The sequence below is a fragment of the Pseudomonas simiae genome (assembly GCF_000934565.1).
In the GTDB taxonomy this organism is placed as follows: Bacteria; Pseudomonadota; Gammaproteobacteria; order Pseudomonadales; family Pseudomonadaceae; genus Aquipseudomonas; species Aquipseudomonas simiae.
Genome location: NZ_CP010896.1, coordinates 288,105 through 518,790, shown reverse-complemented (window position 1 = coordinate 518,790; position 230,686 = coordinate 288,105). Strand labels below are relative to the sequence as shown.

Sequence of the window (230,686 nt, the reverse complement as noted above, 5' to 3'; positions counted from 1 at the left end):
GCAACCGGCCACTATCAAACATACACCCAGCAATGCCAATAACCCTGCAACGTTAGGTTTCATAAGTCGCTCATCCTGTAGAGGGACCAAAAACCTACCATCGCACACCGCCCTTCACAGCCTCCCGACAACGTTAATATGCGTAGGAACCTTCCCATATCCCTGACGTGTCAGAAATTCGGTAAACGAGGGAGGTAGCCGTTAAACTCGCGCTTTTTTTTGCGCCTACGCCACTTACTGACGCGTTGCGCCACGGACCCGGCCTTTCCATGAACACAACCGCCCCCACTCGCCTTGCCCTGTTACTGCTGGGCCTGTGCTCCAGCGCACTGGCCGATGACGGCTCGTTGACCCTCGACCCCAGCGTCGTCACCGGTTCGCGCAGCGCCAGCCCGACGTTCGACCTGCCTTACTCGGTGGACGGCGTCAGCCGCGAACAAATCAGTGACGGCCAGCTCGGCATCAACGCCTCCGAAGCCCTGTCCCGCGTGCCCGGCCTGGTCGTGCAGAACCGCCAGAACTATGCCCAGGACCTGCAGATCTCCTCCCGTGGCTTCGGCGCCCGTTCGGCATTCGGCGTGCGCGGTATCAAGCTGATTGCCGACGGTATTCCCGCCAGCACCCCGGACGGCCAGGGTCAGGCGGCCACGTTCAACCTCGATACAGCCGAACGCATTGAAGTGCTGCGCGGCCCTGCCGCCACTCTGTATGGCAGCAATGCCGGCGGCGTGATCCAGATGTTCTCCCGCGACGGCGAAGGCCCACCGCGCATCGGCGCCGAAACCCTGGTGGGCAGCGACGGACTGAACAAAAACCACCTGACTGCTGAAGGCGCCGCCAACGGTGCCGGCTTCGTGCTCGACGCCTCGCGCATGGACACCAATGGTTACCGCGACCACAGCAGTGCGCGACGCGACCAGACCTTTGCCAAGCTCAACTTCCAGCCGGATGACGACAGCAAACTCGCCCTGATTTACAGCAGCCTGGAACAGAACGGCACGCAGGACCCACTCGGCCAGACTTGGGCAGGGTATAAGGCCGATCCGCGTTCGGTAAGTGCCAATGCACTGACCTACAACACGCGAAAAAGTATCGACCATCAGCAATTGGGCATGAATTACGAGCGCTACCTCGGCGATGCGACGTTGCAGGTGAATGCGTATACGGGGCGGCGGAGTGTGATTCAGTATCTGTCGATCCCAAAAGGCACGCCAGCCAACGAACGCGGCGGCGGCGTGGTGCAATTTGACCGCAAGTTCTACGGCGGCAGCGTGCGCTGGATGCAGCCTATCGAACGCGCACCGGGTGAGCTGATGATCATCACCGGCCTGGACTTCGACCAGAGCGAGGACAGTCGCCACGGCTACAAAAACTACAACGGCAACACCCTCGGCGTGAAAGGCCAACTACGCCGCGATGAAATCGACACTGCCCGCAGCCTCGACCCTTACATCCAGGCCAACTGGGCCCTGGACCGCTGGACCCTGCAAGCCGGCGTGCGGCATAGCACGATGGAACTGGACGTCGATGATCAATTTCTGAGCAACGGTGACGCCAGCGGCAACAAGACTTATCAGAAAAACACGCCATCGATGAGCGTGATGTACGCCTTTACCCCGCAGTTGCACGGCTATGTCAGCGCCGGCAAAGGCTTCGAAACGCCGACCCAGGCCGAATTGGCCTACGCGCCGGGCAGCGTCGAAGGGTTCAACTTCGGTCTGAAACCGTCAGAAAGCACCCAGTACGAAGTGGGGTTAAAGGCCCAGGTGAAGAACACTAGGATCAATGCAGCCGTATTCCAGATCACCACAGACGATGAGTTGGTGGTCGCTCAATCCAAAGACGGCCGCACCAGCTACCAAAACGCCGGCCGCACCCTGCGCCGCGGCTTCGAACTGGGCATCGAAAGCCAACTCAGCGACCACTGGACCACCAACCTCGCCTACACCCGCCTGCAAGCCACCTACGACAGCGACTTCGTCAGCGGCGGCAGCACCGCCGTCGACAAGGGCAACTACCTGCCCGGCGTGCCGCAAACCACGCTGTTCGCCGAGCTGAACTGGAAACCCCGGGACTGGGTCAGCACCGCCATCGAAGGCCTGTACCGCAGCAAGGTCTATGTCGAAGACACCAACAGCCAACGTGCCGCGCCGGCCTACAGCGTCTTTAACTGGCGCGCACGTTTTGAGCAGAAAGTCGAACACTGGACCTTCCACCAGACCCTGCGTCTGGACAACTTGCTCGACCGCCAGTACGTCGGCTCGGTGATCGTCGGCGATGGCAACAACCGATACTACGAAGCCGCTCCTGGCCGCTCGTGGTACGCCGGTGCTGGTGCCGAGTACCAGTTCTAAAACCACCACAAGGCTCATGTGGGAGCTGGCTTGCCTGCGAATGCGTTAGGTCAGCAACACATGTACTAACTGACACACCCTATTCGCGGGCAAGCCCGCTCCCACATTTTGACCGCGATCAGACCTGAGCTGGCAAGCGCTGATCGATGAGTTTGTACAACGCACTCTCCGACGGCCAGTTACGCATAAACCGCGCACGATCCTTGGCATACGCTGAGGCAAAGCTGGCGTCGGAGGCGTGTTGGCACATGGCATCCAGGTCGATCAGCGACCAGCGATCCTCGTCCCAGAACAGGTTATGCCCCTTGAAATCGCCATGGCTGATGCGCTCGCGGATCAGTTCAGCGAACAGGTGATCCAGCGCCTGCAGTTCGCTTTCCGGGGCGTCACCGTTTTCAACGTACGGCGCGAAGCGTTCGATGATGTCCGGCCCCGGCAGGTACTCGGTGATCAGGTACGCACGGCTACGCAGCCAGAAGAAGCGTTTTTCCAGCACCGCCAGCGGCTTGGGCGTGGCAATACCGAGGAACGCCAGGCGGTTGCCTTCACGCCAGGAATGCCAGGCGCGGCTCGGACGCCAGAAGCGCTTGAGCCAATGCGCAAAGCCCTTGATGTTGTAGCGCTTGATCACCAACTGCCGGCCAGCCACGTCGACCTTGGCCACGCTGGCGGCACCACCGGTTTTATACAGGTGGCCCTTATCCAGCAGCGAATCGGCCTGCTCCAGCACCGGCAGCATGGCACGCTCTTCTTCGCGGCGAATGGCGCGCAAGGCAAAAGCGCCACGTACCACGCTGAACAACGTGCACTCGCGGCCGACCTTGTTCAAAAAGTCCTTGAGGCGCCAGGCGCTGACCTTGCGCACCTGCTTCTCCAAGGCTTCCAACGGCAGGGCGTGTTCGCCATTGCTCAGCAGGTAGTACACCAGCAGTTCTTCGGTGAACGGTTCGAGATTTTTCGGCAACTGGGCGAAAAACACCCCGAGGTTTTCCAGCACGCGGCTGCGCGACAACGGCTTGCCAGCCTCTTCGACGCGAATGCCGGCGCCATCGATCAAGTACAGCTTGCCGTCCTTGCGCAGCAGGTTGTCCAGGTGCAGGTCTTCCTGCCACAGGCCTTGGGTGTGCATCTGCGCAATCGCGCCCAGCGCTTGGGCGAGCACCGCGGTTTGCTCATCGGCCAGCGGCGGCAAGTGTTCGACAGCCTGCCAGGCATCGGCCAAGCTTTCGGCGCCCTCGATGAATTCGAATAGCAACCAGCCGCCCTCGCCTTCCTGCAAGCCGTCCGCCAGCAACAACGGTGTGGTCAGCCCCTGCTCGGCCAACAGGCGCACGCCGCTGAGCTCACGCTGAAAGTGCCGTGCTGCCTTGCTGCCCACCAGTAACTTGGCCAACACCGGACGGCCACGCCAGACGGCCGCACCCACATAGCGCTCGCCTGGCAACACGCGCAACAGGCTCAGCAGTTGCAACTGACCAGGGCCCGCCGCATCGGCCAGCTCGAGGGCCAGGGGCAAGTCCGGGGTACGGCCGGCGGTTTTCAGCTCGGACAAACGCATCAACGGTTTTCCTTGTGGCTGCGGCGGGCGGTCAACTTCTGCAGCCAGGTGCCGACCAGCGCGCTGTCTTCCGGCTGGTCGAGATAGGCGGCCAGCAATTGGCGCACTTGCTCATCAGACCACTGCGGCGCACGACGCAACAGCGGCTCCAGATCCTTGACCCGATCACGCCAGCCGAACAGCAACGGGCGGGTTTTCTCCAGGTCGATCAACTGCGCGACATACCCGTCGCCGGTGGCCTGCAGGAAAATATGCTTGGGATAGAAACAGCCATGCACTTGGCCAACGCTGTGCAACCGACGAGCAAGCTGACCGCAAGCCAGCAGGACCGCACGGTGCTGGGCGTCGCTCAGTTGCGCCCATTGCTCCAGCAACGAATCCAAGTCATTCCAGCCGTCCAGGGCACGGGTGAGCAGCATCGCGCGGTGTTCGCCATCGACTTTGCGCTCGCCGTAGAACGCCGCTTGCAAGGCCGGAATGCCAAGCTTGCGGTAACGGCTGATATTGCGGAATTCACGCGAGAAACTCGGCTCGCCAAAAGGACGGTGCAAGCTGCGCGTCAGGTAATTGCTCTGGCGCTTGAGGTAGTAACCCTGGCCGTCGAGTTCAAGGCGAAACACGCTGCTCCAACCTCCGCGACTGGTATTGGGTTCATCCACCGCGTCCAGTTGTTTGGCCCACAAGGCGTCGAACGTCGATAGGCCGTGGCGCTCCAGCAGCGCACGGTCTTCAACCGCCAGGAAATCACTCATTCGCGTCCCTCGAAAAACTTCACCACGTGGCGAATCCGCTCTTTATCCGACGCACTCAGGTGCCGGCACTGACGGTACTGTATGTAGAACCGCAGGCGCTGGGTGGCAGACAGGTGATACTTGGCCACCTTGTCCAGGCACGCCAGGTCTTTGGTGATGCGGTACTTGAGCCAGAACCCGCGCCAGAAATCACCATTGGGGCAATCGATCAGGTACAGGGTGGCCTGATCATCGATCAGCAGGTTGCGCCACTTCAAATCGTTATGGGTAAAGCGATGTTCGTGCATGGTGCGCGTGTACTCGGCGAGTTGGCGACTCACCGCGTTGACCCACTTCGGGTCGTGCAGGCGCGCATCATTGCGCTCGGCCAGTACCGAAAGGTCTTCGGTCTTCGGCAACTCGCGGGTGATCATCGCCCCACGGTCGTAGGCCAGGCCTTTGCGCTCCAGCCCCCAGGCGACCACATCGGCGGTGGGGATGCCCCATTTGGCGAATCGCTTGAGGTTCTGCCATTCGGACTTGACCCGAGGCTTGCCCAGGTAACGCCGCAACCCCTTGCCCGCACCGGTGTAGCGCTTGACGTAGTAATTCACCCCGCCCCGCTCCACACGGATCACTTCCGACAGCGGATCACGGGTCAGCCGCTCGCCCTGCAGGGCGAACACCGCTTCGAGGCTGCCAAAATCATCCGCCAGGTGGGCGTAACCGGGTTCCAGGTTCCAACCCGCCATCAGATTGCATCCCCGAGGCGCTGTTTGCGTGCATACAGCTTGTCGGCCTTGCGTTGCATCAGGCTCAACGACGCCGAGTGCTCGGCCAGGATCTGGCGCAGCGGCTGGCGGAAGTAACCCTTGAGAAAGCGCAGTTTGTCGCGACGGGTCAGGCCGATTTCCAGCGCCGAGTAATACAGCGCGGAGAGGTCCTTGTCGCGCCAGCGCAACGGCAAGTGCGCACGCAGTTGGGCGCGGTGCAGGTCGATCACCGACAGCTTGATGTTCTTCGCATCGATGGGTTTGGCAGTGTCCAGCAGGAAGTGGCACAGGTAGCAGTCGCGGTGGTTCACGCCACCACGGTGCATGTCGCCGACCATGCGAGCAAGCTCCGCCGTGAGGGCGTGACGCAGCGCAGGCGCCGGAGGCTCGGCAACCCAATTGATAGTCACATCTTCCAGGCTGAGGGTCGGCGCCAGCTCTTCGGTGATGATGAACGAGTGCTGGTCTGCCGGGTTGCTGCCCTTTTCGCCGAAGGCGACGCCGGTCATGGTTGGCACGCCGAGTTCCTGCAGGCGATGAATCGCCGCCCACTCAAGGCCCGCGCCCAGCACCGGCAGCTTGGCGGTGATCAGGTTCTTGAAGATCTCGCCCCAGCCAATGCCACGGTGGATCTTGACGAAATACGGACGGCCATCCACCACGGTACGCAGGGTGCGACGCGCCGCCAGCTCACGGAATACTTCGCCTTGCAGTTTCTCGACTTCGGCAAAGGCATCAAGCCCGGCCCATAACGTCTTGAACGGTTCGGCAAGAATCAACTTCATCGTTTTGGCTCCGCCAGGATCACATCCGCAGCGTGCTGCGGCATGCTGTAAAGGTCGGCCGTCTCAGCGAAGGCCAAACCATTGCGGCTCCAGGCCGCGCGCTGTGCAGTGTCGGTGAGCATCTTCGCCAGGTACGTGTTGAGCTGCGTTTGTTCAAACGGCTCATCCAGCACCAGGCCGCTGTCAGCTTCAGCGATGTAGTGAGCATACCCACACACGGCCGAGACCAACACCGGCAGCCCGGCCACCAGGGCCTCAAGCAATACGGTGCCGGTATTTTCGTTGTACGCCGGATGGATCAACAGGTCGGCGCCCAGCAGGAAACGCGGGATATCGCTGCGGCCCTTGAGAAACTGCACATTGTCCCCCAGCCCCAGCGTCGCGCTTTGCAGTTGGAATACCTTGGGGTCGTCCTGGCCGATTACAAACAGGCGCGTGCGTTTTTTCAGCTCAGACGGCAATGCGGCCACGGCCTTGAGGCTGCGGTCGACGCCCTTGGTCTTGAAGCCCGAGCCGATTTGCACCAGCAGCAAATCGTCATCGCCCAGGTTGAACTCCTGGCGGAAACCCTCGCGAATCTCGGCGGCATTCGGCGGTGCGCGGCGGTCCTGGGCAATGCCCGGCGGCAGCAGGTGGAAGCGTTCCAGCGGCGTGTCGTAATGCTTGATGAACAACGGCTGCTGCACTTCGGAGATCATCAGGACTTCAGTCTTGGCGTCCTTGGCGAACACTGCACGCTCGTAGTCGGCAAAGTGCTTGTAGCGACCAAAATAGCGGTACAGCGAGTGGCGCAGGTTCTGTGCCTTGTCTTCAAAGCAGCCGTCGGCGGCGTAGTACACATCCAGGCCGGGCATTTTGTTGAAGCCGATCAGACGGTCCACGGGGCGCTTGGCCAGGTCGGCCTCCATCCATGCGCTGAGTTTCTCATTGCGCCGATGGTTGAAGAACGCCTTGACCGGCGCCACCAGCACTTCGAAACCGGGCGGGATGTCGCCCTCCCAGATCAGCGTATAGACACGAATCTGGTGGCCGCGCTGCTGGCACTCCAGGGCGATGCGCATGAAGTCGCGCTGCAGGCCACCGAAGGGGAAATACTTGTACAGCACAAAAGCCAGTTGCATCAGTGCAGCTCCTCAGCCAATAACAACGTGCTCAGTCGGCTTGCCACACGCTCAGGGTTCAGGCGCGTGAAGCACAGGGGCGACTCGCGCTTGATGTCGAACCGACGCAGGTCGTCGGCCGTCGGTTGATAGGTACATTGCTTTTGCAGGCACGGCGCGCAGGGGAAGTCGCTGGCCAGGTGAACCTGGCCCTTGCCATAGGCGCCGGTGAGGCCGGGGTTAGTCGGGCCGAACAGGGAAATGGTCGGTACATCCAGCGCGGCGGCCAGGTGGCCGAGACCAGTGTCCACCGCCACGCAGGCGCGGGCGCTGGCCAGTACGCGAGCGACGCCGGCCAGGTTCAATTTGGGCAGCACTTCGGCGTGTTGCAGGCCTTGGGCCAGGCGTTCGGCGCGGGCTTTTTCGGCGGCGTTGCCCCAAGGCAATTTCACCTCCACACCCAGGCGCCCCATGCGCTCGGCCAGCTCGCGCCAGTAGGCTTCGGGCCAGTGCTTGGTGTCCCAGGTGGTGCCATGCAGCAGCAGCACAAAAGGTTTCTTCGGCGGCAGGCCCAGGAGCTTTTCAGTGCTCAGGCCGTAGTCGCCCAGACCTTTGGGCAAGTCATAACCGAGCGCCACGGCGAATAACTGGCGCAGACGCTCCACCGCGTGTTGCCCACGCGCCACGGCGAGGCGTCGGGAGTAGAAACGTGCAGCCATCGGCTCGCGCGCGGAATTCTTGTCGAAACCGGCGATTGGCGCGCGCACGTAACGGGTCAGCCAGGCGCTTTTCAGCAGGCCCTGGGCATCGATCACCAAGTCATATTTGGTCGACTGGACTTGCTGCTTGAAACGCCGCCATTCGCCACTTTTGATGGTCTGCCAGATGTTCTTGCGCCAGCGGCGGATCGCTACCGGGATCACTTTGTCCACCGCAGGGTGCCAAGTGGGAATCTCGGCGAAGCCTTCTTCCACCACCCAGTCGAATCGAATGCCCGGGATCGCCCGCGCTGCATCGGTCAGGGCCGGCAAGGCATGAATCACGTCGCCCAGGGATGAGGTCTTGATTACCAGTACGCGCAAACTATCGGACCTCGACCGCAGAGCCCTGCAACCGCTGCAAGGCTTCGTTCACCGGCTGCGGCAGCAACTGGCGCATGCAGTTGTAGTGACCAAAACGGCAGGTGCGATCAAAACACGGGCTGCATTCCAGGCCCAGGCGCACCACTTCGACCTTGTCGGCCAACGGCGGGGTGAAACCCGGCGATGTGGAGCCGTACACCGCCACCAGCGGGCGGTTCAGCGCGGCGGCGACGTGCATCAGGCCGGAGTCGTTGGACACCACCGAATCGGCGCAGGACAGCAGGTCGATGGCTTCGGCCAGGGACGTGTCACCACTGAGGTTGACCGCCTCTTCACGCAGGCCAGGAATCAGGCGCTGGCGAATGTCCTCACCCACCGGATGGTCCTTCTTCGAACCAAACAGCCAGACCTGCCAGCCTTCACGGATCTTGGCCTCGGCGACCTTGGCGTAGTGCTCCGACGGCCAGCGCTTGGACTCGCCAAATTCGGCCCCAGGGCACAGCGCCAGGACCGGACGGTCCAGCGTCAGGCCGAACTTGGCCAGGGCGGCATCACGGCTCACGGGGTCAATCTGCAGGCTCGGACGCGGATACGGCGTGGGCAACTCGGCCCCCGGCTCGTAAGCCAGGGCCATGAAGCGCTCGATCATCAGCGGGTAGCGGGCCTTGTCTAGCGTACGCACGTCGTTGAGCAGCACGTAGCGGAACTCGCCACGCCAGCCGGTGCGCTTGGGAATACCGGCGAAATACGGCACCAACGCCGATTTGAGTGAGTTGGGCAACAGGATCGCCTGGTCGTATTCGCCCGCCAGGGATTTACCGATACGACGGCGGGTCGCCAGCTCCAGGGCGCCATGGCCGAGCGGGAAGCTCAAGGCCTTGCGCACTTCGGGCATGCGTTCGAGGATCGGCCGGCTCCACTCAGGGGCGAGCACGTCAATCTGGCAGTCCGGGTAGCGCATGCGCAGACACTGAAACAGTGTCTGCGCCATCACCATGTCACCGACCCAACTGGGCCCAACGATCAGAATATTCATGTAGTTTCCACAAACGATGCGGGGAGGCTTATGCCTCCCCGCCCTAATAGTGTTTCAGCTCAACCCCAGCTCCTGCCAGATACGCATCACCTGGCGCCGTTCGTCGGCGAACTGATCCCCGGCCACCGTACCGGCCTCATTTTGCAAGGCCTGGCGATGCGCAGCCGAACGGTAGGCCTTATACACCTCGCGCAGCAGATGGGCATCGGCGGCGGGCATCAAACCCACCTGCTCCAGGCCTTCCAGAATGCGGATATTGTCGGTATAGCGCAGCAACGATGGATGTTGCGCAGACCACGCCAAAGCCGCGTATTGCACCATAAATTCAATATCGACGATACCTCCGGCGTCCTGCTTGAGGTCGAACGCCGCCGTGGCCTCAAAGGCATTGGCGCCGGTGCCGGCCGCCGTGGTCTTAGTGCCCAGGTTGTCACGCATCTTGGCGCGCATCTCGCTGACCTCCTGGCGCAGCTTCGTCAGGTCCCGCGCCTGCCCCAACACGTTAGCCCGTACCTGCTCGAATGCCTGACCCACATCCTGGCTGCCGACCAGCACCCGAGCGCGGATCAAGGCCTGATGCTCCCAAGTCCAGGCTTCATTTTGTTGATAACGCGCAAATGCGCCCAGCGAACTGACCAACAGCCCGGACGCGCCGGAAGGTCGCAGCCGCATATCCACCTCATACAACTGGCCGGAGTTGGTCTGCGTGGTCAGCAGATGGATGATGCGCTGGCCCAGGCGTGTGAAAAACTGCGCACCGTCGATCGGCTTGGCGCCATCGGTTTCCGCCTGCGGATCGCCATCGTGGATAAACACCAAATCCAGGTCCGAACCATGCCCCAGTTCGATCCCGCCAACTTTCCCATAACCGACAATGATGAACCCAGGATCGCACAGGGTGCCGTCCAAGCGCTGCGGCGAGCCGTGGCGCGCGACAGTCTGGCGCCAGGCCAGGGCCAGCACTTGTTCAAGGATCGCCTCGGCGAGCCAGGTGAGGTAGTCACTGACTTTCATCAGCGGCAGGCTGCCGGCGATTTCCGAGGCGGCCACGCGCAGGCGGTGGGCCAGCTTGAAGTGACGCAGGGCTTCCATTTGTTGCTCAAGGTCGTCTTCGGGAATGCGCGTCAAACGCTCACGCAGTTCGGCGGCCAACTCGGGCGCCAGCGGCGGCTTGAACAGACGGCCTTCGTTGAGCAACTCGTCGAGCAGCAGCGGGAAACGCGTGATCTGCTCGGCGATCCACGGGCTGGCGGCGCACAGGGTCAACAGCCGACGCAGGGCGTCGGGGTTTTCCGTGAGCAACACCAGGTAAGCGGAACGCCGGGCGACGGCTTCGACCAATGGCAGCACGCGCTCCAGCACCAAGTCCGGGTTGGCGTGTTCGACCGCTTGGGCCAACAGGCGCGGAATGAACGCATCCAGCCGCTCACGCCCCAAACGCTGCATGGCACGCAGTTGCGGGCTGTTGCGCAGGCCGGCCAACGCCTTGAGGGCCTTGGCTGCGTCGGCAAAACCACCTTCGGCCAATTGGCGGCAGGCAGCCTCTTCATCTTGGGATTCTTCCCACAGCGGCAACCACTCACCACCCACGACCAATTCGCTTTCTTCGCCCTCTTCTTCGTCAGGATCAGCGATCACTTGGCGGAAATGCCAGTCCACCCGAGCGCGCCAATACATCAGGCACTCGTGGAACGAGGCCCAGTCGGCAAAGCCCAGCATAAAGGCAATGCGCGCCTGGTCTTCCGGGCTGTCCGGAAGCATTTGCGTCTGCCGGTCGGCAATCGCCTGGATCGCGTGCTCGGTGTAACGCAGGAATTCGTAGCCATTGCGCAATTCGGCGATCACCGCCGGCGGCAGGTAGCCCTGGCCTTCCAGGGTGCCGAGCACCTTGAGTAAGGGTCGCTGCTGCAAGCTCAAGTCACGACCGCCGTGGATCAGTTGGAAGGCCTGGGCGATGAACTCCACTTCGCGGATGCCGCCCGAACCCAGCTTGATGTTGTCGGCCATGCCTTTGCGCCGCACCTCCTGCTGGATCAACTGCTTCATGGTGCGCAGCGCTTCGATGGCGGAGAAGTCCAGATAGCGGCGATAAACGAAGGGTCGCAACATTTCCAGCAACTGCGCACCGGCAACCTGGTCGCCAGCGACGACGCGCGCCTTGATCATGGCGTAGCGTTCCCAGTCACGGCCCTGGTCCTGGTAATACTGCTCCAGCGCGTTGAAGCTGAGCACCAGCGCACCGGCCGAACCGTAAGGGCGCAGGCGCATATCGACGCGGAACACGAAACCGTCGACGGTCATCGGGTCGAGGGCCTTGATCAGCTTTTGACCAAGACGGATAAAAAACTCCTGGTTATCCAGGGCGCGCTTGACGCCAACGGTCTCGCCACCCTCGGGGTAGGCGAAGATCAGGTCGATATCCGACGACAGGTTCAACTCGACCGCGCCGAGCTTGCCCATGCCGAGGATCACCATCTGCTGCGGCTCGCCGCTGCGCCGACCAGTGGGCGTGCCGAACTGAACGCAATGACGCTGGTACAGCCACTGGTAGGCCTGGTCGATGCTGGCGTCAGCCATGTCGGAGAGGTCGCGGCAGGTCTGCACCAGGTCCGCCTGGCGAGTCAGGTCGCGCCAGATGATGCGCACTTGCTGGCGCGTACGCTGACGACGCAGCACGCGGCCCAACTCATCTTCTGTTTCGGCTTGTTGCACCGCACCAGCGATCTGACCGCACAACTCACCGGGCGCAAAACCACGGTCCAACTCGCCCCAGGCCACCAGCTCCAACAACATCAAAGGGTCACGAACACTCTGTTCAATGACGAAATCACTGGCCGCGCACACGCGGGCGAAGTCGGCCCACCGTTGCGGCGTCCACGCAGAAAGTCCATGATCGTCGTCCAGCGCGGCCACTGCGTCACAAAATGACTGCTCGGCCCGCCGGGCTTTTGGCAAGAGAATGGCTGGCAGTTCGGCCAGTGTTGGAAGGCTCATGGTCTATCCTTGATCGGCGCGTAAAGGGCGTGTAGGTGTGAACGTAAGAACCGCGCTCTATGAAGGACTGTCGAACAAAGGTTAGAAATAGCTGAAATTAATTTCATTTTGGCAGCCAACATCAAACTTTCACCTTTTCTTGTTCGCAAAAGATCAACAATAACGATTATGCTCACCAGCCAGACCGAGCCATACGCTCAGTCTTGTGTAGTTTTACTACTCGTATATACATTCGAAAGGCTGAAATGGCCGACGATTTGTAGTAAAACTACAGGACGCCGAAGCAACCTTCGGCCATCCAAGAATTTATGTCGTCTGCCCACAAGGCCAGTCGCAAACTTCAGGCAACCGATTCTGGTAGCCTTTCCGCCCTGGAGCAAGCCATGCAAGACCTCGATCCCGTCGAAACCCAGGAATGGCTGGACGCCCTGGAATCGGTTCTCGACAAAGAAGGCGAAGACCGTGCTCACTACCTGATGACCCGTATGGGCGAACTCGCGACCCGCAGCGGCTCGCAACTGCCTTACGCCATCACTACGCCATACCGCAACACCATTCCTGTTACCCACGAAGCACGCATGCCTGGCGACCTGTTCATGGAACGCCGCATTCGCTCGCTGGTACGTTGGAACGCCATGGCGATGGTAATGCGCACGAACTTGAAAGATTCGGACCTGGGCGGTCACATCTCCAGCTTCGCCTCCAGCGCAACCCTGTATGACATCGGCTTCAACTACTTCTTCCAGGCCCCGACCGACGAACACGGCGGCGACCTGATCTACTTCCAGGGCCACACCTCGCCAGGCGTCTACGCCCGTGCGTTCATGGAAGGCCGCATCAGCGAAGAACACATGAACAACTTCCGCCAGGAAGTGGAGGGTAACGGCCTGTCGTCGTACCCGCACCCTTGGCTGATGCCTGATTTCTGGCAGTTCCCGACGGTATCCATGGGTCTGGGCCCAATCCAGGCGATCTACCAGGCACGTTTCATGAAGTACCTGGAAGCCCGTGGCTTCATCCCGGAAGGCAAGCAGAAAGTCTGGTGTTTCCTGGGTGACGGCGAGTGTGACGAGCCGGAATCCCTGGGCGCCATCTCCCTGGCCGGCCGCGAGAAGCTGGACAACCTGATCTTCGTCATCAACTGCAACCTGCAGCGCCTCGACGGCCCGGTTCGCGGCAACGGCAAGATCATCCAGGAACTTGAAGGCGTGTTCCGCGGTGCTCAGTGGAACGTGACCAAAGTCATCTGGGGCCGCTTCTGGGACCCACTGCTGGCCAAGGACGTCGACGGTATCCTGCAACGTCGCATGGACGAAGTCATCGACGGCGAGTACCAGAACTACAAAGCCAAAGACGGCGCGTTCGTGCGTGAACACTTCTTCAACACGCCTGAACTCAAGGCGATGGTTGCCGACCTGTCCGACGACGAGATCTGGAAACTCAACCGTGGCGGCCACGACCCGTACAAGGTCTACGCGGCCTACCACGAAGCGGTCAACCATAAAGAACAACCAACCGTAATCCTGGCCAAGACCATCAAGGGTTATGGCACCGGTGCCGGCGAAGCGAAGAACACTGCGCACAACACCAAGAAAGTCGACGTCGACAGTCTGAAGTTGTTCCGCGACCGCTTCGACATCCCGGTCAAGGACGAAGAGCTGGAGAACCTGCCGTTCTTCAAGCCAGAGCCGAACAGCGCCGAAGCCCGTTACCTGGCTGAGCGCCGCGCCGCACTGGGTGGTTTCGTGCCTCAGCGTCGCGCCAACAGCTTCAGCGTACCGACGCCAGACCTGAGCACCCTCAAGGCTATCCTCGACGGCTCGGGCGACCGTGAAATCTCCACCACCATGGCCTTCGTGCGGATCCTCGCGCAGCTGGTCAAGGACAAGGACATCGGCCCGCGCATCGTACCGATCATCCCGGACGAAGCCCGTACCTTCGGTATGGAAGGCATGTTCCGTCAGTTGGGCATCTACTCCTCCGTCGGCCAGCTCTACGAGCCAGTCGATAAAGACCAGGTGATGTTCTACAAGGAAGACAAGAAGGGCCAGATCCTCGAAGAAGGTATCAACGAAGCGGGCGCCATGAGCTCCTTCATCGCTGCCGGTACTTCGTACTCCAGCCACAACCAGCCGATGCTGCCGTTCTACATCTTCTACTCGATGTTCGGCTTCCAGCGTATCGGCGACCTGGCTTGGGCAGCAGGCGACAGCCGTACCCGTGGCTTCCTGATCGGCGGTACCGCCGGCCGGACCACACTGAACGGCGAAGGCCTGCAACACGAAGACGGTCACAGCCACATCCTGGCTGCCACCATCCCGAACTGCCGCACCTTTGATCCAACCTACGGCTACGAGCTGGCGGTGATCATCCAGGACGGCATGAAGAAGATGACCGAAGAGCAGCAGGACGTTTTCTACTACATCACCGTGATGAACGAGTCCTACCAGCAGCCAGCCATGCCGGCCGGTGTCGAGGAAGGCATCATCAAGGGCATGTACCTGCTCGAAGAAGACACCAAGGAAGCGGCGCACCACGTACAGCTGATGGGCTCCGGCACCATCCTGCGCGAAGTGCGTGAAGCGGCTAAGATCCTGCGTGACGAGTTCAACGTCGGCGCTGACGTATGGAGCGTGACCAGCTTCAACGAACTGCGTCGCGATGGCCTGGCCGTAGAGCGTCACAACCGCCTGCACCCTGGCCAGAAGCCACAGCGCACCTTCGTTGAAGAGTGCCTGACCGGCCGTAAAGGCCCGGTGATCGCTTCGACCGACTACATGAAACTGTTTGCTGAACAAATTCGCCAGTGGGTCCCGTCCAAGGAATTCAAAGTCCTGGGCACCGACGGTTTCGGCCGCAGTGACAGCCGCAAGAAGCTGCGTCACTTCTTCGAAGTCGACCGTCACTTCGTGGTGTTGGCAGCCCTGGAAGCCTTGGCTGACCGCGGTGAGATCGAACCTAAGGTGGTAGCAGACGCTATCGTCAAGTTCGGGATCAACCCGGAAAAACGCAACCCACTGGACTGCTGAGGAGATTTTTTGTGAGCGAACTCATTCGCGTACCTGACATCGGCAGCGGTGAAGGTGAAGTAATCGAGCTGTTTGTGAAGGTCGGCGACACCGTCGAAGCCGACCAGAGCATCCTGACCCTGGAATCGGACAAGGCGAGCATGGAAATCCCTGCTCCCAAGGCCGGCGTGGTCAAGAGCCTGAAAGTGAAGCTGGGCGATCGCCTGAAAGAAGGCGACGAACTGCTGGAACTGGAAATCGAAGGTGCCGCTGACGCGGCCCCTGCGGCGTCGCCTGCTGCCGCTGCTGCACCCGCCCCTGCTGCTGAAAAGCCTGCTGCTGCCGAGGCTGCTCCAGCCCCGGCCGCTGCACCTGCCGCCGCCACCGTCCAGGACATTCACGTCCCAGACATCGGCTCGTCGGGCAAGGCCAAGATCATCGAGCTGCTGGTCAAGGTCGGCGACACCGTCGAAGCCGACCAGTCGCTGATCACCCTGGAGTCCGACAAGGCCTCCATGGAAATCCCTTCGCCGGCTGCCGGCGTAGTGGAAAGCATCGCGGTCAAGCTGGAAGACGAAGTCGGCACTGGCGACTTCATCCTCAAGCTGAAAGTACAAGGCGCTGCACCTGCTGCCGCTCCAGCACCGGCAGCCGCTCCGGCCGCCAAGGCTGAAGCTGCTCCGGCTGCTGCCACCCCTGCGCCTGCTGCCAAAGCCGAGGCCGCTCCGGCCCCTGCTGCTGCCGCTCCTGCGCCAAGCGGTGCCAAGGTTCACGCCGGTCCTGCCGTGCGTCAACTGGCCCGTGAGTTCGGCGTTGAGCTGAGCGCTGTGTCGGCCACCGGCCCTCACGGTCGCGTGCTGAAGGAAGACGTGCAGGTTTACGTCAAGGCCATGATGCAGAAGGCCAAGGAAGCGCCGGCTGCTGGTGGCGCTACCGGTGGTTCGGGCATTCCGCCGATCCGTACCGTGGACTTCAGCCGCTTCGGCGAAATCGAAGAAGTGCCGATGACCCGCCTGATGCAAATCGGCGCGGCCGGTCTGCACGCGAGCTGGCTGAACATCCCGCACGTGACTCAGTTCGACCAGGCCGACATCACCGACCTGGAAGCTTTCCGCGTTGCGCAGAAAGCCGTGGCCGAGAAGGCCGGCGTGAAACTGACCGTGCTGCCACTGCTGCTCAAGGCCTGCGCGCACCTGCTCAAGGAACTGCCGGACTTCAACGCTTCGCTGGCTCCAAGCGGCAAGGCGATCATCCGCAAGAAGTACGTGCACATCGGTTTCGCGGTCGACACCCCGGATGGCCTGCTGGTGCCGGTCATCAAGAACGTTGACCAGAAGAGCCTGCTGCAACTCGCTGCCGAAGCCGCTGCACTGGCTGCCAAGGCCCGCGACAAGAAGCTCACCCCGGACGACATGCAGGGCGCGTGCTTCACCATCTCCAGCCTCGGTCACATTGGCGGCACTGGCTTCACGCCAATCGTCAACGCGCCGGAAGTGGCGATCCTGGGTGTGTCCAAGGCAACCATCCAGCCTGTGTGGGACGGTAAAGCGTTCCAGCCGAAGCTGATGCTGCCACTGTCGCTGTCCTACGATCACCGCGTGATCAACGGCGCCGCAGCTGCACGCTTCACCCAGCGTCTGAGCCAACTGCTGAACGATATCCGCACTATCCTGCTGTAAGCCGCCATGGCCTCCTCTTCACCGAGGAGGCCTGGCTGCAACGATTTTCGAGCGCCACGCTCGCACCTCAACCCCGCCACTTGGCGGGGCTTTTTTTGCCTGTTGTCCCGCAGGAAGCTGGACACACAAAACAGGTTTGTACACCTTCCATCACCTCGATTGCAGAAATCCCTCTCGCGGCCGATAACCCCCTTATAGCACTTAGCCTTCATCCTCTCTTGTCAGCCCGCGCCGCATGATGCAACCTTGCCGCAGGCAGCAGAAAAGAGGGCGTGAGCCCGGCGCAGTGCGCGTAATTTCAAGTGAGTTTCCCCCATGAAAAGCCAACCCGATGTCGCCCGTATGGCGGCCGAGGTAGTGACGCAGTTACCGGTGCCTTCGCGCCTCGGTATGCTGCGTTTCGAGCGGCTTAATGAGGCAAGCTGGGCCCTTCTTTACCTCGACCCCAATTGCGAACGCCAATTCGGCCTTTCGGCGGTCGAATTGTGTGCCTTGATCGGCACGCCTTACGCCAGCCTGATGGAGCCCCAGGCGCGCTATCAACTGCACGACACCATCCAGCAGCAACTGACCCAGAGCCCTCATTACCTGGTGCGCTATACCCTGCACACCAGCGACGGGCCGCTGAGCCTGCTGGAAATGGGCGAAGCCTATAAGCAACACAATCGCCATCTGCTGCGCGGCTACCTGATGGTGGTCGATGGCTTGTTCAGCGAGATTCCCACCGCGGCCCCCACGGCAGACCTGGAGAACCAGAATAGCCGCCTGCAGATCGCCCTGGAGCTCAACCAGCGCGCCCAACAGGAACAACTGCAGCATCTGGAGCGGGTGCGCGCCCAGCAAGAGTTGATTCTGCTGCTGGCCCGTCAGCGCTACACCACCCCCAATTCGCTGCAAGAAGCCGCCGAGCTGATTACCCGCAGTGCCTGTGACATCTACCAGATCGACTGCGCCAGCATCTGGAACCTCGAAGGCCAGCGCCTGGTGCCGATTTCGGCCTACCACCGCGCCGACGGGCAACACCACCTGCCCGAATCCATCGATGCCAGCTGCTTCCCGGACTACCTGGAAGCCCTGCACAGCAGCCGGGCGATCGACGCCACCAACGCGATGCGCGACCCACGCACTCGGGAAATGGCCGACAGCCTGCGCGACAAAGACATCCACGCCATGCTTGACGCCAGCATTCGCGTCGACGGCCATGTCGTGGGCGTACTGTGCCTAGAGCAAAGCGGTAGCACCCGCGCCTGGCAAGCCGATGAAATTGCCTTCGCCGGCGAGCTGGCCGATCAGTTCGCGCAAGTCATCAACAACCACAACCGTCGGACGGCAACCAGCGCGCTGCACCTGTTCCAGCGCGCCGTGGAACAAAGCGCCAACGCCTTTCTGCTGGTCAATTGCGACGGCGTGGTCGAGTACGTCAACCCAAGCTTTACCGCGATCACCCAATACAGCGCCGAGGAGGTCCACGGCCACCGCCTGGCCCAGTTGCCGGCGCTGGAGAACCTCAGTGAGTTGCTGTTCGACGCACCGTCGAGCCTGGCCAAGAGCAACAGCTGGCAGGGTGAATTCAAAAGCCGCCGTAAAAACCTCGAACCCTACTGGGGCCAGTTGTCGATTTCCAAAGTGTATGGCGACAACCGCGAGTTGACCCACTACATCGGCATCTACGAAGACATCACCCAGACCAAGCTGGCCCAGCAGCGCATCGAGCGTCTGGCCTACACCGACAACCTGACCAACCTGGGCAACCGCCCGGCGTTCATCCGCAACCTCGACGAGCGCTTCGCCCGTGACAGTGACAGTCCGATCAGCCTGTTGCTGGTGGACATCGACAACTTCAAGCGCATCAACGACAGTCTTGGTCACCAGACCGGCGACAAGCTGCTGATCAGCCTGGCGCGCCGCTTGCGTAACAGCCTGAGTACCGGCGGCAGCCTGGCGCGGTTTGCCAGTAACGAGTTCGCGGTGCTGCTCGACGACACCGATCTGGAGAGCGGCCAGCAGGTGGCCAGTCAGTTGCTGGCGACGCTCGACAAACCGATGTTTGTCGACAATCAGCTGATCAGCGTCACCGGCTCCGTGGGCCTGGCCTGCGCACCGCTGCATGGCCGCGACCCGCAGACCCTGATGCGCAACGCCGGCCTCGCCCTGCACAAGGCCAAGGCCAACGGCAAGCATCAGGTCCAAGTGTTTACCGAAGCACTGAACGCCGAGGCCAGCTACAAGCTGTTCGTGGAGAACAACCTGCGTCGCGCCCTCACCCAGAATGAGCTGGACGTGTTTTACCAGCCCAAGCTGTGCCTGCGCAGCGGCCGCCTGCTCGGCATGGAAGCGCTGCTGCGCTGGAACCACCCGGAAAAGGGCATGATCCGCCCCGACCAATTTATCAGCGTGGCGGAAGAGACCGGCCTGATCATCCCCATCGGCAAATGGATCGCCCGCCAGGCCTGTCGCATGAGCAAGCAACTGAGCGCCAGCGGCATGGGCAACTTGCAGGTGGCAATCAACTTGTCACCCAAACAGTTCTCCGACCCGGACCTGGTGGCCTCGATTGCCAGCATCCTCAAGGAAGAACAACTGCCGGCCAACCTGCTGGAGCTGGAACTGACCGAAGGCCTGCTGCTGGAAGCCACCGAAGACACACGCCTGCAGCTTGATCAATTGAAAAGCCTTGGCCTGACCCTGGCCATGGACGACTTCGGCACCGGTTACTCGTCGCTGAGTTACTTGAAAAAATTCCCCATCGACATCATCAAGATCGATCGCAGCTTCATCCACGAAATCCCGGACAACCAGGACGACATGGAAATCACCTCCGCGGTGATCGCCATGGCCCACAACCTTAAGCTCAAGGTGGTGGCCGAAGGCATCGAGACCGCCGAACAACTGGCGTTCCTGCGCCGCCACCGTTGCGATGTGGGCCAAGGCTACCTGTTTGACCGGCCAATCCCTGGGGCAGAGCTGCTGGCGATGCTCAAACGCTATCCGCGCGGGCCAATCGCCTGACAGCGCCGTAACACTCGGGCACACTGGTTGTCTGAATTCTTACCCAACTCAATCTGACTGAGAGGACTGATCATGGTCTTGCGCTCGGAAATTCTGGTGAACAAAAACGTGCTGCCCACTCAAGAACAAGCTCTGCCTGGCCGTGAAACCCCGATGTCGCTGCCGGAGACTCACTTCGTCAACGGCAATCCGCTGCTCGGCCCATTTCTGGATGACGTCGGCTTCGCGATCTTCGGCCTGGGTTGTTTCTGGGGAGCCGAACGCCGGTTCTGGCAGCGCGATGGCGTGGTCAGCACCGTGGTCGGTTACGCTGGCGGCTACACGCCAAACCCGACCTATGAAGAAGTCTGTTCAGGCCTGACCGGCCACAGCGAAGTGGTACTGGTGGTGTATGACCAGGACAAGGTGAAATACGAAGACCTGCTGAAGATGTTCTGGGAACTGCACAACCCCACCCAGGGCATGCGCCAGGGCAATGACATCGGCAGTCAGTACCGCTCGGTGATCTACGCGACCACCCCGGAGCAATTGGCGGCGGCAAAGGCCAGTGCCGAGGCGTATCAGGGTGAGTTGACCAAGGCCGGCCTGGGGGCGATCACCACCGAAATCGAAGAGGCGCCAACGGTGTACTTCGCCGAGGCGTACCACCAACAGTACCTGGCGAAGAATCCGCAGGGCTATTGCGGGATCGGCGGAACGGGTGTGAGCTGCCCGATCTAAAGGCCAACGCCATTCAACATGTGGGAGCGGGCTTGCTCGCGAAAATGGGGTGTCAGTCACTGAATTAGTAGACTGATACACCGCCTTTGCGAGCAAGCCCGCTCCCACATTGGGTTCCGTGCATGGCTTAAGACTGGATCACTCAGCGATCAGCCAATCCATCTGCCATCCACCCTGGGTCTGCCCAAGCTTCTTGGACAGCCACGGCAGCAACTCCCGCAACTCCTCCTCCAAGCCCCACGGCGGGTTGGCGATCGCCAGGCCCGAGCCGGTCAGGGTGTTGGGCGTATCCAGCGGATGCACCAGCAATTCCACACGCAGCAACTTCGGCGCACCGGTGCCGGCCAGGTCCTGGTAGAAACGGCGCAACATGCGCTGATCCTTCACCGGATACCAAATGGCCGCGACGGTCTGGCGCATGCGACCCACCGCCTCTTTGAGGGATGCCGCACAGCGCTGCATCTCGTCGAGTTTTTCGAACGGCGGATCAATGAGCATCAACGCACGTTTTTCCGGGACCGGCAGCAAAGCTCGCGGCACATGCCAGCCTTCGCCCAGGTGCACCTTCACGCGACGGTCACCCTTCATGTTGTCCTTGAGCAGCACGCCGTCTTCCGGGTGCTTTTCATTGAGCAGCACACGGTCCTGAGGGCGGGTGAGCCGCCGCGCCAGTTCCGGCGAGCCCGGGTAGTAGCGCAACTCTCCGTCCGGGTTCATCTCATGCAGCACACGCATGTAATCGGCGGTCAGTGGCGGCAGGTCGCTTTCGCCCCACAGGCGCGCAATGCCCTCCAGGTACTCACCGGTGCGGTTGGCCTGGTCGCCCTGCAGGTCGTACAGACCGATCCCCGCGTGGGTGTCGAGGTAGGCGAACGGCTGCTCCTTGCGCGACATCAGGGCGATGAGGCGGGTCAAGGTCAGGTGTTTGAAGACATCGGCGTGGTTGCCGGCGTGAAAGGCGTGACGATAATTCATGGTTGCTCCTGCGCAGGGGGCGAAGTTTACCTTTTACGCGGGCGTTGGTGCAGTGCTTCGGTGCGCGCTTCGCCCGCGAAGACTGCGCCGAAGCCATCGCCGAACTGATCGAAGATCTGCAGCAGGCGCTGGTTTCAACTCGACTCTGAAGCCAGAAAGTCCGCCAAACCCTGATGGCTGACCTCGCGGCGGCGCGTGAAGTAGGCGACCTTGTCCCGCAAGGTCGTCGGCATGAACGCAGTGTAGAGGTCAGGGCGTTGCTCTTCGAGCCCTTGCAGGAGGTTATCGATCAGGGTGTGCGGCGATTGCTCGGCCAAATCTTGAAGTAACGGCGCAGGTACTCGCCACCACGGGCTCGCTCTGGCGGCAGTGACCGGGCCAGTGGCGACGGTCAGCGACTGGCCATTGATCAAGTAGCGCTGGAACACCGGCAATAGTTCACCGCCCGTCTGCTGAAGGATCGGCAGGAACTGAGCACCATCCCAGAACCGCAAGAACACTTCCTCGCCGTCGGGCAGGTAGACCTTGGTCAGGCCTTGCAGGTGTGCAATCACGGTTTCCAGCGGGTGCGACGATAGGGCCAACCAGCCCCAATCCGTGGAGGCCGTGGAAGCAGCCCAATCGAGGAACGGGCTATCCGGTTCGACAATTCCCACATAGGGCATCACCTCATCCCATGTCGCATAGGCCGTGCCGGCCCAAACGGGCTGCGGCGCTGGCCCGGCGGCGAGCGCCCGCCAAGCGTCAAGGGGCTTGGCGTCGCTGCCAGCGCCCAGCACTGCAAACATCTGTTCACCCGGAAGCAAAGGTTGATGCATCTTCGTAAATCCGTTTAAAAGTCAGATGAGGCCACATTGGCCGTTCTTGCAACGCTCGCACTCTTCGCAAAACGGCGCACTGCGCTTCAGGCTGGCCACTTGCACCCGGCTCAGTGGAGCGGGAATCACCGCCAGCAGTGTTTCCTTCAGGCCAGGCGTCAATGGCGCCGCAGTCGCAGCGGGCGCACTGCCAAGCTGGATCGGAACGCTGCTGAAAATCCCGCCCGCGCAAAGGGTGATCGATTGTCCGCCCGCCTGAATCGTCACGGTTGCGCCACCCTCGATCACCACGCTTTGCCCCGCGCCTATCTGGATGGTCTGTCCTGCCCTTACCTGCCGCGAGCCGCCAACCATCAAGTGGTCGTCTTGCTTTAGGTCGGTCAGACGGTTGCCGTGGGTGATGCGCAGCTCCTCGCCTTGCAATTCGTGATGCGACTCGCCGCCCACGTTTACCCGAAGGTCATGCAGCACGTGCTGCGTCCAGTCCCGCTGGGCGCGCAGGTAGATTTCCTCGGCGCCCTTTCGGTCCTCGATGCGCAGCTCGTTGTAGCCTCCACCACCGGGGCTGCTCTGGCTGCGGAAGACGCTGCGGGTCTTGTCCGCCGGCAGGTCGAGGGGCACCTGGGTGGCCGCGTTGGGCAGGCAACCCATGACCAGCGGCATATCCATGTCGCCATTGACGAAACCCACCAGCACTTCCATACCGACCCGGGGGATCAACACCGAGCCATAACGATCATGGGCCCAGCCGCTGGCAACCCGCAGCCAGCAACTGGAATGGTCGTTATATTCCCCGTCGCGATCCCACACCAACTGCACCTTGACCCGGCCGTATTCATCGCAATGGATTTCGCTGTCGGCGGGGCCGGTCACCACGGCGTTCTGATAGCCGGCAATGGTCGGACGCGGCTGCTCAGGCATGGGCGGGCGGAAGATCGCGTCCCAAGGCGTCGCGGAAAATTCGTTGCGATAACCCTGGCGGAAATCCCCGCCTGCCACCTCGGTGACGGACTCTTCCAGCACTTGGGGCTGCAGCCCCTCATGGGTCACGTGCGTCACCAGCCACAGGTCGTTCCAGTCTTCCCGCGGGTGACCGGCCAACTTGAGAAACCGACCGCTGCCCAAGGCAGGCTCATCACCGCTGCCACGGGCGACGCGATAGTCACTGCGGTGCCGCTCCAGACCACGCTGCGCGAGGTATTTGCCATGGGCACGGTCGTTGAAGTGGCCGGGATAAACCTGAGCTTCAAGCGGTGGAAGCTGCTCGCCTGTCACCTCGCTTTCCAGCGCCAGGCTTGGCTTGCGAAAGTCGTAGTCGCGCAGGTTCACCCCCGTGGTACGGGCTTGTACCTGCACTGCAAACCGCTTGATCACCGGGGTGTCCGCCACCATCCCGGAACCGGGGGTATAGGGCGTGGGCGGGTCTGCTTGGACGAAAACGGTCTGGTCATCGCCAAATACCAGCAAATGACCGGCCGACGAATGCTGAAAGTGATAGTGAATGCCCAACTCCGCGCAAAGCCGCTGGATGAACGCCAGGTCCGTCTCGCCAAACTGCACGCAGTATTCACGCTCCGGGTAGGTGCCACTGAGCCGGAACTCGAAACGGTCGCGCTGGATCCCCTGCCCCTCGAGTACTTGCGCAACAATCTGCGGCACCGTCTTGTGCTGGAAAATACGCTGGTGGCTACTGTGGCCCAGATAGGCAAGCTGCGGCACAAGCGTCATCTGATACCGCGTCAGGCGTCGGCCGGAGTCGCCTTGCGCCATTCGGTAAACCAGACCGTGGACACCCCGGCCCCGATCATCGAAACCGAGGTACACCTGCCGGTGCAGCAGGCTCTCCAGGTCCAGGTCGGGCTGCTCGCTGACCAGTTCGATATCAAAACGGTAAGGCTGGCTGATGGATTCGATACCACTGAACTCGAATACCTTGAATTCACTGGGCTCCCCATCAAGGGTCAGGTTAAAGGCGCTTTGATTGGCAGGAGCGAACATCCGGTGTTTCTCTGCGAGGGGTGGGCTGCCGATTTTGCATCACCCTTGCGCCCTGCTGAGCACACGCCAAGCAAATCAGTAAAACCCTACGTTCACACGTCTGAATCTTCTTCAGACCGACGTAAACCCCACGTAAAAAAAGGCCCGCAATCCGTAGGACGCGGGCCTTTTTTCAACTCACCTGGCGTTTAACGCCCAGCGAATTACTTATTGAGGTTGTAGTCTTTTTCCGCAGCATCAAAACGCTCGACCATACCCGCAGTCGGAGCGCCCAGCTTGCTCACGAAGTAGATCGCCAGGCTGGCAAAGATGAAGCCCGGGATGATTTCGTACAGACCCAGCAGTTCAAAGTGTTTCCACACGATCACGGTGATCGCGCCGACCAGGATACCGGCCAGTGCACCGTTGCGGGTCATGCCTTTCCAGATCACCGAGATCAGCACCACAGGACCGAACGCGGCGCCGAAGCCGGCCCAGGCGTAGCTCACCAGGCCCAGAACGCGGTTTTCCGGGTTGGCGGCCATGGCGATAGCGATCAGCGCAACCAGCAGCACCATCAGGCGACCGACCCATACCAGCTCAACCTGGGAGGCGTTTTTGCGCAGGAAGGTCTTGTAGAAGTCTTCGGTCAAGGCGCTGGAGCACACCAGCAATTGGCAGCTCAAGGTGCTCATCACGGCCGCCAGGATGGCCGACAGCAGCACGCCGGCGATCCATGGGTTGAACAGCAGCTTGGCCAGCTCAATAAACACACGCTCGTGGTTTTCGTTGACCGGACCTGCGACTTCCGGGTGCGCCGAGAAGTAAGCAATACCGAAGAAACCCACGGCCACGGTGCCGCCCAGGCACAGGATCATCCAGGTCATGGAGATGCGGCGTGCCTTAGCGATCGACTTCACCGAGTCCGCCGCCATGAAACGCGCGAGGATATGCGGCTGGCCGAAGTAACCCAGGCCCCAGCCCATCAGCGAAATGATGCCGATGAAGGTGGTGTTTTTCAGCATGTCGAAGTTAGTCGGGTCCTTGGCTTCAATGGCCAGGAAAGTGGTATCAACACCACCGGTGGCCAGCAGCACGATGATTGGCGTCAGGATCAGCGCGAAGATCATCAGCGTGGCTTGTACGGTATCAGTCCAGCTCACTGCCAGGAAACCACCGACGAAGGTGTAGGCAATGGTCGCTGCAGCACCGGCCCACAGCGCAGTCTCGTAGGACATGCCGAAGGTGCTTTCAAACAGGCGGGCACCGGCGACGATGCCGGAAGCGCAGTAAATGGTGAAGAACACCAGGATCACCACGGCAGAGATGATCCGCAGCAGGCCGCTTTTATCTTCGAAACGGCTGGAGAAGTAATCCGGCAGGGTCAGGGCGTCACCGTTGTGCTCGGTCTGGACCCGCAGGCGACCGGCGACGAACAGCCAGTTGAGGTAAGCACCGACGATCAGGCCGATGGCGATCCAGCTTTCCGACAGGCCAGACATGTAGATCGCGCCCGGCAGGCCCATCAACAACCAGCCACTCATATCGGAAGCACCGGCCGACAAGGCAGTCACCACGCTACCGAGGCTGCGACCGCCCAGGATGTAATCGGAAAGGTTGTTGGTGGAGCGATAGGCCATGAAGCCGATCAGTACCATTGCTGCGATGTAGATCACGAACGTGATCAGGGTTGGATTACTAACGCTCATAAGAGTGACGCCCTGGCTTTGTTTTTATGTAGCAGCGGTCTGTCAGACGGCCACCCACTGGTAGTGGGTAGACGTAACTGCGTGCCGCGCATTTATGACTGACGTTTCCCCAGGAAAGCCGTCAGCCGATGAACCGACCCGTCGAGGTGGTTGCACCTTGGCCGCGAATGCTATTCAACAAAGCAAATAAGGTGCAACCAGTTTCGCGAGAATAAGTTGCACCTTAACGTGTTTTGTAAAAAACACCCTGTTTTTGCTCCTTTTCGGAGCAAGAACAGCCGATCTCAGAAGCAAACGCACCAAGGCGGAGCGGAATCTGTTGGCGGTGTGTTTTTTTCCCGATCACGATCGAAAATTTCCTGAATAAAAAGGGTTGCACCCGGTTGCACCTCTGCATGCGCAAAGCTAATCTTGCCGCCAGCTGATGCCACTCGGTAGTGGCACCCATGAGGATAAGAAAATGGCTACGACCACCCTTGGGGTCAAACTCGACGACCCGACCCGCGAGCGCCTGAAGGCTGCCGCGACCTCCATTGATCGCACGCCGCACTGGCTGATCAAGCAGGCGATTTTCAATTACCTGGAGAAACTGGAGGGTGGTGCAACCCTGACCGAACTCAATGGTTTGAGCAGCAAGGACGCCGACGATGCAGGCGAGGTCCAGACCGACCACGCCCACCAGTGCTTCCTTGAGTTCGCCGAAAGCATCCTGCCACAGTCCGTATTGCGCGCCTCGATCACCGCCGCTTACCGCCGCCCGGAGCCGGAAGTGGTGCCGATGTTGATCGAACAGGCTCGCCTGCCGACCCCGATGGCCGAAGCCACCAACAAGCTGGCGGCCTCGATCGCTGAAAAACTGCGTAACCAGAAGAGTGCCGGCGGCCGTGCCGGTATTGTCCAGGGCCTGCTGCAGGAATTCTCCCTGTCGTCCCAGGAAGGCGTGGCGCTGATGTGCCTGGCCGAAGCGCTGCTGCGCATCCCGGACAAGGGCACCCGCGACGCACTGATCCGCGACAAGATCAGCACCGGCAACTGGCAGCCGCACCTGGGCAACAGCCCATCGCTGTTCGTCAACGCCGCCACCTGGGGCTTGTTGCTGACCGGCAAACTGGTCGCTACCCACAACGAAGCAGGCCTCACCTCGTCCCTGAGCCGCATCATCGGCAAGAGCGGCGAGCCGATGATCCGCAAGGGCGTCGACATGGCCATGCGCCTGATGGGCGAGCAGTTCGTCACCGGCGAAACCATTGCCGAGGCCTTGGCCAACGCGAGCAAGTTCGAAGCCAAGGGCTTCCGTTACTCCTACGACATGCTGGGTGAAGCCGCGCTGACTGAACACGACGCGCAGAAGTACCTGGCCTCGTACGAACAAGCCATCCATTCGATCGGCAAAGCGTCCCACGGCCGTGGGATTTATGAAGGCCCGGGCATTTCCATCAAGCTCTCGGCATTGCACCCGCGTTACAGCCGTGCGCAATACGAGCGCGTGATGGACGAGTTGTACCCGCGCCTGCTGTCCCTGACCTTGCTGGCCAAGCAATACGACATCGGCCTGAACATCGATGCCGAAGAAGCCGACCGCCTGGAGCTGTCCCTGGACCTGCTGGAACGCCTGTGCTTCGAGCCGCAACTGACCGGCTGGAACGGCATCGGTTTCGTGATCCAGGCCTACCAGAAGCGTTGCCCGTATGTGATCGACTATGTCATCGACCTGGCACGCCGCAGCCGCCATCGCCTGATGATCCGCCTGGTAAAAGGCGCGTACTGGGACAGCGAAATCAAGCGCGCCCAGGTCGAAGGCCTGGAAGGCTACCCGGTCTACACCCGCAAGGTGTACACCGACGTTTCCTACATTGCCTGCGCACGCAAACTGCTGTCGGTGCCGGAAGTCATCTACCCGCAGTTCGCCACGCACAATGCGCACACGCTGTCGGCCATCTACCATATCGCCGGTCAGAACTATTACCCCGGCCAGTACGAATTCCAATGCCTGCATGGCATGGGCGAACCGCTGTACGAGCAGGTTGTAGGCAAGGTTTCCGACGGCAAGCTGAACCGTCCGTGCCGCGTGTACGCACCGGTCGGCACCCACGAAACGCTGCTGGCCTACCTGGTACGTCGCCTGTTGGAAAACGGCGCGAACACCTCGTTCGTCAACCGCATCGCCGACCAATCCATCTCGATCCAGGAGCTGGTGGCCGATCCAGTGGCCAGCATCGAACAGATGGCCACGCTGGAAGGCGGCTTCGGCCTGCCGCACCCGCGCATTCCATTGCCGCGTGACCTGTACGGCAGCGACCGCGCCAACTCGGCCGGTATCGACCTGGCTAATGAACACCGCTTGGCGTCGCTGTCCTGCGCCTTGCTGGCCACCGCCCACAACAACTGGAAAGCCGCGCCGATGCTCGGCTGCGCCTCCAGCGAGCAAGCGGCGGCACCGGTGCTGAACCCGTCCGACCTGCGTGATGTAGTCGGTCATGTACAAGAAGCAACCGTCGAAGACGTCGACAACGCGATCCAGTGCGCTATCAGCGCCGGACCGATCTGGCAGGCCACCCCGCCCGCCGAGCGCGCTGCAATCCTGGAGCGTGCCGCCGACCTGATGGAAGGCGAGATCCAGCCGCTGATGGGCCTGCTGGCCCGCGAAGCCGGCAAGACCTTCGCCAACGCCATCGCCGAAGTGCGTGAAGCGGTGGACTTCCTGCGCTACTACGCGGTGCAGGCGCGTAACGATTTCACCAATGACGCCCACCGCCCGCTGGGCCCGGTGGTCTGCATCAGCCCGTGGAACTTCCCACTGGCGATCTTCAGCGGCCAGGTTGCGGCTGCGTTGGCCGCCGGCAACCCGGTACTGGCCAAGCCTGCTGAGCAAACCCCGTTGGTTGCCGCGCAAGCCGTGCGCATCCTGTTGGAAGCCGGTATTCCGGAAGGCGTCCTGCAATTGCTGCCGGGTCAGGGCGAAACCGTGGGTGCCCGCCTGGTGGGTGATGATCGCGTCAAAGGCGTGATGTTCACCGGTTCTACCGAAGTAGCTCGCCTGCTGCAACGCAACGTCGCCGGTCGCCTGGATGCCCAGGGCCGTCCGATCCCGCTGATCGCCGAAACCGGTGGCCAGAACGCGATGATCGTCGACTCTTCGGCGCTGACCGAACAAGTGGTCATCGACGTGGTGTCCTCGGCCTTCGACAGCGCCGGTCAACGCTGCTCGGCCCTGCGTGTACTGTGCCTGCAGGAAGATTCGGCAGACCGCGTCATCGAAATGCTCAAGGGCGCCATGGCGGAATGCCGCCTGGGTAACCCTGAGCGCCTGTCCGTCGACATCGGCCCGGTGATCGACGCCGAAGCCAAGGCCGGCATCGAGAAACACATCCAGGCCATGCGCGACAAAGGCCGCAATGTGTATCAGGTGGCTATCGCCGATGGCGAAGAGATCAAGCGCGGCACCTTCGTGATGCCTACCCTGATCGAGCTGGACAGCTTCGACGAACTGCAACGCGAGATCTTCGGCCCGGTACTGCACGTGGTGCGCTACAAGCGTAAAGAGATCGACCAACTCATCGGTCAGATCAACGCCTCCGGCTACGGCCTGACCCTGGGCGTGCACACGCGTATCGACGAGACCATCGCCAAGGTGATCGACAACGTCAATGCCGGCAACGTCTATGTGAACCGCAACATCGTGGGCGCTGTGGTCGGCGTGCAACCGTTCGGCGGCGAAGGCCTGTCGGGCACTGGCCCGAAAGCCGGTGGCCCGCTGTACCTGTACCGCCTGCTGTCGACGCGCCCTACGGATGCCATCGAGCAATCCTTCGTCCGCGGCGACGCATTGGCCGCGCCGGACGTGCGCCTGCGCGACGCCATGAGCCAGCCGCTGACCGCCCTGAAAACCTGGGCCGACAGTAACAAGTTCAGCGACCTGAGCGCCCTGTGCAGCCAGTTCGCCGCGCAGTCGCAAAGTGGTATCACCCGCCAGTTGGCCGGCCCGACCGGTGAGCGCAACAGCTACGCCATCCTGCCTCGCGAGCATGTACTGTGCCTGGCGGACGTGGAAGGCGATCTGCTGACGCAACTGGCGGCGGTACTGGCCGTCGGCGGTTCGGCGGTATGGCCGGAAACTGACCTGACCAAGGCCTTGTTCCCACGCCTGCCGAAGGAGATTCAGGCGAAGATCAAGCGCGTGGCCGACTGGACCAAGGACGAGGTTGTGTTCGATGCGGTCCTGCACCACGGTGATTCCGACCAGTTGCGTGCGGTGTGCCAGCAAGTGGCCCAGCGTGGCGGTGCGATTGTCGGGGTGCAAGGTTTGTCGCAAGGCGAGACGGCGATTGCGCTGGAGCGCTTGGTAATCGAGCGGGCGTTGAGTGTTAACACCGCGGCGGCAGGTGGCAATGCCAGCCTGATGACCATCGGTTAACTGACCCAACACGGTCAGAAATGTGGGAGCGGGCTTGCTCGCGAAAGCAGTGTGTCAGTCGATGAAGATGTTGACTGACATCGCGCATTCGCGAGCAAGCCCGCTCCCCCATTGACCGCGCTTTGCCTTCCATCCACGTTTTGTTTCTCCATCACCCAGATCAATCTTGCTATCCACCCACCATTCGCGCACTTAGACTCAGGCCAATTCCTCCAAAGGTAAGCCGCCATGTCCGAGACGCTGCTCAGTTCCCGTAATCTGGCTTTCGAGCTGTATGAAGTCCTCGATGCCGAGGGCCTGACCCAGCGCGAGCGGTTTGCCGAACACAACCGTGAAACCTTCGATGCGGCCATCAGCACCGCCCGCAACATCGCGGAAAAGTACTTCGCCCCTCACAACCGCAAGAACGACGAAAACGAACCGCGCTACGAAGACGGCAAGGCCATCCTGATTCCAGAAGTGAAACCCGCCGTGGACGCCTTCCTGGAAGCCGGCTTCCTCAACGCAGCGCGCAGTTTCGAAGCGGGCGGCATGCAACTGCCCACCCTACTGTCCCAAGCCTGTTTCGCGCACTTCCAGTCGGCCAACGCGGCGTCCACCTCCTATCCGTTCCTGACCATGGGCGCCGCCAACCTGATCGAAAGCTTCGGCACCGACGACCAGAAACGACGCTTCCTGCAACCGATGATCGACGGCCGCTTCTTCGGCACCATGGCCCTCACCGAACCCCACGCGGGCTCGTCGCTGGCGGATATTCGCACACGCGCAGAGCCTGCTGCTGACGGCACCTATCGACTCAAGGGCAACAAGATCTTCATCTCCGGCGGCGACCACCCGTTGTCGGAAAACATCGTGCACATGGTGCTGGCCAAGCTGCCGGACGCGCCAGCCGGGGTGAAGGGCATTTCGCTGTTTATCGTGCCCAAATTCCTGGTCAACGACGACGGCAGCCTGGGCGAGCGCAACGACGTGCTGCTGGCAGGGCTGTTCCATAAGATGGGCTGGCGCGGCACCACGTCCACCGCGCTGAACTTCGGCGACAACGGGCATTGCGTCGGCTATCTGGTGGGCCAGCCGCACCAGGGGTTGAGCTGCATGTTCCAGATGATGAACGAGGCGCGTATTGGCGTCGGCATGGGCGCGGTCATGCTCGGTTACGCGGGTTATCTTTACTCCCTGGAGTACGCCCGCGAACGCCCGCAAGGTCGTCTGCCCGACAGCAAAGACCCTGCAACGGCGCCCGTCTCGATCATTCAGCACGCGGACATCAAGCGCATGCTGCTGACCCAAAAATCCTACGTGGAAGGCGCCTTCGACCTTGGCCTCTACGCCGCACGGCTGTTCGACGACACCACCACCCTGGAAACCGAAGCCGAGCGCAAGCACGCCCACGAACTGCTAGACCTGCTCACCCCCATCGTCAAATCCTGGCCCTCGGAGTTCTGCCTCAAGGCCAACGAACTGGCGATCCAGATTCTCGGCGGCCATGGCTACACCCGCGAATACCCGGTGGAACAGTACTACCGTGACAACCGCCTGAATCCGATCCATGAAGGCACCCACGGCATCCAGTCCCTGGATTTGCTGGGGCGCAAGCTGGCGCAGAACGGCGGCGCGGGGTTGAAGCAACTCATACGACTGATTGCTGAAACCGGCGCACGGGCGCAGGAATACCCAAGCCTGACCGCACTAAGGGAACCGCTGGAACAATTGGTCAACCGCCTGCAAAGCGTCACCATCAGCCTGCTGACGGATCTCGCCCACGGCAAGGTCAACAGCAGCCTGGCGAACTCGGCGCTGTACCTGAAGGTGTTCGGGCATACGGTGATTGGCTGGCGCTGGCTGGAACAGGCGATTCGCGCCGAAGAAGGCTTGGCCAAGGGCAATGCGGCGGATGTGGCCTTCTATAAAGGCAAGCTCCAGGCCGCCCGGTACTTCCTGACCTGGGAAGTACCGAGCTGCCATCATGAACTGGCACTCTTGGAGGCCCGCGATGACACGTGCCTCGGCATGCAAGATGAGTGGTTCTAAGGCGTTCCGATCGCCTTGGAAATCACATCGACCGTGGCGCTGACTTGCTCTTGGTAACGGTCGAGTTCCTGCTGGTGCGCCTGCTGCATTTCGATCTGCTCGGCGCACAGGTTCAGCGCCGCCAGCACCAGTAGCTTGTCACCGATCAGGGTCGGGTACTTCTTCTTGGTGGTGGCCAGGGACGCCTTGAGCAGGGTCACGGCGTGCATCAGGGTTTTCTCTTCCCCGGCCGGAGCCTTGATCGAGTAATCCTCTCCGAGAATCGAAACGACCTTTATCCCTTCACTCATGCGCCGACGGGCCCTGCGCTCACACGCTCAACCAGCGCCTGGATACGTGCGGCAGTGGCGCCGTGCTTTTCTTCCTGCTCCATCAGGTTCAGTTGCAGGCTGTCGTTCTCATCCTTGGCGCGGGCCAGTTCCGCCTTGAGGGATTCGTTGGTGCTCAGCAGATCCTGATTCTGCTGTACCAGGTCGCTGACCAGTTGTTCCAATTGGCTGAGGGATGCTTCTAACATTTTGATTTCTCGGGCTTTTTCAAAGGGCGGTGACGATAAAGAAAATTCACCTCGGATGCCAGGGTTATCCCCGGCGCGCAGCCCGATTTTTAAGGGCCGGGCCGCACTTTCGAGCCTTAGTGACTGCATTTACCGGATCTGGTTCCTGAATCGGCCAAACCCCTCGTCAGATGCGACAAAAGCGCACACGCCCCTTTAGACTTTAGTCGTACGACCGATAGAGAGGGACACCCCGTCTGATGGCCGCACGGATCGCGCTTCTCCCCCAGGATTCCCGCATGTCGCTTCGTAATATGAATATCGCTCCGAGGGCCTTCCTCGGCTTCGCGTTTATTGGTGCGCTGATGTTGTTTCTCGGCGTGTTTGCCCTGAACCAGATGAGCAAGATCCGTGGCGCCACCGAAGACATCACAATGTCCAGCGTGCCGAGCATTCGCGCCCTCGACGAATTCACCCAACTGACCCTGCGCCTGCGTGTGTTGTCGTACCGCCTGCTGACCAACCGTGAGCCGGAGGTTCAGCAAAAAACCCTGGAAGCCTTTGAAGTGCGTAATCAGCAGATTCGCACGGCCCAGGGCATCTACGAAAAACTCATCGAGAGCAGCGAAGAGCGTGCGGCCTACGACGACTACGTGCGTCTGCTTGGCCAGTACCATCAGATTGAAGAACGCATGAAGAGCCTGTCGCGGGCCAATCAGGTGGAAGAGCTGCGCAGCCTGCTCAATAACGAATTGCTGAGTAACTCCGAGCAGGTCAACGCCGTGCTTACCCGTCTGCTGGACATCAATAACAAGATGGCCCTGGCCACCAATAACGACGCCGAAGACCAGTACAACATGGCCTTCAACATGGTGGTGAGCCTTCTGGTGATCGCCACCCTGCTGACGCTGCTGTTCGCCTGGCTGCTGACCCGCAGTATCACCCTGCCGATTGCCCAGGCATTGGAAGCGGCCGAAGAAGTGGCCGAAGGCAACCTGACGCGGCCGATCAAGGTCGACGGCAGCGACGAAGCCGGGCGCCTGCTGGCCGCCATGGCCAAGATGCAGGACAAGCTGCGCGACACCCTGCAACGCATTGCCGGGTCCGCGACCCAGCTGGCGTCTGCTGCGGAAGAGCTGAACGCCGTCACCGACGAAAGCGCCCGTGGCCTGACCCAACAGAACAACGAAATCGAACAAGCCGCCACCGCGGTGAATGAGATGACCAGTGCCGTCGAAGAAGTCGCCCGCAATGCGGTGAGCACGTCCGAAGCTTCGCGCAACGCCACCACCTCCGCCGGTGATGGCCGTGACCTGGTGCAGGAAACGGTCAGCGCCATCGAACGCATGAGCGGCGACGTGCAAGCCACGGCCACCCTGATTGGCGACCTGGCCAATGAGTCGCGCGACATCGGCAAGGTGCTGGACGTGATTCGCGGCCTGGCCGACCAGACCAACCTGTTGGCGCTAAACGCAGCGATTGAAGCGGCGCGTGCCGGTGAAGCCGGTCGCGGTTTTGCGGTGGTGGCCGATGAAGTGCGCGCCCTGGCCCATCGCACCCAGCAATCGACCAGCGAAATCGAGCGGATGATCGGCAGCATCCAGGCCGGCACAGAGCATGCGGTGGATTCGATGCGCAACAGCACGGAACGCGCCGAATCGACGTTGAACATCGCCAAAGGTGCCGGCATGTCGCTGGATACCATCAATACGGCAATTGTCGAGATCAATGAACGCAACCTGGTGATCGCCAGCGCAGCGGAAGAACAGGCCCAGGTGGCACGGGAAGTGGACCGCAACCTGGTGAACATCCGTGACCTGTCAGTGCAGTCGGCGACCGGCGCCAGCCAGACCAGTGCGGCGAGCAGTGAGCTGTCGCGCCTGGCAGTGGATCTGAATGGGATGGTCGGCCGGTTCCGTCTCTAAAATCGGATTCGCCTGACGACGCCTATCCCTGTGGGAGCTGGCTTGCCTGCGATAGCAATGTGTCAGCCAGCGCCTCTAGCGCCTGACACGCCGCCATCGCAGGCAAGCCAGCTCCCACATTTGGCTTTGCGCAAATCAGAAAAAGCTTTTTGACAGCGCAGCAATTCAACAGGTTAGAATCGCTGGCACGCAGACTGCATGGTCAGTTTGCGCCCCGTCCTGTTTGCTTATGGAGTACTGCCTTTGAATGCGACGACCATCAACAGCCTGTTCTTGATCGGCGCGTTGCTGGTGAGTGCGAGCATTCTGGTGAGTTCTCTCTCGTCCCGCCTGGGTATCCCGATATTGGTGATCATCCTGGCCGTGGGCATGGTCGCCGGCGTCGATGGCGGCGGCATCATCTTCGATAACTACCCGACCGCCTACCTGGTGGGCAACCTCGCCCTGGCCGTGATCCTGCTCGACGGCGGTTTGCGCACACGGGTGGCGAGTTTCCGCGTGGCACTCTGGCCGGCGTTGTCGCTGGCCACGGTGGGGGTGTTGATTACCACCGGCCTCACGGGCATGGCCGCGGCCTGGCTGTTTGACCTCAATCTCATCCAGGGCCTGCTGATCGGCGCGATTGTCGGCTCTACGGACGCCGCGGCAGTGTTCTCGCTGCTCGGCGGCAAGGGCCTCAACGAGCGGGTCACTGCCAGCCTGGAAATCGAATCCGGCAGCAACGACCCGATGGCGGTATTCCTCACCGTCACCTTGATCGACATGCTCGCCAGCGGCCAGACCGGCCTGCACTGGAGCCTGCTGACGCACCTGGTGCGCGAGTTCGGCATCGGCGGCGTGGTCGGCCTGGGCGGCGGCTGGTTGATGCTGCAGATGGTCAACCGCATCAACCTGGCCACCGGCTTGTACCCGATCCTGGTGATCGCCGGTGGCCTGTTCGTGTTCGCCGTGACCAACGCCCTGCATGGCAGCGGCTTCCTCGCCGTGTACCTGTGCGGCCTGGTGATCGGTAACCGCCCGGTGCGCAGCCGTCATGGCATTCTGCATATGCTCGACGGCATGGCCTGGCTGGCGCAGATCGGTATGTTCCTGGTGCTGGGCCTGTTGGTCACCCCCCATGACTTACTGCCCATCGCACTGCCGGCCCTGGGCCTGGCGCTGTGGATGATCCTGTTTGCGCGGCCGTTGTCGGTGATGGTCGGCCTGCTGCCCTTCAAGGCGTTCCATGGGCGCGAAAAAGCCTTTATCGCCTGGGTTGGCCTGCGCGGCGCGGTCCCGATCATTCTGGCGGTGTTCCCGCTGATGGCCGGCCTGCCCCATGCGCAGCTGTACTTCAACCTCGCGTTCTTTATCGTACTGGTGTCGCTGCTGGTGCAGGGCACGAGCCTGCCGTGGGTGGCCAAGCTGCTCAAAGTCACCGTACCGCCGGACCCGGCACCGATCTCCCGTGCAGCGCTGGAAGTGCACGTCACCAGCGAGTGGGAGCTGTTCGTCTACCGCCTGGGCGCGGAGAAATGGTGCATCGGCGCTGCCCTGCGCGAGCTGAAAATGCCCGAAGGTACGCGGATCGCCGCGCTGTTCCGTGGCCAGCAACTGCTCCATCCGTCGGGTAGTACCGTGCTGGAAGTCGGCGATTTGCTCTGCGTGATCGGCCACGAACACAACCTGCCGGCACTGGGCAAACTGTTCAGCCAGGCCCCACAACGCGGTCTCGACCTGCGTTTCTTCGGCGACTTCGTGCTGGAAGGCGATGCCCAGCTGGGCGCGGTTTCGGCGCTGTACGGCCTGAAACTGGAGGGCATCGACCCCGATATGCCGCTGAGCAGCTTCATCACCCAAAAAGTCGGCGGCGCCCCCATCGTCGGCGACCAGGTGGAGTGGAACAACACCATCTGGACCGTCGCGGTCATGGATGGGAACAAGATCGGCAAAGTGGGCGTCAGATTCCCCGAAGGAAGTCGCCCGGGCCCCGGTCTCTTCCTCTAAACTGCGGGGCGACGACGCCCCCGATTCTTCACCTTGCAAGACCGGTCTCTATGCCTACCCTGCGCACGTTCCTCGCCACTGCCCTGCTGGGCCTGACCCTTTGTGTCGGCACCGTTCACGCGGCCGACCCGCCCAGCGCCGACGCCATCCAGCAAACCCTGGACAAGTTGCCCGACCGCAAGCTGCCCGACGCCGACATGAAGGCCCTTCAGACCATCCTGCAGCAGACCCTGACGTACCTGGGCAACAAGCAGGATTACGAGCAGCGCCTGGTCGACCTCAAACGCCAGCTGGAAGACGCGCCGCGCCAGACCGCTGATAACCAGCGCGAACTGACCCGGCTCAAGGCCACCAAAATCGTCCCGGTCGCCCAGCGCTACGCCACTTTGCCGGTGCCGCAGCTTGAGCAGTTGCTGGTGCAGCGCACCACCCAGCAAGGCGACCTGCAAAAAGAACTGGCCGACGCCAACAGCCTGTCCATTGCCGCCCAGACCCGCCCCGAGCGCGCCCAGACCGAGATCAGCAGCAGCCAGACGCGCATCCTGCAGATCAATTCGATCCTCAAGGCCGGCAAAGACAACGGCAAAACCCTCAGCGGCGACCAGCGCAACCAGCTCAACGCCGAACTCGCGGCCCTTAGCGCGCTGATCCCCCTGCGCCGCCAGGAACTGGCCGGCAACAGCCAACTGCAAGACCTGGGCAACAGCCAGCACGACCTAGTGATGGAGAAAACCGCGCGCCTGGAACAAGAGATCCAGGACCTGCAGACCCTGATCAACCAGAAGCGCCTGGCCCAGTCCCAACAAACGGTGACCCAGCAGTCCATCGAAGCGCAAAAGGCCGGCGGCAGCAGCCTGCTGGCCACCGAGAGCGCAGCCAACCTGAAGCTGTCCGATTACCTGCTCAAAAGTACTGACCGCCTCAACGACCTGACCCAGAAGAACCTGAAAACCAAGCAGCAACTCGACACCGTGACCCAGAGCGACTCGGCCCTGGACGAGCAGATCAACGTGCTCAAGGGCAGCCTGCTGCTGTCCAAGATCCTCTATAAACAGAAACAGGCCTTGCCGCGCCTGACGGTAGACCGCGACCTGGCGGACGACATTGCCAACATTCGCCTGTACCAGTTCGAGGTCAACCAGCAACGTGAACTGATCAGCTCTCCCAGCGCCTATGTGGATAACTTGCTGGCCAACCAGTCGCCGGAAGACGTCACCCCGCAGTTGCGCCGCACCTTGCTGGAACTGGCGATCACCCGCAGCGACCTGCTGGAGCGCCTGAGCCGCGAGCTGAGCGCGCTGCTCAACGAATCCATCACGCTGCAACTGAACCAGAAACAACTGCTCAGCACCGCCACTACCCTGCGGGCGACGCTGGATGAGCAGATGTTCTGGATCCCCAGCAACAAGCCGCTGGACACCGAATGGCTGGAAACGGTCCCGGCGCACCTGAGCAAACAAGTCGCCACCTTGCCCTGGGCTTCCAGCGTCAGCGAACTGTATGACGGCCTGACCCAGCGCCCGCTGCTGTTCCTGCCCCTGCTGCTGTTGATTGGTGCCCTGCTGTGGCGCCGTAAAAACCTGTATCAGCGCCTGAACAAGGTGCACCTGGACATCGGCCACTTCAAACGTGACAGCCAGTGGCACACGCCACAGGCCATCCTGATCAATATCCTGCTGGCGATGCCGGTGTCCCTGGGTTTGGCGCTGTGCGGCTACGCGTTGCAGATCGACGCTCGTGGGCAAAACGCCAACCTCGGCTCGGCCCTGCTGCAGATCGCCCAGGCCTGGCTGGTGTTCTATACCGCTTATCGCATCCTGGCGCCGGGCGGCGTGGCCGAACTGCACTTCCGCTGGGAAAAGCCCCAGGTCGAATTCCTGCAAGGTTGGGTACGCAAGCTCGGGTTAGTGGTGCTGGCGCTGGTGGCCGTGGTGGCCATCGCTGAACACCAACCGGCGGCGCTCGCCGACGACGTGCTGGGTATCGGCGTGGTACTGACCTGCTACGCGCTGATGGCCTGGCTGCTCGGCCGCCTGTTGCTCAACAGCCCCACTCATGAAAAGGCTTCGCTGTTTCGCAAAGCCGTGGGCCTTTTGTTTACCGCGCTGCCGGTCGCGCTGTTTATCGCCGTGTGCTTTGGCTACTACTACACCGCGCTCAAGCTCAGCGATCGCCTGATCAACACCCTGTACCTGCTGATGTTCTGGCTGGTGATCGAAGCCACCTTCGTTCGCGGCCTGGGCGTTGCCGCCCGGCGCCTGGCCTACGCGCGCGCCCTGGCCAAACGCCAAGCCGCCAAGGAAGCCGGCGACGGCGAAGCGGTGATCGAAGAACCGACCCTGGACATCGAACAGGTCAACGAACAGTCCATGCGCCTGATCCGCCTGGCCTTGCTCGGCGGCTTTATCGCGGCGTTGTACTGGGTGTGGTCGGACCTGATCTCGGTATTTTCGTATCTGGATAACGTCACGCTGTACGAATACACCAGCGGTACCGGCGCCAATATCAGCATGGTCCCCATCAGCATCGGCGACTTGCTCGGCGCCTTGATCATTATCGGCATCACCTTCGCGCTGGCGCGCAACCTGCCCGGCCTGCTCGAAGTCCTGGTGCTGTCCAAGCTGGACCTGGCCCAGGGCAGCGCCTATGCGACGACTACGTTGCTGTCGTATGTGATTGCCGGCGTCGGTTTCGTCTCCACCCTGTCCACCCTCGGCGTGAGCTGGGACAAGTTGCAATGGTTGGTGGCGGCGCTGTCGGTGGGGTTGGGCTTCGGCATGCAGGAGATTTTCGCCAACTTCATTTCCGGCATCATGATCCTGTTCGAGCGCCCGGTGCGGATCGGCGACACCATCACCATCGGCAACCTGTCGGGCACGGTGAGCAAGATCCGCATCCGCGCCACTACGATCACTGACTTTGATCGCAAGGACATCATTGTCCCGAACAAGACCTTCATTACCGGGCAACTGATCAACTGGTCGCTGACCGACACCATCACCCGCGTCACGTTGAAGCTGGGTGTGGACTACGGCTCCGACCTGGACCGCGTGAAGGAACTGCTGCTCAAGGCCGCCCGCGACAACCCACGGGTACTCAAGGAGCCGGAGCCCCATGTGTACTTCCTCAACTTCGGCGAAAGCACCCTCGACCACGAACTGCGCATGCACGTGCGCGACCTCGGCGACCGTAACCCGGTGATCGACGAAGTGAACCGCTTTATCAATCGCGAGTTCAAGAAAGAGCACATCAACATCTCGTTCCGCCAGATGGAGGTCTACCTCAAGAACCTCCACGGCCAGGAATACAAATTGGTGGAGGTCGACACCCCGGCCAAGCCCGCCAACGACGGCGGTGTGCAGGAACCGCCACCGAGCAAACTCGACTAACGCCGTTATCCCCAGCAGAATGCTCGGACATTCTGCTGGAGATGGCCGGTGAAAGCCCTCGACGAACTGACCTTCGACAACCGCTTCGCACGCCTGGGCGACGCGTTCTCGACCCACGTATTGCCTGAGCCCCTCGACGCACCGCGCCTGGTCGTGGCGAGCACGGCCGCCATGGCCCTGCTCGATCTTGATCCCGCCGTTGCCGAAACACCGGTGTTCGCCGAGCTGTTCGGCGGCCACACGCTGTGGGCCGAGGCCGAACCGCGGGCGATGGTCTATTCCGGGCATCAGTTCGGTGGCTACACCCCGCAACTGGGCGATGGCCGCGGGTTGTTGCTGGGCGAGGCGTACAACGAGGCCGGCGAGCACTGGGACCTACATCTGAAGGGCGCCGGGATGACGCCTTACTCACGGATGGGCGATGGGCGCGCGGTATTGCGCTCGTCCATCCGCGAGTTCCTGGCCTCCGAAGCACTGCACGCGCTGGGCATCCCCAGCAGCCGTGCGCTGTGCGTGATCGGCTCCGACACCCCCGTGTGGCGCGAGAAGCAGGAGCGCGGCGCGATGGTGTTGCGCATGGCGCACAGTCATATCCGCTTCGGCCATTTCGAATACTTCTACTACACCAAAAAGCCCGAGCAGCAGGCACTCTTGGCCGAGCATGTACTGAACCTGCACTACCCCGAGTGCCGTGAACAACCTGAGCCGTACCTGGCGATGTTCCGTGAAATCGTCGAGCGCAACGCCGAACTGATCGCAAAATGGCAGGCTTATGGCTTCTGCCATGGCGTGATGAACACCGACAACATGTCGATCCTGGGCATCACGTTCGACTTCGGGCCGTTTGCGTTCCTGGATGACTTTGACGCGCATTTCATCTGCAACCACTCCGACCATGAAGGGCGTTACTCCTTCAGCAACCAAGTGCCGATTGGGCAGTGGAACCTCAGTGCATTGGCACAGGCGTTGACGCCGTTTATCAGCGTCGATGCTTTGAAAGAAGCGCTGGGCTTGTACCTGCCGCTGTATCAGGCCAATTACCTGGATTTGATGCGCCGCCGCTTGGGGCTGACCACCGCCGAAGACGATGACCAGAAGCTGGTGGAGCGCTTGTTGCAACTGATGCAGAACAGCGGCGTGGATTACACCCTGTTCTTCCGCCGCCTGGGGGATGAATCGGCGGCGCTGGCGGTGACGCGACTGCGCGATGACTTTGTCGACCTGGCCGGGTTTGATGCCTGGGCTGAGCAGTACAAGGCCCGTGTTGTGCGGGATGGGGAATATAGCCAAGAGCAACGCCGTGAGCGGATGCACGCAGTGAACCCGCTGTACATCCTGCGCAACTACCTCGCGCAGAACGCCATCACTGCAGCCGAGTCAGGGGATTACAGCGAAGTCCGGCGGCTGCACGAGGTCCTGTCCAAGCCGTTTGAGGAGCAAGCGGGGATGGAGCAATACGCACAGCGGCCGCCGGATTGGGGCAAACACCTGGAAATCAGCTGTTCCTCATAGGCGCTGTAGTGGGCGGGCTTGTCTTGCGCGGTTCGGGGCTGCATTTACCTTGATAAATGTCAGCGTCGGCTCCAAATTGGACTTATTGGCCATACCCTAGGAGCCCTCCCGATGTCCGAACCGCTTGTAATCCCCTGCCCCCATTGCAACGGCCTTAACCGCATCCCCGGCGAACGCCTGAGTGACGCGCCCAAATGCGGGCGCTGCAAGCAGCCGGTGTTGTTGAGCAAGCCTTTCGAACTGAAACAGGGCGACTACGCCAGCCAGATCAAGGGCGACCTGCCGTTGCTGGTGGATGTGTGGGCCGACTGGTGCGGGCCGTGCAAGTCGTTCGCGCCGGTGTTTGAGCAGGCGGCCGGACAGTTGCAGGGCAAGTGCCGATTGGCCAAGCTCGACAGCGAGGCCAATCAGCAGCTGTCGGCGCAGTTGGGGATTCGCTCGATTCCCAGTTTGATTCTGTTCAAGAACGGCCGCGAAGTGGCGCGTCAGAGCGGGGCGTTTCCGTTGCCGCAGTTGATGAACTGGTTGCGTAGCCAGGGCGTGTAACGCGGTCAAATGTGGGAGCGGGCTTGCCTGCGATGGCAGTGTTGAATTCACTACAGCTATCGCAGGCAAGCCAGCTCCCACATGGACCGTGTTTCAGCCTCAGGTTAGTGGGGCTTCGCGGTCCATCATCTGGCCGACCAGCATTACGCCGAGTTCGCTCAATTGGTGAATGGCCAAGGCCACGTCGCGGTGTTCGCCGCTGAGGTCGTTGGACAGGTTGAGCAACAAGGTGCGGACGGAGGAGAAGGTTTCGTAGCTGTTGAGGACGAGGGTTTCGGTGGGGAGGTTGGGCGCCACATTGAAAAGACGAATAGACATGCATTTGTTCCCTGATAGGGCCACCACCTTTTCGCTACTAAACGAAGGGCGGTAGCTGTACGCAGGTTAGTAGACCGGGGAACAAAGCAAAGACCGGCGCACCCGAAAGTGCCCTGCGCACAGCCACCATCATATAGGCGATATGCCGCCATGCTTTGGGAGCGGTGTAACTGCTTTGGTCGGTTGGGCTACTAAACCCGATCACTGAACATTCAGCGACCCCGGAACCTTAGAGACGCCCACCCAGACGCACAAGCCGGGCGATTCTGGCTTACCTGTAGGCAACGTTACAAGGCACAACCCCTATTGCCAGACCCGTCCTACAGCCCCCGTGGGGCACATCCAACTCCAGCTGCAGGAATGCGATACACATGTGGGAGCGGGCTTGCTCGCGAATGCGGTGTCTCAGTCTGTACATCTGAAACTGACACACCGCATTCGCGAGCAAGCCCGCTCCCACAAGGGTTTTGTGTTGTCGTTCAGATCACGCGTTTTCCAGCAGGTTATGCAGCTCGACAAACTGCTGCGTCAGCTTATGCCGCGGGTCCAGGTGGATCAGGGGCTTGTTCTCCTGGTGCGACTCGCGCATGCGCACCGAGCTGGCCAGGTACACCGGTAACACCGGCAGGCCCTCGGCAATCAACTCCTCCAGCATCTGCTGTGGCAGACTCGCCCGCGCCTGGAACTGGTTGACCACGATGCCTTCCACTTCTAGGCCTTCGTTATGGTCTTCCTTCAGTTCTTCAATCTCAGCCAGCAGGCCATACAGGGCTTGGCGCGAGAAGCTGTCGCAATCGAAGGGGATCAGTACACGATCAGCGGCAATCAGCGCCGAAACCGCATAAAAATTCAATGCTGGCGGGGTGTCCAGGTAAATCCGGTCGTAATCTTCGCTCAGCTCATCCAACAGCTTTCGCAGCTTGTTGATCTTGTGCTTGGCCTCGAGCTTGGGCTGCAGGTCCGCCAGTTCGGCGGTGGCGGTGATCACATGCAGGTTGTCGAAGGGCGTCTCGTAGATATCTACTCGGTTTTTCTTCGAAAAAGGCCCGGAAGACAGGGTCTGCTTGAAAAATTCGGCAATGCCCATCGGTATATCGTCGCCGGTCAGCCCAGTGAGGTACTGGGTTGAGTTGGCTTGTGCATCGAGGTCCACCAACAGGGTTCGATAGCCTTCGCTGGCGCTGACTGCCGCCAGGTTACAGGCAATGCTGGACTTGCCAACGCCGCCTTTTTGATTGAACACCACGCGCCGCATGGAAAAACCTCCGTGTATCAATGAATGCTCGAGTGTAGAGGGCTTAAGCGAATGTTCGCTACCTCGTTCATCCATCCCCGACAAACGAACAGGAAGGGTCTGACAATCCAAATCGGCGAGGGGTAAAGGACAATCCGTAAATAATCCCAACCAAATTGTAATCAGCCGTGAACAATTTTTTACCAATATTTGCTAGAACCCCACGGCACCGGGATAATGCGCACCACTCGGCTATTGCTCCCTGTCCCGGTATTCGGGGCCAAAAGCCGCACATGGAAGCCCGCAGGGGCGGGATAACTTCTCAGTGATCACTTTCAACATCGCCCAATGGCGCGCCTGGGCCCCAGGGCTTGATAGCGTGGACGACTGGCGCGCCTGGTGCCAGGCCCCGGTGTTACTCCCTGCCAGCGATGCCTGCCCTGACGTGTCATTTTTGCCGGCCATGCAACGCCGCCGCCTGAGCCGCCTGGCGCGCATGGCCTTCAGCGTGGGCTGGCCACTGGCCGAGGGCCTGCAGGACCTGCCGTTGGTGTTTATTTCCCGACACGGCGAGACCCCGCGCACCCTCGATATTCTCAGCGATCTGGCCAACGAGCAGCCGCTGTCGCCGACCCAGTTCAGCCTGTCGGTGCACAACGCGGTGATTGGCCTGTGGTCGATCTTGCGCAATGAAACCAGCGAAATGACAGCCCTCGCGGCCGCAGGTGACGGCCTGGAGCACGGCATGCTCGAAGCGGCGGCCTTGCTCAACGAAGGCGCACCCGCGGTCTTGCTGGTCATCACCGAAGAACAGCCGCCCGAAGCCTACGCCAGCTGGATTGTGGACGTGCCGTTTCCCTATGCCCTTGGTCTGCTGCTGACGCCGGGCGACGAGTGGCAGTTGGAACTGAGCAGCGCCAGTGTCCAACTCACTCAAACCCAGTGGCCCCACGCCCTGAACCTGCTGCGCACCCTGCTCACCGAACAGGTCGCCTGCCAACATGCCTGGAAGAACCGTGTATGGAACTGGCAACGCAAGCCCTGAACGACAAACCTCGGGATGCCTATTACTGGCGCCTGTTCGCCACCGCCGCCAGCTTCGCTCTGTTCGGCTTCGGTGGCCTGTGCCTGCGTTTGCTGGTGTTCCCGTTGCTCAGTTGCCTGCCAGGGGACGCTGCAAAACACCGCAGCCGCGCCCGCCATACGATCAGTTGGCTGTTCTGGTTCTTTATCCGCCTGATGCAGCGCGCCGGCGTGCTCACCTACAGCGTCGAAGGCACGGAAAAACTCGGCCGCCCAGGCCAGATGATCATCGCCAACCACCCGTCGCTGATCGACGTGGTGTTCCTGATCGGCCTGGTGCGCCAGGCCAACTGCGTGGTCAAGCAGAGCCTGTGGCAGAACCCCTTCACCCGTGGGCCGGTGCGCGACGCGGGTTATATCAGCAACGACGGCAGTGCCGAAATGCTCGATGCGGCGGCTGATGCCCTGCGTGGCGGCCAAACCCTGATCATCTTTCCCGAAGGCACCCGCACCACACCCGGCGCAGCGCCTGCCTTTCATCGCGGCGGCGCCGCCATTGCGCTGCGCGGTGCGACAATCATCACTCCCGTGGTGATCAAGGTCAGCCCCACGACGCTGACCAAGGCCGAACCCTGGTATCGCATCCCAAAATGCCGCGTGCACTTCAGTTTGCGGGTGGGTGCCGATATAGAACCACAGGCGTTCGCAACACTGGGGCCCCCACCCCAGGCCTCACGCAAGCTCAACGATTACCTGCATCACTATTTTATTAAGGAGCTCGCCGAAGATGAGCGACCAACACCGCCTTGAGCACGACATAAAGATGCTGATCATCGAGGCCTTGGGCCTGGAAGACATCAGCGTCGACGACATCGGTAGCGAGCAAACCCTGTTCGGCGAAGGCCTCGGCCTGGATTCGGTAGACGCCCTGGAATTGGGCCTGGCGATCCAGAAAAAGTACGGCATCAAGATCGACGCCGACGCCAAGGACACCCGCAATCACTTCACCAACGTGGCCAGCCTTGCGGCGTTCGTCACGGCCAGACAGGCAGCTTGAGACCGGACCATGCAAACTCGTGACGATATTTTCAACACCTTGCGCGACGCCTTGGTGGAACTGTTTGAACTGCCGCCGGAACGCGTCACCCTTGACGCCAACCTTTACCAGGACCTGGAAATCGATAGCATCGACGCCGTCGACTTGATCGACCATATCAAGCGCCAAACCGGCAAGAAGATCGCCGCCGAAGAATTCAAGGCCGTGCGTACCGTGAACGACGTGGTTGAGGCGGTGTACCGTCTGGTCCAGCCGGCCGCATGAGCCGGCTGATCGGCCTTGGCCTGTTGTTGGCGGGGCTGCTGTACCCCTTTGCGGTGTATTACGGCACCGAACACTTCGCACCGTGGCAATTCGGGCTGCTGCTGGGCGGCCTGTGGCTGCTGCGCGCGCTGACCGGTGCGCGACGCCCCGGCAGCCGCTGGATGGCGTTGGCCGTGATGGTGTTCTGCCTGTTGCTGGCCTGGTTCGACAACCCGCACCTGCTGCGCTGGTACCCGAGCCTGGTCAGCGGGTTTATGTTGGCGCTGTTCGGCCTGAGCCTCAAATACGGCCCGCCGATGGTCGAGCGCCTGGCGCGCATGACCGACCCGGCGTTGCCCGCGCAAGCCATTGTGTATACCCGCCAGGTCACCGTGGTGTGGAGTGTGTTTTTTCTGTGTAATGGCCTGCTCGCCGCCGCCCTCACCCTGTGGGCGCCGCTGAGCTGGTGGACGTTGTACAACGGCCTGATCGCCTACGGGCTGATGGGGCTGTTGTTTGCCGTGGAATGGCTGGTACGACAAAGGGTTCGAGGCCGCGTATGAATGGGTTGAAACTTGAGCACTTGCTGCTTGAGCCGCTGGAACAGCGTCCGGTCACCACCGAACCTGCAATGGATCATGCCCAGCTGTGGGCGCAGTCCTTGAGCCTGGCCGCAGGCCTGCAAGCGCGCGGCATCCAGCGCCTGGCCGTGTACCTGGAAGATGCAGGCCTGCTCGCGATTGCCCTGCTGGGCGCCTGGCGCGCCGGGGTCAGCGTGCTGCTGCCCGCCGACCTGCAACCTCAGACCCGTCAGCGCTGGGACGCCGCAGTTGACGCCTGGCTGACCGAAGCAGCTGACCTGGACGCACTGTTTCAAACACCACTGAGCCCCGCCGCCCTCGATCTGGACAGCTGCCAACTGAGCCTGTGCACCTCCGGCTCCAGCGGCGAGCCCAAGCGCATCAACAAGACACTGCGCCAGCTGGCTAATGAAGTCGAGGCACTGGAAACCCTGTGGGGCCCGGACCTAAAAGACGCGTGCATCATCGGCAGCGTTGCCACTCAACATATCTACGGCTTGCTGTTCCGAGTGCTCTGGCCGCTGTGCGCCGGGCGTACCTTTGTGCGCAAGCAACTGGCCTTCCCCGAAGATTTGCAGCGCGCCAGCCGCGAGCACACGCATTTTGCCTGGGTCGCCAGCCCGGCGCTGCTCAAGCGCATGGGCGACAACCTCGACTGGCCGGCGCTAAGCCAAGTGTCACGGGTGTTTTCCTCCGGCGGCGCACTGCCCGTGGAAGCCGCCGGCAGCCTTTATGACCGCTTGCAGCAATGGCCGACAGAGATCCTCGGCAGTTCGGAAACCGGCGGTATCGCCTGGCGCCAGGGTGCGCAGCCTTGGCAGCCGTTTGCCGACGTGCACCTGAGCCAGGATGCCGACGGCGCCCTGCGCATTGCTTCACCGTATCTGCCTGAAGGGCACATCGAACAAACCGCCGACGCTGCACGTATCCATGCCGATGGCCGCTTCGAGCTGCTGGGTCGTCTGGATCGCATCGTCAAGCTGGAAGAAAAACGCATCTCCCTGCCCATGCTGGAACACGCGCTGATGACCCACCCGTGGGTCGCGGAAACCCGCCTGGGGGTGGTGCAGGAAAACCGCGCGTCCCTTGGCGCCCTGGTGGTGCTGAGTGACGAGGGCCTGCATGCGCTGCGCAATCAGGGCCGTCGCACGCTCACGCAAACCCTGCGCCAACACTTGAGCCAACATTGCGAAGCCCTGGCACTGCCGCGGCGCTGGCGGTTACTGCGCCAGCTGCCCCTGAACAGCCAGGGCAAACTGCCCCAGGCGCAAGTCGAGGGGCTCTTGTTGGCATCACGACCGAAAGCCCCGGAAGTACTGGAGCAGGTCGAAGCCAATGGCGAATGGACCTTGCAACTGAGCGTCCCGCCAGACCTGGCCTACTTCAGCGGGCACTTCCCGGTCACCCCCGTGTTACCGGGGGTGGTGCAGGTGGAGTGGGCATTTAATCTGGGTCAGCAGTTGCTCGACTTGCCGGCAACGTTTGCCGGGATGGAAGTACTCAAGTTCCAGCAACTGGTGCGGCCAGGCGACGCTATCGAATTGCATCTGCGGTTTGATGCGCAACGCGGCAAGTTGTATTTCGCCTATCGCAACGGTGTTGCGGCCTGCTCCAGCGGTCGGATTGTGCTGGAGAGCGTCAATGCATAACCCCTGCGCCCTGATCCCGGTCTACAACCACGAAGCGGCCGTGCCCGCCGTGGTCCGCAGCCTGTTGAACAGTGGCCTGCCTTGCCTGTTGGTCGACGACGGCAGCAGCCCGGCCTGCGCAGCGGTTCTGGCGCAACTGGCGACGATCGACAACGTCACCCTACTGACCTTGCCCACCAACCAGGGCAAGGGCGGTGCAGTGATGGCCGGGTTCCGCGAAGCCGCACGCCTGGGCTTCAGCCACGCCCTGCAAGTCGACGCCGACGGCCAACACGACCTGCGCGAAGTCGAGACCTTCCTCGACACCTCGCGCCGTCACCCCGATGCCATTATCTGCGGCTACCCCGAATACGACGACAGTGTGCCCAAAGGCCGCCTGTATGCGCGCTACCTGACCCACGTGTGGGTGTGGATCAACACCTTGTCGCTGCAGATCCGCGACTCGATGTGCGGCTTTCGCGTGTACCCGCTGACACCGGTGCTGGCGCTGATGGACTCGGCCTACATCGGCACGCGCATGGACTTCGACTCCGACATTCTGGTGCGCCTGGCCTGGCGCAACCAGCCAATGCGCTGGCTGCCGACCCAGGTGCACTACCCCGCCGACGGCCTGTCGCACTTCCGGTTGTTTCGTGACAACGTGCGCATCTCAGCCATGCACACCCGGTTGTTTTTCGGCATGTTGGTGCGGGCGCCGATGATCCTGTGGCGACGGTGGCAGGCATGAGCGACAGCAGCAAACACTGGGCCGACCGCGAGGAACGTGGCAGTTATTGGCTGATGAAGCTCACCGCCTTCGCCGCCAAAGTCCTCGGCCGACGTTTGTTGAGCCCGGTGCTGTACGGCATCGTCCTGTACTTCTTCCTGTTTGGCCGCACCGCGCGCCAGAGCGCCTGGCAATACCAACAGCGCCTGGCCGACTGGAGCGGGCGCGATGAACTGCGCCCCACTCACTGGAAAGTCTTTGGTCAGTTCATGGCGTTTGCCGACTCGCTGCTCGACAAACTCGACGTGTGGAACGGCAAGCTGCGCCTGGAGCAGATCGAGATCAACGACCCGGCGCAATTGCGCGGACAACTGCGCGGCGAACGCGGGCAGATGCTGGTGGGCGCGCACCTGGGCAACTTGGAAGTGTGCCGCGCTCTTGCCGAGATTGGCGAGCAGGTCACCATGAACGTGCTGGTGCACACCAAGCACGCCGAGCAATTCAATCGCCTGCTGGGCGAAGCCGGGGCGACCCATTTGCGCCTGATCCAGGTCAGCGAGCTGGACCCGGCCACCATGCTGCTGCTCAGCCAGCGTCTGGACGACGGCGAGTGGCTGGCGATTGCCGGCGACCGCGTGCCGCTGCACGGCGGGCGCACGGTGCGCGTAGACTTCCTCGGCCATGACGCCGCCTTCCCCCAAGGCCCGTGGCTGCTGGCCGGTTTGCTCAAGTGCCCGGTAAACCTGCTGATGTGCCTCAAGCACAACAGCCGCTATCGCCTGAGCATTGAGCCTTTCGCCGACATGATCGAATGGAAACGCAATACCCGCGAGCAGATCATAGCCCTGTGGACCGCGCGCTACGCCGCGCGCCTGGGTCAGTTCTGCCTGGAAGCGCCCCAACAATGGTTCAACTTTTACCCTTTCTGGAAGACCGATGACGACGCATCTTGAGCCGGTAACCTTTGGCGAACGCGCCTTGCGCATCGAAGACGTGCTGGCCCTGGCCAACCGTCAGGCGCCGACCCAATTGCAGAGCGATGCCGCGTATCGCCAGCGCATTGCCAAGGGCGCGCAGTTCCTCGACTCGCTGCTGGACAAGGAAGGCGTGATCTACGGCGTCACCACTGGCTACGGCGACTCCTGCGTGGTGGCGGTGCCGTTGCAGCACGTCGAGGCCTTGCCCCGTCATCTGTACACCTTCCACGGGTGCGGCCTGGGCAAGTTGCTCGACGCCCAAGCCACCCGCGCCGTGCTGGCCGCGCGTTTGCAGTCGCTGTGCCACGGTGTTTCCGGTGTGCGCGTGGAGTTGCTGGAGCGCCTGCATGCGTTCCTCGAACACGACGTGCTGCCGTTGATCCCGGAAGAAGGCTCGGTGGGCGCGAGCGGTGATCTGACGCCACTGTCCTACGTGGCGGCGACCCTGTCCGGCGAACGCGAAGTGATGTTCCGTGGCGAACGCCGCCAAGCGATCGACGTGCACCGTGAGTTGGGTTGGGAACCGCTGGTCCTGCGTCCCAAGGAAGCCCTGGCGCTGATGAACGGCACCGCGGTGATGACCGGCCTGGCCTGCCTGGCCTTCGCCCGCGCCGACTACCTGCTGCAACTGGCCACGCGCATCACCGCGCTGAACGTGGTGGCGTTGCAAGGCAACCCGGAACACTTCGACGAGCGCCTGTTCGCCGCCAAGCCGCACCCGGGGCAGATGCAAGTCGCCGCGTGGTTGCGCAAGGACCTGGCGATCGATGCGCCAACCGCGCCGCTGCACCGTCTGCAGGATCGCTATTCGTTGCGCTGTGCGCCCCACGTCCTCGGCGTATTGGCCGACAGCCTGAACTGGCTGCGCTCGTTCATCGAGATCGAGCTCAATAGCGCCAACGACAACCCGATCATCGACGCCGAAGAAGAACGCGTGCTGCACGGTGGGCACTTCTACGGCGGGCATATCGCTTTCGCCATGGACAGCCTCAAGACACTGGTGGCCAACGTCGCCGACCTGCTCGACCGTCAGCTCGCGTTGCTGGTGGACGTGCGCTACAACCACGGCCTGCCGAGCAACCTCTCCGGCGCGCCGGCCGACCGCGCGATGATCAATCACGGCTTCAAGGCCGTACAGATCGGTACCAGCGCCTGGACCGCCGAGGCATTGAAAAACACCATGCCGGCCAGCGTGTTCTCGCGCTCTACCGAGTGCCACAACCAGGACAAGGTAAGCATGGGCACCATCGCCGCCCGCGATGCGATCCGCGTGCTGGAACTGACCGAACAGGTCGCCGCCGCCACGCTGCTCGCCGCCAACCAGGGCGTGTGGCTGCGGGCCCAGGCAGAGGATGCACGGCCGTTACCGCCAGCACTGGCGGCGATGCACGAAGCACTGGCCAAGGACTTCCCGCCGGTCATCGAAGACCGTGCGCTGGAAGGCGAATTGCGCCTGTGCCTGCAACGTATCGCCGAGCAACACTGGAGGCTGCATGCGTAGCCAAGGCGTGCTGCATTGCGACACTGAAATCCTCGTGCCGTTTTTTGACGTCGACACCATGAACGTCGTCTGGCACGGGCATTACGTGAAGTACCTGGAAGTCGCGCGCTGCGCGTTGCTGGACAAGATCGGCCACAACTACACGGCGATGCTCGAGTCGGGCTACGCCTGGCCGGTCATCGACATGCAACTGCGCTACGTGCGCGGCGCCGTGTTCGGCCAGACGATCAACGTGCGCGCCAACCTGGTGGAGTGGGAGAACCGCTTGAAGGTCAATTACCTGATCACCGACCTGGCCAGCGGCGAGCGCTTGACCCGCGCCAGCACCGTGCAAGTCGCCGTAGAAATCGCCAGCCGCGAGATGCAGCTCGCCTCCCCCAAAGTCTTCACCGACACCGTAGAAAGGGCTTTGAAATGAGGTCACATGTGGGAGGGGGCCTGCCCCCGATGGACGTCAACGATAACGCGATCCGCCTGACACTACGCGGCGCCCTCAGGCTCTTCGCGAGCAAGCCCGCTCCCACCTTGATCGCGTTAATCCTGCTATTGGGCATTCCAAGTCTGGCCCATGCCTTCGACTTGCAGCAGCTGAGCGACCAACTTGCAAAACCCTCAGTGATCCACGGCAGCTTCACCCAGGAAAAACACCTGCGCGCCCTGCCCCAACCCTTGGTCAGCAAAGGCACCTTCGTCCTTGCCAAGGACCACGGCCTGCTGTGGCTGCTGAAAACCCCGCTGCAACAGGACTACCGCATCAGCCCCCAGGGCATTGCCCGCCGCGACGCCAATGGCTGGCAACTGCTGCCGAACAAGAGCGCCGGCGCCGAGCAGAACCGCCTGTTCCTCGCCGTGCTCCAGGGCGACAGCAGCGGCTTGCAGCGTGACTTCGAATTGCAGCTGCAAGGCGAGGCCAAACAGTGGAAGCTCACGTTGATCCCGCGCTCACTGTTACTCAAGCAAGTCTTCACCCAGATCAACATCGACGGTGGTGACTTGGTGCAAACCATCGAACTGCTGGAAACCCAAGGCGACAGCACCGTGCTGCGTATGCAGGACAGTACCGCCAGCCAGCCATTGAGCGACGCGGAGCAACACGACTTTGCCCAGTGAACGCCTGCTGCCGCGCCTGTTCCTGATCCTGCTGGTCGCGGTGCTGGCCCTGGCCGGCTGGCAGTGGCGCCATGGCGCGCCGTTGTCCGCCAACCTGATGGAGCTGGTACCGGGCAACACGCCGGACGCCCTGGAGCAGCAAGCGGAACAGCGTATGCAGGAGCCGCTGAACCGCGAGCTGCTGGTATTGGTAGGCCATGCCGACCGCCAGCAAGCCGTGGCCGTCGCGCAGCAATTGGGCGAACACTGGCAGGCCAGCGGGTTGTTTGAAAAAGTTCAGTGGAACCTGCAAGCCGATTTGCCGGCGCTGCGCGAGCAATTGCTGCGCGGTCGCCTGGCGATGCTCTCGGCCAAGGACCGCGAGCAACTGATCGAGCACCCCGACGCGTTTATCCAGGAGCGCGTGCAAGCCCTCTTCGACCCCTTTACGGGCTTCAGTTTGGTGCCAAGCCAGGATGACTGGCTGGGCCTCACCGGGCGTATCCAGAACAGCCAGCCGCAACAGGGTTCGGTGCAGTTGGATATCGGCAGCGGCGCACTGATCGCCGATGCCGACGGCAAGAGCTGGGTGCTGCTGCGTGCGCGCACCACCGGCAATGCCTTCGACATGAAACTGCCGCTGCAGGTGGCGGATCTGCTTCAGGCCAGTCGCACCCAAGCCAGCGCACACGGTGCGCAACTACTGGCAGCCAGCGGCTTGCTGTACGCCGCCAATGGTCAGCAGCAAGCCACGCGGGAAATCACCTGGGTCGGCGGCGGCGCTACCGTCGGCATCCTGTTGTTACTGTTGCTCGCATTCCGCCGCTGGCGCGTGTTGCTGGCCTTTGTGCCGGTGCTGGTGGGCATGCTGTTTGGCGCGGTGGCCTGTGTAGCGCTGTTCGGGCATATGCATGTGATGACCTTGGTGCTCGGTTCCAGCCTGATCGGCGTAGCGGTGGATTACCCGCTGCACTACCTGTCGAAAAGCTGGAGCATGCGCCCATGGCGCAGCTGGCCGGCGTTGCGCCTGACCTTGCCCGGCCTGAGCCTGAGCCTGGCGACCAGTTGCATCGGTTACCTGGCGCTGGCCTGGACGCCATTCCCGGCGTTGACGCAAATCGCGGTGTTCTCCGCTGCCGGCCTGGTCGGCGCCTACCTGTCCGCCGTGTGCCTGTTGCCGGCGCTGCTCAAAGGCGTCGAGTTGCGCCCGGCGCAGTGGCCGCTGCGCATCGCTGAATGCCTGTGGCGGGTGCGCGAATCGCTGCTCAAGCGCGTACCGAGCCCCGTACTGCTGGCGCTGGTGCTGCTGTTTTGCGCCGGTGGGCTGTGGCACCTCAACAGCAAAAACGATATCCGCCAATGGATCGGCGCGCCGCCGCAATTGCTGGAAGAAGCACAGGCCGTCGCGCGGATTACCGGGTTCCAGCCCACCAGCCAGTTTTTCCTGGTGCGGGCGCAGGATGAGCGGCAGTTGCTGGAGCGCCAAAGCGCACTGGCGCAGCGCCTGGATCAATTGGTGAACATGGATAAGCTCAAGGGCTATCTGGCGCTCAATCAACTGGTCAGCCTGCCCGCCGAGCAGCAACAACTGCGTGATGCCTTGAACACACTGGCGCAACACTGGCAGCCATTGCTGGCCCTTGGCGTACCGGCCAGCGCTCTGCAAGCCGAGGTGACGCAACTGCAAGCGTTGCCTACGCAAACTATCGAGGCCGCACTGGTAGGCCCATTGGCCGAGCCTTGGCGCACCTTGTGGCTGGGCCCGGTGGACGGCGGCGTGGCGGCGATGGTCAGCCTGCAAGGCCTGAACAACCCGGCGCTGCTGCGGGTGCAAGCGGTGGATTTACCCGGCGTGCAACTGGTGGACCGCCTGGGTGACTTGAACCGGGTGTTCGCCGACACACAGATCAGCGCGGCAGAACTGAAGTTGATGTCCTGCGTGTTGATCGTACTGTTGCTGATCCTGCCGTTCGGCTTCGGCGGTGCCTTGCGCATCGTCGCGCTGCCGCTGCTTGCTGCGCTGTGCAGCCTGGCCAGCCTCGGTTGGCTGGGCCAGCCGCTGACGCTGTTCAGCCTGTTTGGCCTGCTGTTGGTCACGGCGATCAGCGTCGACTACGCGATCCTGATGCGCGAGCAGATTGGCGGCCCTGCGGTCAGTCTATTGGGAACATTGCTGGCGGCGCTGACAACCTGGTTGTCGTTTGGTCTGCTGGCCGTATCCAGTACACCGGCAGTGAGTAATTTCGGCTTATCGGTCAGCCTGGGACTGGCATTCAGCTTTATGCTGGCACCCTGGGCCGGGCAACAGAAACACGCCTTATGAATGTGATTATCGCCAATGTGGCAAGGAGCCCTCGTGCCCATAGTTGAAATGGAACGTCGCCAGGTGGTGGTGATCGGTGCCGGTCCGTCCGGGGCCATCGCCGCCGCGCTGTTAAAGCGCAAAGGGCATGATGTATTGATCATCGAGCGCCAGCATTTCCCGCGGTTCTCGATCGGCGAAAGCCTGCTGTCCCACTGCATCGACTTCATCGAAGAAGCGGGCATGCTCGAAGCGGTACAGGCCGCAGGGTTTCAGGTGAAAACGGGTGCAGCGTTCGCCTGGGGCGAGCGCTACAGCGCCTTTGATTTCAGTGACACCTTCAGCAACGGCAAGCCCACCACCTTCCAGGTGCAGCGCGGCGAGTTCGACAAGCTGCTGGCCGATCAAGCCGCGCTGCAAGGCGTGGAGATTCGCTACGGCGAGACCCTCGTCGGCGTGGACTTCAAGGGCGAATCCCGTTACCTGCATGTACGCCGTGAGAACGGTAGCGAGTACCACCTCAAGGCCAAGTTCGTGCTCGATGCCAGCGGCTATGGCCGCGTGCTGCCGCGTTTGCTGGACCTGGATCTGCCGTCCGACTTTCCTGTGCGCCAGGCCGTGTTCACCCACGTCGAAGACCGCATCGAACATCCTGGCTTCGACCGTAACAAGATTCTGGTAACCACACATCCGACCCAGCGTGACATCTGGTTCTGGACCATCCCGTTCAGCAACGGCCGCTGCTCGGTGGGCGTGGTCGCGGCCAAGGAACATTTCGACGGCCGCGATGGTGACCTCGATGCCTGCCTGCGCGGCTTTATCGAAGAAACCCCAAGCCTGTCCGGCGTGCTGCAAAACGCCGTGTGGGATACGCCCGCGCGCACCATCGGCGGCTACGCGGCCAACGTCAAAACCCTGCACGGGCCGGGCTTTGCATTGCTGGGCAATGCGGCGGAATTCCTCGACCCGGTGTTTTCCTCCGGGGTGACCATCGCCATGCGCTCGGCGAGCATGGCCGCTGGCGTACTGCATCGTCAGCTCAAAGGCGAAACCGTGGACTGGGAGGGCGAATTTGCAGCGCCGTTGAAACGTGGCGTGGACACCTTCCGCTGCTACGTCGAGGGTTGGTACGCCGGGACCTTCCAGGATGTGATCTTCCATCCGGACAGTTCGCCGGACATTCGCCGGATGATCTGTTCGATCCTCGCCGGTTACGCGTGGGATGAGCGCAACCCGTTTGTGAGCGAGCCCAAGCGCCGGTTGCGGATGTTATCGGAGATTTGTGCGAGTGAGCCGGTATGAGCAGTCAGTACCTGAGTAAAAACTACGTCGAAGAGACCAAGTTCGGCTTTTGGTTCCTGCGCAGCCACACCTGGCAGCACCATGTGCTGCGCGTGGCGATCAACGACCTGCGTAGCCTGTTTACCGACTCCTTGCCAGAAGCGCCTGTACTGCTGGACGCCGGTTGTGGCCAGGGCAAATCGTTCCAGTACTTGCAGCAGGTGTTCGCCCCCGCGCGCCTGATCGGCCTGGATGCCGACCCGCACAGCCTGGAACTGAGCCGTGAAGAAGCCAAGCGCCAAGGCTTGGCCATCGAGCTGATCGGCAGCGACTGCGCCACCTTGCAAGTGCCGGACGAAAGCGTCGATATCCTGTTCTGCCACCAGACCTTCCACCACCTGGTGGAACAGCACCGCGCACTCAAGGAGTTCTACCGCGTGCTCAAGCCGGGTGGTTATCTGCTGTTTGCCGAATCCACCGAAGCCTATATCGACACCTGGGTGATCCGCTGGCTGTTCCGCCACCCGATGCATGTGCAGAAAAGCGCCGAAGAGTACCTGGAGATGATCCGCGAGCAGGGTTTTGAATTCGGCCCGCAACACGTCTCGTATCCATACCTGTGGTGGAGCCGTTCCCGCGATTTCGGCCTGCTGGAACGCTGGGGCCTGCGCAAGGCGCCGCCGGTAGGCCAGCGTGAGGAAACGTTGGTCAACTGTGTGGCACGCAAACCTCTGGCGAGCGCTGCCCCATGATGCGCACGTGGTTGATCGCCTGCCTGTTGCTGCTGAGCGCCTGCGCCAGCCAACCGCCGCTGCCCGAGAAAACCCCAACCCTGGCCTTGCCGGTGCAGCTGCATGTGCAGCGCCTGGCCGACGGCCAGAGCCAGGACTGGCTGCTGGTGATCCAGCGCGAAGGCGGCGGCATTCGGTGGTCGATGATGGACCCGCTGGGCATCCCCCAGGCCCGCCAAAAACTGATCGATGGCAAATGGCAGGCCGATGGCTTGCTGCCGCCCAACCCCCAGGCGCGTGAGCTGTTTGCCGCGTTGCTGTTTGCCTTGACCTCGGCGGATGACGTGCGCGCGCTCTACCCCAGCGCCCAGGCCATGGACCTGACACGCACCCTGCCGGGGCATTGGCAGATTGTGTATCAATCGTCCGAGGTCTTCAGCGTGAACATCACCGGTCAGCCCTTGAGCTACCGCATCACGCCGCTCGGAGCCGCCCGATGAGCGCCTACCTCAACGCGCTGGGCGTGATCTGCGCCCTTGGCCGTGGCCAGGATGAAGTCAGCCGTAACCTGTTTGCCGGTGACTGCAGCGGGATGCGCGCCGAAAGCGGCTGGGTGCCGGAGCGCGTATTGCCGGTGGCCGGTGTACACGGCGAGCTGGCAACCATCCCCGCCGAGCTGGGCCAGCAAAGCAGCCGCAATAACCAGTTGCTACTGGAAGCCGCGTTGCAGATCGAGGGCGCGATCCGCCAGGCGATCCACACCTACGGCGCTTCGCGGGTCGGCATTGTGCTCGGCACCAGCACCTCGGGCATCGACGAGGCCAGTCGTGGCATCGCCCACTTCCTGCGGGAACAGCAATTCCCCGGCGACTACGACTACCAGCAACAGGAACTCAGCGCACCGGCGAATTTCCTCGCCGACTGGCTGCAACTGAGCGGCCCGGCTTATGTGATTTCCACCGCCTGCACCTCCAGCGCCCGCGCCTTGATGAGTGCCCAGCGCTTGCTGGACCTGGGCGTGTGCGATGCGGTGATCTGCGGCGGCGTCGACAGCCTGTGCAAGCTGACCCTCAACGGTTTCAGCTCATTGGACGCGGTGTCGAACGAACGCTGCAATCCGTTCTCGGTGAACCGCAACGGCATCAACATCGGCGAAGCGGCCGTGCTGTTTCTGATGAGCAAGGAGCGCGCGCCCATCGCCCTGCTGGGCAGCGGCGCCAGTTGCGATGCACACCATATCTCGGCGCCCGAGCCCACCGGCAAAGGCGCATTGCAGTCGATGCGCAAGGCCTTGGCCAGCGCCCAGTTGCAGCCCGAGCAGATTGGTTACCTGAACCTTCACGGCACGGCGACCCAACATAACGACGCCATGGAAAGCCTGGCCGTCGCCAGCCTGTTCCCGGACGGCGTGGCCTGTTCGTCGACCAAACCCATGAGCGGCCACACCCTGGGCGCAGCCGGGGCGCTGGAAGCTGCGTTCTGCTGGTTGAGCCTGGCTCACAACCGCGTCCCTCCCCATGTGTGGGACGGCCAGGCCGACCCGGCACTGCCCGCTTTACAATGGGCGCAAGCTGCAGAACCCCTGGGAAAGCGCTGCCTGATGAGCAATTCGTTTGCCTTCGGCGGTAACAATGTCAGCCTGATAATCGGAGAGGCCCCATGATCGATTGGCCACTCGCCGAACTGCTGCCCCACGCGGGCGACATGATCCTGATCGACCAGGTGCTGTCGTTCGATGAAGAGCAGATCCACACCCGCATGACCGTCAAACCCGGCGGTCTGTTCAACCGCCCGGACGGCAGCCTGCCGGCCTGGGTCGGCATCGAGTTGATGGCGCAAAGCGTCGCCGCCTACGCCGGTTGCCGCGCGCGTCAGAAAGGCGAAGCCGTGGAGCTGGGCTTCCTGCTCGGCACACGTAAATTCGAGTGCAACGTGGATTGCTTCCCGACAGGCGCTGAGCTGGCGATCCACGGCCTGCGCTCCCTGGAAGACGACAACGGCATGGGTGTGTTCGAATGCCACCTGACCGGTGATGGAATCCAGGCCAGCGCCCGTTTGAATGTATTTCGACCGCCCCAGGCGGCTAACTATTTAGATGAATCGAAGGACGTAACGCCATGACTGAATCCGTACTGGTCACCGGCTCCAGCCGTGGCATCGGCCGCGCTATCGCCCTGCGCCTGGCCCAGGCCGGGCATGACATCGTGCTGCATTGCCGCAGTGGTCGTGCGGAAGCCGATGCAGTGCTGGCCGAGGTTGAAGCCCTGGGCAGCAAGGCGCGGGTGCTGCAGTTCGATGTGGCGGACCGTGCTGTGTGCAAAGCCATCCTGGAAGCCGATGTCGAGCAACATGGCGCCTATTACGGCGTGGTGCTCAACGCCGGACTGACCCGTGACGGCGCCTTCCCGGCCTTGTCGGAAGACGACTGGGACGTGGTGATGCGCACCAACCTCGACGGTTTCTACAACGTGCTGCACCCGGTGATGATGCCGATGATTCGTCGTCGCGCGGCCGGGCGTATCGTCTGCATCACCTCGGTTTCCGGTCTGATCGGCAACCGCGGCCAGGTCAATTACAGCGCCTCCAAAGCCGGCTTGATCGGTGCGGCCAAGGCCCTGGCCATCGAGCTGGGCAAACGCAAGATCACCGTCAACTGCGTCGCCCCCGGCTTGATCGACACCGCCATGCTGGATGAGAACGTGCCGGTGGAAGAACTGATGAAGATGATCCCGGCGCAGCGCATGGGTACGCCGGAAGAAGTGGCCGGCGCGGTGAATTTCCTGATGTCGGCCGAGGCAGGCTACATCACGCGCCAGGTCCTGGCCGTGAATGGAGGCCTGTGCTGATGAAGCGCGTTGTCGTCACCGGCATGGCCGGCATGACCTCCCTGGGCAGCGATTGGGACACCATCGCCGCCAACTTCCGCGCCAACCGCAGCGGCATTCGGCGCATGGACGAGTGGGACCGCTTTACCGAATTGAACACGCGCCTGGCCGGGCCGATCGACGATTTTGTCGTGCCCGCTCACTGGACACGCAAGCAACTGCGCAGCATGGGCCGGGTGTCACGCCTGGCGGTGTGGGCGGCGGAACAGGCGTTGCAGGACGCCGGCTTGCTCGGCGACGAGTCGATCAAGGACGGGCGCATGGGTGTGGCCTGCGGCTCGTCCACCGGCAGCACCGACGAGATCAAGGCGTTCGGCAACATGCTGCTGAACTCGGTGGCCGAGGGGCTGAATGCCAACTCCTATGTGCGCATGATGCCGCACACCACGGCGGCGAATATCAGCATCTTTTTTGGCCTGACCGGGCGGCTGATCCCCACCTCCAGCGCCTGCACCAGCGGCAGCCAGGGCATCGGCTATGCCTATGAAGCGATCAAGTTCGGCCGCTTGCCATTGATGCTCGCCGGCGGCGCGGAAGAGCTGTGCCCCACCGAAGCCATGGTGTTCGACGCGCTCTACGCCACCAGCCTGAAAAATGATGCGCCGCAGACCAGCCCGCGCCCCTACGACAGCGGCCGCGACGGGCTGGTGATCGGCGAAGGCGGCGGCATGCTGGTGCTCGAAGAACTGGAACATGCGTTGGCCCGTGGTGCGCATATCCACGCCGAACTGGTGGGCTTCGGCAGCAACGCCGATGGCCAGCACACTACCCGCCCGGAACAGAAAACCATGCGTCGTGCGATGGAACTGGCCCTGGAAGATGCCGGGCTTGAGCCTTCCGCGATCGGCTACGTAAACGGTCACGGCACAGCGACCGACCAGGGCGATATCGCCGAGACGTTGGCCACCAGCAGTCTGTTCGGCAGTCGCATGCCCATCAGCTCGCAGAAGAGTTTCCTCGGCCACACCTTGGGTGCATGCGGCGCGCTGGAGTCATGGTTCAGCATCGAGATGATGAACCGCGACCAGTACGTGCACACCTTCAACCTGGAGTCGGTAGACCCGCAATGCGGAGAGCTGGATTACCTGCAAGGTGAGTTCCGCGAGATGCACCACGACTACGTGATGAACAACAACTTTGCCTTTGGCGGCGTCAATACGTCGCTGATCTTCCGCCGCTGGTCCTGACTTTTTAATCGATTGGAGAATACGGAATGTCTTCCTTGCTGCGCGTCACCCTGATCACCCTGACCCTGCTGGTCACCGCCGGCTGCACCAGCAAGCCGATCCTCAACACCCAGCACGACCTGCCGGCCAACGCCCAGGTCAGCGAAGAAAAAATGAAAGCGGTGATCGTCAACGCCCTGCAAAAACGTGAATGGACGGTTCAACGCCTGAGCCCACAACTGGTGCAGGCCGAGATCACGGTGCGCAACCAGTATTACGCGGCCATCGACATTCGCTACACCCGCAACAGCTACGCGATCACCTACCGTGACAGCCGCGACCTCGGCTACAAGGACGGCAAGATCCATCGCAACTACAACCGTTGGGTGAACAACCTGGACAGCGACATCATGGCGGGGTTGCGCAGCAATGGCGTGAGTGGTGAGGCAGGGTCGGCGGCGCAGTTGTTTGAGCAGACGGGCAGTACCAAGCAGAACTGAGGTTGTCGCGCCCTCAGAAACGACAAAGGGCGCCTTTCGGGAACTCGGGCATATGCCTGAAGCAACCACAGATGGAAAACTGCGACGATCAAAGGTGGGAGCTGTCGAGCTTTAGCGAGGCTGCGATGCAGGCGCTGCGGTCTTGCAGATACGGCGCGGTGATCCTTTCGCAGCCTCGCTGAAGCTCGACAGCTCCCACCTCGATCTGCTTCGCGTTGAAGTACGCGTTCCTACTGAGCGGATTTACGCGTGCCGCAGCCATCGGCGTCTCACAAGCCACTTTCGGGAGCTCGGGCATATGCCTGAAGCAACCACAGTTGGAAAATTGCGACGATCAAAGGTGGGAGCTGTCGAGCTTTAGCGAGGCCGCGATGCGGGCGCTGCGGTCTTGCAGATACGGCGCGGTGATCCTTTCGCAGCCTCGCTGAAGCTCGACAGCTCCCACATCGATCTGCTTCGCGTTGAAGTTCGCGTGCTTACTGAGCGGATTTACGCGTTAACAACTCCACAAACGCCGCAGCCATCGGCGTCTCACAAGCCCCTTTCGGGAACTCGGGCATATGCCTGAAGCAACCACAGTTGGAAAACTGCGACGATCAAAGGTGGGAGCTGTCGAGCTTTAGCGAGGCTGCGATGCAGGCTCTGCGGTCTTGCAGACACGGCGCGGTGATCCTTTCGCAGCCTCGCTGAAGCTCGACAGCTCCCACCTCGATCTGCTTCGCGTTGAAGTACGCGTTCCTACTGAGCGGATTTACGCGTGCCGCAGCCATCGGCGTCTCACAAGCCCCTTTCGGGAACTCGGGCATATGCCTGACGCAACCACAGTTGGAAAATTGCGACGATCAAAGGTGGGAGCTGTCGAGCTTTAGCGAGGCTGCGATGCAGGCGCTGCGGTCTTGCAGATAAGGCGCGGTGATCCTTTCGCAGCCTCGCTGAAGCTCGACAGCTCCCACATCGATCTGCTTCGCGTTGAAGTTCGCGTGCTTACTGAGCGGATTTACGCGTTAACAACTCCACAAACGCCGCAGCCATCGGCGTCTCACAAGCCCCTTGCGGGAACTCGGGCATATGCCTGAAGCAACCACAGTTGGAAAATTGCGACGATCAAAGGTGGGAGCTGTCGAGCTTTAGCGAGGCTGCGATGCAGGCGCTGCGGTCTTGCAGATACGGCGCGGTGATCCTTTCGCAGCCTCGCTGAAGCTCGACAGCTCCCACCTCGGTCTGCTTCGCGTTGAAGTTCGCGTTCTTACTGAGCGGATTTACGCGTCAACAACTCCACAAACGCCGCAGCCATCGGCGTCTCACAAGCCCCTTTCGGGAACTCGGGCATATGCCTGACGCAACCACAGTTGGAAAACTGCGACGATCAAAGGTGGGAGCTGTCGAGCTTTAGCGAGGCTGCGATGCAGGCGCTGCGGTCTTGCAGATACGGCGCTTTCGCAGCCTCGCTGAAGCTCGACAGCTCCCACCTCGATCTGCTTCGCGTTGAAGTACGCGTTCTTACTGAGCGGATTTACGCGTTAACAACTCCACAAACGCCGCAGCCATCGGCGTCTGCGCGCCTTTTCGCTGCACCAGCCATACCGACGTCACCGCCTCCGGGTCCAGCAAGGTGCGATACACCACTCCGTCAATCCGTATGCGCTGGTAAGACGCGGGCAGCACCGACACGCCCAACCCCGCCGCGACCAGACCGATGATGGTCATCGCCTCCCCCGCTTCCTGGGCAAAATGCGGGCTGAAACCGGCGTCTCGGCACAGGCTGAGCAACTGCGCGTAGAGTCCACTGCCGTAGCTGCGCGGGAAAAACACGAATGGTTCTTCCGCCAACTGCGCCAGGTGCAGGCCACGCTCACTGCCTGCTACCAACGGGTGGCCAGCGTTCATGACGGCCACCAGCGGTTCGCGCATCAACTCGACCACACTCAGTGAGTCCGGCAACGGCAGGGGGCGCATCAAGCCCACCTGAATCGACTCGTCCACCAGCGACTCGGCCACCTCGGTGCTGCTCATCTCTTGCAGATTGAGATGCACCGCCGGGAACGCCTGGCGAAATGCAAAGATCGCCTGGGGAATGCTGGAGTTAAACGGTGCCGATGACGTGAAGCCGATCTTCAATTCACCCAGCTCACCCAGCTGCGCCCGGCGCGCTACATCCGCCGCCTTGTCCACCTGCGCCAGCACCAACCGCGCCTCGTGCAGGAACAAACGCCCCGCCTCGCTCAGCTCGACCCGACGATTGGTACGCTCGAACAACCGCGCGCCCACCTCCTGCTCCAGCGCCTGTATCTGCTGGCTCAGCGGCGGCTGCGAGATGCCTAGCACCTGCGCAGCCCGGCCAAAGTGCAGTTCTTCGGCGACGGCAATGAAGTACCGCAAGTGACGCAATTCCATGCAAACCTCATTAGGTCGTAAAAGCTATCAAACAGGTCGAACAATATATTGGAAAGAATCATTAGCCAGCTATATTCTTTTTGCATGGCCGGTCCTGGCACGCTCTTCCTCCCCGAGGTCCCCGTGAATTCTGCTGTCGCTCCACTTGCTCAAGAAGTCCCGCCCACTGCCCTCGATGAGGTAGTGGCCCAGCTCAATGACGCGTACATCGAAAAAGGCACGCCGATGTTCATGCGCACGGTGCTGGCGCTGTTCTCCGGGGGGTTCGCCACCTTTGCCCTGCTGTATTGCGTGCAGCCGATGATGCCGGCGCTGTCCCACGAGTTTTCCATCAATGCCGCGCAGAGTAGTCTGATCCTGTCCGTGTCCACCGCGATGCTCGCGCTGGGCCTGCTGATTACCGGGCCGATTTCCGACACCCTGGGACGTAAACCGGTGATGGTCGCCGCGTTGTTCTGCGCGGCGTTCGCGACGATTGCCAGTGGTTTGATGCCGTCCTGGGAAGGGATTCTATTCATGCGCGCACTGGTGGGCCTGTCGCTGAGCGGCCTGGCCGCCGTGGCCATGACCTACCTGAGCGAAGAGATCCACCCGCAGCACATCGGCCTGGCCATGGGCCTGTACATTGGTGGCAACGCGATTGGCGGCATGAGCGGGCGCCTGATCATCGGCGTGTTGATCGACTTCGTCAGTTGGCACACCGCAATGTTGATCATCGGCGCCCTGGCGCTGATCGCCGCCACGGTGTTCTGGAAAATCCTCCCCGAATCGCGCAACTTCCGCGCCAGCAGTCTCAAGCCGCGTAGCCTGGTGGACGGCTTTGTCATGCACTTCAAGGATGCGGGCCTGCCGTGGCTGTTCCTCGAAGCCTTCCTGCTGATGGGCGCGTTCGTGACGATGTTCAATTACATCGGCTATCGCCTGCTGGCCGATCCCTACGACCTGAGCCAAGCCGTGGTCGGCCTGCTGTCGCTGGTGTACCTCTCGGGTATCTACAGTTCGGCGAAAATCGGCTCCCTGGCCGACCGCCTCGGTCGCCGCCGCGTGCTGTGGGCCACCATTGTGCTGATGCTCGCCGGCATGCTCCTGACCCTGTTCAGCCCACTGTGGCTGGTGGTGCCGGGCATGCTGATCTTTACCTTCGGCTTCTTCGGCGCCCACTCGGTGGCCAGCAGCTGGATCGGCCGCCGCGCGGTCAAGGCGAAGGGGCAGGCATCGTCGCTGTACCTGTTCTGCTACTACGTGGGGTCGAGTATTGCCGGAACGGCGGGCGGGTTCTTCTGGCACTTTGCCGGGTGGAACGGCATCGGCGCGTTTATCGTGGCGCTGTTGATGGGTGCGTTGCTGGTGGCGTTGAAGTTGGCGAAGTTGCCGCCGTTGGGGAATGTGAAGGCCTGATACGGTGCTGCTTTAAATGTGGGAGCGGGCTTGCTCGCGAATGCAGTGTATCAGGCATGACTGTATCAACTGACACTCCGCATTCGCGAGCAAGCCCGCTCCTCCCACATTTGTTTTGCGTGTTATTCGTGGTATTGCGCGGACAGTTCATGCACCGCGCGCAGGAACGCGCCGGCATGCTCCGGATTCACTTCCGGCGTAATGCCATGGCCCAGGTTGAATACATGCCCGGTACCCTTGCCGTAGCTGGCGAGGATGCGGCCAACTTCGGTGCGGATCGCTTCCGGCTTGGCATACAGCACGGTCGGGTCCATGTTGCCTTGCAGCGCGACCTGGCCGCCAACGCGACGGCGGGCTTCGCCAATGTCGCAGGTCCAGTCCAGGCCAAGGGCGTCAGCACCGGCGTCGGCAATGCTCTCCAGCCACAGGCCACCGCCTTTGGTGAACAGGATGACCGGCACTTTACGGCCTTCGTGTTCACGGATCAGGCCGCTGACGATCTTGCGCATGTAGGCCAGGGAGAACTCCTGGTAGGCCGCCGCCGACAGGTTGCCACCCCAGGTGTCGAAGATCTGCACCGCTTGCGCGCCGGCCATGATCTGTCCGTTGAGGTAGGAAGTGACCGACTGCGCCAGCTTGTCCAGCAGCAGGTGCATGGCTTGCGGGTTGTCGTAGAGCATGGCCTTGGTCTTGCGGAAGTCTTTCGACGAGCCGCCTTCGACCATGTAGGTGGCCAGGGTCCAAGGGCTGCCGGAGAAGCCGATCAGCGGCACGCGGCCGTTAAGCTCGCGGCGGATAGTGCTCACGGCGTCCATCACGTAACCGAGGTCTTTGTGCGGATCAGGGATCGGCAGCGCTTCGATATCGGCCAGGGTGCTGACGACTTTCTTGAAACGCGGACCTTCGCCGGTTTCAAAGTACAGGCCTTGGCCCATGGCGTCAGGGATGGTGAGGATGTCGGAAAAGAGGATGGCCGCGTCCAGTTGTGGGTAGCGGTCCAGCGGCTGCATCGTGACTTCGCAGGCGAACTCCGGGTTCATGCACAGGCTCATGAAGTCGCCGGCATGGGCGCGACTGGCGCGGTACTCCGGCAGGTAGCGACCGGCTTGGCGCATCATCCACACAGGGGTGACGTCCACAGGTTGCTTGAGCAGGGCACGAAGGAAACGGTCGTTCTTGAGGGCAGTCATGTCGGCATCCGCAAAAAAAGTACGGGCATTTTCTCAGAGCCGGACGCAAAAGGCACGGAGTGAGCCGTGCCTTTTGTCTATCGGGTCAATTTGTCGCAATGACTGGCGACGCAAACCCCACTGTGGAACGGGGTTTGTGTGGGAGCTGGCTTGCCTGCGATGGCGGTGGTGAATTCACGATTGCTATCGCAGGCAAGCCAGCTCCCACATTCGATCCCATTTCAACCCATGACTTTATTGAATACACACAAACCAATGTGGGAGCGGGCTTGCTCGCGAACGCGGTGGGTCAGTCGATACATCTGGTGACTGATAAACCGCATTCGCGAACAAGTCGAACCGCCGCTCCCACATTTGATCCCATTTCAACCTGGAATCAGGGTCAGACTTGCAGGTAGTCCAGGATCCCTTCGGCGGCATTGCGGCCTTCGAAGATCGCCGTCACTACCAGGTCAGACCCGCGCACCATGTCGCCACCGGCGAAGATTTTCGGGTTGCTGGTCTGGTGCTTGTACTGGCCTTGTTCCGGGGCGACGACGCGGCCCTGGCTGTCGGTCTGGATCTGGAACTGCTCGAACCACGGCGCCGGGCTTGGGCGGAAACCGAAAGCGATGACCACGGCGTCGGCCGGGATGATCTCTTCGGAACCCGGGATCGGCTCGGGGCTGCGACGGCCACGGGCGTCCGGTTCGCCGAGACGGGTCTCGACCACCTTCACGCCTTCGACGCGGTCTTCACCGACAATCGCAATCGGCTGGCGGTTGTAGAGGAATTTCACGCCTTCTTCCTTGGCGTTCTTCACCTCTTTGCGCGAGCCCGGCATGTTCGCTTCGTCACGACGATACGCACAGGTCACCGACTTGGCGCCCTGGCGAATCGACGTCCGGTTGCAGTCCATCGCGGTGTCGCCACCGCCCAGCACCACAACCTTCTTGCCCTTCATGTCGACGAAGTCTTCCGGCGACTTTTCGAAGCCCAGGTTGCGATTCACGTTGGCGATCAGGAAGTCGAGCGCGTCATACACGCCTGGCAGGTCCTCACCGGCAAAGCCGCCCTTCATGTAGGTGTAGGTGCCCATGCCCATGAACACGGCATCGTATTCTTCGAGCAGTTGCTCCATGGTCACGTCTTTGCCGATCTCGGTGTTCAGGCGGAACTCGATGCCCATGCCGGTGAACACTTCTCGACGGTTGCTCAGTACGGTTTTTTCCAGCTTGAACTCGGGGATGCCGAAGGTCAGCAGGCCGCCGATTTCCGGGTTCTTGTCGAACACCACCGGGGTCACGCCACCCCGCACCAGCACGTCGGCACAGCCCAGGCCCGCCGGGCCCGCGCCAATGATCGCGACACGCTTGCCGGTCGGCTTGACCTTGGACATGTCCGGACGCCAGCCCATGGCGAACGCGGTATCGGTGATGTACTTCTCCACCGAACCGATGGTCACCGCGCCGAAGCCGTCGTTGAGGGTGCACGCACCCTCGCACAGACGGTCCTGCGGGCACACCCGGCCGCACACTTCCGGCAGGGTGTTGGTCTGGTGCGACAGCTCGGCGGCGGCGAGGATGTTGCCCTCGGCCACCAGCTTGAGCCAGTTGGGAATGAAGTTGTGCACCGGGCACTTCCATTCGCAATACGGGTTACCGCAACCCAGGCAGCGGTGGGCCTGGTCGGCCGAGTGCTGGGGTTTGAAGGGTTCGTAGATCTCCACGAACTCTTTCTTGCGTTGACGCAACAGTTTCTTCTTCGGATCTTTGCGCCCGACATCGATGAACTGGAAGTCGTTATTCAGACGTTCAGCCATGTTAAAACCTCATCAAACTCTTCAGGCGCATATCACTGCGGGTTGGCACGGATGCTGGAAAGCAACGATTTCAGGTTGGCAGCCTTGGGCTTGACCAGCCAGAAACGACGCAGGTAATCATCGAGGTTCTCGGCGAGGTTACGACCCCATTCGCTGCCGGTCTCCTCGACGTACTCGTCCAGCACGTGCTGCAAGTGGTTCCGGTAGGATTCCATGGCTTCGCCGCTGATCCGCTGGATCTCGACCAACTCGTGGTTGACCTTGTCGACGAAGGTGTTGTCCTGGTCGAGCACGTAGGCGAAACCGCCGGTCATGCCCGAACCGAAGTTGTAACCGGTCTTGCCCAGTACCGCGACGAAGCCCCCGGTCATGTACTCGCAGCAGTGATCGCCCGTGCCTTCCACCACGGTGTGGGCACCGGAGTTACGCACGGCGAAACGTTCACCAGCAGTGCCGGCGGCGAACAGCTTGCCACCGGTGGCGCCGTACAAGCAGGTGTTGCCGATGATGGCACTGTCCTGGGTCTTGTAGACGCTGCCTTGAGGCGGAACGATCACCAGCTTGCCACCGGTCATGCCCTTGCCCACGTAGTCGTTGGCATCGCCTTCCAGGTACATGTGCAGGCCGCCGGCGTTCCACACGCCGAAGCTCTGGCCCGCCGTGCCCTTGAAGCGGAAGGTGATCGGCGCTTTCGCCATACCCTGGTTGCCATGCTTGCGTGCGATTTCGCCGGAGATGCGTGCGCCGATGGAGCGGTCGCAGTTGCAGATATCCAGGGCGAATTCGCCACCGCTGGCGTCGTTGATCGAGGAAGAAGCCATCTCGACCATCTTCTCGGCCAACAGGCCTTTGTCGAACGGTGGGTTGCGGTCCACCTGGCAGAATTGTGGCTTGTCTGCCGGGATGTGGTCGCTGCCCAACAGCGGCGTCAGGTCCAGGTGATTCTGCTTGGCGGTCTGGCCTTCAAGGATGTCCAGCAGGTCGGTACGCCCGATCAGTTCTTCGAGGGAACGCACACCCAGCTTGGCCAGCCACTCACGGGTCTCTTCGGCGACGTAGGTGAAGAAATTCACCACCATGTCGACGGTGCCGATGTAGTGATCCTTGCGCAGCTTCTCGTTCTGAGTCGCGACGCCAGTGGCGCAGTTGTTCAGGTGGCAGATGCGCAGGTATTTGCAGCCCAGGGCGATCATCGGCGCAGTACCGAAGCCGAAGCTTTCGGCACCGAGGATCGCTGCCTTGATCACGTCGAGGCCGGTTTTCAGGCCACCGTCGGTCTGCACACGCACCTTGCCGCGCAGGTCGTTGCCGCGCAGGGTCTGGTGGGTCTCAGCCAGGCCGAGTTCCCACGGAGCGCCCGCGTACTTGATGGAGGTCAGCGGCGAAGCGCCGGTGCCGCCGTCGTAACCGGAGATGGTGATCAGGTCGGCATAGGCTTTGGCCACACCGGCGGCGATGGTGCCCACGCCGGCTTCTGCCACCAGTTTCACCGAGACCAAGGCCTGCGGGTTGACTTGTTTCAGGTCGAAAATCAGCTGCGACAAGTCTTCAATCGAGTAGATGTCGTGGTGCGGCGGAGGCGAGATCAGCGTCACGCCCGGTACCGCATAACGCAGCTTGGCGATCAGGCCGTTGACCTTGCCGCCTGGCAGCTGGCCGCCTTCACCGGGCTTGGCGCCCTGGGCCACCTTGATCTGCAGCACTTCAGCGTTGACCAGGTATTCCGGGGTTACGCCGAAACGGCCGGTCGCGACCTGCTTGATTTTCGAGCTCTTGATAGTGCCGTAGCGCGCCGGGTCTTCACCACCTTCGCCGGAGTTGGAACGCGCACCCAGGCGGTTCATGGCTTCGGCCAAGGCTTCGTGGGCCTCAGGCGACAAGGCGCCCAAGGAGATACCGGCGGAGTCGAAGCGCTTGAGGATCGATTCCAGCGGCTCGATTTCGCTGATGGCCAGCGGCGTGTCCAGGGTTTTTACCTTGAACAGGTCGCGGATCATCGACACCGGACGGTTGTCCACCAACGCGGTGTATTCCTTGAACTTGGCGTAGTCGCCCTGCTGCACGGCGGCTTGCAGGGTGCTGACCACGTCCGGGTTGTACGCGTGGTATTCACCACCGTGCACGAACTTGAGCAGACCGCCTTGCTGGATCGGCTTGCGCGCGCTCCAGGCTTCGGCCGCGAGGGCTTTCTGTTCGGCTTCGATGTCGACGAAACGCGCGCCTTTGATACGGCTTGGCACGCCACGGAAGCTCAGGTCGCAGACTTCTTCGGACAGGCCGATCGCTTCGAACAATTGAGCACCGCGGTAAGACGTGACGGTGGAAATGCCCATCTTCGACAGGATCTTCAGCAAGCCCTTGGTGATGCCTTTACGGTAGTTCTTGAACACCTCATAGAGGTCGCCCAGCACTTCACCGGTGCGGATCAGGTCACCCAGCACTTCGTACGCGAGGAATGGGTACACCGCCGAAGCGCCGAAGCCGATCAGCACCGCAAAATGATGCGGGTCGCGGGCAGTGGCGGTTTCCACGAGGATGTTGGAGTCGCAGCGCAGGCCTTTTTCGGTCAGGCGGTGGTGCACTGCGCCGGTGGCCAGGGACGCGTGGATCGGCAGTTTGCCCGGCGCGATGTGACGGTCAGTCAGCACGATCTGGGTACGACCGGCGCGCACGGCCTCTTCGGCCTGGTCAGCGACGTTGCGCACAGCGGCTTCAAGGCCGAGGCTCTCGTCGTAGTTCAGGTCGATGATCTGGCGGTCGAACCCTGGACGCTCCAGGGTCATCAGCGATCGCCACTTGGCCGGTGAGACCACTGGCGAGCTGAGGATCACGCGGGAGGCATGCTCAGGCGATTCCTGGAAGATGTTGCGCTCGGCACCGAGGCACACTTCCAGCGACATCACGATGGCTTCACGCAGCGGGTCGATCGGTGGGTTGGTCACCTGGGCGAACTGCTGACGGAAATAGTCGTACGGCGTGCGCACGCGCTGGGACAGCACAGCCATCGGCGTGTCGTCGCCCATGGAGCCGACCGCCTCGTAGCCTTGCTCGCCAAGCGGGCGCAGCACCTGGTCACGCTCTTCGAACGTGACTTGGTACATTTTCATGTACTGCTTGAGCTGGTCGACATCGTAGAACGCCGAACCGTGGTCATTGTCTTCCATGGTCGCCTGGATGCGCAGGGCGTTCTTGCGCAGCCATTGCTTGTACGGGTGACGGGACTTCAGGCGATTGTCGATAGCGTCGGTGTCGAGGATCTGACCGGTTTCGGTGTCCACGGCAAGGATCTGGCCAGGACCGACACGGCCTTTGGCGATGACGTCTTCCGGCTTGTAGTTCCACACGCCGATTTCCGACGCGAGGGTGATGAAGCCGTTGGTCGTGGTGACCCAACGCGCCGGGCGCAGACCGTTACGGTCGAGCAGGCACACCGCGTAGCGACCGTCGGTCATGACCACGCCGGCCGGGCCGTCCCACGGCTCCATGTGCATCGAGTTGTACTCGTAGAATGCACGCAGGTCCGGGTCCATGGTCTCGACGTTCTGCCACGCCGGCGGAATGATCATGCGCACGCCACGGAACAGGTCGATGCCACCGGTGACCATCAGTTCGAGCATGTTGTCCATGCTGGACGAGTCAGAACCCACACGGTTGACCAATGGGCCGAGCTCTTCCAGGTCCATCAGGTCGTTGGCGAACTTGGTGCGACGGGCCACGGCCCAGTTGCGGTTGCCGGTGATGGTGTTGATCTCGCCATTGTGGGCGAGGAAGCGGAATGGCTGGGCCAGCGGCCATTTCGGCAGGGTATTGGTGGAGAAGCGCTGGTGGAACACGCAGATTGCGGTTTGCAGGCGCTCATCGCTCAGGTCTGGATAGAAGGCGGTGAGGTCCGCCGGCATCATCAGGCCTTTATAAATGATGGTCTTGTGGGAAAAGCTGCAGATGTAGTGGTCGGTGTCGGCCGCGTTGGCCACGGACGAGCGACGACGCGAGGTAAACAGCTTGATCGCCATGTCCTGGTCGCTCAGGCCTTCGCCCGCGATGAACACTTGTTCGATCTGCGGCAGACGCTCATTGGCCAGGCGGCCGAGCACGCTGGTATCGATCGGCACTTTGCGCCAGCCGACGAGCTGCAGGCCGGCGGCCAGGATCTCGCGGTTCATGTTCTCGCGAGCGGCTTCGGCTTTGACCGGGTCCTGGTTGAAAAACACCATGCCCACGGCGTACTGCTTGGGCAGGTCGACCGCAAATTGCTCTTTTGCGACAGCACGCAGGAACTGGTCGGGCTTTTGAATCAGCAAGCCGCAACCGTCACCGGTCTTGCCGTCGGCGTTGATCCCACCGCGGTGGGTCATGCAGGTCAGGGCCTCGATGGCCGTTTGCAAAAGGGTATGACTGGGTTCGCCCTGCATATGGGCTATCAGGCCGAAACCGCAGTTATCCTTGAATTCATCGGGTTGGTACAGACCTGCTTTCATAGACACTTTCTCACCAGGCTGCCTCTTATATCGAGGCAAATTTCTTTTCAATTCAACCGGTTACCTTCCACGCCGAACGTACGCCGGCTTAGCGGGGGCAAAAGGGAGGTCATTGTACACACCGACACAGACGCTCACAAATTTAGCGACGAAATGTCGCAAATCTATGTCGCATTTATGAAAGGTTTAAAGCGATATGCTGTGCTAGTCAAAACTTTTTTAATTCTGACCGCTACGACTCAAAAGCTACTGTGACGCAGACACCACAAAGCGCGCGGTCTCTAGAGACTGCACGCACTTGCGGTTATTTTTTGAGGTGCCGGGAGGGCGGCCTGGGTAAGGCCGCCGGATCTTCAGCGAGTTGTTGCGAGTTCTTGTTGAACGCTGGCAACAGTGCGAGGCCAAGGTTTACCAGCCTGAACCTTCGCTGGCAAGGCTTTGATCGCAGAATCGGCTGCTGCACGGCTGGAGAAGTTGCCGTAGGTGATCACGTAGAGAGGCTTGCCGTTGAGCACTTTCTTGAAATAACGGTACTCGCCGCCCTGCTCTTTCACGAACGCCTGGGCGTTGGCCTCGGAGCTGGTGCCCAGGATCTGCACCACGAAGTTGCCGGAAGGCTGACTGGCGTACCAGCTGCTGCCAGCGGCACCCGCTTTGGCAACAGTGGCGGCCGGTTTTTCAGCCGGCTTGGCCGCTGGAGCCGGGGTAGGCTTGACGGTTGGCGCAGGCGCAACCGGCTTGGTCACAGGCGCAGGCTTGGCGGTGGCGACGGTCGGCGCAGGGGTAGGCGCGGGGGTCGGCTTGGCGGCCGGCTGACCCGCTGGCACGCCCGCAGGCGGTGCAGTGGTGGTCACGGTTGGCGGTGTCGCGCTGGAGCCTTCCACCGGCACGCCGTCGTCGCCTTCGGAGATGCCACCGGCTTCTTCTGCAAGGGGGCCACGCATCACAGGCTGGCCGACCATCGGCAGGTTGGTCGGTTGACCGGAGTTGGCGAATTCAACATTTGGTGTGGGCTTGCCCAGTGGCAACTGCGCCTGTTCGGTTGGCGCGCCGGCGGTGGTCGGTGCCTTGCTGCGACCTGGGATCAACCAGGCGGCGGCGACAGCGACCACAACAACGGCGGAAATAGCCAATACGTGTTTCTTAGGCATTGTGAACCCCATCTTTGGACGCTTGACCGCAGTGCGGCTGGCAATCATGGCTTCGATCATGGCATCGCGGGCAACCTGGTTGATGGTGCCAGGCCAGCCGTCGGAGCTTTCGTGAATATCAGAGATCTGCTGAGCGGAGAAAAGTTCGATACCCGCCCCTGCGCCTTCCAGGCGTTGAGCCAGGTATTCGCGGGTTTCTTCCTCTTCGTACGGCTGCAATTCGATGACGTGGAACAGCTCCTGATCACCGCTGATCTGCTCAAGATCGGCGATCAGCGACGACTCGCCAAACAGGAATACGTGCGGGCGACCTTCCGGCGTACCCGCCGCCAGCGCCAGCAGCGCTTCCAGGGCGGATTCGTCGAGCTGCTCGGCGTCATCCACCAGCAGGTAGACTTCCTGGCCCGTCAGGCCCAGTTGTACCACCTGCTTGAGGATCGCGTTTGGCTCGGCAGTGGCCACGTCCAGGGACTGGGCAACCTGACGCAGCACGCCCGCCGCATCCCCGGCACCACGGGCCGATACCACCACGCTCTGTACCGACTGCTTGTTGGTACTGGCCACCAGGGCCTGGCGCAGCAGGGTCTTGCCGCTGCCCAACGGGCCGGTCACGACCAGCAGCAGTTGGCTGTATCGCGCGAGGTGGTGCAGTTGGCCGAGCACTGGCTTGCGCTGGGCCGGGAAAAATTTGAAGCCAGGCACCCGTGGAGCAAAAGGGTCGTGGCTTAACTGGTAATGGCCGAGGAACGCCTCGTCGGCATGCAAACTAGTCATCGGGATCTTATTAACCTTTAAGCTGGGCCAGGGCGCGGTAATCCGCTCCCAGCGTGGCCTGTAAAATCTCTTTCGGATAATCGTCGGTCACCACTGCTTCGCCCATGTGGCGCAGCAGCACCAGTCGCAGTCGACCGTCGATCACTTTCTTGTCTATTGCCATATGTTCGAGGAAATCCGCCTCAGTCATCTCCTCCGGCGGAATGACCGGCAAACCGGCGCGCTGGAACAGGCGGATGCCACGATCACGCTCCTGGGCGCTGATCCAGCCCAGACGCTGCGACATCTCCAACGCCATCACCGTGCCAGCCGCTACAGCCTCTCCATGCAACCACACACCATAGCCCATGTGCGTTTCGATCGCATGGCCGAAGGTGTGGCCCAGGTTCAAGGTGGCCCGCACACCGGACTCCCGTTCGTCGGCATTCACCACCAGCGCCTTGGCGGCGCAGGAGCGCGAAATCGCTTCAGTGAGTGCCGCCTGGTCCAGGTTGCGCAGGGCATCCACATGTTCTTCCAGCCAGGTCAGGAAGGGCTCGTCGCAGATCAACCCGTACTTGATGACTTCCGCCAAGCCCGCCGACAGCTCGCGCGGCGGCAAGGTGTTGAGGGTCGCGGTGTCGATCAGCACGGCTTGAGGCTGGTAGAACGCGCCCACCATGTTTTTGCCCAGCGGGTGGTTGATGCCGGTCTTGCCGCCCACCGACGAATCGACCTGGGACAGCAAGGTGGTCGGCACCTGGATAAAGTCCACGCCGCGCTGGTAGCAGGCCGCCGCAAAACCGGCCATATCGCCGATTACACCGCCGCCTAGGGCGATCACAGTAGTACGGCGATCATGGCGTGCAGTCAGCAGGCCATCAAAAATCAGTTGCAGGGTTTCCCAGTTCTTGTGGGCTTCGCCGTCGGGCAGGATCACCGAGATCACCGAATACGCCGCCAGGCTGCGGCTCAGACGCTCAAGATACAGCGGCGCGACCGTTTCGTTGGAGATGATCGCCACTTGCCGCCCGGCAATATGCGGTGCGAGCAACTCGGGCTGGTCCAGCAGACCTTCGCCAATATGGATCGGGTAGCTGCGCTCGCCTAGATCGACCTTAAGTGTCTGCATGTGTCCCCGCGTTAGAGATGGAGTGACGACCGACGACGTCAAGATCTGACGTCACCTGATGGCTCTACGCCACACCCCACAGGGTGATAGCGCGCCGCCGAGAATAGCGCATTTCGAGCCGGGCTTTAACGGGGTGGCAGCCGTTGCAGGCGCTCAAGAATGTCGAGGACCACCATCCGGGGTGGCCGCTCATCGGTTTCCACCACCAGATCGGCGATTTCCCGATACAGCGGATCGCGCAGCGTGAGCAGGTCCCGCAGGGTTTTCTCCGGGTTGGCCGTGCGCAGCAACGGACGATTGCGATCGCGGGCGGTGCGGCCCACCTGCTGCTCGACCGAGGCATGCAGATAGACCACCCGACCACCGGCATGCAACGCGCGGCGGTTTTCATCGCGCATCACCGCACCGCCGCCGGTCGCCAATACCACGCCATCGCAGCCGCACAGCTCGGCAATCATCGCCTGCTCGCGGTCACGAAAGCCCAGTTCGCCTTCCTTATCGAAGATCCATGGGATATTGGCACCCGTGCGCAATTCAATTTCCTTGTCGGAATCTTTGAACGGCAGGCGCAGCTCTTTGGCCAGCAAACGGCCGATGGTGCTTTTTCCAGCCCCCATCGGTCCTACAAGAATCAAATTTCGCACAGAATCAACGACTCACAGCAATCGCCTGGTTATTCATAATACGCGGAGTCAGGAATACCAGCAGCTCGGATTTTTTCTCCGCCAGCACATCGCGCCGGAAAAGGCGGCCAAGATACGGCACATCGCCCAAAAATGGCACTTTATCTACCACTTTGCTCTGGGTATTGGAGAAAACTCCGCCGATCACGATGGTCTCGCCATCCTTGACCAATACCTTGGCGTTGACCTCGTTCTTCTTGATCGGCGGCACGTCGTTGAGTTTGTTCAAGTAGTCGGGCTCATCCTTGGTGACCTTGACCTCCATGATCACGCGGTCATCGGGGGTGATCTGCGGGGTGACTTCCAACGACAGCGAGGCCTCCTTGAACGACACTGACGTAGCGCCGCTGGAGCTGGATTCCTGGTAGGGAATCTCGGTGCCCTTGAGGATGCGTGCGGTTTCTTTGTCGGAAGTGACCACCTTGGGTTGCGAGACGATTTCGCCGTTGCCGGTTTTCTCCATGGCGGTGAGCTCCAGGTCCAGCAACAGGTTGTCGGTGATATAGGCAATGCCCAGGCCCGAGGTGCCGGTGAGTGATCCCAAGTCCACAAAAGGTGATGGGGGTGGGTTTTCCGGCGGTGCGGCGCCCTCAGGCGGAGGTTTCGCAATGCCACCCGCGCCCCAGTTACCCCGATTGAGCCGCCCACCCCAGCGCGCGCCCAGGCTTTTGTCGTAATCGACATTGGCCTCGACAATCCGCGCCTCGATCATCACCTGGCGCACGGGAATATCCAGCTGCGCCACGATCCGTCGCAGTTCCTCCAGTCGCTCGACAGTCTGATAGGCGATGATGTTGTTGGTGCGATCATCCACCGCCACCGAACCACGCTCATCGGTCACGCCCTCAAGGCCGGTGACCGACTGGAACAACTTGGCCAGGTCTGCCGCCTTGGCGTAATTGACTTGCAGCAGCTCGCGGCGCAACGGCGCCAGCTCGGCCATCTGCTTTCGCGATTCCAGCGTGAGCAGCTCGCGCGCAGCCAGTTCCTCGGCCGGCGCCACCAACAACACGCCGGCCTTCACCCGCTTGTCCAGGCCCTTGGCTTGCAGCACCAGGTCCAGCGCCTGATCCCAGGACACATCCTTGAGGCGCAGGGTGATAGAACCCTGCACATCGTCACTGGCAACCAGATTGAGGCCCGCCACATCGGCAATTTGTTGCAACGCCGTGCGCAACTCGATGCTCTGGAAGTTGAGGCTGAGCTTGTCGCCTGTGTAGGCGCTCAGCGTGGTGCCGCCGGGAGGCGGCAACTGGATCAGATCTACACGATTGGGCACAGCAGCAGCCATCGGTGCCGTGAACGCTATCCATAGCGCCACACCGAAGGACGAGAAAGTCCTTTTCATTGTTTGATTCCGTTATGAGTTGATGTTTAGCACCAGGGTTCGCGGGCGTTCCAGCCATGCCCCCTGACCATCGGGAAACAGCTCGACCAGTTCTATGGAGCGCTCATGAATGGCTGTGACTCGGCCATGGTCCGGCCCCAGGTAGTCCCCGACCGTCAGGCGATGCACCTTGGACGAGGCACGTAGCAGAGCAAAAACCTGCCCCCCACGAGACAGCGTGCCAACCATTTCAAACTGGTCCACTACAAGGTTTTCCAGCACGCCACGTGGCCGGGCAAAGTCCGGCGCACGGGCCGGTCGCCCCATCAAATGATCGACCCGCACCGCAAGCCGGTGAAATGGATCACGCAACGCGGACGAGTCGTAGGCAAAGGGCTGCCGCTGTACAAGCCGCCCACCGCCCTGCGCATGCCAGTAAGTCTTGGCCAGCACGTCAAGGCGCAACCGCTTGCCGTCACGCCGAAGCACCACATCGTGCACCGTGGCGATGCGCGACAGGCCACCCAGGCCCGCCAGGAACATCGCCAGGTCGTGATAAGCCCCCGCGACGCCGACCTGCACGGGTTGTTCGTGAAAGAACGACCTGGACAACGCATCCAAAGGCGTGACGCTCTCGACCACCAACCCGTTGGCCAGCGCCAGACGCGCGATGTCTTCCAGCAAACCAGGCATCTCGGACTCGCCAGGCAACGCCTGCAAACGTTCGTCGACCTTCGCTTGCATCAGTTGGAGCTGCTGCGTACGCGCTGCAAGGCTGGCGGCCAGCCCAGTCTTTTGTGCGACTTGCTGCTGCAGGGCCACTTCCCGCGCCTCGACCTGGTGCAACCGTTCCCGCGAAGGGCTCAGGTACACAAGGTCGCCCACCACAAACACCACGCCCGCCAGCGCACAACCCAACAGGGCCTTGCCAGGTAGGGACCATTTTGCAGCGTTGTAAGTGAGTGCAGAAAGATTGAGCCTTGGCAGGCTCAAGGTTGAGCCTCGGAGGACTCTCCCTGACGCACCATCAGCTGGAATTGATTGTTGCCGCGCGCGCCATCCGTTCGCACATGCTGCAACCGAGTGGAATGGGCGCCTTCCGCGGCTTCCAGGCGGCGCATCAATTGAGCGATGTCCTGGCTGGATTCAGCGCTGCCGCTGATACTGACCGTATCCCCCTTGGCCACCACCTCATGCAGGTGCACGCCGTCGGGGACCGCGCGCGCCAGTTGGTCCAACAGTTGAGCACCGGACGAGCGGGCATCATGCAGGTCTTGAACGACTTTCATGCGTTGCGCCAACTGCTGGCTTTGCTCCTGCAGATCGTCGATGGTCTTGATGCGTGAATCCAGGCCGACGATCTCCTTGCCCAGATGGTCATTGCGGGTCACTTGACGATCGATGGCCCGGTCGATCACCTGGTCCGCCAGCCAAACGGCCGCGAGCGCCGCACAGGCGAACGCCAGCAAGCACGCCAGTAGATACTTGCGTCGCCGCTCTGCCAGCGCCTGGCGCCAAGGCAGTAGGTTGATTCGTGTCTTCAAGCGAAACTCCTCAGGGCCAACCCGCAAGCAATTCCCATCCCCTGGGCATCCACGGCCCATTGTGCACCATCGACGCGATGACTCGGCGTGAAGCTGGCGAAATCCTGACTGCAAGCGCGCGCCAATGCAAACGCTTCGACATCGATCACCTTCGGCACCAGCCCCGCCAAGGCCAAAACCGCCTCGCGGGCTTCCACTTGTTCCTTCAAGCAGGCGGCCAGCAATACCTCGACCCGATTCGGGTCCAGGGCCGTCGGCCCACGCACTTGAAAGTCGATAGCCACGTCATCCAGCGGATAAGGAATGTACTGGTCTGCCTCCATCTGGATCATCCAGGCCATCTCATCGTCGGTGAGGCCGGCTTCCAGATCAATCATCCGCGTGATCACCGAGGGCCCGGCCACGGCAGCGGCAGCGCCACGAACCGATGTCGACAACCGCGACCACGCGCTGCGCAAAGCGCGCCCTACGCCTTCAAGATCAAGGAATGTGCCGTCGACCACCGTTTGCGCCGGCAACGCCTGCGTGACGTAGCCTTGAATGTTGAAACCTGAAGGTGAACGGCCCAGCTCGATCAAGCGGATGGCCGTGTCATTGATGTCGACACCCAGCAAGGTGCGAGCTTTTCCCGTGAAAAATCCTTTTCCCATAAAACTCCCTAAAGCTTTGTCTGTCATACCGCCTGATTGCCGCTGGGCGCCATGCATTCGGTCGACTTGTTGAACAGGTGCGAATGACGCCCCAAGTCGAAAAATGCTTTAATGCCCAGCGTTTTTTCCCGCTTTTTATCTGCAGCTCGGGTCGATCCATCGTTTGCCATGCATGCCCCGAGGCCTAACTCATTCTTTTCTCTGGAAATCCAAAAGCCTTGATTCGTCTGCTGAAGTTTTTCGGGTACTCCATTGTCGCCATCGTTTGCGGGCTGCTGCTCGTATTCAGCGGGGCCTACCTCTACCTTAGTCCGGGTTTGCCCTCGGTAGAGGCCCTCAGAAGTATCCAGTTGCAGATTCCTTTGCGGGTCTACAGCAGCGATGAAAAACTGATCGCGGAGTTCGGCGAAATGCGCCGCACACCGATCCGTTTTGCCGATATTCCGCCCAATTTCATCAGCGCCCTGCTGTCGGCCGAAGACGATAATTTTGCCAACCACTATGGCGTCGACCCCAGCAGCCTGGTGCGCGCGGCCACGCAATTGGTAAAAAGCGGACACATTCAGTCCGGCGGCAGCACCATCACCATGCAGGTGGCGAAGAACTTCTTCCTCACTAGCGAGCGCAGCTTTTCACGTAAAGCTACCGAGATCCTCCTGGCACTGCAGATCGAACGCCAGTTGACCAAGGACGAGATCCTCGAGCTGTACGTCAACAAGATCTACCTGGGCAACCGTGCCTACGGGATCGAGGCGGCTTCCCAGGTTTACTATGGCAAGTCCATCCGTGACGCCAGCCTGGCGCAGATGGCCATGATCGCCGGCCTGCCCAAGGCCCCGTCACGCTTCAACCCGCTGGCCAACCCGGCGCGAAGCAAAGAACGCCGCGACTGGATCCTGGGCCGCATGTACAAGCTGGGCAAGATCGACCAGGCCGCTTACGAAAGCGCCATCGCCGAACCGTTGAACGCCAGCTACCACGTGCCGACGCCGGAAGTGAACGCCCCGTATATCGCCGAAATGGCGCGCGCCGAGATGGTCGGCCGCTATGGCAGCGAGGCGTACACCGAAGGTTTCCGGGTGACCACCACGGTGCCGAGCAACCTGCAGGAAATCGCCAATGACTCGGTGCACTCAGGCCTGATCACCTACGACCAGCGCCACGGCTACCGGGGCCCTGAGTCGCGCCTGCCGGGCAAGACCCTGAGCGCCTGGACCACCGAACTGGGCAAACAACGCGCCATCAGCGGCCTGGAGCCGGCCATCGTCACCCAGGTGAAGAAAGATGGCCTGCAGGTGCTGACCCGCACTGGCGAAGCCCATGTGGCGTGGGACAGCATGAAATGGGCACGCCCATTCCTGAACACCAACAGCATGGGCGCGCTGCCCAAGCAGCCGTCTGACGTGGCCCAGGTGGGTGATTTGATCCGCGTGCAGCGCCAGAAAGACGACAGCCTCAAGTTCAGCCAAGTGCCGTTGGCCCAAGGCGCCCTGGTCTCCCTGGACCCGCAGAACGGTGCGATTCGCGCCCTGGTCGGCGGCTTCGCGTTCGAACAGAGCAACTACAACCGTGCGACCCAGGCCAAGCGCCAGCCGGGCTCGAGCTTCAAACCGTTCATCTACAGTGCCGCGCTGGACAACGGCTACACCGCCGCCAGCCTGGTCAACGATGCGCCGATCGTGTTTGTCGACGAGTACCTGGACAAGGTCTGGCGTCCGAAGAACGATACCAACACCTTCCTCGGCCCGATCCGTATCCGCGAGGCGCTGTACAAGTCGCGCAACCTGGTGTCGATCCGCTTGCTGCAGGCGATGGGCGTCGGCAAGACCATCGATTACATGACGCGCTTTGGCTTCTCCAAGTCAGACCTGCCGCCGAACCTGTCCCTGGCCCTGGGCACTGCGACCCTGACGCCGATGGAAATCGCCACGGGCTGGAGCACCTTTGCCAACGGCGGCTACAAGATCGCGCCGTACCTGATCGACAAGATTGAAAGCCGCAACGGCGACACCCTGTTCACCGCCAACCCGCCACGCGTGCCGGGTGATGTGGTCAACGGTGTAGCGGCGACTGATGGCCTGGCGGCGCCGAGCAATGGCGGCATCACCATCGAGCCGGCCCCTGGCACCACGCCGGCCACCAACGCTGCTGCAACCGAACCGCAGACGCCCGCCGTGGCCGAGCGCATCGTGGATGGCCGCACCACCTACATCCTCAACAGCATCCTTGAAGACGTGATCAAGAAGGGCACCGGCCGCCGCGCCCTGGCCCTGGGGCGTCCGGACATTGCGGGCAAGACCGGTACCACCAACGAGTCCAAGGACGCCTGGTTCTCCGGTTATAACGCCGATTACGTGACCACCGTGTGGACCGGCTATGACCAACCGGAAAGCTTGGGTCGCCGCGAGTTCGGTGGCACCGTCGCGCTGCCGATCTGGATGAGTTATATGGGCGCAGCCTTGAAGGACAAGCCGCCCCACACCCAACCGGAGCCGGAAGGTATCCTCAGCCTGCGCATCGACCCGGTGAGTGGCCGCGCGGCCTCGCCAAGCACGCCGAATGCGTACTTCGAACTGTTCAAGAGCGAAGACACACCGCCGTCGGTCAACGAGCTGGGCAATGGCGTTGTACCGGGCAGCCCGTTGCCGGCGGATGAGGCGGCGCCGATCGATCTGTTCTAGTGAGATTTATGGCCTGAAACAGGCCGAATGTGGGAGCGGGCTTGCCCGCGATTGCGGTGTGTCAGGCACCACATGAGCGGATTGATCCACCGCTATCGCGGGCAAGCCTGCTCCCACCTTTAGATCTAATCGACCACAAAAAAGCCCCGACTCGCGAGAGCCGGGGCTTTTTGTTGGTGCGCTACAACGGCTTAGCCGTTGAACACATCATCCACGCTTTGCAGCGGGTAGTTTTTCGGATACGGCAGGGTGGCCACGCCGGTCTCGATAGCGGCTTTGGCCACAGCGTCGGAGATCAGGGTGATCAGGCGCTTGTCCATTGGTTTCGGGATGATGTACTCACGACCGAATTCCAGCTTGGCGCCGCCATAGGCATCGCACACATCCTGAGGCACCGGCAGCTTGGCCAGTTCACGCAGGGCGTTGGCGGCAGCCACTTTCATTTCTTCGTTGATGCGCTTGGCGCGAACGTCCAGGGCACCACGGAAGATGAACGGGAAGCCCAACACGTTGTTGACCTGGTTCGGGTAGTCCGAACGGCCGGTCGCCATGATCACGTCGTCGCGGGTGGCGTGTGCCAGTTCCGGCGCGATTTCCGGGTCCGGGTTGGAGCAGGCGAACACGATCGGGTTGGCCGCCATGGATTTGAGGCCTTCGGCGCTCAGCAGGTTCGGGCCGGACAGGCCGACGAACACGTCTGCACCGTCGAGGGCGTCAGCCAGGGTGCGCTTGGAAGACGGATGCGCAAACATCGCCTTGTACTGGTTCAGGTCGGTACGCTCGGACTGGATCACGCCCTTGCTGTCGACCATGTAGATGTTTTCCAGCTTGGCGCCCATGCTGACGATCAGCTTCATGCACGAGATAGCTGCAGCACCGGCGCCCAGGCAGACGATCTTGGCGTCAGCCAGGGTTTTGCCAGCGATTTCCAGGGCGTTGATCATGCCGGCGGCGGTAACGATCGCGGTGCCGTGCTGGTCATCGTGGAATACCGGAATGTCGCACTGTTCGATCAAGGCCTTTTCGATCTCGAAGCACTCAGGCGCCTTGATGTCTTCCAGGTTGATGCCACCGAAGGTGATGGAAATGCGCTTGACCGTGTCGATGAAAGCCTGCGGGCTTTCGGAATCGACTTCGATATCGAAAACGTCGATGCCGGCAAAGCGCTTGAACAACACGCCTTTACCTTCCATGACTGGCTTGGATGCCAATGGGCCGAGGTTGCCCAGGCCGAGGATCGCGGTGCCATCGGAAATCACTGCAACCAGGTTGCCTTTGCCGGTGTACTTGTACGCCAGTTCAGGGTCGCGGGCGATTTCACGTACGGGCTCGGCAACACCAGGGCTGTAGGCCAGCGACAGGTCGCGAGCAGTGGCAGTGGCTTTGGTGAGCTCTACACTCAGCTTTCCTGGACGAGGATGGGCATGATATTCGAGAGCGGCAGTTTTCAAATCAGACATATCGGCATTCCGCTTTTACTGTTGGTCGACGGACCGCCGAGGATACGCGTGTCGTAAAGTCCCCACAAGACTGGGCAGTCACAGGTGTCAAGGCCCTAAAGCGACGTACTTTGGTCTAAGGCCACGGGATACAAGGGCTCAACTGTTCACAATCGACTAAAAAAATGTCTACAATTTTTTCTTAATCAGTCGATTTGAGCATGCCAGGGTCGGTCAATGGCAACAACCAACGTGCCTGGCCGTTTTTCAGGCCGCCGCGCTTGGCGCGATCCTGCACCCAGCCACGAGCCTCGACGGGCTTGCCTTGCAGACCACTGAGCCCTGCGGCGTCGAACTGACGGACGAGGTCGGGTGCAATGCGCAATACCAGTGCCCCCTGCAATTCGATCCAGATTCCGCCGCGATTGCGTTCGATCTTGCTCACTCGGCCACTGACCAGAGCGAAGCCGGACTGTTTGAGCTGCGCCACGCTTTGCACTGGCGATTGCCGCCAAAGGCCCAATCGTGCGTCACGGGCGCTGTTTTCGGCGGCCTGTTGACAGGTAACAAGATCAACGTTGGGCGCGACACCGACCTGAAACCCCAGGCCTTCGGCCAGCAGCCGCGCCTCAAGATTCTCACCATTCGCGCCGTAGAGGTGGGCGAGCGTGCGACCGTAGCGGTCCTTGCTCTCGCGCCCAGCCACCAAGCCGACGCGGCCGTCGCTGGCGTCGACCAATGCCTGTAAACGCTGGCGGGCGGCAACCGCGTAAGGCTCGTCGGGGCGGCCCTTCTTGCCGGTTTCCGGGGCATTGAGGCCGATCATCCGCACACCGCGGCCGTCCTTGAGGCGCACCGTGTCGCCATCCACCACGCGCTGCACTTCCACCTGGGCCAGGGAAGTCGGTGCGCGGCAAAACACCTCGGCCTGGGCGACTGAGAGCCAAATCCCAGGCACAAAAAAGGCGCCCACAAGGGACGCCTTTTTCATCAGCATGGAAAAACCGTAACGGCTTCCCAAGTTGATCGGCCTTAGGCCTTTTTGGCACCGAAAGCACCGAAACGGTCAGCAAAGCGCTGTACACGGCCGCCGGTGTCCAGAGTTTTCTGCTTACCGGTGTAGAACGGGTGGCACTCGTTGCATACGTCAGTACCCAGTGGCTTGCACAGGTTCGAACGGGTTTCGAACTTGTTGCCGCAGCTGCAGGTGACTTCGATGGTTTCGTACGCTGGATGGATATCGGCTTTCATGGCACTTCCTCGGGCTAGCGTGCCGCCACTCGACACTATTGTCGAATACCGCACGTAATTAGGCCGCGGATTCTACCAGACCTTTTTAATCACGCAAGCCGCGTATTCGACTGAAAACCTCCTTTCATCAGAAAACCGTGGCATACCCAAGCCCTCCCCTGTCTGCTAGGCTCCCGCCCCTGCGCCACCGCCTGCCTTTTATAAGAGACCCCCCGCGTGCCCGACGCCATTTTGCGCCTAGCCCTGCCCTCGCCCCTGCGCCGCCTGTTCGATTATCGGGCCCCGGCCGGCGTGCTGCGGGCACAGCTGCAGCCGGGCATGCGTGTGCGTGTGCCGTTTGGCCGACGGGAAATGATCGGCATCCTGGTGGAAGTCGCGGACCACAGCGAAGTGCCTGCGGAAAAACTCAAGCCCGCGCTGGCCATGCTCGACGCCACCCCACCGCTGCCGCCCGCCCTGTTCAAGCTGTGCCTGTGGACCGCCCAGTATTACCAGCACAGCCTCGGCGATACCCTCAGTTGGGCGTTGCCGGTACTGCTGCGCCAGGGCGAATTGGCCGAAGCGCGCCAGGAACGCTTCTGGTCGATGGTGCCCGGTGCGCGCCTCGACGATCCGCGCATCGCCCGCGCCCCGCGCCAACGTGAAGCCCTGGCGACCCTGGCCCAACACCCACATGGCGTGGCCCATCAACTGTTAAGCAAATTGATGCTGAGCAAAGACAGCCTCGACCTGTTGCTCGCCAAGGGCCTGGTGCAGGTGGAAATCCGCAAGCACGCCCCCGACGCCCGCCACGAACACTGGCTGGCCCAACCGGAGTTGCCGCTGAACCCGGAGCAACGTGCGGCCTACGAAGCGATTCGCGCAGGCTTTGACAGTTTCCACGCCTTCCTGCTGGCCGGCGTCACCGGCAGTGGCAAGACCGAAGTCTATTTGCAGTTGATTCGCGAAACCCTGCAAGCCGGCAAACAGGCCCTGGTGCTGATTCCCGAGATCAACCTGGGCCCGCAGACCCTGGCGCGCTTCGAACAGCGTTTCAACGCCCGCATCGCTCTGGTGCACTCGGCCGTCAACGACCGTGAGCGCCTCGAATCCTGGCTGGCCGCACGGGACGGCGAGGCCGACATTATTATCGGCACCCGGTCGGCGCTGTTCACCCCGATGAAAAACCCCGGGCTGATCATCATCGACGAGGAGCACGACGGCTCTTATAAACAACAGGAAGGCCTGCGCTACCACGCCCGCGACCTGGCGCTAGTGCGCGCACGCCAGGAAGACATCCCGATTGTGCTGGGCTCGGCCACGCCATCTTTAGAGAGTTTGCACAACGCCTACACCGGGCGGTACGGCCTCCTACGCCTTAATGAGCGTGCCGGCGGCGCCAAGCAGCCACGCTTCCTGCGCCTTGACGTCAAAAGCCGCCCACTCGACAGCGGCATTTCCGGACCGATGCAACAAGCCATCGGCCAGACCCTCGCCGCCGGCCAACAGGTCTTGGTGTTTCTCAACCGGCGCGGCTTTGCACCGACCTTGCTGTGCCACGACTGCGGCTGGATGTCCGAATGCGAACGCTGCGACGCGCGCATGACCGTGCACCAGCGCTACGGTGAACTGCGCTGCCATCACTGCGGCCATGTGGAACGCGTACCGCGCCACTGCCCGCAATGCGGCAAAGTCGACCTGCGACCCGTCGGTGCCGGCACAGAACGGGCCGAAGAACGCCTGGGCATTCTGTTCCCTGACTACCCGGTGCTGCGAGTCGACCGCGACAGCACCTCGCGCAAAGATGCAATGAACCAGCTGTTCGCCACCATCCAGAAAGGCCATCCGTGCATCCTGATCGGCACGCAGATGCTTGCCAAAGGGCACCATTTTCCACGGGTGACCCTGGTGTCGATCCTGGATGCCGACGGCGGGCTGTTCTCCGGGGATTTCCGCGCCAGCGAGCGCATGGCGCAGTTGATCGTGCAGGTCGCCGGCCGCGCGGGCCGCGCCGAAGAGCCAGGCCGGGTGATCATCCAGACCCACCTGGCCGACCATCCGCTGCTGATCCAACTGACCGAACAGGGCTACTTTGCCTTCGCCGAGCAGGCGCTGAGCGAGCGTCGCGCCGCGGGCCTGCCACCTTTTTCCCATTTGGCTCTGTTGCGCGCCGAAGCCCACAAACCCGGGCAAGCCGAAGGTTTCCTCGATGAAGCTTGCAGCGCCGCCGAACGTTTACTTGGCGAACTGGGCCTGAACGGCATCGAACTGCTCGGCCCGGTGCCCGCGCCCATGGAGCGCCGTGCCGGGCGTTATCGCGCTCAACTACTCTTGCAGGCAACCTCGCGCGCGCCCCTGCATCGACTATTAAGTAGCTGGTTGCTTGCCCTGGAGCAAATGCCCAGCGGTCGCCAAGTGCGATGGTCGTTGGACGTAGACCCGGTAGATTTGTATTAAGCCTGGCCATAGGTCCCGCGAAGGTTGGCAAGCCCGCCCTCGCCACGGATAATGCTCAGTTTTTCCACCTGCGCATCGCGCGCCGCCGCTTGCGGTCGAAAGAGAACACCATGAAAGACACCATTCGCCAGCTGATCCAACAAGCCCTCACCCAACTCGTCAACGAAGGTGTGTTGCCTGAAGGCCTGACGCCGGCGATCCAGGTGGAAAACACCCGCGACAAGACCCACGGTGACTTCGCCAGCAACATCGCGATGATGCTGTCCAAGCCCGCGGGCATGAAGCCGCGCTACCTGGCAGAGAAAATCATCGCTGCGCTGCCTGTCGACGAAAGCGTGAGCAAGGCTGAAATCGCCGGCCCTGGCTTCATCAACTTCTTCCAGAACACCCAGGCCCTGGCGTCGCGCCTGGATGCGGCCCTGGCCGACGCCAAGATCGGCGTGCACAAGGCCGGCCCGCTGCAACGCGTGGTAATTGACCTGTCGGCACCGAACCTGGCTAAAGAGATGCACGTGGGCCACCTGCGCTCCACCATCATCGGTGACGGCGTGGCACGCGTATTGGAGTACCTCGGCGACACCGTGATCCGTCAGAACCATGTGGGCGACTGGGGCACCCAGTTCGGCATGTTGATGGCCTACCTGCAGGAAAACCCGATCACCAGCAACGAGCTGTCGGACCTGGAAAACTTCTACCGCGCCGCCAAGAAGCGCTTCGACGAATCCGAAGAGTTCGCCGAGCGCGCCCGTGGCCTGGTGGTCAAGCTGCAAGCCGGCGACAAGGAATGCCTGGCGCTGTGGAACCGCTTCCGTGAGATTTCACTGTCCCACTGCCAGGAAATCTACGAGCTGCTCAACGTCAAGCTGACCATGGCCGACGTGATGGGCGAAAGCGCCTACAACGACGACCTGATCAACGTGGTCAACGACCTCAAGGCCAAGGGCCTGCTGGTGGAGAGCAACGGCGCGCAGTGCGTGTTCCTGGAAGAATTCAAGACGGCGGACGGCGAGCCGCTGCCGGTGATCATCGTCAAGGCCGATGGCGGCTACCTCTACGCCACCACCGACCTGGCAGCCGTGCGCTACCGCAGCGGCGTACTCAAGGCCGATCGCGCGCTGTATTTCGTCGACCAGCGTCAGGCCCTGCACTTTCAGCAGGTGTTCGAAGTGGCGCGCCGCGCCGGTTTCGTCACCCACCCGATGCACATGGAACACATGGGGTTCGGCACCATGAACGGCGCCGACGGCCGTCCGTTCAAGACCCGCGACGGCGGCACCGTGAAGCTGATCGACCTGCTTACCGAAGCCCAGGAGCGTGCCTACAACCTGGTGAAAGAGAAAAACCCGGAGCTGGCCGAGGCCGACCTGCGCAACATTGCCCGCGTGGTGGGCATTGGCGCAGTGAAATACGCCGACCTGTCCAAGCACCGCACCAGCGACTACAGCTTCAACTTCGAGCTGATGCTCAACTTCGAAGGCAACACCGCGCCTTACCTGCTGTACGCCTACACCCGTGTGGCCGGCGTGTTCCGCAAGCTGGGCAAGGACTTCAGCGAAGTCGAAGGCCAGATCAACCTCGAGGCAACCCATGAACAGGAGCTGGCCGCCAAGCTGGCGCAATTCGGCGAAGTGCTGAACAGCGTCGGCGAGAAAGGTACGCCACACATCCTGTGCACCTACCTGTACGAAGTCGCCGGCCTGTTCTCCAGCTTCTACGAGAACTGCCCGATCCTGACCGCCGACGACGAAGCCCAGAAGCAGAGCCGCCTGCGCCTCGCCGCTCTGGCTGGACGGACCCTCAAGCAAGGCCTGGAACTGTTGGGCCTGGAAACTCTGGAGCGTATGTAAGTTGGCTGCCAAGAAAAAACCTGCACCCAAGCGCGGCGCCAGCCGCTACCAAGCCCCGGCGAAGAAGCCGATTCCGGGCTGGCTGTGGCTGGCGATCGGCCTCACCGTCGGCGCGTTTATCGTGTTCCTGATGAAACTGGATCCGGGCAAGGGCGATGACGTCAAACGGGTCAAGCAGGAACAACAGAAAGCCACGAAAATGGCCGAAGCCAACAAGACTGCGCCGAGCCCGACGGCACCGGTGAAGCCTAAGTACGATTTCTACACGTTGCTGCCGGAGTCGGAAGTGATCGTGCCGCCTGACGCCGTGCCGGAGAAAACCCTGCCGACGCCACAGGTGCCGACCACACCGGTCACGCCTGCGGAGGCGGCGAAAATCGACACGGCGCGTGCCCAGGCCGCACTGGCCGGGATCACCCCACCGCCAGCACCGCCGGTTGCCGAGACCAAGGCCGCGCCGGTGACCAAGTTCTTCCTGCAAGCGGGCTCGTTCCCGAAACAGGCGGATGCAGATCGCGTACGGGCGCAGATCATTCTGCTGGGCCAGTCGGTGACGGTAGAGTCCGGCACCGTGAAGGATGCGACTTGGTATCGCGTGCTGGTGGGGCCGTTCAGCAACCGTGAACAGCTGACCGTGGCACAGAAACAATTGGCCGGCGCGGGCTTTAGCAACCTGTTGTTACAACAACGCCAGAGCCGCTGATTCACAGTCAACGCTAATCAAAATGAGGGAGCGGGCTTGCTCGCGAATAAGGTGTATCAGTCACCCGATGTATCGACTGATCTAGCGCATTCGCGAGCAAGCCCGCTCCCACAGTTGATTTAAAGCGGCCTCAGGACCGAGTCCGGCACATAAACACCACTCGTCCGCCCTCCCGTCCTACAGTTGAAATCCCCCTCACCACCCCCATATCAGTTTCCATCAGGGCATTTTCGCCCCGCTGCGTGGAGACTCTCCCCTTGACCACCATCGTTTCAGTACGTCGCCACGGCAAAGTCGTCATGGGCGGCGACGGCCAGGTTTCCCTGGGTAATACCGTAATGAAAGGCAACGCCAAGAAAGTGCGTCGCCTGTACCACGGCCAGGTTCTCGCAGGCTTTGCCGGCGCTACCGCCGACGCCTTCACCCTCTTCGAACGTTTCGAAGGCCAGCTGGAAAAACACCAGGGCCATCTCGTGCGCGCAGCCGTCGAACTCGCCAAAGAATGGCGTACCGACCGCTCCCTCAGCCGTCTGGAAGCCATGCTGGCCGTCGCCAACAAAGACGCTTCTCTGATCATCACCGGCAACGGCGATGTGGTTGAGCCTGAACATGGCTTGATCGCCATGGGTTCCGGCGGTGGCTACGCCCAGGCGGCAGCCAGCGCACTGCTGAAGAAGACCGACCTGTCGGCTCGCGAAATCGTCGAGACAGCCCTGGGCATTGCCGGCGATATCTGCGTGTTCACCAACCACAACCAGACCATTGAGGAGCAGGACCTCGCCGAGTAAGCCGTAGGCTTATTCCGCTTGAGGCCGCCAAACACTATGTCCATGACTCCCCGCGAAATCGTCCATGAACTCAACCGCCATATCATCGGCCAGGACGATGCCAAGCGCGCCGTTGCCATCGCGCTGCGTAACCGCTGGCGCCGGATGCAACTGCCCGAAGAACTGCGCGTTGAAGTAACGCCAAAGAACATCCTGATGATCGGTCCTACCGGCGTCGGTAAAACCGAAATCGCCCGTCGCCTGGCCAAGTTGGCCAACGCGCCGTTCATCAAGGTCGAAGCCACCAAGTTCACCGAAGTGGGCTACGTGGGCCGCGACGTCGAGTCGATCATCCGTGACCTGGCCGACGCCGCCCTGAAGCTGCTGCGCGAACAGGAAATGACCAAGGTCAGCCACCGCGCCGAAGACGCCGCCGAAGAACGCATCCTCGACGCCCTGCTGCCACCGGCACGCATGGGTTTCAACGAGGACGCCGCGCCGGCCTCGGACTCCAACACCCGCCAGCTGTTCCGCAAGCGACTGCGTGAAGGCCAGCTGGACGACAAGGAAATCGAGATCGAAGTCGCCGAAGTCTCCGGCGTCGACATCTCCGCCCCGCCTGGCATGGAAGAAATGACCAGCCAGTTGCAGAACCTGTTCGCCAACATGGGCAAGGGCAAGAAGAAAAGCCGCAAGCTCAAGGTGAAGGAAGCCCTGAAACTGGTGCGTGACGAAGAAGCCGGGCGCCTGGTCAATGAGGAAGAACTCAAGGCCAAGGCCCTGGAAGCGGTCGAGCAGCACGGCATCGTGTTTATCGACGAGATCGACAAGGTGGCCAAGCGCGGCAACTCCGGCGGCGTGGATGTGTCCCGTGAAGGCGTACAGCGCGACCTGCTGCCGCTGATCGAAGGCTGCACCGTGAACACTAAGCTGGGCATGGTCAAGACCGACCACATCCTGTTTATCGCCTCCGGTGCATTCCACCTGAGCAAGCCAAGCGACCTGGTGCCGGAGCTGCAAGGCCGCCTGCCGATCCGCGTGGAACTCAAGGCGCTGACCCCTGGCGACTTTGAGCGCATCCTCAGTGAGCCGCACGCGTCGCTCACCGAGCAATACCGTGAGCTGCTGAAAACCGAAGGCTTGGGTATCGAGTTCCAGGCGGACGGTATCAAGCGCCTGGCGGAGATTGCCTGGCAGGTCAACGAGAAGACCGAGAACATCGGTGCCCGTCGTTTGCACACGCTGCTGGAGCGCTTGTTGGAGGAAGTATCCTTCAGCGCCGGCGACCTGGCCGGTGCGCAGAATGGCGAAGTAATCAAGATTGATGCTGAGTACGTCAACAGCCACTTGGGCGAATTGGCGCAGAACGAAGATCTGTCTCGTTATATCCTGTAAGCCTCACGCAGAGCCGCTTTGCTTTAAGGTGGGAGCGGGCTTGCTCGCGAATGCGGTGTATCAGTCACACCTGTACTGACTGACACTGCCCATTCGCGAGCAAGCCCGCTCCCACATTTTCGAGCCGGTTCCTTCAGGATCATCTCCAATGTCCAAATTTCCTACAGCTGTAAACCTGCACAAAACCTCCAACACCCTCGGCCTTACCTACGGGCCCGACGAGGTGTACCAACTCCCTGCCGAACTGCTGCGCACCCACTCGCCTTCCGCCGAGGTCCAGGGTCACGGCAAACCCATCCTGCAATTCGGCAAGCTCAACGTCCGGTTGACCAAGGTCGAACCGGCCGGTCAGTACGCACTGAAATTGACCTTCGACGACGGCCATGACAGCGGACTGTTCACCTGGGACTACCTCTACCAACTGGCCGTGCGTCAGGACGCGCTGTGGGCTGATTACCTCGCCGAACTCAAAGCAGCCGGCAAAACCCGCGATCCGGATCAGTCGGTCGTGCGGCTGATGCTCTAGCCCAGGGGTCTTGCTCTTTAGAGGGCATTTTCTAATTTCATCTGCTTGAATGCCCTGTCGCGTGACCAACGATTGGTCCGCTTGCGAAAAAAATTAAACTCGGGTAACCAATGGAACTGGCAAGTTCCCTGCATTTGACGATGCGGTATCAACGGTCACCCGAGTCGCAGTACCAGGCTTGTGTTGTGTATCGAAACTGGGTGCGCAGCGGTCCCCGGTACTCGTCTTTCGGACAATGGAGCGTCGTAGATGAGTAACAAGAACAACGATGACTTGAAACGCCAGGCCTCGGAAAACACCCTGGGGCTCAATCCGATCATCGCGTTACGTAAAAAGGATTTACTCGCATCAGCGAAGATGGTGCTGACCCAAGCCATCAAACAACCGTTGCACAGCGTCAAGCACGTCGCACATTTTGGCGTTGAGTTGAAGAACGTGATGTTCGGCAAGTCCGCGTTGGTGCCCGAGAACGACGACCGTCGCTTCCAGGACCCGGCCTGGAGCCAGAACCCGCTGTACAAACGCTATCTGCAAACCTACCTGGCGTGGCGCAAGGAACTGCACGACTGGATCGGCGACAGTAACCTGTCGGAACAGGACATCAGCCGCGGCCACTTCGTGATCAACCTGATGACCGAAGCCATGGCCCCCACCAACAGCGCGGCCAATCCGGCAGCGGTCAAACGCTTCTTTGAAACCGGCGGCAAGAGCCTGCTCGATGGCTTGTCCCACCTGGCCAAGGACATGGTGCACAACGGCGGCATGCCGAGCCAGGTGAACATGGGCGCCTTTGAAGTGGGCAAGACCCTGGGCACGACCGAAGGCTCGGTGGTGTTTCGCAACGACGTGTTGGAGCTGATCCAGTACAAGCCGATCACCGAACAGGTGCACGAACGCCCGCTGCTGGTGGTGCCGCCGCAGATCAACAAATTCTATGTATTCGACCTGAGCCCGGAAAAGAGCCTGGCGCGTTTCTGCCTGCGCAATAACCAGCAAACCTTCATTGTCAGCTGGCGCAACCCCACCAAGGCCCAGCGCGAGTGGGGGCTGTCGACCTATATCGATGCGCTCAAGGAAGCCGTGGATGTGGTCACCGCGATTACCGGCAGCAAGGACATCAACATGCTCGGCGCCTGTTCCGGCGGTATCACCTGCACCGCGTTGCTCGGCCACTATGCGGCGCTGGGGGAGAAAAAGGTCAATGCCCTGACACTGCTGGTGAGCGTGCTGGACACCACGCTGGACACCCAGGTGGCACTGTTCGTCGACGAGCAGACCCTGGAGGCGGCCAAGCGCCACTCCTACCAGGCCGGTGTGCTGGAAGGCCGCGACATGGCCAAGGTGTTTGCGTGGATGCGCCCCAACGACCTGATCTGGAACTACTGGGTCAACAACTACCTGCTGGGCAACGAGCCGCCGGTGTTCGACATCCTGTTCTGGAACAACGACACCACGCGTTTGCCGGCGGCATTCCACGGCGACCTGATCGAGCTGTTCAAGAACAACCCTTTGGTGCGGGCGAATGCCCTGGAAGTGTGCGGCACGCCCATCGACCTCAAGCAAGTCACTGCCGATATTTATTCACTGGCCGGCACCAATGACCACATCACGCCGTGGCAATCCTGCTACAAATCAGCACAGTTGTTCGGTGGCAAGGTGGAGTTTGTACTGTCCAGCAGCGGGCATATCCAGAGCATCCTCAACCCGCCAGGCAACCCCAAGGCGCGTTACCAGACCAACGACAGCCTGGCCGGCAAGCCGCTGGAGTGGCAGGAAAACGCGACCAAGCATACGGATTCCTGGTGGCTGCATTGGCAGGCCTGGCAGGCGGAACGGGCGGGCAAATTAAAGAAAGCACCGACGGTATTAGGTAATAAAACGTACGCCGCAGCCGAAGCTGCGCCGGGAACATATGTGCATGAACGCTAACCCGACCTTGTGGTTGAAATGAGACCGATGTGGGAGCTGGCTTGCCTGCGGAAGCGGTGTTGCATTCACCGCCGGCATCGCAGGCAAGCCAGCTGCCACAAGGTCCGCACCGCCCATTAGACCTATGCACCACCTCACAGGGCTTGAGCATGCCGCAACCGTTCATCTTTCGTACCATCGACCTGGATGGCCAGGCCCTCCGCACGGCGGTGCGCCCGGGCAAGCCTCACTTGACGCCGTTGCTGATCTTCAATGGCATCGGCGCCAACCTTGAGTTGGTGTTTCCATTCGTCCAGGCGCTGGACCCGGACCTGGAAGTGATCGCCTTCGATGTGCCTGGCGTGGGCGGCTCCTCGACGCCCAAACGACCCTACCGCTTTCCCGGCCTGGCCAAACTCACCGCGCGCATGCTCGATTACCTGGACTATGGCCAAGTGAACGCCGTGGGTGTGTCCTGGGGCGGTGCGCTGGCGCAACAGTTCGCCTATGACTATCCGGAACGCTGCAAAAAACTGATTCTCGCCGCCACCGCTGCCGGGGCCTTTATGGTGCCCGGCAAGCCCAAGGTGCTGTGGCTGATGGCCAGTCCCCGGCGCTACATCCAACCGTCCCACGTGGTGCGCATCGCACCGATGATTTATGGCGGCTCGTTCCGCCGCGATTCGAACCTGGCCGCCGAGCATGCGAGCAAAGTGCGCTCGGCCGGCAAGCTCGGTTACTACTGGCAGCTGTTCGCCGGACTGGGCTGGACCAGCATCCACTGGCTGCACAAGATCCGCCAACCCACCCTGGTGCTGGCGGGGGACGACGACCCGCTGATCCCGCTGATCAACATGCGCATGCTGGCCTGGCGCATTCCCAATGCACAGCTGCACATCATCGATGACGGCCACCTGTTCCTGATCACCCGAGCGGAAGCCGTGGCGCCGATCATCATGAAATTTCTTGAAGAGGAGCGTATGCGTGCGGTGATTCATCCGCGACCGGCCGTGTAAGGACACACCGCCGCGCAACTTGCCAGGAACCGACTATGGTTCTGAATTGGCGTGCCTGTTTGATGGCTTGACGAAGGAGTGTTGGCTCATGCGAGAAAGACCCGTGACGAACCCGGCGCCCACCCCGGCGGCGTTCATCAATGCGCAAAATGCGATCACCGGCCTGCGGGGTCGGGACCTGCTGTCGACCCTGCGCAGCGTGGCCGCCCACGGCTTGCGCAACCCGGTGCATACCGTTCGCCATGCCTGGGCGTTGAGCGGACAACTGGGGCGCGTATTGCTCGGTGAAACCGTGCACGAACCCAACCCCAACGACGGCCGCTTCACCGACCCCACCTGGACACTCAACCCACTGTACCGGCGTAGCCTGCAAGCTTATCTGAGCTGGCAGAAGCAGACCCGGCACTGGATCGATGACAGCACTCTGAGCGCCGATGACCGCACTCGCGCACACTTCGCCTTCTCGCTGATCAACGATGCGGTCTCCCCTTCCAACACCCTGCTCAACCCGCTGGCGATCAAGGAGCTGCTCAACTCCGGCGGCAACAGCGTGGTGCGCGGAGTGACCCATCTGTTCGAAGACATGCTGCACAACAACGGCCTGCCGCGCCAGGTGAGCAAGCACGCCTTCGAAGTGGGCAAGACGGTCGCCACCACGCCCGGCTCGGTGGTATTTCGCAATGAACTGCTGGAACTGATCCAGTACAAGCCGATGAGCGAAAAGCAGTACGCCAAGCCACTGCTGATCGTGCCGCCGCAAATCAACAAGTACTACATTTTCGACCTAAGCCCGGCCAACAGCTTTGTGCAGTACGCCCTGAAAAACGGCTTGCAGACCTTCATGGTCAGCTGGCGCAACCCGGATGTACGGCATCGCGAATGGGGCCTGTCCACCTACGTTGCGGCGCTGGAGGAAGCGCTCAACGTGTGCCGCGCGATCACTGGCGCCCGCGAGGTCAACCTGATGGGCGCCTGCGCCGGCGGGCTGACCATCGCCGCGCTGCAAGGCCACTTGCAAGCCAAACGCCAGCTGCGCCGCATCTCAAGCGCCAGCTACCTGGTGAGCCTGCTGGACAGCCAGATCGACAGCCCCGCCACGCTGTTCGCCGACGAGCAGACCCTGGAAGCCGCCAAGCGTCGGTCTTATCAACAAGGCGTGCTGGACGGCCGCGACATGGCCAAGGTGTTCGCCTGGATGCGTCCGAATGACCTGATCTGGAACTACTGGATCAACAACTACTTGCTGGGCAAGGAACCGCCGGCCTTCGACATCCTGTATTGGAACAACGACAACACGCGCCTGCCCGCCGCGCTGCACGGCGACCTGCTGGACTTCTTCAAGCACAACCCGCTGAGTCATCCCGGTGGCCTGGAGGTGTGCGGTACACCGATCGATTTGCAGAAGGTCACGGTGGACAGCTTCAGCGTGGCAGGCATCAACGACCACATCACGCCATGGGACGCGGTGTATCGCTCGACCCAATTGCTGGGCGGCGAGCGGCGCTTCGTGCTGTCCAACAGCGGGCATATCCAGAGCATTCTCAACCCGCCGGGCAATCCCAAGGCCAATTACGTCGAGAACCCCAAGCTGAGCAGCGACCCGCGCGCCTGGTACTACGACGCCAACCACGTCGAAGGCAGTTGGTGGCCGCAATGGCTGGAGTGGATCCAGCAGCGCTCCGGCGTGCAACGGGAAACCCTTACCGCCCTGGGCAACCAGAATTACCCACCGATGGAAGCAGCGCCCGGCACCTATGTGCGGGTGCGCTGAGCTCAGCGATCACATTAAGAAGACTGGATGAAGACCCGCGACCGTATCCTTGAATGTGCCCTGCAGTTGTTCAACCAGAAGGGCGAGCCAAACGTGTCGACCATGGAGGTGGCCAATGAAATGGGGATCAGCCCCGGCAACCTCTACTACCACTTCCATGGCAAGGAGCCACTGGTACTCGGGTTGTTCGAACGCTTCCAGAATGAGCTGGCGCCCCTGCTGGACCCACCGGCGGACGCACAACTGGAGGCCGAGGATTACTGGCTGTTCCTGCACCTGATTGTCGAGCGCATGGCGCATTACAGGTTCTTGTTCCAGGACTTGTCGAACCTGGCGGGGCGTTTGCCGAAGCTGGCCAAAGGCATTCGCAACCAGCTGACTGCGCTCAAGCGGACCCTGGCGTCATTGCTGGCGCGACTGAAGGCGGCAGGTCAGTTGGTCAGTAGCACCCAGGCCCTGGGGCAACTGGTGGAGCAGATCACGTTGACCTTGCTGTTCTCGTTGGATTACCAGCGGATTATTGATCGTGAAGGTGAGGTACGGGTGGTGGTGTACCAGGTCATGATGCTGGTAGCGCCGCATCTATTGCTGCCGGCACGCCTGGCAACCGAGAAGTTCGCGCTGAAATACCTGGATGACAGCGTCTAAACATGTCGGAGCAAGCCCACACACCTAAAAAAATGCCCGACCTTTGCAGGCCGGGCATTTTTTGTGTCCTGGGAAAAATCAGGACTGACTGGATGGCGTCGGGGTTGCCGGCGTTGCAGTCGGGGTCACAGCAGCAGGGGTCGGCGCGGACACCGAGTTGGCTGTGGAAGCGGTTGGCGCAGTAGCAGGCTTGGCCGCAACCGCAGGCTTCGGTGCGGCGGGCTTTTTCGCTACCGCTGGCTTCTTCGCGGCGGCGGGTTTTGCCGCTGGCTTGGCTGCAGCAGGTTTGGCGGCGGGTTTCGCGGCGACCGGCTTGGCTGCAGGTTTCGCAGCGGCGGGTTTGGCAGCGGGTTTTGCGGCTGCGGTTTTAGCCGCAGGCTTGGCGGCAGGTTTTGCGGCTGCCTTGGCTGCTGGCTTAGCGGCAGGCTTGGCAGCAGCTTTCGCGGCTACCGGTTTAGCTGCCGACTTGGCGGCGGGCTTGGAAGCGGCAGTTTTCGCAGCCGGTTTGGCCGCTGCGGTTTTCGCCGCTGGCTTGGCAGCCGGTTTGGCCGCCGCCGTTTTCACGGGAGCCACTTTAGCGCCGGTCAGTTTCTCGATTTGCTTGGTCAGGGTATCGACCTTGCTGTGCAGCGTCTTCAGCTCTGCCTTGCTCGGCACGCCCAGTCGCGAAATGGCACTGTTGAGGCGCTTGTCGAAAGTTTCTTCCAACTTGCCCCAAGTGTCCGAAAGGCTCGACTTGGCGGAACCGGCAGTTGCCTTGGCCGCTTCAACTTTTTTACCAACCGTGGTTTTGGTCAACTTCTCGGCCTTCTCGCCGTCCTTGACCAAAGTCTCGAAGTATTTGCCGCCGTCACTGCTAACCTTCGAGTACACGCCTAAACCAGCAAGCCAGATCTTACGGGAATATTTTTCAACTTCCCCGACCCACGAGCTGCCTTCTTTCTGAGTAGTCTTTTTAACAGCCATCCCGATGTCTCCTTAGTGTTTACGCGCGACACGTTCTAGCAATGTCGTCAGCTCTTCGAGCTTAGCAGAGAGTGTCTCAACGTCATGTTTAGACGCAATGCCGATTCGATTCAAGGCACTGGCAACACGAGTGTCAAAAGCTTTTTCAACTTTATCAAGCTGAACTTCTACCAGACCTTTGACGGAGGAGACATTACTCTTTACTTGGTCAATCTGACTGTTGGCGGCTTCAAGTTGTTCAACTGCAACTTTTTTACCTTTACTTTCAACATGTTGACCGGCTTTAACCAACTCTTTGAAGTAATCGCCGCCCTCGCTTCCGACCTTGGCATAAGCACCAAGTCCTGCCAGCCAGATCTTGCGGGCGTAGGATTTAACCTCGCTCAAGGTAGTGGTCTGGGCGTCGATTTTTTTCTTCAGGATAACTTTGGCCATGGTGCACCTCACGCAGAATAGGGTGGAGGAACGGCCCACAGGAGTTGAGGGCTTGGGCACAAAGTAGGCTGGAAAATTAGAATCGGCACCCTAAGAACAGGTTGATCACGCCAACGCTTTATCCAGGGCCTTTTCGATTTCGGACTTGATGGTGCCACTCATGGCCGACATCAACAGGCCCAGTTCCACATCAATGCGCAACGAATCATCGGCGACGACTACAGTGCCCTTAACCCCCGAACGCTTGAGGTTCAAGGTATCGCCGGACCACGACGGCTCCAGGCCATAGTGCTCCTTGAGTTTGTGCGCCAACTTGTCGGCCTTTGCACGTGCGCCTTCTTTACCCAGGGAATGTGCACGCTCAACGGTTATACGGGCCATTGCAATGACTCCTCTTTATGGGGAAGTGGATACCTTCGATGCGGCAAAAGGTCTCGGTGACCACCCATCTTACCTGCAGCCTTGCCAAGACAAAGTAGGCCTTGGGGATTATCATGTCCCGCATTCTCTTTTGGTGACAGCGATATGACTGATCAGCGCAAAGGCAGCGATGCCGAACCCACCACTCACTTCGGCTTCAAGAACGTCCCGGAAAGCCAGAAAGCGGAAAAAGTCGCTGAGGTGTTCCATTCCGTAGCGGCCAAGTATGACCTGATGAACGACGTGCTCTCCGGTGGCATGCACCGCCTGTGGAAGCGGTTCACCATCGAGCTGTCGGGTGTTCGCACCGGCAACCGCGTACTGGACATCGCCGGTGGTACGGGCGACCTGGCGGCCAAGTTCTCCAAGCTCGTTGGCCCGACCGGCCAGGTGGTCTTGGCGGACATCAACGGTTCGATGCTAAAGGTCGGCCGTGACCGCCTGCTCGACAAGGGCGTGGCGGGCAATATCGAGTTCGTCCAGGCCGACGCTGAAAAGTTGCCGTTCCCCGACAACCATTTCGACTGCGTGACCATCGCCTTCGGCCTGCGCAACGTGACCCACAAGGAAGACGCGATCCGCTCGATGCTGCGCGTCCTCAAGCCGGGCGGCCGCCTGTTGGTGCTGGAGTTCTCCAAGCCCACCAACGCGCTGATGTCCAAGGTCTATGACACCTACTCCTTCGCCTTCATGCCATTGATGGGCAAGCTGATCACCAATGACGCCGAAAGCTATCGCTACCTGGCCGAATCGATCCGCATGCACCCCGATCAGGAAACCCTGAAGTCAATGATGGTAGAAGCCGGTTTCGACCGCGTGACCTACCACAACATGACCTCGGGCATCGTCGCCCTGCATCGCGGCATCAAGCCCTGATGCTGTTCGCCGGCCTTCTCGCCAGCGTTGAACACGGCCTCAACCGTGTGCTGCGCCTGGACAGTACCGCCCTGGCGCGGCTTGCGCACCTCAGCGGCAAAGTCATTGCCGTCGACTGCCGCAGCCCCGCCTTGCAGCTGTTTATCCTGCCCAGCGATGAAGGCCTGATGCTCGCGAGCCAATGGGCCGCAGAAGCCGACTGTACCCTGCGTGCGCCGGCATCGAGCCTGCTGCACCTGGCCCTGAGCCGCAACAAGACGGCCATCCTGCACAGCGCCGAGGTGGAGCTGGAAGGCGACAGTTCGGTGCTGATGGACCTGGCCGCCGTGCTGCAGGACCTGGAACTGGACTGGGAATACGAGCTGTCGCGCTGGATCGGTCCAGTGGCCACCCAGTTGATCAGCGGGCACCTGCGCAGCCGCTCGCGCTGGTACCAGCAAGGGTTCGCCAGCCTTAACCAGAACCTCGCCGAATACCTGAGCGAAGAATCGCGCACCCTGGTCGGAGAACGGGAAGCGCAAGCGCGCTTTCGTGAACTCGACAAGGCCAAAATCGACCTGGAACGCCTTGAGGCGCGCTTCGAGCGCCTAAGCCGTTCCCTTGATCCAAGCGATAACGCATGAAGCTGCTCGCCGTCCGCCGTTTGTTTCGTATCCAGCGCGTCGTAATCCGCTACCGCCTCGATGACCTGCTGTTCGCCCTGCCTTTGCCGTGGTTCCTGCTGGCGGTGCGCTATGTGCTGCCGTGGCGCTGGTTCCCGCGCAAACAACTGGCACTGAGCCGTGGCGCACGCCTGCGCCTGGCACTGCAGGACCTGGGGCCGATCTTCATCAAGTTCGGGCAGATCCTCTCGACCCGCCGCGACTTGCTGCCCGAGGACATCGCCGACGAGTTGATGCTGCTGCAGGACCGCGTGCCGCCGTTCGACTCCCAACAGTCAATGGCGTTGATCGAAGAGCAACTGGGCAAGAAGATCAGCGAAGTCTTCAGCCGCTTCGACGTCGAGCCCCTCGCCTCGGCCTCCGTGGCCCAAGTGCACGCGGCACAGCTCAAGACCGGCGAAGAAGTGGTGGTAAAGGTAATCCGCCCTGGCCTCAAGCCGATCATCGGCCAGGATCTGGCATGGCTGTTCATCCTCGCCCGTGCCGCCGAGCGTTTCTCGGCCGATGCACGCCTGCTGCACCCGGTGGACGTGGTCGCCGACTACGAAAAAACCATCTACGACGAACTCGACCTGCTGCGCGAAGCCGCCAACGCCAGCCAGCTCAAGCGCAACTTCGAAGGCTCGCCACTGCTGTACGTGCCACAAGTGTATTGGGACTGGTGCCGCCCTAAAGTGCTGGTGATGGAGCGCATCTACGGCGTGCAGGTCACCGACCTCGCGACCCTGGCCGACCAGCGCACCGACATGAAGATGCTCGCCGAGCGCGGCGTGGAGATCTTCTTCACCCAAGTGTTCCGCGACAGCTTCTTCCACGCCGACATGCACCCCGGCAACATCTTTGTCAGCACCGTGAACCCGTGGAGCCCGCAGTACATCGCGATCGACTGCGGCATCGTCGGCAGCCTGACCCCGGAAGACCAGGACTACCTGGCCCGCAACCTGTTCGCCTTCTTCAAGCGCGACTACCGGCGTGTGGCGCAGTTGCACATCGATTCGGGCTGGGTGCCGGCGGAAACCAAGCTCAACGAATTCGAAGCGGCGATCCGCACCGTGTGCGAGCCGATCTTCGAAAAACCATTAAAAGATATTTCCTTCGGCCAGGTGCTGATGCGCCTGTTCCAGACCGCGCGGCGCTTCAACATGGAAGTGCAGCCACAGTTGGTATTGCTGCAAAAAACCCTGCTGAACATCGAAGGCCTGGGCCGCCAGCTGTACCCGGACCTCGACCTGTGGAACACCGCCCAGCCGTTCCTGGAACGCTGGATGCGCGAGCGCATGAGCCCGAAAACCGTGCTGGGCAACCTGCACAGCCAGATGGAACAACTGCCGCACCTGGCCAACATGACCCGCGACCTGCTGGAGCGCATGTCCCAGCCCCACGCCAAGGACCCGGCGCCGCCCTGGAAGAAGCGCAAGGACGACTGGTTCCTGCGCCTGCTGGGCGCTGCTCACCTGGTCGGTGGGGTGATGCTGGCCATCGGTGGCCCGCTGAACCAACTGGGCCACTGGCCGGCTGGCATCATGGTCGCCGTGGGTATCTATCTGATCGTGCGTCGATAGCCAATCCGGTTATACACTGTCGCAAATTGCCGGAGCCGAACATGAAAGACTGGCTGGACGATATCAAGTGGGACAGTGACGGCCTGGTGCCGGCCATTGCCCAGGACTACAAGACCGGGCGCGTGCTGATGATGGCCTGGATGAACCGTGAGGCCTTGAGCCTCACCGCCGCTGAGCAGCGTGCCATCTACTGGTCACGCTCGCGTGGCAAACTGTGGCGCAAGGGCGAAGAGTCCGGGCACGTGCAGACCCTGCACGAGATGCGCATCGACTGCGACGCCGACGTGGTGATCCTCATGGTCGAGCAGATCGGCGACATCGCCTGCCACACCGGCCGCCACAGCTGCTTCTATCGCGTTTTCGAAAATGGCGAATGGAAGACCGTCGAGCCGGTGCTCAAAGACCCCGACGCCATTTACTCGGCAGGACACTAAGACATGAGCGATACCCTGAACCGCGTGGCCCAGGTGCTGGAAGACCGCAAAGGCGCGGATGCCGACAGCTCCTACGTCGCCAGCCTGTACCACAAGGGCTTGAACAAGATCCTGGAAAAACTCGGCGAAGAATCCGTCGAAACCATCATCGCCGCCAAGGACGCGCAAATCAGCGGCGACTGCAGCGATGTCATCTACGAAACCGCCGACCTATGGTTCCATAGCCTGGTCATGCTCGCCCAACTGGGGCAGCATCCGCAGGCAGTGCTGGATGAACTGGACCGTCGCTTCGGCTTGTCCGGGCATGCCGAGAAGGCCTCGCGCCCGTCCGCCTGAATAACCAAGACTAGAGGATTTGCAGCATGGGCATTTTTGACTGGAAACACTGGATCGTCATCCTGGTGGTGGTGGTACTGGTGTTCGGCACCAAGAAACTGAAGAACCTGGGCACCGACGTGGGCGAGTCGATCAAGGGCTTTCGCAAAGCCATGAACGACGACGAAAAGCCGGCCGATCCCGCCGCCAACCCGGTCCCCCCGGCGCAGCCTGTGCACCCGCAGGCCACTCAGCCGATCACCGAGCGTCGTACCTTCGACGTACAGGCTGAGAAAGTCGAAGAGCCGACCCGCAAAGACTCGTGAGCACTGACTAATGTTTGGTATCAGCTTCTCTGAACTGCTGCTCGTCGGCCTCGTGGCCCTGCTGGTACTGGGGCCGGAACGCCTGCCCGGTGCAGCACGCACGGCCGGCCTGTGGATCGGGCGCCTGAAACGCAGTTTCAACGCCATCAAACAGGAAGTTGAACGGGAAATCGGCGCCGACGAGATCCGTCGGCAACTGCACAACGAGCATATTCTGTCGTTGGAACAGGAAGCCCGGAAGATTCTGTCGCCCGTGCATGAGCCCGCCAAACCGGCGGAGCCCGCTGTCGAAAACAGCATCGCGCCTGCGGTTGAGGCCGCACCCGTGGCACCGACCGCGCCAACCGAGCCTGCGCCGACGCCCACCGCGTCGCCCGCGCCCCATGACCCTACATTGCCGCCGCGAGCCCCATGAGCGCTGATAAACCGGAAAACGACCAGCATATGCCGCTGGTCTCGCACCTCACCGAGCTGCGTACCCGCCTGCTGCGTTGCGTAGCGGCCATCTTCATCATCTTTGCCGGGTTGTTCGCCTTTACCCAGCAGATCTACACCTTCGTCTCCACACCACTGCGCCAGTACCTGCCGGCCGGTGCGACGATGATCGCCACCGATGTGTCGTCGCCGTTCCTCACGCCGTTGAAGCTGACCATGATGGTGTCGCTGTTCCTGGCGATCCCGGTGATCCTGCACCAGATCTGGGGCTTTATCGCACCGGGCCTGTACAAGCATGAGAAGCGCATCGCCGTGCCGTTGCTGGTGTCGAGCATCCTGCTGTTCTACACCGGCATGGCGTTCGCCTACTTCCTGGTGTTCCCGCTGATCTTCAAATTCTTCGCCGCCGCCACCCCGGCCGGCGTGGAAATGATGACGGACATCACCAGCTACCTCGACTTCGTGATGACGCTGTTCTTCGCTTTTGGCGTGGCCTTCGAAATTCCGGTGGCCGTGGTACTGCTGGTGTGGATCGGCGTGGTCAACGTGGCGTACCTGAAGAAAATCCGCCCGTACGTGATCATCGGCTGCTTCGTGGTCGGCATGATCCTCACGCCGCCGGACATCTTCTCCCAGACCTTGCTGGCCGTACCGATGTGGATGCTGTTCGAGATCGGCATCCTGTTCAGCGGCTTGATCAGCAAGCGCGGCGAACACCCGGATGATCAGCCCGACGACGACCAGCCGCCAGCGACCCAGCCGTGAACCTGCTGCTACTGGAAGAGGCCGACTTCATCGCGGCCGACCGCGTGGTACTGCGTGATCGGCGTCTGGTGCACATGCAGGAAGTCCATCGCGCCGTCGTCGGCGACAGCCTGCGCGTCGGCCGCATCGGCGGGCTGATGGGCAATGCGCAACTGCTGCGCCTGGAAGCCACCGAAGCCGAGCTGCAAGTGAGCGTCGACCAACCACCACCGGCCAAGCTGCCGCTGACCCTGCTGCTGGCCCTTCCCCGCCCAAAGATGCTGCGTCGGGTATTGCAAACCGTGGCGGCGATGGGCGTGCCCAAGGTGGTGCTGGTCAACAGCTACCGGGTCGAAAAGAGCTTCTGGCAAACCCCATTCCTGGAACCTGAGGCGATTCGCGAGCAATTGATCCTCGGCCTTGAACAGGCGCGGGACACGGTATTGCCCGAGATCATCATCGAAAAACGCTTCAAGCCCTTCGTCGAAGACCGCCTGCCGGCCATGGCCGCAGGCAGCCTGGGGCTGATTGGCCATCCCGGTGATTACCCGGCCTGCCCACGCGGACTGGACGAGCCGGTGACCCTGGCGATCGGCCCGGAAGGTGGCTGGATTCCCTACGAAGTGGACCTGCTCACCCAAGCTGGCTTGCAGCCCGTGCAGTTGGGCGCGCGCATCCTGCGCGTCGAAACCGCCGTCACCGCCCTGCTCGCCCGTCTCTTCTAAATCTCACTCGCCGCCCTCCTACAGAAAAGTCTGTCACCGCCGATACCCTTTGAATAAGTCCAAGCCTTGTTCCAGGGGAGTTCGCAGCATGCATCGTTGGTTAGCCGAAAAGCTGGGGAATATCAGCGTCAAGACCAAACTCGGCGTGGGCTTCGGCCTGGTGTTACTGCTGACATTATTGATCATGTTCACTGGCTGGACCGGCCTGGGCGATGTCACCAGTCGCGGTGACAAGCTGGGCCATATCTCCAGCCTCAACGGGCTGACCAAGGACTTGCGCCTGGCGCGCCTGGACTTCGAAATGCGGCGCGGCGAACAAGGCACCGACGCGGTCAACAACCTGATCGCCAAGCTGGACAGTGGTCTGAAAACCGCCGCAGACCTGATCGAACAACCCGACGACAAGGCCCTTGTCGAACAGCAACAGGACGCCCTGAGCCAGTATAAAAAGGCCTTTGCCACCATGGTTCAGGCCGGGCTCAAGCGTGAAGGTGCCCGCAGTAAACTGGGCGATACCGCCGACAACGCCGTAGCGAAGGTCAGCGAGGTCGAAAAAAGCCTGCTGCAAGGCGACAGCGTCACGCAGTTCAACAGCGTGGTCGACCTGAGCAAACTGATCCAGCAGGCGCGCTTCCAGGTGCGCGGCTACACCTACAGCGCCAAGGTCGAAGCTGAACAACCGGCCCTCGACGCCATTGATAACGCGGTGAAAAAGATCACCGAACTGCAGGGCCAACTGCCCGCGCAGTACCAGGCCAACCTGGAGGAGGCCAGCACCTCGCTGCAAGCCTACCGCGCGGCGGTCAGCCAGTACCGTGACTCTCAGACCGCCGCCGCCGCTGCGTTGAAGATCATGAGTGCCCAGGGTGACACGCTGTTGGGCCACAGCGACAAACTCACCCTCTCGCAAACCGTGGTGCGCGACGCCGACGCCGCGCACGCCAAACAACTCTTGCTGCTGGCTACCGTACTGGCGCTGATCTTTGGTCTGGTGGCCGCCTGGGCGATCACGCGCCAGATCGTGATTCCGCTGAACCAGACCCTCCAGGTTGCCCAGCGCGTGGCATCGGGCGACCTGAGCCACAACCTCACCTCCATGCGCCAGGATGAGCTGGGCCAACTGCAACGTGCCATGCAAAGCATGACCGTCGGTTTGCGCGAACTGATCGGCGGCATCAGCGACGGCGTCACCCAGATCGCCAGCGCCGCCGAGCAACTGTCGGCCGTGACCGAACAGACCAGCGCCGGGGTCAACAGCCAGAAGGTCGAAACGGACCAGGTGGCCACCGCCATGAATGAAATGGCCGCTACCGTGCAAGAAGTCGCGCGAAACGCCGAGGAAGCCTCCGAAGCGGCCGTAGCGGCTGACCAGCAGGCCCGTGAAGGCGACAAGGTGGTCGGCGAAGCCATCGCCCAGATCGAGCGCCTGGCCACCGAAGTGGGCAACTCCACGGTTGCCATGGGCGACCTGAAGCGCGAAAGCGACAAGATCGGCAGCGTGCTCGACGTGATCAAGTCCGTGGCCCAGCAAACCAACCTGCTGGCCCTCAACGCTGCGATTGAAGCCGCGCGTGCCGGGGAAGCCGGTCGTGGCTTCGCTGTGGTAGCGGACGAGGTGCGCAGCCTGGCCCAGCGCACCCAGAAGTCCACCGAAGAGATCGAAGAACTGATCGTCGGCCTGCAAAGCGGCACTCAGCAAGTGGCGACCATCATGGACAACAGCCGCGGCCTGACCGACAGCAGCGTCGAACTGACCCGCCGTGCCGGCAGTGCCCTGGCGAGCATCACTCGGACAGTCTCGACCATCCAGGCGATGAATTCGCAGATCGCCACCGCTGCCGAACAACAAAGCGCGGTGGCCGAGGAGATCAACCGCAGCGTGCTGAATGTGCGCGATGTGTCGGAGCAGACGGCTGCGGCCAGTGAAGAGACCGCAGCGTCGAGTACCGAACTGGCGCGCCTGGGCACCCATTTGCAAGCACTGGTCGGCCGCTTCAGGGTCTGACGCACCTCACCGCGTGGCGACCTGCCCAGGGTCGCCGCCTTCAGTCTGTGAAATTTCCTACACGTTTATCAGGCTCACCCGACCGCCAAGAGAGCTAGCGTTCAAGTCACGTCAATGTGTGCGCGCACCTGCGGTGCCCGACACGACGATAACGCCCGCTACTCACTTGTCGGAGGTTGATCATGCTTCGTCGAATGACTCACCTGTTGGGTGACGCCAGTGTCACCCTCAAACTGGCCTTGGGCTTTTCCCTGGTACTGGCCCTGAGCCTCATCATTGCCGTAACAGGCTGGCAAGCCCTGGCGGCCTCCCTCTACCGTTCGCAAACGCTGACCGTGCTCGCGCAACTGGCGGTGGCAGGTGAGGAATTGCGCGCTGACAGAATCCTCTACCGCACCCTTGACGATGCCAATAGCCTCAATAGGTTGAGCGCGAGCATGGAGAAAATCGATGGACACCTTAAGGCGCTTTCCAACCGACTGATAGCGCCAAAACCCATTGAGTATCTGCAAGAGATGGCGCGTATTGGCGCAACGTTCAACACCACACTCAAGGACGTGCCTTCGCTGGTTAAAACACGCGAAAACACCCGCGAAGAATTGAAACAAAGCTCCACGCGGACCGGCGACGTGCTGGCGCAACTGGCCAGTGACTTGCCTGATCAAGAAGATGAAAAAGCCCTCGACGCCGTCGAAAACCTGCGCCAGGCCATAGAGCAGGCGGAAGATCGAGCCCAAAGCCCCGCCTGGGCTGCCAGTTCCCTGGATGCTTATGCCCAGGCCGTGAACGACGCAGAGCGCAACCTCGAACTCGCCCAGGCGACCGTCGCGAAGCTGCCGGTCGATAGCACCGCACTGAAAAATGCCGTACTCGAGATCCGCACCCGCCTGACACGCCTCAAGGAAGCCCAGCTTACGACCGAAAAATCGCAAAACCAGTTGGAGCAGCAGTTGGATCAGTTACTCGGGCAGAGTGACTTGTTGAGCCAGGATCAGACCCAGCGACGCGACCACGAAGCCGAGCAAGCCCGCACCCAAACCCTCGGCGTGACCGCTGCCGCATTGCTTTTGGGCGTCCTGTCCGCCTGGGTGATTGCCGGACAAATAGTGACACCGCTGCGCAAAGCCCTGTCAGTGGCCAATCGCATTGCCGAAGGCGATCTGAGCCACGAAGTGCAGACCCGTCGCAAGGATGAGTTGGGCCAGTTGCAACACAGCATGACTCAGATGACGCTGAACCTGCGCGGGCTGATTGGCAATATCAGCGATAACGCGCAGCAAATCGCCAGCGCTGCCGAGGAGCTTTCCACCATCACCGAACAAACCCGTGCGGGGGTGAGTAATCAGCGAGAGGAAACCGAGCAGGTGGCAGCCGCCATGAATCAGATGCTGGCCACCGCCCAGGAAGTTGCGCGCCATGCCGAGCAGGCTTCGATTGCCGCCGGCCAGGCCAATCACCAGACTGACCTGGGCGATCAGGTCGTGACGGATGTCGTGGCGCAAATTGAGCACCTCGCCCATGAGATGGCACGCTCAAGCCAGGCCATGCTGGCGTTGCAACGGGAGAGCCAGAAGATCGGCAGCGTGCTGGATGTGATCAAGTCCGTGTCGCAGCAGACCAATCTGCTGGCGCTCAACGCCGCGATAGAAGCCGCACGGGCCGGCGAGGCTGGCCAAGGGTTTGCGGTAGTCGCCGATGAGGTACGCAGCCTCGCTCAAAGGACCCAGCAGTCCGCCGAGGAAATCGAAGAGTTGATTGGTGGCTTGCACAGTGGCACGCAGCAAGTCGCCGATATCCTGGACTACAGCCGCACGCTGACCGACAACAGCGTCGGCCTGGCACGCAATGCCGGGGACGCCCTGAGCGAAATCGCCCGTACAGTCCTGGTCATCCAGGAAATGAACCCACAGATTGCGGCAGCCGCCGAAGAGCAAAGCGCGGTCGCCGAAGAAATCAATCGCAGTGTATTGAAAGTTCGCGATGCCTCGGAGCAAACCGCCGCCGCCAGCGAACAGACGGCAGCAGCGAGCATCGAACTGGCGCGACTGGGAACGGATTTGCAGCAGTGCGTGGGGCAGTTCAAGGTCTGACCGCCCTGACCAAGTCCTACAGAACTTGACGCAGAAACGCCTGGGCCCGTGGGTCTTTCGGCGCATCGAAGAACTCGGCCGGGGCCGCATCTTCCAGCAATTTGCCGTGATCGAAGAACAGCACCCGGTCTGCCACTTCACGGGCAAAGCCCATTTCGTGGGTGACGCAGACCATGGTCATGCCTTCCAGGGCCAAGGTCTTCATCACATCCAGCACTTCGCCGACCATCTCCGGGTCCAGCGCCGAGGTGGGCTCGTCGAACAGCATGACCTTGGGATCCATCGCCAAGGCCCGGGCAATCGCGACCCGCTGCTGCTGGCCGCCGGACAAGCGTGATGGAAACTCGTTGGCCTTCTGCGCAATCCCGACCTTTTCCAGCAAGGCCAGGGCCTTGGCCTCACTCTCCTTCTTGCTGCGCTTGCGTACGACCTTCTGCGCCAGGCACAGGTTTTCCAGCACGGTCATATGCGGGAACAGGTTGAAGTGCTGGAACACCATGCCGACTTCGCGGCGATAGGCGTTCACATCGGTCTTCGGGTCAGCCAGTTGCAGGCCGTCGATGCTCACCGAGCCCGAGTCGAATTCTTCCAGGCCGTTGAGGCAACGCAGGAAGGTGGACTTGCCGGAGCCGGACGGGCCGATCACCACCAGCACTTCGCCCTTGGCCACCTGGGTGGTCACGTTGTCGACCGCGCGGACCACATGGCCACGGGTGTCGAAGACTTTTACCAGATCGCGGACTTCAATCACTTTGCGCGAGCCTCCGCTCTAGCCGGCTGGCCATTTTCGACAGCGGCAGGTTGATCAGCAGGTACAGGCCTGCGACGCAGAACAGGATTTCAAACGGCGAAAACGAGGTGGTGATCACTTCGCGGCCGCTCTTGAGCAGTTCGGTAATGGCAATCACCGAGACCAGTGATGTGTCCTTCACCAGGCTTATAAATTGCCCGGCCAACGGCGGCAGCACGCGTTTGAACGCTTGCGGCAACACCACATGACGCATCGACTGGCTGGCGCTCAGGCCCAAGGAGCGCGCGGCTTCGTTCTGGCCACGGGTAATGGACTGCACGCCGGCGCGGACGATTTCCGCCACATACGCGCCGGTGAACAACGACAGCGCGGCGATCCCGGCGAATTCGCGGGACAGGTTGAGCACCGTGCCGATAAAGAAATAGAAAATGAAGATCTGCACCAATAGTGGCGTACCACGCACCAGTTCGACGTAGATCGTCGACAGATCCCGCAGGGTCGGGTTGCTGGACAAACGGCACAGGCCGGTTGCCAGGCCGATGATCAACCCAAGGATGCCGGACACCACCGACAGCCACAGCGTGGTCCACAACCCCCACATCAGCGGGCCCAATGCCCAATGGCGGGTCACGCCCACCACATCGCCTTCGGCAACGTCGTCGCCACGCGCGACTTGCAGGCTGTTGTCGGCAACGGTCAGCTTTTGCTCGGCGCCCGCGTCGTTGCGCAGGGTCACTTCGGCGACGTCGCCTTTGCGCACCAACTCAACGACGGTGGAGATGTCCTCGGCGCGCTGGGACACTTCGGCCTGATAGGCGAAGTATTGCGGCACGCGGTTCCAGCGCCACTCGTAGGACATCAGCGAGGTGGCGTAGTACAGGGCGCCAGCCAGGCCGACCAGCACGACCACGGTCAGCAGGTGCCAGGGCCATTGGGCTTTTTTCTGTTTCATTTCTGGTTCCAGGGTGTGTGTCGCCTGTGAGGCTGCCTTCGCGACTCGGTCTTAAGCCTTATTCCATGTCCTTGAGCCACTCGGAGCTCTTGAACCACTTGTCATGGATGCGATCGTAGGTGCCGTCGTTGCGGATCTGGTGCAGGAAGTTGTTGATGAAGTTGATGCTGTCGTAGTCGCCTTTCTTCAGGCCGAACGCCAGGGGTTCGAAGGTGAAGGGTTCTTCGAGGTACACCAGCTTGCCATTACCGACCTTTTTCTCCGCCACTACGTTGTACGGCGCGTCATACACAAAGGCGTCGGCCTTGCCGTTGACTACGTCCAGCACGCCTTCCTGCTCGTTGTCGTAGCCATGGTATTTGGCCTTGGAGATCAGCTTCTTTGCCACCATCTCACCGGTAGTGCCGAGCTTTGAGGTCAGGCGGTATTTCTCGTCATTCAGGTCTTTATAGGACTTGATGGTGCCTTCCAACTCCTTGCGGATCAGCAGGGTCTGGCCGACCACGATGAAGGGTTCGCTGAAGTTCAGGCGCAGGTTGCGTTCCTGGGTCAGCGTCATGCCGCTGCCGATCATGTCGAACTTGTCGGTCAGCAGGGCCGGGATGATACCGTCGTAGCCGGTGGAGATCGGCTCGAACTTGACGCCCATGGACTTGGCCATGGCCTTGAGGATGTCCACTTCGAAACCGATGATTTCGCCACGCTTGTTGGTCATCTGGAACGGCATGTAGGTCGGGTCCATGCCGACTTTCAGCGTACCGCGCTTGACCGCATCGTCGATGGCGCCGGCCTGGGCCGCATTGACCGCGACCAGCGCGGTGACGCCAAGCAGCAGCATCGAAAGATACTTTTTCATCATCAAGTCCCCTGAACGATTCTTATAAGGTCGGCGCGCGAAAGGGCTGCACCATTTCGGGGTGCGATCCTAACCCACTCCCCTGCTGTCACAAAGGTTTCACGGCTATTTGTTATCGGCGTATGTCGGAAAGGCCCCACAACAGGGCAGCAAAGAGCAGGCGTAGACACGTGCGTGAGCGATTGAGGCAACGACTTGATGTGTAAGCAGTTATGACTTTCACTCGATCTCTGCCAGCCAGGCAGTGTCGTTGAACCACTTGTCATGCAGACGATCGTAGGTCCCGTCCTGGGCAATCTGGTTGAGGAAATGATTGATCCAGTTAAGGCTGTCGACATCACCTTTTTTCACGCCAAACGCCAGCGGCTCGAACGTGAACGGCTGCTCAAGTGCCAGCAGCGTGGCGTTTTCCGGGCGGCTCAGGGCGATCAGGTTGTAGGGCGCGTCATGAATAAAAGCATCCGCCTTGCCCTGCACCACTTGGCGTACCCCTTCCTCCGGTGTCGAAAAACTGCTGATTCGGGCCGCCCCAAGGAACCGTCGCGCCGCCGCCTCGCCGGTAGTGCCTTCGGTGGTGGCGATCTGGTAGCTGGCGTCGTCCAGGTCCTCGACACTGGCGACCTTGCCCGCAAGGCGTGGATGCAACAACACGGACTGGCCGACCACAATGAACGAGTCGCTGAAGTTCAGCTTGAGGTTGCGCTCCTGAGTGACGGTCATGCCGCTGCCGATCAGGTCGAAACTCTTCGCCTGCAACCCCGCCACCAGCTCGGTGTAAGGCATCGAGACCATTTCAAGCTCTACCCCCAGGGCCTGGCTCATCACGTTAAGCAGGTCGATTTCAAAACCGACGATACGGCCCTGTTTATCGGTCATTTCGAAGGGCACATAGGTGGGCGTGGTACCAACTTTCAGCACGCCGCGTCGAACGGCGTCATCAATCGCGCCTGCCTGCGCCAGCCCCATGTGAATCAACGCGACAGCACTTAGCAACAGCGCCGAACAATAGCTTTTGCTCATGGATTATCCCTGTGGCGAGTCAAATACGGGGGCGATGCTAACTCAGCGACGGGCACGGCAATACGCCTCAAACGAGGTCTTTTGTTTCGAAAAAACAAGGGGTTGGCGCAGGAGGGGAAGAAGCGGAAGACGCTGTAGGAACAGCGCTTAAAACACCCCCGAGGTGAGCCCTCGGGGGCGTCTGAATCAGGCCGGTTGGGCCTGGGACAACAGCGGTTGCAACGGCAGCAACGGCGCGTGCGGGTCAGCCTTGATCGAATCCCGCCAGGCGGCGAGCCACTCGGCATGGCCTTCGCTCCAGACCTGCTCGTGCAGGCGGGCCAGGGCCACCGGGTCACTGAGCAAGGCCAGGCGTTCAGCGTTGTTGAGGCCGGCAGGGCCGACTTTCAACGCGTGACGCACACGCTCGGCACGCAGGTACTCGATCGGCTCGGCCTGGGCATGACGCGAGGTTGCCAGGGCACAGGCCAGGGCGTTCTGCTGCGGGTCGACCACCGAACGCACGAAGCCGTCGTTCAGCGCGTGCCAACGGTTTTCGTGGGTGTACTTGTCGGTGGACAACAGCGCTTGCGGCGGATTGTATTCCTCAGGGATCAGGAACAGGCTCTCGTCACGGGACTTGAGGCCCAAACCGACACGGCTGGAGATCACCGACACCGGGATCGACAGCATCAGCGAACCCACGATCGGTACCAACCACCACAGGAAACTCGGGTTCAACCACACCACCAGCAGCGCCCACAGGAAGCCCAGCAGGGTTTGCGGACCGTGGCGCTTGACCGCTTCGCTCCATGGGGTGGAGTCGTCGTCACGCTGCGGCGAGTTCCAGGTCGCAGCCCAGCCGAGAAACGCGGCAAGTACGAAGCGAGTGTGGAAAATCATCCGCACCGGCGCCAGCAGCATGGAGAACAACATCTCCAGCAGCATCGACAAGGTCACCTTGAACTTGCCACCGAACTCTTTCGCGCCCTTGGCCCAGATCAGGATGATGCTCAGCAGTTTCGGCAGGAACAGCAGCACGATAGTCGTGGAGAACAGCGCCACCGCCTTGTCCGGGTGCCATTGCGGCCACAGCGGGTACAACTGGCGTGGTGCCATGAAGTACTGCGGCTCCATCAGGGTGTTTACCGCCAGCAGCGCCGTGGACAGCACCAGGAACAGGAACCACAACGGCGCCGACAGGTAGGACATCACGCCGGTCAGGAACACCGCACGGTGCACCGGGTGCATGCCCTTGACGAGGAACAGGCGGAAGTTCATCAGGTTGCCGTGGCACCAGCGACGGTCACGCTTGAGCTCATCCAGCAGGTTCGGTGGCAGTTCTTCGTAGCTGCCTGGCAGGTCGTAGGCAATCCACACGCCCCAGCCAGCACGACGCATCAGCGCAGCTTCAACGAAGTCGTGGGACAGAATGGAACCGGCGAACGCGCCTTTGCCCGGCAACGGCGCCAGGGCGCAGTGCTCGATAAACGGTTTCATGCGGATGATCGCGTTGTGACCCCAGTAGTGGGATTCACCCAGCTGCCAGAAGTGCAAGCCGGCGGTGAACAGCGGGCCGTACACACGGGTAGCGAACTGCTGCATGCGCGCATACAGCGTGTCCATACCCGACGCACGCGGCGCAGTCTGGATAATCCCCGCGTCCGGCGTGGCTTCCATCAGGCGTACCAGGCTGGTCAGGCATTCGCCGCTCATCACGCTGTCCGCGTCGAGCACGACCATGTACTTGTAGTCACCGCCCCAACGACGGCAGAAGTCGTCGAGGTTGCCGCTCTTGCGCTTTACGCGACGGCGACGACGGCGATAGAAGATCTTGCCGAAACCACCGGCTTCACGGCACACGTCGAGCCAGGCTTGCTGCTCGGCGATGCAGATGTCGGCGTCATTACTGTCGCTGAGCACGAAGAAGTCGAAGCGATCCAGGTCACCGGTGGCGGCCACCGACTCAAACGTCGCGCGCAAACCGGCAAATACCCGAGGCACGTCTTCGTTGCAGATCGGCATCACCAACGCGGTACGGGCGTCTTTGGGAATCGGCTCGTCACCGGCACTTTTACCGGAGATGCGGTATTTATCGTGGCCAGTCAGCAACTCCAGAAAGCCCATCAGCGCAGTCCAGAAACCGGCCGACACCCAGCAGAACAAGATCCCGAACATGATCAGGATGCTGGTTTGCAGGGCGTATGGCAGTACCTGGGTGGCGGTTTGCAGCAGGGTCTGGTTGCGGATTTCGTCGAAGTCCACCAGCGACCAGCCCTGGTACGGCATGATGCCTTTCATGTACCAACCGGCGACGAGGGTCTGGCCGATCATCAGCACCAGCAGGATGTAACGGCGGATGGAGCCGACGGTACGCCAGCGCGCAGCCGGCAATACACGCTCATCCTTTGGCGGAGCAGGCGGGTTGCTGCGCCCGGTGATACGACGCCAGCCGCGCACCAGGATATTGGTGCGCCATGGCTCCGGGACCACGCGGGTACGACGGATCGGCGGCGTGGCCTTCAGGCACACGCGGCCAGCGGCGTCGAGCGCCAGCATTTCGGCGTCTTGCAGCTCTTCGGCCGTGCTCAGGGTCAACCGCGTGCCGACCGACGCCTGTGCGGCATCGCCAGGCGCGTCAAAGGTCGACGACGACAAGCGTTCGTGCAACTCGGTGAAGGATGTGCAGCCCGCCAGTTCGGCGCGCTGCTCAGCGGTCATCGGTAGATGCGCCAGATACTCCTGCAGAGTTTCTGGCTGGACTTGAGAGTTACTCATCGGCAGGCAACTGATAGCTCCAGGTTTCGGTCAGGACTTGTTCGGTCTTGATCGGCTCCGGTGTGGCTGGGGCAGCTTCTGGCTGCTTGGCTTCCTTGTCTTTCGCGTCTTTCTTGGCCTGTTTTTCGTGCTGCTTGGCCAGGACCTTGTCGGCCTTGAGCACGTGGCTCGAGTCCTGCTCAGGGGCAGGTGGCGGAACGTCCTGCACCAGCGCTGCGCGCATTTCGGTCGGCTTGCCTGCGTCCTTGATCTTCATGCGCAGGGTCAGGCGCCAGCCTTTGGTGTGCTCGTTGTAGCGCACGCTGTTTTCAACCAGTTCGGCGTTGTCGCTGACACTGACTTGGCTACGCACCGCGGCATCCGACGGCAAAGCCTTGAGGGACGGGCCCTCGAAGTCCACCAGGTAGGCCACGCTGCCATCCGGCTGACGGATCAGGTTGGATTGCTTCACGTCACCGGTGGAGCGCAGGGTCTGCTTGACCCAGGCGCTGTCGCTCGGGTGCAGGGCCTTTTCGTCCATGGTCCAGTGCAGGCGATAGGAAACGTCCAGTGGCTTGCCGATTTCAGGCAGCTCTGCCGGGCTCCAGAACGCAACGATGTTGTCGTTGGTTTCATCGGCGGTCGGGATTTCCACCAGGTTGACGGTGCCTTTGCCCCAGTCGCCCTCAGGCTCGATCCAGGCGCTTGGGCGCTTGTCGTAGTTGTCGTCCAGGTCTTCGTAGTGGCTGAAGTCGCGACCGCGTTGCAGCAGGCCGAAACCTTTCGGGTTCTCTACGGTGAAGTTGCTGACCGACAGGTGTTTAGGGTTGTTCAGGGGGCGCCAGATCCACTCGCCGTTGCCGGCATGGATCGACAGACCGCTGGAGTCGTGCAGTTCACGGCGGTAGTTCAGCACTTTGGAAGGCTGGTTCGCGCCGAACAGGTACATGCTGGTCAACGGGGCAACGCCCAGTTTGCTGACTTTGTCGCGCAGGAACATCTGGGATTTCACGTCGACAATGGTGTCGGTGCCCGGACGCAGGATCAGGCGATAAGCACCCGTAGCCCGTGGAGAGTCCAGCAGGGCAAAGATCACCAGTTGTTTCTCACCCGGCTTTGGACGCTCGATCCAGAACTCGGTGAAACGCGGGAATTCTTCGCCGGACGGCAATGCCGTGTCGATCGCCATGCCGCGGGCGGACAGGCCATACGCCTGGCCCTTGCCGACCACGCGGAAATAGCTCGCGCCCAGCATGGTCATGATTTCGTCTTGCTTGTCGGCCTTGTTGATCGGGTACAGCACACGGAAGCCGGCATAACCCAGCTGTTCGGTGGCTTTGGGATCAAACTTCACGTCGCCGAAATCGAAGCGCGTCGGGTCGTATTTGATTTCCTGAACGCTGTCGGCGGTGACTTCGTTGATTTTCACCGGTGTATCAAAGTGCATACCCTGGTGATAGAAGGACAGCTTGAACGGGGTGTTCTGATCGGCCCACTCGGCTTTTTCGTTGCGGAAACGAATCTTCTGGTAGTCCGCGAACTTCATTTCGCGGAATTCGTTCGGCAGATTGCTGCGCGGAGCTTCGTATTTCTGCCCGGCCAGCTCTTTTGCCTTGGCCGACACATCATCCAGACTGAATGCCCACAGTTGACCCGCGCCGAACAGGCAAAACAGGGCGGAGCCCGTCACCAGTGCGTTTCGTAACCGTTTGGCAGACAATTTTGGTGCATTACAGGGACTAACAATCACGAGCAACCCTCGCCGAAAACAGATCAAAAAACCAACGGCCAGCTATCTATATGCCAGGTTGGCGAGCATTGTTCCGACTCCCGTGGGGCAAAATGATTCCCCAGTGGTTGTCGGACAAGTCTCTACCTAAGTCAAAATGGACCAAACAACGCTGATCCCCGTAGCGCGCGATTATCTAGTAGCCCGCGAAACAACGCATCAGGGATAACGAAGTATTTGTAGCGAAATCCTGCGTTTTTAGGCATTAAAAGTCGTTTTTAATACATTCACGTCTGCAAGAGAAAGGTCACAGGGCCATCATTGACCAAATGCACCTGCATATCGGCGCCAAAACGCCCTGACGCCACCTTGCCATGCAATTGTTGCGCTTGTATCAGCAAGTGATCAAAAAGCGCCGCTCCCAAGGCTGGCGGGGCCGCGGTGGAGAAGCTTGGCCGCAGCCCGCTCTTGGTATCCGCCGCCAGCGTGAACTGCGACACCAGCAGCAACCCCCCGTCGATATCCTTCAACGACAGGTTCATCTTGCCTTCGTCGTCGCTGAACACCCGATAGTTCAACAGCTTGTGTAACAGCTTATCGGCACTCTCCGGCGTATCCGCAGGCTCAACGGCCACCAGGACCAGCAAACCCTGGTCGATGGCGCCGACGATTTCGCCCGCGACCTCGACCCGGGCGCCTCGCACCCGTTGCAACAGGCCCTTCATGCTTCTTCAGGCGGCAAGTCGAGCAAGCGACGTGCCATCTGGCTGGTCGCACGCACCAGGGCATCCGTGATGCCGGGTTCGGAGGCGGCATGGCCGGCCTCGCGAATCACCTGCAGCTCACTGTTGGGCCACGCCTGGTGCAACTCCCAAGCGTTATCCAATGGGCAGATCATATCGTAGCGCCCGTGGATGATTACGCCAGGCAGATGGGCGATCTTGTGCATATCGCGGATCAGTTGGTTGGGCTCCAGGAAGGAGTTGTTAGTGAAGTAGTGGCACTCGATTCGCGCGATGGACAAGGCACGTTGCGGCTCGGAAAACCGCTCCACATGCTGCGGGCTCGGGCACAGGCCGAGCATGCGCCCTTCCCAGCCGGACCAGGCCTTGGCCGCGTGCATCTGGGCAATCTGGTCGTTGCCGGTGAGGCGCTTGTGGTAGGCCGCGATCATGTCATGGCGCTCTTCCGGCGGAATCGGCGCGATGTAGTCCTGCCAGTAATCCGGGAACAGGCGGCTGGCCCCTTCCTGGTAGAACCAATGAATGTCCTGCGGACGCGCCAGGAAAATACCGCGCACGATCAGGCCGTGAACGCGCTCCGGGTGGGTTTGCGCGTAGGCCAGGGCCAGCGTCGAACCCCAGGAACCACCGAACAGCACCCATTTGTCGATGCCCAGGTGCTCGCGGATGCGCTCAAGGTCAGCGACCAGGTCCCAGGTGGTGTTGTTTTCCAGGCTGGCGCGCGGGGTGGAGCGGCCGCAGCCACGCTGGTCGAAGGTGACAATGCGGTACAGGTTCGGGTCGAAATAGCAGCGGCTCTGGGCATCACAACCAGCACCAGGACCACCATGGATGAATACGACGGGCAAGCCTTCGGGGGAGCCACTTTCATCGACGTACAGCGTGTGGGTGTCATCGACGGCCAGATCGTGCCGGGCGTGGGGTTTGATCTGCGGGTACCAAGTCTGCATTGCGCGCTCCGTAGGGGGTCGGGTTCATCCCTGGGGGGACGTCTTTTATTTTGCCGTCTGGCACTATAAACCCGAATTGTGCAATGAGCATGTCCTAGAGCGCTTAGACCTGTGTCAGCCCTTCGCTGCCCAGGTAATCCAGCAGGTAATCGTAGAGCCGGTCCACTTCCGGCACCTGCCGCCGCGCGCGCAGGCAGCCATGCACCAGGCCTTTGCCGGGATACAGCACGGCGGTCACACCCGCCGCTTGCAGACGCTCGGCGTACAAAATGCCGTCGTCGCGCAAGGGGTCGAACTGGGCCACGGCGATGAACGCCTTGGGCAAACCGCTGAAGTCTGCGGCCAGCAGCGGCATGGCGTAGGGCGACGGTTTGCCACTGCCCTGCAGGTACAGCGCCAGGTAGCTGTCGGTGTCGGCGCTGCTGAGCAGGGGCGCGTCCCTGCAATCGCGGCGCGAGGGCAAATCCGCCGGGCCGCCCAGGCCTGGGTAAATCAGTACTTGGGCCCGAGGTTGCGGCTCGCCGTCGTCGCGCAGGCCCAGGCACAAGGCCGCAGCCAGATTGCCGCCAGCGCTGTCGCCCATCACCACCAGACGTTGCCGGTTGATCGCATGCGGCCCCTGCCCCGCCTGGATCGCCCGCCACACGGCACGACAATCTTCGTAAGCGGCAGGGAAAGGGTGCTCCGGCGCCAGGCGGTAGTCGATGGCGATCACCAGCACTTGCAGAGCGCTGGCGAGTTCGACGCAGATGAAGTCGTGGGAATCCAGCCCGCCCACCACCCAGCCGCCGCCGTGTATATAAAGAAGGCACGGCCAACCATCAGCAGGACCGAGCATGGTCGGCAGGTAACTGCGCACGCCTCTGCCTGCGAGGGAAAAGTCTGTGACCGCCAAACCCTCAGGCGTGGGCGAGGTGAAGGCCCGGCACATGTGGTTGTAGGCCTGGCGCATCCCGGCGAGCGACGAGTCGTCGCCAGTGAAGGACGCGGTTTTGGCAACGAAAGCGGCCAACTCTGGAGAAATCGGATACATGCTCGAATATCCCTGACGCTGGAGATCAACGTGGGAGCTGGCTTGCCTGCGATAGCGGTGTACCTGCCAAGCATTCATTGCCTGATACACCGCTATCGCGGGCAAGCCCGGCTCCCACACGAGTTCGGTGTTGTCTGGTCTGGCAGGTTCGGCTCAGAGCTCCAGGCTGGCTTGTACGGCCGCCACTCCGTCCGTGCCATCAAACGCCGTGACCCCGGCCAGCCAGCGCTGCAAATCCTCAGGATGATCACGCAGCCATTGCCGGGCCACGTCCTGGGGCGACTCGCGCTCCATGATCGGCACCATCAACTGGCTTTCCTGGGCGGCGGTGAAAGTGAGGTTTTCCAACAAGCGATTGGCGTTGGGGCAGCGCTCGGCAAAATCCGGGGCGGTGACGGTGGAAACGGTAGCGCGGCCTTCGTCGGGGCCGAATACGTCTTCACTGCCGGTGAGGTAAGCCATCTTCATGTTGATGTTCATCGGGTGCGGGGTCCAACCGACGAACACCACGAATTCCTTGCGGTTCACCGCACGCTGCACCGCCGCCAGCATCCCCGCTTCACCGGAGGCGACCAACTTGAAGCCGCCAAGGCCGAAGCGGTTGGTGTCGATCATTTTCTGGATGTCGGTGTTGGCGCCGCTGCCTGGCTCGATGCCATAGATCTTGCCGCCGAGCTTGTCCTTGAAACGGGCGATATCGGCGAAGGTCTTCAAGCCGGCATCGGCCACGTATTGCGGCACGGCCAGGGTGGCCTGGGCGTCGGCGAGGCTCGGGGTGTCGAACACCTTGACCTGCTTGGCCGCGAGGAAGGGCGCGATGTTGTTGTCCATCGCGGGCTTCCAGTAGCCGAGGAAGATATCCAGGCGCTTGTCGCGGATGCCGGCAAAGATGATCTGCTGCACGGCGCTGGTCTGTTTGCTGTCGTAGCCGAGGCCATTGAGCAGCACATCGGCCATCCCGGAGGTGGCGACCACGTCAGTCCAGCTGACCACGCCCATGCGGATGTTCTTGCAGGAAGCCGGTTCGGCGGCCATGGCATGGGCGCTGAGCAACGCGGCGGCGGTGAGGGTCAACAACAGTCGTTTCATGGAGGAGGTCTCACTCGGCAGCTTTATTGTAGGAGTGGCGTCTGACGCGCCGTATCCACAACCTTACTCAGCGAGACCTCGACAAAAGCGACCTGTGGCGACCGGGTTTTGCACCCAGGCGACAGACGGTCAGCCGTAGCGTTTCTGCCCCCACGCCAACAGCCCCTGCAACAACTGCTTCAACACCACCCGAGTCGGCTCGGCCAGATCCGGGCGATAACGGAACGGTTCGAACTCCTCCATATAGGCGCTCTGGCACAACTCCAACTGCACCGCGTGAATATCCTGCGCCGGGTCGCCGTAGTGACGGGTGATGTGGCCACCCTTGAAGCGCCCGTTAAGCACATGGGTGTACTGCGGATGCGCGGCACAAATGGCCTCTAACTGGTTGGCCAGCTCAGGATCACAGGCGGCTCCGTTGAACGTACCGAGGTTGAAGTCCGGCAGTTTGCCGTCGAACAGGTGCGGGATGACCGAGCGGATCGAATGCGCATCGAACAGCAAGGCGTAGCCGAATTCGGCCTTGAGCCGCGCCAGTTCCTCCTGCAACGTGCGGTGATACGGGCCCCAGACCTTTTGCAAGTAACTGGCGCGCTCGGCCTCGCTCGGTTCCAACCCTTCGCGGAACAATGGCACGCCATCAAACAGTGTCGCCGGATACAGACCGGTGGTGGCGCCCGCGTACAGCGGCTTGTCGTCGGATGGGCGGTTAAGGTCGATCACGAACCGCGAGTACTCGGCCGCCAGGGTGCTGGCGCCCAGTTCTTCGGCAAAGTCATAGAGCGTGGGGATGTGCCAGTCGGTGTCCGGCAAGCTTTGCGCTTCAGGGATCAACCCCGCCTCGACAGCAGGCGTCAGGCGCAGGCCGGCGTGGGGCATGCTGATCAACAGCGGCACACGGCCTTGTTTGAAATTCAGAACCTTATCCACAAGTAGCACTCCTCAAACAGTGACATCGACGCCGTGGCGTACGACGCGTTTATCCAGCTCGCCGCCCAGCCAATAGGCCAGGTCGGCGGGGCGATCAATCTGCCAGGCGACAAAGTCCGCGACCTTGCCCGCTTCCAGCGAGCCGTGGGTGTCGCCCATGCCCAATGCGGTGGCCGCATGTTGGGTGGCGCCCGCCAAGGCTTCTTCCGGGGTCATGCGGAACAGCGTGCAGGCCATGTTCAGCATCAGGCGCACCGACAGTGCCGGCGAGGTGCCGGGGTTGAGGTCGCTGGCAATGGCGATCTTCACGCCGTGCTTGCGCAGGGCATCCATCGGCGGTAGCTGGGTTTCGCGCAGGAAGTAGAAGGCGCCCGGCAGCAGCACCGCAACGGTGCCGGAGGCGGCCATGGCGATGGCATCGTCTTCGGTCATGAATTCCAGGTGATCCGCCGACAGCGCCTGGTAACGCGCAGCCAGGCTGGAGCCGTGCAGCGACGACAGTTGCTCGGCGTGCAGCTTCACCGGCAGGCCCAACTGCTGGGCGACTTTGAACACGCGCTCCACCTGCTCGGTGGAAAACGCCAGGTATTCGCAGAACGCATCCACCGCGTCCACCAGACCTTCTGCCGCCAGTGCCGGCAGCATCTCGACGCAGATGTGGTCGATGTAATCGTCGGCGCGGTCTTTGTATTCGGGTGGCAAGGCATGGGCCGCCAGGCACGTAGCACGCACACTGACCGGCAGTGCTTCACCGAGGCGACGGGCCACCCGCAGCATTTTGCGTTCGTTGACCAGATCCAGCCCGTAGCCGGACTTGATCTCTACTGTGGTGACGCCGTCGCGCAGCAAACTGCGCAGGCGCTTGTGGGCGCTGGCGAACAGTTCATCCTCGGTCGCGGCACGGGTGGCGCGCACGGTGCTGGCAATACCGCCGCCCTTGGCCGCGATCTCGGCGTAGCTCACGCCTTCGAGGCGCTGCTCGAATTCGCCGCTGCGGTTGCCGCCGAACACCGTGTGGGTGTGGCAGTCGATCAGCCCGGGGGTGACCCACGCGCCTTGCAGGTCATGCACCTGGGCGTAATCTGCCATGGGTACCTGGCTGCGGGGGCCGATCCACTCAATGAGCGAACCGGCAGTCACCATGGCGGCATCCTCGATGATCGAGTAGTTGCCCTGTGCCATGGTTGCGACGTGGCAGTGTTGCCAAAGCGTTTTCATCAACGCCTCCCTAAGTTATCGATGAGACAAAGCCGCGTCGTAATGGACCTTGGCCGCTTGCCCTGCCGAAGGTTTGACCCACAGCAGGTACGCGACGACCAGCAACACGATCCACACGGCACCGACCAGCAAGGCGGCCTGGGTGTCCGGGAAATAACCCAGCACACCAAACACGAACAGCATGAAGACGATGGCGGCCGCTGGCGCGTAGGGCCAGAACGGCACGGGGAACTTCAGTTCGGCGACCTGTTCCTTGGTCATCGAGCGGCGCATGGCGACCTGGGTGAACAAGATCATCAGCCACACCCAAACAGTGGCGAAGGTCGCAATCGAGGCAATCACCAGAAACACGTTTTCCGGGATCAGGTAGTTGAGCACCACGCCGCCAAGCAGCGCCGCACCCATTACCACGACAGTCATCCAGGGCACGCCCTGTTTGGACAGTTGTGCAAAACCCTTGGGCGCCTGCCCTTGCTGGGCCAGGCCGTACATCATGCGACCCGCGCCGAAGATGTCACTGTTGATGGCCGAGACGGCCGCCGAGATCACGACGATATTGAGAATGGTCGCCGCCGAGCCGATGCCGAGGTTGCTGAAGATCTGCACGAACGGGCTGCCCTGGCTGCCGATCTGCGGCCACGGATAGATAGCCATCAGCACAAACAGGGTCAGCACGTAGAACAACAGAATGCGCAGCGGCACCGCGTTGATCGCCTTGGGGATCACGCGCTGTGGGTCCTTGGCTTCACCGGCGGTGATGCCGATGATTTCGATGCCGCCAAAAGCGAACATCACCACTGCAAAGGAGGCGATCAGACCGCCGATGCCGTTGGGCATGAAGCCGCCGTGGGCCCACAGGTTGCTGAGGCCGCTGGCCTGGGTTTCACCGGCCGAATGAATGCCGAACAGCATGATGCCAAAACCGCCGAGGATCATCGCCACAATGGCGCCGACCTTGAGCAACGACAGCCAGAACTCCATTTCGCCAAACACTTTGACGTTGCACAGGTTCAGGCCGCCAATCAAAAGCACAATGCCGAGCACCCAGACCCAACGCGCGACGTCGGGAAACCAGAAGCCCATGTAGATACCGAAAGCCGTCACGTCGGCGAGGCAGACGATGATCATTTCAAAGGCGTAGGTCCAGCCAAGAATGAACCCTGCCATAGGGCCCAGGTAAGTGCTGGCGTACTGGCCGAAAGAACCGGCCACCGGGTTGTGCACAGCCATTTCGCCGAGGGCGCGCATCACCATGAATACGGCGGCGCCACCGATCAGGTAGGCCAGCAGCACGGCAGGGCCAGCCATCTGGATGGCGGAGGCGGAGCCATAGAACAGCCCGGTGCCGATCGCGGAACCGAGTGCCATGAAGCGAATATGTCGGGCGCTGAGCCCGCGTTTCAAACCCTTTTCTTGCTGTTGCATTTCTCTTCCCTAGTTATTGTTATCCCGAGAAAATCTGAATCTGCAAAAGATCAAATGTGGGAGCTGGCTTGCCTGCGATGGCGGTGTATCAATCACACATGCTTCAACTGACAGATAGCTATCGCAGGCAAGCCAGCGCCCTCAATGGTCCGCTGTCGCGCTTAAAGGCTCGGCAGGAGATTGGCCGGCACCAACTCATTCAGGCAGCGGCTGGCCAACAGCTCGCTGGCGGCGTTGATGTCCGGCGCGAAGAAACGGTCCTTCTCATAGAACGCCACTTTGCCGCGCAGAATCCCGCGCGCCTTTTCAAGCGCAGGTGACGTTTTCAGGCCTTCACGCAGGTCCAGGCCCTGACACGCGGCAAGCCATTCCACGGCGAGAACGCCACGGGTGTTCTCGGCCATTTCCCACAGGCGCTTGCCCGCAGCTGGGGCCATGGACACGTGGTCTTCCTGGTTGGCCGAGGTCGGCAGGCTGTCGACGCTATGGGGATGGGCCAGCGCCTTGTTTTCGCTGGCGAGCGCAGCGGCGGTCACCTGGGCGATCATGAAGCCGGAGTTCACGCCGCCATTGCCCACCAGAAACGGCGGCAGTTGCGACATGTGCTTGTCCATCATCAGCGAGATACGACGCTCGCTGAGGGAGCCGATTTCAGCGATGGCCAGCGCCATGTTATCGGCCGCCATGGCAACCGGTTCGGCGTGGAAGTTACCGCCGGAAATCACGTCGCCTTGTGCGGCAAATACCAGCGGGTTATCCGACACGGCATTGGCTTCTACCACCAGTACCTCGGCGGCCTGGCGGAACTGGGTCAGGCAGGCGCCCATGACTTGTGGTTGGCAGCGCAGGGAGTACGGGTCCTGCACTTTGTCGCAGTTCTGGTGCGACTGGGACACCTGGCTGCTTTCACCCAGCAGATGACGATAGGCCGCAGCCGAATCGATCTGCCCACGCTGGCCGCGCGCGGCGTGAATCCGTGCGTCGAACGGCGAGCGCGAGCCCAGCACCGCTTCCACGGTGAGCGCGCCGCACGCCAGGGCACCGGCGAACAGGTCTTCGCCTTCAAACAGGCCACGCAACGCATAGGCGGTGGACACTTGGGTGCCGTTAAGCAGCGCCAGGCCTTCTTTGGCGGCAAGGGTCAGCGGGGTCAAACCGGCGACTTTCAGCGCCTCGGTCGCTTCCAGCCACTCGCCCTTGTAGCGCGCCTTGCCTTCGCCCAGCAGCACCAGGGACATGTGCGCCAATGGCGCCAAGTCACCGGAGGCACCGACCGAACCTTTCAAAGGAATATGCGGGTACACCTCGGCGTTGATCAGCGCGATCAGCGCGTCGATCACCTGGCGGCGGATTCCGGAGAACCCACGGCTCAGACTGTTGACCTTGAGCACCATGACCAGCCGCACCAGTGCGTCGCTGATCGGCTCACCCACGCCGGCGGCATGGGACAACACCAGGGAACGCTGGAGGTTTTCCAGGTCTTCGCTGGCGATGCGGGTCGAAGCCAGCAGGCCGAAACCCGTGTTGATGCCATAGGCGGTGCGGTTCTCGGCGAGAATCTGCTCCACGCAGGCAACACTGGCTTCGATCTGCGCCGTGGCGCTGTCATCCAGGCTAAGGGTTACCGGCTGCTGGTAGATAGCTCGCAGTTGGGCAAGGCTCAGTTGACCTGGAATCAGGTTTAGCGCAGTCACATTCATACTCCTTTTGAATTGTTCTTTTGAATTGGTTTTCAGTGGAAATTCGGTAAATCGGTGTCTTTGAGCAGCTTGGCGGCGGCCGCAATGTCTGGCGCCAGCCAGCGGTCCTGCTCATAGGCCGGCACCACTTCACGCAACAGGCGCCAGGCGCGGTCAGTGCCGGCGCCGAAGCGTTGCTCTTTGAGGAACTCAAACGCCTGGGCCGCCAGCAGGTACTCGATAGCGAGGATCTGCGTCACGTTGGCCAGCACCTGGTGCAGCTTGAGCGCGGCATTGGTGCCCATGCTCAGGTGGTCTTCCTGCAGGCCCGAGGTGACGAAGTTGTCGAGCACCGCCGGTTGTGCCAATTGGCGGTTTTGCCCACACAGCGAAGCGGCGACGTACTGCACGATCATCATCCCGGAGTTGACCCCTGGGTTGCTCACCAGGAACGCCGGCAAGCCGCTGACGTGCGGGTTGATCAGACGGTCCAGGCGACGTTCGGCCACCGCGCCGATTTCGGCCATGGCAATCGCCAGCATGTCCGCCGCCAGCGCCACAGACTGTCCATGCGGGTTGGCCTGGGACACCACGCGGTAGTGGTCCGGCGTGCCGAGCACCAACGGGTTGTCGGTGGCGCTGTTGAGTTCGGTCTCGATCTGGCGGGTGGCGTGTTCTACCTGATCGCGCGCCGCACCATGGATCTGCGGGATCGAGCGGATACTCAGGGCGTCCTGGGTGCGAATGCCTTGGCTGCTGGCGATCACTTCGCTGCCATCAAGCAAGGCGCGCAGGTTGATGCCCACTTGTTGCATGCCTGGGTGGGGTTTGAGGGCGATGATTTCTTCGTCAAACGCGTCGATCTGGCCGCGCTGGGCTTCGAAGCTCATGGCGCCGATCACATCGGCCCATTGCAACAAGTGATGGGCGTCGGCCAGGGCCAGGCAGCTCAGGCCGGTCATGCACGGCGTGCCATTGACCAGGCACAGGCCGTCCTTGGCGCCCAGCACTACCGGGTGTAAACCTTCCGCGCTTAATGCTTCTTGAGCCGGGACGATCCGGCCTTGATAACTCACAGTGCCCACACCCAGCAGGGCCACTCCGACATGGGCCATATGGGTCAAATAACCCACCGACCCCTGGGACGGCACTTGCGGTGTGATGCCATGGTTGAGCAACGCCAGCAACGAGTGCACCACCTGCGGATGCAGGCCGGATTTGCCGTGGCTGTAGTTGATGATCGCCGCGCAGATGATCGCGCGGGTCTGCTCGTCACTCAGTACCGGGCCGACGCCGCAGGCATGGCTCAGCAAGGTGTTACGCGACAACTGGCTGAGTTGTTCACCCTTGAGCGACACATTGCACAACGCGCCCAGGCCGGTGTTCACGCCATAGGCGCGCTCGCCGCTGGTGACAATGCGCTGCACGATCGCCTGGGCATTGTCGATGCGCGCCCAGGCCTGGCCCGAAAGCTCCAGGACAGCGCCATGACGGGCGACGGCGGCTACGTCCTGCCAGCGCAATGGCGCATCGGCGATGGTGATTTTTGTTGCCTGGGACATCTTCATACCTTCTTTAATTCTTGTGCAGCTTTGCCGGCCTCTTCGCGAGCAAGCCCGGCTCCCACAGCTGAACTGTGTGAACCGATTAACTTGTGGGAGCTGGCTTGTCGAATCGTCGCACCGCTGCGATAGCGCCAGCCGGCTCACCACAAGGTCGAAATCAGACCACCGCGGCCCGCCGCTGGACAAACCGATCCACATACTCATCCGCCGGCGAATGCAGGATCTCCCGAGGCGTGCCGACCTGGATAAGCTTGCCGTCCTTGAGGATCGCAATGCGGTTGCCGATACGCACGGCCTCATCGAGGTCATGGGTGATGAACACGATGGTTTTGTGCAGGGTCTTTTGCAGCTCCAGTAATTGGTCCTGCATCTCGGCGCGGATCAGCGGGTCGAGGGCGCTGAAGGCCTCGTCCATCAGGATGATGTCGGTATCCGCCGCCAATGCACGGGCCAGGCCGACGCGCTGGCGCATGCCGCCAGAGAGCTGGTGCGGATATTTGTTTTCGTAGCCCTTGAGGCCGACGGTTCCGATCCAGTGCAGGGCGCGTTCAGCGCACACCTGTTTGGTTTCACCCCGTACCTTCAGGCCGTAGGCGACGTTGTCGAGCACGCTCTTGTGGGGCAGCAGGCCGAAGCTCTGGAACACCATGCTGATCTTGTGCCGACGGAATTGGCGCAGGGCTTCCATGTCCAGTTGCAGGATGTCTTCGCCGTCCACCAGGATCGCGCCGCTGGTGGGATCGATCAGGCGGTTGAAGTGGCGCACCAACGTGGACTTGCCGGAACCCGACAAGCCCATGATCACGAAGATCTCACCCGTGCCGATGCTCAGGGACAGATCGTTCACGCCGACCACGCAGCCGGTCTCGGCAAGCACCTGGTCCTTGGTCTTGCCCTGGCCGATCAGCGACAGCGCATCCTTGGAGCGGGCGCCGAAGATCTTGAAGACGTTTTTAACTTCGATTTTGCTGACAGTAGTCATTTGCTCGCCTCATGCCGGGGACGACCATAGGCCTGGGTAATGCGGTCGATGACCACTGCGAGAATCACGATCGCCAAGCCGGCCTCAAGGCCACGCCCGACGTTGAGGGTCTGGATGCCGACAAGGACATCTTCACCCAAGCCTCGGGCGCCGATCATCGAGGCGATCACCACCATCGACAGCGCCATCATGGTGGTCTGGTTGATACCGGCCATGATGCTCGGCAACGCCAGCGGCAGCTGCACGCCGAACAGTTGCTGCCAACGGTTGGCACCGAAGGCGTTGATCGCTTCCATGACTTCGCCGTCGACTTGGCGAATCCCCAAATCTGTCAGGCGAATCAGCGGCGGTGCGGCGTAGATCACCGTGGCGAAAATCGCCGGGACCTTGCCCAGGCCGAACAGCATCAACACCGGGATCAGGTACACGAAGCTCGGCATGGTCTGCATGATGTCGAGCAGCGGCATCAGCACCGAGCGCAGGCGATTGCTGCGTGCGGACAGGATACCCAGCGGCACGCCGATCAACACCGAGATCACCGTGGCGACCATCATCAAGGCCAGGGTTTGCATCAGCTTGTCCCACAGGCCAACCGCACCTACGAGGAACAGCAAACCGACGATCACCGCCGTGGTCACCACCTTGCGGGTGGCGTGCCAGGCGACACCGCCGACGATGGCCAGCATCAGCCACCAGGGCGCTGCGCGCAGCAACCCTTCCAGGTTGACGATGGCCCACAGCAGGGTGTCGGAAATGTGCCGGAACACATCACCGTAGTTGGTGACCAATGAGTCCACCCAACCGTTGACCCAGTCGGCGATGGAAAACGTAAAACTCTCAGGAAACATATCGTGCTCTCGATCCAGTGGGTTGTGGCCAGGCGCCCGGCTGCCCCTCAGGGTAGCCGGGCACGCTTGACCTACAAGGCCGCGTCGATTTTCTTGGCTGCGTCGTCGCTCACCCAGGCGTGCCAGACTTCAGGATGTTCCTTGAGGAAAATTTTCGCCAGTTTTGGCGACTCAATGCGCTCCTTGGCCATGCGACCCAGGTTCTGGTTCAGCAGGTCGATAGGCAGGTTGACCTTTTCCAGCACAGCCACCAGTTCAGGCGCTTGCTCGTGGAAGGTCTTGGACAGGCCGACCTTGATGCTCACGCTTTTATCCACACCGGGCTTTTCTTCCAGCTTGACCAGGTCGACCTGGCCCATCAGCGGCGTTGGCGACCAGTAGTAGAACAGGATCGGCTCGCCACGCTTGTAGCTCGACAGCACGGCGGCATCCAGCGCCGGGCCGGTGCCTGGACGGAAGTTGGTATAGGTGCTTTCCAGGCCATAGCTTTTCAGCATCTCGCTGTTGTCCAGCTCGCAGGTCCAGCCAGCCGGGCAGTTGTAGAAACGGCCCTTGGACGGCTCTTCCTGATCCTTGAACACCGAGGCGTACTTGGCCAGGTCGGCAATATTTTTCAGGTCCGGTGCCTTGGCTTCCAGCTTGCGTTTGGCATCACCTTCGATCACATAACGCGGCACGTACCAGCCTTCGATAGCGCCGACAACCGGGGCGCCGACGCCGACGACTTTGCCGGCCTTCTCGGCCTTGTTCCAGACTTCACTGCGGCCCACCCATTCTTCGGCGAAGACCTGAATGTCGTTGCTGCTCAGGGCGTTTTCCATGGTGATGGAGTTGCCCGGCAGGCTGTCGGTTTTGCAGTCGTAGCCTTTTTCCAGCACGGTTTGCAGGATGTCGGTGAGCAACATGCCGCTTTCCCAGTTCAGGCCTGCGAATTTCACCGGCTTACCGGATTCGCACCAACCTGCCGCCTGGGCGCCAGCGCTTGCCAACACACCTGCAGAGAGCAAGGTGGCCATCAGGGTCTTATGCATTTTCATTGTTGTGACGCTCCCAATCTTGAAATGGATTACGGCAGTCAGTAGGCGTCCTGCCCTGTCCACGTCCCATCAGGCTTGTGCAGCCAGCCCGTTTGTTCTTGGTATAGCGCCCTGCTCTGTTGGCAGGATCAGTTGATCGGGCACCGTGCCGTGCCATTTTTTCGCACACAGGTAATACAGCGCTGCCGGCAGCACCAGACCGATGATCCAGGAAATATCCACATCCCCCAGCGCGGCCACCAAAGGGCCGGTGTAGAACTTGGTGGAGATGAACGGCAACTGCACCAGCACGCCGAACACGTACACGCTGATACCCAGCAGGTTCCAGCGACCGTAGCGACCGTTTGGGTCGGCCAGCGCCGGCACGTCATAGCGTTCACGGGTGATGCAGTAGTAGTCCACCAGGTTGATCGCGCTCCAGGGCGTGAAGAACGCCAACAGGAACAGGATGAAAGACTTGAATGCCCCGAGGAACGAATGCTGGCCGAGCAACGCGATCAAGGTCGCCGTGCCGACAATCGCCAGCACGAACACCAGACGCTGCAAGCGCGTGACCTCCAGGCGACCGCGAAAGCCGCTGATGATGGTCGCGATGCACATGAAGCTGCCATAGGAGTTCAGCGTCGAGATGGTGACCTTGCCGAAGGCGATGCTGAAGTACAGCAGCGCAGCGGTGGCACCCGTACCACTCAAGCCCACGATGTAGGCGACTTCGTGACCGGCGAATTGCCCGTTGGACATCGCCGCGGCAAACACGCCGAGGATCATTGCCACCTGCGCGCCAATCACCGAACCCGCACCCGCGGCGAGAAAGGTTTTCAGCGAGGAGGTGTTGCTCGGCAAATAGCGTGAGTAGTCCGCCACGTAGGGGCCGAAGGCGATCTGCCAGGAGGCCGCGAGCGACACCGCCAGCAGGAAGCTGCTCCAGCTGAAATGGCGAATCTGCAAGAGTGCGCCAACGTCGGTCTGGCTCATCAGACGGCTGAACAGGTAGACAAAGGCAATCACGCCAATGACGCTGGCGACACGGCCGATGAAATGGATCACCCGATAACCGAGCACCGTGACCAGCACGATGACACTGGCGAAAATCAGGATACCGACGCTGTCGCTGACCCCGAATAACTGACCCAGCGCCTGACCGGAAAGTACCGTTCCGGTGGCGGTGAAGCCGAGGTACATCAGGCACACCAGCACAATCGGGATCGCCGCGCCATACACCCCAAACTGCACCCGGCTGGAGATCATCTGCGGCAGGCCGAGCTTGGGCCCTTGCGCCGCATGCAACGCCATGACGCCACCGCCGATCAATTGACCGACCAACAGGCCGATCAACGACCAGAACACATCACCGCCCAGCACCACGGCCAAGGCCCCGGTGACAATCGCGGTGATCTGCAGGTTGGCACCCATCCACAGGGTGAACTGGCTAAATAGACGACCGTGTCTTTCCGCTTCCGGGATGTAGTCGATCGAACGCCTTTCGATCAACGGGGTGGTGCTTGCACGTGCGTCATTTGCAGCCATGTGTGTTCAACCTCTGATGGATTGTTTCCTGGTTCACTGCAGATCAAATGTGGGAGCGGGCGTGCTCGCGAAAGCGGACGTCCAGTCAATCTTTCTGTAGCTGACCCACCGCATTCGCGAGCCAGCCCGCTTCCACATTAGCTATTTGATCATCGGGAGATTGAGGCCCTGCTCTTTGGCGCAATCGATGGCGATCTGGTAACCGGCGTCCGCGTGACGCATCACACCGGTGGCCGGGTCGTTGTGCAGTACACGGGCAATGCGCTCGGCCGCTTCATCGGTACCGTCGCAGACGATGACCATGCCGGAGTGCTGGGAGAAGCCCATGCCCACGCCGCCACCGTGGTGCAGCGACACCCAGGTCGCGCCGCTGGCAGTGTTGAGCAAGGCGTTGAGCAGTGGCCAATCGGACACGGCGTCGGAGCCGTCCTGCATGGCTTCGGTTTCGCGGTTCGGGCTTGCGACCGAGCCGGAGTCCAGGTGATCACGGCCGATCACGACCGGTGCCGACAGCTCGCCGCTGCGTACCATTTCGTTGAACGCCAGGCCCAGCTTGGCGCGCTGGCCCAGGCCAACCCAGCAGATTCGCGCCGGCAGGCCCTGGAAGCTGATGCGCTCACGCGCCATGTCCAGCCAGTTGTGCAGGTGGGCGTCGTCTGGGATCAGCTCTTTGACCTTGGCGTCGGTCTTGTAGATGTCCTGCGGGTCACCGGACAGCGCCGCCCAACGGAACGGGCCGATGCCACGGCAGAACAGTGGGCGGATGTAGGCCGGGACGAAACCTGGGAAGTCGAATGCGTTTTCCACGCCTTCTTCTTGCGCCATCTGACGAATGTTGTTGCCGTAGTCGAAGGTCGGGATGCCTTGTTTCTGGAATTCCAGCATGGCTTTGACGTGTACGGCCATCGACTGCTTGGCGGCCTTGATCACGGCAGCAGGCTCGGTCTTGGCGCGGGCGCGGTATTCGTCCCAGGTCCAACCGGCCGGCAGGTAGCCGTTGAGGGGGTCGTGGGCGCTGGTCTGGTCGGTGACCATGTCCGGACGCACGCCGCGCTTGACCAGTTCCGGCAGGATTTCCGCCGCGTTGCCCAGCAGGGCGACAGAGATGGCCTTGCCTTCCTTGGTGTACTTGGCGATACGCGCCAGGGCGTCGTCGAGATCGGTGGCTTGCTCATCGACGTAGCGGCTGTTGAGACGGAAGTCGATGCTAACCTGCTGGCACTCAATGTTCAGCGAGCAGGCACCGGCCAGGGTTGCCGCCAAAGGCTGCGCGCCGCCCATGCCGCCGAGACCGGCGGTGAGTACCCAACGGCCGGTAAGGTCGCTGTTGTAGTGCTGGCGGCCGGCTTCAACGAAGGTTTCGTAAGTGCCCTGGACGATGCCTTGGCTGCCGATGTAGATCCAGCTGCCGGCGGTCATCTGGCCATACATGGCCAGGCCCTTGGCATCCAGTTCGTTGAAGTGTTCCCAGCTGGCCCAGTGTGGCACCAGGTTGGAGTTGGCGATCAGCACGCGCGGGGCATTGCTGTGGGTCTTGAATACGCCGACCGGCTTGCCGGATTGCACCAGCAGGGTTTCGTCGTCATTCAGATGAGTGAGGCTCTCGACGATCTGGTCGTAGCACTCCCAGTTACGCGCTGCACGGCCGATACCGCCGTACACCACCAATTCTTTCGGGTTCTCGGCCACTTGCGGGTCAAGGTTGTTCATGAGCATGCGCAGCGGCGCTTCAGTCAGCCAGCTTTTGGCGGTGAGCTTGTTACCGTGGGCGGCACGGATTTCGACGTCACGGTACTTTGTAGGCTTGGTCACAGCTAGGACTCCTCGGCGATCGATGCGCGAACATGGATGGTGCGAAGCAGAGTCTTACGCACACATCTTTACTTGTACATACAAGCATATGCAATCAAGCGGCCAACTTCCCGAGGGCGCCGTGCGGATTTTTTTCGAAGTCGAGCTCAAGCCTTGGAAAATAAGGCTTTGAGACTTTATGAAATTTCTTGCGGAGGCGTTTTGCTGCGCGAAAGGTTTGTCACGACAGCGGGGTTTTGCGCCACGCTGGGGCATTTGGTAACAAATTGGTGCGAGGGGCAGGAAACAGAATTTGTGCTTACCACAAAACAAATGTGGGAGCGGGCTCGCTCGCAAATGCAGTGGGTCAGCCAGCCTATCTGGCGCTGATACACCGCATTCGCGAGCAAGCCCGCTCCCACAGTTTTAACCGCGCGGAGTCAGCTCGATGATGCAGCTGCGGCCACTGACGGAGATGTCCAACACGCCAGTGTTACCGTCCACTTGCAGGCAATCGTGATGACCCAGCTTCTGGTCCAACACCTTCACTTCATCAGCCACGCTGAACACCAGCACCGTCTGCGCGGTACTGAAAAAACGCTGCACACCGTCGATCCACTGTAGGCGGGCGTGGTAACGCTGTGGCGAATAGATCAGGTTGAAATCGCGGATCGGGCCAGTGATGAGCCGGCACGACACCTGGCTGTCACCTTTGAACGCGAACGGTTGCAGCGGTAACAACCCGCGCTGTTCCTCACCATCCACGGTCAACACCATGCCCGCGCCTTTGATCACAGTGATCACGCGCTGGTAGCCGGCGAATGTGGAGAACCCGCCCGACTCACCGATATCGGCAATCGACAGGCGCCAGCCAAAACCATCCAGGCCAGTACCGGCATCGCGGGTAATTTCTTCGGTGCTGCCGCCGCCGTTTTTCCACGGCATGCGTACGTAATCGGCGGCGCGCCAGACTTTTACCGAACTCATTTACTGAAACGTCCTTCCAGGCTGTGACGGGAACCGGGGTGGATCAAACGCGCGGCGGTCACCGGCTGGCGGCCCGACCAGGTGCGTCGGCGAATCAACAGGCACGGTTCGGTGGGTTCGATCTGCAGCAGCTTGCACTCGGCCGCGTCGGCGAGGATGGCTTCGACCACGTGCTCGCCTTCGGTCAGTGGCGCCACCTGGTTCAGGTAGGCGTAGGGCGTTTGCTGGGTGAAATCCTGCTGCAGGTATTCCGGCGCGACCAGGGCGTTGACGAAACGGTCTTCGATTTGCACGGGAATATCGTTTTCGAAGTGCACGATCAACGAGTGGAATACCCGTCCACCTTCGCGCATCTCCAGGGCGACGGCGCGCTCGGAACCGGCGGCCTCTTCGCCCAGGTGGATGACCTGGCAGGTATGCCGATGACCGCGGGAGGCGATCTCATCGGCAATGTTGTGCACTTCGAACAGGGCAGACTGGCTCTTGGGCTCAGCGACAAAGGTGCCGACACCCTGCATGCGCACCAACAACCCTTCGGCGGTGAGCTCGCGCAGGGCGCGGTTGATGGTCATGCGGCTGAAACCCAGCTGGCTGACCAGTTCGCTCTCCGACGGCACGCGGTAATGAGGCGGCCAGTTGCCGTTGAGAATCTGCTGACTGATCATCTGTTTGACGCGGGCATACAAGGGCGCCGGACTTTCGTCCATGTGGGCAGCCAGCGAAGACTTGGCAGGCGGAGTCGGCACAGGGAATCCTTGCAGGGGGAAAAGATGCATAGATTGCCGGAGTTTACCGAGCAGGCAAACGTCTGTATATGTATATACAAATAAACACACGACCGGGGTGCCTTGATCATGTCCGCTTTCTTTGCCGAACGCGCGCTGCTGCCTAATGGATGGGCCAATAATGTACGTCTTGAAGTCAGCGCCGATGGCCTGCTGATCAAAGTAGAGGCCAATGCCAGGGCAGACGGTGCAGAACGGCTGAGAGGCCCTGTGTTGGCGGGCATGCCGAACCTGCACTCCCATGCATTCCAGCGTGCCATGGCCGGTTTGGCGGAAGTTGCCGGTAACCCGAATGACAGTTTCTGGACCTGGCGCGACCTGATGTATCGCATGGTGGGCAAGATCAACCCGGATCAATTGCAGGTGATCGCACGCCAGCTGTACATCGAAATGCTCAAGGCCGGCTACACGTCGGTGGCCGAATTCCACTATGTGCACCATGACATCAGCGGCCAGCCGTATGCCGATCGTACGGAGCTGTCGCGGCAGATCAGCCAGGCGGCAGCCAGCAGCGGGATTGGCCTGACACTGGTGCCAGTGCTTTACACCCACTCCGGGTTTGGCGGCCAGGCGCCAAATGAAGGCCAGCGACGGTTTATCAACAGCACCGAACACTACCTGGACCTGCAGGCGCAGTTGAAACCCATCCTCGCCGCACAACCGGCGCAACAGTTGGGGTTGTGTTTCCACTCGTTGCGTGCGGTGACGCCCGAACAAATCAATGCAGTGCTGGCCGCCAGCGACAAAGCGTGCCCGGTGCATATCCACATCGCCGAACAGCAAAAAGAAGTCGATGACTGCCTGGCCTGGAGCGGCAAACGCCCGCTGCAATGGCTGTATGACAACGTAGAAGTGGATGAGCGCTGGTGCCTGGTGCATGCCACCCATGCCGATGCGGATGAAGTCGCGCGCATGGCCAAGAGCCGTGCGATTGCCGGCTTGTGCCTGACCACCGAGGCCAACCTGGGTGACGGGATTTTCCCGGCGGTGGATTTTCTCGCCCAGGGCGGACGCATGGGCATCGGGTCCGACAGCCATGTATCACTGAGCGTGGTGGAAGAGTTGCGTTGGCTGGAATACGGCCAGCGCTTGCGCGATCAGCGGCGTAACCGGCTGTATCGCGGTGATCAGCCGATGGTCGGCCGCACGCTGTTTGATGCCGCGCTGGACGGTGGTGCCCAAGCGCTGGGGCAGCCGATTGGTCGATTGGAAGTGGGTAAGCGAGCGGATTGGATTGTGCTGGACGGTAATGATCCGTACCTGGCGACGGCAACGGAGGACGGGATTCTCAATCGCTGGCTGTTCGCAGGCGGAGATCGGCAGGTGCGGGATGTGCTGGTCAATGGGAAGTGGGTGGTGCGCGATGGGCACCACGCCGGTGAAGAGGACAGCAATCGCGCCTTCACACAGGTATTAAAGGACCTACTCGGTTAAAACTGTGGGAGCGGGGTTGCTGGCGAATGCGGTGTGCCAGTCATTGCATCTGTCGACTGACACGCCGCATTCGTGAGCAAGCCCGCTCCCACATTTTGATCCGCATTGATTCAGGGTTATTGCGAGGTCTTCGCCATCTGCTTGTCCGACGTGCGCCAGATCAAACGTGTGGTGTCATACCCCTGTTGCCGCGCCCTGCTCAGCAGGTCTTCGCGGGTGTCCGCATTGACCGTCGGCGTGCGCGACAAGATCCACATGTAGCGCCGGCTAGGGCTGCCGACGATCGCAGTCTTGTAGTCATCGCTGACATACAGCACCCAGTAGTCGCCCTTGGCGACGCCGGGTAACAGCGCGGTAAACCAGTTATTGAATTCCACCCAGAGCTTGTCGGTCTTGCCTGGCACTTGCGGGGTGGCGGTGCCCTTGGCTTCTTCCCACTTCCATTCGGTCGTCAAGCAACGGTTGAACACCGACATATCGCCATCGGGCAACAGGGTGTAGCGCGCTTCGGACTGGGCGCAATTGCGCTGGAAATACATCGGCAATCGGGCCAACTCATACCAGGTGCCCTGGTAACGCTTGAGGTTGACGCTGCCGGCTGTCTTGGGTTGCAGATCATCGCCAGAATGGCTGGCGCAGCCCGCCAAAAACAGGCTGGCACAAAGGAACAAAACAAAACGCATCATTCTTCTTCTCCCGCAGGCTCTCGCCCCGGTTTACTTCAGGCCTTGCCCGGAAAACATCAGAACTTTGTCACCGGCATATTGAACGCTGATAAAGCTGGTTTTATCGCCCCAGGTGCAACTGGACATGCCCAGCGCGCCGGAACAATCGGTCGGCTTACCCAGCAACGACTCCACTTCAGCCTTGGCCATGCCAGCCGACAACTTCGCGTAGTTTTCTTGGTTGACCTTGCTGCAAGCGCCCAACAACACGCAAAAAGCCAGCAAAGCGAGACGGCGTAACGACATGGAAAAACTCCTGGAGGGACGAAGCAGCGTGGGTATCTGCCAGAAGCTTAGAAGGGAAAAGAGGTGTCTGGTTCCCGATGAACGAAAACAAAAAAACCCCGAAAACGCTGAAACGTTTCGGGGCTTCTTCAAGGGTGAACCGGCTCACAACAACGCCGGTCACTTATCGCATCAACTTACTTCTTGTGATAGGCCGTCACACGCTCAACTTCTTCCTTTGAACCCAGGAACACCGCCACACGCTGGTGCAGGCCTTCAGGCTGGATGTCGAGGATGCGCTGGTGGCCGTCGGTGGACGCGCCGCCCGCTTGCTCGACCAGGAAGGACATCGGGTTGGCTTCGTACATCAGGCGCAGCTTACCTGGCTTGGACGGCTCGCGGCTGTCGCGTGGGTACATGAACAAGCCACCACGGGTCAGGATGCGGTGCACGTCGGCGACCATCGCGGCGACCCAGCGCATGTTGAAGTTTTTCTTCAACGGGCCTTCTTCGCCTTCCATCAGTTCGTTGACGTAGCGCTTCACCGGCTCTTCCCAGTGACGCTGGTTGGACATGTTGATCGCGAATTCCTGGGTGGAAGCCGGGATGGAGATGTCTTCGTGGGTCAGTACGAAGCTGCCCATTTCGCGGTCCAGTGTGAAGCCTTTGACGCCGTCGCCCAGGGTCAGTACCAGCATGGTCTGCGGGCCGTAGATGGCGTAGCCGGCAGCGACCTGCTCGGTGCCTGGCTGCAGGAAGGCCTTTTCGTTCAGGGCTTCGTTCTGGCTCAGGTATTCGTTCGGGCAACGCAATACCGAGAAGATGGTGCCGACCGGGGCGTTGATGTCGATGTTGGACGAGCCGTCCAGTGGGTCGAACACCAGCAGGTAGGCGCCTTTCGGGTATTTGCCGGGGATCTGGTAGGCATTGTCCATTTCTTCGGACGCCATGCCGGCCAGGTGACCGCCCCACTCGTTGGCTTCGAGCAGAATCTCGTTGGAGAGCACGTCGAGCTTCTTCTGCACTTCGCCCTGCACGTTTTCGGTGCCCATGCTGCCCAGGACACCACCCAGTGCGCCTTTGGACACGGCGTGGCTGATTTCCTTGCAAGCACGCGCCACCACTTCGATAAGGAAGCGCAGATCGGCAGGCGTGTTGTTGCTGCGGGTCTGCTCAATCAAATAGCGACTCAAGGTAACGCGGGACATGTAAGGCTCCGGAAAATGGGGGGCTTGAAAACCCGCGCAGTTTAACGCGAGTCGGGGCGTATTTCCTCCTATCAGAGGATTTAAACCCAATAGAGTTCATGGACTTTATTTAACGTGCCACCGGCGGCTTGCGCAGCAAACTGTAGGCCATGGCGCCCAGTGCCGCCACGCCGAGCAGCAGCACGGCCCAGAGGCCGAGCTTCTTCAGGTCGGGGCCAGTGTCGGGTAACGCAGCAATCGCAGGCGGTTTGACCGCGATCTCCCCCGCCAACGTGGCCTGGCCCAAGGTTTTCAGGCGCTCGTCACGGTAATCGGGGATCAGCGTCGACAGCGGCAAGTTCGCCCCTTTCACGGACACATTCCCCAACGCCAGGGTGAACGGCGGCTCACCCCGCGCCAGGAACACCAACTGCGTGGCCCGTACGGCAACGCGCAACACGGGCGCTTCGACGCCCAGGCCGCCGCCCCGCTCGTCCACCTGCAATCTCAACTGAGCAACCGCCTGGCCCGGCAACTGCAATTCATCCTGCACCACCTCCTTGCCGTTCTGGCTCAGGCGGTACAGCAGGCCATTGCTCAACGGCTGCCACGTTTGCTTGACCTCACTTCGCCCTGACAACGTCACGGGCGCCAGCGTATTGGGCTGCTTCAACTCGACCCGCAAGCGCTCCACATTCAGCCCCGTGGGCAATTGCCAGCTGTACTCGCCCGCCTTGAGGCGCCCCCCCGGCAACGCTTGCGACCACACCAACGGCATCGGCAGGTTACTGCGAGTGGAGCTCTCCAGGCGGGCCGACGTCAGCAACGGCGCCGCCTGGCCCTGCCACACCAGCCGCAGGTAACGCGCCGATTGACCGGGAAGGCTCACGTCATGCTGCTCGACCCGCTCATCGGCAAATGACAAACGCGCCACTTGCCCATCACCCCAAGCTTGCCAGTGCTGCAAATCATCACTGGCTTCAATGCTGAAACGCTGGAAGCCCTCTTGCTCATGGCTCCAGTCCAGGCTCAATTGCTGCAACGGCGCCTTGATCGCACTGGCGTCCAACACCCAGCCACGCAGTACCTGCTTGCCGGGCTTAGCGGCAGTGGACGGTATGATTTCCACCAGGGCGCCGGTGGTGGTGGCCTTCATCACCACGTCAGGCAAGGCTTGCTCGGTGTCGGCAGCGTACAGCGGGAACCACTTCACGTCGGTGACGTTGCGGCTCTCGGTGCGCTGCGCGGACGGGCGCGACAACGCATACGCCTGAGGCTCACCGGCAGCGTCGAAGACCCGAACATCGCTGAGATTTGCCTGGCGCGCGCTCATTTGAACCGCCAATGGCAGCTCCAGGCTATACCAGGGACCAGCGCCGCTTACGGCCAGCGGCACCTGGGTGGCGAAATCAGCCGGACGTTCTTGAGCAAACGTCGCCGAACACAGCATCCATATCGTCAACCCACTCAGACTCAGCCTGCCCATCAAGAAGATGCTCCCTCAGGTTCAACGCGCTTAGGCGGCAGCGGCGCAAAGTAGCCAACCACCAGCAACAAACCGCCCACGCCGATAAACGACACGATCCGCGCCAAACCGCCACGGTTGCTCAGCTCGACAAAGAACAACTTGGCCACCACCACGGCAATCAGTGCCGCGCCGATCAGCCACACTTCGCGACGATGGCGCAAATGGCCGCCGATCATCAGTCCGAGGGCAATAAGGGTCCAGACGATCGACAGGCCGGCCTGCACCAGCATGGACTCCAGCAACGCATCCAGATGAAACGGCACGCCGCCCCAATGGTGGGCGGTACGCATCACCAGCGCGGTGAAGAATGCGAACAGCGAAATGCCGGCCACGCCCTGGGCGATCAACTCAACGCGCGGCCCACGTTCCGGCGCCGCACTGCGCGACCACAGGTAAATGCCCAGCAGCGCGAACAGCAGGCCCAGGTCCAATGGGTTGAGCAGTGGCACATAGGGCAGCGGCTTGGCCGTGCCGTCACTAAAGATGTTCGCCAGCCAGAACCAACCCAGCATCAGCACCGCCAGCGGTAATGCAGCGAATACGCGGTATTCCCTGGGGTAGGCCGACACCGGCCATGGCCAATGGCGCGGTGCGGCAGCCAGCACGAGATAGAGACTTGGCAGAATCGCCCAGCCCAACCAGCGCCAGGCGTTGTATTCGCTCGACAGCACCAGCAGGCCGTAGCGCAGTTCCAGCGCCAGCACACCGATCAGCATCCAACAACCCAGTACGTGAGCCGCGCTCAGCACTTTGCCGGGCACCACCGCCGACAAATGCCGCAGCGAGATGAAATGCACCACGAACACCACCCACCAGGCCAGCCAGCCGAACTGCGCGGCCGGGTGGTAATACTCGGTCCACGCGCCCAACAACACGAGCCCCACCGCAGGCATCAACAACGTGCTGGCGATACCCAACGCCGCCCAGCGCAAACGCAGCGCCAGTGCCGTCCAGATCACCACGCTCAGCGCGGCCGCCAGCACCAACAGCGAAGCGTGCAAGGCCGCAGGTGCCAAGCGCCAGACTTCAATGATCACCGCCAACGCCCACCACGCCACGCCCCAGGCCAGCAGACCGGCGGACAAGCGCCCACGGGGCAAGCACCAGGCGCCGAGCATGGCCGCCAAGGCAATGATCAGCGGTGTCCAGGCATTGTTCACGGGGTCGAGCGCAAACAGCGCGCCCGCAAGCACTTGCACGGCAACGCCACAGCGCACGACCCATGGCGAGCCGATACGCAGGCCCGCCCACACGGTCGCAAGGCCCGCAACCGACCAACTGACGATGCTGCCTTGGGTCGAAAACAACAGCGGCGCCAGCAGGTAAGCGCAGCCCAGGCCGAGGACGGCGAGCCCTGGAGCGCCGAGGCGCTCCCAACGCCGGGTCTGTTGCGGCGCGGCGTTGTGTATTTGATAAAAGCTGAACAGCAGTGCCGCACCCAGCAGCAACGCTCCCAATGGCGGCCCCTGCAGCAAGGTGTCCTGGCCATCGCGCAGTTCGCCGAGGAAGGCGAGCAGCGAACCCAGTTGCAGCAATAGGGCGAACGCCCGCGCGACGGGTCGATGCTGGCGTAGACCGAGCCAGAAGATCCCGGCGCCTTCGACGGCCCACGCCGCAGCAGTCCAGCGCGCATCAAGGCCCAAGGGAATGGCCAGGCTGGCGAAGATCACGCCAAGGGCCAGGCAGGTTTCCGTCAGGAGCAAGGCGCGCCCGCCACTGAGCACGCGGGCCAGGACAATGTAAATGATGCCCAGGCCCAGCGCACTGAACGCAGCAGCGAACTCAAGGTGTTGTACCAGCGCGAACTGCAGACCGAAGCCCACCAGCGGCGGGCCGAATAACAACGTGCCATCGACATAATCCCCCTTGGCCGCCGACCAGCGCAGTTGCGCGCCACGGCTGGCATCTTCGGGGGCGTCCTGGGTTTCCAGCAATTTACGCCGCGCGAACAACAGGCCGATAGCCAGGTACATCAGGAAAAACAGGATCAGGAACGGCTCGGTGCTCCACAACAGCTCCGGCGTGTAGGCGCGCATGCCCCAGGCGAAACCAATACCAAAGGTGCCAACAAAACCGATCACGTTCAGCAGGCGCCAGGCTTTGAACCAGGCAATCGTGAGGATGCCGGCGTTGAGCAACGCAAAGTAGCTGAACAGCGCCACATGGCTTCCGGCGCCGGTCGACACCAGGATCGGTGCCGCAAAACCACCCAACGCCGCCGCACAGGCCAGGCCGATGGCATCCTGGGTGATTGCCAGGATCGCCGAACAGACCGTGACGGCTACCAGCAACCCCATTGCCGCGCCAGGATCGATCAGGGGATGCAAACGCATTGCCGCAAATACCGTGAGGTACAACACGGCAATCCCCACGCCTTGCAGCATCAAGCCGTAGTTACCGTTGCGCAGCCGCAGCCACCAGCCCAGGCCCAGCAGGCCCAACGCGGCAGCGGCAACGCCGGCGTAGCGCAGCTCGATCGGCACCACCATGCCTTCAGTGGCATAACGCAGCAGGAAAGCCAGGCCGAGGAACAACAGCACCACGCCGACCCGCAGCACGGTGTTGCCGCCAAACAGCCAATTGCGCGCACCTTCAATAGCGCGCTCGATCAGGTTGGGGCCGCGAGGGATTACAGGTTCTTTAGGCGTCGGCGCCGGAGCCCACACGTCATCCGGCAGCGGCTGGCTCGGTTCGGCGCCCCTGGCAACGGGGGCCAACTCGGCAGGCAGCTCCCACACCAGCTCGGGCGGTTTGGCGACAGGTGCCGATTCGGGAACAGAGGGCTCGACCTTCACGCTGCTTGCAGGCGCGGGCACTTCCAGTTGCCGCAAGCGCTCGCCCAGCGCGATCAGCGACTTCTGCGTGGTGTCCAACTGACGCGCCTGCTTGTCCGCCTGGGCCGACAGCTGCGCCAGGCGAATCGCCTGGCCAATGCCCAGCCCCAGCAGCGCACCGATACCCGCATCACTGAACGATTCGTCGAGCGTCCAGCCGAGCACCAGGCCAATCAGCATGAAAATCCATTGCATGGTCGATATCCCTAAGCAGCCCGAGGCAGGCAAACCGAGGCCTAGTATATCGACGCTGCACCCATGTGGAAGCGGGCGTGTGTGGGAGCTGGCTTGCCCGCGACGCAGACACCTCGGTGTATCTGTCACACCGAGGTGATGCTATCGCAGGCAAGCCAGCTCCCACACAAGCCCGCGCACATATTCAGGTCAGCCGTGTTCAGTCGAGGGCTTTCCAGATCTCGGTCGCGTACTCCCTGATGGTCCGATCCGAGCTGAACCAACCCATCCGCGCCGTATTCAGCACCGCCGAACGCCACCACGCCTTGGAATCATGCCAATGCGCCTCAACCCGCGCCTGGGCGTCCCAGTACGAATCGAAGTCGGCACACACCAGGAAGCGGTCGTAGTCGATCAGCCCGTCGATCAGCCCCGCGTAGCGGCCCGGATCGTCCGGCGAGAACACCCCGCCGCCGATCGCTTGCAGCACGTCATTCAACCGATGAGACGCCGCGATGTCAGCACCTGCATTGAATTCACCAGCGTGCTTGCGGGCTTCCACCTGCTGCGCGCTGAGGCCGAAGATAAACATGTGCTCGGCCCCCACACGCTCGTGCATTTCCACGTTGGCGCCGTCCATCGTGCCGATGGTCAGCGCACCGTTGAGACCGAACTTCATGTTGCTGGTGCCCGAGGCCTCGAAACCGGCGGTGGAAATCTGCTCCGACAAATCCGCCGCCGGAATGATGCTTTCCGCCAGGCTGACGTTGTAGTTGGGCAGGAACACCACCTTGAGCAAACCGCGTACGGTCGGGTCGTTATTGACCGTGCGGGCGATGTCGTTGGTCAACTTGATGATCAACTTGGCCTGGTGATAACTGGCCGCCGCCTTGCCCGAGAAGATTTTCACGCGCGGCACCCAGTCGGTGCCCGGCTCGGCACGGATGGCCTGGTACAGCGCCACGGTGTGCAGCAGGTTGAGCAACTGGCGCTTGTATTCGTGGATACGCTTGACCTGCACGTCGAACATCGCCGCCGGGTTGACCGCAATGCCCAGGCGCTCGTGAATGATGTCCGCCAGCGCGCGCTTACTGTGCAGGCGCTGCTCGGCAAATGCCTTGCGGAACGTCTGTTTTTCGGCAAATGGCTCAAGCTCCACCAACCGCTCTTCGGGCTTGTCGAGAATGTCCGGGCCGAGCGCTTCCACCAGCATGGACGTGAGCTTGGGGTTGGCCTGGTACAACCAGCGACGGAAGGTAATGCCGTTGGTTTTGTTGTTGATGCGTTCCGGGTACAGCTTGTGCAGCTCGGAGAACACCGTGCTGCGCATCAATTGGGTGTGCAGGCCGGACACGCCGTTGACGCTGTGGGAGCCCAGGAATGCCAGGTTGCCCATGCGCACGCGGCGGCCGTTGTCTTCTTCGATCAATGACACCGCGCGCAGTACGTCAAAGTCGTGGATGCCCTTGGCGCGCAGCGAGTCGATGTGCTGGGCGTTGATCAGGTAGATGATCTGCATGTGCCGGGGCAGCATGCGTTCCATCAGGCCGACCGGCCAGGTTTCCAGCGCTTCAGGCAGCAGCGTGTGGTTGGTGTACGACAGGGTTTCCACCGTCACATCCCACGCCGCTTCCCACGGAATGTGGTGCAGGTCGACCAATTGACGCATCAGCTCGGCCACGGCGATGGACGGGTGGGTGTCGTTGAGCTGGATCGCGGCGTGTTCGCCCAGACTCAGCACCGAGCCGTGCATGTTCTTGTGGCGGCGCAGCAGGTCTTGCAGGGAGGCGGCGACAAAGAAGTATTCCTGGCGCAGGCGCAGTTCCTGCCCTGCTTCGGTGCTGTCGGCCGGGTAAAGCACTCGGGAGATGCTTTCGGCGCGTGCCACTTCGGCGACCGCGCCAAGGTGGTCACCGGCGTTGAAGCGCTCCAGGTGCAGGTCTTCCACCGCCCGGGCACGCCACAGCCGCAGCGTGTTGACGCTGGCACCGCGCCAGCCGACAACCGGCGTGTCATAAGCAATGGCGCGCACGGTTTCGTTCGGCGTCCATCGCTGGATCATTTTCCCGGAGGCATCTTCCAGTGTTTCGACGCTGCCACCAAAGCCGATCGGGTACGCCACTTCAGGGCGTTCGAATTCCCATGGGTTGCCGAAGTCCAGCCAGCGCTCGGTCTGCTCCTGCTGCCAGCCATCGACAATCGCCTGGCGAAACAAGCCGTGCTCATAACGGATGCCATACCCATGGCCGGCAATGCCCAGGGTCGACATGCTTTCCATGAAGCACGCCGCCAAGCGACCCAGGCCGCCGTTGCCCAGTGCGGCATCGGGCTCCAGCAGGCGGATGCGCTCAAGGTCGACACCCAGCTCCGAGAGCGCTTCACGAGCGATTTCCAGCACGCCGAGGTTGCTCAGGCTGTCGTAGAGCAAGCGGCCGATGAGGAATTCCAGGGAAAGGTAGTAAACCCGCTTCTGGCCCTTGCGGTAGATGCGCCGGGTGTGGTCCATCCAGTGATCGACCATCTGGTCGCGCGCGGCCAGGGCAATGGCTTCGAACCAGTCGTGGTCGAAGGCGTGATCCGGGTCCTTGCCCACCGCGTAGGTAAGTTTGGTCAAGACGGCATCGCGGAATGCGGCTACCTCTGCTTCTCGTTCAAGTGGTTCCTGAGACATCAATTGCGACCTCGGGCGAGATAGAAGGAGTTGCTAGAGCCTAGACGGTCTGACAGACGGTAGACGCTCTGGTTCGGCACTTTTTTAACGCATTTACCTTTACAGGGTTTTGATGCATTGGCCGTGCCTGCTTTTGATACAAGCGCGCCTTCTGGCCGAAACCCATAAAAAATTGTTCAAAAAATCATCAATCCCGGTATGATCGCGCGCCCGGACACCGCCCCACCTTGGAACCCTGATGAAGCCTCAACTGATCGCCGCCGCGGAACTCGACCGTCTTGAAACGTGGCAGAAATATTCCGCGCATATGTGCGGTGGTTGCGTGTCCAGCTGCTGCACGCTGCCGGTCGAAGTGAAGATCAAGGACCTGATCCGCATTGGTATCGTCGATGAATTCGAGCGCGGCGACCCGCCGAAGAACATCGCCAAGCGCTTGCAGAAGGAAGGCATCGTCGAGCGCTTCAACGCCAAATCCGAGATTTTTACCCTGCAGCGCATGAGCAACAACGATTGCCTGTACCTGGATCGTAAGACGCGCTTCTGCACTATTTATGACAAGCGCCCGGATACCTGCCGCAACCACCCGAAGATCGGTCCACGCCCTGGGTATTGCGCGTACAAGCCGAAGGAAGTGGTGCGCGAGACCAAGTTTCGGACACTCGATAAGTTCTGATCCAAGTTCTTTATTGCCTGGGCTACCGCGTTCGCGAGCAAGCCCGCCCCCACACTTGACCTCATTCATCCTGAAAAAACGCGGTCAAATGTGGGAGCGGGCTTGCTCGCGAAGAGGCCGGCACAATCACTGCACATTTTGCAGGCATAAAAAAACGCCCCCGGCCTTTCGACCGGGGGCGTTTTTCATTCAGCCTGAGTTAACTCAGTTCTTGGCTTTCTTGGCAGCGCGGGTACGCTCGCCTTCGTCCAGGATCTTCTTACGCAGGCGGATCGACTTAGGCGTGACTTCGCACAGCTCGTCGTCCTGGATGAATTCCAGGGCCTGTTCCAGGGTGAAGCGAACAGGTGGAACCAGAGCGATGGTTTCGTCTTTACCCGAAGCACGCATGTTGTCGAGCTTCTTGCCTTTGGTTGGGTTGACGCCCATGTCGTTGTCACGGCTGTTCAGACCAACGATCTGACCGTTGTAGATCTCTTGACCGTGTTCAACGAACAGCTTGCCACGCGCCTGGAGGGTTTCCAGGGAGTAGGTCAGTGCCTTGCCGGTTTCTACCGATACCAGAACACCGTTCTGACGGCCGGACATGTCGCCGGACTTCATGGTGTCGTAGCGATCGAAGATCGAGGTCAGGATGCCAGCACCGTTGGTCAGGGTCAGGAACTGGTTACGGAAACCGATCAGACCACGAGCAGGGATGTTGTATTCCAGACGCACACGGCCTTTGCCATCCGGCACCATGTTGGTCAGGTCGCCTTTACGCAGACCCATCTCTTCCATCACCTTGCCCTGGGATTCTTCCGGGGTGTCGATGGTGACGTTTTCGAACGGTTCCTGCTTCACGCCGTCAACCTGACGGATGATCACTTCTGGACGACCAACGCCCATTTCGAAGCCTTCGCGACGCATGGTTTCGATCAGTACCGAGAGGTGCAGCTCACCACGGCCGGAAACCTTGAACTTGTCAGCCGAGTCGCCTTCTTCAACGCGCAGTGCAACGTTGTACAGCAGCTCTTTGTCCAGACGCTCCTTGATGTTACGGGAGGTCACGAACTTGCCTTCTTTACCGCAGAAAGGCGAGTCGTTTACCTGGAAGGTCATGGAAACGGTTGGCTCGTCAACGGTCAGAGGCTTCATCGCCTCGACGGTGTCCGGGTGGCACAGGGTGTCGGAGATGAACAGCGAGTCCATACCGCTGATGCACACGATGTCGCCAGCGGCCGCTTCTTCAACGTCGATGCGGTGCAGACCGTGGTGACCCATCAGCTTCAGGATACGACCGTTGCGCTTCTTGCCGTCGGCGCCGATAGCGACTACCGGGGTGTTCGGCTTGACGCGACCACGGGCGATACGGCCAACGCCGATAACACCCAGGAAGCTGTTGTAGTCCAGAGCGGAGATCTGCATCTGGAACGCGCCGTCACGGTCAACAGCCGGGGCTGGTACGTTGTCGACGATCGACTGGTACAGCGGGGTCATGTCTTCAGCCATGTCGGTGTGGTCCAGACCGGCAATACCGTTCAGGGCCGAGGCGTAGACGACTTTGAAGTCCAGCTGTTCTTCGGTGGCACCCAGGTTGTCGAACAGGTCGAAGATCTGGTCCAGAACCCAGTCCGGACGCGCGCCTGGACGGTCAACCTTGTTGATGCACACGATCGGACGCAGGCCGGCTTCGAACGCCTTCTTGGTCACGAAACGGGTTTGCGGCATAGGGCCGTCTTGAGCGTCAACCAGCAGCAGAACGGAGTCAACCATCGACATTACGCGTTCTACTTCGCCGCCGAAGTCGGCGTGGCCCGGGGTATCCACGATGTTGATGTGGTAGCCGTTCCAGTTGATAGCGGTGTTTTTAGCCAGGATGGTAATGCCGCGCTCTTTTTCCTGGTCGTTGGAGTCCATCACGCGCTCGTCGTTGAGCTCGTTGCGCTCCAGGGTGCCGGATTGACGCAGGAGTTTGTCTACCAGGGTGGTTTTACCATGGTCAACGTGAGCAATGATGGCGATGTTACGTAGATTTTCGATCACTTGTGTATCTCGATCAGAGGATTCGGTGTGCTGACAGGTCGTGGCAGCGATTAACAGTAGAGTCAGGCCTTGCCGTTACAGCTTGACGGCAGAGTCGGGGGGCCGGTGACGCAGGCCACAGGCAAACAGCCCCGGGCTCTTAGCTCGGTCGATAAACGCGCACATTGGCATGTCCCTCACTGAGCAAATGGTGGGCATGCAGGCGACTCATCACGCCTTTGTCGCAATACAGCAGGTACTGACGGCTGTTATCCAGTTCCTTGAAACGCGCATTCAATGCATAGAACGGCAGCGTTTGTACGTCGATGCCGGCGATTTCCAGCGGCTCATCCTCAGCGGCATCCGGGTGACGGATGTCGATGACGATCTGGCCGGCCAGGGCTTCGCTGACTTCTTCGATCTTGATGTCCTGGCCCAATTCGTCGATCACGCGATCGATCGGGACCAGCTTGGCGTTCTCGAGCGCACGCTCCAGAATCGCCATGTCGAATTCTTTCTCTTCATGCTCCACGCGATGGCGCTTGGCGTGGGTCTTGGGGTTCACCGAAATGACCCCGCAGTACTCGGGCATGTGCTTGGCAAAGTCGGCGGTGCCGATCTGCTCTGCCAGGTCGATGATGTCCTGCTTATGGCTGGCGATCAGCGGGCGCAAGACCAGCTTCTCGGTGACGCAATCGATGATCGACAGGTTCGGCAGCGTTTGGCTGGAGACCTGGGAGATCGCCTCACCGGTTACCAGTGCATCGATCTGCAACTTGTCGGCGATTCGCGAGGCCGCGCGCAACATCATACGCTTCAATACCACGCCCATATGACCGTTATCGACTTTACCGAGAATTTCGCCCAGCACTTCCTCGAACGGTACGCTCACAAATAGCACGCGTTGGGAGCTGCCGTACTTCTTCCAGATAAAATGCGCGACTTCCATCACGCCCAATTCGTGTGCACGTCCGCCCAGGTTAAAGAAGCAGAAGTGGCTCATCAGGCCGCGGCGCATGATCTGGTAGGCCGCCACCGTGGAATCGAAACCGCCGGACATCAGCACCAGGGTCTGTTCCAGGGCGCCCAGCGGGTAGCCGCCGATGCTGTTGTGCTGGCTGTGGATCACAAACAACCGTTGGTCGCGAATTTCCATGCGCACTTCAATTTGCGGCGCTTTCAGGGAAATTCCGGATGCGCCGCACTCGCGACGCAGCTTGCTGCCGACGTATTTCTCGACGTCCATGGAGCTGAAGGTGTGCTTGCCGGCACGCTTGCAGCGCACCGAAAAGATCTTGCCTTCAAGCTCACTGCCGTAGTGCTGTTTGCACTTCTCGGTGATGTCATCGAAGTCGCCCAGCGGGTACTCATCCACCTGCAGGAAATGCGCGATGCCCGGCATGCAGCTCAGGCGCTCGGTCATGTCCTTCAAGGCTTTGGGCTCGGTGACACGGGTTTCCAGCTCGAGGTTGTCCCACACGCCGTTCACCACCACAGCCGGGTCCAGATCGCGGAGCACGGCACGGATGTTCTTGGCCAACTGACGGATGAAACGCGTCCGTACCGGTCGGCTTTTGATGGTGATCTCGGGGAAGACTTTAACGATTAATTTCATGGAAACAGCGCGCGCCGGGCCTGCTGAAAAAGGGGGGCGCGGATTATAGCGGAAATCGCTCAAGGTTTAACCAGTTAATATGCATCGCACGTGCAACGCACTAAATAGGTGCATTTGCGCGCCTTTGCGCTACATTGCGGTGCGCCATTTTTGGTCTTTTGTCGTAATGCACCTTTATAGGGTCGTTTTTTGAGCAGAAAACCCATGTTGGCGCACTGGCATGCAATTTGCTCTCTTGTGAGGCAGGTTGCCATGGCGGACTATCCGCGCCGGCATCACCCACATTCTAAGGGCTAACTCCACTACCCCAGCCCGAAGCCACCCGGAGGACACTATGTCGAAGTCGGTTCAACTCATCAAAGATCATGACGTTAAATGGATTGATCTGCGCTTCACGGACACCAAAGGCACTCAGCACCACGTGACCATGCCGGCTCGCGACGCGCTGGATGAAGCTTTCTTCGAAGAAGGCAAAATGTTCGACGGTTCCTCCATCGCTGGCTGGAAAGGCATCGAAGCCTCCGACATGATCCTGATGCCGGACGACAGCACTGCCGTACTCGACCCGTTCACCGAAGAGCCGACCCTGATCCTGGTCTGCGACGTGATCGAGCCTTCGACCATGCAAGGCTACGACCGCGACCCACGTGCGATCGCCAAGCGTGCCGAGGAATACCTGAAGTCGACCGGTATCGGTGACACTGTATTCGTAGGCCCAGAGCCAGAATTCTTCATCTTCGACCAAGTGAAGTTCAAGTCCGACATCTCCGGCTCCATGTTCAAGATCTACTCCGAACAAGGCTCCTGGATGTCCGATCAAGACGTGGAAGGCGGCAACCATGGCCACCGTCCAGGCATCAAAGGTGGCTACTTCCCAGTTCCGCCGTTCGACCACGACCACGAAATCCGTACCTCCATGTGCAACGCCATGGAAGACATGGGCCTGACCATCGAAGTGCACCACCACGAAGTGGCCACTGCCGGCCAGAACGAAATCGGTGTGAAGTTCAACACCCTGGTGGCCAAGGCTGACGAAGTACAGACCCTGAAGTACTGCGTACACAACACTGCCGTTGCCTACGGCCGTACCGCTACCTTCATGCCTAAGCCTCTGTACGGCGATAACGGTTCGGGTATGCACGTTCACCTGTCCATCGCCAAAGAGGGCAAGAACACCTTCGCTGGCGAAGGTTATGCCGGCCTGTCCGACACTGCCCTGTATTTCATCGGCGGTATCATCAAACACGGTAAGGCCTTGAACGGCTTCACCAACCCGTCGACCAACTCCTACAAGCGTCTGGTCCCAGGTTTCGAAGCACCGGTAATGCTGGCCTACTCGGCGCGCAACCGTTCCGCTTCGATCCGTATTCCATACGTGTCCAGCCCTCGCGCTCGCCGTATCGAAGCACGCTTCCCGGATCCAGCAGCCAACCCGTACCTGGCCTTCGCTGCCCTGGTAATGGCTGGCCTGGACGGTATCCAGAACAAGATCCACCCTGGCGACGCCGCCGACAAAAACTTGTACGACCTGCCGCCTGAAGAGGCCAAAGAGATCCCACAAGTGTGCGGCAGCCTGAAAGAAGCCCTGGAAGAGCTGGACAAGGGCCGTGCGTTCCTGACCAAAGGCGGCGTGTTCAGCGACGACTTCATCGACGCTTACATCGGCCTGAAGAGCGAAGAAGAAATCAAGGTTCGCACCTTCGTACACCCACTGGAATACGAGCTGTACTACAGCTGCTGATCCGGTAGCGCTGCTTAATGTAGCGTGATGAAAAAAGACCTCCTTCGGGAGGTCTTTTTTTTGGCCCGCGATTGCGCCGCATCGAGCACCTGTTGTATTGACTGATACTCCGCCATCGCGGGCAAGCCCCGCTCCCACAGGAGATCATCCTTGAAACGTCGACTTGTGTTCGCTCTGTTGTTCGTCAGTGCCAGTGCGAGTGCTGCGCCGCCCACTCTGGAGCCGCTGCTCAACAGCATTGCCGAACGCCTGGAGATCGCCGACCAGGTAGCCCTGAGCAAATGGGACAGCAAAAAGCCCGTGGAAGATAAAAAGCGCGAACAAGAGGTGATCGCCAGCGTTAGCGCCCAGGCACCGACCTACAAGCTGGACGCGGCCGCCGCCGAGCAGTTTTTTTCGGCGCAGATCGAGGCCAACAAGCTGGTGCAATACACCCACCTTTCCGACTGGCAGTTCCAAGGCAAGGCGCCGGACGACCCACGCCCGGACCTGATCAAACAGATACGCCCGCATCTGGATGAACTGCAAAAACGCCTGCTGCAGCAGCTGGCCGACTTTACCCCGCAGCGCACCGACCCGCAGTGCCCACAGTGGCTGGCCGAAGCCGTGCATGAGCCGCTGAACGATCCACTGCGGCAACTGGCGATGATCCGTGCCACGGCCGAGCTGTGCGTTCGACCTACTTGATTTGAGGAACCGTCCTGCATCTTCACCTGGGCCGACAGCCATAGCCTGAGCGTTCACTGACCGAACAGGATGGAACCATGGACACCCTCAAGTGCTTGACTGCAGCAGCGACAGTTTTGTCGTTGCTGGGCTGCGGCACGCAGGCAAAGGATGCGGCACAGATCGAGAAAGAGGTCTTGCTTGAACGTAGCGAGTCTTGGGACGGCACGCCCTACACAGCCTACCCGTCCGGCCCGCCGCAGCTCACGCTGATACGCCTGAAGATCCCGGCACGCACGCAACTGCCTTGGCACACCCACCCGATGCCGAACGCTGCCTACATCGTTTCAGGGGAGTTGACCGTTGAAACCCGCGCAAACGGCGCCTCGCGGACCTTGAGGCAAGGGCAAACCCTGGCCGAGATGGTGGGCACCGAACATCGCGGCATTACCGGAAACACACCCGTTGAGCTTCTGGTCTTTTATGCGGGCACTCCAGGCATGCCACTGTCAGAGCAACGCTGACCGTCCCGAACCGTTTTCACCCCGCATTGAAAACGGTCCGCCCAGCACTTCCTGAACAACCTTCACAAAACCGCACTATATTGGTGCGATAGGCTGCACCCTACCCACCTGCCCAGCCCATTTTGGTTCGAAACTTCCCGAGCAAGCTGGCAGAACGCCACAGTTTCGCGCCTAAAACCCCCATTTCAGGGCTTGCACGCTTCTTTTCGGAGCCTTGGTTTGGTTTTTGCATTTTCCTTGTATCAGCGTGTGCCTCAAGCCCGCGCGTTGCTCCAAAAGAGGTCCTGATGACCATCAGCGATGCACTGCACCGTTTGCTACTCGACAACCTGACCACCGCGACCATCCTACTCAACGACGACTTGCGTCTTGAGTACATGAACCCGGCGGCGGAGATGCTCCTGGCCATCAGCGGCCAGCGCAGCCATGGGCAGTTCATCAGCGAATTGTTCACCGAGTCAGCCGAAGCCTTGAGCTCATTGCGCCAGGCTGTGGAGCAGGCCCACCCCTTCACCAAGCGCGAAGCGATGCTCACGGCCCTGACCGGCCAGACCCTGACCGTCGACTACGCCGTGACCCCGATCCTCAGCAACGGCGCCACCTTGCTGCTGCTGGAAGTGCACCCGCGCGACCGCCTCCTGCGCATCACCAAGGAAGAAGCGCAGTTGTCCAAGCAGGAGACCAGCAAGATGTTGGTGCGTGGCCTGGCCCATGAGATCAAGAATCCGCTGGGTGGTATCCGTGGCGCAGCGCAACTGCTGGCCCGCGAGCTGCCGGACGATAACCTCAAGGACTACACCAACGTCATCATCGAAGAGGCCGACCGCCTGCGTAACCTGGTGGACCGCATGCTCGGCTCCAACAAGCTGCCGTCGCTGGCGATGACCAACGTGCACGAAGTGCTGGAGCGTGTCTGTCAGCTGGTTGAGGCCGAAAGCCAGGGCTGCATCACCTTGGTGCGCGACTATGACCCAAGCATTCCCGACGTTTTGATCGACCGCGAACAGATGATTCAGGCGGTGCTCAATATCGTACGTAACGCCATGCAGGCCATCAGCAGCCAGAACGAGCTGCGCCTGGGCCGCATCAGCCTGCGCACCCGCGCCCTGCGTCAGTTCACCATTGGCCATGTGCGCCATCGCCTGGTGACCAAGGTCGAGATCATCGACAACGGCCCGGGGATTCCTGCGGAACTGCAGGAAACCATTTTCTTTCCCATGGTCAGTGGCCGCCCGGACGGTACCGGGCTGGGCCTGGCCATTACCCAGAACATCATCAGCCAGCACCAGGGTCTGATCGAGTGTGAGAGCCATCCTGGCCACACCACGTTCTCGATCTTTCTGCCACTGGAACAAGGAGCCCCATCGACATGAGCCGTAGTGAAACTGTCTGGATCGTCGATGACGACCGTTCTATCCGCTGGGTCCTCGAGAAAGCCTTGCAACAGGAAGGCATGACCACCCAGAGCTTCGACAGCGCCGACGGTGTAATGAGCCGCCTGGCGCGCCAGCAGCCCGACGTGATCATCTCGGACATCCGCATGCCCGGCGCCAGTGGCCTGGACCTGCTGGCGCGGATTCGCGAGCAGCACCCGCGCTTGCCGGTGATCATCATGACGGCGCACTCGGACCTGGACAGCGCTGTCGCGTCCTATCAGGGCGGCGCCTTTGAATACCTGCCCAAGCCGTTCGACGTGGACGAAGCGGTGGCATTGGTCAAACGCGCCAACCAGCACGCCCAGGAACAACAGAACCAGGAAGCTCCACCCGCCCTGACCCGCACCCCGGAAATCATCGGCGAAGCGCCGGCGATGCAGGAAGTGTTTCGCGCCATCGGGCGCTTGAGCCATTCCAACATCACCGTGCTGATCAACGGCGAGTCGGGGACCGGTAAAGAGCTGGTCGCCCATGCCCTGCACCGTCACAGCCCACGCGCAGCCTCGCCGTTCATTGCGTTGAACATGGCGGCGATTCCAAAGGATTTGATGGAATCCGAGCTGTTCGGCCACGAAAAAGGCGCATTCACTGGCGCAGCCAACCTGCGTCGCGGGCGCTTTGAACAGGCTGACGGCGGCACGCTGTTCCTCGATGAAATCGGCGATATGCCGGCCGACACCCAGACCCGTCTGCTGCGCGTGCTGGCGGACGGTGAGTTCTATCGGGTGGGCGGACACACACCGGTCAAGGTCGACGTACGCATCATCGCGGCGACCCACCAGAACCTGGAAACCCTGGTGCACGCGGGCAAATTCCGTGAGGACTTGTTCCACCGCCTCAACGTGATCCGCATCCATATCCCGCGCATGTCGGACCGTCGCGAAGACATCCCGACCCTGGCCCGCCACTTCCTCAGCCGCGCCGCTCAGGAGCTGGCCGTCGAGCCGAAGCTGCTGAAAAGCGAGACCGAGGAATACCTGAAGAACCTGCCGTGGCCCGGCAACGTGCGTCAGTTGGAGAACACCTGCCGCTGGATCACGGTGATGGCCTCCGGACGCGAAGTGCACATCAGCGACCTGCCTCCGGAGCTGTTGAGCCTTCCGCAGGATTCCGCGCCGGTGACCAACTGGGAACAAGCGCTGCGCCAATGGGCCGACCAGGCCCTGGCGCGCGGCCAGTCGAACCTGCTGGACAGCGCCGTGCCGGCGTTCGAGCGCATCATGATCGAGACCGCCCTCAAGCACACCGCCGGTCGCCGCCGCGATGCCGCCGTGTTGCTGGGTTGGGGCCGCAATACCCTGACGCGCAAGATCAAGGAGTTGGGGATGAAGGTGGATGGTGGGGATGATGACGAGGGTGATGAAGCCTGAATCTCAGATCCACTGAAGATCCAATGTGGGAGGGGGCTTGCCCCCGATGACGGTATATCAGCCACAGATGTTGTGACTGACCTACTGCTATCGGGGGCAAGCCCCCTCCCACATTTGGACCGCTACAAAGTTCCAGCGCCGTGCACCGCTTCAATGCACCATGAACCGGCATCGGGCATGAATCTAACGCATCAAGCCTCAGGCTCGTTGATGACAATCTGAATACCAAAAACACCAAAGCCCCGTATTCCGGGGCTTTGCGCTTTTTTTAGGATTTTTTTGGCACAACGTCGCCACTCTGGCACGCGCCCTGCAATAACCCTTGTACTACCCAGTTTCGGGGACCTTGGTACAGGCAGGCCGAGAATCCCCTCTTTACACCCGGGGTGCTTGACGCGAGCAGCGTCGCGCCCCACACCGCTTTGGGGAACCTCGGTACAGGCAGGCCGGGGATTCCCTCTTTAACACCGAAGCTTTGCAAGCTTCACCCTGTTTTGGGAGCCCTGGTACAGGCAGGCCGGGAACTCCCTCTTTTATTGCTCTTGGAGATGGATCGCCAGCCGCCAGCGGCCGTCAGCCTCCTCCCCTTTCCATTCCCCGCGCAACGGCCGAGCCGCCACCAGGTTCAGCAGCAGGCCGCCATCGGTCTTACGCACGCGCCAGTTCACATCCTTGTCATTGACCTTGAGCTGCCCACCGGCGGCCTGGCCCTGTGCGTCGAACAGCAGCGCCACGGTGCCGTCGATATGCTCGCCGTGCAGCTTGGGTTCGCTGTTGAACCACACCACCACGCCGTCCGCCGCGGTCTCGACCTGCTGCAGTTCGACCGGGTCCGGTGTGGTCAGGCGACCGATCATCAGGCCCACCATCATGCCAACAATCGCCAATGAGCCCATGACCCGAGGCATAAGCTTCGGTCTTGGGTCCTCTTCAGGGGTAGAATGCAGCGCATCTTTGCCTTCGGAGCCGTGCATGTTTCACGTCATCCTTTTTCAACCAGAAATTCCGCCGAATACCGGCAACGTTATCAGGCTGTGCGCCAACAGTGGCTGCCACCTGCATTTGATCGAGCCCCTGGGCTTCGACATGGACGACAAGCGCCTGCGCCGTGCCGGGCTCGACTACCACGAGTACGCCACGCTCAAGCGCCACGCCGACCTGGCCAGTTGCCTGGAAAGCCTGGGGCATCCGCGACTGTTCGCGTTCACCACCAAGGGCTCGCAACCGTTCCACGATGTCAGCTTTGCCGAAGGTGACGCCTTCCTGTTCGGTCCGGAAAGCCGTGGCCTGCCGGCCGAGGTACTCGACGCCCTGCCCGATGGCCATCGCCTGCGCTTGCCGATGCGCGAGGGGTGCCGCAGCTTGAACCTGTCCAACACCGTGGCCGTCGCGGTTTACGAAGGCTGGCGCCAGCTCGGTTTCAAGTAACACCGTAAAACAAGTGTGGGAGGGGGCTTGCCCCCGATGACGGAGTGCCAGTCGACATCTATGTGACTGACACTCCGCTATCGGGGGGCAAGCCCCCTCCCACATTTTTACCGCATCGACTTATTGAACGGTCGACGAACCTTCCTGTTGCATGCGCTGCAGCTCTTGAGCGTACAGGGCATCGAAGTTCACCGGAGCCAGCATCAGCGCAGGGAACGAGCCACGGGTGACCAGGCTGTCCAGGGTCTCACGGGCATACGGGAACAGGATGTTCGGGCAGAACGCGCCCAAGGTGTGGCTCATGGACGCTTCGTCCAGGCCCTGGATCAGGAAGATACCGGCCTGTTGCACTTCAGCGATGAAGGCCACTTCTTCGCCGTTCTTGACGGTCACGGACAGGGTCAGCACGACTTCGTGGAAGTCGCCTTCCAGGGCCTTCTGGCGAGTGTTCAGGTCCAGTGCAACGCTGGGGGTCCATTCCTGGCGGAAGATGGCCGGGCTTTTCGGCGCTTCGAACGACAGGTCACGCACGTAGATGCGCTGCAGCGAAAACTGTGGCGCTTGGGCTTCTGCAGCTTCGGTGTTCTGTTGGTCAGTCATCGCAGATCCTTGTGATCTTGGGGTCTTTTAGGGTTTAGGCATCAGACGAGCAGCAGCGCATCGAGTTTACCCGCGCGCTCCAGGGCAAACAGGTCATCGCAACCACCGATATGCTTGGCGCCGATCCAGATCTGCGGCACGGACGTGCGCCCCGCCTTCTGGGCCATCTCGGCGCGCACCTGGGGTTTGCCGTCGACCTTGATTTCTTCGAAGGCAACGCCCTTTTTCTCCAGCAGAGCCTTGGCCCGCATGCAGTAAGGGCACCAATCGCTGGAATACACGACAACCTGGCTCATATCACTTCACCAGCGGCAGGTTATCGGCGCGCCAGCTGCTGATGCCACCGGACAGCTTGGCGGCGGTGAAACCGGTCTTGAGCATTTCGCGGGCGTGGGTGCCGGCGTGCTGGCCTTGGGCGTCGACCAGGATGATGGTCTTGGCCTTGTGCTTTTCCAACTCGGCCAGGCGCGCGATCAGCTTGTCCTGCGGAATGTTCAGGGCACCGACGATGTGGCCGGTGGCAAAATCCTTGGCCGGGCGGATGTCCACGACAACGGCCTCATCCTTGTTGACCAGTGCGGTCAGCTCCGCCGTGCTCAGGCTGCGGCCACCGCGGCTCAATTCGTGAGCGATCAGCAGCGCCAGCAGGATGACGAAGGCACCCACGAGCAGGTAGTGGGCAGTGGCAAATGCAATCAGGTGATCAACCATCAAGGAGGTTCCAGGGCGTTAAAATGGCGGTAAGTATACACAGCCGTCAGGGGGGGCCAACCCCCGTAAAGCGGTGACGTGGTCGGAACTTCGCTTTAAACTGCCACTCCCTTTTCAATTGTCTTCCTTTATTACCGCCGCGAGAGGATCTATGACTACTACGCCTAAACCTTTGGTCCTGATAATTCTCGATGGCTTCGGACACAGTGAAAGCCACCACGACAACGCGGTATACGCGGCCAAGAAGCCGGTACTCGACCGCCTGACCGCCAGCGTACCCAACGGCCTCATCTCTGGTTCAGGTATGGACGTAGGCTTGCCGGACGGTCAGATGGGCAACTCGGAAGTCGGCCACATGAACCTCGGCGCCGGACGAGTGGTATACCAGGACTTCACCCGTGTGACCAAAGCGATCCGCGATGGTGAGTTCTTCGAGAACCCGACCATCTGCGCCGCGGTAGATAAAGCAGTGGCTGCCGGCAAGGCCGTGCACTTCATGGGCCTGCTGTCCGATGGCGGCGTCCACAGCCACCAGGACCACCTGGTCGCCATGGCCGAACTGGCCTTTAAGCGCGGCGCCGACAAGATTTACCTGCACGCTTTCCTCGACGGCCGGGACACCCCGCCGAAAAGCGCGCAATCCTCCATCGAACTGCTCGACACCACCTTCGCCGCCCTCGGCAAAGGCCGTATCGCCAGTTTGGTCGGCCGTTACTTCGCCATGGACCGCGACAACCGTTGGGACCGCGTCTCCCAGGCCTACAACCTGATCGTCGACGGCCAGGCCGAATTCCACGCCGCCACCGCCCAGGAAGGCCTGGAGGCCGCCTACGCCCGTGGCGAGAGTGACGAATTCGTCAAGGCCACCACCATCGGCGAGCCGGTGAAGGTAGAAGACGGCGACGCGGTGGTGTTCATGAACTTCCGTGCCGACCGCGCCCGCGAGCTGAGCCGCGTATTTGTCGAAGACGGTTTCAAGGAATTCGAGCGTGCCCGCCAGCCCAAAGTGCAGTACGTGGGCCTGACCCAATACGCCGCCAGCATCCCGGCCCCCGCGGCCTTTGCTCCGGGCAGCCTGGACAACGTGCTGGGCGACTACCTGGCAAAAAACGGCAAGACCCAGCTGCGCATTGCCGAAACCGAGAAATACGCCCACGTGACCTTCTTCTTCTCCGGCGGTCGTGAAGAGCCGTTCCCAGGCGAAGAACGCATCCTGATCCCATCGCCAAAGGTTGCGACCTACGACCTGCAGCCGGAAATGAGCGCGCCGGAAGTCACCGACAAGATCGTCGACGCCATCGAACACCAGCGTTACGACGTGATCGTGGTCAACTACGCCAACGGCGATATGGTCGGCCATAGCGGTAACCTGGAAGCCGCGACCAAGGCCGTGGAATGCCTGGACCTTTGCGTCGGTCGCATCGTCGATGCCCTGGAGAAAGTCGGCGGCGAAGCACTGATCACGGCTGACCACGGCAACTGCGAACAGATGTCCGATGAATCCACCGGCCAGGCCCACACAGCCCACACGACTGAGCCAGTGCCGTTTATCTATGTCGGCAAGCGTGATTTGAAAGTGCGCGAAGGCGGCGTGCTGGCAGATGTGGCGCCGACCATGCTGATGCTGATGGGGCTGGAGAAGCCGGTGGAGATGACCGGGACTTCGATTCTGGTCTGATCCCAGCCTCACCACAAAACCAGTGTGGGAGCGGGCTTGCTCGCGAATACGGTAGCTCAGTCGACATTTTCAGCGACTGGCACACCGCATTCGCGAGCAAGCCCGCTCCCACATTGGTTGTACGCTGTTTGATAGATGTCTTTTCGCCATACCACCGCCACTCGGCACCTATCTTGCCCCCCAGCCCGAATTGGGCGTTTTTTTTGCCGCGCTTGGCGGGCATACTAGAGCGTCCCTTTCCCTGGTGTCGCCCGCCTCTATGCTTCGCGCCTTGATTACCCTCGCTCTTGTCTGCCTGCTCCAACCGGCGTTTGCCGATGAGCGCGCACAAACCCAACAACAGTTGGACGCTACGCGTCAGGACATTACCGAGCTGAAAAAACTGCTCGGCAAGCTCCAGGAAGAAAAATCCGGCGTGCAGAAAGACCTGCGCGGCACGGAAACCGAGATGGGCAAGCTGGAGAAGCAGGTCCAGGAGTTACAAAAAGAACTAAAGAAGAGCGAGTCGGAACTGGAGCGACTCGACGCTGAGAAAAAAAAACTCCAGAGCGCACGCGTTGAACAGCAACGCTTGATCGCGATCCAGGCGCGTGCCGCCTATCAGAATGGCCGCCAGGAATACCTCAAGCTGCTGCTCAACCAGCAGAACCCGGAAAAATTCGCGCGCACCCTGACCTACTACGACTACCTGAGCAAGGCCCGCCTGGAGCAATTAAAGAGCTTCAACGAGACCTTGCGCCAGTTGGTCAACGTCGAACAGGAAATCGCTAACCAGCAGTCGCAGCTTGAGGACCAGAAAAGCAGCCTCAACGCTCAGCGCGACGAGCTGGACAAGGTTCGCAAAGAGCGCCAGCTGGCCCTGGCCAAGCTGAATGACGACGTGAAGGCCCGCGACGCCAAGCTGCAAGCCCGCGAGCAGGACCAGGCCGACTTGGCCAAAGTCCTCAAAACGATTGAAGAAACCCTGGCCCGCCAGGCACGTGAGGCCGAAGAAGCGCGGCAAAAAGCGCTGATCGCCCAGCAGGAAGCCGAAAAAAAGCGCCAGCGTGAGGCCGAGCTGGCTGCCACCTCGGACGCCCCGGCACCGCGTAAACCGGCGCGTGCAGCGCCTGGCCCGCTGGTTTCCAGCGCCGGCGAATCCTTCGGCGGCCCTTTTGCTTCAGCGCGCGGCAAACTTCCATGGCCGGTTGATGGTCGATTACTGGCACGCTTCGGTGAAACCCGTGGCGATGACACCCGCGCGAAGTGGGATGGCGTGATGATCAGCGCCTCCGCTGGCAGCCAGGTGCACGCCGTCCACGGTGGGCGCGTGGTGTTTGCCGATTGGCTGCGGGGTGCCGGTTTGTTGGTGATTCTTGACCACGGTAATGGCTATTTGAGTCTTTACGGCCACAATCAGACTTTACTCAAGTCGGCAGGTGATGTTGTAAAAGCCGGTGAATCCATTTCCACTGTCGGTAACAGTGGTGGCCAGGACACCCCGGCGCTGTACTTCGCTATTCGTCAGCAGGGCCGCCCGAGCGACCCTGCACAATGGTGCCGTTCCCAAGGATAGGGCTGCATCTACATTAGGAGTTCGTTCGACATGCTGCATTTGTCCCGCCTCACTTCGCTGGCCCTGACGATCGCCCTGGTGATCGGCGCGCCCCTGGCTTTCGCCGACCAGGCCGCTCCGGCTGCACCCGCCGCCACGGCCGCGACCACCAAGGCGCCGTTGCCGCTGGATGAGCTGCGCACGTTCGCCGAGGTCATGGACCGCATCAAGGCAGCCTATGTCGAACCCGTAGACGACAAGACCCTGCTGGAAAATGCCATCAAGGGCATGCTCAGCAACCTCGATCCGCACTCCGCCTACCTGGGCCCGGAAGATTTCGCCGAGCTGCAGGAAAGCACCAGCGGTGAATTCGGCGGCCTGGGCATTGAAGTCGGCTCCGAAGACGGCAACATCAAGGTGGTCTCGCCGATCGATGACACCCCGGCGTCCAAGGCAGGCATCCAGGCTGGCGACTTTATCGTCAAGATCAATGGTCAGCCGACCCGTGGCCAGACCATGACCGAAGCCGTCGACAAGATGCGCGGCAAGATCGGCCAAAAAATCACCCTGACCCTGGTACGCGACGGCGGCAACCCGTTCGACGTGACGCTGACCCGCGCGACCATTGTGGTCAAGAGCGTGAAGAGTCAGCTGTTGGAGTCGGGCTACGGCTACATCCGCATCACCCAGTTCCAGGTCAAGACCGGCGACGAAGTGGCCAAGGCCCTGGCCAAGCTGCGCAAGGACAACGGCAAAAAACTCAACGGTATCGTGCTCGACCTGCGTAATAACCCAGGCGGCGTGCTGCAGTCGGCGGTGGAAGTGGTCGACCACTTCATCACCAAAGGCCTGATCGTCTACACCAAGGGCCGTATCGCCAACTCCGAGCTGCGCTTCTCGGCCACCGGCAACGATCTCAGCGAAAACGTGCCACTGGCCGTGCTGATCAACGGCGGCAGCGCCTCGGCCTCGGAGATCGTCGCCGGCGCGCTGCAAGACCAGAAGCGCGGCGTGCTGATGGGCACCACCAGCTTCGGCAAAGGCTCGGTGCAAACAGTATTGCCGCTGAACAACGAGCGGGCGCTGAAGATCACCACTGCGCTGTACTACACACCGAATGGCCGCTCGATCCAGGCCCAGGGCATCGTGCCGGACATCGAGGTGCGCAAGGCCAAGATCACCAACGAGATCGACAGCGAGTACTACAAAGAGGCTGACCTGCAAGGTCACTTGGGCAATGGCAACGGCGGCGCTGACCAGCCAACCGACAGCAGCAAGAAAGCCAAACCGATGCCGCAGGACGACGATTACCAGCTGGCCCAGGCGCTGAGCCTGCTCAAGGGCCTGAGCATCACCCGCAGCCGTTGATATGCGTTTTGCCCTGATCATTGCTGTGCTGTGCAGCCTGGCAGGCGTCGCCCACGCGACACCTGCCGGTGAGCCGCACAAAGCCTACCTGACCCTCATCATCGACGACCTCGGGCAAAACCTGCCCCGCGATCGTCGCGTGCTGGCCCTGCCTGGGCCGGTCACCACGGCGATCATGCCCGACACGCCCCACGCCGCCGAATTCGCCCGCGAAGCGCACAAGGCCGGCAAGATCGTGATCCTGCACATGCCCATGGACCCGGCCACCGGGCCGTTTGCCTGGCATCCTGAGTTGTCCATCGAAGAACTCGGCAAGCGCCTGGACGCCGCGTTCCAGGCCGTGCCCTACACCGCCGGTATCAACAACCACATGGGCAGCCGCATGACTGCCCAGCCGGCCGCCATGGCCTGGCTGATGGCCGAGCTGCAACGGCGCAACAAGTTCTTCGTCGACAGCCGCACCAGTGCGCAAACCGTGGCGGCCGCCGAGGCGCAGAAGATTGGCCTGGCCCATGTGTCGCGGGATGTGTTTCTGGATGACGAGCGCACCGAAGCGGCGATCACCACGCAATTGCAGACGGCAATCAAGCTGGCGCACAAGCAGGGTTCAGTGGTGATGATCGGCCACCCTTACCCACAAACCCTGGCGGTGTTGGAGCGCGAATTGCCCAAGCTCAAGGCCCAGGGCGTCGACTGGATCAATATCAAGTTGATGATTAGCGTGCGCAGCAACCAGGCCATGGCCGGGCACGGCAAGGATGGCATTTACCGCTGACGATCCGTTGTAGGCGCCGACTTGCCAGCGCCTACAGGGAGTTCGGCCGGTTACAGATAGTTCGCCATGATCTCGTCGACGACGCCATCTTTTCGCAGTTGGTCCAGCGCGGCCTGAAGCTTGGCCACCAGCTCATCCGGCACGTCCTTGTTCAGTGCAAGGTAGAGCTGGGCGCTGTTAAAGCGCAGGACCGTCTTGAGCCCCGTCACGCCGACTTGGCGCGCCAGGTAACGTCCGGCAGGATCGCCGGTGGCCCACAGATCGATCTGGCCATCCATCAGTTTCTGCGCGTTGTCCTGGTCCCGCAGCACGACTATCGGCTTTAAACCCTGTTTTTCCAGGGACTCGGCAATCGCATCACCCTTGTAGGCACCGATCCTGTAGGGGCGGGCGTGCTCAAGGTGGGCCAGTTGGATTTTGCTGTCAGCCTTGGCCAGCAGCACCCAATCGTCGGGGCCAATGGGGCCGACCCATTTGAACAGCGCTTCACGGTCCGGCAGCCGGGCCATCACGAACACACCGTAACCAGGTTTTTCCAGGGCGAGCTTGTAGATGCGTTCCCAAGGAAATCGCAGGGTGAGGTTGTAGGCAATACCGGCGCGCTTGAAGGTCTCGCGCACGATGTCCACGGCAATGCCTTCGATGTTCTCTTCCTTGGCGAAGTTCTTGCCGTTTTTCGCCATGTTGTAGGGCGGGAAGTTTTCCGTCAGCAGCACCAGGGAGGCGTCGGACGGTTCTTCGGCGCGGGCCGAACCTGCCAACAGGAGGGACGTACTGGCGAAGGCGAGCAGCAGGTGCTTGAACATGTAAGTTACCGGAATCCATGGCAAGCGCAGAGAGTGCCGCGCACTTGCCATGGTGTCCAGCAGCATTCAGCGAACGACGATACCGCGCGCCGCCATGTAGGCCTTGGCCTCAGGAACGGTGTACTCGCCAAAGTGAAAAATACTCGCCGCCAGCACCGCGCTGGCGTGGCCTTCGGTCACACCGTCGGCCAGGTGCTGCAGGTTGCCGACGCCGCCGGAAGCAATCACCGGAATGCCCAGCGCATCGCTGATGGCGCGGGTCACGCCCAGGTCGAAGCCGTTTTTCATGCCGTCCTGGTCCATGCTGGTCAGCAGGATTTCACCGGCGCCCAGACCTTCCATCTTCATTGCCCACTCCACCGCGTCCAGGCCGGTGGGCTTGCGCCCGCCATGGGTGAAGATCTCCCAGCGCGGGGTTTCACCCGGGCCGGAGACTTTCTTGGCGTCGATGGCAACGACGATGCATTGCGAGCCGAAATGCTGCGCCGCTTCGCCGACAAACTCCGGGTTGAACACGGCTGCGGTGTTGATCGAAACCTTGTCCGCGCCGGCATTGAGCAGGTTGCGGATGTCTTGCACGGTACGCACGCCGCCGCCCACGGTCAGGGGGATGAAGACCTGGCTGGCCATGCGCTCGACGGTATGCAGCGTGGTGTCGCGGCCATCGACGCTGGCGGTGATGTCGAGAAAGGTAATCTCGTCGGCACCTTGCTCATCGTAGCGACGAGCGATTTCCACCGGGTCGCCGGCGTCGCGGATGTTCTCGAACTTGACGCCCTTGACCACGCGACCGTTGTCGACGTCCAGGCAAGGGATGATGCGTTTGGCCAGCGCCATGGTCAGTCCTCAGCCGTTGTAGGCGTCGCAGTAAGCCTGGGCTTCGGCGACGTCCAGGGTACCTTCGTAGATCGCACGGCCGGTGATGGCGCCGATGATGCCGGGCGCCTTGGCGTCCAACAGCGACTTGATGTCGCCCAGGTTGTGGATACCGCCAGAAGCGATCACCGGGATCTTGGTCGCAGCCGCCAGCGCGGCGGTGAAGGGTACGTTGCAGCCCTGCATCATGCCGTCTTTGGCGATGTCGGTATAAACGATGGCGGACACGCCGTCGGCTTCGAACTGCTTGGCCAGGTCGATCACCTGCACGGTGCTGATTTCAGCCCAGCCGTCGGTGGCGACGAAGCCGTCTTTGGCATCCAGACCCACGATCACTTTGCCGGGGAACGCGCGGCAGGCTTCGGCGACGAACGCCGGGTCTTTCACGGCTTTGGTGCCGATGATCACGTAGCTCACGCCGGCTTTAACGTAATGCTCGATGGTTTCCAGGGAGCGGATACCGCCGCCGATCTGGATCGGCAGGTTCGGATAGCGCTTGGCAATGGCGGTAACCACTTCGCCGTTGACCGGCTGGCCTTCGAAGGCGCCGTTCAAGTCCACCAGATGCAGACGACGGCAGCCCCCTTCTACCCATTTGGCAGCCATGCTCACCGGGTCATCGGAGAACACAGTGGAGTCTTCCATGCGGCCTTGGCGCAGACGTACGCAGGCGCCGTCCTTGAGATCGATAGCGGGGATAATCAGCATCTGGCAAACCTTATTCGATATTCAGCAATGCTTGGGAAATCAGGGTTTCTCAAGCGACCACAGGTCGCTTTCGATGCTTTCGAACCTTTCTTTAAGGAGCGTCTGCGTGTCGAAAATCGCCCTGTTGTAATAATGCGGAGCCACTTCAGTGGTGAACAGCTCAAGAATCTCGGCGACCTCGAACGAGCCCAATTTAAGCTCGAATCGGTCCTCCATGAAGCGCTTGATCTTGAGGGTAGCCTCACTCTCCTGTTCGGGCGTGAGGTTCAAGATCGGCTGCTTCGGCTTCCTGGCCATTTACCAGCGCCCGTCCCAGGCGGCGAAGTTCTGCAGCAATTGCAGGCCGTGGGTATGGCTCTTCTCCGGGTGGAACTGCACGGCAAAGCGCGAACCCTCGGCCAGCGCGGCGGCGAAATCGACGCCGTAGTGACCGCCACCCACCACCTGGCCCGGTTTACCGGCGGCGATGTAGTAGCTGTGCACGAAGTAAAAACGCGCCATGTCCGGCACGTCGTGCCAGAGCGGGTGATCCACGGTCTGGCGGACTTCGTTCCAGCCCATGTGCGGGACTTTCAGGTGTTCGCCGTCTTCGTGCAGGTCCTTGCCGAAGAACTTCACCTGGCCTGGGAACAGGCCGATGCAGTCGACGCCGTCGTTCTCCTCACTGCTGTCGAGCAAGGCTTGCATGCCCACGCAGATACCGAGAAACGGCCGATCCTGGCTGACTTCGCGCACCAGGCTGTCAAAGCCCAGGCGGCGGATTTCGGCCATGCAGTCGCGAATCGCACCGACGCCGGGAAACACCACCCGGTCGGCTTCGCGAATCACGTTGGCATCGCTGGTGATCAGCACCTTGCCGGCCCCTACGTGTTCGAGGGCCTTGGCCACCGAGTGCAGGTTACCCATGCCGTAATCGATAACCGCGACCGTCTGCATTACAAGACGCCCTTGGTCGATGGCATTTGCCCGGCCATGCGATCATCCAGCTCGACGGCCATGCGCAGCGCGCGGCCGAAGGCCTTGAACACGGTTTCGATCTGGTGGTGGGTGTTGGTGCCACGCAGGTTGTCGATGTGCAGGCTGACCAGTGCGTGGTTGACGAAACCCTGGAAGAATTCCTGGAACAGGTCAACGTCAAAGCCGCCCACAGTGGCGCGGGTGTAGGGCACGTGCATCTGCAGGCCTGGGCGGCCAGAGAAGTCGATGACAACGCGCGACAGCGCTTCGTCGAGCGGGACGTAGGCGTGGCCGTAGCGACGGATGCCTTTTTTGTCGCCAATAGCCTTGGCAAACGCCTGGCCGAGGGTGATGCCAACGTCTTCCACCGTGTGGTGGTCATCGATATGCAGGTCGCCTTTGCTGACGATATCCAGGTCGATCAGCCCGTGACGGGCGATCTGGTCCAGCATGTGCTCAAGAAAAGGGACACCGATATCAAATCGGGCCTTTCCGGTGCCATCCAGGTTGATCGAGGCTTTGATCTGGGTTTCCAGAGTGTCGCGCTCGACGGACGCCTTACGTTCGGCCATCACCAACTCCGCAAAATCATTGGGCGAAAAAGGCAGCCATTATAGGGGCGCGGGCGCCAAACAGAAACATCGGAGGGGATAAGACTGATGGAGTGTCGGCGATAGACATGTGCATACAAGCAGGCGCTCCAGGATGGTGCGCCGACCCGATCGCTTCAGGCGGGTGAAGATAAAGTGCGGGAGCAGGCAAGCCCGGCTCCCATAGGAACCGGGCCCACCGTTATTGCGGTGTTAGTGGAACAGTACTGCGGTTTTCTGCAGGGTTACCCACACACCCCACGCCAACGGAATCCCCACTACCAGCCAGGCTGCAATCGCCAACGGCACAGTGCCAGGGGCGGCTTTCCACTCCAGCGAAGTGGTGGCATCGGCGCCTTTGTCGTGACCCAGCGCCTGTTCGGCGGCCAGTTCGGCGTCGGTCATGAAGTACTTGTCGGCCACCGGGCGTACCAGCAGGTTGCAGATGAAACCCAGCACCAGCAGGCCGGCCAGGATGTACAACGTGATGTCGTAGGCAGCGGCGCGTTCAACGCCGATGCTCAACTGATACTCACGCAGGTAGTTCACCAGCACCGGGCCCAGCACGCCAGCCGCCGCCCACGCAGTCAGCAGGCGACCGTGGATCGCACCGACCATTTGCGTACCGAACAGGTCGGCCAGGTAGGCCGGAACGGTCGCAAAACCACCGCCGTACATCGACAGGATGATGCAGAACGCGGCGACGAACAGCGCCACGTTGCCCAGGTGACCCAGGTTCGGGATCAACGCGTACAGGGCAAAGCCCAGGGCGAAGAACACGAAGTAGGTATTTTTACGGCCCAGGTAGTCGGAGAACGACGCCCAGAAGAACCGGCCACCGATGTTGAACAGGCTCAACAGACCGGTGAAACCTGCAGCGATCGCTGCGATGGAAGCCAATTGACCGGCATCCAGTTGGCCAAACGGCACATCCACACCCAGCAGCTTGCCGCCGAACACTTCCTGCAGCAGTGGCGAAGCCATGCCGAGGATGCCGATACCGGCGGAGACGTTCAGGCACAGTACCAGCCACACCAGGCGGAATTGCGGGGTCTTCCACGCCACGTTCACGTGCACATGACGGTGAGTGATCATCGCGTTGCTGGCTTTTTTCGCCGGCGCGGTCCAGCCCTCAGGCTTCCAGCCGGTCGGCGGAACGCGGTAGGACAAGGCGCCGCCGATCATGAACACGAAGTAGATCGCGGCCATTACCAGGAAGCTCTGCCATACGCCCACACTGTCGGGCGTTGCGAAGTGGCCCATCAATGCTGCTGCCAGCGGAGCACCCACCATAGCACCGCCACCGAAGCCCATGATCGCCATGCCGGTCGCCATGCCGCGCTTGTCCGGGAACCACTTGATCAGGGTCGACACGGGCGAGATATAGCCCAGGCCCAGGCCAATACCACCAATGACCCCGGAGCCGATCCACATCAGCCAGATCTGGTGGGTGTAGATACCCAACGCCGAGATCAGCAGGCCACCGCACCAGCACAATGCCGATACAACACCGGCCTTACGTGGCCCGGCATGTTCCAGCCAGCCGCCCCAGATCGCTGCCGAGCAGCCCAGGAAGATGAAGAACAGGGTATAGATCCAGCCCAGCATCGAGATGGGCCAGTCGCATTGCGACGAGAAGACTTGGGCGATGAAACTCATGTCCGGCGCACAGGCGACCGGCTTGGTGATACCCAGCGCCTTGGACAGTGGCAGCCAGAACACCGAGAAGCCGTAGGCCATGCCGATACACAGGTGGATGGCCAGGGCGGCCGGTGGAACCAGCCAGCGGTTGAAGCCGGGCTTGGCGATGATGCGTTCCTTGGACAGGAACGCAGGCTGTGCGGCAGTTGAACCTGCCGCAGTGCTTGTGCTCATTGGTGTTTCCCCCAGTTGTTAGTATGTGTTCGTCAGGCGCTCTCTCCCTCGGCCTTGCACGCAAAGCGTGGCCGTTTTGTTGAGTGAAGCTCCCTTTTAGGCGCGACGTTAAGCCGCAGAAGGCGGACGAACTCGCAGAGATTAGCATCTGTGGATGACAGAAAAACCAAACTGATATCACCTTTTTCAGGAAATCTGTTTTGTTTGACGCCAAAAACCCGTTTCCCCGGCCCTGGATACAATGTAACGATCGTGGCACTGACGCAGGCCGTCGGGCGTTATACTCTGCGGCTAAATTTTGAAATCGACATACAAGGACTCGCCCATGAAAGCGTTCGGCAAAATCCTGGGTCTGGTACTTCTCGGGCTGTTGCTGATCATTGTGGCTCTAGGCTTTGCCCTGACCCATCTCTTCGATCCCAACGACTATAAAGACGAGATTCGCCAGATTGCCCGCGACAAGGCCCACATCGAGCTGACGCTCAATGGCGATATCGGCTGGAGCCTATTCCCCTGGCTCGGGCTTGAACTGCACGAAGCCAGCGTGGCGACACTGACCGCGCCGACCCAGCCGTTCGCCGACCTGCAGATGCTTGGCCTGTCGGTGCGCGTGCTGCCGCTGCTGCGCCGCGAAGTGCAGATGAGCGATGTACGCGTCGAAGGCCTCAACCTGCGCCTCAACCGTGACAAACAAGGCCACGGCAACTGGGAGGACATCGGCAAGAACGTGACCGAGGCGACCGTCGGCAGCCCAGGCTCGGTTGAGCAGCCTGCCGAGACCGAACCGGAAAAGCCATCGAAGCCCATCCGCCTGGACATCGACAGCCTGACGATCAACAACGCCCGCGTCGAATACAACGACGAGCAGACCGGCAAGCAGTTCAGCGCCGAAAGCATCCAACTGAGCGCCGGAGCCGTGCACGAAGGCGCCAGCATCCCGGTGAAACTCACTGCCTTCTTCGGCAGCAACCAGCCGGTGATGCGCGTCAAGACCGAGCTCAACGGCAACCTGCGTATCCAGCGTGCGCTCAAGCGCTATCAGTTTGAAGACATGAAGATCACCGGCGAAGCCACGGGCGAGCCGCTGCAAGGCAAAACCGTGACGTTCTCGACCCAGGGCCAATTGCTGGTGGATCAGGCGGCCAATATCGCCGAATGGACCAACGTGAAGCTCTCGGCCAACCAGTTACGCGCCTTGGGCGAGCTGAAGGTCAACGACCTGGACAAGACTCCGCAGTTGAGCGGCGCGCTGTCCATCGCCCAGTTTGACCTGGCCAAATTCCTCGACGGCGTCGGCCATCCGCTGCCGCCCATGGCCGAGGGCAGCCTGAGCAAAGTCGAACTGGTCAGCCGTCTCAAGGGCACGCCGACCAGCCTGGCCCTGGAAGACCTGAACCTGAAACTCGACGGCAGCACCTTCACCGGTCGCCTCGCCGTGGAAGACTTTGCCAAGCAATCCCTGCGCGTCCAACTCAAAGGCGATACCTTCAACGCCGACAATTACCTGCCGGCCAAGTCTGAATCCGCCAAAGGCGCAGCCGCAGCCCGCCAGGCCGAAGTGCAGAACAGCGAAGCCGGTGCCATGGCTGCCGGCGGCACCACGCCACTGCCCGACGCGCCGACCAAAGGTGCCTGGAGCACCGACAAACTGTTGCCGCTGACACGCCTGCGCACGCTGGATGTGAACGCCGACCTGGCCTTCGGCCAACTGACCCTGAGCAAGCTGCCGATCCAGAATGCGGTGCTCAAGGCGTCCGGCGTCGATGGCCAGCTCAAGCTCGACACCCTGAGCGGCGGTCTCTACAACGGTTCGTTCCAGGCCAATGGCACGCTCGACGTGCGCCAGGACATCCCGGTGCTCGCGCTGCAAAGCCACATCAAGCAAGTGCCGGTCGAACGCATCCTGCAAGCTCAGGGGCAAAACCCGCCGGTGAAGGGCCAAGTCACCCTCGACAGCAACCTCACGGGCCGCGGCAATAGCCAGAAAGCCCTGATCGACAGCCTCAACGGCACCGCCAGCTTTGTGATCAACAACGGCGTATTGCTCAACGCCAACCTTGAACAGCAGCTGTGCACCGGTATCGCCTTGCTCAACCGCAAGACCTTGAGCAGCACACCACAAGGCAAGGACACGCCATTCCAGGAATTGAAGGGCAACCTGACCTTCCGTAACGGCGTGGCCAGCAACCCCGACCTGAAAGTGCGCATCCCGGGCCTGACCGTCAACGGCAATGGCGACGTCGACCTGCGCGTGCTGGGCATGGACTACCGCGTCGGTATCATCGTCGAAGGCGACCAGCGTGAAACGCCGGATCCCGCCTGCCAGGTGGGCTCGAACTTCCAGGGCATCGAAGTGCCGTTGCGCTGCCGTGGCCCGCTGGAACTCGGCGCCAAGGCCTGCCGCCTGGACAAGGACGGCCTGGGCCAGGTTGCCATCAAGGCCGCCGGCAACCGCCTGAACGAGAAGCTGGAAGAGAAGCTCGACAAGGTTAATCCGCAGCTCAAAGATGCTTTGAAAGGCCTGTTCAAACGATGAGAGACGAGCAGTTTTCAACGGCGGTGCTTGACTGGTACGACCGCCACGGTCGCCATGACCTGCCCTGGCAACAGGGCATCACGCCTTACCGGGTGTGGGTCTCGGAGATCATGCTGCAACAGACCCAGGTGAGCACCGTGCTCAATTACTTCGACCGTTTCATGGCTTCGCTGCCAACGGTCGAGGCCCTGGCCGCGGCGCCGGAAGATGAAGTACTGCATTTGTGGACCGGCCTGGGTTACTACACCCGCGCGCGCAATCTGCAGAAGACCGCAAAGATTGTCGTGGCCGAGTACGGCGGCGAGTTTCCCAAGGATGTCGAGAAGCTCACCGAGTTGCCCGGCATCGGCTTGTCCACCGCTGGCGCGATCGCCAGCCTGAGCATGGGCCTGCGCGCGCCGATCCTCGACGGCAACGTCAAGCGCGTGCTGGCGCGCTTTACCGCGCAAGAGGGCTACCCAGGCGAGCCCAAGGTGGCCAAGCAGCTGTGGGCCACCGCAGAACGCTTCACGCCCCATGACCGTGTCAACGCCTACACCCAGGCGATGATGGACATGGGCGCCACGCTTTGCACCCGCAGCAAACCCAGCTGCCTGCTGTGCCCACTGGAAAAAGGCTGCGAAGCCCACATGCTCGGCCTGGAGACACGTTATCCAATCCCCAAGCCACGCAAGACCCTCCCGCAAAAGCGCACGCTGATGCCGCTGCTGGCCAATGCCGAGGGCGCAATCCTGCTTTACCGCCGCCCTTCGACGGGCCTGTGGGGCGGTCTCTGGAGTCTGCCGGAGCTGGATGACCTGCAAGACCTGGAACACCTGGCCAACCAGCACGCGCTGGCGCTGGGCAAGCACCAGGAACTGCCGGGGCTGATCCACACCTTCAGCCACTTCCAGCTCGCCATCGAACCCTGGCTGGTCCAGGTCGAGGAATCCGCCCATCACGTGGCCGAGGCCGACTGGCTCTGGTATAACCTCGCCACCCCGCCGCGCCTGGGCCTTGCCGCCCCGGTAAAAAAACTGCTGAAACGCGCGGCCGACGTATTGAATGCAGGAGTTTCGTCATGACCCGCACCATCATGTGCCGCAAGTACAAAGAAGAACTGCCAGGCCTCGAACGCCCTCCTTACCCGGGCGCCAAAGGCCAGGACATTTTCGAGCACGTCTCGGCCAAGGCCTGGGGCGACTGGCTGAAACACCAGACCCTGCTGATCAACGAAAAGCGCCTGAACATGATGAATGCCGAAGACCGTAAATACCTGGCGGGCGAAATGGACAAGTTCTTTTCCGGCGAGGATTACGCCAAGGCCGACGGCTACGTGCCACCTGCTCAATAATTGATCAAAAACCGGGGTCTGCACGTAAGCGACGGTAATAATTAAATATTTTTTGAAAACTTGCTTGACGACCCCCTGAAAAACCCGTTTAATGCGCCCCGTTGCCCAGATAGCTCAGTCGGTAGAGCAGGGGATTGAAAATCCCCGTGTCGGCGGTTCGATTCCGTCTCTGGGCACCAAAATACCGAAACCCCTGATTCCGAAAGGTCTCAGGGGTTTTTTCGTTTACGGCCCTCGCCACCCTTCAAAATACAAATCCTATAGACGCTTTTCCGGCAAGCACCGCCGGCGAATCGATCGGTGCTGTGCGTTCAACGGCATTACGGCCGATACAGCGGGAACGCCTCTATCAGCGGCACTATTTCCCGGCCCGTTTCTATTGCGCTTTGCGAGGGCTCGTTCGGTCTTGGAATGTTCCTGGCAAAGTGAAAGATGATGGTCTGCCCGGTAGTGCCATCCCTGTAATACTTGAAATAACTGATTTCCGAGAATTGCCCGTCTTTACGCAATGAGGTGGGATAAAACATCATCGAATAATCGATTCCGGTTTTATTGTCGGTCAGCAGGATCGCAGGCATGTTCGGGTTTTCTTGCTGGTGAAGCTGGATGGCCCGCTTGGCGAGGTCGAGGGGTTTGAAGCGGTTCATCTCCCGAGGCACGACGGTGAAGTCCAGCATTTCATTCCAGGCATCGATGCTTTCCTCTGCCGGGAAATACTCCCACAAGCCCGGTTTCTGAAATTTGAGAACGAACGCTTTACCGCCGAACACCACGGTTTTGGTGTCGGCAATCGACGGGCTAGACATGTCGGACGTGAGCGGCGTGGTGCAGCCGTACAGCAGGGCGACGGTGGATAACACAAGCAATAGGGCTTTCATTTCAATCCTTGAAAAAGTGCGTCAGTGTATTTTGCGCAGGCCACAGTAGCCGAACGCATCACTGAATACTGTCTTTATCGGGACCGAAGATGAAGTGACAGTACGCAACCCACCGCCTTTCAGTTGAGCAAAAACACCATCAATGGATTGTCATTCAACCGCCCACTGAATACCGCATGCTGATGCTCCAGCGCCGTCCCTTTGAGCAATGCCGTTTCCTTGCGCGCCACAATCACCCACGCAGGCCGGGGCACTCCCTCTAGCTGATCAAGCTCTGCCCTGCCGATAAATACCGGCTGCTCATCGTGATTCAGGTTCATCATGTAGCGCACCGCCCAAGTGTCCCGGCCCAGGTTGATAAACACCAGCGGCCCAGGCGCCGTGGCACGCATCGCTTCGACCTGACCCACAAACTTGCGGGTATCGAATTGCAGGTCCTTGGCCGGCTCCACTACCGTCACCAATAGCAACCATTGCGCCATCAATGCGATCAGGCTGAGCCACACCAACCGCCCCACTCGCCGCCAGGCGATCAGCGCTGCGACTTGCAACACCGCCAACACGCCAATCAGCAACGGCAGCGAAACGTCGGGCCAGTAACCCTGCTTTTGCCACCCATGCCGACAGACAAAGACTACAACCACGCACAACGCCGGCAGCGCCACGATCAGCCCTTCGTAGCATCGGCGCACGCCCGAGAGCCAACCTGGCGCCTGAAGCAACCCATAGGCCGCGACAGCCGCAAACATCGGCACCATGGGCAGGACGTAATACGCACGCTTGAAGTGCGGCACCGACAGCCCGAGCAAGATCATCAAGCCGCAGGCGCCGAGTCGTGCCACCCATTGCAGGTCACCTTCGAACCGCTCGGACCAGCGATGACGCAGCGCAATCATTGTGGCCAGCGCCAATGGCACCACCGGGAAATAGCGGTACAGGCTCAATTGGAAGTAGAAATAGAACGGCTCGCCGGTTTCATCGAGACGGCCGCCTACCTGCATCCTGAAGACCTCGTCGGCAAAGGCGTCGCCCCCACTGATGCGCGCCAACTTCATCAGCAACCACCAACAGATTGCCAGCAGCACTAGGCCAACAGCGCCGTGAATCAGCACCTGTTTCACACGTTCCCCAGGCTTGCCCAACGCCCAGTACACACAGACCACGCCACAGACTTCGATCAACCCCAGCGGCCCGCGTATCGCAAAGCCCAGGATGAACAACGGAAACACCCCAAGCCGCCTCCAACGCCCGCCACTGTGCAACAGGTAAAAACTTCCTACACACAACAACGCCACCATCTGATCCAGGCAGACCGAGCGGGATTTTTCGAGCAGTTGAGTGGTAAGCAGGGTCAACAGCACAGTGAGCAGCGCCCACTGGCGATTCGCCGGGACCAGCAACCGATAAATCAAGGTAACCACGCCCGCGGAAGCCAGGGCGGTGGGCAGCACATTGGCCAGATGGTTGGGCGCGCCAAAGAGTCGGGCAAACACAAAGCTGAAGAACGTCGCGGTGCCTGGGTAATCCGCGTAGGGCTGGCCGTAGGTGGTCGGGAAAAGACTCGCACCATGGCGAAACATTTCTTGCAGGAACAGCGCCCAGCGTCCGTCAAATCCCTGGGGCTGCTGATCCCAGATACCCAGGGTAAAAAGCAGCATTGCAAACAGGAAGATGCCTAGGGACTCCAGGCGAAAACGGTTGCGGTGATCCATCGGTTGACCTGTCAGGTAAGGGGCGCCGACTTATGGTGCCGACTGCCCTGCTGAATAGCGCCTGAACGGACCTGAACATTCCCGTTTTTACCGACCCGCGGGCCACACCCATTTCGGAATCAGTCGTACATAAATCAACTCGCCAACCAATTCGACCAAGGTTTGCAGGATCACGGCCGTCGCTGCCAACCCACGCACGTCCTCCGGCAGCGCCAGCGCCAAGGGCAACACCACCAGCGAATTGCGCGTCGACGCGCTGAACGTCACCGCCCTGGCCGTCACCGCGGGCAGCGCAAACAGCCGCGATGCCAGCGCCCCCATCAATGGCGCCAGCAACAGGAAACCGATGTACACCGGGATCACCGGCAGCAGCAGGTTGATATCCCGCACCACCGAGATGATTTGCGAGCCGATCACCACAAACAGCACCAGCGCCATCGCCGGCACCGGCATCCACGCCCAGGCGACGTTCCAAGCACTGACGAGCGATGATTGCCGTGCCAGAGAAGTCGTGAGTACGGCCAGAACCATCGGCACCACGATCAGCAGGAAGAACGCCTCGATAAACGGACCCACCTCCACCACCACCGCGGACTGTGTCCCGAGCATCACGCTCAAATAGATCGGCAACAGCGCCAACTGAAGCAACAACAACACCGGCGTCGCCGCCAGCATCAGCCGTGAGTCGCCCTTGCCGATATGGGTAAACACCACCACGTAGTCGATGCACGGGGTCAGCAATACCAGCAACGCCCCAACCAGCAGAGCCGGGCGTCCTGCCAGGCTTTGAGTCAATGCCCATACCAGTAACGGAATGAGGATGAAGTTGGCGAGCAGCAATGCCGACAGGAAGCGTTTGTTGCTCAGGCGTTGGCGCACGTCCAGAAAGGGGATTTGCAGGAACATTGCGTACATCAGCACCGCGATGGCAGGGGTGACAAACGCGTTGAGGCCCTGGGCGAATGAGGGCGCGAACAGACCGAAGCCGACCGCCAGCAGAACGGCTGCGAAGTAGACCGGAATTTGGTTGTGTTCGAGGACGTCGCGAGTCATGAGGCTGGCCCAGATTGATCGAAAGGCCGTCAGCCTAAGCATCTGGAGGGGGAAAGGTCGAGCATCCCGACAATCTTCGCAATCACAATGCCCGAAATTTGTTAAGTTCGGCGTCTTATAAAAAAGCGCGTGAGCCAGCATGCCCTTACCCAAGGCGCAAGGACCCGGCAGTCCCATGAACCGCCCAACCCGCCCCACTCCGGAAGCTTTCCAGGAACCTGCCGCCGACGGCTACGTCCTGGGCGGCTTCACCTGGCACCACCCGCGCACCGACCTTGAGCGCCCGGTCGTCATCATCAACGCCGCCACCTCCGTCCGCTGCCGCCACTACGCGCGCTTTGCCGACTACCTGTTCGCCAACGGCGTTGACGTCATCACCTACGACTACCGTGGCATCGGCGAATCCCGCAATGGCTCATTGCGTGGCTTCAAGGCCTCATGGTCGGATTGGGGCGCGCTGGATTTCGAGGCAATGCTGAAGCGCGCGCAACGGGAGTTTCCGGGACAGCCGATTGATGTCGTCGGCCATAGCTTCGGTGGCTGCGCGGCAGGGCTCGGGGCATCGGGTGCGGTCATTCGGCGAATGGTGACCGTAGGCGCGCAGTTTGCGTACTGGCGCGATTACGCGGCGGACGTGCGCTGGCGAATGTTCGCCAAGTGGCATGTGGTGATGCCGTTATTGACCAAGCTGTGCGGGCACTTTCCCGGCAAGCGCCTGGACTGGCTGGAAGACACTCCAGCGGGCGTGGTGCGGGACTGGAGTACCCCGACGCCCAGGTACGAAACACGCCCCAGCGGACGAGCCTTGGGTAAGTTGCCATTCAGTCGTGTGAAGGCGCAGATACTGGCTATCAGTATCACCGACGACCCCTTCGGAACGGTAGCTGCCATCGAGCGACTATTGGATTACTTCGACAGCAGTGCGCGCACTCATCTGCGGATCGCGCCTGAAGACATAGGCGAAAAGGAAGTCGGACATTTCGCATTTTTTCGCAGCGAGTATCAGGATCGGCTGTGGCCGATTGCATTGGCGTGGCTTCAAACCGGCCAATTGGCTGCAGATACCCTTGGGATTTCCCTCAACCTGCGCTTCAATACCCCATCCCGATCCGAAACCTAGGACGCTGAGCCCATGGCCTCGCCGAACAAGCAACAAAAACGTGCCCACCGGGCAAAGGCCAAGGCCAAGCAGAACCGTACCCAGCGTGCCGTAGCGACCAAGCCGGACGCATTTGCCGGCGACGACAGTCGCATTGACCTTGAGTCAGTGGATTTGACCGAGCTGTTCGTAGAGATGCGCACCGCTGGCGAAACCAGCCAACAGGCCTTGTGCGCCGTGTTCTTGGCCCACCCGTTGCTGGCACTGGTGCTGGAACAGGAAGGCGAAGAAGAAGCCACCGATTTTATCCTGGCGGCGCTGATCGAGTATCGGCAGTGGGCTACAGATACCGATGATGAAGCCGCGGCCCTGGCGTGGATCGAGTCGCCGCAGTTCCAGGCGGATTACGTCGCGGCGTCCCAAGCGCTGACCAACTCCCAGGACTGATACAAAACCAAATGTGGGAGCGGGCTTGCTCGCGAATTCGGTGTTTCAGTCGCCAGAAATAGTGACTGATCTACCACTTTCGCGAGCAAGCCTGCTCCCACATTTTTAATGCCGGCGCCCTCAAGCACCGGCTTATATCACATCAGTTAAGTGCCGCAGCACCTACCCTCTGTGTCTTGCGACGGCTCGACACAAACAGCCCCGCCGCCACCACCAGCAAGCTCAGCACCCCAGTCGCAATGATCTCGATACGGTGCGCTTCCTGGAACAGCATGATGGTCAGCGTACCCACGATGAACACCATCACCGCGTAGGTCAGGCCTGGGAACAGCCACATCTTGAAGACAATCTTCTCGCCCGCCGCCGTGCGTTTCTGGCGCATGCGCAGTTGCGACACGGCGATCACCAGGTACACCAGCAGCGCAATGGCGCCGGAGCTGGCCAGCAGGAATTCGAACACTGCCGCCGGGGCCACGTAGTTGGCGAATACCGCCAGGAATGCCGCGCCAGTCGACAACAGCACAGCCCAGTAAGGCGTGCCGCTCTTGTTGGTGCGCTTGGCCACCGCTGGCGCATCACCGCGACGACCCAGGGAGAACAGCATGCGCGAAGCGGTGTACAGCGCCGAGTTCAAGCAGCTGGTCACGGCAACCAATACCACCAGGTCGACGATCAGCTTGGCGTTCGGGATGCCCATGCGTTCCAGCACGGTCTGGTAGGAACCTACGGCTGCCAGGGTCGGATCGTTCCACGGCACCAGGGACACCACGATGAAGATCGACAACAGGTAGAACAAACCAATCCGCCAGATCACCGAGTTGGTTGCCTTGGTAATTTGCTGGCCTGGGTTCTTCGACTCAGCGGCGGCGATGGTGACAATCTCAGTGCCCATGAACGAAAACATGGTGGTCAGGATTGCAGCCAACACAGCGCCCATGCCGTTGGGCATGAAGCCTTGGGTGTCGAACAGGTGGGAAACACCGCTGACCTGGCTGGTCGGCAGGAACCCGAAAATAGCGGCCAGGCCGAGGATCACGAAGCCCACGATCGCCACGACCTTGATCAACGCAAACCAGAACTCGAACTCGCCGTAGTTCTTCACGCTGAACAGGTTGGTTGCTGTCAGCAGCAGGGTAATGACCAGGGTAAAGACCCAGATCGCAATATCAGGGAACCAGGCATGAAGGATGGTCGCGGCAGCGTTGGCTTCCAACGGAATCACCAACACCCAGAACCACCAGTACAACCAGCCAATGGTGAAACCGGCCCAGTGGCCGATCGCCCGGTCAGCGTAGGTGGAGAACGAACCGGTGTCCGGCGACGCCACGGCCATTTCGGCCAGCATTCGCATCACCAACACCACCAGCGTCCCCGCAGCGGCATACGCCAACAGTACGGCCGGGCCGGCGGCAGCAATCGCGTGGCCGGAGCCGACAAACAAACCGGCACCGATAACGCCGGCAATCGACAGCATGGTGACGTGACGCGGTTTGAGCCCCTGTTCGAGGTCATTGGAGCTTTGCGTACTACTCATTGACACACCTTTACGAGGAATTGCGAAAACGGTCGGCCCGGCTCGGAATCTTTGTCGTGAAAAGAAACCAACAGGGCGTTCTTTATTTTTTACGCAAGATTTGCGCCAAAATGTTACAGCGCCGCGATTGACGCGGGCTGTAGGAAGTTTCAACACGCCTCGCAAGTCATTGAGAACAATGGCATTCCGCTATAGCGTTACCGTGCGACTCACATTCAAGACGAATAAACGCACCATAAACACACACAAAAAGTACGTGACGCCCCACAAAAGGGCTGATATGCACCGTTTGCCCGGTTAACCCTTCCAACACCCGACCAAAGCTGGCACCATCGCGCCCTTTTTTACGCGAAGCCTGCAGTTTTTCAGGTTCAAACGGATGTTCGGTTGTTGATGGCGCGACACGCTGCTGTGCCGATGCGACACCCTGCCGCACACCACCTGTTTACCGCCGGCCACGCTGTTGGCTGCCATCAAGACGCTATGCTAGCTTGGCGCCTCGCCAGGAAGGCGGCCCAACAGCAGGATTGCAATGAACACAATGAGGACCCCACATGGCCGAGGCCACGCCCGCGCTTGAAATCCGCAACTTGCATAAACGCTATGGTGAGCTGGAGGTACTCAAAGGTATCTCGCTGACCGCTCGCGACGGCGATGTGATCTCGATCCTGGGTTCCTCCGGTTCCGGCAAGTCCACCTTCCTGCGCTGCATCAACCTGCTGGAAAACCCGCACCAGGGCCAGATCCTGGTGGCCGGTGAAGAACTCAAGCTCAAGGCCGCGAAAAACGGCGAATTGATGGCCGCCGACGGCAAGCAGATCAACCGCCTGCGCAGCGAAATCGGTTTTGTGTTTCAAAACTTTAACCTGTGGCCGCACATGAGCATCCTCGACAACATCATCGAGGCCCCTCGCCGTGTGCTCGGCCAAAGCAAAGCCGAAGCCATCGAAGTCGCCGAAGCCCTGCTGGCCAAGGTCGGCATTGCCGACAAACGCCACGCGTACCCCGCGCAACTGTCCGGCGGCCAGCAGCAACGGGCGGCCATTGCGCGCACTCTGGCGATGCAGCCTAAAGTCATCCTGTTCGATGAGCCCACTTCGGCGCTTGACCCGGAAATGGTTCAGGAAGTACTTAATGTGATCCGCGCACTGGCCGAAGAAGGCCGCACCATGCTGCTGGTCACCCATGAAATGGGCTTCGCCCGTCAGGTGTCCAGTGAAGTGGTGTTCCTGCACCAGGGCCTGGTCGAAGAGCAAGGATCGCCACAGCAGGTGTTTGAAAACCCGCTTTCGGCGCGCTGCAAACAATTCATGTCCAGCAACCGCTAACGGAGCAACATGCATGCAGAACTATAAAAAATTCCTTCTGGCTGCGGCCGTCTCGATGGCGTTCAGCGCCACGGCCATGGCAGAAACCTTGAAAATGGGGATCGAAGCGGCCTACCCGCCGTTCAATAATAAAGACGCCAGCGGCAACGTCGTGGGCTTCGACAAAGACATCGGCGACGCCCTGTGCGCCAAGATGAAAGTCGAGAAGTGCGAAGTGTATGTGTCCGACTGGGACGGCATCATCCCGGCCCTGAACGCCAAGAAGTTCGACTTCCTGGTGTCCTCGCTGTCGATCACCGAGGAGCGCAAGGCGGCCGTCGACTTCACCGACCCGTACTACTCCAACAAGCTGCAGTTCATCGCGCCTAAAGCCACCGCCGACTTCAAGACCGACGCCGCTTACCTCAAAGGCAAAGTGATCGGTGCACAACGCGCCACGTTGGCCGGTACTTACCTGGAAGACAAGCTGCCGGATACCGAAGCCAAGCTGTACGACACCCAGGAAAACGCCTACCTCGACCTGACCTCCGGTCGCCTGGACGGCATCCTGGCTGACAAGTACGTGCAGTACGAATGGCTCAAGAGCAAAGACGGTTCGGCCTACGAGTTCAAAGGCGACCCGGTGGTAGAAAGCGACAAGATCGGTATCGCCGTACGCAAGGGCGACCCACTGCGCGAGCGCCTGAACAAAGCCCTGGCAGAGATCAAGGCAGACGGCACCTACAAGAAGATCAACGACAAGTACTTCCCTTTCAGCATCGAATGATCTGAACGGTATGCCCGGCGCGCTCAGTTGAGCGCGTCGGCTTTTTGCAATGCCTGCCGCGATATGAAAACACCATGAATTTCGATCTCTACGGATTCGGCCCGGCGCTCGCCGCTGGCGCGCTGATGACCGTCAAACTGGCGCTCACGGCCCTGTGCCTGGGGCTGGTGCTAGGCCTTGCCGGCGCCTTGGCCAAGACTTCGCCGTACAAGCCGCTGCAATGGCTTGGCGGCGCTTACTCGACCATTGTTCGCGGTATTCCAGAGCTGTTGTGGGTGCTGCTGATTTACTTCGGCACGGTCAACCTGATGCGTGCCCTCGGGGAGTTCTTTGGCAACCCCGACCTTTCCCTCAGTGCCTTTGCCGCCGGGGTGATCGCCCTGGGCCTGTGCTTTGGTGCCTACGCAACGGAAGTGTTCCGTGGCGCGATCCTCGCCATTCCCAAAGGCCACCGCGAAGCCGGTATCGCCTTGGGGCTGTCGAAGTTCCGGATCTTCACTCGGCTGATCATGCCGCAGATGTGGCGCATCGCCCTACCGGGCCTTGGCAACCTGTTCATGATCCTGATGAAAGACACCGCGCTGGTATCGGTGATCGGCCTGGAAGAAATCATGCGCCATGCGCAGATCGGCGTGACCGTCACCAAGCAGCCATTCACCTTCTTCATGGTCGCCGCCTTCATGTACCTGGGCCTGACCGTCCTGGCCATGACCGGCATGCACTTCCTGGAAAAACGCGCCGCCCGCGGCTTTGCAAGGAGCACCCAATGAGCGGCGACTACAGCTGGCTGGCGCATTTCGACCTGGGCCTGAACTGGGCCGTGATCATCAAGTGGCTGCCCAAGCTGGCCCAGGGTGCCATCCTCACCCTGGAGCTGGTGGCCATTGCGGTCATCGCCGGCCTGTTGCTGGCAATTCCGCTGGGTATCGCGCGCTCCTCGCGCCGCTGGTATGTCAGCGCCCTGCCCTATGCCTACATTTTCTTCTTCCGTGGCACGCCGTTGCTGGTGCAGTTGTTCCTGGTCTACTACGGCCTGGCGCAGTTCGACTCGGTGCGCGAGAGCTTCATGTGGCCCTACCTGCGCGATCCGTTCTGGTGCGCCACCGCCACCATGACCCTGCACACCGCCGCCTACATCGCCGAGATCCTGCGCGGCGCGATCCAGGCCATCCCGCCGGGCGAGATTGAAGCCGCGCGCGCCCTGGGCATGTCCAAGCCGAAGACACTGTTCTACATCATCCTGCCGCGCGCCTCGCGCATCGGCCTGCCGGCGTACAGCAACGAAGTGATCCTGATGCTCAAGGCCAGCGCCCTGGCCAGCACCGTCACCCTGCTGGAATTGACCGGCATGGCGCGGACCATCATTGCCCGTACGTACCTGCCGGTAGAGATCTTCTTCGCCGCCGGCCTGTTCTACCTGTTGATGGCGTACGTGCTGGTACGCGGCTTCAAGCTGCTGGAACGCTGGCTGCGCGTCGATGCTTGCCAAGGACGTTGAGGCCCGCTTCCACGCGCTGGATGCGTTCCTGATCGAGCACCAAGGGCTGTGGAAACCACGGCCCTTTACGCATCGCCAGTTACCTTGGGAAGCCGAGCATCCCGACCTCGCCCAGTGGCTGCGCCAACGCTCGTTGGCCGAAGCCGAAGCCCGTCACAACCATCCCCATGACCTCGCCGCGCCTGCACCTTTTCCACAGCTTGCTGCGCAAGCCGTGCAGCTCAGTGCTGTGGATAAGTTACCGATGCACCCGCTGCAAGCCGCTCGCCATCGCCTGAATGTGGATGTTCCGGGTCGCAAGTGGGAACAGATTGAAGCCTTTGGCGCGGCACTGCAGTTTGCACAGACACCCACACACTGGCTGGACTGGTGCGCGGGCAAGGGCCACCTCGGTCGTCGTCTGTTACAAACCGGGCAGGCACTGACCTGCCTGGAATACGACCCTGCGCTGATCGCTACAGGCCAGGCCTTGAGCAACCATCATGGCTTGCCGGTGACCCATCGCCTGCAAGACGTGATGGCCGATGTGGCGATCACCCCCGAACACACGCCCGTCGCCCTGCATGCCTGTGGCGACCTGCATGTGCGCCTGCTGCACCTGGCCAGCGCGGCCGGCTGCAAACAGCTGGCGCTGGCGCCGTGCTGCTATAACCGCATCCATGCTGACGCCTACCAGCCACTGTCCAATGCAGGCCGGGCGTCACGCCTGCAACTGTCGATCGATGACCTCGGCCTGCCGCTGAGCGAAACCGTCACCGCAGGCAAACGCGTGCGCCTGCAACGGGACACGTCCATGGCGCGACGCCTGGGGTTCGATCAACTGCAACGCGACCTTCGTGGCGTCGACCAATACCTGCCAACGCCCTCCCTGCCTGCCAGTTGGCTGGACAAACCCTTTGCCGACTATTGCCGGGAACTGGCAGGCCTCAAAGGGTTATCCACAGCTGAACAGGATTGGGCGGCGCTGGAAGCGTACGGCTGGCGCCGCCTGGCCGAGGTCAGGAATTTGGAACTGGTGCGTGGTCTGTTTCGGCGCCCACTGGAAATGTGGCTGGTACTGGATCGGGCATTGTTTCTCGACGAAAACGGCTACAACGTCCAAGTAGGCACCTTTTGCGAACCCGCACTGACGCCGCGCAACTTGATGGTGCTTGCCGAGCGCGATTAAGGGCGAAATTGTCGCAGGCAGCCTGTGGATAACTCTGTTGATGATTTCTTTACGGGGCCTGTAACCATCTGCACTACAGCTCATAAACGGCGCTGGTCATTTTTTGTTCACAAAATAAAACGCACGCAAAACAGGCAGTTGCGGCGTGATGAGAACGGCTCCACAAAATGGCTTTTTCGTGACACCGCCATCCAACCGATTGTGCATAAGCATCTGGCGTTAAGCGTATAAACCGCGCTCTAGACGTATTTTTTCGACACCCTCAACAACCGGCACAGGTCATTGATATCGTCAGCGGCCAGGCGCATCGACTGGCTGTCCAGTGGGTCGGTGCTGAAAGCCAGGGATTCGCTGATGACCACATCACGGTGAACCTCGTACAGGGTGCTGCCCAAACGCTGCTTGAATGCTTCGACCATGTCCAGGCTGAACGCATTGCACTCGTCCACTTGATTGACCACAAAATGCACGCGCGGCGGGCGCTCGCGCTTCAGATGGGGCGCCAACAGCGCATCCAGTTGATCCAGGGTGGCCAGCGACGCTGCATCGGCCTGGGTGACGACCAGCACGACATCGGCCACGCTCAGCGCTTGCTGGAAGTAAACGTTGTTACCGGCCGGGGTATCGATGATCAGCGTATGGCGCGCGCCCAAGCTCAAGTCTTCCAGGCGCCGTGCGAGCCAATCCGGCTCATGGGTGAGCCAGCGCTGCAGGCTTTCTTGCTGCCGGGTACTGGTGCTACCGAAGGTGATCACCTTGCAGCCAGCGAAACCAGGCTGCTGGATCGCCGCCCATTGCGCGTTCTGCAAGCTGGCAGGGCCGAGTCCCTCTGCATCCGGGCTGACCCCGAAGTGATGACGCAGGGCATTTTGCGGGTCAAGGTCCAAGGCCACCACCGACTCGCCCTGGCGCTGCAAGCCGCTGCTCAAGGCCGTAGCCAGAGTGCTGCGACCCACGCCGCCATTGACGGAGACCAAAGCCACCACGGTGGGCCGCGCCGCGCGGACATTCATTGACGGCACGTCTTCGCGGGTGCTCGAAACGGGGCTGCCATCCTCGACGGGAATGCTGCCGAAAAAATGCAGCCGTGCGTTGAGCCCTTGGGCATCTCGCGTGACATTTTTACCGAACAACACGAAAAACTCGTTAGCAAGGCTCATGGCCCGAACTCCCCACGACGCGGCTTAAAGACGTGAAGGGTCGGCAAGTAGAAGGCTCACCGCAGGTCTTATTATCGGCGTCTCTGTTGTCGCATTCTGTGACAGCACTGACAAAGTGTCATTATTTTGATGATAAACCTGCTCATTTTTTAGATAAGCGGCAAATCGTCAATTTAATGGCTCAAGCCTCTTCAACGAGTAGGCGCTTAATTGATTCGTTTGAGCAATTCGCGACATAGACTACTCAGATCCCGGCACGCGGCACTGTTGCTCACCGGATCGAGGGGGTCGCGCCCGTAAGCCTGAGCTTCGATAAACGCGGGATCGCGCTGGAGGGTTCCAAGCACGGCCTCCCCCAGGCGAAGCTTGAATACGTCGACCATGTCCTGGCTGAACCGATGAGCAGGGTCAACCTGGTTGATCACGTAGAAGCGGTACGGTGACTTCGCGTGGTCCAGGTAAGGGGCAAGCACACGGTCCATTTGAGTCAGGCTGCGAAATGACGCGACATCCGCTTGCACCACCACCAACACCACGTCGGCAACCGACATAGCCTGGCTCAGGTATACGGTATTGCCTGCCGGCACATCGATGATCAGCGTGTCCCGGCCACTCAATTTCATCCCATCCAGACGCTTGGCCAGAAACTCCAGATCCTGGCCCAGCCAACGATTCAAGCTTTGCTGTTGCACCGGGTCGGTTTCACCGAACGCCACTACCCGGCATCCGGCAAAACCACGAACCGGTAACGCTTCCCAGGTTTTGTTGAGCAGGCTGGTCGCGCCAATGCCCGCCATATTCACACCGGGCGCCAGGTGATGGCGCAGTCCGTCTTGCGGGTCCAGGTCCAGCGCGAGCGCAGGATGGCCCTGTCGCTGCAGGCTGCTGGCGAGTGCCGCTGTGAGCGTGGTGCGGCCAACTCCACCCTTGGCGGAGACCACCACCACAACCTTGGGCGCCGCTGCCTCCGAATACACGTCGCACAGCGTCCCCTCACCCAGTTCAAGCGGATAAAGATGCGGGGCTGCGCCCTGATTCAGCTGATCGAGCAAGCTTTGCAAGCCAGGCGAAACTGGCTCATCGACCTGGGGCTGATCAACACGGAGGGGGCCAGTCAGTGCGTCGTATAGTTTGGAAATGTCATCTGCGCGACTCACTGCCTTTGCTCCCCCCTTTAAATGGTTGAATAAAATAAGGCGCGCATTGTGTGATATCACCTTGATAGTGTCAGTATTTTGATGATTTCAGCTAACTTGTTTCAGATGAGCGGCTTGGCGCCATTTATATGACTTATAGTTTTTCTTATAATAATCAAATGCTTATATTTATTTAGCGTATTTTTTGATCAACTTATCAATCATTTCGCCCGACGCGTATTGGCATGTAACTCGGCACACGCCCCATACAAAACGAAACAAAACCCGAGTTTTGCGACACACCCCATATACCTCCCCGGCATTCAATAGGACCCACACCCACTATTGACCTGCACCGAGGACGCACCCATGAACCCCAACAACTGGAACATCTTCATCGCCGCCAGCCTGCTCGCCTTCACCCTCAACGCCCACGCCGACACAAAGCCGAAGCCAGACATCCAACGCATCGTCGCCACCGTGGAGGACAACGCCGCCTCCTGCGGCGTGGTCAATACCCACATGACCTACCTGGACTCCCACGGCCAAAAACACGTCCTGAACTACGGCAAATTCGCCGACAACTGCGCCGACGGAAGCTGAAGAAAGAAGCCCCGCCACACCCCGTAAACCGCACAAGACGAAAAAACCTGCAGGTTTGCAAAAATAGTCAGAATTCAGGGGTTTACAGAACCTCGCCAATCGCTATAATCGTCGCCCTAACACGCCGGTATAGCTCAGTTGGTAGAGCAACTGACTTGTAATCAGTAGGTCCCGGGTTCGACTCCTGGTGCCGGCACCATTTAAAAACAAAGGCTTGCAGCGATGCAGGCCTTTGTTTTTTGTGCAATACGTAACAAGGCACGTAACAAGCAACCAGTTTTCGCTTCCTCATCATCTGTAGGGATACGGTTATGTCGTGGATCGACTATGCGCAGGGCCTCCTGGAAAAAAGCTGGCTTGGCACGTTGCTTGGGATTACAGGCATCGTAATCGCGGTCCTTACTTACCTATGGACTCGCAGACGAACCAGCTTGGCCTATGTCTACCTGGGAGAGCATCTCCTGGGGAGCGCCTCAGACGCGCTACCACCAGAGATAGTCGTTCAATACAACGGCATCAGTATTCCTCGTCTAACCAAATCCATTCTGATTCTCTGGAACAGTGGCGAGAACACCATTAATGGTGAAGATATCGTTGCTAAGGATCCGCTCCGCTTCCATGTTGGAGGCGACGGACGGATCCTATCCGCCGTAATACTGAAATCGACTCGGGCGGTAAACGACTTCTCAATTCCAAAGCCGCCAGACGGAGACGTTAGTGAGATGGAGTTCACCTTCAACTTCCTCGATAAAAACGATGGCGTTGTGGTGGAGGTTCTGCATACCAGCACTGATCGAAAACCCAGCATAAAAGGCACCTTGAAAGGTCTCCCACAGGGTTTTCGAAACCTTGGCCAATTCACGCGGCCCAAACCCCAGAAGAAAACGTCAGGCAAATTGCGCTCTATCACCTGGATTCTGTCTCCGCCAGTTATGGCTGTGGGAGGCTTCCTCGCCGCTGTCTACGGACCACGACCAGCATTTTTCCTTACCAATCCAGACAGCGGGCTTTTCTTCTACTCGTTTCTGGGCGCATTCGTGGGTATGTGGCTCAACAACAGGTTTTGGACAAGGCGTAAGTACCCCAAGAGTCTCCACACCGAAGCTCTCGAGTAAGCCTTATGGGCACTCCCCTGCACCTGGTGCTAAATATGCTCCAGCGCACGGTTCAAGCTGATATGAAAGTATTACTCAGATGCTGGCAGCAGGCTTCGATCAACGGGTGTGGGATAACCAGTAGCCCGCAAATCCAGCGCCACGGTAATGTCTGAACACGTCATGCGTCACCCTCTCTACATACGGGAAAATTTTTTCGGTGCACCCATCAAAAGTGCGTAAGAAGTGTAAGTGAGATTTTTTATCTATCTCTATCCCTTATATTTCAATAGCTTAGAGCCATTTCTAAACCGTAAGTAGACTGTCAGATCAGTGTCGGCGCCGAACAGTTCGTGACTGTAAGTGACGGAGTCAGCAACCTACTGTTTTCAAAGGGTTTTTTTGATCCGCTTTCCTGACTTACACTTTTTGACGACGTGACTGTAAGTGACGCCCCCCAATGAATCCGGGGCTTTTCAGGCGTTTCTCGACCCGCTTACGCCACTTACGTGTCAGGAGGGGGTGTACCTGGAAAAGTTTTCAGCAGCCGTTCAGGCACGCCCCACCAGACTGCTCTCGCCTCGTGACTTTAATCCGGAGAACACCATGACAAAGCCCAGCTCCGTCGCTCCCATTCCAAAAATTGAAGTCATCAAAAAAGGCGCCCTGTGGGAGGTCCATTGGGACTACCAGGAAGGACCGGCCAGCCTGATTCTGTTCAACCGTGCTGACTACCTGCGAGGCTATATAGATGGTGCGCTGGACATCCTCGGGATTGATCCCGATTGCGTGTGCTGCGCCAGCGGCGTGACCGGCACGGTAAAACGACTGACTCGACATCAGGCCGACACACTTTATGGCTCATTGAACCAGTTGCTGGTCCCTTTGGTAGAAGCGGAATTCGCCCGCCTGGAACGCCTCGGCGCCCTTCCTCATGTACGCGGCGCCGCTGCAAAAGTTTGAAACCCCTCTCCCCCATGTAATCAGCCTGCCAGGCCCAGCCGGCGGGCAACTCCCTGCATATCCTGAGACACGCCCTGTACCTGCAATGACGTGCACTTTCGACCGGTTGCGATTCTGAAAACCGCCTGGTTCGAATGTTTTAAAATTTTCGACCCAATGAAACCGGGGCCTCCAGCCCTGACCCGTTCGTAGTCGTCTGCTGCACCGCTGTGCAACCGCACTGCACTTCTCTTCAAAATTTTGCAATCTGTGAAACTGCCGATCGCCCGCAGAGCGCCCCGGCCCGCCTGGGCTGCCGGTTCGTTTGTACTACATCCGGGTTTGCACAAAAAAAGGACACAAACCCCGTCGGCGGGAGGGGGATAAGTGCTTTTTTATACATTTTTTTCTTATGAAGAAAATATTTTGACGTCATTTTTTGTGTCGTATTTTTGATTCAAGGTGCTCCATACAAGCCGTAGGCAAATCGCCAGCATGCGGCTATAGTCTTACGTTCGCCATATAATCTGCGAGATAAGACAAAGGGACTTTCAATGATAGGCTCTGTATGGAACAAATGGGATCTCCACCTACACTCCCCTTTTACCAACCTAAACAACAACTATGGAAAGTCCGACATTAGAGAGTATGCACAAGCCATAAAGAGCGCAGAGCTATCTCTAATAGGAATAACAAATTATTTCTTCTTCAAAGAAGACGAACTCGAAATTATCCGGTCTGCTCTTTATGAAGCCGACGCTAAAGCTGTAGTTCTCGGAAATATCGAATTCAGAATTAACCAACCAAATAAAGATGGAGAGTGGATCAACATCCACATTATCTTCTCAGAAACGATTGCGACCAAAACCATTAATGAACTCTTATCCAAATTTCCAGTAACCAACACCACTACGGAAGGTAAGAGCATATGGTGCTCTGAAGAGTCATTTAAAAACTGTGGTGTAAACGCGGGCGAAATAGTTATCGACCCAAGACTTCTGATAAAGCATCTTGAGGAAAACTTGATTGCTGGGAAAGACTTCATAGTCGCCATGTGCCCGAATGGATACGGAGGGTTTCAACCAGATAGAAAAGAGGGGCGGTCAGTAGCGGTAGCTTTGGAAATTGACAAATTTAGCCATGTAATATTCGGCAGGCCGAGAGACCGTGGCTTTTTCCTCCTAACCGATCGCTTCGAAGGGGCTATTGCAAAACCAGTTTTCAACTGTTCAGACGCTCATGCAATCGAACAGATAGGAGAAAAGTACACTTGGGTGAAAGCCAAACCAAACTTTCAAGGGCTCCGACAATCCGTTTTTGAACCTTCCGATAGAGTCCAGCAAACTGATGACTTTGTAGAACGCTCTTTCATCAAACCTTATTTTAGAAAGATATCGGTACAGGGTAAAATCTTTGAAGATGGCGACATAAAATTTTCACACCAAGACATCTTACTAAACCCTAACATGGTCGCAATAATTGGCGGAAGAGGAACAGGCAAAAGCTTACTACTTGACGCTGTATTTTCAAGACTAGGAAACTGCCAAGGAACAGAGAGAGTTAGAGGGGTAAATGTCGAGAATTTATCAATCACTCTAAATCAAGGCGGCGTAGACGGCGCAGATATTGAGTTCGATAGCTTAACAGAAGACGCCTATACGTACCTTCACGTCTCACAAGGAAACATACATAGCTACAGCAAAGACCCTATTTCTCTTAGCAACGAAATTAAACGGATGCTAGGAATACGCTCAATCCCCTTTGACCCAGTAATTTCACAAGAACTAGTGCAAATTCTTGGAGATTATAGAGCTTTTGTAGAGTATTGGAACGCAAAGGATGCAAATGGCGCCCAAATCAATAAACCGGGGTATCAAAATTCAATAATAGAAAAGAATACCCAACTTATAAGCACCCTGACGAACCCGCAAAACCACGCATTAATAGAACGATACCAAGCAAACTCAAGCACAATAAATGAGAAGAAGGCGTTTACAGGCCGGTCCGCTGAAATACTATCAGAATTGATTCGAACCATTGGCAAACTCAATGAAAAGCTTGTTGAATACAACGACTATCGAGATTCACTAACAAAAGTTCCATTCATAGTGGTGGATCAAATCACGCAAACGATGAATCTGAACAACATCTCCGCCGATGCTAAAATATTAGAACTTAGCAGGGACAACGAACAAATTCGTGCAGAGTTTGCAAAACAAGGCATAAACCAAGACATTTCATCCCTACTACATAAAATCACCGAATATCAATATGCAATAGATCTGGCGAAAGACAAACTTAATGAAATAGACTTAAAGACAAGAGAATATCATAGATACGTAGCCAGACGAGGCGAGCTTGGGGGCCATTACAATTCATACATTGAAAACATGCGACTTGAGATAGATATAGCATTCGGTCGCCTTCAGCAACCCAACCCTGAATGGAACGAGGAACAAAATGGGTTAGTTCAACATATCCTCAGAGATATCAACATTATCGGCACGATTGTATTTGACATTGAAAAATTCTACAACGGATTAGAACGCTGTGTAAACAGAGGCAAATTTAGAGGTTCCGCTGAGAAAACCACTAAAGAAAAACTTGATTCAACTTTTTGCGTACGGAGCAAAGATGATTTCTTCAGGCTACTTACAGGTCAGAAGATAATGAATGTTGATGATAAATTTATATCCATTGAAGAATTTTTCTGGAAGGATGAATATTTTAACCAAGGGGGAAGATACGAACTAATAAACTACTTATTCTCCCCTGAAAACATAAAATCTTTCTTATATGTAAACGCCGAGTTTACTTACAAAGCAAAACCGGTCAACAAACTGTCCGTAGGCCAACGCGGAACATTTTATGTATGTCTGAAGCTGGCAACGGATCCTTTCGGCAGTCCATTTATCTTTGACCAACCTGAAGACGATCTCGATAACGAATTTATAGTTACTCAACTAGTACCACTATTCAACGTCATCAAAAAATACAGACAAGTAATCATTGTCACGCACAATGCAAATCTTGTTGTAAACTCGGATGCCGAGCAAGTTATAGTTGCAGATAACGATGGAGAACTTATTACATACAGCTCAGGTGCATTAGAAGATGGTGACGTTAAAAGCGGCACCGGAGTTAGAGCTAAGGTTTGCTCCATATTAGAAGGAGGGCATACTGCATTTGAAAGAAGAGAGAGAAAATACGGTATCTGAATACTCTCCAGCGAGGCTGCATATGGCAGCCTCGCTTATTAACTTCAGCGCAAAGTAATGGATTCCATATCGTTGCTTAATTTTTTGACACTCGCCCCGGCGGTGCTGAAAAACTGCGCATTGTTCGGAACTGCCCCCTCACCATGCTTATGCTCCGCCAACTGATAGTTCATTTGTTCAACTAAGCCCAAAAGTTCGCATGCTACGGCCAAAAAGTTGATTTCTGTTGAACCTAACCAAGTTTTTGGTGCTTCAAAACTTTGACCCAGTCGCGTCACGCTCATTCGAAGCCCATGAATCCTTTCCTCCATATCGCCACCCACCGTGGCGTTGTGCTTCTGCCCCACCACCAGGTTCAGATCCCGCCCGGTCGCCTGGTGCAGATCATCCACCGCCGCCAGGCTCGCAGAACCACCCGATAGCAGCTTGAGCGCGCCCAGGGCTTCAACGGTCTTGATGCCTCCTACCGATTCGGTTGAATGGTCGTCCACCGTCCTGGTATGGCTCTGGAACCGCTCGGTGTTGCCCATCGCCTCTACTTCCCGCTCGATCGCCTTGTCCAGGATCTTGCCGTCAGTCTGGCGCAGCCAATTGCCGTCCGCGTCGACACGCTGCTGACAGGCTTCGCTGTGCTGCCACACCTGGTCACCCTTCGGGACACTGGGCATGCTCAGGCCGTGGGGCAGAATGGTTTGGATATAGGGCTTGTGCGGCAGGCCGTAGGCAAAGCACACCACAACCTGGGTACCTTCCTCGGGGAACGCATAGATGCCCATTTCCTCGCCACCAGTGGGCAGCGGCAGAGGCACACCGGCCAGGATCGGAAGCTTGGTGTCTGGCTCCCCGTCCGGGCCCATGACCTCGATGTCGACCGCGTAGCGTGGGCGGAAGTCGTCGCAGATCCCGGAGCCGGCGGGCGCATCGGCCACGGCGACAACCCTGGCAAAGCGTGGCAGGTGGTAACCGCCCGTGAGTTCAGGGAATTGTCGTTCTACGCTGCGGCGGATTGCGTCGTCCATCGGATGGCCATCTGGTTGTCGATGAGCGCGACACTGGTGATGCGCTCGCCGTGGTTGATTGTTGCACCTGGTCGCAACCCCGGAAGGGCCGCAATCATCGCGCTCTGATTGCCCTGGTAGTCGTCGAACAGTTCCACCGGCAGCTGCAGCGGCGGGCGAACGCCAAAGAAGCTGTCGGCCCAACTGCCCACGAACACTTCCCCGTCACCCTGCTGCTGCCAGATGAAGTCGGGGATATTGAAAACCCGGGCCAGGCTGTCCATGGCTTGATAGCCGGCGGCCAGGCTGTAGAAAAATGGCGCCTTGACGCTGGCATACGGCTGTTCCGGGACGCGGAAGCGCAAACCGGTGTGCTGGCCGATCTCGACCAGGACGGCGCGCAGGTCGACGTGACGCAGGTTCAGCGGCAGCGGGTTGGCCAGGATCGCGGCCAGCTCGCGACAGAACAGCACCTGCTGGGTGCTGCTGGCCGTGCTGCTGCGCTCGACGTAGCCAATGAAGTGTCGCTGCAGCGTACTGCTGTTGTAGCCGATATCGAGTGTCACCAGCCCCTTGACCGGCGCCGTAGCCTGAATCGTGAACGTCGCCCGGCCTGGGCTTTTCGCATCCAGCCGGACTTCGTTTTTGACCAGGACATAAGGCACCCCGCTGATGGTCAATTCCTTGTGGAGCTTCATGCCTTGGGACTCCCGCCTAACCAGGTATCCACCTTTTTCAGCGTGGCTTCAAAGCCGGTCAGCTCTTCGGGGCCACCAGGTGTGTCGCCACCGGTGCCACCTACCGCGCCGCCCGGTCCAGACTGCGCCGTCACCGCGTTGCCCGATCGGCGCCCTTCCACTTTTTCCGGATTGGAGAGCTTTTCGGTCAGGGTGAACTGGATCAGCCAGGCGCGCAGGTTGTCATCTTCCCGGGCGCTCACCGTTGGCAACCGAGCGGACAAGCAAGAGGCCAGCGGCCATCGTGACCCCAAGATGATGGACGTCTACGACCTGAGCATCCCCACAGTCTCACCGTCTGCAGACTGAGCAAACCCCACGTAACAAGCGAACCAGAGCCCGCTATCTACGCGGGCTTTGGCGCGTCCGCACGTAACAAGGAATCTCGTAACTCATTGATTTGTATATTCTGAGCACCTAGCTTGTAATCAGTAGGTCCCGGGTTCGACTCCTGGTGCCGCACCATACAAAACGAAGCCCTCGCAGAAATGCGAGGGCTTTGTTGTTTCTGGGGTTTGGAAACGCCCCCTAGAACCTGTCACATTGCTGCGCGGACATTCGTCAACGTCCGCCAGGGTCGAAAGCTGCTTGCTCCGCTATTGCAGCGGAACATACACATCAGTTTGCCATTGATCCTGCGGTGTCTCGGGATAGGCGCTCAGGTAATGAAAGAACAGCGGCTGGTCACGAAGTTCCTCTCCGCTGGCCGGAAGCCAATCGCGGTAAATCGGATAGATCGTTTCGCCGATGTGATCCGGTGACCCCGTGTGTCGCACCACGACGCAGCGACCGCCAGGAATGACGATCTCGTGCACACCGAACTCATTCGACGCCACGGCCTCGTGAATCTCGCCGCAGATTGCGAAGCGGAATTCTTGTGGAGGTGTCGTATCGGGGTTGCCATAGGGAATGCCAAAGGTGCGACTCGACGCCACCGGCGACTGTCCGCTCTGCATACGCCACTCGATGAACTTGCGTACGCTCTCATTGACGAGCCCGGCGGGTCCGCAGTGCTCAAGCGTTGCTACCCTGACTTCAGGGAATTCCACGATTCGTACTTGCATGATGATAGTCCTGGAAAAGTGAGGGATTGCGAATACCGTACTCCAGACCTGCCAGTTCGGTTCTTTCCCGAACGCACTCGGCGTCATACCGAACGCCCGCCTGAACGCCCTGCAAAATGCCTCGGGACTTTCAAAGCCGGCACCGAGTGCGGCGTCCAGTACCGAGTGATCAGCGAGGGAGGCCAAGCGATGGGCCGCGCGTCGTAGCCGCATCAGTTGCACATAACGCGAAACAGTCACTCCTACGAACGCGGTGAATTGCCGATGGAAGTGAAACGCCGAAAAGTTCGCCACATGGCTCAACGTCTTCACCGACAGGTCACCTTCGAGATTGGCATCAATGTAGGCGAGTACGGCGTTGAAGCGTTTTGTGTAAGCGAAGTTGGTCGGCATGTCAGACACTGGGAAAAGGCTCCGGGACGTACGGTCGGCAATAGAGTCGACTATAACGGCGTGAACGCGCCTAGCCGCGTTTGCTCAAGGTGCGTTTTGGGTTGGCCAATGTGATCTCTTCCAAGGCGATGCAAAGGTCGGGGGCATCCAGGTGTCCACTTCTGACCGTCTGTTGCCTGTCGCCACGGCAGCTTTTGGCGGATTCCTGCCTATTCTCGACGGAAGAGATGATCATCAACGTTCGAATTCGGGAGGTTTACCCTTCCGTATGCGGCTCTGAATGACTTGCAGACCGACAATGTGCTGGCATCAAAAAAATCCCGAGTTCGATTCCACCGAACGCCATAAGTAACTGATTTTTCGGTTACTAGTTCAGCGCCAAACCGCCCCACCATTCCCACAACAAAAAAGGCACTTGCCGCGAACGCCAAGTGCCTTTCTCACATCACCCGAAACCCAATCACCGCGCCAACATAAACGTCTCATACTCCAGATCTTCCAGCGCCGACGACAGCCGCGCCAGCCCCAGCAGTACACACACCAGCAACGACAGCGTGAACCCATACCCAAAGAAGCTAGGCCCCAGGTGCATGCTCAGCAGCGTCAAAGCGGCGTTTAGCACGGCGAACAGTACGCACAGCTCCAACACTACGCGGCGTTTGTCGAGGTAGAAGAACACGTTGAGCAACGCCATGAACACCACCTGGATGCTCACGCCGATCAAGTCGATGTAGAACAGGGGCAGGTAGTAGCTGGAGATGCCGATCCACTCCAGTAGGCGGGGTGCGAAGAGGAACAGCAGCACCACGGTCAGGCCCTGGACTTTGCAGATTTCCAGCAGGCCCTGGCGGATGGAGAGGGTCATTTCGGTTTTCAGCGAGCCGATGTGCTGCAAGGTCTCGCCGTCTCGGATGGCGCGGAACAGACGGTCGTACCATTCGGCGAAGTCGGTTTCGATGCGCACCAGGAACACCGCCATGCCGGGGATGATCGCCAGGTAGGCGATGAAGATCGGCATGTCGTACAGGATCGAGGCACGCAGCGGGCCGATGACCGAGTTGGAGGTGCCTGGGTTGAACCAGAACAGGATCTTGTCGACCCAAATGCCGAAGTTGTAGAAGAACCCCGTCACCAGCAGGCTGAGGAATACGTTGCGACGATTGAGGAAATCGAAGGCAATCATTTTCTCGGCGCGGTACTCGCGCAGGATGTCGTACAGGTACAAGAACAGCAGGCTGCCGTGCCCGATCAACAACGCCAGCAACAGGCCAGGCATTTTCAGGAAGCTCAGCAGGTAGGCGCTCGCCACCATCAGCGAGTAACCCACCACCATCACCATCAGGATGCGGTTGTACTTTTTCATCCCCGACAGAAAGATGATCACCAGCCATAGGTTGCACAGCACCACGAAGTTCGACAACACCAGCACGCGGTAGATCAGCGGCTGATCGAACAGCACCGCCAGCACGATAATCCCCAGCACCCCGGCGCCGACCGTGACCATCAACAGGATGCCCAGCAGGTTGGGCAGGATCTGTTCGTAGTTGTGCTCGAATAGCTGGTCGGACACAAAGCGGGTGAAGAACAACTGCAGGCCGCCCGTGAGGATCAACGAGCTGGCCATCAGGTAGGTCACCGTGACCAGGAACTGCCCCACCAACGAGTTGGGCAACAGCAGGCCCAGGCTGATGATCCCCACCAGCATCACGCTGATGATCGACAGCACCCACGGGCCGGAGCTGATCAGGCCCGCATACACATACGCGTGCAAGGTGGCGGTGTATGAGTCGCGCGAGAGGATCTTGCGCAGTTCGAAGCCAATACCGGCCATTTAACTGTTCTCCATGGCTGCCTGGTACAGGTCGCGGTAGCGCTGCAGCATCAAGGCTTCGGTGTAGTAACGGTTGACCCGCAGCAAGCCGGCGGCCTGCGCAGCCTTCCAGCGCGCGGGGCTACGCAGCAGTTCCAGGATGGCGGCGGACGTGGCTTGTGGATCGGCAATCGCCACCACCTTGCCCGCCATGCCCAGGTCACGGTCTTCGGCGCTGCCACCTTCGATCAGCTCGCGGCATGAGCCGACGTCGCTGCTGATCACTGGCGTACCGGCGGCCCAGGCTTCGAGGATCACCAAGGGTTGCGCTTCGCTGATCGAGGTCAGCACCATCAGCCCCAGCTTGGGCAAGATGTCCTGGATGCGCTGGAAGCCCAGGAAGTGCACCTTGCCTTCAAGCCCAAGGCTCGCCATCAAGCTGCGGCATTCACTGACGTATTCCGGGTCTTCCTCTTCGGGGCCGACAATCCAGCCTTCGGCATTCGGCATGGCGCTGATCACGCCACGCATGGCACGCAGGAAGGTTTTCACGTCTTTGATCGGCACCACGCGGCCGATCAACCCCACCACGGGGGCGATGCCCGGCTCGCGGGTTTCCATGGCGCGGGACCATTGCGACAGGTCGATGCCATTGGCGATCAACTGTGTACGGCTCGGATCGGCACCGTCCTTGATTTGGCGCTGACGGTTGCCGTCGTACAAGGCAATGATCTTGTCGGCGCTGTTGTACGCCAGTTGGCCGATCCGTTCGAAGTAGCGTACCCACAGGGTGCGGATATACCCCGAGCCCCCGTCGAGGCTGCGGTTGAGCGCCTGCCCGGAGCTTTCGGCAATCCACGTGGCCTGGGCCAGATCGATCTTGCGCTCCTTGGTGTAGATACCGTGTTCGCTCAGCAGGTAAGTGCATTTCCAGCGGTGCTTGAGGATGCAGCCCAGCAGCCCGGCGTAACCGGTGGAAATCGAATGCAGCACCCGCGCAGGCGGCATCTTGCGCGAGGCTTCGGCGAGCATCAGCAAGGGTGACTGCAACGAGCGCAGGGTCCAGAAATAGTTGACGAACGAGGGGTCGGCGCAATGCTGACGGTAGCCTTCGCTGAGGGTTTCCCAGCTGGCACGGCTGCGCAGTACATCATCCAGGGTCATATGGCCCTCGGCGATGCAATTGAGCATGCGCTCACCCAGTTCCCGCTCCGGCGGGTCCGGGTGATGCAAAAAGCGATAGAGGTCAGCCAGTTGCTGCGGGTCGGCATCGCGTGGCTTGCCACGGGTGTCGGCGGGGTGCGTTGCGTCTTCGAGGAACACTTCTTCGATGTGCACCACGTTCGCCGGCACTTCATAACGCCGCGAGGTATACGCCGAACGCTGGCCACCGATGAACATCACCGAAAAAGTCAGTTCCGGCAGGCCCAGGATCATCTGGTGAATCCAGCTTGATACACCGCCGCGCACGTACGGCCAGGTGCCTTCCAGCAGCAGGCAGATGTCGGCCGTCGGGGTGGCTTCCTTATGATTCATTCCAGCTCCTCACCAACTCAACGAAGGGTGGCCGCTGACGGGTTTTTTCCGGCAGGCTGGCAAGCAGCCCGGGGATTTCGTGATAGCGACCCGTCTCGAACGCCAGCTCGGCATGGAAAGGCAGTAACTGAGCCGCACCCAGGCCGTTTCGCTCAGCTTCGTGCAAGAGGGCCTCAGCCCGCTCATTTTCACCGCGCTCCAGGGCAATACGGCCGGCCAGCAAAAACAGCTCACCGCCCTCACCTGCCGCCAGACCTTGCTCGGCATGTTCACTCGCCTGGTTCAGCACGTGCTCAAGCACACTGCCTTGGGCCAGGCCGAGGTAGGCCAACTCCCAATACCAGCGCGCCAACATGCTGTGCACCGGGCCGGCCATTCGGGGACTGACGCCCGCCAACTGTTCCAACGCCATCTGGATGTGCAGGTTGATGTCGCTTTCCTGCTTGTCGAGCATCGAGTACGCCAGGAGACGGACGTCATCACTGGGGTCACCCAAGGCCAGCTTGAGGATAGGAACCGCGTCCTTGCCCGGCATGCGGCGAGTCGCCAATAGAGCGGCCAGTCGCTGATCGGGGTTGGGCGCGTGACGCAGCACGTCCTGCAAACCACCGTCGGCGAAGATCGGCGTGCGCGTCTGGGCCTGCGCGCGGAACGGCAGGCCAGGAATGCCGACCGATTGCCACGCTTGCTGGTCGCGTTTACGCGGCAGGTACAGCGCCGGGAAGATCGACGCCACCACGCCCAGGGTGCCGATCACCGGCACAAAAAATGCCAGGCTGAAAATGAACAACGGGCTCCACGGCAAAGGTGCCCGGTAGCGTGCCGGCAACAGCAACCATACGGCGCCGCACAGCATCAGGCAGGCAAGGCCATGGCTGACGATAAACACCAACAGTTGGTGCAACTGCGGCGCATCGAGCCACAAACTGGCCCAACTGCCCGCCTCCAACAACACGGCGCCGCTAAACAGCCACTTGCTGATCATTCAGGCCACACTCGTTGTAAAGGAAGTTACGCAGCCCGTTGCGATCACAGCCAGGCACCAGATTGAAAGGCATGACCCGTACACCCAGGCTGTCCAGATCCGTGTCGATGCCAAAGTGTTCGTGCAGCAACAGGCCGATACGCGCGAGGTAGCCTTGGGTGCCTTCCGGGCTGGTCAACGGCAACAGCACCAGCAGCAGTGCGTGATCGCGGTTGTTGCGCACTGGCAAGTGCAGGTCCAGGCCACGTTGGCTGCGCGCCATCAAGCGTGTCAGCTCGTCGTTGACGCGTGTCATCTCGAACGCGAATAACCCGGCAGGCAAGGTGTGCTGTTCAACATCCACCAGCGACCGCTTGAGCTGCAACGAAAATTGCTGGGCGTCCGCATCGGGCAGGCGCAGCACCTGCGAATCGCGGCGCAACAGGTCGGCAATGTGGCCGGCCAGCAGCGACAAGAGGCTCAAGGTGCGATCCTGGAACGCAAAGAACGGCATCTGCCGAACCGCCAGGATCGCCAGCAGGCGGCCTTCGGCATCGATCAACGGAATGCACGCCTGCAGCGAGGAAAACTGCGCGGCGTTACCGGCATCAATCAGTTCCTGACGCACACTCACCAGCTCGCCGCGTTCCAGGCAGAGCTTGATCAAACCGTCATCGGTTTCCAGCGGCCCCATCACGCCGATCATTGCCAAGGCTTGGGGCAGTACGTTTCTCTCGCTTTCGTCGACGCGGTACAGGCCCGCCACGCGCAATGCACCGTATTGGCCGAGCATCGCCACGATCGGCTCGGCCAACTCGCTCAATGCGTCGCCTTCAACCGGCATGCCACGCAGTTTTTCACGCAGGCCCAGCAACGAGCTGCGCAGGCTCTGGTCACTGCCGGCCACACGCTGCTCCAGCAGGTCATGGGACACCCGCAGGATCTGGTGGGCACGGGTGAATTCGTCGAGACGGTACTGACGGTATTCGTTGGCCATCTGCAGACGCTCCAGACGGCGCACCCACAGGTCGCGAACCTCGCCCACCAGCATCCCGCAAACCAGCACACCGACGATGAACGACGGCTCAAGCTGGGTATAACCTTCATGCCCGGTGTAGCGCAGGGCAAACAGCGCCGCCACCAGCAGTACGGCGCTGAATAGGCCGCGCACAAAACCGTAACGCACACCCAACAGCAGCGGCGCCAGGATTGGCCAGGGGAAACCACCGTGCATTTGCAACGGGTCTTCGGGAGTCAGCCAGAAGCCGAGGCCAATGGCCAAGCCCGTCACCAATAGCGTTTCCAGCCAAGACACCGGCCCGCTGGCGCGAGGCGCCAGGCTGTAATCCATGTGTGGAGAATTCATTGCGTTCACTCGAATCGAAGGGCGCCAACCAATTTGTCGATTACCGTCTGAGCATTGCCCGCCAGGCTTTCACGGGACCAACCGGCGCGCGCGCCGCTTTTGCTCCAGAGCACGCGACCGCTGTTGGCTTCCAGCACGCGCAGGCTGATGCCCACCGCTGGCTCGCCGTCGAGGCCGTTCTTGTACTGCCACTCTTCGACGCTGCCGGCGACGACGTAATCGAGCTTCTGCTCACGCGCCCATTCCAGGGCACCGGTGAGGCGCTCATTGTCATCCATCAGCGCCTGTTCGCCCTGGGTGCTGGTTGGGTAGACCCGAGGTTGCAGGCCGTGGCTGCTGAGCACGCTGAGCAGGATCTGCTCGCTGCGCTCACCCGCCTGCGGGGTCTGCGAATAGTTGACCATCGGCACGATGCCCCACTGCGCATTGCGCGGCAGGTTCGGGCTGCTTTCACTGGTGAAGCTGGAGCAGCCGGCGACGAACAGTACTGTCAGAGCCAGGCTCAGGTTACGAATTGCTTGCATAGGTTTTTCTCCCGTAGATTCTGTAATCAGCGCCCGAAACGCACGCCGTAGCTCATACCCAGTGTGCCGCCGGACTTGCCATCCCCGCCCTGTGGCGCAGATTGGTAGCCGAAGGTGAGGGCCAGTTCGTCGTCACCCAGGACTTCGAAACCAATGCCCGTATTGATGCCGTAGTTGAAGGTTTGGTCGGTCCATTGCCACCCTGCCGTCATGTCCACCAGCCAGGTGTACTGCGGCTTGCTGCGCACCAGGGCACCAGGGATGCCGCGGCGCCAGGACGTGCCGACGTAGAGTTGGCCGTAGCGGCTTTGCAGCAGGTCGCCCGACGCAATGGTCTGCAACTCGATCGGATCACCCGGCTCAGGCGGCGCGACATCAGGCACTCGAATCGGCCCATTGAAATCGCTGGAGAGGTAATCCAGGTTGCGATCCTTCACGTTGTTCTTCTGGTAATCCACACCGCTGCGCACCGTCCAGTTAGGCCCGGCGAATTCCAGTGTGTGATTCAGCTCCAGCTTCAGCGCATGACCATTACCCAACGATTTGTCGGTACGTGTCGAGAATGAGCGCTGTGCCACTTCCCAGCTCAACTGGTCCCGCGCGGTCAGGCCGTGACGGCCGCCGACCCAGGCGCGGTCCTGCTGGCCGAAAGCACGCATCAGGCCGCTGTCGTCGCTTTTGCGATGCCAGTCCAGGCCGGTCTCGATCTGGTGGCTTTCGCCCAACTGCCACATGCGCGACAGGCCCAGGCCGTTACGGTCGTCGTCCTTGCGCTGGCTGGTGTCGGCGAACAACTTCCAGCTGCCGTTTTCCACTGAGCGCACCAAGGTCAGGGCCGCGTTGCTCTCGTCGCCAATGCGCGAGGAGATGACGTCGTCGCCTTTATAGTTGCCGTGTTCCATCTCGACATCGGCGTACCAGTTATCACCCAGGTTGTGGGCGATTTCCAGGCGCGGCGAGTCAAACGACAAGCCACCGAAATCCTGTTTCTGATACGACAGCAATGCGCCTTGCGGAGTGGCTTCGTGGATCTCCACCGCCTGGCGACGCAGTTGCTCGTTCACCGAATCCGGCTGGTCGTCGCCCAGTGCAGACAGGCTGGTTTCCAGTGCCTCGTTGGTGCGCCCCAAACGGCTGAGCGCCTGTGCGCGCTGCGCCGGGTTCAGGTCGCTGCTGGCCAACAGGGTTTCGACCTGGGCTTTATTACGGCTGCGCAAGGCTTCCTGGATCTGCTCGTAACGGTCAACCTTGAGGCCCTGGGTGCGCGCCCAGGCCAGCCAGTCGTCTTTCTGCGCTTGCTGGTTGGTCGCATCCAGACGAGCCAGCAGGCGCTCGAACCACAGCTGTTTCATCGACGGCGAACCGTCTTTCCACTTCAGGAGTGCTTGCTGGGCCTTTTGCGGTGAATAGCTGCTCGACATCAAACGCAACCAGATCGCGTAGCGCTGGGACGACGGTTGCAGGTTCTCGGCCTCAGGGCTGCGCAGCAACTTCAGGCGCAGGCGCTGGGCGGCGTCCTGGTAGCCAGACGTTTCCAGTGCGTCGGCATACGCCGCCTGCACCAGCCAGTCATTCGGGCTGAGCTTGAGGTACAGGCGATACCAGGCCAATGCTTCGGCATCGCGCCCCAATAGCTGGCTGGCACTGGCGAACGGCAGCCAGAGCAGACGGTCGTGCCGTGCATTTGCACGCCATTTGGTCAGCAAGGGTTTGAGTTTTGCCGTGTCGGCCTGGTCGACATACAGCCAGGTCAAGCGCTCGCGGAACAGGTTGTCATCGGGGTAGCGCGACAAGCCCAGCAGATAGAGACGCTCAGCCTCGGTGGCATCGCCCTGCTCCGCTGCCAGGGCACCGCGTACCGCCAGAACCTGGGCTTGCTCGTAGGCTTCCGGGTATTTTTTGGCGTCTTCCAACAGGGCAACCACCTGATCCCACTCCTGGAGCTCCTGGGCCAGTTGCAGTGCCTCGACCAACCGCTGCGGGTCTTGGGCACGGTGCCAACTGTCGACCATCAACTTCAAGGCACGCTGCGGATCGCTGGTGCGATACAGGGTGATCAACTGGCTCTCGTCGCCACTGGTCAGCTTGCCTTTGAGGGACAGCAGCTTTTCCAGGGAGACGCGTAAGTCTTCGTCGCGCTCCAGGCCCCAAGCGAGCGCCGCACGGGTGTGCCAGTATTCAGGATCATCGATGGACGCATCGTCCGACTTCACCACTTCCCAGGCCGCTTGCTCGTCGAACAACTTCATTTCCGTGCTGGCCCAATCGACCAATTCGGCGGTGGTCAGCTTGTAGCGTTTTGCATAGTCCTTGTAGAGCTTGCCTTTGGCCGCGAACTGCCCGGTGTTTTCCAGGTTCTGCAGCAAGCGTGTCCAGGCCAGGCGATGGGCCGGGTACTTGCGCAGGTAAGTACGCAACCAGGACTCGGCCTCAGCGGGAGTGCCGCGGGACTCATGCCCGTAGATCAACGCATCCAGTTCGATATCCGTGAGCGGACGCTGCTGCATGATCTCTGCAAGCAATGGGATCGAACGGGCAAAGTCGAATTGCAGGCTAGCGAGACGCCAGGCGTGCTCGCGGATTTTCGGGTCTTCCTTGAGTTTCAGCAGGTGAATCCAGTAGTCCAGCGCGGCTTCGTTATCGCCGCGCCACTCACCGAGCTTGGCCATTTGCTCCAGCAACTCGCTGTCATCCGGGTAATCGATGACCAGCTCCTGACCGGTTTCCCACGCACCTGCCAGATCATTGATAGACAGGCGTACATGGAATTCTTTGACCAGGATTTTGCGATTGTCAGGCTCCAGGTCATGCCACTGCTGGAGCACACGCTGGGCCAGTTCGAACTGCTTGGTCGCGACGGCGACATCCACGCCTTGCTCCAGCCATGCCACGTCGGTTTGCGGGTTTTTCAGCTGGGGCAACTCGTCAGCCAGCACTTGCGCGGCCTGCTCGTCACGGCCGGCCGACAGCAGGCTGTTGAACGCGAGTTGCGCGTATTCCCGTCGCTCACCCGGTTGCTGGGCGTCACGCTTAAGTTGCAGATAGATGTCTGCCGCGCGCGCAGGTTGCTCCCCCGCCAGGTACCACTGCGCGGCTGATTTGAGCGCATCGGTACGTTGCGCCGGGTCACGCCCTGCGATCTCTTCGAACACCGTGGCGGCAAACCCCGGAGCCTGCAGGGTCAGCGCCAGCTTCGCCAGGCTCTGCAGCTGGGCCACCGGCAGCTTGCGATGATCGAAGCTTTGCAAACGCTCGACCAACGCCTGTTGCACGATCAGGTCATTGCCACCGGCCGCGATCAGCGCGTCCAGTTCCAGGCGATAGTAGGCCTGGAGTTCGGGTTGCGGCTTGGGCCAGGCATCCACGTGTTGGCGCGCCTTGGTGTAGTCACCGAGGCGAATCAGCAAGTCGACCAGTTGCAAACGCAAGTGGTCGTCGTCCGGATGCGCCGTCAGCAATAGCTCGGCATAGTTGGCCGACACGGCGTCGGGCTCACGCCCGTCGGGCTGGAACACTTCTTCACGCTGGAAGGTTGCCCACAGCAGGCCACCCACGGCCACCGCGACCACCGCCAGTGCCCATGGGTTGAGCAGGCGGCTGCTTTTAGTTGCAGAGGAGTTGACCATTACTCACCTGCTTCATAGGAAGTTGAAAAGTCCAAAGGCCGGCCGAAGCCTTGCCCGCGAATCGTTGCCCATCGGCTTCCACGCGGCAGGCAGTTGCCGAGCGCACGGAGAAGGTCAAGTCGAACTGACCGGCAAAGGAAAAGCTCACGCGACGATCATCCAGGTAACGCCAATCGAGTAACGGCACGTTGGCTTCCTCCAGCGCAGGTCGAGGGTCTCTGTCGGCACGCAATGCCAGCAACGCCCGGTCGCTGCTCAAGGCCACGTAGCGCCCTTGCGGCAGGTCGCGAACGCCAGCGATGCCTTGTGATTTGAGCAAGTCCGGCCAGCCCATTTGCGCGTCGAGGCGCACGGTACGCAGTGCGTCCATCCCGCGAATCTGCCAAGCGCCGTCGGCAGTACGCGCCAGGCTTGACTGATACAGGCCGTGCAGACGATCGATGTAGTCAGTCATCCACAACGACATCGGTTGCTGCTCGCGCATGTAGCCGTAGATCTCGTGCATGGCCTTGATCGAGGCCTGCTTGGTGCTGGAATAGAAGTGGTAGTAGAGGTGCAGGCCACGCAGGCGGCGCGGGCTGTCAGTCAGCTCGAAGGTCTCGATCAACTCGCGGAACCCGTAGTACGGGCCTTTCCACAGGTTGGTGTACAGGTTCTCGTTGATGATCGGCGCGTAGTACTGCAACCCGCCAGGTGTCGGGCGCAGCAAGGGGTTGAGGCCGGTCAGCGACGGGTTGGCCTTGGTCATGATGGTTTCAGCGCCGTTGACGTTCTTCAGGCCAGCGTCATACGCCAGCTTGATGGTGTCCGAGGACGGCAGTGCATCACCTGGCCAGAACACCATCTTCACCGGCTTCTGCGGGGTGGTCAGGTTCTGGTTGATGTAGTCGCGCGAGCCAAAGATCTCGCGGCGAAAGTCGATTTTATCGTAGCCAGCGATTTTCATATTCAAGCCGTATTCCGGGCTGAAATTCTCGCGCTTCTGGGCTTTTTCCGGCTGCATGAAAAACGGGTGGCTGAAGGTGTGCGTGGCCACTTCGACCTTAGGGTTGGCGAAGATCTCACGGGCAATCGGCTCAAGCTCACGCGCCAGGAACGGGAACGCGCCACGCGGCGAGATCTCGCCTTCGATGATCGACACTGATGTCAGGAACGGGTTGGGCTTGATGTAGTCGTCCAGGGTGTGGCGGCCGGCGTAGGGCGTACCCCGCACTTCGGCACGGGAGGGGAAACCGTCGCCATCGATGTGCACGGTCGCAATGCGCCGGCCATTTTCGGTGGTGGTGTCCGGCCGCGGTTGCGCCGGCAACTGCAGGCTGGCCTGGAGGAACGCGAACGGATCGAGAATCCAGCGGCTGCGCTCGTTGTTGCTTTCAAGCAGGTAAGGCGCGAGCGCAATGCCGCCCCATTTGCCAACCACCACCGGGTTGAAAACGGCGCCATTGGCACCGCTCAAGGACAACGCCGGGGTGGGGCCGTTGGGCAATACCGAGACCGCTGCCAGGTCACGGGAGCGAGGCACCACCGGTGCCTCGAATGCGCCCAGCAGGGCCTTGTCCTGGTGGGTGACGGTCAACACTTGAGTGGCGGGCGGCGTATCCCGCTTGAGGCCCAGGCGCTTGAGCAGCAGCTTGTCCTCAACCGGCAGGCCACTGAAAAACACCACCGGGACCTGTTCGTCCAGGCGTGCGTTGATAAAGCGATTGAACGCCGGTGCATCCTGCGATGGGCCGCTGGTCATCCAGGTGACCACGCCTGCGTACAAGCCACTGAAACCGTAAAGCGGCAGGTTACTGTCGGCAGGCAGATAATCGACACGGTAGCCAAGATACTCCAGCACCCCCCCCAGGTTGCTATGGCCGGCGGCATCTTCCAGCGCGCCTTCACGCGGATCGAAGATCATCGCAATGCGGCGCGGCTGGACCTCGATGCTGCTGATACCCAAGGTGTTGAGGTCCGGGGTACTGATGTAGGGAATGAAACCTTCATCGCGCAGACGCTTGGCGAGCTTGCGCGCTTCTTCACGGCGGTCCGGTGGCAAGTAGTCGATGGCCACCAGCGGCACGCCCTTGGCGCGCAGCGGTTGCAGATGGGTTTCGAGCCACTGGCGATCGGACTCGGACACCGGGCGATAGCGTTTGGCGGAAGCATCCCAACCGGCATGAATCGACTCGACCGCCACGGCGGCGGCAACGCCGTCCAGCTCAGGCAACACTTCGAAACCACGGTTGAAAAACAGCTTCAGGTTCGGCTGACGCTTGTGCAGTTCACGCAGCAAGCTGGCCAGGCCGACGCGTTGGCTTTCGCGCGAGGCCTGGGGCATCAGTTGGAAGCTGTCGAGCGTATCGAGGAACAGGCCCGCATAGCCTTGCGCTTCAAGCGCCTTGGCGCGCCCGAAGAGATGCTCACGCCAGGCCGTCGAGGTGAGGTCCATCACCTGACTGTCCCAGGCGTCGTTACGCACCGGGGAAACCGCTTTGCTCAACCCGGCTTTCTCGACCTCAGCCTTGTTGCCATCGAACTCACCGATGGACAGGTACGCAAACGGCTGGCTACCCAGCGCCCGCAAGGTCTTCACATCGCCGGGCGTCATGTGGCCCGGCTCGACCACGGCCCAGTCGAACTGCGACAGTTCCGGCAGCGGAGGTTGCTCGGCGTACCAGAAAGCCACGCTGCTCGGTTGAGATAAAGCAGCAGCGTGCACAGCCGGCCCACCGACGAATAAGGCAAAAGCGGCGAATAGCCGCTCAGCGATCGCGCGGATACGCGTCCTGCGGAAAACGATTTCCATAATTTACTCTTGAAGATGACTGAGCCAATACTGCGTAAACGTCGGGCGAAGTGACCGGCGAACTACAAACTGCGCAACAGCTGCGCCAAACCCTGGCCAATCGACGTCGGTTGCGGGAGTGCAAAGCGCTCCAGCAGACGGGTGTTATTGGCGCGCGAATGGCGGATGTCGCCTTGGCGCGGTGCCTGGTACGTCACGTTCAACGCGGTGCCGGTGGCATTGCCCAGTTCAGCGATCAGGTCATTGAGACTGGTCGAGCGGCTGAGCCCTACGTTGATTGCTTCAGGTGCCGGTTCGCGGGTCTCGACTGCCTGGACGAGGATGCTCACCAGATCCTGCACGTAAACGAAATCGCGGGTTTGCTCGCCGTCACCAAAGACGGTAATTGGCTTACCCGCCAACGCGCGCTCGGTGAAGATGCTGATCACGCCGGAGTACGGCGAAGACGGATCCTGGCGTGGGCCGAAGATATTGAAGAAGCGGAATATCACCGGCTCCAGGCCGTGCTCGCGACGGTAGAAGTCCAGGTAGTACTCACTGGCCAGTTTGTCGCTGGCATAAGGCGTCAGTGGGGACTTGGGGGTGTCTTCGGCGATGGCCGTGCCTTCGCCGTTGTTGCCGTAGGTCGCTGCGCTGGAGGCAAACACTACCCGCGTCACGCCGGCCTTGAGCATGCTTTGGCACACATTGAGCGTGCCGACGAAATTGGCCTGGTGGGTGGCGACGGGGTCGTCTACCGAAGCCTGCACCGACGCCACCGCAGCCAGATGCACGACTGCGCTGCAGTCAGCCATGGCCTGCTCGACCACGGCACTGTCTGCGACATCGCCAATCATCAGCTCCAGGTCAGGATGTGCGACGGGCAGGTTAGCCACCTTACCGGTCGACAAGTTGTCCAGTACGCGAATCTTGTAGCCTTTACCCAGCAAAGCTTCTACCAGATGTGACCCAATAAAACCTGCACCGCCGGTAACCAGAATTCGTCCTACAGCCATGAAGTTTGCTTCCTAAGACTCGAGCGCAGGCACGCAGCAGCGAACCCGCTAATTAAAGGTGACAGTGTTTAAGGGCTACCCTGACCAACGTCGCCTGGCCATCCGAGTCCAAGCCGCCTTATCCCTGAATCTTGAAGAACCACAGCCTGGGACGAATGCGCGTCACTAATGTCATTTTAATGGCTTAGAGCCATCAAAATCGTCGCGAATAATGTTGGATCCGAAAGGGACTGTCAACGTATTGTCTAACTTGCCGCCAAACGGCAGCCTCAGCCATAAATAAGTCATTTAATTGACGGCGCTTATTGATCATTACGTTGTCTTCGCGATTGGCTATGCGTCCGAGGCGGCGTTCAGTCGCGCCTGTAAACCCATGCTGGACGCTCGCCACGCACGAACATTGCTGAGAGCCCGCGCGTGCGACACCTATATGGCACTTAGCCACCTTTTTTCATTGACACCCCCTCCCCGCTCCGTTAAAAACCCTGCCTTGCTTGTGCTTCTAATCGAGACATGGATTTGTCGACCCCACCGCTTTTTAATCACCGCCGCTACTGGCTCGCGGCAATCATCGTGCTACTGGCGGTCCTGGACCCTTTCGGCCTGGCCAGTTCCAGCGACAAGGCGTCAGCGCAGTGGCTTAACCGCATGTTCGCCAGTCACTATTCCAACGAAGGTCAACAACGCGTGGCGGTGGTGGTGATCGATGACGCCTACCTGATGCGCAACGGCACCTCTTGGCCGATGCCCTACGGCGAGCAGAGCAAATTGTTCAAACGTTTGCTGGCGTACAAGCCCAAGGCTGTTTTCGTGGACTTGCTGTACAGCCATGACCATTCTTTTGGCGACCCGGCGCGGGGCAGCCAGCTACTGGCAAATGTGTTCGAGCGTTATCAGCGCCAGGGTATCCCGCTGTGGCTGGCGAATACCGGCGTCGTGCGAGGAGAGGCGGGCCAGGCCAACACACTGCAACCCTTCGCCGAGGTCAGCCGCCCAGGCCTGGTGGCCTGGGAAGGCGTGGACGACCAGTACCCGTTGGCAGTTCAGACGCCACTAGGGCTTATGGAAACACCAGCCATGGTGCTCTACCGCGAACTCTGCAGAACGCAGAAGTGCCAGTCGCCGCCGGTGGATGCCCAAACCGCCGCACAGCGGCAGCCGATCGCGGTGCAGTGGGGGCTGAAGCTGGCGCCAGAGCAAGCGCGTATTGCTGATGTGCGCCACTGCGCGCCGGCGCGGCATTTTGTCCTGGATGGACTCGCACAGTTTTTCCAGGCGGTGTTCTGGAAACTCGACGACTCGGCCCTGGCCCGCTGCCCTTATACCCTGACGGTGTCAGCCAGCGACTTGGAAGTCAGCGACCCGCAAGACCAGGCATTGCTCACCGAGTTATTGCGCGATCGCCTGGTCCTGGTCGGCGCCAATATCACCTCCACGGGAGACTTGGTGGACTCGCCGGTTCACGGCCAGCTACCGGGCGTGTACCTGCACGCCATGGCCTTGGATAACCTGATCAATGCAGGCATGGACTACGCCCATGAGCCCGCCAACTTTCCCGGCCTGCCCTTCAATTGGCTGGACCTGCTGGAGCTCGCCCTATTGGCGTTGATCGCCGTGCTCAAGGCGCTGCATGCGCGACGGCTGGCGGGTCACCGCCCCTGGAGCCGTTGGCGCCGCCGCGAGATCCGGTTTTTTTCTTCGCCGTGCCCGTCGTGGTTGTTAGTGATGTCGGTGCTTGCCCTGATGAGTGTGTTGTTGAGCGTCAACAACATCACCCCGGTCAACGTGCTGGGCATCGTATTGCTGTCATTGGTGCTGTTCAGCGAGCGGATCGAAGCCTTCTTCGACCGAGATCGCTGAGTGTGCCGCTCAGATGTCTGACTCAAGGAACCCAAGGATGAACAGAAGCCTCATTGTCTTGCTTGCCACCCTCTTTACCCAGGGCGCCTGGGCGGAAACCCACAGCATCAAGGCATTCCTCGCCGACCCGGTAGCGGTGCTCGATGAGCAAGGTAAACAACAGCGCGAGTTATCGAAGCAGGAAACGCCTACGCAGCCCTTGCCGGTGTTGCAGTACAACAAGGCGCTGGACTTGGTGCAGGTGGAACTGGCCGGCCAGAAGGTCTGGTTGGACACGATGGACCTGCGCATCGAGCCGCCGCTGAACGTGGTGGACCTACCCTGCCAAGGCCTGACCAAAAGCCAGACCAAAGACAGCCGCAACAACTCCACCATTGGTTTTGGTGCCGGCTGCAATCAATAAAAAGGAGCGCTGCGGTGAAAGGATCTCTATGGGCGGCCAGCCTGCTGGCAAGCACGCTACTCAGTGGCTGCGCCACGTTGAAGGGCGCCGATCAGGCGTTCATGAATCTGGTGGGACCTTCGACCCAATCCCGGGTGCAGGGCCATTATGTGGATAACACAGACGTGCGCCCGTATTACAAACTCGACCCGCAACGCCAGAGCCAACAACGCTTGAGCTATGACGGACGCACAGTACCCGCAGCCGAGGCTCGCCAGCAGAACCTGGTGGATATTCCGATGCTGCAGGTGTATCTGCAGGGTATTGTCACGCGCTTATCCAAGGGCTGGCCGGGCGAGTTGCCGGCCTTGCAGGTAAAAATCACCGACAGTTACAGCTTCGGCCCTTCGGCTGACCCTTACGGAAATGTGTTCGTGCCCCTGGGCATGCTGGATAACGTAGGGAGCGAAGACGAAATCGCGGCGATGCTCGGTCATGAGATGAGCCACGTATTGCTGCACCACCACGATCGCATGGCCGCCTTCCAGCAGCAGAAAGAGATGTTCACCACGGTCGCCTCCACGGTCGCGTTGGCCACCATGGCTGCCGACACGGGCGTGGATCGCAGTTCCGGCACGATGAAATTGTTCAGCAAAGACCCCGCCGGCACCCAGAAGACCATCGGGAATACCGTGCTGTATACCGCGCTGGCCAACACGTTTTCCGACCATGTCTGGAGCACCGCCTGGGGCCGCACCCAGGAAGACCAGGCCGACTTGCTTGGCACTGACTTGATGATCCGCGCCGGTTATGCACCGCGTGCCGCGACCCACAGCCTTGAACGCCTCAGTGATTTTCAGGGCAAGCAAAAACCGTTGCTCACGGGCTTTCTGACCGCGCGTAAAAACGCCATGCAGGATTCGCTGCAGCAGTTCAACCTGAACCGGTTTACCCAGGAACTGGATGTGCTGGTCAAAGACGGCCTGACCACCAGCATCACCGCGACCGCCCAGTACTTCAATCGCTCCCATATGTCGGCAACTGATCGCGACACCGAGTTACGCCAGTACCTGCAACGCGAGTATCGCCAGGAGCGCCGTGCACGGATCAACACGCAAAGCTGGACGAAAATGAAGAGCACGCCGCAAGTGGCGAAAGCCATGCAAGGTTACAAGGATGCCTACTTCGCCAACGACGCCCTGGAGAAAAACAAAGTCCCAGACGCTGATGGGTTCATCCGCAAAGCCTTGGCCTCTCCCGTCAAAGACCAACCCGGTATCCGCCGCACCGCCTACACCGTGCGACTGGCCCAGGGCCGGAGCGGCGAAGCGCTGAAAGAGCTGCAAGCGATCAAGGACTGGAGCCTGGCGGGCCCCTCCACCTTCGACCTGATGATCAGCTATCACCTCAAACGCGGAGATGGGCAGTCGGCGCTGGCGATGATCGACAAGGCGGAACGTCACCTCGGCTCTGAAGAACTGTTCATTACCGAGAAATTATTGGCTAACCAGCAAGTGCAAAATGCGCAGCAGGTGCAAACCGTGCTGCGCAAGTGTGAGCAATATCCGGCACGTAAAGAGAACTGCAAAAAACTCGTGCCGGCCAAAGCCTGACGTTTAGTGACCGGCGCTTTGCCCACCGTCTACATGCAGAATTTCGCCGGTCACAAACCCGGCGTTCTCCAGGTAGACAATCGCCTGGGCGATGTCACTCACCTCGCCCATGTGCCCGACCGGATGCAATTGCCCGAGCGCCGCGTGGGTTTCCGCGCCGTGCATCGGCGTCTTGATGATCCCCGGGCTCACCGCGTTCACCCGGATGCCACGTTTGGCGTACTCGATCGCCAGGGACTTGGTGGCCGAATTCAGTCCGCCCTTGGTGAGGTTCGCGAGTACCGACGGCACGCCGTCAATCGCGTGATCCGCCAGGCTGGTGGTGACGTTGACGATGTGGCCGGCGTTGTTTTTTTCCATTTCGGCAATGGCGAGTTGGGTGATGTAAAAGAAGCCGTTGAGGTTCACCGCGAGGACGTTGGCGTAGTCCTCTTGCGTGTAGGCCGTGAACGGTTTGGCGACGAAGATACCGGCGTTGTTGATCAGGCTGTCGATGCGCCCGAAGGTGGCCAGGGTTTCGTGGATGACGCGCTGGGCGGTGGCCCGGTCAGCAATGTCGCCGGCGACGGTGAGGATGTCCGGGTCGGTGGATGGCTGGATCGAGCGCGAAGTAGCGACCACGCGGTAGTCGAGGGCACGGTAGGCCTGGACCACGGCAGCACCGATACCTTGGGATGCGCCGGTGATGATGACGACTTTCTTCATGAGGATTCTCCAGTAGGGATTCAGGCTTGGGATTTGCGGTATTCGGTGGTGGTGATACCCGCATAGCCCCAGTTGTCGGTGTCGACTTCTTCGATGACGATGTGGGTCAGATCGGGGCGTTTGTGCAGGACGCGTTCGAGGGTTTCGGTGAACTCGGCGATGACCTGGGCTTTTTGCTCCGAGGTAACGCCGTCACGGGTGATGCGCAGGCTGACAAAGGGCATGGCAGGGACTCCAGTGGCCGGCCATCGGGGTGATGGGCGGGCAGTGAGGTCAATTTAGGCTTGCGTCGGGGAGGGATAAAGGTGGGGCCGAGTACTTCATTCGTACTGCGGTGTAACAAGACTGCAGCGCACTAGCGCACATAAAAAAACCCCGAACCAGTCGGGGTTTTTTTCGCCTGGAATCAGGCGCGACGCCGGATCATTAGAAGACGTTGATCGGGTAGTCGGCGAACAGACGGATTTCGTTACCGCCCACGTTGTACTGGTCGGCGTTATTGGACACGCGCAACCACGACGCACGCGCACGCAGGCTCAGGTCTTTGGCTGGACCGCTCTGTACGACGTATTTGAACTGGTTCCAGATTTCACGCTCGGTGCCATCGCCACGGTTGGTACCGTCGTCAATGTTGGTACCGCGCACGTAGGCAACGTTGTAGGTCAGGCCCGGTACGCCGAAGGTGGCGAAGTCGATGCCGTAGCCAAGCTGCCAGGAACGCTCGTCCTTGCCGTTGAAGTCGGACCAGTAGGAGTTCGCCAGCAAGATGGTGTTACCACCGTCACCGATGCCGCCAGCATTGCGGTAGCCGCCGTAGAGGTAGCCGGTGTCGCCGGTGCTGCGCTGGTGAGCGACGGTGAAGCTGTGCGGGCCGACAGCCCACGTAGCGCCCAGGCTCCAGATCTTGTTGTCACGGGCGTCAGCGTCTTTCTGGTTTTCCAGGGCGAAGCTGCGGTCCAGCTTGGTTTTGTAGCCGTTGAAGTCAAACGTCAGCGACTGCTTCTCTGGCAGGGCCAGCACGTAGTTGACGTTGACGTATTGCTTCTTCAGCACGTCCTGCATATCGGAGGCGTACAGGGCAGCCGACAGGCTTTCGGTGAATTTGTAGCTACCACCGATGTAGTCGATGCTTTTCAGGCGACCGCTGTCGGTGCCTTCCATGCTCTTGCGGGCTTCTTTGGTGAAGTGACCTGCATCCAGTTGCAGACCGGCGATCTCTTTGGAAACGATCGACGTACCGGTGTAAGTTTCCGACAACAGACGGGAGTTGTCGTACTGCAGCACAGGCACGGCCGGGAACTGATCACCGTACTTGAGCACGGTGTTGGAAACGCGGAACTTCACGGCAGCGCCGCCCTTGGCCAGGTCGTGTGGGGCCGAGCCAGGGTTGTTCGAGCCATCAGGGTTGGTAGTGCCATTGCCCTGTTTGAAGAAGTCGATACCGCCAGCGCCGGCACGGCCTTTACCACCGTCCAGACGGATAGCGTATTGGCCAATCACGTCCACACCCACACCAACGGTGCCTTGGGTGAAACCGGATTCGAGCTTGCCGATGAAGCCTTGGCCCCACTCGGCTTTGTCTTGCTTGCCGTTCTTGTAGTCACGGCTGATGTAGGCGTTACGTGCGGCGATGTTCAGGTGGCTGTCTTCGATAAAACCCTTCGACTGGTCCTGATCGTTTGCCATGGCTGTCGATGCGCTCAAAATCCCCAGAGCGATCAGACTCATCCGTTGCTTCAACATTTTCTTATATTCCTTATTCCTGGTTGAGTACGCGCTGTGACACCAGGCTCCATGTCGCTTTTTCTGGTGTCGACTGATTCCGGAAAAAAGAAGGCCCGCGGACGACTTAACAGGCCGCGGGCCTTTTTTTATTGGATGAGTCATGGCGGTTAGCCACAGGCGTTGGGCGCAATCCTAGTCGCGCCCGGAACTATGTGTCAATTTCGCGAATCGTCTGTATTTAGGCGAAATAATTCTAAGGAGGGGCCTACAGCCGTTCTGAAAGCGACATAAAACCGCAGCAAAACAGGCAAAAAACACATCTAGTAACATATTTCAGACCCGGCACGTTTGGGAATGGGTAACGCACGTAAATGCAAAGCATTACCATTAACGCAGTTTGCCTCCCTAACAATTCGGATACATTTCTCCATGCCTGCCCTTCGCCTGACGCCCATCACCCTTGGGCTCTCCGTTCTGCTGTCTGTCGGTTTTGCCTGTGCGGCCACTACCTTGCCTGAAACCTCGATCAGCGCCGAAGCTGACGAAGACGACCCACGCGTCAAAGAAACCAGCACCGCCACCCGCACCGCCACACCCGTGCGTTATGTGCCTCAGGCCATCGACTCAGTGAAGACCGAAAGCCTGCGTTCCTATGGCACTAATGACCTGGGCCAGGCATTGAGCGGCATCCCCAACGTCAGCAGCGGCGCCGACACGCGCTTCGACAGCGTGCGCATCCGGGGTTTCGACGCGAGCAATGACTTCTATCTGGATGGCATTCGCGACGACAGCCAATATGTGCGCGACCTGCACAACATCGAGCGCATCGAAGTGCTCAAGGGGCCGGCAGCCGTACTCTACGGGCGAGGCGGTCAGGGAGGAATCGTCAACCGCGTGAGCAAACTGCCTATGGCCGGGCACAAATCAAGCATCGAAGCCCAGGGCGGCAGCGACGATCTGCGCAGTGTGTACGCCGACCTCAGCACCGACCCCACGGATAACATCAGCCTGCGCCTGAACATGGGTAATCAAGACAACAACAGCTTCCGCGATGGCGTCAGCGGCAATCGCCAGTTGTTCGCTCCGTCCATGAGCTGGCAGCTCACGCCGGACCTGAACTGGCTGGTGCAATACGAATACAGCCGTTACAACCGCACGCCTGACCGTGGCATTCCCGGCGTCAACGGCCGACCCGCGGATGTCAGTCGCAGCACCACCTACTTTGATAACCGCGATTACATCGACGACAAAACCCAGTCGCTACGCTCCAAGCTGGCTTATGAACTCAATGACAACTGGCAACTGCGCCAGACCCTGGGCGTGTTCAAGCTCGACAGCGATTTCGACAATACCTATCAAACCGCCTATGTGCCGGCGACCCACAGCGTGACACGCCAACGCTGGCAGCAAGACCTCACCACCCTCAACGTCTTCAACAACGTCGAGCTGGAAGGTGGCTTCAGTACCTACGGCCTGGAACATCGCGTGCTCACCGGCCTCGAACTGGGCAGTCAGCGCCGCGATCCGAAGCTGTACACCGCCACCGCCGTCAACCGAGGCGGCCAGGCCGTGCCGAGCCTGGACCTCAGCCAGCCCAACCGCAACCTCAGCCACACCGGCCGTATGAGCGTGTCGAGCAACAACCACACCGAAGTCGAAAGCCGTGCCATTTACGTGCAGGACCAACTGCGCCTGAATGACCAATGGCAAGTCCTGGCCGGTCTGCGTTACGACCGGTTCGAAGTGGACACCCAAAACAAACTGCTCAATACCCAGCAGGACGTCAAAAGCCACAGCACCAGCCCGCGCTTCGGCCTGGTCTGGACGCCACTGGAACATCACACCTTCTATGCTTCGTGGAGCAAGACGTTTTCTCCCGCAGGCGGTGGCTTGATCGGTATCACCCCCAACGCTGCCGGCAGCGTCAACGACCTGAGCCCCGAGCTGACCAAGCAGAAAGAGATCGGGGTCAAGAGCGACTGGCTCGACGACCGCCTGAGCACCACCCTGGCAGTGTACGAGTTGGAACTCTACAACCGCCGCACCAGCGACCCCCTGGATCGCACTATCACGCTGCTCAGCGGTTTGCAGCGCTCACGCGGCGTGGAGCTGACCGCCACCGGCAAGATCGTCGGCAACTGGTACGTGCGTGGTGGTGTCGGCCTGCAAGAGGCCACGGTCGAGAAGGATAACAACGGCTTTGAAGGCAAGCGCGTCAGCGATGTGGCCAAACGCAATGCCAGCCTGTTCATTACCTGGAAACCGGAGATGGGCTGGTACGCGGAAACCGGCTTGACCCTGGTCGGCGATCGCTATGCCGACAGCCTCAACACCGTGGTGCTGCCGGGCTATGGTCGCTGGGATGCGTTGGCTGGGTTCCGCCAGAAGGAATGGGACGTCAGGGCGGCGCTGAACAATATCGCGGATAAAACCTACTACGCGTCGGCGACCAGTGTGGCGCAAATTCAGCCGGGAGAACCGCGTAGCGTGGTAGTGACGGGGACTTACAGCTTCTAATGCAGCGCCTCTCCCTGTAGGAGCCGGCAAGCCGGCGCCTACAGGCTCTTCAACAAATCGCACAACACGTGCACTTCATCCTCACTGAACAACCCCGCCGGATAACGTTCACTCATCACGCTGCGCCAGTCAGGCTGTTGCCTGATCTGCCGCGGGCCGTTTTCCCTCAACCAGAGCGCCAGCACATGGATCGCGTCGCCGTTGACCCGCAAAGGGTGGGACGTGCGCGTGTACATCAGGTTGATATCGGCATTCATTTCAGCGCTCTCTCCTACTGCGTGAGCGGCTAACTTACTCAAGGTTTATGACAGAACTGCGCAGTCATCGCCTTGGGCCACTGTCACACCGGCGATACAAGAGCTATGCCAATGTCTCGTGTTCATAGGCGTTTGGCCACAAAAAAGCCCGCGACCTGTCTGGGTCGCGGGCTGGTTGTGGACGCCTGAACCGATCAGCGCCGGTTCGTCGTCATGGTGCTGTTACAACTGCACTCAGTTTTTGTGCGGCGCTGGCTGTTGTTGGGTCAGGCAGTGGATATTGCCGCCACCCAGTAACAGTTCGCGGCCCGGCACCATCACTACTTCATGCTGCGGGAACAGGTCCTGCAGGATAGCCTTGGCCTGGCTGTCCAGCGGGTCGTCGAAGCTCGGCGCGATGATGCCACCGTTGACGATCAGGAAGTTGACGTAGGAACCCGCCAACCGCACCGTCGGATTACGTTCCTGGGTGCCGTCAACCGGGTCGACACCCTCACATTCTTCCTCGGTCGCGTACAGCGGGCCCGGAATCGGCATTTTATGCACTGTGAACGAGCGGCCCTGGGCGTCGGTGCTGCTTTGCAGCACGTCCATGGCGGCGTGACAGCGCGCGTAGTTCGGGTCTTGCGGGTCGTCAGTCCAGGCCAGCAGCACTTCGCCCGGGCGCACGTAGCAGCAGAAGTTATCCACATGGCCGTCAGTTTCGTCGTTGAACAGGCCGTCCGGCAACCAGATGATCTTATCCACAGCCAGATTGGCGCTCAGCACCGCTTCGATCTCGGCACGGTCGAGGTGCGGGTTGCGATTGCGGTTGAGCAGGCATTCTTCGGTGGTGATCAGGGTGCCTTCGCCGTCGACATGGATCGACCCACCTTCCAGCACAAAGCCTTCGGTGCGATAGCGTGGCGTGCGTTCGATTTCGAGGATCTTGCCGCCGACTTGCGAATCGCGGTTCCACGGCGAATACAGGCCGCCGTCGAAACCGCCCCAGGCGTTGAAGTCCCAGTTCACGCCGCGCACCTCACCGCTGTCGTTGATCACGAAGGTCGGGCCAGTGTCACGTACCCAGGCGTCATCGCTGGACATTTCCACCACGCGGATGTTCGGCACATCCAGGCGCGCGCGGGCGTTTTCGTATTGACCGGCGGAAACCGCCACCGTGACCGGTTCAAAACGTGCAATGGCCTTGGCCACCGCCACATGAGCCGCCTGCGCCGGTTTGCCGCCCAGGCGCCAGTTGTCCGGGCGCTCAGGCCAGATCATCCAGACCTGAGTCTGTGGTGCCCATTCGGCAGGCATGCGGAAGCCATCGGCGCGTGGGGTGCTGTGCAGGGTGGTCATGGCGATCAGGACTCCGAATGGGGGTAAAGCCGACTTTATAACGGATAAAAATCGGCTTTAGAAGCGACAAAACATCATGGCTGATAACCATGAGATTATTTAGCCGATAAGAATCGACTATCTATAACTGTTCATCCAGCACTTTCGACAGCATGTCGACGAAGAAATCCACACTGTGTCGAGACGTGACCATCGGCGGCTTGATCTTGAGGATGTTCAAATAATCCCCCGTCGGTTGCATGAAAATCCCCAATTCCCGCAGGCGATCACACAGCAACGTGGTCTCTTCAGTAGCGGGTTCCAGGGTTTGCCGATCGCGGACCAACTCCAGTCCAAGATAAAAACCTGAGCCGTGGACAGCCCCCACTAACGGATGACGATCAATCAGTTCTTCCAACCGGGCCTTGAAATGCCCACCAACCACCCGGGCGTTTTCCCACAACTTTTCCTCTTCCATCACATCCAGCACGGCCATTCCGATCCGGCAACTCACCGGACTGCCTCCCGACGACGAGAAGAAATACCCCTCAGCTTCCAGCGCCTCGGCGATTTCCCGCCGAGTAATGACCGCGCCCAGCGGCTGGCCATTCCCCATGCCCTTGGCCATTGTAATGATGTCAGGCACCACGCCTTGCTCTTCAAAGCCCCAGAAAAAATGCCCCATACGGCCGTAACCCACCTGCACTTCATCGGCGATGCACACGCCACCCTGGGCGCGGACGAGTCCGTACACCTGCTGCAAATAGCCCGGCGGCAACGAGATGCCACCTGCATTGCCATACACCGGCTCGCAGATGAAACCCGCCAGTTGGCGTTGGCTCGCGGCAATTTTCGCCAGGTTGTGCTCCACGCTTCGGACGTAATCCGGCGCACTGTCCTGCCCGCGGAACTCACCGCGATACGTATTGGGCGCGGTCACCGGGTGCACCCAGTCCGGGCGGCTGCTCAACGCCTGGGGATTGTCGGCAATCGACGTGGACACCGCATCCGCCGCCACCGACCAGCCGTGGTACGCCTCCAGCACGCTGAGCATGTCGCGTCCGCCGCTGTAGGCCCAGGCCAGGCGGATCGCCAAATCATTGGCCTCGGTGCCGCTGTTGACCAGGAACACCCGGTCCATGCCCTCAGGCGCCAGCGCCAGCAAACGCTCGGAAAATTCGGCAACGGCCGCGTAATGGAAACGCGAGTTGGTATTGAGCAACGACCACTGCCGCGCTGCCACTGCCGCCATGCGCGGGTGACCATGGCCCAGCACGGCGACGTTGTTGAGCATGTCCAGGTAGGAACGGCCCTGCATGTCGATCAGGTGGTTGCGCCAGCCACGTTCGATGCGTGGCGGGTCGGCATAATAGTGCTTTTGCGAACGGGCGAAACTGGCGTCGCGGCGGGCCAGCAAGGCCTCAGGGTCCAACTCTGGTTCGGCGTCGCAGGCCAGGCCCAACAGCGCGGCCGGCGATGGGCACAGCGATTGCCATGCCTGTGCCCGTGACGGCGTGCAAAACAACGGTGCGGGCACGTCAGCACGGCACAGTTGCACAATGAGCGGGCCTTCGACTTCACCGATCACCTGGCCCTTGAGCACTGCGGCACCTGGCTGCAACAGTGCTTTCATGCCCCATAGCCACACGCTTGCCTCACTGCTGTGCACCTGAAGCCCACCGTTGGCGCCCGGTCGTACAACACCTGCAAACGGCGCTTCAACCGATGTACCCAAAGGCACGTGCAGTTCGACATGCAACGGGAACGTCTCTGGCTCAATCGCGCTGTCAGGCTGGGTCTGCGACAAACGGTATTGCCCATAGCGACTTGCCGCCAGGCCATGCACCGCCGCCGCCTCCTGCAACAGCCGTTGATCGACCCCCGGTTGTTCCCAGTTACCCGCCTCGAAATGCGGGCTGAGCACGCCCAGGTCGATCAACGCAAACTCACGCCCAACCAACCCCGGCAGCAACGGCGCAAAGCCTTGACTGGCGAGGGGTGCCGGCGCCTGACCGACGCAGCCCAGAATGGCCGCCTCCATCAATGCAAATGGCACTGACGTGGCTACATGGAAAATTTCCCACTCATGCTCGGCGTTTTTCAGCAGGTAGCGGTTATCCGGATCCAGGCGTTGCTGCTGCTCGCTGCTCAGCACCAGCACCGCCGCACGGGCGACGATCAGCGGCCACAGCGCCAGCAGTTCTTCGTGCTGCAACGGCGTGACCGCGTGGCAGGCCTGGATCGCCGGCAGGATCGCAAAGGGATCGCCGTCAGCATGATGCAGCAACGCCGCGCAAGTCACCGACAGATCGGCAATGCGCCAGGTGTGCACAAGGTCGCCGAAATCGATCACGCCCTGAATCTGCCAGTGCCGTTGCGCATCGCGCTGCCACACCACGTTGTCGTCGGTGATGTCCATGTGCACCGCCTGCCACGGCAAGTGATCGGCCAAGGGGCGGATACGCGCTTCGACCTGCTCGGCCACTTGCTCCAGTGCCAGGCGATGCGGCAGGTTTTCCAAGGTCGCCAACAGATGCTTGATCAATGCCTGGGCATGGCGCGGGTCCCACTGCAGCGTGCGTTGCAGGCCCGGATGCTCGAACCGCGCCAGCGCCTGGCTCATCCGCCCACACAGGTCACCAAACCCTGCGATCACCCCGCGCCCCAGGTGGGGCAGATGGGTCAACGGCTGGCCATCGATGTACTCCAGCACGCGCACGTGCAGGGCTTGACCTTCGAGGTTCAGGGTCAACAGCGCTTCCCCGGTCAAAGACTTGATGACCTTGGGTACGCGTACCGTCTGCAGCCTATCAAGCGCAGCGTGCTGGGCGTGCAGTTCAACAGCGTCGTAGTCGCCCCGACAGATTTTCAGAACAAACCGGCCGCGGGGGCTGTCGACTCTGTAGTTGAGGTCTTGCTGACTGCCCAATGATTGCAAGATGCCAGCTAGGCCGTAATGTTGCGCGAGCAGTTGAGCCACCTGATCGGTGCCCACTTGCGGGCAGGGTAGACTGGCGCGATGGATCAGGGTGGCGAGCGGCATTGTGACGACCTCGGTTTTTTTAGGCGTCTATATCGCCATTGTTCTGGTGGATAAGGCAACCCCTAGTCACACCGCGCTTGCGCCACCTCGCCACACAACTCAAGCTATGCTCCATTCGCTTAATGTCCGTCTAAGGAAAAGGCCCTCCGACATGCGCATTCTCATCACCGGTGGTGCCGGTTTTATTGGCTCTGCCCTGATCCGTCACCTGATTCAACACACCGAGCACGAAGTCCTCAACCTGGACAAACTCACCTATGCGGGCAATCTGGAGTCGCTGGCCAGCATCGCGTCCAACAGCCGCTATGAGTTCGTCCAGGCCGATATCATCGACCAGGCCACTGTCAGCGCCATACTGGAGCGCTTCGAGCCCCAGGCGATCATGCACTTGGCGGCAGAGTCCCATGTCGACCGCTCGATTGATGGCCCATCGGATTTCATTCAAACCAATATCGTCGGCACCTACAGCCTGCTGGAGGCCGCCCGCGCCTATTGGCAGACGTTGGCCGAGCCCGCCAAGGGTAACTTCCGTTTCCATCACATTTCCACTGACGAAGTGTACGGTGACCTGCACGGCGTGGATGACCTGTTCACTGAAACCACGCCCTATGCGCCCAGCTCGCCGTACTCTGCGAGCAAGGCGGCGTCCGACCACCTGGTACGCGCATGGCAACGCACCTATGGCCTGCCGGTGCTGCTCACGAACTGTTCGAACAACTACGGGCCGTTCCACTTCCCCGAGAAGCTGATCCCCTTGGTGATCCTCAACGCACTCGCGGGCAAACCATTGCCGGTCTATGGCAATGGCTTACAAGTACGTGACTGGCTGTTTGTCGAGGACCATGCCCGCGCGCTGCTGAAAGTAGTGACCGAGGGTATCGTCGGCGAAACCTATAATATCGGCGGTCACAATGAGCAAAAAAACATCGATGTCGTGCGTGGCATCTGCCAATTGCTGGAAGAGTTGGCACCCCAACGCCCCAGCGGCGTCGAAAAATTCGCCGACCTGATCACGTTCGTCAAAGACCGCCCCGGCCACGATCAGCGTTATGCAATCGATGCCAGCAAGATTGAACGCGAGCTAGGCTGGGTTCCTGAAGAAACCTTCGAATCCGGTTTGCGCAAGACCGTGCAGTGGTACCTCGATAACCTGGAATGGTGCCGCAGGGTCCAGGATGGCAGCTATCAGGGCGAACGTTTAGGCAACACTGACTTTAAGGATTTGATCGCATGATGAAGGGAATCGTATTGGCCGGCGGGTCCGGCACACGTTTGCACCCCATTACCCTGGGTGTGTCCAAGCAGTTGTTGCCGGTGTACGACAAGCCGATGATCTACTACCCGATCTCCGTGCTGATGCTGGCGGGTATCAAGGACATCCTGGTGATTTCCACCCCCGTGGACTTGCCGCAATACCGCAACTTGCTGGGCGATGGCAGCCAGTTTGGCGTGCGTTTCAGCTACGCCGAGCAGCCAACCCCGGATGGCCTGGCCCAGGCGTTCATCATTGGTGAAGAGTTCATCGGCGATGATCCTGTGTGCCTGATCCTGGGCGACAATATCTTCCATGGTCAGCATTTCGGCGAACAACTGCTTGGTGCGGCCAAGCGAGCGTCTGGCGCTACTGTTTTCGGCTACTGGGTCAAGGACCCGGAGCGCTTTGGCGTGATCGACTTCGACAGCGAGGGCCGTGCCCTCTCCATCGAAGAAAAGCCGGCGAAGCCAAAATCCAGCTATGCCGTGACCGGCCTGTACTTCTACGACAACGACGTGATCAAGATCGCCAAGGCGGTCAAGCCTTCGCCCCGTGGCGAGTATGAGATTACCGACGTCAACAACGCCTACCTCAAGCGCGGCGACCTGCATGTAGAGCGTTTCGGCCGTGGTTTTGCCTGGCTGGATACGGGCACCCATGACAGCTTGCTGGAGGCCTCGCAGTACGTGCAGACCATCGAGCACCGCCAAGGCCTGAAAGTAGCCTGCCTAGAAGAAGTCGCCTATGAAAATGGCTGGATCAACCGCGAACACCTGCTGGAGCGTGCCAAATACTTCGGCAAGACCGGCTATGGCCAATACCTGTACTCGCTGGCTGGAGAGAATCAGTGAACGTCATTGAAACCTCGCTGCCCGACGTGCTGATCATCGAACCCAAGGTGTTCGGTGATGAACGTGGCTTCTTCTACGAAAGCTTCAACGCCCGGGCTTTTGAAGAGGCAACGGGTCTCAAGCGTCAGTTTGTTCAGGACAACCACTCACGCTCCCAGAAGGGCGTGCTGCGTGGCCTGCATTACCAACTCGAACACACCCAAGGCAAACTGGTGCGTGTCACCGCCGGTGAAGTATTGGACGTAGCCGTCGATATCCGCCGCAGCTCGCCGAATTTCGGCCAGTGGGTGGGTGTACGCTTATCGGCCCAGAATCACCGCCAACTATGGGTGCCGGAAGGTTTTGCGCATGGATTCGTGGTACTGAGCGAACACGCCGAGTTCCTGTACAAAACCACTGACTACTACCAGCCCAGTGCCGAACGCTGCATCCTGTGGAATGACCCGACACTGGCAATCGACTGGGAGCTGAGCGAGGCGCCACAGCTGTCCGCCAAGGACCAGGCGGGTAAACCCTTGATGGAAGCTGACGTGTTCCCATGAAAATCTTGATCACCGGCCAACATGGCCAAGTCTCCCGCGAGCTGCAACTGCGGCTCCAAGGCCTGGGCGAGCTCGTCGTCCTGGGACGCGACCAGCTTGACCTGGCCGAAGCGGAGCACATTCGCCAGCAGGTGCGGGCCCATCGCCCTCACCTGATCATCAACGCAGCGGCCCACACGGCCGTCGATCTGGCCGAGAGCGAGCCGGACGCGGCCTTCGCCATCAATGCCATCGCCCCGGGCATCCTTGCCGAAGAGGCCAAGGCGCTGGGCATCCCGCTGATCCACTATTCCACCGACTACGTGTTCGACGGCAGCAAACCTGCCCCCTACCGCGAAAGCGACACGCCGAACCCGCTGGGCGTCTACGGCCAGAGCAAACTGGCGGGCGAGCAGGCGATTGCGGCCGTCGGCGGCGAATACCTCATTCTGCGCACCAGTTGGGTCTACTCCAACCACGGCAAGAACTTCCTGCTGACCATGCAGCGGCTGCTGCAGGAGAAGCCGCAAATGCGCATCGTCGCCGATCAGATCGGCGCGCCGACCTGGGCCGGCAGCATTGCCAACAGCACGCGCGCGTTGATCGAGCGCTGGCAAGCAGGCGAACCGGGGGAATGGGGCATTTATCACCTGAGTGCTCAAGGCGAAACCTCCTGGTTCGGTTTTGCCGAAGCCATTGGCGACCACCTGCGTCAGCAAGGCAAAGCCTGCGCCGAACTGGAGCCCATCCCGTCCAGCGCTTATCCGACGCCCGCCAAGCGCCCGCTGAACTCGCGCCTCGATTGCAGCCGCCTGCAGCAGCAATGGCACGTCAGCCAGCCACACTGGCAAGACGCATTGCGCGAGTGTCTTGCACTGCAGCACTAGGCATAATGCGCCTGTACCCACAGGCGCATGACTCCCATGACTCCACCCCTTCCGCGTAGACCCCGCTGGCGCAGCCTCGCCTTGTTGGCGTTGTGCCTGGCACCGCTGCTGTGGCCGCTGGAGCACCTGGCCGAGCGCTATTACCGCAGCGAGTTGGCCGGGCAGAACCGCCAGACCCTCGACCTGTACGTGGCCAACCTGCTCGGGACCCTGCACCGCTATGAGGTGCTGCCGCAGATCCTTGGCGACTTGCCGGCTTTGCGCACCGCGCTGGATGCGCCTGGGGTGAGCACCAACCTGGTCAACGCCAACCTGCTGCTCAAGGACGTCGCCGCCCAGGCCGGGGTGGAGGTGATGTACCTGATGGACACCACCGGCAAGACACTGGCTGCATCCAACTGGGATAAACAGGACAGCTTCGTCGGGCGTAATTTCTCGTTCCGGCCGTATTTCAGCGAAGCCATGGCCGGGCGCCTGGGGCGGTTCTTCGGCTTAGGCACCACCTCCGCCAAGCGCGGTTACTTCTTTGCCGCCGCCGTGCGCGATGGCGATACGATCATCGGCGTGCTGGTGGTCAAGGTCGACCTGGACCACACCGAAAGCCTGTGGGGTAACACCCCGGAGCAACTGCTGGTCACCGACCATAACGGTGTGGTGATCCTGACGTCGCGCCCACAATGGCGATTCCGCGCCACCCGGCCGCTGACCGCCGAAGAACGCCGGGCCATCATCGCCATCCAGCCCTACCCGACCCGCGACCCGCAACCACTGAGCCTGAGCAACACCGCCTGGTTGCGCCAATCCACAGCCATCGCCGAGACCGGCTGGAACGTGGAAATCCTCGCACCACGCTCGCTGATCAGCCGTCCGGTGCGCACGGTGGTGGCAGTCGGCGGCGCGACGCTGCTGGTGTTGATGCTGCTGCTGGGCTTGATGATGCAACGTCGCCGCCATTACCTGGAACGCATTGCGTTCGAAGCCAAGGCCCGTCGCGAGCTGGAAGCGCGAGTGGTCGAGCGGACCAGTGACCTCGAAGGCCTCAACCGGCGCCTGAAGCAGGAAGTGCTGGAGCGCGAACACGCGCAGCAGGAACTGGTGCGTGCCCAGGATGACCTGGTGCAGGCGGGCAAATTGTCGGCGCTGGGCACCATGTCGGCAAGCATCAGCCATGAACTCAACCAGCCCCTGGCGGCGATTCGCAGCTATGCAGAGAACGCTGAAATCCTGCTCGACCATGAGCGCACCACGGATGCGCGGGGCAACCTCAAGCTGATCAGCGAACTGACCGGGCGCATGGCCTCGATCATCGCCCACCTGCGCGCCTTTGCCCGTCGCGACCGCCATGCGCCCGAGAGCGTCGC

The 230,686-nt window shown here is 60.7% G+C and carries 187 protein-coding genes, 2 tRNA genes and 6 pseudogenes (2 of these 195 only partly in view); 95 read left to right on the top strand and 100 right to left on the bottom strand.

The features are described 5' to 3' along the window. Positions 1-63: the beginning of a YceK/YidQ family lipoprotein gene (locus tag PF1751_RS28155; RefSeq protein ID WP_010213675.1), read on the bottom strand. Its footprint begins 273 nt before the window's first position; 63 of the gene's 336 nt are visible here — the first part of the coding sequence; it begins with the start codon at positions 61-63; its stop codon lies off the left edge, out of view. A gap of 206 nt (positions 64-269) precedes the next feature. On the opposite strand from PF1751_RS28155, the gene PF1751_RS02260 reads away from it, so the two are divergent. Beyond that, a complete protein-coding gene (locus tag PF1751_RS02260; RefSeq protein WP_044286539.1) occupies positions 270-2,354 on the top strand; it encodes a TonB-dependent receptor family protein in 2,085 nt (694 codons plus the stop codon). A gap of 118 nt (positions 2,355-2,472) precedes the next feature. Here PF1751_RS02260 and PF1751_RS02255 read toward each other — a convergent pair whose 3' ends face one another. The 8 genes from PF1751_RS02255 to glnE are packed head-to-tail and all read right to left on the bottom strand — an operon-like array spanning position 2,473 to position 12,413. After that, entirely contained in the window at positions 2,473-3,912 is a 1,440-nt protein-coding gene (locus tag PF1751_RS02255; protein ID WP_044286538.1) for a lipopolysaccharide kinase InaA family protein, read from the bottom strand. Next, a complete protein-coding gene (locus PF1751_RS02250) occupies positions 3,912-4,664 on the bottom strand; it encodes a lipopolysaccharide kinase InaA family protein (RefSeq protein ID WP_044286537.1) in 753 nt (250 codons plus the stop codon). The genes PF1751_RS02255 and PF1751_RS02250 overlap by 1 nt, the downstream gene beginning before the upstream one ends. Continuing rightward, positions 4,661-5,395, bottom strand: a complete 735-nt coding sequence (locus tag PF1751_RS02245) for a lipopolysaccharide kinase InaA family protein (protein WP_042571375.1) — start codon at positions 5,393-5,395, stop codon at positions 4,661-4,663. Before PF1751_RS02245 ends, PF1751_RS02250 begins: the two co-directional genes overlap by 4 nt. Beyond that, a complete protein-coding gene (gene rfaP / locus PF1751_RS02240) occupies positions 5,395-6,201 on the bottom strand; it encodes a lipopolysaccharide core heptose(I) kinase RfaP (RefSeq protein WP_010213682.1) in 807 nt (268 codons plus the stop codon). The genes PF1751_RS02245 and rfaP overlap by 1 nt, the downstream gene beginning before the upstream one ends. After that, on the bottom strand, positions 6,198-7,322 hold the full coding sequence (locus PF1751_RS02235; RefSeq protein ID WP_010213684.1) for a glycosyltransferase family 4 protein: 1,125 nt from the start codon (positions 7,320-7,322) through the stop codon (positions 6,198-6,200). The genes rfaP and PF1751_RS02235 overlap by 4 nt, the downstream gene beginning before the upstream one ends. Then, a complete protein-coding gene (gene waaC, locus PF1751_RS02230; RefSeq protein WP_010213685.1) occupies positions 7,322-8,383 on the bottom strand; it encodes a lipopolysaccharide heptosyltransferase I in 1,062 nt (353 codons plus the stop codon). Before waaC ends, PF1751_RS02235 begins: the two co-directional genes overlap by 1 nt. Position 8,384: 1 nt before the next feature. Further along, positions 8,385-9,419: a lipopolysaccharide heptosyltransferase II gene (waaF, locus tag PF1751_RS02225; protein ID WP_044286536.1), complete on the bottom strand. Its 1,035-nt coding sequence runs from the start codon at positions 9,417-9,419 to the stop codon at positions 8,385-8,387. Positions 9,420-9,473: 54 nt separating this feature from the next. Continuing rightward, the gene (gene glnE / locus PF1751_RS02220; RefSeq protein WP_044286535.1) at positions 9,474-12,413 is read right to left on the bottom strand and encodes a bifunctional [glutamate--ammonia ligase]-adenylyl-L-tyrosine phosphorylase/[glutamate--ammonia-ligase] adenylyltransferase; all 2,940 of its coding nucleotides are present in this window, start codon (positions 12,411-12,413) and stop codon (positions 9,474-9,476) included. A 383-nt stretch (positions 12,414-12,796) separates the two neighbouring features. Here glnE and aceE point away from each other — a divergent pair, with 383 nt between their 5' ends. The 4 genes from aceE to msrA all read left to right on the top strand — a co-directional run bounded on the left by aceE (position 12,797) and on the right by msrA (position 20,829). Beyond that, on the top strand, positions 12,797-15,442 hold the full coding sequence (gene aceE, locus PF1751_RS02215; protein WP_044286533.1) for a pyruvate dehydrogenase (acetyl-transferring), homodimeric type: 2,646 nt from the start codon (positions 12,797-12,799) through the stop codon (positions 15,440-15,442). 11 nt (positions 15,443-15,453) lie between these two features. Beyond that, entirely contained in the window at positions 15,454-17,100 is a 1,647-nt protein-coding gene (aceF, locus tag PF1751_RS02210; protein WP_044286531.1) for a dihydrolipoyllysine-residue acetyltransferase, read from the top strand. A gap of 315 nt (positions 17,101-17,415) precedes the next feature. Then, a complete protein-coding gene (locus PF1751_RS02205; RefSeq protein ID WP_010213691.1) occupies positions 17,416-20,109 on the top strand; it encodes a putative bifunctional diguanylate cyclase/phosphodiesterase in 2,694 nt (897 codons plus the stop codon). Between the two features lie 72 nt (positions 20,110-20,181). Continuing rightward, positions 20,182-20,829, top strand: coding sequence for a peptide-methionine (S)-S-oxide reductase MsrA (gene msrA, locus PF1751_RS02200; RefSeq protein ID WP_010213692.1), 648 nt, complete (start codon positions 20,182-20,184; stop codon positions 20,827-20,829). Between the two features lie 138 nt (positions 20,830-20,967). Here the strand turns inward: msrA and PF1751_RS02195 are convergent, their stop codons facing one another. The 4 genes from PF1751_RS02195 to putP all read right to left on the bottom strand — a co-directional run bounded on the left by PF1751_RS02195 (position 20,968) and on the right by putP (position 26,308). Beyond that, positions 20,968-21,804, bottom strand: a complete 837-nt coding sequence (locus PF1751_RS02195; RefSeq protein ID WP_010213693.1) for a 23S rRNA (adenine(2030)-N(6))-methyltransferase RlmJ — start codon at positions 21,802-21,804, stop codon at positions 20,968-20,970. Positions 21,805-21,938: 134 nt separating this feature from the next. After that, entirely contained in the window at positions 21,939-22,622 is a 684-nt protein-coding gene (locus PF1751_RS02190; protein ID WP_044286530.1) for a DUF4123 domain-containing protein, read from the bottom strand. 21 nt (positions 22,623-22,643) lie between these two features. Next, positions 22,644-24,620, bottom strand: coding sequence for a type VI secretion system Vgr family protein (locus PF1751_RS02185; RefSeq protein WP_044286529.1), 1,977 nt, complete (start codon positions 24,618-24,620; stop codon positions 22,644-22,646). A 203-nt stretch (positions 24,621-24,823) separates the two neighbouring features. Beyond that, positions 24,824-26,308 (bottom strand): sodium/proline symporter PutP, encoded by a 1,485-nt coding sequence (gene putP / locus PF1751_RS02180; RefSeq protein ID WP_010213696.1) that lies wholly within the window; start codon positions 26,306-26,308, stop codon positions 24,824-24,826. Positions 26,309-26,768: 460 nt separating this feature from the next. On the opposite strand from putP, the gene putA reads away from it, so the two are divergent. Both putA and PF1751_RS02170 read left to right on the top strand, forming a co-directional pair. After that, complete coding sequence (putA, locus tag PF1751_RS02175; protein WP_044286528.1) at positions 26,769-30,722, top strand: trifunctional transcriptional regulator/proline dehydrogenase/L-glutamate gamma-semialdehyde dehydrogenase; 3,954 nt, start codon at positions 26,769-26,771, stop codon at positions 30,720-30,722. A 228-nt stretch (positions 30,723-30,950) separates the two neighbouring features. Further along, positions 30,951-32,753 carry an acyl-CoA dehydrogenase gene (locus tag PF1751_RS02170; RefSeq protein ID WP_010213698.1) on the top strand — a complete coding sequence of 601 codons (1,803 nt, stop codon included), beginning with the start codon at positions 30,951-30,953 and terminating at the stop codon, positions 32,751-32,753. On the opposite strand, the gene PF1751_RS02165 is transcribed toward PF1751_RS02170, so the two are convergent. Both PF1751_RS02165 and PF1751_RS02160 read right to left on the bottom strand, forming a co-directional pair. Beyond that, the gene (locus PF1751_RS02165) at positions 32,750-33,043 is read right to left on the bottom strand and encodes a cell division protein ZapA (protein ID WP_016977202.1); all 294 of its coding nucleotides are present in this window, start codon (positions 33,041-33,043) and stop codon (positions 32,750-32,752) included. The two genes, PF1751_RS02170 and PF1751_RS02165, sit on opposite strands and share 4 nt — an antisense overlap. Further along, on the bottom strand, positions 33,040-33,270 hold the full coding sequence (locus tag PF1751_RS02160; protein ID WP_010213700.1) for a hypothetical protein: 231 nt from the start codon (positions 33,268-33,270) through the stop codon (positions 33,040-33,042). The genes PF1751_RS02165 and PF1751_RS02160 overlap by 4 nt, the downstream gene beginning before the upstream one ends. Positions 33,271-33,509: 239 nt before the next feature. Here PF1751_RS02160 and PF1751_RS29765 point away from each other — a divergent pair. The 6 genes and pseudogenes from PF1751_RS29765 to trxC form a co-directional block, all read left to right on the top strand. Continuing rightward, positions 33,510-34,271 (top strand): annotated as a pseudogene (locus PF1751_RS29765) (MCP four helix bundle domain-containing protein); the annotation flags it as partial. 30 nt (positions 34,272-34,301) lie between these two features. Beyond that, positions 34,302-35,174, top strand: coding sequence for a methyl-accepting chemotaxis protein (locus PF1751_RS29760; protein WP_370694346.1), 873 nt, complete (start codon positions 34,302-34,304; stop codon positions 35,172-35,174). A 243-nt stretch (positions 35,175-35,417) separates the two neighbouring features. Beyond that, complete coding sequence (locus PF1751_RS02150; protein WP_010213704.1) at positions 35,418-37,160, top strand: potassium/proton antiporter; 1,743 nt, start codon at positions 35,418-35,420, stop codon at positions 37,158-37,160. Between the two features lie 50 nt (positions 37,161-37,210). Then, positions 37,211-40,549 carry a mechanosensitive channel MscK gene (gene mscK, locus PF1751_RS02145; protein WP_010213705.1) on the top strand — a complete coding sequence of 1,113 codons (3,339 nt, stop codon included), beginning with the start codon at positions 37,211-37,213 and terminating at the stop codon, positions 40,547-40,549. A 48-nt stretch (positions 40,550-40,597) separates the two neighbouring features. Beyond that, on the top strand, positions 40,598-42,061 hold the full coding sequence (gene selO / locus PF1751_RS02140) for a protein adenylyltransferase SelO (protein WP_010213706.1): 1,464 nt from the start codon (positions 40,598-40,600) through the stop codon (positions 42,059-42,061). Between the two features lie 111 nt (positions 42,062-42,172). Then, positions 42,173-42,607 carry a thioredoxin TrxC gene (trxC, locus tag PF1751_RS02135; protein ID WP_010213707.1) on the top strand — a complete coding sequence of 145 codons (435 nt, stop codon included), beginning with the start codon at positions 42,173-42,175 and terminating at the stop codon, positions 42,605-42,607. A 99-nt stretch (positions 42,608-42,706) separates the two neighbouring features. Here the strand turns inward: trxC and PF1751_RS02130 are convergent, their stop codons facing one another. Continuing rightward, positions 42,707-42,925: a DUF6124 family protein gene (locus PF1751_RS02130; protein WP_010213708.1), complete on the bottom strand. Its 219-nt coding sequence runs from the start codon at positions 42,923-42,925 to the stop codon at positions 42,707-42,709. Positions 42,926-43,409: 484 nt separating this feature from the next. Continuing rightward, a complete protein-coding gene (locus PF1751_RS02125) occupies positions 43,410-44,180 on the bottom strand; it encodes a ParA family protein (protein WP_010213709.1) in 771 nt (256 codons plus the stop codon). A gap of 304 nt (positions 44,181-44,484) precedes the next feature. On the opposite strand from PF1751_RS02125, the gene PF1751_RS02120 reads away from it, so the two are divergent. From PF1751_RS02120 to PF1751_RS02025, 20 genes are read left to right on the top strand one after another with little or no spacing between them, the layout of a single operon-like run. Beyond that, positions 44,485-45,204: a beta-ketoacyl synthase chain length factor gene (locus PF1751_RS02120; protein ID WP_042571366.1), complete on the top strand. Its 720-nt coding sequence runs from the start codon at positions 44,485-44,487 to the stop codon at positions 45,202-45,204. Further along, positions 45,180-45,992, top strand: a complete 813-nt coding sequence (locus PF1751_RS02115) for a lysophospholipid acyltransferase family protein (RefSeq protein ID WP_010213711.1) — start codon at positions 45,180-45,182, stop codon at positions 45,990-45,992. Before PF1751_RS02120 ends, PF1751_RS02115 begins: the two co-directional genes overlap by 25 nt. Then, a complete protein-coding gene (locus tag PF1751_RS02110) occupies positions 45,970-46,239 on the top strand; it encodes a phosphopantetheine-binding protein (protein ID WP_010213712.1) in 270 nt (89 codons plus the stop codon). The genes PF1751_RS02115 and PF1751_RS02110 overlap by 23 nt, the downstream gene beginning before the upstream one ends. Before the next feature lie 9 nt (positions 46,240-46,248). After that, a complete protein-coding gene (locus PF1751_RS02105) occupies positions 46,249-46,503 on the top strand; it encodes an acyl carrier protein (RefSeq protein ID WP_003187949.1) in 255 nt (84 codons plus the stop codon). Further along, positions 46,500-47,045: a COG4648 family protein gene (locus tag PF1751_RS02100; RefSeq protein WP_044286526.1), complete on the top strand. Its 546-nt coding sequence runs from the start codon at positions 46,500-46,502 to the stop codon at positions 47,043-47,045. Before PF1751_RS02105 ends, PF1751_RS02100 begins: the two co-directional genes overlap by 4 nt. Beyond that, entirely contained in the window at positions 47,042-48,712 is a 1,671-nt protein-coding gene (locus PF1751_RS02095; RefSeq protein WP_010213717.1) for an acyl-CoA synthetase family protein, read from the top strand. Before PF1751_RS02100 ends, PF1751_RS02095 begins: the two co-directional genes overlap by 4 nt. After that, entirely contained in the window at positions 48,705-49,439 is a 735-nt protein-coding gene (locus tag PF1751_RS02090) for a glycosyltransferase family 2 protein (RefSeq protein WP_010213719.1), read from the top strand. The genes PF1751_RS02095 and PF1751_RS02090 overlap by 8 nt, the downstream gene beginning before the upstream one ends. Next, positions 49,436-50,371: an LpxL/LpxP family acyltransferase gene (locus PF1751_RS02085; RefSeq protein WP_010213720.1), complete on the top strand. Its 936-nt coding sequence runs from the start codon at positions 49,436-49,438 to the stop codon at positions 50,369-50,371. The genes PF1751_RS02090 and PF1751_RS02085 overlap by 4 nt, the downstream gene beginning before the upstream one ends. Beyond that, the gene (locus PF1751_RS02080; protein WP_010213722.1) at positions 50,355-51,896 is read left to right on the top strand and encodes an HAL/PAL/TAL family ammonia-lyase; all 1,542 of its coding nucleotides are present in this window, start codon (positions 50,355-50,357) and stop codon (positions 51,894-51,896) included. The genes PF1751_RS02085 and PF1751_RS02080 overlap by 17 nt, the downstream gene beginning before the upstream one ends. Then, positions 51,889-52,314: an acyl-CoA thioesterase gene (locus PF1751_RS02075; RefSeq protein WP_044286525.1), complete on the top strand. Its 426-nt coding sequence runs from the start codon at positions 51,889-51,891 to the stop codon at positions 52,312-52,314. The genes PF1751_RS02080 and PF1751_RS02075 overlap by 8 nt, the downstream gene beginning before the upstream one ends. A gap of 29 nt (positions 52,315-52,343) precedes the next feature. Beyond that, the gene (locus PF1751_RS02070; RefSeq protein WP_042571362.1) at positions 52,344-53,006 is read left to right on the top strand and encodes an outer membrane lipoprotein carrier protein LolA; all 663 of its coding nucleotides are present in this window, start codon (positions 52,344-52,346) and stop codon (positions 53,004-53,006) included. After that, the gene (locus tag PF1751_RS02065; RefSeq protein ID WP_044286524.1) at positions 52,996-55,308 is read left to right on the top strand and encodes an MMPL family transporter; all 2,313 of its coding nucleotides are present in this window, start codon (positions 52,996-52,998) and stop codon (positions 55,306-55,308) included. The genes PF1751_RS02070 and PF1751_RS02065 overlap by 11 nt, the downstream gene beginning before the upstream one ends. 33 nt (positions 55,309-55,341) lie before the next feature. Next, positions 55,342-56,589 (top strand): NAD(P)/FAD-dependent oxidoreductase, encoded by a 1,248-nt coding sequence (locus PF1751_RS02060; protein WP_226994537.1) that lies wholly within the window; start codon positions 55,342-55,344, stop codon positions 56,587-56,589. After that, complete coding sequence (locus tag PF1751_RS02055) at positions 56,586-57,320, top strand: class I SAM-dependent methyltransferase (protein WP_010213731.1); 735 nt, start codon at positions 56,586-56,588, stop codon at positions 57,318-57,320. The genes PF1751_RS02060 and PF1751_RS02055 overlap by 4 nt, the downstream gene beginning before the upstream one ends. After that, entirely contained in the window at positions 57,317-57,799 is a 483-nt protein-coding gene (locus PF1751_RS02050) for a hypothetical protein (protein ID WP_021493276.1), read from the top strand. The genes PF1751_RS02055 and PF1751_RS02050 overlap by 4 nt, the downstream gene beginning before the upstream one ends. Then, positions 57,796-58,962 (top strand): beta-ketoacyl-[acyl-carrier-protein] synthase family protein, encoded by a 1,167-nt coding sequence (locus PF1751_RS02045; protein ID WP_042571358.1) that lies wholly within the window; start codon positions 57,796-57,798, stop codon positions 58,960-58,962. The genes PF1751_RS02050 and PF1751_RS02045 overlap by 4 nt, the downstream gene beginning before the upstream one ends. Further along, positions 58,959-59,420: a hotdog family protein gene (locus PF1751_RS02040; RefSeq protein WP_010213738.1), complete on the top strand. Its 462-nt coding sequence runs from the start codon at positions 58,959-58,961 to the stop codon at positions 59,418-59,420. The genes PF1751_RS02045 and PF1751_RS02040 overlap by 4 nt, the downstream gene beginning before the upstream one ends. Then, complete coding sequence (locus PF1751_RS02035) at positions 59,417-60,145, top strand: 3-ketoacyl-ACP reductase FabG2 (RefSeq protein ID WP_044286521.1); 729 nt, start codon at positions 59,417-59,419, stop codon at positions 60,143-60,145. Before PF1751_RS02040 ends, PF1751_RS02035 begins: the two co-directional genes overlap by 4 nt. Further along, a complete protein-coding gene (locus PF1751_RS02030; protein WP_010213741.1) occupies positions 60,145-61,371 on the top strand; it encodes a beta-ketoacyl-ACP synthase in 1,227 nt (408 codons plus the stop codon). The genes PF1751_RS02035 and PF1751_RS02030 overlap by 1 nt, the downstream gene beginning before the upstream one ends. A gap of 26 nt (positions 61,372-61,397) precedes the next feature. Beyond that, positions 61,398-61,850, top strand: a complete 453-nt coding sequence (locus PF1751_RS02025) for a hypothetical protein (RefSeq protein WP_021493278.1) — start codon at positions 61,398-61,400, stop codon at positions 61,848-61,850. 1,500 nt (positions 61,851-63,350) lie between these two features. Here PF1751_RS02025 and PF1751_RS02020 read toward each other — a convergent pair. After that, positions 63,351-64,244 (bottom strand): LysR family transcriptional regulator, encoded by an 894-nt coding sequence (locus tag PF1751_RS02020; RefSeq protein WP_010213746.1) that lies wholly within the window; start codon positions 64,242-64,244, stop codon positions 63,351-63,353. Between the two features lie 183 nt (positions 64,245-64,427). On the opposite strand from PF1751_RS02020, the gene PF1751_RS02015 reads away from it, so the two are divergent. Then, positions 64,428-65,642 (top strand): MFS transporter, encoded by a 1,215-nt coding sequence (locus PF1751_RS02015; protein ID WP_420820065.1) that lies wholly within the window; start codon positions 64,428-64,430, stop codon positions 65,640-65,642. A 122-nt stretch (positions 65,643-65,764) separates the two neighbouring features. Here PF1751_RS02015 and hemE read toward each other — a convergent pair whose 3' ends face one another. The 11 genes and pseudogenes from hemE to PF1751_RS29085 all read right to left on the bottom strand — a co-directional run bounded on the left by hemE (position 65,765) and on the right by PF1751_RS29085 (position 80,521). Further along, a complete protein-coding gene (gene hemE, locus PF1751_RS02010) occupies positions 65,765-66,832 on the bottom strand; it encodes a uroporphyrinogen decarboxylase (protein WP_010213749.1) in 1,068 nt (355 codons plus the stop codon). Positions 66,833-67,214: 382 nt separating this feature from the next. Next, positions 67,215-68,633, bottom strand: a complete 1,419-nt coding sequence (locus PF1751_RS02005) for an FAD-dependent oxidoreductase (protein ID WP_010213750.1) — start codon at positions 68,631-68,633, stop codon at positions 67,215-67,217. A gap of 32 nt (positions 68,634-68,665) precedes the next feature. Beyond that, positions 68,666-73,111 carry a glutamate synthase large subunit gene (gltB, locus tag PF1751_RS02000; RefSeq protein ID WP_021492320.1) on the bottom strand — a complete coding sequence of 1,482 codons (4,446 nt, stop codon included), beginning with the start codon at positions 73,109-73,111 and terminating at the stop codon, positions 68,666-68,668. Positions 73,112-73,464: 353 nt separating this feature from the next. Beyond that, positions 73,465-75,036, bottom strand: coding sequence for an SPOR domain-containing protein (locus PF1751_RS01990; RefSeq protein WP_010213754.1), 1,572 nt, complete (start codon positions 75,034-75,036; stop codon positions 73,465-73,467). A gap of 10 nt (positions 75,037-75,046) precedes the next feature. Beyond that, positions 75,047-76,147, bottom strand: a complete 1,101-nt coding sequence (aroB, locus tag PF1751_RS01985; protein ID WP_021492321.1) for a 3-dehydroquinate synthase — start codon at positions 76,145-76,147, stop codon at positions 75,047-75,049. A gap of 125 nt (positions 76,148-76,272) precedes the next feature. Further along, positions 76,273-76,791 carry a shikimate kinase AroK gene (gene aroK, locus PF1751_RS01980; protein ID WP_010213757.1) on the bottom strand — a complete coding sequence of 173 codons (519 nt, stop codon included), beginning with the start codon at positions 76,789-76,791 and terminating at the stop codon, positions 76,273-76,275. 4 nt (positions 76,792-76,795) lie between these two features. Then, positions 76,796-78,052: pseudogene (locus PF1751_RS01975) on the bottom strand (type IV pilus secretin PilQ); the annotation flags it as partial. A gap of 138 nt (positions 78,053-78,190) precedes the next feature. Next, entirely contained in the window at positions 78,191-79,150 is a 960-nt protein-coding gene (locus PF1751_RS01970; protein WP_044286520.1) for a pilus assembly protein PilP, read from the bottom strand. Further along, positions 79,147-79,701, bottom strand: coding sequence for a PilN domain-containing protein (locus tag PF1751_RS01965; RefSeq protein WP_010213760.1), 555 nt, complete (start codon positions 79,699-79,701; stop codon positions 79,147-79,149). Before PF1751_RS01965 ends, PF1751_RS01970 begins: the two co-directional genes overlap by 4 nt. Next, positions 79,698-80,351 carry a type IV pilus biogenesis protein PilM gene (pilM, locus tag PF1751_RS01960; RefSeq protein ID WP_044286519.1) on the bottom strand — a complete coding sequence of 218 codons (654 nt, stop codon included), beginning with the start codon at positions 80,349-80,351 and terminating at the stop codon, positions 79,698-79,700. Before pilM ends, PF1751_RS01965 begins: the two co-directional genes overlap by 4 nt. A 23-nt stretch (positions 80,352-80,374) precedes the next feature. Continuing rightward, positions 80,375-80,521, bottom strand: coding sequence for a hypothetical protein (locus tag PF1751_RS29085; RefSeq protein WP_021492324.1), 147 nt, complete (start codon positions 80,519-80,521; stop codon positions 80,375-80,377). 51 nt (positions 80,522-80,572) lie between these two features. On the opposite strand from PF1751_RS29085, the gene PF1751_RS01955 reads away from it, so the two are divergent. After that, entirely contained in the window at positions 80,573-83,032 is a 2,460-nt protein-coding gene (locus PF1751_RS01955) for a penicillin-binding protein 1A (protein ID WP_370737443.1), read from the top strand. Positions 83,033-83,223: 191 nt separating this feature from the next. Here the strand turns inward: PF1751_RS01955 and PF1751_RS01950 are convergent, their stop codons facing one another. From PF1751_RS01950 to rpmE, 3 genes are all read right to left on the bottom strand, one after another. Continuing rightward, positions 83,224-84,492, bottom strand: coding sequence for a malic enzyme-like NAD(P)-binding protein (locus PF1751_RS01950; protein WP_010213763.1), 1,269 nt, complete (start codon positions 84,490-84,492; stop codon positions 83,224-83,226). 181 nt (positions 84,493-84,673) lie between these two features. Next, positions 84,674-85,468: a thermonuclease family protein gene (locus tag PF1751_RS01945; RefSeq protein ID WP_044286518.1), complete on the bottom strand. Its 795-nt coding sequence runs from the start codon at positions 85,466-85,468 to the stop codon at positions 84,674-84,676. 35 nt (positions 85,469-85,503) lie between these two features. Next, entirely contained in the window at positions 85,504-85,722 is a 219-nt protein-coding gene (gene rpmE / locus PF1751_RS01940) for a 50S ribosomal protein L31 (RefSeq protein ID WP_010213765.1), read from the bottom strand. 216 nt (positions 85,723-85,938) lie between these two features. On the opposite strand from rpmE, the gene PF1751_RS01935 reads away from it, so the two are divergent. The 10 genes from PF1751_RS01935 (at position 85,939) to PF1751_RS01890 (ending at position 98,739) form a co-directional block, all read left to right on the top strand. Further along, a complete protein-coding gene (locus PF1751_RS01935; protein WP_044286517.1) occupies positions 85,939-88,158 on the top strand; it encodes a primosomal protein N' in 2,220 nt (739 codons plus the stop codon). 110 nt (positions 88,159-88,268) lie between these two features. Further along, a complete protein-coding gene (gene argS / locus PF1751_RS01930; protein ID WP_044286516.1) occupies positions 88,269-90,005 on the top strand; it encodes an arginine--tRNA ligase in 1,737 nt (578 codons plus the stop codon). Position 90,006: 1 nt separating this feature from the next. Continuing rightward, the gene (locus PF1751_RS01925; RefSeq protein ID WP_010213772.1) at positions 90,007-90,708 is read left to right on the top strand and encodes an SPOR domain-containing protein; all 702 of its coding nucleotides are present in this window, start codon (positions 90,007-90,009) and stop codon (positions 90,706-90,708) included. Positions 90,709-90,965: 257 nt separating this feature from the next. Beyond that, positions 90,966-91,496, top strand: coding sequence for an ATP-dependent protease subunit HslV (gene hslV, locus PF1751_RS01920; RefSeq protein ID WP_003171209.1), 531 nt, complete (start codon positions 90,966-90,968; stop codon positions 91,494-91,496). A gap of 36 nt (positions 91,497-91,532) precedes the next feature. Further along, complete coding sequence (gene hslU, locus PF1751_RS01915; RefSeq protein WP_010213775.1) at positions 91,533-92,870, top strand: ATP-dependent protease ATPase subunit HslU; 1,338 nt, start codon at positions 91,533-91,535, stop codon at positions 92,868-92,870. Positions 92,871-93,018: 148 nt separating this feature from the next. Further along, positions 93,019-93,396, top strand: coding sequence for a gamma-butyrobetaine hydroxylase family protein (locus tag PF1751_RS01910; RefSeq protein ID WP_010213778.1), 378 nt, complete (start codon positions 93,019-93,021; stop codon positions 93,394-93,396). Positions 93,397-93,645: 249 nt separating this feature from the next. Continuing rightward, the gene (phaC, locus tag PF1751_RS01905; protein WP_010213779.1) at positions 93,646-95,325 is read left to right on the top strand and encodes a class II poly(R)-hydroxyalkanoic acid synthase; all 1,680 of its coding nucleotides are present in this window, start codon (positions 93,646-93,648) and stop codon (positions 95,323-95,325) included. A gap of 149 nt (positions 95,326-95,474) precedes the next feature. After that, positions 95,475-96,320 carry a poly(3-hydroxyalkanoate) depolymerase gene (gene phaZ / locus PF1751_RS01900; RefSeq protein WP_010213781.1) on the top strand — a complete coding sequence of 282 codons (846 nt, stop codon included), beginning with the start codon at positions 95,475-95,477 and terminating at the stop codon, positions 96,318-96,320. 88 nt (positions 96,321-96,408) lie between these two features. Then, positions 96,409-98,091, top strand: coding sequence for a class II poly(R)-hydroxyalkanoic acid synthase (gene phaC / locus PF1751_RS01895; protein ID WP_044286515.1), 1,683 nt, complete (start codon positions 96,409-96,411; stop codon positions 98,089-98,091). A 27-nt stretch (positions 98,092-98,118) separates the two neighbouring features. Continuing rightward, on the top strand, positions 98,119-98,739 hold the full coding sequence (locus PF1751_RS01890; RefSeq protein ID WP_044286514.1) for a TetR/AcrR family transcriptional regulator: 621 nt from the start codon (positions 98,119-98,121) through the stop codon (positions 98,737-98,739). 78 nt (positions 98,740-98,817) lie between these two features. Here PF1751_RS01890 and PF1751_RS01885 read toward each other — a convergent pair whose 3' ends face one another. The 3 genes from PF1751_RS01885 to PF1751_RS01875 all read right to left on the bottom strand — a co-directional run bounded on the left by PF1751_RS01885 (position 98,818) and on the right by PF1751_RS01875 (position 100,521). Beyond that, entirely contained in the window at positions 98,818-99,705 is an 888-nt protein-coding gene (locus tag PF1751_RS01885; protein ID WP_044286513.1) for a phasin family protein, read from the bottom strand. Between the two features lie 12 nt (positions 99,706-99,717). Then, positions 99,718-100,140 carry a phasin family protein gene (locus PF1751_RS01880; RefSeq protein WP_010213785.1) on the bottom strand — a complete coding sequence of 141 codons (423 nt, stop codon included), beginning with the start codon at positions 100,138-100,140 and terminating at the stop codon, positions 99,718-99,720. A gap of 105 nt (positions 100,141-100,245) precedes the next feature. Further along, positions 100,246-100,521, bottom strand: a complete 276-nt coding sequence (locus PF1751_RS01875; RefSeq protein WP_021492330.1) for a polyhydroxyalkanoic acid system family protein — start codon at positions 100,519-100,521, stop codon at positions 100,246-100,248. A 144-nt stretch (positions 100,522-100,665) separates the two neighbouring features. Between PF1751_RS01875 and ubiE the strand changes: the two genes are divergently transcribed. The 12 genes and pseudogenes from ubiE to PF1751_RS01820 all read left to right on the top strand — a co-directional run bounded on the left by ubiE (position 100,666) and on the right by PF1751_RS01820 (position 110,734). Continuing rightward, the gene (gene ubiE / locus PF1751_RS01870) at positions 100,666-101,436 is read left to right on the top strand and encodes a bifunctional demethylmenaquinone methyltransferase/2-methoxy-6-polyprenyl-1,4-benzoquinol methylase UbiE (RefSeq protein ID WP_003171186.1); all 771 of its coding nucleotides are present in this window, start codon (positions 100,666-100,668) and stop codon (positions 101,434-101,436) included. Then, positions 101,436-102,059, top strand: a complete 624-nt coding sequence (locus PF1751_RS01865; RefSeq protein ID WP_042571350.1) for a ubiquinone biosynthesis accessory factor UbiJ — start codon at positions 101,436-101,438, stop codon at positions 102,057-102,059. The genes ubiE and PF1751_RS01865 overlap by 1 nt, the downstream gene beginning before the upstream one ends. Further along, positions 102,056-103,660 carry a ubiquinone biosynthesis regulatory protein kinase UbiB gene (ubiB, locus tag PF1751_RS01860; RefSeq protein ID WP_010213796.1) on the top strand — a complete coding sequence of 535 codons (1,605 nt, stop codon included), beginning with the start codon at positions 102,056-102,058 and terminating at the stop codon, positions 103,658-103,660. The genes PF1751_RS01865 and ubiB overlap by 4 nt, the downstream gene beginning before the upstream one ends. Positions 103,661-103,701: 41 nt before the next feature. Continuing rightward, positions 103,702-104,094 carry a phosphoribosyl-AMP cyclohydrolase gene (hisI, locus tag PF1751_RS01855; protein ID WP_044286511.1) on the top strand — a complete coding sequence of 131 codons (393 nt, stop codon included), beginning with the start codon at positions 103,702-103,704 and terminating at the stop codon, positions 104,092-104,094. 3 nt (positions 104,095-104,097) lie between these two features. After that, the gene (locus tag PF1751_RS01850) at positions 104,098-104,430 is read left to right on the top strand and encodes a phosphoribosyl-ATP diphosphatase (RefSeq protein ID WP_003209299.1); all 333 of its coding nucleotides are present in this window, start codon (positions 104,098-104,100) and stop codon (positions 104,428-104,430) included. Between the two features lie 26 nt (positions 104,431-104,456). Beyond that, positions 104,457-104,735, top strand: coding sequence for a twin-arginine translocase TatA/TatE family subunit (locus tag PF1751_RS01845; protein ID WP_003171180.1), 279 nt, complete (start codon positions 104,457-104,459; stop codon positions 104,733-104,735). A 10-nt stretch (positions 104,736-104,745) separates the two neighbouring features. Continuing rightward, a complete protein-coding gene (tatB, locus tag PF1751_RS01840) occupies positions 104,746-105,150 on the top strand; it encodes a Sec-independent protein translocase protein TatB (RefSeq protein WP_010213803.1) in 405 nt (134 codons plus the stop codon). Continuing rightward, positions 105,147-105,935 carry a twin-arginine translocase subunit TatC gene (gene tatC / locus PF1751_RS01835; RefSeq protein WP_010213805.1) on the top strand — a complete coding sequence of 263 codons (789 nt, stop codon included), beginning with the start codon at positions 105,147-105,149 and terminating at the stop codon, positions 105,933-105,935. The genes tatB and tatC overlap by 4 nt, the downstream gene beginning before the upstream one ends. Next, positions 105,932-106,639: a 16S rRNA (uracil(1498)-N(3))-methyltransferase gene (locus PF1751_RS01830; protein WP_010213807.1), complete on the top strand. Its 708-nt coding sequence runs from the start codon at positions 105,932-105,934 to the stop codon at positions 106,637-106,639. The genes tatC and PF1751_RS01830 overlap by 4 nt, the downstream gene beginning before the upstream one ends. A gap of 88 nt (positions 106,640-106,727) precedes the next feature. Further along, positions 106,728-107,786, top strand: a pseudogene (locus PF1751_RS29755) (methyl-accepting chemotaxis protein); the annotation flags it as partial. Then, positions 107,772-108,644 carry a methyl-accepting chemotaxis protein gene (locus PF1751_RS29750; protein ID WP_373422392.1) on the top strand — a complete coding sequence of 291 codons (873 nt, stop codon included), beginning with the start codon at positions 107,772-107,774 and terminating at the stop codon, positions 108,642-108,644. The pseudogene PF1751_RS29755 and the gene PF1751_RS29750, both read left to right, overlap by 15 nt. Positions 108,645-108,826: 182 nt before the next feature. Continuing rightward, on the top strand, positions 108,827-110,734 hold the full coding sequence (locus PF1751_RS01820) for a methyl-accepting chemotaxis protein (RefSeq protein ID WP_042571347.1): 1,908 nt from the start codon (positions 108,827-108,829) through the stop codon (positions 110,732-110,734). A gap of 16 nt (positions 110,735-110,750) precedes the next feature. On the opposite strand, the gene PF1751_RS01815 is transcribed toward PF1751_RS01820, so the two are convergent. From PF1751_RS01815 to hutC, 22 genes and pseudogenes are all read right to left on the bottom strand, one after another. Continuing rightward, positions 110,751-111,485, bottom strand: coding sequence for an amino acid ABC transporter ATP-binding protein (locus PF1751_RS01815; protein WP_010213814.1), 735 nt, complete (start codon positions 111,483-111,485; stop codon positions 110,751-110,753). Continuing rightward, complete coding sequence (locus PF1751_RS01810) at positions 111,478-112,437, bottom strand: amino acid ABC transporter permease (RefSeq protein ID WP_010213816.1); 960 nt, start codon at positions 112,435-112,437, stop codon at positions 111,478-111,480. Before PF1751_RS01810 ends, PF1751_RS01815 begins: the two co-directional genes overlap by 8 nt. A gap of 58 nt (positions 112,438-112,495) precedes the next feature. Further along, the gene (locus PF1751_RS01805; protein WP_021492173.1) at positions 112,496-113,293 is read right to left on the bottom strand and encodes a transporter substrate-binding domain-containing protein; all 798 of its coding nucleotides are present in this window, start codon (positions 113,291-113,293) and stop codon (positions 112,496-112,498) included. A gap of 219 nt (positions 113,294-113,512) precedes the next feature. Further along, entirely contained in the window at positions 113,513-114,313 is an 801-nt protein-coding gene (locus tag PF1751_RS01800; RefSeq protein WP_010213821.1) for a transporter substrate-binding domain-containing protein, read from the bottom strand. Between the two features lie 184 nt (positions 114,314-114,497). Further along, positions 114,498-117,070 (bottom strand): annotated as a pseudogene (gene mdoH / locus PF1751_RS01795) (glucans biosynthesis glucosyltransferase MdoH); the annotation flags it as partial. Then, positions 117,063-118,799, bottom strand: a complete 1,737-nt coding sequence (locus PF1751_RS01790) for a glucan biosynthesis protein G (protein WP_010213824.1) — start codon at positions 118,797-118,799, stop codon at positions 117,063-117,065. The pseudogene mdoH and the gene PF1751_RS01790, both read right to left, overlap by 8 nt. Positions 118,800-119,065: 266 nt before the next feature. After that, positions 119,066-119,503, bottom strand: a complete 438-nt coding sequence (gene dtd / locus PF1751_RS01785; protein ID WP_021492176.1) for a D-aminoacyl-tRNA deacylase — start codon at positions 119,501-119,503, stop codon at positions 119,066-119,068. Continuing rightward, positions 119,500-120,471 (bottom strand): prolyl aminopeptidase, encoded by a 972-nt coding sequence (pip, locus tag PF1751_RS01780; RefSeq protein ID WP_010213829.1) that lies wholly within the window; start codon positions 120,469-120,471, stop codon positions 119,500-119,502. Before pip ends, dtd begins: the two co-directional genes overlap by 4 nt. A gap of 103 nt (positions 120,472-120,574) precedes the next feature. Then, on the bottom strand, positions 120,575-121,504 hold the full coding sequence (locus PF1751_RS01775; RefSeq protein WP_021492177.1) for an alpha/beta hydrolase: 930 nt from the start codon (positions 121,502-121,504) through the stop codon (positions 120,575-120,577). Between the two features lie 153 nt (positions 121,505-121,657). Beyond that, a complete protein-coding gene (locus tag PF1751_RS01770; protein ID WP_021492178.1) occupies positions 121,658-122,593 on the bottom strand; it encodes a choline ABC transporter substrate-binding protein in 936 nt (311 codons plus the stop codon). 129 nt (positions 122,594-122,722) lie between these two features. Further along, entirely contained in the window at positions 122,723-123,523 is an 801-nt protein-coding gene (hutG, locus tag PF1751_RS01765; RefSeq protein ID WP_021492179.1) for an N-formylglutamate deformylase, read from the bottom strand. A 12-nt stretch (positions 123,524-123,535) separates the two neighbouring features. Continuing rightward, the gene (gene hutI, locus PF1751_RS01760) at positions 123,536-124,741 is read right to left on the bottom strand and encodes an imidazolonepropionase (protein ID WP_044286508.1); all 1,206 of its coding nucleotides are present in this window, start codon (positions 124,739-124,741) and stop codon (positions 123,536-123,538) included. 15 nt (positions 124,742-124,756) lie between these two features. Continuing rightward, a complete protein-coding gene (locus tag PF1751_RS01755; RefSeq protein ID WP_010213837.1) occupies positions 124,757-126,166 on the bottom strand; it encodes an amino acid permease in 1,410 nt (469 codons plus the stop codon). Positions 126,167-126,327: 161 nt separating this feature from the next. After that, on the bottom strand, positions 126,328-127,866 hold the full coding sequence (gene hutH, locus PF1751_RS01750) for a histidine ammonia-lyase (protein ID WP_085989249.1): 1,539 nt from the start codon (positions 127,864-127,866) through the stop codon (positions 126,328-126,330). Positions 127,867-127,898: 32 nt separating this feature from the next. After that, positions 127,899-129,407, bottom strand: a complete 1,509-nt coding sequence (hutH, locus tag PF1751_RS01745) for a histidine ammonia-lyase (RefSeq protein WP_029529263.1) — start codon at positions 129,405-129,407, stop codon at positions 127,899-127,901. A 160-nt stretch (positions 129,408-129,567) separates the two neighbouring features. Beyond that, positions 129,568-130,392 (bottom strand): quaternary amine ABC transporter ATP-binding protein, encoded by an 825-nt coding sequence (locus PF1751_RS01740; RefSeq protein ID WP_010213841.1) that lies wholly within the window; start codon positions 130,390-130,392, stop codon positions 129,568-129,570. Then, positions 130,389-131,240: an ABC transporter permease gene (locus PF1751_RS01735; RefSeq protein ID WP_010213842.1), complete on the bottom strand. Its 852-nt coding sequence runs from the start codon at positions 131,238-131,240 to the stop codon at positions 130,389-130,391. The genes PF1751_RS01740 and PF1751_RS01735 overlap by 4 nt, the downstream gene beginning before the upstream one ends. A gap of 71 nt (positions 131,241-131,311) precedes the next feature. Further along, positions 131,312-132,277 (bottom strand): ABC transporter substrate-binding protein, encoded by a 966-nt coding sequence (locus PF1751_RS01730; RefSeq protein WP_010213844.1) that lies wholly within the window; start codon positions 132,275-132,277, stop codon positions 131,312-131,314. 69 nt (positions 132,278-132,346) lie between these two features. Next, positions 132,347-133,804: a purine-cytosine permease family protein gene (locus PF1751_RS01725; protein ID WP_010213845.1), complete on the bottom strand. Its 1,458-nt coding sequence runs from the start codon at positions 133,802-133,804 to the stop codon at positions 132,347-132,349. A gap of 141 nt (positions 133,805-133,945) precedes the next feature. Further along, the gene (gene hutU, locus PF1751_RS01720) at positions 133,946-135,616 is read right to left on the bottom strand and encodes a urocanate hydratase (RefSeq protein ID WP_010213847.1); all 1,671 of its coding nucleotides are present in this window, start codon (positions 135,614-135,616) and stop codon (positions 133,946-133,948) included. Positions 135,617-136,021: 405 nt separating this feature from the next. Continuing rightward, positions 136,022-136,582, bottom strand: coding sequence for a HutD/Ves family protein (locus PF1751_RS01715; protein ID WP_044286506.1), 561 nt, complete (start codon positions 136,580-136,582; stop codon positions 136,022-136,024). Further along, positions 136,579-137,289, bottom strand: coding sequence for a histidine utilization repressor (gene hutC, locus PF1751_RS01710; protein WP_232920667.1), 711 nt, complete (start codon positions 137,287-137,289; stop codon positions 136,579-136,581). Before hutC ends, PF1751_RS01715 begins: the two co-directional genes overlap by 4 nt. 147 nt (positions 137,290-137,436) lie before the next feature. On the opposite strand from hutC, the gene PF1751_RS01705 reads away from it, so the two are divergent. Continuing rightward, positions 137,437-138,801 (top strand): formimidoylglutamate deiminase, encoded by a 1,365-nt coding sequence (locus PF1751_RS01705; RefSeq protein WP_044286505.1) that lies wholly within the window; start codon positions 137,437-137,439, stop codon positions 138,799-138,801. A gap of 116 nt (positions 138,802-138,917) precedes the next feature. Here PF1751_RS01705 and PF1751_RS01700 read toward each other — a convergent pair whose 3' ends face one another. The 6 genes from PF1751_RS01700 to PF1751_RS01675 form a co-directional block, all read right to left on the bottom strand. Further along, positions 138,918-139,487, bottom strand: a complete 570-nt coding sequence (locus tag PF1751_RS01700) for a lipocalin family protein (protein WP_010213852.1) — start codon at positions 139,485-139,487, stop codon at positions 138,918-138,920. Between the two features lie 30 nt (positions 139,488-139,517). After that, positions 139,518-139,772, bottom strand: coding sequence for a hypothetical protein (locus PF1751_RS01695; protein ID WP_010213853.1), 255 nt, complete (start codon positions 139,770-139,772; stop codon positions 139,518-139,520). A 176-nt stretch (positions 139,773-139,948) separates the two neighbouring features. Beyond that, positions 139,949-140,959 carry a class 1 fructose-bisphosphatase gene (locus PF1751_RS01690; protein ID WP_003187818.1) on the bottom strand — a complete coding sequence of 337 codons (1,011 nt, stop codon included), beginning with the start codon at positions 140,957-140,959 and terminating at the stop codon, positions 139,949-139,951. Positions 140,960-141,068: 109 nt separating this feature from the next. Then, positions 141,069-142,424, bottom strand: coding sequence for a DUF3999 domain-containing protein (locus PF1751_RS01685; RefSeq protein ID WP_044286502.1), 1,356 nt, complete (start codon positions 142,422-142,424; stop codon positions 141,069-141,071). After that, positions 142,424-145,495, bottom strand: a complete 3,072-nt coding sequence (locus PF1751_RS01680; protein ID WP_044286500.1) for a DUF2339 domain-containing protein — start codon at positions 145,493-145,495, stop codon at positions 142,424-142,426. Before PF1751_RS01680 ends, PF1751_RS01685 begins: the two co-directional genes overlap by 1 nt. 199 nt (positions 145,496-145,694) lie before the next feature. Next, complete coding sequence (locus PF1751_RS01675; RefSeq protein WP_044286499.1) at positions 145,695-148,145, bottom strand: glycogen/starch/alpha-glucan phosphorylase; 2,451 nt, start codon at positions 148,143-148,145, stop codon at positions 145,695-145,697. Positions 148,146-148,383: 238 nt separating this feature from the next. Between PF1751_RS01675 and PF1751_RS01670 the strand changes: the two genes are divergently transcribed. Beyond that, complete coding sequence (locus PF1751_RS01670; RefSeq protein ID WP_010213857.1) at positions 148,384-148,818, top strand: YkgJ family cysteine cluster protein; 435 nt, start codon at positions 148,384-148,386, stop codon at positions 148,816-148,818. Between the two features lie 204 nt (positions 148,819-149,022). On the opposite strand, the gene typA is transcribed toward PF1751_RS01670, so the two are convergent. Both typA and thiI read right to left on the bottom strand, forming a co-directional pair. After that, on the bottom strand, positions 149,023-150,843 hold the full coding sequence (gene typA, locus PF1751_RS01665) for a translational GTPase TypA (RefSeq protein ID WP_010213863.1): 1,821 nt from the start codon (positions 150,841-150,843) through the stop codon (positions 149,023-149,025). A gap of 139 nt (positions 150,844-150,982) precedes the next feature. Then, on the bottom strand, positions 150,983-152,437 hold the full coding sequence (gene thiI / locus PF1751_RS01660; RefSeq protein WP_010213865.1) for a tRNA uracil 4-sulfurtransferase ThiI: 1,455 nt from the start codon (positions 152,435-152,437) through the stop codon (positions 150,983-150,985). A 334-nt stretch (positions 152,438-152,771) separates the two neighbouring features. On the opposite strand from thiI, the gene glnA reads away from it, so the two are divergent. From glnA to ntrC, 5 genes are all read left to right on the top strand, one after another. Continuing rightward, the gene (gene glnA / locus PF1751_RS01655; protein WP_010213867.1) at positions 152,772-154,178 is read left to right on the top strand and encodes a type I glutamate--ammonia ligase; all 1,407 of its coding nucleotides are present in this window, start codon (positions 152,772-152,774) and stop codon (positions 154,176-154,178) included. Positions 154,179-154,328: 150 nt separating this feature from the next. After that, positions 154,329-154,865: a chorismate mutase gene (locus tag PF1751_RS01650; RefSeq protein WP_044286497.1), complete on the top strand. Its 537-nt coding sequence runs from the start codon at positions 154,329-154,331 to the stop codon at positions 154,863-154,865. A 77-nt stretch (positions 154,866-154,942) separates the two neighbouring features. Continuing rightward, positions 154,943-155,368 carry a cupin domain-containing protein gene (locus PF1751_RS01645; RefSeq protein ID WP_044286496.1) on the top strand — a complete coding sequence of 142 codons (426 nt, stop codon included), beginning with the start codon at positions 154,943-154,945 and terminating at the stop codon, positions 155,366-155,368. Between the two features lie 287 nt (positions 155,369-155,655). Further along, on the top strand, positions 155,656-156,741 hold the full coding sequence (glnL, locus tag PF1751_RS01640) for a nitrogen regulation protein NR(II) (RefSeq protein ID WP_010213871.1): 1,086 nt from the start codon (positions 155,656-155,658) through the stop codon (positions 156,739-156,741). Continuing rightward, positions 156,738-158,174: a nitrogen regulation protein NR(I) gene (ntrC, locus tag PF1751_RS01635; protein WP_008435682.1), complete on the top strand. Its 1,437-nt coding sequence runs from the start codon at positions 156,738-156,740 to the stop codon at positions 158,172-158,174. Before glnL ends, ntrC begins: the two co-directional genes overlap by 4 nt. Before the next feature lie 533 nt (positions 158,175-158,707). On the opposite strand, the gene PF1751_RS01630 is transcribed toward ntrC, so the two are convergent. Further along, on the bottom strand, positions 158,708-159,148 hold the full coding sequence (locus tag PF1751_RS01630) for a hypothetical protein (RefSeq protein ID WP_044286495.1): 441 nt from the start codon (positions 159,146-159,148) through the stop codon (positions 158,708-158,710). On the opposite strand from PF1751_RS01630, the gene PF1751_RS01625 reads away from it, so the two are divergent. Continuing rightward, positions 159,147-159,602, top strand: a complete 456-nt coding sequence (locus PF1751_RS01625; RefSeq protein ID WP_010213874.1) for a tRNA (cytidine(34)-2'-O)-methyltransferase — start codon at positions 159,147-159,149, stop codon at positions 159,600-159,602. The genes PF1751_RS01630 and PF1751_RS01625 overlap by 2 nt on opposite strands. Before the next feature lie 120 nt (positions 159,603-159,722). Here PF1751_RS01625 and secB read toward each other — a convergent pair whose 3' ends face one another. Genes secB through PF1751_RS01610 form a run of 3 tightly spaced genes read right to left on the bottom strand, consistent with a single transcriptional unit; the run spans position 159,723 to position 160,913 of the window. Then, positions 159,723-160,202, bottom strand: a complete 480-nt coding sequence (gene secB, locus PF1751_RS01620) for a protein-export chaperone SecB (RefSeq protein ID WP_010213875.1) — start codon at positions 160,200-160,202, stop codon at positions 159,723-159,725. 41 nt (positions 160,203-160,243) lie between these two features. Then, positions 160,244-160,498 (bottom strand): glutaredoxin 3, encoded by a 255-nt coding sequence (gene grxC / locus PF1751_RS01615; RefSeq protein WP_010213876.1) that lies wholly within the window; start codon positions 160,496-160,498, stop codon positions 160,244-160,246. Position 160,499: 1 nt separating this feature from the next. Then, positions 160,500-160,913 (bottom strand): rhodanese-like domain-containing protein, encoded by a 414-nt coding sequence (locus PF1751_RS01610; RefSeq protein ID WP_010213877.1) that lies wholly within the window; start codon positions 160,911-160,913, stop codon positions 160,500-160,502. A gap of 151 nt (positions 160,914-161,064) precedes the next feature. Between PF1751_RS01610 and gpmI the strand changes: the two genes are divergently transcribed. The 4 genes from gpmI to PF1751_RS01590 all read left to right on the top strand — a co-directional run bounded on the left by gpmI (position 161,065) and on the right by PF1751_RS01590 (position 166,268). Continuing rightward, on the top strand, positions 161,065-162,591 hold the full coding sequence (gene gpmI / locus PF1751_RS01605; RefSeq protein WP_010213878.1) for a 2,3-bisphosphoglycerate-independent phosphoglycerate mutase: 1,527 nt from the start codon (positions 161,065-161,067) through the stop codon (positions 162,589-162,591). A gap of 259 nt (positions 162,592-162,850) precedes the next feature. After that, complete coding sequence (locus tag PF1751_RS01600; RefSeq protein WP_010213881.1) at positions 162,851-164,146, top strand: murein hydrolase activator EnvC family protein; 1,296 nt, start codon at positions 162,851-162,853, stop codon at positions 164,144-164,146. 30 nt (positions 164,147-164,176) lie between these two features. Next, on the top strand, positions 164,177-165,493 hold the full coding sequence (locus tag PF1751_RS01595; protein WP_021492191.1) for a S41 family peptidase: 1,317 nt from the start codon (positions 164,177-164,179) through the stop codon (positions 165,491-165,493). A gap of 1 nt (position 165,494) precedes the next feature. After that, on the top strand, positions 165,495-166,268 hold the full coding sequence (locus PF1751_RS01590) for a divergent polysaccharide deacetylase family protein (RefSeq protein WP_010213884.1): 774 nt from the start codon (positions 165,495-165,497) through the stop codon (positions 166,266-166,268). 50 nt (positions 166,269-166,318) lie between these two features. Here the strand turns inward: PF1751_RS01590 and PF1751_RS01585 are convergent, their stop codons facing one another. From PF1751_RS01585 to PF1751_RS01555, 7 genes are all read right to left on the bottom strand, one after another. Next, positions 166,319-167,074: a substrate-binding periplasmic protein gene (locus PF1751_RS01585; RefSeq protein WP_010213885.1), complete on the bottom strand. Its 756-nt coding sequence runs from the start codon at positions 167,072-167,074 to the stop codon at positions 166,319-166,321. A 66-nt stretch (positions 167,075-167,140) separates the two neighbouring features. Next, the gene (gene hisF, locus PF1751_RS01580; protein WP_016972251.1) at positions 167,141-167,911 is read right to left on the bottom strand and encodes an imidazole glycerol phosphate synthase subunit HisF; all 771 of its coding nucleotides are present in this window, start codon (positions 167,909-167,911) and stop codon (positions 167,141-167,143) included. A gap of 9 nt (positions 167,912-167,920) precedes the next feature. Continuing rightward, positions 167,921-168,658, bottom strand: a complete 738-nt coding sequence (hisA, locus tag PF1751_RS01575) for a 1-(5-phosphoribosyl)-5-[(5-phosphoribosylamino)methylideneamino]imidazole-4-carboxamide isomerase (protein WP_003187784.1) — start codon at positions 168,656-168,658, stop codon at positions 167,921-167,923. A gap of 39 nt (positions 168,659-168,697) precedes the next feature. Continuing rightward, entirely contained in the window at positions 168,698-168,955 is a 258-nt protein-coding gene (locus tag PF1751_RS01570) for a DUF2164 domain-containing protein (RefSeq protein WP_010213888.1), read from the bottom strand. After that, entirely contained in the window at positions 168,956-169,594 is a 639-nt protein-coding gene (gene hisH / locus PF1751_RS01565) for an imidazole glycerol phosphate synthase subunit HisH (protein WP_010213889.1), read from the bottom strand. Further along, positions 169,594-170,187, bottom strand: a complete 594-nt coding sequence (hisB, locus tag PF1751_RS01560; RefSeq protein ID WP_003218037.1) for an imidazoleglycerol-phosphate dehydratase HisB — start codon at positions 170,185-170,187, stop codon at positions 169,594-169,596. The genes hisH and hisB overlap by 1 nt, the downstream gene beginning before the upstream one ends. Positions 170,188-170,418: 231 nt before the next feature. Continuing rightward, on the bottom strand, positions 170,419-172,080 hold the full coding sequence (locus PF1751_RS01555; RefSeq protein ID WP_021492193.1) for an OFA family MFS transporter: 1,662 nt from the start codon (positions 172,078-172,080) through the stop codon (positions 170,419-170,421). Between the two features lie 325 nt (positions 172,081-172,405). On the opposite strand from PF1751_RS01555, the gene PF1751_RS01550 reads away from it, so the two are divergent. The 4 genes from PF1751_RS01550 to PF1751_RS01535 all read left to right on the top strand — a co-directional run bounded on the left by PF1751_RS01550 (position 172,406) and on the right by PF1751_RS01535 (position 176,128). Then, a complete protein-coding gene (locus tag PF1751_RS01550) occupies positions 172,406-174,616 on the top strand; it encodes an AsmA family protein (protein ID WP_010213892.1) in 2,211 nt (736 codons plus the stop codon). Further along, positions 174,613-175,680, top strand: a complete 1,068-nt coding sequence (mutY, locus tag PF1751_RS01545) for an A/G-specific adenine glycosylase (RefSeq protein WP_021492194.1) — start codon at positions 174,613-174,615, stop codon at positions 175,678-175,680. The genes PF1751_RS01550 and mutY overlap by 4 nt, the downstream gene beginning before the upstream one ends. Then, on the top strand, positions 175,677-175,949 hold the full coding sequence (locus tag PF1751_RS01540; protein WP_010213895.1) for an oxidative damage protection protein: 273 nt from the start codon (positions 175,677-175,679) through the stop codon (positions 175,947-175,949). The genes mutY and PF1751_RS01540 overlap by 4 nt, the downstream gene beginning before the upstream one ends. 103 nt (positions 175,950-176,052) lie before the next feature. Further along, positions 176,053-176,128: transfer RNA gene (locus PF1751_RS01535), tRNA-Phe, on the top strand. A 141-nt stretch (positions 176,129-176,269) separates the two neighbouring features. On the opposite strand, the gene PF1751_RS01530 is transcribed toward PF1751_RS01535, so the two are convergent. The 3 genes from PF1751_RS01530 to PF1751_RS01520 form a co-directional block, all read right to left on the bottom strand. Continuing rightward, positions 176,270-176,827, bottom strand: a complete 558-nt coding sequence (locus PF1751_RS01530) for a hypothetical protein (protein WP_044286493.1) — start codon at positions 176,825-176,827, stop codon at positions 176,270-176,272. A 119-nt stretch (positions 176,828-176,946) separates the two neighbouring features. Next, complete coding sequence (locus PF1751_RS01525) at positions 176,947-178,539, bottom strand: ArnT family glycosyltransferase (RefSeq protein WP_044286491.1); 1,593 nt, start codon at positions 178,537-178,539, stop codon at positions 176,947-176,949. A gap of 87 nt (positions 178,540-178,626) precedes the next feature. After that, positions 178,627-179,592 carry an arsenic resistance protein gene (locus PF1751_RS01520; RefSeq protein WP_044286490.1) on the bottom strand — a complete coding sequence of 322 codons (966 nt, stop codon included), beginning with the start codon at positions 179,590-179,592 and terminating at the stop codon, positions 178,627-178,629. A gap of 175 nt (positions 179,593-179,767) precedes the next feature. Here PF1751_RS01520 and PF1751_RS01515 point away from each other — a divergent pair, with 175 nt between their 5' ends. Together PF1751_RS01515 and PF1751_RS01510 are read left to right on the top strand one after the other, a co-directional pair. Then, a complete protein-coding gene (locus PF1751_RS01515) occupies positions 179,768-180,712 on the top strand; it encodes an alpha/beta hydrolase family protein (protein ID WP_044286489.1) in 945 nt (314 codons plus the stop codon). Positions 180,713-180,724: 12 nt separating this feature from the next. After that, the gene (locus tag PF1751_RS01510) at positions 180,725-181,138 is read left to right on the top strand and encodes a hypothetical protein (RefSeq protein WP_042571326.1); all 414 of its coding nucleotides are present in this window, start codon (positions 180,725-180,727) and stop codon (positions 181,136-181,138) included. A gap of 142 nt (positions 181,139-181,280) precedes the next feature. Here PF1751_RS01510 and gabP read toward each other — a convergent pair whose 3' ends face one another. Then, on the bottom strand, positions 181,281-182,672 hold the full coding sequence (gabP, locus tag PF1751_RS01505; protein ID WP_042571325.1) for a GABA permease: 1,392 nt from the start codon (positions 182,670-182,672) through the stop codon (positions 181,281-181,283). A gap of 554 nt (positions 182,673-183,226) precedes the next feature. Here gabP and PF1751_RS01500 point away from each other — a divergent pair. The 5 genes from PF1751_RS01500 to PF1751_RS01480 all read left to right on the top strand — a co-directional run bounded on the left by PF1751_RS01500 (position 183,227) and on the right by PF1751_RS01480 (position 187,432). After that, complete coding sequence (locus PF1751_RS01500; RefSeq protein ID WP_010213906.1) at positions 183,227-184,000, top strand: ABC transporter ATP-binding protein; 774 nt, start codon at positions 183,227-183,229, stop codon at positions 183,998-184,000. A gap of 13 nt (positions 184,001-184,013) precedes the next feature. Next, the gene (locus PF1751_RS01495; RefSeq protein WP_010213907.1) at positions 184,014-184,766 is read left to right on the top strand and encodes an ABC transporter substrate-binding protein; all 753 of its coding nucleotides are present in this window, start codon (positions 184,014-184,016) and stop codon (positions 184,764-184,766) included. A gap of 74 nt (positions 184,767-184,840) precedes the next feature. Beyond that, positions 184,841-185,536, top strand: coding sequence for an ABC transporter permease (locus tag PF1751_RS01490; RefSeq protein WP_010213911.1), 696 nt, complete (start codon positions 184,841-184,843; stop codon positions 185,534-185,536). Positions 185,537-185,574: 38 nt separating this feature from the next. Continuing rightward, complete coding sequence (locus PF1751_RS01485; protein WP_029529264.1) at positions 185,575-186,264, top strand: ABC transporter permease; 690 nt, start codon at positions 185,575-185,577, stop codon at positions 186,262-186,264. Next, positions 186,245-187,432 (top strand): methyltransferase, encoded by a 1,188-nt coding sequence (locus tag PF1751_RS01480; RefSeq protein ID WP_010213914.1) that lies wholly within the window; start codon positions 186,245-186,247, stop codon positions 187,430-187,432. Before PF1751_RS01485 ends, PF1751_RS01480 begins: the two co-directional genes overlap by 20 nt. Positions 187,433-187,671: 239 nt before the next feature. Here the strand turns inward: PF1751_RS01480 and bcsQ (PF1751_RS01475) are convergent, their stop codons facing one another. Both bcsQ (PF1751_RS01475) and bcsQ (PF1751_RS01470) read right to left on the bottom strand, forming a co-directional pair. Further along, a complete protein-coding gene (gene bcsQ, locus PF1751_RS01475) occupies positions 187,672-188,592 on the bottom strand; it encodes a cellulose biosynthesis protein BcsQ (protein ID WP_021492201.1) in 921 nt (306 codons plus the stop codon). 206 nt (positions 188,593-188,798) lie between these two features. Next, entirely contained in the window at positions 188,799-189,644 is an 846-nt protein-coding gene (bcsQ, locus tag PF1751_RS01470) for a cellulose biosynthesis protein BcsQ (RefSeq protein ID WP_031290894.1), read from the bottom strand. Between the two features lie 453 nt (positions 189,645-190,097). Between bcsQ (PF1751_RS01470) and PF1751_RS01465 the strand changes: the two genes are divergently transcribed. From PF1751_RS01465 to PF1751_RS01445, 5 genes are all read left to right on the top strand, one after another. Then, entirely contained in the window at positions 190,098-190,331 is a 234-nt protein-coding gene (locus tag PF1751_RS01465) for a DUF2790 domain-containing protein (protein ID WP_044286488.1), read from the top strand. Between the two features lie 123 nt (positions 190,332-190,454). Further along, positions 190,455-190,530, top strand: a tRNA-Thr gene (locus PF1751_RS01460). A gap of 112 nt (positions 190,531-190,642) precedes the next feature. Next, entirely contained in the window at positions 190,643-191,446 is an 804-nt protein-coding gene (locus PF1751_RS01455; protein ID WP_044286487.1) for a hypothetical protein, read from the top strand. Between the two features lie 585 nt (positions 191,447-192,031). Continuing rightward, positions 192,032-192,388 (top strand): hypothetical protein, encoded by a 357-nt coding sequence (locus tag PF1751_RS01450; RefSeq protein WP_044286486.1) that lies wholly within the window; start codon positions 192,032-192,034, stop codon positions 192,386-192,388. A 533-nt stretch (positions 192,389-192,921) separates the two neighbouring features. Then, the gene (locus PF1751_RS01445; protein ID WP_044286484.1) at positions 192,922-195,585 is read left to right on the top strand and encodes a TrlF family AAA-like ATPase; all 2,664 of its coding nucleotides are present in this window, start codon (positions 192,922-192,924) and stop codon (positions 195,583-195,585) included. 44 nt (positions 195,586-195,629) lie between these two features. Here the strand turns inward: PF1751_RS01445 and PF1751_RS01440 are convergent, their stop codons facing one another. From PF1751_RS01440 to PF1751_RS01430, 3 genes and pseudogenes are all read right to left on the bottom strand, one after another. Further along, positions 195,630-196,604 (bottom strand): hypothetical protein, encoded by a 975-nt coding sequence (locus PF1751_RS01440; RefSeq protein WP_044286483.1) that lies wholly within the window; start codon positions 196,602-196,604, stop codon positions 195,630-195,632. Further along, a complete protein-coding gene (locus tag PF1751_RS01435; protein ID WP_044286482.1) occupies positions 196,577-197,281 on the bottom strand; it encodes a hypothetical protein in 705 nt (234 codons plus the stop codon). Before PF1751_RS01435 ends, PF1751_RS01440 begins: the two co-directional genes overlap by 28 nt. Further along, positions 197,278-197,523: pseudogene (locus PF1751_RS01430) on the bottom strand (baseplate complex protein); the annotation flags it as partial. The gene PF1751_RS01435 and the pseudogene PF1751_RS01430, both read right to left, overlap by 4 nt. Between PF1751_RS01430 and PF1751_RS29710 the strand changes: the two are divergent. Then, positions 197,522-197,629: pseudogene (locus PF1751_RS29710) on the top strand (integrase); the annotation flags it as partial. The pseudogenes PF1751_RS01430 and PF1751_RS29710 overlap by 2 nt on opposite strands. Positions 197,630-197,916: 287 nt before the next feature. On the opposite strand, the gene PF1751_RS01425 reads toward PF1751_RS29710, so the two are convergent. The 9 genes from PF1751_RS01425 to PF1751_RS01385 form a co-directional block, all read right to left on the bottom strand. Continuing rightward, positions 197,917-198,786 carry an AraC family transcriptional regulator gene (locus tag PF1751_RS01425; protein ID WP_044286480.1) on the bottom strand — a complete coding sequence of 290 codons (870 nt, stop codon included), beginning with the start codon at positions 198,784-198,786 and terminating at the stop codon, positions 197,917-197,919. A 451-nt stretch (positions 198,787-199,237) separates the two neighbouring features. After that, the gene (pelG, locus tag PF1751_RS01420; RefSeq protein ID WP_010214016.1) at positions 199,238-200,608 is read right to left on the bottom strand and encodes an exopolysaccharide Pel transporter PelG; all 1,371 of its coding nucleotides are present in this window, start codon (positions 200,606-200,608) and stop codon (positions 199,238-199,240) included. Continuing rightward, positions 200,609-202,123: a GT4 family glycosyltransferase PelF gene (gene pelF / locus PF1751_RS01415; protein ID WP_044286479.1), complete on the bottom strand. Its 1,515-nt coding sequence runs from the start codon at positions 202,121-202,123 to the stop codon at positions 200,609-200,611. Further along, a complete protein-coding gene (locus PF1751_RS01410) occupies positions 202,113-203,108 on the bottom strand; it encodes a HEAT repeat domain-containing protein (RefSeq protein WP_010214018.1) in 996 nt (331 codons plus the stop codon). Before PF1751_RS01410 ends, pelF begins: the two co-directional genes overlap by 11 nt. Further along, on the bottom strand, positions 203,086-204,453 hold the full coding sequence (locus PF1751_RS01405; RefSeq protein ID WP_044286478.1) for a PelD GGDEF domain-containing protein: 1,368 nt from the start codon (positions 204,451-204,453) through the stop codon (positions 203,086-203,088). The genes PF1751_RS01410 and PF1751_RS01405 overlap by 23 nt, the downstream gene beginning before the upstream one ends. Before the next feature lie 5 nt (positions 204,454-204,458). After that, positions 204,459-204,977 (bottom strand): hypothetical protein, encoded by a 519-nt coding sequence (locus PF1751_RS01400; RefSeq protein ID WP_010214021.1) that lies wholly within the window; start codon positions 204,975-204,977, stop codon positions 204,459-204,461. 26 nt (positions 204,978-205,003) lie between these two features. Further along, complete coding sequence (locus PF1751_RS01395; RefSeq protein WP_044286477.1) at positions 205,004-208,603, bottom strand: tetratricopeptide repeat protein; 3,600 nt, start codon at positions 208,601-208,603, stop codon at positions 205,004-205,006. After that, positions 208,581-211,394, bottom strand: coding sequence for a bifunctional glycoside hydrolase/polysaccharide deacetylase family protein (locus PF1751_RS01390; protein ID WP_044286476.1), 2,814 nt, complete (start codon positions 211,392-211,394; stop codon positions 208,581-208,583). Before PF1751_RS01390 ends, PF1751_RS01395 begins: the two co-directional genes overlap by 23 nt. 62 nt (positions 211,395-211,456) lie before the next feature. Then, positions 211,457-212,389 (bottom strand): NAD-dependent epimerase/dehydratase family protein, encoded by a 933-nt coding sequence (locus tag PF1751_RS01385; protein ID WP_010214027.1) that lies wholly within the window; start codon positions 212,387-212,389, stop codon positions 211,457-211,459. 513 nt (positions 212,390-212,902) lie between these two features. Between PF1751_RS01385 and PF1751_RS01380 the strand changes: the two genes are divergently transcribed. From PF1751_RS01380 to PF1751_RS01370, 3 genes are read left to right on the top strand one after another with little or no spacing between them, the layout of a single operon-like run. Next, positions 212,903-214,249, top strand: a complete 1,347-nt coding sequence (locus tag PF1751_RS01380; RefSeq protein ID WP_044286475.1) for a CHASE2 domain-containing protein — start codon at positions 212,903-212,905, stop codon at positions 214,247-214,249. Positions 214,250-214,286: 37 nt separating this feature from the next. Next, on the top strand, positions 214,287-214,652 hold the full coding sequence (locus tag PF1751_RS01375) for a hypothetical protein (protein WP_010214029.1): 366 nt from the start codon (positions 214,287-214,289) through the stop codon (positions 214,650-214,652). Positions 214,653-214,666: 14 nt separating this feature from the next. Further along, positions 214,667-216,244, top strand: a complete 1,578-nt coding sequence (locus PF1751_RS01370; RefSeq protein WP_044286474.1) for a M48 family metallopeptidase — start codon at positions 214,667-214,669, stop codon at positions 216,242-216,244. 3 nt (positions 216,245-216,247) lie between these two features. Here PF1751_RS01370 and PF1751_RS01365 read toward each other — a convergent pair whose 3' ends face one another. From PF1751_RS01365 to PF1751_RS01355, 3 genes are all read right to left on the bottom strand, one after another. Then, positions 216,248-216,949 (bottom strand): SDR family NAD(P)-dependent oxidoreductase, encoded by a 702-nt coding sequence (locus tag PF1751_RS01365; RefSeq protein WP_010214032.1) that lies wholly within the window; start codon positions 216,947-216,949, stop codon positions 216,248-216,250. A 20-nt stretch (positions 216,950-216,969) separates the two neighbouring features. Then, on the bottom strand, positions 216,970-217,173 hold the full coding sequence (locus tag PF1751_RS01360) for a tautomerase family protein (protein WP_010214033.1): 204 nt from the start codon (positions 217,171-217,173) through the stop codon (positions 216,970-216,972). A gap of 202 nt (positions 217,174-217,375) precedes the next feature. Continuing rightward, on the bottom strand, positions 217,376-218,692 hold the full coding sequence (locus tag PF1751_RS01355; protein ID WP_010214034.1) for an OprD family porin: 1,317 nt from the start codon (positions 218,690-218,692) through the stop codon (positions 217,376-217,378). Between the two features lie 411 nt (positions 218,693-219,103). Here PF1751_RS01355 and PF1751_RS01350 point away from each other — a divergent pair, with 411 nt between their 5' ends. Next, positions 219,104-221,191, top strand: a complete 2,088-nt coding sequence (locus PF1751_RS01350; protein WP_044286473.1) for a TonB-dependent receptor — start codon at positions 219,104-219,106, stop codon at positions 221,189-221,191. A gap of 38 nt (positions 221,192-221,229) precedes the next feature. Here PF1751_RS01350 and PF1751_RS01345 read toward each other — a convergent pair whose 3' ends face one another. From PF1751_RS01345 to PF1751_RS01335, 3 genes are all read right to left on the bottom strand, one after another. Further along, positions 221,230-221,448: a hypothetical protein gene (locus PF1751_RS01345; protein WP_010214036.1), complete on the bottom strand. Its 219-nt coding sequence runs from the start codon at positions 221,446-221,448 to the stop codon at positions 221,230-221,232. A gap of 234 nt (positions 221,449-221,682) precedes the next feature. After that, positions 221,683-222,789 (bottom strand): agmatine deiminase, encoded by a 1,107-nt coding sequence (gene aguA / locus PF1751_RS01340; RefSeq protein WP_010214037.1) that lies wholly within the window; start codon positions 222,787-222,789, stop codon positions 221,683-221,685. A 121-nt stretch (positions 222,790-222,910) separates the two neighbouring features. Continuing rightward, positions 222,911-225,811: an aminotransferase gene (locus tag PF1751_RS01335; protein ID WP_044286472.1), complete on the bottom strand. Its 2,901-nt coding sequence runs from the start codon at positions 225,809-225,811 to the stop codon at positions 222,911-222,913. Positions 225,812-225,962: 151 nt separating this feature from the next. Here PF1751_RS01335 and rfbB point away from each other — a divergent pair, with 151 nt between their 5' ends. The 5 genes in view from rfbB to PF1751_RS01310 are tightly spaced (at most 36 nt apart) and all read left to right on the top strand, a layout consistent with a single transcriptional unit that may run on beyond the window. Beyond that, complete coding sequence (gene rfbB, locus PF1751_RS01330) at positions 225,963-227,045, top strand: dTDP-glucose 4,6-dehydratase (RefSeq protein ID WP_021492338.1); 1,083 nt, start codon at positions 225,963-225,965, stop codon at positions 227,043-227,045. Next, positions 227,042-227,917: a glucose-1-phosphate thymidylyltransferase RfbA gene (gene rfbA, locus PF1751_RS01325; RefSeq protein WP_021492339.1), complete on the top strand. Its 876-nt coding sequence runs from the start codon at positions 227,042-227,044 to the stop codon at positions 227,915-227,917. The genes rfbB and rfbA overlap by 4 nt, the downstream gene beginning before the upstream one ends. Further along, positions 227,914-228,459 (top strand): dTDP-4-dehydrorhamnose 3,5-epimerase, encoded by a 546-nt coding sequence (gene rfbC, locus PF1751_RS01320; RefSeq protein WP_010214044.1) that lies wholly within the window; start codon positions 227,914-227,916, stop codon positions 228,457-228,459. Before rfbA ends, rfbC begins: the two co-directional genes overlap by 4 nt. Then, positions 228,456-229,325, top strand: a complete 870-nt coding sequence (gene rfbD, locus PF1751_RS01315) for a dTDP-4-dehydrorhamnose reductase (RefSeq protein ID WP_010214045.1) — start codon at positions 228,456-228,458, stop codon at positions 229,323-229,325. The genes rfbC and rfbD overlap by 4 nt, the downstream gene beginning before the upstream one ends. 36 nt (positions 229,326-229,361) lie before the next feature. After that, positions 229,362-230,686: the 5' portion of a sensor histidine kinase gene (locus tag PF1751_RS01310; RefSeq protein ID WP_021492341.1), read on the top strand. It continues 484 nt past the right edge of the window; 1,325 of the gene's 1,809 nt are visible here — the first part of the coding sequence; the start codon lies at positions 229,362-229,364; its stop codon lies off the right edge, out of view.

Bases quoted from the DNA above. Each gene is read 5' to 3' on its own strand.
- phaC (WP_044286515.1), top strand. From the start codon at position 96,409: ATGCGAGAAAGACCCGTGACGAACCCGGCGCCCACCCCGGCGGCGTTC.
- gltB (WP_021492320.1), bottom strand. From the start codon at position 73,111: ATGAAAGCAGGTCTGTACCAACCCGATGAATTCAAGGATAACTGCGGT.
- PF1751_RS01670 (WP_010213857.1), top strand. From the start codon at position 148,384: ATGAAGCCTCAACTGATCGCCGCCGCGGAACTCGACCGTCTTGAAACG.
- trxC (WP_010213707.1), top strand. From the start codon at position 42,173: ATGTCCGAACCGCTTGTAATCCCCTGCCCCCATTGCAACGGCCTTAAC.
- PF1751_RS02025 (WP_021493278.1), top strand. From the start codon at position 61,398: ATGTCTTCCTTGCTGCGCGTCACCCTGATCACCCTGACCCTGCTGGTC.
- PF1751_RS02030 (WP_010213741.1), top strand. From the start codon at position 60,145: ATGAAGCGCGTTGTCGTCACCGGCATGGCCGGCATGACCTCCCTGGGC.
- PF1751_RS02070 (WP_042571362.1), top strand. From the start codon at position 52,344: ATGGACGTCAACGATAACGCGATCCGCCTGACACTACGCGGCGCCCTC.
- PF1751_RS02045 (WP_042571358.1), top strand. From the start codon at position 57,796: ATGAGCGCCTACCTCAACGCGCTGGGCGTGATCTGCGCCCTTGGCCGT.
- PF1751_RS01385 (WP_010214027.1), bottom strand. From the start codon at position 212,389: ATGGCTGTAGGACGAATTCTGGTTACCGGCGGTGCAGGTTTTATTGGG.
- PF1751_RS02080 (WP_010213722.1), top strand. From the start codon at position 50,355: ATGACGACGCATCTTGAGCCGGTAACCTTTGGCGAACGCGCCTTGCGC.
- PF1751_RS01495 (WP_010213907.1), top strand. From the start codon at position 184,014: ATGCAGAACTATAAAAAATTCCTTCTGGCTGCGGCCGTCTCGATGGCG.
- ubiB (WP_010213796.1), top strand. From the start codon at position 102,056: ATGAAGCTGCTCGCCGTCCGCCGTTTGTTTCGTATCCAGCGCGTCGTA.
- PF1751_RS01875 (WP_021492330.1), bottom strand. From the start codon at position 100,521: ATGGCCCGTATAACCGTTGAGCGTGCACATTCCCTGGGTAAAGAAGGC.
- PF1751_RS01345 (WP_010214036.1), bottom strand. From the start codon at position 221,448: ATGAATGCCGATATCAACCTGATGTACACGCGCACGTCCCACCCTTTG.
- PF1751_RS29085 (WP_021492324.1), bottom strand. From the start codon at position 80,521: ATGGCAAACGATGGATCGACCCGAGCTGCAGATAAAAAGCGGGAAAAA.
- grxC (WP_010213876.1), bottom strand. From the start codon at position 160,498: ATGAGCCAGGTTGTCGTGTATTCCAGCGATTGGTGCCCTTACTGCATG.
- PF1751_RS01610 (WP_010213877.1), bottom strand. From the start codon at position 160,913: ATGGTTGATCACCTGATTGCATTTGCCACTGCCCACTACCTGCTCGTG.
- PF1751_RS02160 (WP_010213700.1), bottom strand. From the start codon at position 33,270: ATGTTAGAAGCATCCCTCAGCCAATTGGAACAACTGGTCAGCGACCTG.
- secB (WP_010213875.1), bottom strand. From the start codon at position 160,202: ATGACTGACCAACAGAACACCGAAGCTGCAGAAGCCCAAGCGCCACAG.
- PF1751_RS02170 (WP_010213698.1), top strand. From the start codon at position 30,951: ATGTCCGAGACGCTGCTCAGTTCCCGTAATCTGGCTTTCGAGCTGTAT.
- PF1751_RS01490 (WP_010213911.1), top strand. From the start codon at position 184,841: ATGAATTTCGATCTCTACGGATTCGGCCCGGCGCTCGCCGCTGGCGCG.
- hemE (WP_010213749.1), bottom strand. From the start codon at position 66,832: ATGACTGCCCTCAAGAACGACCGTTTCCTTCGTGCCCTGCTCAAGCAA.
- PF1751_RS02235 (WP_010213684.1), bottom strand. From the start codon at position 7,322: ATGCAACTGGCTTTTGTGCTGTACAAGTATTTCCCCTTCGGTGGCCTG.
- aroB (WP_021492321.1), bottom strand. From the start codon at position 76,147: ATGCAGACACTTAAGGTCGATCTAGGCGAGCGCAGCTACCCGATCCAT.
- PF1751_RS01770 (WP_021492178.1), bottom strand. From the start codon at position 122,593: ATGAAACGACTGTTGTTGACCCTCACCGCCGCCGCGTTGCTCAGCGCC.
- hutH (WP_029529263.1), bottom strand. From the start codon at position 129,407: ATGTCCCAGGCAACAAAAATCACCATCGCCGATGCGCCATTGCGCTGG.
- ubiE (WP_003171186.1), top strand. From the start codon at position 100,666: ATGACTGATCAGCGCAAAGGCAGCGATGCCGAACCCACCACTCACTTC.
- PF1751_RS01810 (WP_010213816.1), bottom strand. From the start codon at position 112,437: ATGAAACAGAAAAAAGCCCAATGGCCCTGGCACCTGCTGACCGTGGTC.
- PF1751_RS01550 (WP_010213892.1), top strand. From the start codon at position 172,406: ATGAAAGCGTTCGGCAAAATCCTGGGTCTGGTACTTCTCGGGCTGTTG.
- PF1751_RS01630 (WP_044286495.1), bottom strand. From the start codon at position 159,148: ATGCACGGCTCCGAAGGCAAAGATGCGCTGCATTCTACCCCTGAAGAG.
- PF1751_RS01890 (WP_044286514.1), top strand. From the start codon at position 98,119: ATGAAGACCCGCGACCGTATCCTTGAATGTGCCCTGCAGTTGTTCAAC.
- PF1751_RS01885 (WP_044286513.1), bottom strand. From the start codon at position 99,705: ATGGCTGTTAAAAAGACTACTCAGAAAGAAGGCAGCTCGTGGGTCGGG.
- PF1751_RS01465 (WP_044286488.1), top strand. From the start codon at position 190,098: ATGAACCCCAACAACTGGAACATCTTCATCGCCGCCAGCCTGCTCGCC.
- glnA (WP_010213867.1), top strand. From the start codon at position 152,772: ATGTCGAAGTCGGTTCAACTCATCAAAGATCATGACGTTAAATGGATT.
- PF1751_RS01480 (WP_010213914.1), top strand. From the start codon at position 186,245: ATGCTTGCCAAGGACGTTGAGGCCCGCTTCCACGCGCTGGATGCGTTC.
- pip (WP_010213829.1), bottom strand. From the start codon at position 120,471: ATGCAGACTTGGTACCCGCAGATCAAACCCCACGCCCGGCACGATCTG.
- PF1751_RS02205 (WP_010213691.1), top strand. From the start codon at position 17,416: ATGAAAAGCCAACCCGATGTCGCCCGTATGGCGGCCGAGGTAGTGACG.
- PF1751_RS01775 (WP_021492177.1), bottom strand. From the start codon at position 121,504: ATGTATCCGATTTCTCCAGAGTTGGCCGCTTTCGTTGCCAAAACCGCG.
- msrA (WP_010213692.1), top strand. From the start codon at position 20,182: ATGGTCTTGCGCTCGGAAATTCTGGTGAACAAAAACGTGCTGCCCACT.
- PF1751_RS02020 (WP_010213746.1), bottom strand. From the start codon at position 64,244: ATGGAATTGCGTCACTTGCGGTACTTCATTGCCGTCGCCGAAGAACTG.
- PF1751_RS01990 (WP_010213754.1), bottom strand. From the start codon at position 75,036: ATGACTAGTTTGCATGCCGACGAGGCGTTCCTCGGCCATTACCAGTTA.
- phaZ (WP_010213781.1), top strand. From the start codon at position 95,475: ATGCCGCAACCGTTCATCTTTCGTACCATCGACCTGGATGGCCAGGCC.
- PF1751_RS02195 (WP_010213693.1), bottom strand. From the start codon at position 21,804: ATGAATTATCGTCACGCCTTTCACGCCGGCAACCACGCCGATGTCTTC.
- PF1751_RS01675 (WP_044286499.1), bottom strand. From the start codon at position 148,145: ATGTCTCAGGAACCACTTGAACGAGAAGCAGAGGTAGCCGCATTCCGC.
- dtd (WP_021492176.1), bottom strand. From the start codon at position 119,503: ATGAAGGGCCTGTTGCAACGGGTGCGAGGCGCCCGGGTCGAGGTCGCG.
- PF1751_RS01715 (WP_044286506.1), bottom strand. From the start codon at position 136,582: ATGAGTTCGGTAAAAGTCTGGCGCGCCGCCGATTACGTACGCATGCCG.
- PF1751_RS02110 (WP_010213712.1), top strand. From the start codon at position 45,970: ATGAGCGACCAACACCGCCTTGAGCACGACATAAAGATGCTGATCATC.
- PF1751_RS01845 (WP_003171180.1), top strand. From the start codon at position 104,457: ATGGGCATTTTTGACTGGAAACACTGGATCGTCATCCTGGTGGTGGTG.
- tatB (WP_010213803.1), top strand. From the start codon at position 104,746: ATGTTTGGTATCAGCTTCTCTGAACTGCTGCTCGTCGGCCTCGTGGCC.
- PF1751_RS02100 (WP_044286526.1), top strand. From the start codon at position 46,500: ATGAGCCGGCTGATCGGCCTTGGCCTGTTGTTGGCGGGGCTGCTGTAC.
- PF1751_RS01880 (WP_010213785.1), bottom strand. From the start codon at position 100,140: ATGGCCAAAGTTATCCTGAAGAAAAAAATCGACGCCCAGACCACTACC.
- PF1751_RS01700 (WP_010213852.1), bottom strand. From the start codon at position 139,487: ATGATGCGTTTTGTTTTGTTCCTTTGTGCCAGCCTGTTTTTGGCGGGC.
- glnE (WP_044286535.1), bottom strand. From the start codon at position 12,413: ATGAGCCTTCCAACACTGGCCGAACTGCCAGCCATTCTCTTGCCAAAA.
- PF1751_RS02190 (WP_044286530.1), bottom strand. From the start codon at position 22,622: ATGCATCAACCTTTGCTTCCGGGTGAACAGATGTTTGCAGTGCTGGGC.
- aceE (WP_044286533.1), top strand. From the start codon at position 12,797: ATGCAAGACCTCGATCCCGTCGAAACCCAGGAATGGCTGGACGCCCTG.
- PF1751_RS01820 (WP_042571347.1), top strand. From the start codon at position 108,827: ATGCTTCGTCGAATGACTCACCTGTTGGGTGACGCCAGTGTCACCCTC.
- PF1751_RS01500 (WP_010213906.1), top strand. From the start codon at position 183,227: ATGGCCGAGGCCACGCCCGCGCTTGAAATCCGCAACTTGCATAAACGC.
- PF1751_RS01725 (WP_010213845.1), bottom strand. From the start codon at position 133,804: ATGGCTGCAAATGACGCACGTGCAAGCACCACCCCGTTGATCGAAAGG.
- PF1751_RS02165 (WP_016977202.1), bottom strand. From the start codon at position 33,043: ATGAGTGAAGGGATAAAGGTCGTTTCGATTCTCGGAGAGGATTACTCG.
- PF1751_RS01685 (WP_044286502.1), bottom strand. From the start codon at position 142,424: ATGGGCAGGCTGAGTCTGAGTGGGTTGACGATATGGATGCTGTGTTCG.
- PF1751_RS01530 (WP_044286493.1), bottom strand. From the start codon at position 176,827: ATGAAAGCCCTATTGCTTGTGTTATCCACCGTCGCCCTGCTGTACGGC.
- PF1751_RS01375 (WP_010214029.1), top strand. From the start codon at position 214,287: ATGAACAGAAGCCTCATTGTCTTGCTTGCCACCCTCTTTACCCAGGGC.
- phaC (WP_010213779.1), top strand. From the start codon at position 93,646: ATGAGTAACAAGAACAACGATGACTTGAAACGCCAGGCCTCGGAAAAC.
- PF1751_RS02090 (WP_010213719.1), top strand. From the start codon at position 48,705: ATGCATAACCCCTGCGCCCTGATCCCGGTCTACAACCACGAAGCGGCC.
- PF1751_RS02250 (WP_044286537.1), bottom strand. From the start codon at position 4,664: ATGAGTGATTTCCTGGCGGTTGAAGACCGTGCGCTGCTGGAGCGCCAC.
- PF1751_RS01360 (WP_010214033.1), bottom strand. From the start codon at position 217,173: ATGCCCTTTGTCAGCCTGCGCATCACCCGTGACGGCGTTACCTCGGAG.
- PF1751_RS01455 (WP_044286487.1), top strand. From the start codon at position 190,643: ATGTCGTGGATCGACTATGCGCAGGGCCTCCTGGAAAAAAGCTGGCTT.
- rfbA (WP_021492339.1), top strand. From the start codon at position 227,042: ATGATGAAGGGAATCGTATTGGCCGGCGGGTCCGGCACACGTTTGCAC.
- PF1751_RS01510 (WP_042571326.1), top strand. From the start codon at position 180,725: ATGGCCTCGCCGAACAAGCAACAAAAACGTGCCCACCGGGCAAAGGCC.
- hslU (WP_010213775.1), top strand. From the start codon at position 91,533: ATGTCCATGACTCCCCGCGAAATCGTCCATGAACTCAACCGCCATATC.
- PF1751_RS02085 (WP_010213720.1), top strand. From the start codon at position 49,436: ATGAGCGACAGCAGCAAACACTGGGCCGACCGCGAGGAACGTGGCAGT.
- PF1751_RS01515 (WP_044286489.1), top strand. From the start codon at position 179,768: ATGAACCGCCCAACCCGCCCCACTCCGGAAGCTTTCCAGGAACCTGCC.
- PF1751_RS01335 (WP_044286472.1), bottom strand. From the start codon at position 225,811: ATGCCGCTCGCCACCCTGATCCATCGCGCCAGTCTACCCTGCCCGCAA.
- PF1751_RS02255 (WP_044286538.1), bottom strand. From the start codon at position 3,912: ATGCGTTTGTCCGAGCTGAAAACCGCCGGCCGTACCCCGGACTTGCCC.
- PF1751_RS01805 (WP_021492173.1), bottom strand. From the start codon at position 113,293: ATGAAAAAGTATCTTTCGATGCTGCTGCTTGGCGTCACCGCGCTGGTC.
- PF1751_RS01555 (WP_021492193.1), bottom strand. From the start codon at position 172,080: ATGAGCACAAGCACTGCGGCAGGTTCAACTGCCGCACAGCCTGCGTTC.
- PF1751_RS01380 (WP_044286475.1), top strand. From the start codon at position 212,903: ATGGATTTGTCGACCCCACCGCTTTTTAATCACCGCCGCTACTGGCTC.
- PF1751_RS02040 (WP_010213738.1), top strand. From the start codon at position 58,959: ATGATCGATTGGCCACTCGCCGAACTGCTGCCCCACGCGGGCGACATG.
- PF1751_RS01695 (WP_010213853.1), bottom strand. From the start codon at position 139,772: ATGTCGTTACGCCGTCTCGCTTTGCTGGCTTTTTGCGTGTTGTTGGGC.
- PF1751_RS01755 (WP_010213837.1), bottom strand. From the start codon at position 126,166: ATGCAACAGCAAGAAAAGGGTTTGAAACGCGGGCTCAGCGCCCGACAT.
- PF1751_RS02005 (WP_010213750.1), bottom strand. From the start codon at position 68,633: ATGGCTGAACGTCTGAATAACGACTTCCAGTTCATCGATGTCGGGCGC.
- PF1751_RS01910 (WP_010213778.1), top strand. From the start codon at position 93,019: ATGTCCAAATTTCCTACAGCTGTAAACCTGCACAAAACCTCCAACACC.
- putA (WP_044286528.1), top strand. From the start codon at position 26,769: ATGGCTACGACCACCCTTGGGGTCAAACTCGACGACCCGACCCGCGAG.
- rfbB (WP_021492338.1), top strand. From the start codon at position 225,963: ATGCGCATTCTCATCACCGGTGGTGCCGGTTTTATTGGCTCTGCCCTG.
- PF1751_RS02095 (WP_010213717.1), top strand. From the start codon at position 47,042: ATGAATGGGTTGAAACTTGAGCACTTGCTGCTTGAGCCGCTGGAACAG.
- argS (WP_044286516.1), top strand. From the start codon at position 88,269: ATGAAAGACACCATTCGCCAGCTGATCCAACAAGCCCTCACCCAACTC.
- PF1751_RS01525 (WP_044286491.1), bottom strand. From the start codon at position 178,539: ATGGATCACCGCAACCGTTTTCGCCTGGAGTCCCTAGGCATCTTCCTG.
- rfbD (WP_010214045.1), top strand. From the start codon at position 228,456: ATGAAAATCTTGATCACCGGCCAACATGGCCAAGTCTCCCGCGAGCTG.
- hutI (WP_044286508.1), bottom strand. From the start codon at position 124,741: ATGAAAACGCTTTGGCAACACTGCCACGTCGCAACCATGGCACAGGGC.
- PF1751_RS01400 (WP_010214021.1), bottom strand. From the start codon at position 204,977: ATGCAAGCAATTCGTAACCTGAGCCTGGCTCTGACAGTACTGTTCGTC.
- PF1751_RS01945 (WP_044286518.1), bottom strand. From the start codon at position 85,468: ATGCTGATGAAAAAGGCGTCCCTTGTGGGCGCCTTTTTTGTGCCTGGG.
- PF1751_RS01405 (WP_044286478.1), bottom strand. From the start codon at position 204,453: ATGAATTCTCCACACATGGATTACAGCCTGGCGCCTCGCGCCAGCGGG.
- PF1751_RS01865 (WP_042571350.1), top strand. From the start codon at position 101,436: ATGCTGTTCGCCGGCCTTCTCGCCAGCGTTGAACACGGCCTCAACCGT.
- PF1751_RS01625 (WP_010213874.1), top strand. From the start codon at position 159,147: ATGTTTCACGTCATCCTTTTTCAACCAGAAATTCCGCCGAATACCGGC.
- hutC (WP_232920667.1), bottom strand. From the start codon at position 137,289: ATGGACGAAAGTCCGGCGCCCTTGTATGCCCGCGTCAAACAGATGATC.
- PF1751_RS02185 (WP_044286529.1), bottom strand. From the start codon at position 24,620: ATGTTCGCTCCTGCCAATCAAAGCGCCTTTAACCTGACCCTTGATGGG.
- aguA (WP_010214037.1), bottom strand. From the start codon at position 222,789: ATGACCACCCTGCACAGCACCCCACGCGCCGATGGCTTCCGCATGCCT.
- PF1751_RS01520 (WP_044286490.1), bottom strand. From the start codon at position 179,592: ATGACTCGCGACGTCCTCGAACACAACCAAATTCCGGTCTACTTCGCA.
- PF1751_RS02125 (WP_010213709.1), bottom strand. From the start codon at position 44,180: ATGCGGCGCGTGGTGTTCAATCAAAAAGGCGGCGTTGGCAAGTCCAGC.
- PF1751_RS29750 (WP_373422392.1), top strand. From the start codon at position 107,772: ATGCAAAGCATGACCGTCGGTTTGCGCGAACTGATCGGCGGCATCAGC.
- PF1751_RS01355 (WP_010214034.1), bottom strand. From the start codon at position 218,692: ATGTTGAAGCAACGGATGAGTCTGATCGCTCTGGGGATTTTGAGCGCA.
- gabP (WP_042571325.1), bottom strand. From the start codon at position 182,672: ATGAGTAGTACGCAAAGCTCCAATGACCTCGAACAGGGGCTCAAACCG.
- PF1751_RS01410 (WP_010214018.1), bottom strand. From the start codon at position 203,108: ATGATCAGCAAGTGGCTGTTTAGCGGCGCCGTGTTGTTGGAGGCGGGC.
- PF1751_RS02050 (WP_021493276.1), top strand. From the start codon at position 57,317: ATGATGCGCACGTGGTTGATCGCCTGCCTGTTGCTGCTGAGCGCCTGC.
- PF1751_RS01645 (WP_044286496.1), top strand. From the start codon at position 154,943: ATGGACACCCTCAAGTGCTTGACTGCAGCAGCGACAGTTTTGTCGTTG.
- PF1751_RS01690 (WP_003187818.1), bottom strand. From the start codon at position 140,959: ATGTCCCGCGTTACCTTGAGTCGCTATTTGATTGAGCAGACCCGCAGC.
- PF1751_RS01850 (WP_003209299.1), top strand. From the start codon at position 104,098: ATGAGCGATACCCTGAACCGCGTGGCCCAGGTGCTGGAAGACCGCAAA.
- PF1751_RS01705 (WP_044286505.1), top strand. From the start codon at position 137,437: ATGTCCGCTTTCTTTGCCGAACGCGCGCTGCTGCCTAATGGATGGGCC.
- PF1751_RS02105 (WP_003187949.1), top strand. From the start codon at position 46,249: ATGCAAACTCGTGACGATATTTTCAACACCTTGCGCGACGCCTTGGTG.
- PF1751_RS02130 (WP_010213708.1), bottom strand. From the start codon at position 42,925: ATGTCTATTCGTCTTTTCAATGTGGCGCCCAACCTCCCCACCGAAACC.
- mscK (WP_010213705.1), top strand. From the start codon at position 37,211: ATGCCTACCCTGCGCACGTTCCTCGCCACTGCCCTGCTGGGCCTGACC.
- thiI (WP_010213865.1), bottom strand. From the start codon at position 152,437: ATGAAATTAATCGTTAAAGTCTTCCCCGAGATCACCATCAAAAGCCGA.
- pelF (WP_044286479.1), bottom strand. From the start codon at position 202,123: ATGAATCATAAGGAAGCCACCCCGACGGCCGACATCTGCCTGCTGCTG.
- hisI (WP_044286511.1), top strand. From the start codon at position 103,702: ATGAAAGACTGGCTGGACGATATCAAGTGGGACAGTGACGGCCTGGTG.
- tatC (WP_010213805.1), top strand. From the start codon at position 105,147: ATGAGCGCTGATAAACCGGAAAACGACCAGCATATGCCGCTGGTCTCG.
- PF1751_RS02035 (WP_044286521.1), top strand. From the start codon at position 59,417: ATGACTGAATCCGTACTGGTCACCGGCTCCAGCCGTGGCATCGGCCGC.
- PF1751_RS01445 (WP_044286484.1), top strand. From the start codon at position 192,922: ATGATAGGCTCTGTATGGAACAAATGGGATCTCCACCTACACTCCCCT.
- PF1751_RS01595 (WP_021492191.1), top strand. From the start codon at position 164,177: ATGCTGCATTTGTCCCGCCTCACTTCGCTGGCCCTGACGATCGCCCTG.
- PF1751_RS01730 (WP_010213844.1), bottom strand. From the start codon at position 132,277: ATGAAAATGCATAAGACCCTGATGGCCACCTTGCTCTCTGCAGGTGTG.
- PF1751_RS01450 (WP_044286486.1), top strand. From the start codon at position 192,032: ATGACAAAGCCCAGCTCCGTCGCTCCCATTCCAAAAATTGAAGTCATC.
- hutH (WP_085989249.1), bottom strand. From the start codon at position 127,866: ATGAATGTGACTGCGCTAAACCTGATTCCAGGTCAACTGAGCCTTGCC.
- PF1751_RS02055 (WP_010213731.1), top strand. From the start codon at position 56,586: ATGAGCAGTCAGTACCTGAGTAAAAACTACGTCGAAGAGACCAAGTTC.
- PF1751_RS01440 (WP_044286483.1), bottom strand. From the start codon at position 196,604: ATGGACGACGCAATCCGCCGCAGCGTAGAACGACAATTCCCTGAACTC.
- PF1751_RS01365 (WP_010214032.1), bottom strand. From the start codon at position 216,949: ATGAAGAAAGTCGTCATCATCACCGGCGCATCCCAAGGTATCGGTGCT.
- PF1751_RS29760 (WP_370694346.1), top strand. From the start codon at position 34,302: ATGGCCAAGATGCAGGACAAGCTGCGCGACACCCTGCAACGCATTGCC.
- PF1751_RS01600 (WP_010213881.1), top strand. From the start codon at position 162,851: ATGCTTCGCGCCTTGATTACCCTCGCTCTTGTCTGCCTGCTCCAACCG.
- PF1751_RS02245 (WP_042571375.1), bottom strand. From the start codon at position 5,395: ATGGCGGGTTGGAACCTGGAACCCGGTTACGCCCACCTGGCGGATGAT.
- PF1751_RS01590 (WP_010213884.1), top strand. From the start codon at position 165,495: ATGCGTTTTGCCCTGATCATTGCTGTGCTGTGCAGCCTGGCAGGCGTC.
- PF1751_RS01390 (WP_044286476.1), bottom strand. From the start codon at position 211,394: ATGGAAATCGTTTTCCGCAGGACGCGTATCCGCGCGATCGCTGAGCGG.
- PF1751_RS01740 (WP_010213841.1), bottom strand. From the start codon at position 130,392: ATGACTACTGTCAGCAAAATCGAAGTTAAAAACGTCTTCAAGATCTTC.
- pelG (WP_010214016.1), bottom strand. From the start codon at position 200,608: ATGGCCGGTATTGGCTTCGAACTGCGCAAGATCCTCTCGCGCGACTCA.
- PF1751_RS01680 (WP_044286500.1), bottom strand. From the start codon at position 145,495: ATGCAATGGATTTTCATGCTGATTGGCCTGGTGCTCGGCTGGACGCTC.
- glnL (WP_010213871.1), top strand. From the start codon at position 155,656: ATGACCATCAGCGATGCACTGCACCGTTTGCTACTCGACAACCTGACC.
- PF1751_RS02075 (WP_044286525.1), top strand. From the start codon at position 51,889: ATGCGTAGCCAAGGCGTGCTGCATTGCGACACTGAAATCCTCGTGCCG.
- hisH (WP_010213889.1), bottom strand. From the start codon at position 169,594: ATGCAGACGGTCGCGGTTATCGATTACGGCATGGGTAACCTGCACTCG.
- PF1751_RS01735 (WP_010213842.1), bottom strand. From the start codon at position 131,240: ATGTTTCCTGAGAGTTTTACGTTTTCCATCGCCGACTGGGTCAACGGT.
- PF1751_RS02115 (WP_010213711.1), top strand. From the start codon at position 45,180: ATGGAACTGGCAACGCAAGCCCTGAACGACAAACCTCGGGATGCCTAT.
- rfaP (WP_010213682.1), bottom strand. From the start codon at position 6,201: ATGAAGTTGATTCTTGCCGAACCGTTCAAGACGTTATGGGCCGGGCTT.
- PF1751_RS01800 (WP_010213821.1), bottom strand. From the start codon at position 114,313: ATGAGCAAAAGCTATTGTTCGGCGCTGTTGCTAAGTGCTGTCGCGTTG.
- PF1751_RS01950 (WP_010213763.1), bottom strand. From the start codon at position 84,492: ATGTCTGATTTGAAAACTGCCGCTCTCGAATATCATGCCCATCCTCGT.
- pilM (WP_044286519.1), bottom strand. From the start codon at position 80,351: ATGGGAAAAGGATTTTTCACGGGAAAAGCTCGCACCTTGCTGGGTGTC.
- hisB (WP_003218037.1), bottom strand. From the start codon at position 170,187: ATGGCCGAACGTAAGGCGTCCGTCGAGCGCGACACTCTGGAAACCCAG.
- rpmE (WP_010213765.1), bottom strand. From the start codon at position 85,722: ATGAAAGCCGATATCCATCCAGCGTACGAAACCATCGAAGTCACCTGC.
- mutY (WP_021492194.1), top strand. From the start codon at position 174,613: ATGAGAGACGAGCAGTTTTCAACGGCGGTGCTTGACTGGTACGACCGC.
- bcsQ (WP_021492201.1), bottom strand. From the start codon at position 188,592: ATGAGCCTTGCTAACGAGTTTTTCGTGTTGTTCGGTAAAAATGTCACG.
- ntrC (WP_008435682.1), top strand. From the start codon at position 156,738: ATGAGCCGTAGTGAAACTGTCTGGATCGTCGATGACGACCGTTCTATC.
- PF1751_RS01570 (WP_010213888.1), bottom strand. From the start codon at position 168,955: ATGGCCAGGAAGCCGAAGCAGCCGATCTTGAACCTCACGCCCGAACAG.
- PF1751_RS02260 (WP_044286539.1), top strand. From the start codon at position 270: ATGAACACAACCGCCCCCACTCGCCTTGCCCTGTTACTGCTGGGCCTG.
- putP (WP_010213696.1), bottom strand. From the start codon at position 26,308: ATGAGCGTTAGTAATCCAACCCTGATCACGTTCGTGATCTACATCGCA.
- hisA (WP_003187784.1), bottom strand. From the start codon at position 168,658: ATGCTGATTATCCCCGCTATCGATCTCAAGGACGGCGCCTGCGTACGT.
- PF1751_RS01435 (WP_044286482.1), bottom strand. From the start codon at position 197,281: ATGAAGCTCCACAAGGAATTGACCATCAGCGGGGTGCCTTATGTCCTG.
- PF1751_RS01395 (WP_044286477.1), bottom strand. From the start codon at position 208,603: ATGGTCAACTCCTCTGCAACTAAAAGCAGCCGCCTGCTCAACCCATGG.
- hisF (WP_016972251.1), bottom strand. From the start codon at position 167,911: ATGGCGCTGGCCAAACGCATCATCCCTTGCCTGGACGTCGACAACGGT.
- waaF (WP_044286536.1), bottom strand. From the start codon at position 9,419: ATGAATATTCTGATCGTTGGGCCCAGTTGGGTCGGTGACATGGTGATG.
- PF1751_RS01585 (WP_010213885.1), bottom strand. From the start codon at position 167,074: ATGTTCAAGCACCTGCTGCTCGCCTTCGCCAGTACGTCCCTCCTGTTG.
- PF1751_RS01540 (WP_010213895.1), top strand. From the start codon at position 175,677: ATGACCCGCACCATCATGTGCCGCAAGTACAAAGAAGAACTGCCAGGC.
- PF1751_RS01350 (WP_044286473.1), top strand. From the start codon at position 219,104: ATGCCTGCCCTTCGCCTGACGCCCATCACCCTTGGGCTCTCCGTTCTG.
- gpmI (WP_010213878.1), top strand. From the start codon at position 161,065: ATGACTACTACGCCTAAACCTTTGGTCCTGATAATTCTCGATGGCTTC.